The sequence below is a fragment of the Pseudomonas sp. MWU16-30323 genome (assembly GCF_020515595.1).
Lineage (GTDB): Bacteria > Pseudomonadota > Gammaproteobacteria > Pseudomonadales > Pseudomonadaceae > Aquipseudomonas > Aquipseudomonas yamanorum.
In genome coordinates this window covers 1-163,366 of sequence record NZ_JAIWYM010000012.1, presented here as the reverse complement: position 1 = coordinate 163,366, position 163,366 = coordinate 1, and the positions used below count along the sequence as shown (strand labels likewise).

The following is a 163,366-nucleotide window of genomic DNA, read 5'->3' as shown; positions in this document are numbered from 1 at the left end:
CAGGATTTCTATCAAATAGACACTTCTGACTAAAATTCGACCAATTCTCTTCTCTACAGAGAGCCTAAACAGCCCTCTATATAGAAGAGGGCCCTCAGATGACTCCAGCCTCCTTTAGAGCCGACACACTCGCAGGCGTCAAACCCAGCACTTGCTGCAGCACCTGATGAGTATGCTCACCCAATAGGGGCGGCGCACTACGATATTCAACGGGCGTCTTGGACAAGCGCATAGGACTGGCCACCTGGGGCACCATCCCAGCCAACGCATGAGGCAACTGCATCGCCAACCCACGCGCCTTTACCTGAGGATCGGCAAACACCTGCGCCAAATCATTGATCGGCCCACAAGGCACGCCCACCCGCTCCAGCTGAGCGACCCATTCAGCAGTGGTCTTGAACACAGTAGCCTGACGAATCAACGGGATCAGCGTCGCTCTATTGGCCACTCGCAGCTTATTAGTGGCAAACCGAGGATCATCCGCCCACTGGGGCTGCCCAGCCACCTCGGCGAACTTGCGGAACTGCCCGTCGTTACCCACAGTAAGAATGAAGTCGCCATCCGCCGTAGGAAAATCCTGATACGGCACGATATTCGGATGAGCGTTACCCAAACGCTTGGGAGAGACTCCCGTCGTCAGGTAGTTCATTGCCTGATTGGCCAGACAAGCCACCTGCACATCCAGCAGCGCCATATCGATATGCTGACCACCGCCGTCATGATCTCGGTGAGCCATGGCCGCCAGAATCGCAACCGTTGAATAGAGTCCCGTAAGAATATCCGTCAGCGCTACACCCACCTTGACCGGCCCGGCGCCGTCTTCACCCTCAGGGCGGCCAGTCAGACTCATCAGCCCGCCAAGCCCCTGGATCATGAAGTCGTAGCCCGCCCTCGTCGCATAGGGCCCAGTCTGGCCAAATCCGGTAATAGAGCAGTAGATCAACTCCGGATTGATCTCCTTGAGCGACTCATAGTCCAGCCCATAGGCCGCCAAGCCCCCAACCTTGAAGTTCTCGATCAGAATGTCGGACTTCGCCGCCAGGTCACGCACCAGCTTCTGACCCTCCGGCCGCGTGAAGTCGATCGTCACCGATTCCTTGTTGCGATTGGCCGACAGGTAATACGCCGCCTCAGTGGTGTTCTCCCCATAGGCATCCTTGAGGAAGGGCGGTCCCCAGGCACGAGTGTCGTCGCCGTTGCCGGGCCGCTCGACCTTGATCACTTCAGCGCCGAGGTCCGCCAGTATCTGCCCGGCCCAAGGGCCCGCCAGCACTCGCGACAAATCCAGTACCCGCAGGTGCGATAGCGCGCCCATGGTCGTCCTCCTATTAATAGAACGCCTGAATACCGGTTTGCGCGCGCCCCAGGATCAACGCATGCACGTCGTGGGTGCCCTCATAGGTGTTTACCACCTCAAGGTTGACCAGGTGACGGGCAATGCCGAACTCATCGGAGATGCCGTTCCCACCGAGCATGTCACGCGCCATCCGGGCAATGTCGAGGGACTTGCCACAGGAGTTGCGCTTCATGATCGAGGTGATTTCCACAGCCGCAGTGCCTTCATCTTTCATGCGACCCAACCGCAGGCAACCTTGCAGGGCGAGGGTGATCTCAGTCTGCATGTCTGCGAGCTTCTTCTGGATCAACTGGGTAGCCGCCAATGGGCGCCCGAACTGTTGACGATCAAGGGTGTACTGACGCGCGGTATGCCAGCAGAACTCTGCAGCCCCCAACGCCCCCCACGAGATCCCGTAGCGTGCCGAGTTAAGGCAAGTGAACGGTCCTTTCAGGCCACGCACATCCGGGAAGATGTTCTCCTCAGGAACAAACACGTTATCCATGACGATTTCACCGGTGATCGAAGCGCGCAATCCGACCTTGCCGTGGATCGCCGGAGCACTCAGGCCTTTCCAACCCTTTTCCAGGACGAAGCCGCGGATGTCGCCCGCATCGTCCTTGCCCCACACGACGAACACATCGGCAATCGGGCTGTTGGTGATCCACATCTTGCTGCCAGTGAGGCTGTAGCCCCCATCCACCTTACGCGCACGAGTAATCATCGCTCCCGGGTCGGAACCATGGTTAGGTTCTGTCAGACCAAAGCAGCCAATCCATTCGCCAGAGGCCAGCTTCGGCAGGTATTTCTGCTTTTGCGCTTCGGTGCCGAACTCATTGATAGGCACCATCACCAACGAGGACTGCACACTCATCATCGAACGGTAGCCGGAGTCCACACGCTCGACCTCACGTGCGATCAGGCCATAGCTGACGTAGTTCAGACCGCTGCCACCGTACTGCTCCGGAATCATCGCCCCCAGCAAGCCGGTCTCGCCCATTTCGCGGAAGATCGCAGGGTCAGTCTTTTCATGGCGGAAAGCTTCGAGCACACGCGGCGCCAGCTTGTCCTGGGCGAACTGCTCGGCACTGTCGCGCACCATGCGCTCTTCTTCGGTGAGCTGTGAATCCAGCAGCAGTGGATCGATCCAGTTGAAGCTTGCCTTACCGCCCATGAGTGAGTCCTCGCGAAGTAAATCAAAAGTCGTGCATGGAGCCTAGGCCGGCCAGGCGAGGAGGGCAAACGAGGTTTTTGCATAGCCTTGTGCTAATTTCTCACTCCGTAACATCCAGAACCGCCATGAATGACTTTTACTTGTGAGGCCACGGTACATGCGCAGAAAGATTCCCAGCACCACGGCGCTGGTCAGTTTTGAGGCAGCAGCCCGCCACGAGAGCTTTACCAAGGCTGCGCAGGAGCTTTCGATCACTCAGGGCGCAATCTGCCGCCAGATCGCCAGCCTCGAGGACTTTTTGAGTGTCGAGCTGTTTCGACGCTCGCGCCGAGGCGTAAAACTGACAGAAGCCGGGCTTTCCTACAGCCGCCGAGTGGCTACGCAGCTGGACGCGGTCGAGCGCGACACCTTATCGGTCATGGGCCAGCAGGGCACCAACGTTATCGAACTGGCGGTGGTACCGACCTTCGGCACCCAATGGCTGATTCCGCGCCTCAAGGACTTCCAGCGCAAACACCCCGAAGTCACCGTCAACCTCACCAACCGCACACGGCCTTTCCTGTTCGCCGATACCGAATTTGATGCCGCGATCTACTTTGGCGATGCCGACTGGTCCGGTACCGAATCCCACAAACTGATGGGAGAAAACCCGCTTCCGGTATGTAGCCCACGCTTGCTGGGTGAGCGAACGCACTTCTCCGCGCAGGAAATTGCCGAACTGCCTCTCCTGCAGCAAACCACACGACCCTACGCCTGGCGCCAATGGTTCAACGCGCAACAGCTGGACATACCCCGCGACATGACAGGCCCGCGTTACGAGCTATTCTCCATGTTGTCCCAGGCAGCCATGCACGACATGGGCGTCGCACTGATCCCGCCGTTCCTTATTCAGAGGGAATTGAAGGAAGGGCACCTGGTGGTCGCCAGCCCTCAGGTATTGGCGAGCTCGAAGGCTTACCACCTGATGATTCCCGAGAGAAAAGTCGAATCTGCCTCTCTCCACGCATTCCGAGACTGGCTGATCGACCAGTCACAACGCTATAGCCTCAATATTTAAAGGGGAAACCCAACAAGCTGACCCTGTAGTCAAATATTATAAATACCTACATATGTATATATATGTCGCAATTTAGAAGACCGTAGTTTTTGCCTCTAAACAAGCCTTAAAGCCATGCATATATTGGCCTGTAGCCATAAAGTCCCAGCGATAAACAGCCATTCACATCGGCGATGGAAAACAGCTCACATTTCAGCTATAAGCCTTTAACCACCTGTATTTGAAAGATTTATTAGTAAGCATTGCGACAATCAGTCACAGGGTGACTTGTAGTTAATTTTTCGTCACCCGTCATAATCTCTTGAAGGCCGTAAAGTTCGCCTGCAAAATGCCGCGCCCCGCTGTATTTCAGCGGGATCGTGCTGATCGGCCGCCCAGATGCACCTCTTGCGGTGCACTGGCCTTTTTACAAAATCAAAGCAAAAAGATCATGCAGGAGATTTGACGTGCACATTGGTGTTCCTCTCGAAACCCAGACCGGTGAAACGCGGGTGGCTGCCACCCCGGAAACCATCAAGAAGCTGATCGGCCAGGGCCACAAGGTCACTGTGCAAAGCGGAGCAGGCGTCAATGCCAGTGTCGTCGACAGTGCCTATGAAGCGGCAGGCGCAACCATTGGCAGCGCCAGTGATGCATTCGGCGCCGAGTTGATCCTCAAGGTGGTCGCCCCCAATGACAGCGAACTGACGCTGATCAAAAGCGGCGCCGTGCTGGTGGGCATGCTCAATCCGTTCAGCAACGAAACCATCACCCGCTTGGCCGAGCATGGCGTCACGGCCTTTGCCCTTGAGGCAGCGCCGCGTACCTCCCGCGCGCAGAGCCTGGATGTGCTGTCTTCCCAAGCCAACATCGCCGGCTACAAGGCCGTGTTGCTCGCCGCCCATCATTACCCTCGCTTCATGCCAATGCTGATGACTGCCGCCGGCACAGTGAAAGCCGCCCGCGTGCTGATTCTCGGCGCGGGCGTAGCAGGGCTGCAGGCGATCGCTACCGCGAAACGTCTGGGTGCGGTCATCGAAGCGTCCGACGTACGTCCGGCCGTAAAGGAACAGATCGAATCCCTGGGCGCCAAGTTCGTCGACGTGCCCTACGAAACCGACGAAGAGCGTGAGTGCGCCGTCGGTGTCGGCGGCTACGCGCGCCCGATGCCAACAAGCTGGATGCAGCGTCAGGCCCTGGCCGTGCATGAGCGTGCCAAGCAAGCCGACATCGTCATCACCACCGCATTGATCCCGGGCCGCAAGGCACCGACCCTGCTCAGCGCCGAGACCGTGGCACAGATGAAGCCAGGCTCAGTGGTCATCGACCTCGCTGCAGCCCAAGGCGGCAACTGCCCGCTGACCGTGGCAGACCAGGTGGTGGTGGAACACGGCGTGACCATCTGTGGCCCGACCAACCTGGCCGGCGCCGTCGCAGCCGACGCCTCGGCGCTGTATGCGCGCAACCTGCTGGACTTCCTGAAGCTGGTCTTCACCAAGGAAGGGCAGTTTGAAATCAACCTCGAAGACGACATCGTCGCCGCGTGCCTGATGTGCCGCGACGGCCAAGTCATCCGCAAAAACGCCTAAGCAGGGATTCAGACGATGGAAGAGCTTATCTCCCCCGGTATCTACAACCTGATCATCTTCGTGCTGGCAATTTATGTCGGTTATCACGTGGTCTGGAACGTCACTCCGGCCCTGCATACCCCGCTGATGGCCGTGACCAACGCGATTTCGGCGATCGTGATCGTCGGCGCCATGCTGGCAGCCGCACTCACCGTGACGCCGCTGGGCAAGACCATGGGCACCCTGGCCGTAGCCCTCGCCGCGGTCAATGTGTTCGGTGGCTTCCTGGTTACCCGCAGGATGCTTGAGATGTTCAAGAAGAAAGCCCCGAAAGTAAAAGAAGAGGCGCCCAAGTAATGAGCATGAATCTGGTCACGACGCTCTACCTGATCGCGTCGATCTGCTTTATCCAAGCCCTCAAAGGCTTGTCACACCCAACCACTTCACGGCGCGGCAACCTGTTCGGCATGCTCGGCATGGCTCTGGCGGTCCTCACCACTGTGGGCCTCATCTATAAGCTCGGCGCCGAACTGGCGACTGCCGGCATCGGCTACGTCATCGTTGGCCTATTGGTCGGTGGTACCGCTGGCTCAATCATGGCCAAGCGCGTGGAAATGACCAAGATGCCGGAGCTGGTAGCGTTCATGCACAGCATGATCGGCTTGGCAGCGGTGTTTATTGCGATTGCCGCCGTGGTCGAGCCGCAATCCTTGGGCATCGTCAAACACCTGGGGGATTCGATCCCCGCCGGCAACCGCCTGGAGTTGTTCCTCGGTGCAGCCATCGGTGCAATTACCTTCTCCGGCTCGGTCATCGCCTTCGGCAAGCTGTCGGGCAAGTACAAGTTCCGCCTGTTCCAAGGCGCACCGGTACAGTTCGGCGGTCAGCACAAGCTGAATCTGGTGCTGGGTCTGTTGACGCTGGGCCTGGGCCTGGCCTTCATGTTCACCGGCAACCTCAGCGCTTTCGCATTGATGCTGGCCCTGGCATTCGTGCTGGGCGTGCTGATCATCATCCCGATTGGCGGCGCCGATATGCCGGTGGTCGTCTCGATGCTCAACAGCTACTCAGGCTGGGCGGCGGCGGGTATCGGCTTCTCGCTGAACAACTCGATGCTGATCATCGCCGGCTCGCTGGTGGGCTCAAGCGGCGCAATCCTGTCGTACATCATGTGCAAGGCGATGAACCGCTCCTTCTTTAATGTGCTGCTCGGCGGTTTCGGCAACACGGCAGACGCCGCCGGCCCGGCTGGTTCGAAAGAAGCGCGCCCGGTGAAGTCCGGCTCGGCTGACGACGCGACCTTCCTGCTGACCAACGCCGACACCGTTATCATCGTACCGGGCTACGGCCTCGCGGTAGCCCGGGCGCAACATGCGCTGAAAGAGCTGACCGAGAAGCTGACTCACCGCGGCGTGACCGTGAAGTACGCGATCCACCCGGTTGCCGGCCGTATGCCTGGCCACATGAACGTGCTGCTGGCCGAGGCAGAAGTGCCTTACGACCAGGTGTTCGAGATGGAAGACATCAACTCCGAGTTCGGCCAGGCCGACGTGGTGCTGGTGCTCGGCGCCAACGACGTGGTCAACCCGGCCGCCAAGAACGATCCCAAGTCGCCCATTGCGGGCATGCCGATCCTCGAAGCGTTCAAGGCCAAGACCATCATCGTCAACAAGCGCTCGATGGCCAGCGGCTATGCTGGCCTGGACAACGAACTGTTCTACCTGGACAAGACCATGATGGTCTTCGGCGATGCCAAGAAGGTCATCGAAGACATGGTCAAGGCCGTCGAATAAACACTGCGCCAGCGCAATACTCAAAACCCTGGCCTTTAGTAGGCTGGGGTTTTTTATTGCTGATAGAAAACCGACAAAAGGCTCTAAATCGCTGCCTGGCATTCGACCATGGTAGCGGGACGAAACTTTTTGAAATCACTAGACTGCGCATCTTGCTTCCGTAGCCCGAGATAACAATCCATGTACCGTGATCGTATCCGCTTGCCTTCGTTGTTGAACAAGGTCATGAGCGCGGCTGACGCTGCCGCACTGATCCAGGACGGCATGACCGTCGGCATGAGCGGCTTCACCCGCGCCGGTGAAGCCAAGGCCGTGCCTCACGCCTTGGCCGAACGCGCCAAGACATCACCGCTGAAAATCACCCTGATGACCGGCGCCAGCCTGGGCAACGACCTGGACAAGCAACTGACCGAAGCCGGTGTACTGTCGCGACGCATGCCATTCCAGGTAGATAGCACCCTGCGCAAGGCGATCAATGCCGGCGAGGTGATGTTTATCGACCAGCATTTGTCGGAGACCGTCGAGCAACTGCGTAACAATCAGCTCAAGCTGCCGGACATTGCGGTAATCGAAGCCGTAGCGATCACCGAGCAAGGCCACATTGTGCCGACCACTTCCGTTGGCAACTCCGCCAGTTTCGCGATTTTCGCCAAGCAGGTGATCGTCGAGATCAACCTGGCACATAACCCGAACCTGGAAGGTCTGCACGACATCTATATCCCAAGCTATCGCCCGACTCGCACACCGATTCCGTTGGTGGCCGTGGACGACCGCATCGGCAGTACCGCGATCCCGATCCCGCCGGAGAAGATCGTCGCCATCGTCATCACCAATCAGGCGGATTCGGCCTCCACCGTGACGCCGCCCGACAGTGACACTCAGTCGATCGCCAATCACCTGATCAACTTCCTTAAAGAAGAGGTCGACGCCGGGCGCATGACCAATAAGCTCGGCCCGCTGCAGGCAGGCATCGGCAACATTGCCAACGCGGTGATGTGTGGCTTGATCGAGTCCCCGTTCGAAGACCTGACGATGTATTCGGAAGTCCTCCAGGATTCCACGTTCGACCTGATCGATGCCGGCAAGCTGAGCTTTGCCTCAGGCAGCTCGATCACATTGTCGGAACGGCGCAACGCCGACGTGTTCGGCAACCTGGACCGCTATAAAGAGAAGCTCGTGCTGCGGCCCCAGGAAATCTCCAACCACCCGGAGGTGGTGCGCCGCCTGGGCATCATCGGCATTAACACTGCGCTGGAGTTTGACATCTACGGCAACGTCAACTCCACCCACATCTGCGGCACCCGGATGATGAACGGGATTGGCGGCTCGGGCGACTTTGCGCGCAACGCGCACCTGGCGATCTTTGTCACCAAGTCGATTGCCAAGGCCGGCGCGATTTCCAGCGTGGTGCCAATGGTCAGCCATGTGGACCATACCGAGCATGACGTCGATATCCTGGTGACCGAAGTCGGCCTGGCCGACCTACGGGGCCTGGCGCCGCGGGAGCGGGCTCGGGTCATCATCGACAACTGTGTGCATCCGGCGTACCGCGATGCCCTGAATACCTACTTCACCCAAGCCTGCGCGCTGGGCGGGCACACCCCGCATATCTTGCGGGAAGCACTGAGTTGGCACATCAACCTGGAAGAAACCGGGCATATGCTGAAGGCGTGATTGATACAGATTCGGACTGATGCAAACACAGTTTCATCAGTCCGGGTTTCCAAACTCAACTTTTATAAAAAACTGTACTGCTGTACCGGTCATTTCCTACCGAAACATCCTACCTCAATCTCCAAAAACGCCTAAAACGCACCATAAAAGTGCCGACAGGTACAGTTGCCCCAATTTCGTACAGTACAGCCTTTATAAACAGTTAACTGGCCCCTCACAATACAGGTGAACTGTATCTAGAGAGTCTTGCGCCGGAGGAGGATCATTGGCATCAGTTAAACCACTACCTAATCCCGCCACAAGCGGAAGGATGTCATCATGGAACGTACACTCAGTTCCGATCTGTTCTTCGAAGAAAAAGCTGTAAACACCCAGGCCTCCCTGCCTCTGCGCGTTCTCGCCAACCTGATGTTGTGGCAGCGCCGCATCTCCAGCCGCCACCAACTGGCTCGTCTGGATTCGCGTCTGCTGGCTGACGCCGGTATCAGCGAAGCACAACGCTACGAAGAGCTGAGCAAGCCATTCTGGCGCTAATTAGCGTCCGCTGGCCCTGACCCACCGGGTCCACCGCCAGCACTCTGAATTGTGAAAACAAAACCCGCCCCGGGTAACAGGAGGCGGGTTTTGTCGTTTCTGGGATCTGGGTTTTTTGAGAGTGAAAACAGTCGGCTTTTATATGTACAGGTACAGTTTAAAAAACATAACAATTAAGCAGTACAATTAAGACTTGGTGTATCTGTACTGGCATTACCTTCCAGCCCAACATGGTGTCCCAGAACCTCATGAAAGACGTTCGCCATGAATACCCAAATCCAGCGACGCCCTCTGTTGATAAGGCTACTCAAGCGCACGGCCGCAGCGCTTGCTCGCTGGGAGCAACGTTCCCGCACGCGCAGGCTGCTGGCCCAGTTGGATCCGCGAGAATTGTCAGACGCTGGCATCAGTCACGGCGACCGAGCAGCTGAGCTGTCCAAGTCGTTCTGGAGTGAGTAATCGCTTCGGGTGGCTATCCGAACAGATAAACGGCGGCTTAATATCCATTTACCACGTGGCGAACCCTGTAGAACGGGCGTCTGATGCCCATGGTCCCGCTGCTCACATTAGCGGCTTTGTGCCACCCTTATTCGTTCATCTACAGGAGTCACCCCATGTCCCGTCTTCGCCTGCTGAGCACTGCAGCCCTGCTGGCCCTGGCTGCCAATGCCAACGCCTCCAGCCTGATCGTGACCACAGACTCGATCGTCGGCGCACTGAAAGCCACCTCAGATGCGACTTCCGACGCCACATCCTCCCTGCGTGACAACAAGGTCGTACGTGCTGCCCGAGACGACGCCGCCAGCTTCGTCGCCAGCGAAGGCGCGATCCGTGGCGTGAAGCTGGAAAGCGCCCTGGCCCAGATCCGCCAACAGGCTCCGCAACTGAACACCGCGACTGACGCTCAACTGGCCCAAGCGATCCTGGCCATCTGACCGCAGGCGAGGAAGAGGGGAGCGCCAAGCGCTCCTTGAACCCTCCACGCTGGCTCTCGCACGGGCATTACGCTAGCCTTGGCGCTCGTTTTCAGTTGTCGAGTCCCATGGCTTTTTCATACCGCCTGTTGATCGTCCCCGTATTATTTTGCGTCTGCTGGTCCACGCAGGTTCTGGCCTTTGACCTGTCCACCCAGAGCCTCGTTGTCAGTGCGTACGCCACCAGCAAAGTGACCTCCGCACCGTTCGACCATAAACTGATACTGGCCGCCCAGGATGACGCTGCCGCTTTCATTGCCACTGACGGCCAATGGCGGGGAGCCCGACTGGAATCAGCGCTGGATTATCTGCGCCATACCCAGCCAAAACTTAACGCCAGTGACCTTGAACTGGCGCAAGCAATTCTCGTCCAATAATCATCTTTGTATTTCGGAGTCATTCCATGCGTAGCCCGCTGATCGCCGCCGCTCTTGGCCTGCTGTTGTTGGCTGGTGTTGCCCAGGCACAAACCCTGAAGGCCACCAGTAACATCATCGTCCGTGCTTCGGCCCGCACCATCGATTTCACGTCGGACACCACCACGTCCATCCGCGACTCCAAAGTCGTACGCGAAGCCCATGACGATGCCGCCAGTTTCGTCGCCAGCAATGGCGAAATTCGCGGCGCTCAACTGGAAGCCGCCTTCGACACCCTGCGGACCCGCGTGCCGGAAGCCCGCGACGCCAGCGACCAGGTCCTCGCCGAAGCTATCCTCTCTCTGTGAGGCGCATTGCCGCCTGGCTACTGGCCGGCACCTTGCTGCTGGGCGCCAGCGCGGCTCAGGCCGCTCTGCAACTGCGGCTCAAGACCGTTGGCTTGAGCCCGGCCCAGCAACAGGCCAGCCAGGCATTGCTGGATGAAGCGATGCAGGCGTTGCCGCCGCGCTTCATCGAGCAACTGGACCGGACCATCGACGTCGGCTGGACCGATAAGATGCCCGAGAACGCCTACGGCCAGGCCTCGCTGGTGTCCGAACTGGACCTCAACAGCAACCTGTTGGAAGGCCTCACCGACGGCAGCGCCGCGACGCAAAAAACCAATCGCCCCCACGGCACTGTGCGCCGGGAAATGCTCGCCACCGTGCTGCATGAACTGACCCACATCTACGACCGTGCCCGTCTGTGGTCCAGCGCTGACCGCAAGCTGATCCAGCGCTGCAGCCGCCAGAACAACATCACCGGCCTGATCGGCCTGCCCGATCAATGCCGGGGCCAGAACGACCGTCGCTTTACCCTCAGCGATGACCCACGCCTGCTGGACCTAGCAGGGTGGCCGCAATACGTCGGGCGCCGGGGCGAACGTGAACAGAACAACCACCAGGTCGCCCGCAGCCCGGACATCTACGAAACTACCAGCCCGCTGGAGTTCGTCGCGGTCAACATGGAGTACTTCCTCCTCGACCCGAGCTACGCCTGCCGCCGGCCTTCGCTGTACCGCTATTACAAGGAACACTTTGGCTGGGCGCCGCCGGCCAAGGACACCTGCGCCAAAACCTACGCCTTCCTCAACGCCGGCAACGACTTCGCCAAGACGCCACTGGGCCAGGTCGATCCCGAGCGGGTCTATGAAATCGACTACCTGCTGGCCGAAGCCAACCAGAACCTGGTGAGCCGCTGGGGCCACAGCATGCTGCGCCTGGTGATCTGCGCCCCGGGCCGGCCACGGGGCCCGGATTGCCGGCTGGACCTGGATCAGCACCTGGTTCTGTCCTACCGCGCGTTTGTCGGTGACGTACAGCTTTCAAGCTGGGACGGCCTGATCGGCAAGTATCCGTCGCGGCTGTTCGTGCTGCCGTTGTCCCAGGTCATCGACGAGTACACCAAGACCGAACTGCGTGGCCTGGCCTCGGTGCCCCTGAAACTGACGCGCCAGGAGATCAACGACACCGTCGAGCACGCCGCCGAAATGCACTGGAGCTACGACGGCAACTACTTCTTCATCTCCAACAACTGCGCAGTGGAGAGCCTGAAACTGTTACGCAGCGGCAGCGCCAACCCGCAACTGACCGGACTGGACAACATCACCCCCAATGGCCTGTTGGAAGTCCTCAAGGGCCGGGGCCTGGCCGATACCAGTGTGCTGGATGACAAAAAACGCGCGCTGCGCCTGGGCTATCACTTCGACTCCTTCCGCGAGCGGTACCAGGCGATGTTCGAGGTGTTGAAAAAGCGCCTGCCGATCAAACAGGCTGAAGTGGAGGATTGGTTGTCCCTGAGCGCCGAGGAACGTCGCCCATGGTTTGCCGAAGCCGACCTGCGCACCAGCGCCGCCTTGCTACTGCTGGAACAGGCGAGTTTCCGCAAGCAGCTCATGCTGGCCCAGGATGAAGTCAAGCAACGCTACCTCGGCGCCCGGGAGCTGAAGAACGGGGGCATGGAGAAAGCCAACGCCACCTTGCAGCAGATCCTCGCCAATAGCGGCTTCCTCAGTCGCCCGGCAGAGCTGCTGGGCACCAGCGGTTACGGCTTGCCACAGCCGACAGAATCCAAACGCCTGGAATCAGAAAGCGCTGCGCGCCAGAAGCAACTGCAGTCGCTGACCGGCGATCTGGACAAAGAGGTGAGGGCTCTGCTGGAACCGTCCCGCGCGGCGGAGATTGCCGCATGTGAAGCCAACCTCAAGCAGTTGGGCGAGCACTTGCGCGCCTTGCACAAGGCCTCCGGCGGGTTCGAACTGCCCTAGAGCGTTTCTCCGTCTTCTTCCGGCAATTGCTCATCCAGATGCAACCACGGCAATCGGCTCTCTACCCAGATGTGCCGATCTGCCGGGGCCAGCTCCGGGTGATCCAGGGTTGCGATGGTCACATCGATACTCTCGGGGCTCAGGCGGGTCATCAACGCAAGGTGCGCCCCACAGTTCGAACAGAAATACCGCACGCACGTCGATGAAGATTCGTACTGCGTCGGCGCTCCCGCCACCCAGGCAAACGCGAAACGGGGCAGGGTGATCCAGGTGGTCACCAACCCGCCGCTGACCCGTCGGCAAATCGAACAGTGGCAGTGGGCAATATCCACCAACGCCCCGCTGAACTGATAACGCACCTGGCCGCAATGGCAGCCGCCTTGGTGTTGCTCATGCATGCTCTGTTCCTCACGTCCTTATTTCATATAGGACCAGTCGTCATTCAACGTAGCCTGTTTCTCAAGCGAAAGCTGGCTGAAAGCTTCCGAGACTAGGATCGCCCACCACTACCGGCAACAGACCGGTTGTTAACAACAACAATGGTGATTCCCGATGTCCGCTCGTACCCGCCTCTTTGCCCCGACTCCACCCGTACGCCTCGTGCTGTTCGTTCTGCGCTGAGCCCAACCGGTTCGCCATTCCCTAGCCGCGCTACGCCTGGAGTATTCCTATGCTGACTTTCCTTGGCTTTGCCATGGTCATCACGTTCATGTTCCTGATCATGACCAAGCGCCTGTCCGCGCTGATTGCCCTGATCATCGTGCCGATCCTGTTCGCGCTGTTCGGCGGCTTTGCGCCGAAGATCGGCCCGATGATGCTCGAAGGCATCACCAAGCTCGCGCCGACCGGCGTGATGCTGATGTTCGCCATTCTCTACTTTGCCCTGATGATCGACTCCGGCCTGTTCGACCCGGCTGTGCGCAAGATCCTCAAACTGGTGAAGGGCGACCCGCTGAAGGTCTCGGTCGGCACCGCCGTACTGGCCCTGGTGGTCTCGCTGGACGGTGACGGCGCCACCACCTACATGATCTGCGTGGCCGCCATGCTGCCGCTGTACAAGCGCATCGGCATGAGCCCGCGGATCATGGCCGGCCTGATCATCCTCGCCGGCGGCGTGATGAACATGACCCCGTGGGGCGGCCCGACGGCTCGCGCGGCCAGCGCGCTGCATGTAGACCCGTCGGATATTTTCGTTCCGATGATCCCGGCGATGCTGGCGGGTGTGGTTGCGATCCTGGTAATTGCCTACATGTACGGCAAACGCGAACGCGCGCGCCTCGGCGAACTGCACCTGCACGGCGACGAGATCGACCACAGCGAAATCAGCGTTTCACAGTACCCGGATGCCCGCCGTCCAAAGTTGATCTGGTTCAACGGCGCCTTGACCCTGGCCCTGATGTGCACCCTGATCGCCGGCCTGCTGCCGCTGCCCGTGCTGTTCATGGTGGCCTTCAGTATCGCGATGATCGTCAACTACCCGTGCCTGCAGCAGCAGAAAGACCGCGTCGCCGCCCACGCCGGCAGCGTATTGGCGGTAGTCGGGTTGATCTTCGCCGCCGGTATCTTCACCGGCATCCTGTCCGGCACCGGCATGGTCGATGCCATGTCCAAGAGCCTGCTGGCGGTCATCCCTGATGCCCTGGGCCCTTACCTGGCCGTGATCACCGCGCTGGTGAGCATGCCGTTTACCTTCTTCATGTCCAACGATGCCTTCTATTACGGCGTTCTGCCGGTACTGGCCGAAGCCGCCAGCCACTACGGCATCACCGCCGTGGAAATGGCCCGCGCCTCGATCGTTGGCCAACCCGTGCACTTGTTGAGCCCACTGGTTCCATCCACCTACCTGTTGGTGGCGCTGGCGGGTATCGAATTTGGCGATCACCAGCGCTTCACCCTCAAGTGGGCGGTGCTGGTGTGCCTGTGCATAATGGTCGCCGCATTGCTGATGGGGATTTTTCCGCTGTTCAGCACTCTATAATCGTACAACTCACTGCGCCGGCTCCTAAAGCTGGCGCGGTCTAACACTCGTTCAAAGGAATACACATGGAATGGCTGACCAATCCGGAAATCTGGATTGCTTTCTTCACCCTGACGGCCCTCGAGATCGTCCTGGGCATCGATAACATCATCATGATTTCGATCCTGGTCAGCCGCATGCCCAAGCACATGCAGGCACGTACCCGGATCTTCGGCCTGGCCCTGGCAATGGTCACGCGGATCCTGTTGTTGCTGTCGATCACTTGGGTGATGCGCCTCACCGACGACCTGTTCGTGGTGTTCGGCCAGGGCATTTCCGGCCGCGACCTGATCCTGTTCTTCGGTGGCCTGTTCCTGCTGTGGAAAAGCTCCCAGGAGATGTACCACGCCCTGGAAGGTGAAGACGAAACCCACGACGAGCCAAAAGGTGCCGGTGGCAAGTTCATCTACACCATCATCCAGATCGCGATCATCGACATCGTGTTCTCCCTGGACTCGGTGATTACCGCCGTCGGTATGGTTTCCCACGTACCGGTGATGGTGGCCGCGATCATCGTCGCCGTACTGGTGATGATGCTGGCCGCTGGCACCATCAGCGATTTCATCGACAAGCACCCGTCGCTGAAGATGCTGGCGCTGTCGTTCCTGCTGGTGGTGGGTACCGTGCTGATCGCCGAAGCCTTCGATGTTCACGTACCAAAAGGCTACGTTTACTTCGCCATGGCGTTCTCCCTGGCGGTAGAAGCGGTGAATATCAAGATGCGCACTGCCATCGCGAAAAAGAAGAAACAGCAGGACCCTGTGAAACTGCGCAAGGACATTCCGGGTCAATAACCTTGACCCGCTGCTGAAGAAGGGGCTCTCGAGCCCCTTTTTTTCATCTGCAAAAAGCTGATTTCATGACAGTTTTGTTTCAATCCCGACTTTAGCTATGCGATGCTGGCGCCGAGCCCATTCGCCAACTACAGCTTAAGTACAAGACGTAGAAAGGCACGCGGCACTATTCACTGGCTCCGATTGGAGCACGACTCAACACAGGGGGCCCAGCATGCTGACCCTGCTCAATCTGCTTTCCGCGGTAACCCTGCTGATCTGGGGCACGCACATCGTCCGTACCGGCATCCTGCGGGTTTATGGTTCCAACTTGCGCCAGGTCATCGGGCAGAACATGTCCAAGCGCTGGCTGGCGTTTATCGCCGGCATCCTGGTGACGGCCATGGTGCAAAGCAGCAACGCCACGGCGATGCTGGTGACCTCGTTTGTCGGCCAGGGCCTGATGGGCCTGATGCCTGCCCTGGCGACCATGCTCGGTGCCGACGTCGGTACGGCGTTGATGGCGCGGGTGCTGACCTTTGACCTCTCATGGCTGTCACCGCTGCTGATTTTCCTTGGGGTAATTTTCTTCCTGTCGCGCAAACAGACGCGCGCCGGGCAGATGGGTCGTGTCGGGATCGGTCTCGGGCTGATCATCCTCGCGCTGCAATTGATCGTCGAAGCCGCGGGCCCGATTACTCACGCACAGGGCGTTAAAGTCCTGTTCGCCTCGCTGACCGGCGACATCTTGCTCGACGCCCTGGTCGGCGCGCTGTTCGCGATGATTTCCTACTCCAGCCTGGCCGCCGTCCTACTGACCGCGACCCTGGCCGGTGCCGGCGTGATCGGCCTGCACGTGGCCATCGGCCTGGTGATCGGCGCCAACATCGGCAGTGGCGTGCTGGCCTTCCTCAGCACCAGCATGCAGAACGCCGCCGGGCGCCAGGTGGCCCTGGGCAGCCTGCTGTACAAGCTGATCGGCTTGTTGCTGATCATCCCGGTACTCGACCCGCTGGTCGGCTGGATGGACACTCTGGACTACAGCCCCCAAGGCATGGTGATCACCTTTCACCTGCTCTATAACGTTATCCGTTGCCTGATCCTGCTGCCGACCATTGGCCCAATGTCCCGCTTGTGCGCCTGGTTGCTGCCGGAACGCGAAGAGGTCAACGGCCTTGCCAAGCCGCGCCACCTGGACCTGGCAGCACTCGCCACCCCAAGCCTGGCACTGGCCAACGCCGCCCGCGAAACCCTGCGCCTGGGGGACCTGATCGACAACATGCTGACCTCGATGCTGGAAGTGCTGCGGGGCAAGCAGACCGCCATTACCCAGGAAATGCGCAGCCTGAGCGACGATGTCGAGGCGCTCTACAGCGCGATCAAGCTCTACCTTGCGCAAATGCCCCGGGAAGACCTCAGCGAGCAAGACAGCCGACGCTGGGCCGAGATCATCGAGCTGTCGATCAACCTGAAACTGGCCGGCGACCTGATCGAACGCATGCTGCGCAAGGTCCAGCAGCAAAAGACCTCCCAGCGCCGCTCGTTCTCCGAAGTCGGCCTGGAAGAGCTGGCCGGCCTGCAAACCCAGCTGATTGCCAACCTGCGCCTGGGCCTGTCGGTGTTCCTCAGCGCCGACCCGGAAAGCGCCCGGCAACTGCTGCGGGAAAAACGTCGCTTCCGCGCTCAGGAGCGTCGCCTGGCCCACGCCCACGTGAGCCGCTTGCAACGTAAAATCGTACAGAGCCTGGAGACCAGTTCCCTGCACCTGGAGCTGATTGCCGACATGAAGCGTCTGAACTCGCTGTTCTGCAGCAGCGCTTATGTGGTGCTGGAAACCACCGACACCGGCGCCCTCTCGGCGGACGATATTGCCGACATCACCCATTCGCCCTGAACGTACGACGGCGAGTGAAGTCAGTTAACAACGGACCTCACTCGCCAGGAAGCCTGTTATGCGTCGCCTGCTATTCGCCTGCCTGCTCATGGGCTCGGCACACACCTTTGCCTTTGACCGCCTGCAAGTCGAGGGCTACACCCTGCCCAACGGCCTGCAGTTGCTGCTCAAGCCGGGCACTGAACGCGGCCACGTGGCCATTCGCCTGGTGGTGGGTGTGGGCCTGGATGACTTCAGTTGCGAAGACAAGGAGCTGCCGCACCTGCTGGAACACCTGCTGTTCAGCGGTATAGACGGCGGCGGTGAAGGTGAGCTGGAAGAACGCATGCAAGCCCTCGGCGGCGACTGGAACGCCTACACCAGCAACGCCGACACCACTTTCGTCATCGAAGCCCCGGCGCAAAACCAGCGCAAGGTACTCGACCTGCTGCTGGCCATCATCACCCGCACCCAGCTGACCGACGCCAACATCAACGCCGCCAAACAGGTGGTGGAGCGCGAAGACGGCGGCCATTACTCACACCTGCAACGCCTGCTGGACCGCCAGGACCTCGGCCACAAGGCCAGCAGTCAGCTTGCCGTCGAGCTGGGCCTCAAATGCGCCGAGCGGGCCGAAGTCGAGCACCTGACTCGCGACCAGTTGGAAAAGCTGCGCAAGGCCTGGTACGCCCCCAACAACATGACCCTGATCATTGTCGGCGACCTCGACAAGCTGCTGCCGGCCTATCTCGAACGCACCTACGGCGCGCTTGACCCGGTTGACCCCAGCGAACATCGCCCACTGCCGGACATTCAACACGCCGCCGCCATTCGCCGAGACCTGATCCACGGCTGGGTCGGTGACAACGCCAAACTGCACTGGTTATTCCCCGAGCCGGTACTGGACGACCAGTACGATGAAACCTTCGACCTGCTCAAGGACTACCTGGACTGGGCGCTGTATCGCCAACTGCGGCTGCAGCATGGTTTGTCCTACGGCCCATGGAGCGAGCGCGAAGTGCTGGGCGGTGTCGGCTTCATGAGCCTCAACGCCGACCTTGAACGCGACAACCTGCCCGAAGCCGAGCACGTACTGGAAACCCTCAGGGCCCAACTGCTCAAGGACGGCCTCGACCCGGCCACCTTCGCCCGCCTGCAACAAGCCGCCATCGCCCGCCAGGCCTGGGCCGTTCAAGGTAATAGCGCGTTGGCCGACTATTACTGGAGTGCCTCGGGCGACTACGCCAAAGGGCGTTTCAGCGACCCGGCCAAGCGCATCAAGGCCGTCAGCCTGGAGCAAGCCAACCAGGCCATGCGCGAATTGCTCAAGCAGAACGGCTACTGGCGCATCGAGAAACCGTTGTTCAGCTACGACACCCTCAACTGGATCGCCGCCGGCGCACTGGGGCTGCTTGCGATTGTGTTGCTGGGCGTGTGGCGTTATCGCAAAGGGATTGCGTAATCAGGCCCCGAGAAAACGGCTAAAACGTTATTCTGTCTGGGATTTTTCCTACAAAGACTGTGAACTGCCGAATGCCTAACCTGACCCACTACATCCAGCGCATCCTCGAGCTGATGAAGCGCTACCCAGGGGTGATTGCACTCGGCGGCTTCATCTCGGGTGTGAGCAGCTTCATCCTGGTGGATCGCCAGCAAGGCATGGCCAGCTGGATCGCCATCATTATGCTGGTGAGCTGGTTATGGCTGATGCTCGAAAACAGCCTCACCCAACTGTTCAGCAAAGTCTTCAAGCGGGAAATCCCCGAACCGCTGCTGCGCTACGCCACGCAGATGATCCACCAGGAAAGCCTGTTTTTTGTCCTGCCGTTCTTTTTTGTCACCACCACCTGGAACAGCGGCCAGTCGATTTTTACCGGCCTGCTGGGTGCGGCGGCGCTGGTCTCGATCACCGACCCGCTGTACTACAAGTGGCTGGCGCCCAAGCGCTCACTGTTTCTCGCACTGCACACCCTGACCCTGTTTGCGGCCCTGCTGACCGCGCTGCCGATCATCCTGCACCTGACCACCGCCGAGAGTTACAAACTGGCCCTCGGCGTGGCAATGCTGCTGTCGATCCCGAGCCTGGCCGTGAGCCTGCCGCTGCGCAGCATCAAGGGTTGGGCGATGCTGTTGGGGGTTACCGCAGCGATTGGTTGCGCCGGCTGGTTCCTGCGCACGTGGGTGCCGCCCGCTACCCTGTGGATGACCGAAGTGGCCATCAGCACCCAATTACAGGACCGCACGCCCGGCGATGACCTGAAAGAAGTCAGCGCCGCCCAACTGCGCAGCAGCGGGCTGTATGCCTACACCGCGATCAACGCGCCGCGCGGCCTGGATGAGCGGATCTACCATGTGTGGAAATTCAACGGCAAGGAAGTCGACCGCATCGCCCTGGACATCCATGGTGGGCGCAAGGAAGGCTATCGGGCCTGGACCCACAAGCAGAACTTCCCCCCCGACTCGGTAGGACGCTGGCAGGTACGGGTGCTGACCGAAGATGGCCAAGTGATCGGTGTGTTGCGCTTCAAGGTGACTGACCCCGGTCAGGACGCCACAACGCCAGACGCGCCAAAGTAGGCAGGATCGTGCTATTACGTAGGAATTCTGGAATAGCCAAACAAGCTCGGAGCTTATGACCAGTAGCACAACGGCCGGTGCAGCCCATCTGGACACGTCCACCCAACCTCCACTGTTGAGGATTACGGGAGATTGGACGCTGGCCCACTATGCCAACCTGAAGAAGCTGTCGGAAAAGCTCGACGGCCAGTACGACGCGGGCGCACGCATCGACCTTAACGGTCTCGGCGCCCTGGACACTGCCGGCGCCTCGCTGCTGGTGGAGTTGCTCGGCCCCGAGCGTATCGAACAATCCGCCGAACAGACCGACTGCAGCCTCTCGACCGCCGACCGCGCATTGCTGAAAACCGTCTACCGCTCCCTGAACGACTTCTGTGTGCCGGTCAAAGAACCGGAAGAAGCCGCCGGCATCATATTGCTCGCGCGCATTGGCGGCGCGGTCTACACCGTCTGGCAAGACGGCATGAAACTGCTGGGCTTTATCGGCCTGATCCTCGAAACCTTCGCCCGTGGCGTATTCCGGCCCAAGCGCTGGCGCGTGACGCCAATGGTCGCGCATATCGAACAGACCGGTCTCGACGCCGCACCCATCGTGGCCTTGCTGACCTTTCTGGTGGGCGCGGTGGTGGCGTTTCTCGGCGCCACGGTGCTGGCCAGTTTTGGCGCGAGCATCTTTACCGTGGACCTGGTGGCGTTCTCCTTCCTGCGGGAATTCGGCGTGTTGCTTACCGCGATCCTGATGGCCGGCCGCACCGCCAGTGCCTTCACCGCACAGATCGGATCGATGAAGGCCAACGAAGAGATCGACGCGATTCGCACCCTGGGCCTCGACCCGATGGAGTTGCTGGTGCTGCCCCGGGTGCTGGCATTGCTGGTGGCGCTGCCGATGCTGACGTTCCTCGCGATGCTCTCGGGGATTATCGGTGGTGGTGTGGTGTGTGCCGTGGCCCTGGATATTTCGCCGGCGATGTTCCTCTCGCTGCTGCAATCGGACATTGGCGTGCAGCACTTCCTCGTCGGCATGGTCAAGGCGCCGATCTTCGCATTCCTGATCGCCGCCATCGGCTGCCTCGAAGGTTTCAAGGTCAGCGGCAGCGCCGAATCCGTCGGTGCCCACACCACCTCCAGCGTGGTGCAATCGATTTTCGTGGTGATCGTACTGGATGCGGTCGCCGCACTGTTCTTCATGGAGATGGGCTGGTGAGTCGTCTGCGCCGTGCGCCCACTGAGGCGGTGATTGAAGTCCGCGGGCTGTGCAACCGCTTTGGTTCGCAAAGCGTGCACGAGAACCTCGACCTGGATTTGTACAAGGGCGAAATCCTCGCCGTCGTCGGAGGCTCCGGCAGCGGCAAGTCGGTGCTGCTGCGCAGCATCATTGGCCTGCGCCAGCCCAGCGAAGGGGAAGTGCGGGTGTTCGGGCAGAACTTGCCGAGCCTCTCGGAGCATGAGCGGTCGATGGTGGAGCGGCGCTTCGGTGTGCTGTTCCAGAAGGGCGCACTGTTTTCCTCGCTGACGGTCACGGAAAACGTCGCCTTGCCGCTGATCGAGCATGCCGGCCTCAGCCGTCCCGACGCCGAACACCTGGCGGCAGTGAAACTGGCGTTGGCCGGGCTGCCGTTGTCGGCCGCGGACAAATATCCCTCGTCACTCTCCGGCGGCATGATCAAGCGCGCAGCCCTGGCCCGCGCCCTGGCGCTGGACCCGGACATTCTGTTTCTCGACGAGCCCACCGCCGGCCTCGACCCGATCGGCGCCGCCGCCTTCGACCAACTGATCCTGACCCTGCGCGATGCGTTGGGCCTGAGCGTGTTCCTGGTCACCCACGACCTCGACACGCTGTACACCATCACCGACCGCGTGGCGGTGCTGGCGCAGAAAAAGGTACTGGTGGCAGATGCCATCGATGTCGTCTCGGAAACCGACGACGCCTGGATTCACGAATACTTCCATGGCCCACGGGGCCGCGCGGCATTGGATGCCGCTCAACTGCTCAACGAGGTATGACATGGAAACCCGAGCCCATCATGTGATGATCGGTCTGTTCAGCGTGATCGTCGTGGTCGGCGCCATGCTGTTTGGCCTGTGGCTGGCCAAATCCAGCGTCGACAGCGCCTTTCAGGATTACGAAGTGATCTTCAACGAGGCGGTCAGTGGTTTGTCCCAAGGCAGCGCCGTGCAGTACAGCGGGATCAAGGTGGGCGACGTCACCAGCCTGCGCCTCGACCCGAAAGACCCGCGCCGGGTATTGGCACGCATCCGTCTGGCCGGGCAAACACCGATCAAGGAAGACACCCAGGCCAAGCTGGCCCTGACCGGCATCACCGGCACCTCGATCATCCAGCTCAGCGGCGGCACGCCCCAAAGCCCGGAACTCAAGGGCAAGGACGGCGAGTTGCCACAAATCATCGCCTCACCGTCGCCTATCGCTCGCCTGCTGAACAACAGCAATGACCTGATGACCAGCATCAACCTGCTGCTGCACAACGCCAACCACATGTTCTCCCGGGAGAACGTCGAGCGCCTCAGCAACACCCTGGACAACCTGCAGCAGACCACCGGCGCGATTGCCGACCAACGCGGCGACATCAAGGTGGTGATGCAGCAATTGATGCAGGTGAGCAAACAGGCCAGCGCCACCCTGGAGCAAACCACCGCACTGATGCGCAACGCCAACGGTTTACTCAATGATCAGGGCAAGCAGGTGTTCGGCAGCGCTGAAAAGGCCATGCAGTCCCTTCAACAAAGCACGGCCACGATCGACACCTTGCTGACCAACAACAAGGATTCCCTGAACAGTGGCATGCAGGGTCTCAACGAACTGGCGCCAGCGGTGCGCGAGCTGCGGGAAACCCTGGGTTCGTTGCGCGCCATTTCTCGCCGCCTGGAAGCCAACCCCAGCGGTTACCTGCTGGGCAGCGACAAGAACAAGGAGTTCACGCCATGAAGCGTGCTTACCAAGTGATCGCCCCCGTTGCCCTGGCATTGGTCAGTGCGTGTTCGATCTTGCCCAAGGCGGACCCTTCGGACGTGTACCGGCTGCCCTCGGCGCAGACCACCGCGCAGGCCAGCCCTGTGATCTGGTCGCTGCGCGTGGCCAAGCCGCAGACCAGCGAATTCCTCGACAGCCCGCGGATTGCCGTAGTGCCTAACGGTGACCTGATCAGCAGCTACGCGAATTCCCGCTGGAGCGATCCGGCACCGGTGCTGTTGCGTAACCGGTTGCTGGACGGGTTCCAGCGGGACGGACGGGTGACGTTGCTCAGTACCGATGAGACCAATCTGCAGGCGGACTTTGAGTTGGGCGGGCAGTTGCAGGCGTTTCAGAGTGAGTATCGCGGCAGTGCGGTTGAGGTGGTGATACGCCTGGATGCGCGACTGGTGCGCGGGAGTGATCAGCGGATTATTGCCAGCAAGCGGTTTGAGGTGAGGCAGCCGGTGGGGGATACCAAGGTGCCGGCGGTGGTGGCCGGGTTTGGTCAGGCTGGGGATGCATTGAACAAGCAGGTGGTGGATTGGGCAGTCGGCCTGGGAAGCCGCGCTTTTGTGGCGAGGGAGCTTGCTCCCGTTGGGCTGCGCAGCAGCCCCAAAACCAGTCAATGAGCTTTGACTGACACACCTGCGATAACTTACTGGGGCCGCTTCGCGGCCCAACGGGAGCAAGCTCCCTCGCCACAGGGGATTTAGCGCTTAGCCGAAGAACCAGTAGCACACCGCAATCGCCGCCACGACGCCAGCAAACTCCGCCAACAACGCACACCCCACCGCATGCCGCGCCCGCTGGATCCCCACCGAGCCAAAGTACACCGCCAACACATAAAACGTGGTCTCGGTACTGCCCTGAATCGTCGCCGCCACCAACGCCGGGAAGCTGTCCACGCCCTGGGTCTGCATCGTCTCAATCAGCATCGCCCGCGCCGCGCTGCCGGAGAACGGCTTGACCATCGCCGTCGGCAACGCATCGACAAAGCGTGTGTCCATGCCGGTCCAGGCCACCACATGGCGAATCCCTTCCAGGCCAAAATCCAGCGCGCCGGACGCCCGCAACACGCCCACGGCACAGAGCATCGCCACCAGGTACGGCAGCAGGTTCTTGGCCACGTCGAAGCCCTCTTTGGCCCCTTCGACAAACGCCTCGTAGACCTTCACCTTGCGCAGCGCGCCGATCACCAGGAACAGCATGATCAGCCCGAACAGCGTCAGGTTGCCGAGTATCGACGACAGGCCCGCCAGCGCAGTGGCTGAGAGCGTCGCCAGCAAGGCCATGAAACCACCCAGTACCAGCGCCCCCGGAATCAGATACGCAAGCACCACCGGGTCCCACAGCCGCAGGCGTTGCATCACCGCCACCGACAGCAGGCCTACCAGGGTCGAGGCGCTGGTGGCCAGCAGGATCGGCAGGAACACCAGCGTCGGGTCCGCCGCACCTTGCTGGGCGCGGTACATGAAGATGGTGACCGGCAGCAGGGTCAGGGAAGACGCGTTGAGCACCAGGAACAGAATTTGCGCGTTACTGGCGGTGTTGGGGATGGGGTTGAGCTCTTGCAGCGCCTTCATGGCCTTGAGGCCGATGGGCGTGGCGGCGTTGTCGAGGCCCAGGCCGTTGGCGGCGAAGTTGAGGGTGATCAAGCCGATGGCCGGGTGGCCGGCGGGCACTTCCGGCATCAGGCGCCGGAACAGAGGGCCAAGGGCCTTGGCCAGCCAATCGACGATCCCGGCTTTCTCGGCGATGCGCAGGAAGCCCAACCACAAGGTCAGGGTGCCGAACAGCAACACCATCACCTCGACCGACAGCTTGGCCATGGCGAAAATGCTTTCCACCATCGCCGCAAAGATGCCGGCGTTACCGCCAATCAGCCATTGCGCCAGCGCGGATACCATCGCCACGATAAAAAAGCCAAGCCACAGGCCATTGAGCATCAGTTGAATCCCCCGAAAGATGGGGCGAATGATAGCGGGGCTGGCAGAAACGACAAACCCCGGAATTTTCCGGGGTTTGTGTAGGAGCCAACTCTGGCGATCAGCCGCGAGTAGTCTCGCCGGCCGGCGTCACTTGCTTGGTGCGCCAGTGCGGCAGGGAGTTCCAGTAGCGCTCGCCCTTGGCGTCGTCGTACATGCCTTCCCAGCGGGAGATGACCAGTACGGCCAAGGCATTACCGATCACGTTCAGTGCGGTACGCGCCATGTCCATGATGCGGTCGACACCGGCGATGAACGCCAGGCCTTCCAGCGGAATACCCACGCTGCCCAGGGTCGCCAGCAGTACCACGAACGACACACCCGGTACGCCGGCGATGCCTTTGGAAGTGACCATCAAGGTCAGCACCAGCATCAGTTGCTGGCCAATCGACAGGTCGATGCCATACAGCTGGGCGATAAAGATCGCCGCGATGCTCTGGTACAGGGTCGAACCGTCGAGGTTGAACGAGTAACCGGTCGGCACCACAAAGCTGCAGATCGCCTTCGGCGCGCCGTAGGCTTCCATCTTCTCGATCACACGCGGCAGTACGGTTTCGGAACTGGCGGTGGAGTAGGCCAGCACCAGCTCATCCTTGAAGATGCGCATCAGCTTGATCACCGAGAAGCCGAACAGGCGGGCAATCAGGCCGAGCACCACAAAGGCGAAGAACAGGATGGCGACGTAAACCAGGATCACCAGCTTCGCCAGCGGCAGCAGCGAAGCGAAACCGAAGTTGGCGACGGTCACCGCGATCAGGGCAAATACACCGATCGGGGCGTATTTCATGATCATGTGGGTGACTTTGAACATGCTCTCGGACACGCCCTGGAACATGGTCACCAGGGGCTCGCGCAGTTCAGGCTTGAGGCTCGACAAGCCGAGGCCGAACAATACCGAGAAGAAGATGATCGGCAGCATGTCGCCACGGGCGACGGCGGCGAAGATGTTCGACGGGATCAGGTTGAGGATCGTCTCGATGAACGCATGCTCATGCTGGACCTCGGCGGCGGTGGCCGTGTATTTGGAAATGTCGACGGTACCCAGGGTACTCATGTCGATGCCCGTACCCGGATGGAACAGGTTGGCCAGCAGCAGGCCGACCACAATGGCGATGGTGGTGACCACTTCGAAGTAAAGGATGGTTTTCACGCCGATCCGACCGAGCTTTTTCGCATCCCCAACACCGGCGATCCCGACAATCAGCGACGAAATCACGATCGGGATAACGATCATCTTGATCAGGCGGATAAAGATATCGCCAGCGGGCTGCAATACGTTGCTGATCCACCAGGCCTTTTCAGCACTGAAATGGTTAAGCACCGCACCGATTGCAATCCCCAGCACCAGACCGATGAGGATCTGCCAGGCGAGGCTTAGCTTTGCCTTCTTCATGTCATTACCCTTACTTCAAGTGGACTCAGGCAGATGCGCCAGCAGCTGGAACGCTCGAGAGCGAAAAAGTGTGTGCATCTGCCCCCGTAGAAGGTCACCGCAGTTGGCCGATATGGCTCACTGGCAGGCGAAAAAAGGCGCAACTATTCCGATGCAAGCAGGCGACGTCTAATGCCGTAAACGCCTACCCTATGCCGAATCGGCATGAGTTTTTTTGAGTTTTTCTGTCTGAACGGTCAGTTCGAATATGACATTTCGGCAGGCATAAATGCCGCGAACCTGCCATTTCAGGCTTGCGCAGGGTTTTTTGAAAATCTACGGTCGCGGTTGAAAACCCCTGAAATTTCCTACGCATACCATCGAAAAACTCGTCTGGCAGGAGACAAACTTTCTCGATAGATGGTCACGCGGAAACACCAAGAAATGGTTGGGGCGACGCAAAAAGGAAAATGGCCGCTATGGGCCGCATGACTGAAGCGGGCATAAGAGCCGCAAGCCCGTCGCAAGTTCCACAAACCGTCGGCTTGGGAACTTGCGTCGCAGCTTTTCACCTGACCCGGCCCTTGCGCAGGCACTCCCTGTCCCCGTAGGTCACGCCGATCCGATCGATCAGAGCAACCCGGCCCCTTGGTCATGCACCGCCCTTGTCGGGCGATGCAAACAGAAAGAAGCATGGCGCTTCTTTCTATGGACGATAAGCCGGTAGACGACAGCGTCGTCAGACCGAACCTAGTACCAATTCGGATCTTTCTTGAGCTGTTCCATCAGCAGCTTCTGCATGCCTTCGTTCGGCTTGCCAAGAAAACGGTAGTCGGCGTGCCGTGTTGGCGATTTGTCCGCAGGCAGGCCCGCAGGAACTTCCACCAACATGGCGTAGGCATCTTCCTTATCGAAGCTGAAAGCGACGATCAGGCGCTTGTTCAGGCACGTGTCTGCGGTCTCGCAGAGCGGCCCTACCAAGTACTTGTCGCCATCCTCTTCAACGGCATTCATTTGTTCAGCGCTGCCCGACAGGTTCAACACCCATTCCGGCAAACGCTCTTCCTTTTTCACCACGCTCTGCCAGGTTTCGCGGTACTGCGGGTTCGCACTCAGCAGTTCGTTGACCCGGGTCTGGCCGTCATTGGCAGCCAGCGCCAAGCCGCTGCCGCCCAACAACAGGGCGGCAGCCAGGACTTTAAGAGACGAATTGAACATGTTCAGCCTCGGCCACGACGGCCAAAGAAGAAGGAAGCGATAAACATCACCAGGAAGACCACAAACAGAATCTTGGCGATACCCGTGGCGGTGCCCGCGATACCACCGAAGCCCAGGACTGCAGCCACAATGGCGATGATCAGAAATGTGATTGCCCAACTCAACATGGTGATTCTCCTTACGCTTCTTTTAGGGGGTAACAGCGGTGGTGCCTGCGGTCGCTCGATTAAAGGACCGTGTCTTGCTTAGAACACCCAGCGTTCCTGATAAGGCAGGTCGCCGAGGGTGGAGTCTTGTTCAACCGCCGTCAGTTGCGGGGTTGTCACGTCGGCGCTGGTGCTGCCGACGGAGCGGAAATGGGTTTGGGTCATCATCGGGCGTTCAAAATGCGCGGCTACTTGCTGCTGACTCTGCTGCCAATGCGCCAATTGCTGACCGCCAATCAGGGTCACCATCAGGGCCAGGCTGGCAAACAGCCCCTGTTGCAGACGCAGTGGCGATACACGCAGTTGGGTCAGGCTTTGGCGAGTCATGCTGTATCTCTCCCGCATTCTGATTATTCGTTTATGAAACTCGTATGAGGTGTATTGCACCCTGCGTGCCAGTTTTTTAACAAAATAAAACCCAATAAAATCAATAGCTTGAAAACAAAAGCGCTTTGACACGACGAGCATCCTGCACGATGCCCCTATCCTTACCGTGCGAAATGCACGATGGTCACTGGTCGGATCAAGGGATAGGAAGGCAGCGGTCGACTGCCGAATGGGCAAGAAGGCGATAAAAACGCCTCAAAACGGCGTCTCTTTGAGAAGAAGCGCAGATAGCTGCGCGGTGACGGCTTTAATCAATCAGAATAAACCATGCAACTTGCCCGATTATTCCGGGACTAAACAACATCATTCATTCTTAGTGGGAGCGCGGGACAGATGGAATCAGCCAAGGAACTTCAAGGCCGCATTCTTTTAGTGGATGACGAATCCGCGATCCTTCGCACCTTCCGTTACTGCCTGGAAGATGAAGGCTACACCGTAGCCACCGCCAACAGCGCCGCCCAGGCCGATGCCCTGTTGCAACGCCAGGTGTTTGACCTGTGCTTCCTCGACCTGCGCCTGGGCGAAGACAACGGTCTCGATGTATTGGCGCAAATGCGTATCCAGGCACCGTGGATGCGCGTGGTGATCGTCACTGCCCATTCGGCCGTCGACACCGCCGTGGATGCGATCCAGGCCGGCGCGGCCGACTACCTGGTCAAACCTTGCAGCCCCGACCAATTGCGCCTGGCCACGGCCAAACAGTTGGAAGTACGCCAGCTCTCGGCGCGCCTGGAAGCCCTGGAAGGCGCAGTGCGCCAGCCCAAGGACGGTCTGGACTCCCACAGCCCGGCAATGATGGTGGTGCTGGAAACCGCACGCCAGGTGGCGGGCACTGATGCCAACATCCTGATTCTCGGCGAGTCCGGCACCGGTAAAGGTGAGCTGGCCCGAGCGATCCACGGCTGGAGTAAGCGCGCGAAAAAATCCTGCGTCACCATCAACTGCCCTTCGCTGACGGCGGAGCTGATGGAAAGCGAGCTGTTCGGTCATAGCCGTGGTGCGTTTACGGGCGCCAGTGAAAGTACCCTGGGCCGGGTCAACCAGGCGGATGGCGGCACGCTGTTTCTCGACGAGATCGGCGACTTTCCACTTACCTTGCAACCCAAGTTGCTGCGTTTTATCCAGGACAAGGAATACGAGCGCGTCGGTGACCCAGTCACTCGCCGTGCTGACGTGCGAATTCTTGCCGCCACCAACCTGAACCTGGAAGACATGGTTCGTGACGGTCGTTTCCGCGAAGACCTGCTGTACCGCCTGAATGTCATCACCTTGCACCTGCCACCTCTGCGCGAGCGCAGCGAAGACATCCTGACCCTGGCCGACCGCTTCCTGGCGCGCTTCGTGAAGGAATATGCGCGGCCGGCTCGCGGCTTCAGCGATGAAGCCCGTGAGGCGCTGCTCAACTACCGCTGGCCGGGAAACATCCGCGAGCTGCGCAACGTGGTGGAGCGGGCCAGCATCATCTGCCCACAGGAAAAAGTTGAGATCAGTCACCTCGGCATGGCCGAACAGCCGACCAACAACGCCCCGCGTATTGGTGCGGCGTTGAGCCTGGATGAACTGGAAAAGGCACATATCGGCGCCGTGCTGGCCACCAGTGACACCCTGGATCAGGCGGCACGAACCCTCGGCATTGATGCGTCAACGCTGTACCGCAAACGCAAACAATACAACCTGTGAGCTGTAGCCTATGAAGCTTGCGATGAAGCTGCGCACTCGGTTGTTCCTGAGCATCTCCGCGCTGATCACCGTTGCCTTGCTGGGGTTGCTGTTGGGCCTGGTGAGTGTCATGCAAATGGCCAAGACCCAGGAATCGCTGATTCGCAGCAACTTCATCACCCTGGACCTGGGCCTCAAGCTTCGGCAAACCCTCGGCGACCAGTTGATGATCATGCTCAACGAACAGCCGAACACCGCCGCGCTGGAAGACTCCAAGCAACGCTATTTCGAGCTCCTGCAGCAAGGCATCGAACACGAACAAAAGGACGCGGCAACCAGCGGTTTTACCCAGGCCAAAAGCGACTACCTGAGTTTTCTCGAGGCGTTCGCCAAGAATGAAAATGCCCCGCCGCAACAGCGCAACAACAATGAGCTCACCGAACGCTTCAACACCTTGCGCAACGGCTTGATTGCCGAGCACAAGAAGGCCCTGGATAACATCAACGATACCGAACACAAATCTCGTGAACGCGCACTGCTGATTGCCGGCTTGCTGGGCCTGGTGGGCCTGGCGGTGCTAATCATTGGCTTCATCACCGCCCATGGCATTGCCCGACGCTTTGGCGCGCCGATCGAAGCGCTGGCCAAGGCCGCCGACAAGATCGGCCAGGGCAACTTCGAAGTCACGCTGCCCATTTCGTCGGCGGCGGAGATGAACCTGCTGACCCGACGCTTCGGCATCATGGCCGAGGCGTTGCGCCAGCATCAGGCAACCAATGTCGATGAGCTGCTTGCCGGGCAGCAACGCCTGCAGGCGGTGCTCGACAGCATCGACGACGGCCTGCTGATGATTGACCGCCAGGGTCGCCTGGAACACCTTAACCCGGTGGCACAGCGCCAACTGGGCTGGGACGAGAATCGCCTGGGCCAAGGCCTTGGCGACGCCCTGGGCCGCCCGGAACTGGATGAACAGCTGCACCTGGTACTGCGCGGCGGCAACCTGGAGCGTGCACCTGAAGACCTGGAAGTGGAGGTTGAGGGTGAACTGCGCCTGCTGACGTACAGCCTGACGCCGGTCAGCCATACCCAGGGGCACATTCTGGGCGCGGTAATGGTGCTGCATGACGTCACCGAACAGCGCGCCTTTGAACGGGTGCGCAGTGAGTTCGTGTTGCGCGCGTCCCATGAGTTACGTACGCCGGTCACGGGTATGCACATGGCATTCGGCTTGTTCCGGGAACGGGCGAAGTTTCCTGCGGAATCGCGCGAAGCGGACCTGCTGGATACGGTCAACGAGGAAATGCAGCGCCTGATGCAGTTGATCAACGACTTGCTCAACTTCTCGCGCTACCAGAATGGCTTGCAGAAACTCACCCTGGGCCCGTGTGATATCAGCGACCTGCTCGAACATGCCCGCGCCCGCTTCGCGGAGCAGGCGAATGCGCAGAACATCGAACTGCTGGTTGAGGAGCAATCCCCGCTACCGAGGTTGCATGCCGATCGGGCGCAGCTGGAAAGGGTGCTCGACAATTTGTTGGGCAATGCCCTTCGGCACACTGCCGACGGTGGGCAGATCCGCTTGCAGGCGCGCCGCCATGGCGAACGGGTGATTGTCAGCGTCGAGGACAACGGTGAAGGCATTGCCTACGGCCAGCAAGGACGGATCTTCGAACCGTTTGTGCAGGTTGGCCGCAAGAAAGGCGGCGCCGGGCTGGGCCTGGCGCTGTGCAAGGAGATCGTGCAATTGCACGGTGGCCGCATGGGGGTCTATTCACGGCCGGGGCAGGGGACGCAGTTCTATATGGCGCTGCCCCTGTAGGATCACGCGCCAACCGTTACTGGTGATTCAACGCCCGCAAGATCGCGGCACTCTCGGCATCCGGCGTCCCATCAAACAGCGACGCCCGGAAATGCATCTGGAACGCGGCCAACACATGCCGTGTCGCCACATCCAACTCGCCCGTCTGCGGCGTCGAATAACCCAGCTTCGCCAACTCTTCCTGGAACCAGGTAATGCTCGGCAGATCGGCGGCGTACTGCACCTGGTAACGGGCAACCGCCTTGGCGTCCGGCCACATGCCCAGCCCCTCATCCGCCAGGCGCTTCCACGGGAACAACGGCCCCGGGTCCAGCTTGCGCAGCGGGGCAATGTCGCTATGGCCAATGATATTTCGCGGGTCGATACCGTTACGCTTGCTGATGTCCTTGAGCAGCACCACCAGCGACTGCACCTGCGCTTCGGAGTACGGGTACCAGACGCGGCCCGTCGGCAAGTCGCGATAACCCGGGTTTACAATCTCGATCCCGATGGAGCTGGAGTTGAGCCAGGTGCGGCCCATCCACTCACTCTCTCCGGCATGCCAGGCGCGCTGGCTCTCATCCACGAGTTTATAGATGGTGGCCGAGGCATCATCACCGATCAGGTAATGGCTGCTGACCTGGCCATGGGTCAATAGCGCCAGGGAACGCTCAAGGGACGCCGAGGTGTAGTGCACGATGACGAACTGCACACGATTGTCGTGGTTCACCGACGGATGGCTGGTGTCCAGGCGAGGACCACTCGCGCAACCGGCGAGCAGGAGAAGCAGAAAGGCAGAACACAGAAGTTTCATGGCAGCAGACAATACGCTTAAGACAATAATGCAACAGTGTAACGTACCGTTTGCTGCCAGGCGGCCAAATGCGGAGTTTTAAACAAAATGGAACATTTTCAGGCCGCCTGCACCTGATTGCGTCCCGCCGCCTTGGCACGGTAAAGCGCCTCGTCAGCGCGTTTGAGCGCCAGGTCACTGCGTTCTCCCGGCTGAAATTGCGCCATGCCCATGGAGACCGTGATGGTCACCGGCTCGCCCTTGAAGTGAAACGGGCACGCTTCGATGGCCGCGCGCAGGGTCTCGCCCACGGCCAACGCATCGGACAGTGATGAGTTGGGCACCAGCAACACAAACTCTTCACCGCCAAAGCGTGCGATGAAGTCGTTGGGCCGCAGGTGTTTTCGCAGCACCGTGGCGATAATCTTCAGCACCTTGTCGCCGGCCAGATGACCATAGCCGTCGTTGATACGCTTGAAGTGATCCAGGTCCAGCATCGCCAGTGACAGGTTATTACCACGCTGATGCCAGGCGTTAACCTCTTGCTCCAGGCGCTCGGTCCAGGCCGCCCGGTTGGGTAAGCCGGTGAGCGGGTCGACCAGGGCTTTCTGGCGCTGGACCTCAAGGTGCTCGCGATAGCCCTGGGCCTCCTGCTCCATATTGGCGACTCGTTCGGCGAGGCTCTTGAGGCGTGCAGCCACTTCCTCCTCGCGCTGGTCACGCTGGTGCTGTTGTTGGTCCATGGTGCCCAGCAGCCCTTCGAGATGGCTCTCCAACACGTGCTTGAGGCTGTCCAGGTCCGCCGCGTCCTGGACGCTGGTTTGCAAACCATCCACCTGTTCGCGGATCTGCGTATCCAGTTCTCTGGCGGCCGAACGACTGTCGGCGTGACCGTCGGTGGCGACCTGCAGATGCCCCTGGAATGCCTCGAGACGCTCGTTGAGTTGCTTGAGGTAGGCTTCAAACTCGTGCTGGCCGCTGTCGGTGATCGCCAGCATCAACACCGCCAGGTCATCGAGAATCGGCAGCAGTTCGTACCAGTTCAATCCGTGGGTCAGGCGCTCGCGCATGGCTTCGGCCTGGGGCCGATAACGCTCGGGCAGCGACAGGTCTTCCAGCAAGCCGAGCAGGGTGTCTTCGATGTGTTTGGCCACCGAACTGTAAGATGGCTCGGGGGTGTCGGGCAGGGCGTAGGTCTGATCCGCTTGCAGCTCGTCGGGGTTCAACTCTGCCAGCTCGGGCGACTCTTGCGACTCGTCGGCCAGGACCGGTGGCAGGGAGAGGCTGCCGATCTCTGTCCGCTCAGGCTCACGGACCTGCACCTCTGGCGCTTCGACCATGGCGGCGAGGGCACTCTCGAGCTCAACCTCCGTTTCGATCGATTGTTCGGGCTCCGACGTCTCGATAATCGCAGCGGGCGCCTCGATGACGGGCGCCGCAGCCACGACGGCGGGGACAACGGTCGCCGCTTCGCTGACAGCCTCAGCAGCCTTTACTTGCGGCACGGGCTCAGGAGACGACTCGACAGGGGCCGGGGCCTTCGGCTGCGGTGCAAATGCCCGCAGCGCCTGGGCCAGCTCCGCCGATTGCGTCGGCGCCTCAAGCTCATCCACCGGCTTGGGCTTTGGCGCAGCAGGCGCCGGAGCAGCTGGGCGGGATGCCGTGGGTAGCTCGACCTCCGGGGTTTCGGTCGCTGCCTCTTTGGCGCCAAACAGACGCTGCAACAGCCCCGGGCTCGAACGGCCGGTTTCGCCCTCCGGCTCCAGGTTACTCAACGCCTGCCCCTGAAGGCCGCTCAGCTCACTCAGCAACAGCGGGATCTCCCGGGCCTGGCCGACCCGACTGTCCAACTGCTTGGCAAAGGCCTTCAGCGGGCGACTCACCTCCCGCGGCAACGGCAGTTTCTGTAACTGAGTGACCAGGGCCGTCAACGCGCTGCCGATCTGATCAACCCGGGTTTCGCGGCGCTGCTCCGAATCCAGCACGGCCTTTTCCAGGCGCGGCAGCAATGCAGCGAGGGCAGCGTCCATGTCGTCGGTGCGCACTACATCGCGCATTTCCTTCATGCATTGGTCAACCGCACGGTCGGTCCCTTCTGCCGCCAGGGTGCTGCGTACCAGCCCCCGGCGCAGCAGGTCGAGGCGGGCGGCCCAGCGACGCTCGAGCTTTTCTTGCTGCTCGACGCTTTTAAGGTATTTTTCTTTCCAACGCTGGGCGTCGTCGCTCATGCAAGAGGTCCGCGAGGGCCGGGGCTCAACGCGGGCAATGCATCAGCCGTGAGCGAACCCGGCAGACGAATCTCTACCGCGACGGGCAGGTGATCGGAGATGGGCTGCGCCAGTACCTGCACGCTTTCGAGTGTCAGGGTCGGGCTGAGCAGGATGTGATCAAGACAACGTTGCGGTCGCCAGCTGGGAAAGGTGGCTTCGACTTGCGGCGCCAGCAACCCAAGGTCGCGCAACGGGGAATTCTGTAGCAGGTCGCTGGCGTGGGTGTTCATGTCCCCCATCAGCACCTGGTGTTTGTAGTTGCCAATCAACTCGCGGATGTAGGCCAACTGCAGGGTGCGGGTTCGTGCCCCCAACGCGAGGTGCATCATCACCACGACCAACGCTTCCGGCCCTTCGCCAAACCGCACGAGAATCGCCCCGCGGCCTTTTGGACCGGGTAACGGGTGATCCTCGATCGCCCACGGTTTCAGGCGGCTGAGCACACCATTGCTGTGCTGGCCGAGTCTGCCGAGGTTGCGATTGAGTTGTTGATACCAGTAGGGAAAAGCACCGAGCTGGGCAAGGTGCTCGACCTGGTTGATGTAGCCCGAACGCAGGCTGCCACCGTCGGCCTCCTGCAGGGCTACCAGATCGAAGTCGCCCAGCAGGTCGCCGATCTTTTGCAGATTACCCGCACGCCCGTTGTGGGGCAGCAGGTGCTGCCAGCCACGGGTCAGGTAATGCCGGTATTTCTCGGTACTGATGCCCACCTGGATATTGAAACTGAGCAGGCGCAGCCGACTGTCTGCCGGCAGGCCCGTGGATTCAAGGTGGTGCTCGTTGACCTTCGGGTCATGCAAGCCAACGACACGTTCAGTACCCCAGCGACGCATGACGGGCCCCTTACTTGGCTGCGCGCTCTTTGGCGATCAACTGGTCGGCCACGTTCAGCGCTTGCTCTTCGCCGCCGGCACTGCCGATGTCAAAGCGGTATTTGCCGTTGACGATCAGGGTCGGTACGCCTTGCACACCGTATTTCTGGGCCAGTTCCTTGTATTGGGCCATCTTGCCCTTCACAGCGAACGAGTTGAATGTCTCCAGAAACTTGGTTTTGTCGACGCCTTGGGTGGCGACGAAATCGGCCATGTCTTCAGGCTTGACCAGACGCTTGCCTTCTTTCTGGATGGCGTTGAACACGGCGGCGTGAACCTTGTGCTCTACACCCATGGTGTCCAGGGTGATGAAGAGTTGGCCGTGGGCATCCCATGGGCCGCCGAACAGGGCAGGAATACGTTTGAAGTTCACGTCCTGAGGCAGCTTATCGACCCACGGATTGATGACTGGCTCAAAGGCGTAGCAATGCGGGCAGCCATACCAGAACAGCTCCACCACTTCGATCTTGCCCGGCACGGAAACCGGCACAGGATTGGCCAGTTCAACGTAGGTTTTACCGGCTTCAAGCGGCACGTCGGCTGCTTGTGCGGTCATGCCGAAAAGGCTGGCAGTGACGAGAGCGGCGCTGAGGATCAGATTACGCATGCTTTACTCCTGGACAAATAAAGTCGCCTCACGCGACCTTTGTTGTGACAGGTCTACGCGGGCATGAGTTCGTTAGTGTAACGGCACCGGCCACAAAAAAGGGCGGCCTAAGCCACCCTTTTTATGCTTGCATCGACGGATTAATCGAGCGTTAACGTAGCCGGGGCACTTAGTGCAGGCCCTGGATGTATTGGGACACGGCTTCGATGTCCTTGTTGCTGAGTTTCCCGGCGATGCTCTGCATGATCTTGGTATCGCCGTCGTTGGTACGATTGCCTTCGCGGAAGTCCGTCAGCTGTTTGCCGATGTACTGGGCATGTTGGCCGCTCAAGTGCGGGAAGCCAGCAGCAGCGAGGCCTGCGCCGTTAGGCGAGTGGCAACCGATGCAGGAAGGCATGCCTTTTTCCAGGTTACCGCCACGGAACAATTCTTCACCGCGGGCCACGATTTTCGGATCAGCAGCTCCCACACTGCCTTTCTGGCTGGCAAAATACGCCGCGATATCCGCCAGGTCCTGATCGCTGAGGTTGGTCAACAAGCCGGTCATTTCCAGGACCGTACGCTTGCCGTCCTTGATGTCGTGCATCTGCTTGGTCAGGTAACGCTCACCCTGGCCGGCCAGTTTTGGAAAGTTTGGCGCCGGGCTATTACCGTCCGGTCCATGGCAAGCACCACATACGGCGGCTTTCGCCTGGCCGGCAGTGGCGTCGCCTGCGGCATGGGCAACACCGGTGATGCCCAAGGTCAACAGCAGACTCACGATCAGTTTGTTCATCAGCTAATCCAACTACGGCTAAGGGTTAAAGAGTTATGGACCGGGTTTACTCACCATCAACTGAATGACGGCCTGGTAATCCTCGGTACTGCAGTCCATGCACAAACCACGCGGCGGCATCGCCTTGAAACCCTGGGTCACGTGTTGCACCAGCGTGTCCATACCTTGAGCCAATCTTGGCTTCCAGGCTGCCTGGTCACCCCGTCTAGGGGCGTTGGGCAACTGTCCGGCATGGCAGGCCCCGCAAACGCGGTTGTACACAGCCTCCGGTTCCTGTGTAGCCTGAGCACTGTAAAGTGGCATCAAGACACCGACGGCTAGCAGCCACCTGGTCATACATCGACCTTTTCAGGGTTTGAGAGCGTTTTGCGTTCTAATGCGCAATAAAGGTCTATCGCTCCCGTGAACTTCATCCTTCGCTGGGACAAAGCACACACAAAATCTGCGGCATTATATACTGGCGCTACTGAAACGGAAACGACACCGCTTGCCGCACCTATTCCCGGCACCGCCCACATCGGAAAACTCATGCAACTCAAGAATCCCATCCTCGGCCTGTGCCAACAGTCCACCTTCATGCTCAGCGCCGCCAAAGTCGACCAATGCCCCGATGACGAAGGCTTCGAAGTCGCCTTCGCCGGCCGTTCCAACGCCGGCAAATCCAGCGCGCTGAACACCCTGACCCACGCCAGCCTGGCCCGCACCTCGAAAACCCCGGGGCGCACACAGCTCCTCAACTTCTTCAAGCTAGACGATGATCGGCGTCTGGTCGACCTTCCGGGCTACGGTTATGCAAAAGTACCTATCCCGCTGAAGCTGCACTGGCAGCGTCACCTGGAAGCCTATCTGGGTGGCCGGGAGAGTTTGAAGGGTTTGATTCTGATGATGGACATCCGTCATCCAATGACCGACTTCGACCTGTTGATGCTCGATTGGGCTGTCGCCAGCGGCATGCCGATGCACGTCCTGCTGACCAAGGCCGACAAGCTGACCTACGGCGCAGCCAAGAACACCCTGCTCAAAGTGCAGGCAGAAATCCGTAAGGGTTGGGGCGACGCGGTGACTATCCAGCTGTTCTCGGCGCCAAAACGCATGGGCCTGGAAGACGCCTACACGGTATTGGCAGGCTGGATGGAACTGGCTGACAAGGGTTCGGAAGCCGCCGAGTAAAAACTCGGGGCAAAAAAAACCCCGGACTTCGTATGGGGAGGGGAAGTTCGGGGTCCAAGTTCCGGACCGCTAGGGCGGGGTCCAGATATCTGCCAACACTTAACACAACATAGGAGCATTGAAGGGCTTCACCACCCATTCAGTAACTCTGAGTAGCAATTCACGGGTTAAGTTCCGGCACGTTCAAAAAACTATTGGAAATAACTCGCCGCGTTTTCCGATCTAAAGCGCTGCCGCGGCATGATGCCGCGGCCCAAGCCCCAGGCTTAGTGCGCCTCGTCCCAGTTGTCGCCCACGCCCACGTCCACCACCAGTGGCACATCCAGCTTCGCCGCATCGCTCATGTGTTCACGAATCTTCGCGCTGACTTCAGCGACCAGGTCTTCACGCACCTCCAGTACCAATTCATCGTGCACCTGAAGGATCACCTTGGCGTCCAGGCCCGAGGCCGTCAGCCAGTTGTCGACCTTGACCATGGCCTTCTTGATGATATCGGCCGCAGTGCCCTGCATCGGCGCGTTGATCGCCGTACGCTCGGCGCCGGCACGTTCCTGAGGCTTGTTGGAGTTGATCTCCGGCAGGTACAGGCGACGCCCGAACAAGGTTTCCACGTAGCCCTGGTCAGCCGCCTGGGCACGGGTGCGCTCCATGTACTCGCGAACACCCGGGTAGCGGGCGAAGTACACATCGATGTAAGCCTTGGCGGTCTTGGTGTCGACGCCGATGTCCTTGCCGAGCTTCTGGGCGCCCATGCCGTAGATCAGGCCAAAGTTGATCGCCTTGGCGCTGCGTCGCTGATTGGACGTGACCTCAGCCAACTCAACCTTGAACACCTCGGCCGCCGTGGCGGTGTGCACGTCCAGGTCGTCGCGGAACGCATTCAGCAACCCTGCGTCCTTGGACAAATGCGCCATGATGCGCAACTCGATCTGCGAATAGTCCGCCGCCAGCAGCTTGTAGCCCTTGGGCGCGACAAACGCCTGGCGAATACGCCGGCCTTCGGCGGTACGCACCGGAATGTTCTGCAGGTTTGGATCGCTGGAGGACAGGCGCCCGGTTGCCGCGACGGCCTGGTGATAGGACGTGTGAACCCGCCCGGTACGCGGGTTGATCTGCTCCGGCAAGCGATCGGTATAGGTGCTTTTCAGCTTGCTCATGCTGCGGTACTGCATCAGCACTTTTGGCAACGGATAGTCGTCTTCAGCCAATTTGGCCAAGACTTCCTCGGCCGTCGAGGCCTGCCCCTTGCCGGTCTTCTTCAACACCGGCAGCCCGAGTTTCTCGTAGAGAATCGCACCCAACTGCTTGGGCGAGCCCAGGTTGAATTCCTCGCCGGCGATTTCATACGCCTGACGCTCGAGTTCGACCATCTTGTTGCCCAGCTCGATGCTCTGGATGCCCAGCAAGGCGGCATCCACCAGGGCGCCCTGGCGCTCAATGCGCGCCAGCACTGGCACCAGCGGCATCTCGATGTCGGACAATACGCTGGCCAGGGTAGGAATAGCGGCAAGCTGCTTGTGCAATTCCTGGTGCAAACGCAGGGTCACATCCGCGTCTTCCGCCGCGTAAGGGCCGGCTTGCTCCAGGGCAATCTGGTCAAAGGTCAGTTGCTTGGCGCCTTTGCCAGCGATGTCCTGGAAGCTGACGGTGTCGTGGTCCAGGTACTTCTTCGCCAGGCTGTCCATGTCATGGCGAGTCGCCACGGAGTTCAGCACGTAGGATTCAAGCATGGTGTCGAAGGCGATGCCGCGCACGGTGATGCCGTGTGCCGGGTCGCCACCGATGGCGCAATTGGCCAGGATGTTCATGTCGAACTTCGCATGCTGGCCGACCTTGAGTTTTTCCGGGTCTTCGAGCAACGGCTTCAGGGCCAGCAGCACGGTGTCCCGATCCAGCTGTTCGGGTGCACCGATGTAGGAGTGGGTCAGCGGAATGTAGGCGGCTTCATGGGCCTGCACGGCAAACGACACACCCACGAGTTGCGCTTTCTGAGCGTCGATCCCGGTAGTTTCGGTATCAAAGGCGAACAGCTTGGCGTCGTTGAGCTTCTTCAGCCAGACATCGAACTGAGCCTGGGTGAGGATGGTTTCGTACACCGGCTCTACAGAAACCGGCGCAACTGTCTCAACCACTTCCTCGGCGACTGCGGCCGACGGAGCTGCGCTCAATTCAACCCGCTTGGCATCGCGCTGAATCTCGTCAATCCAGCTCTTGAACTCCAGCAGCGTGTACAGCTCCAGCAGCTTCTCGCGATCCGGCTCGATCAGGTGCAAATCGTCCAGGCCCACATCCAGCGGCACGTCGATCTTGATCGTTGCCAACTGGTAGGACAGGAACGCGCTTTCCTTGTGCTCTTCGAGCTTGGCGACCAGGGTCTTGGCACCACGAATCGGCAAGGTCGGCACGATATCGAGCTGCTCGTAGAGCTCTTTCAAACCGCCGTTCACGCCTACCAACAGGCCGGAAGCCGTCTTCGGACCAATGCCCGGAACGCCCGGGATGTTGTCGGACGAGTCGCCCATCAACGCCAGGTAATCGATGATCTGCTCCGGAGCGACACCGAATTTCTCCTTCACGCCCTCAACGTCCATGGCGCTACCGGTCATGGTGTTGACCAAGGTAATGTGCCCGTCCACCAACTGCGCCATGTCCTTGTCGCCGGTGGAAATCACCACCGGACGGTCGGCGGCCGCGCTGCTGCGGGCCAGGGTGCCGATCACGTCGTCCGCTTCCACGCCTTCGACGCACAGCAGCGGGAAGCCCAGGGCGATCACGCTCTGGTGCAACGGCTCGATCTGCACGCGCATGTCATCGGGCATGCTCGCGCGGTTGGCCTTGTATTCGGCGTACAGCTCATCGCGAAATGTCCCGCCCTTGGCGTCGAACACCACCGCGAACGGACTGTTCGGGTACTGTTTGCGCAGGCTTTTGAGCATGTTCAGCACGCCCTTGACCGCGCCGGTAGGCAGGCCTTTGGAAGTGGTGAGCGGCGGGAGCGCGTGAAAGGCGCGGTACAGGTAAGAAGAACCGTCCACCAGGACGAGGGGGGCTTGGCTCATGAGCAGGATCAACCTTTTCGGCGGGTCAGGCGCTAGAATAGCCGGACCAATGACGACAAAGGGACAAGGTTATCATGCGTACAGTAAATCGCTTGTTGTTGACCGGCTTGATTGCATTCCTTCCGCTGGCCGCCATGGCAGCCGACGGGGCGCCTTCGGCAGATCCGGAGGTCACCATTCGCACGGAAGGCGACAAGACCATCCAGGAATACCGCCAAAATGGCTTCCTGTACGCAATCAAGGTAACTCAGAAAGGCTTTCCGCCTTACTTCCTGGTGCGCGCGGACGGAACCGATGCGAACTTCATCCGCTCTGACCAGCCGGATATGCTGATCCCGTCATGGAAGATTTTCGAATGGAAATGATTTCTTAACTTTAATCGGCGCTGCTCCCCGCAGCGCCCGTAACGGCAGTTTTAACCATGTCTGTGTTCACCCCCCTGGCTCGGCCCGAGCTGGAAACCTTTCTTGCCCCTTACGGGCTCGGCCGCCTGCTTGATTTCCAGGGGATTGCCGCTGGTAGTGAAAACACCAATTTCTTCATCAGCCTGGAACAGGGCGAATTTGTCCTGACCCTGGTCGAGCGCGGCCCCGTGCAGGAAATGCCGTTCTTCATCGAACTGCTGGACGTGCTCCACGACGCCGACCTGCCAGTGCCTTACGCCCTGCGTACCACCGACGGCGTGGCCTTGCGCGAGTTGGCGGGCAAACCGGCGCTGTTGCAACCGCGCCTGGCGGGCAAGCACATCAAGGACGCCAACGCCCAGCATTGCGTGCAAGTGGGCGAATTGCTCGGTCACCTGCACTTGGCCACCCAAGGCGACAAGGTGCTGGAACGCAAGACCGATCGCGGGCTGGACTGGATGCTCAGCGAAGGCGCGCAACTGATTTCACACCTCGACGCGGAACAACAACGCCTGCTGCAAGCTGCGCTGGATGAGATCGAGGCGCACAAGATGCAGATCCTCGCGCTGCCCCGGGCGAATATCCACGCCGACCTGTTCCGCGACAACGCGATGTTCGAAGGTACGCACCTGACCGGGCTGATCGACTTCTACAACGCCTGCTCGGGGCCGATGCTGTACGACGTGGCGATCGCCCTGAACGACTGGTGCTCGGACGCCGACGGCGTGATCGACGGCCAGCGGGCACGGGCATTGTTGGGGGCTTATGCGGGCTTGCGACCGTTCACTGCCAAGGAAGCAGAGCTGTGGCCGACCATGCTGCGTGTGGCCTGTGTGCGGTTCTGGCTGTCACGCCTGATTGCGGCCGAATCGTTCGCCGGCCAGGACGTGCTGATTCACGACCCGCGAGAGTTTCAGGTGCGCCTGGCGCAACGCCAGCAGGTCAAGACCCCGCTGCCGTTCGCCCTCTAAAGATCGTACACGGTCAAAAAAAGTGGGAGCGGGCTTGCTCGCGAAGGCGGTGGATCAGTCAATGCATCTGCTGCCTGACACTCCGCCTTCGCGAGCAAGCCCGCTCCCACATTTGATCTTCGCTGAGCCTTACAGGGATTCCAGGCACCCAGCCAGGTCATTCCCCAGCTTCTCCAGCACCTGCTCATACCCCTGGGCGGAGGCCGGCGTGTAACCGCCCAACGCATCCAGCTCGGCCAGCTTCACCGGCAAACCCGCCACCAGCGTTTCCGCCAGGCGAGGGCGCAATGGCGGCTCGCTGAACACACACGTCTTGCCCACTTCCTGCAAACGCGTGCGCATCGCCGCCACGTGCTGGGCGCCAGGCTGTACTTCTGCGGCCACGCTGAATACGCCCGTATGCTTGAGGCCGTAGGCATCTTCGAAGTAATCGAACGCTTCATGGAACACGAAGTAAGGCTTGCCGGCGACGTCCGCCATGCGTGCTTTCAAGCGCGCATCCAGCGCATCCATACGGCCATCAAAGGCCTTCACGTTGCTCTGGTAACGCTCGGCGTTGGCCGGGTCGGCAGTGCTGAGGTCCGCCGCCATGCGGTTGGCGATCACCCGAGCGTTGACCGTCGACAGCCACAAATGCGCATCCAGGCTGCCTGGGCGATGATCGTGATCATGTTCGTCAGCCTCTTCAGCATGGGAGTGGCTATCTTCGGCGAACCGGCGCAATTTCATTCCGGGAAGGTCCTGCACGGCCACCGTCGGCAAGCTGCGGCCTTTCAAGACGCGCGGCAGGAAGCTTTCCATGTCCGGGCCGATCCAATACAGCAGGTCCACCGACTGCACGCGCCGTACGTCGGAAGGACGCAACGCATAGTTATGGGGCGAAGCGCCCGGCGGCAGCAATACCTCGGGAATCGCCACGCCATCCTGCACGGCGGCGGCAATCAGCTGTAACGGTTTGATGCTGGTCAACACCCGAACCTCCGCCTGAGCGGCACCGGCAAGCAGCAAACTGGTGACAAATACGACAAAAACGGGAAAAAGTCTGGACACGATGACCACTCAAGGAGGCAGGAACAGGTAACATAATAACGTCTCTCACAAATATCTGTCGCCGCTCATGCCTAAAACACCGCTTGCCAGCCGTCCCCACGACCACTCTCACTGCGTGCACACCGCGCTGTCAGAGGCCGACGCCTTGTGCGCGCGCCAAGGGCTGCGCCTGACCGCCCTGCGTCGCCGGGTGCTGGAGCTGGTGTGGCAAAGCCATAAGCCACTGGGTGCCTACGACATCCTCGGCGTACTCAGCGAGCAGGATGGCCGCCGCGCCGCGCCGCCCACGGTGTACCGCGCGCTGGACTTCCTGCTGGACAACGGCCTGGTGCATCGCATCTCGTCGCTCAACGCCTTTGTCGGCTGCAACCACCCGGAACACGCGCACCAGGGCCAGTTCCTGATTTGCCGCGAATGCCACGCCGCCATCGAGCTTGAGCAAAAAAGCATCAGCGACAGCATCATCAAGAGCGCCGGCGACGTCGGCTTCAAGGTCGAAGGGCAAACCGTCGAAGTCGTCGGTGTGTGCTCGGGCTGCCAGGGGGCTTGATGAGCACTGCGTTAATCCGCCTGGAGCAAGTCGGGGTCACGTTCGCCGGGCAAAACGTGCTGGACAACATCGCCCTGAGCGTCGAGCCGGGGCAGATCGTCACGCTGATCGGCCCCAACGGCGCCGGCAAGACCACCTTGGTGCGCGCCGTGCTCGGGCTGCTCAAACCCGACAGCGGCAGCGTTTGGCGCAAGCCTAAATTGCGAGTGGGCTACATGCCGCAAAAGCTGCATGTGGACCCGACCCTGCCCCTGTCAGTACTGCGCTTCCTGCGCCTGGTGCCCGGCGTAGACCGCGCCCGCGCGCAGTCCGCCCTTAAGGAAGTCGGCGCCGAACAGGTGATCGACAGCCCGGTGCAAAGCATCTCCGGCGGCGAAATGCAGCGTGTGCTGCTGGCCCGCGCCCTGCTGCGCGAACCGGAACTGCTGGTACTCGATGAACCCGTGCAAGGCGTCGACGTGGCCGGCCAGGCCGAGCTGTACAGCCTGATTACCCGCCTGCGGGACCGCCATGGCTGCGGCGTGCTGATGGTCTCCCACGATTTACATCTGGTGATGAGCACCACCGACCAGGTGGTGTGCCTCAATCGCCACGTGTGCTGCTCCGGCCACCCGGAACAGGTCAGCGGCGACCCGGCTTTCGTCGAGCTGTTCGGCAAGAACGCCCAGAGCCTGGCGATCTATCACCACCATCACGACCACGCCCATGACCTGCATGGCGCTGTTGTCTCTGACCCCGCCACACCCCATACCCACGTTCATGGAGATAGCTGCAAGCATGGCTGATTTTCTGCTCTACGCCCTGCTGGCAGGCTTGGCTCTGGCGCTGGTGGCGGGCCCACTGGGCTCGTTCGTGGTCTGGCGGCGCATGGCCTATTTTGGCGACACCTTGTCCCACGCTGCGCTGCTGGGCGTGGCCATGGGTTTCCTGCTGGATGTGAGCCCAACCATTGCCGTCACCGTCGGCTGCCTGCTGCTGGCGGTGCTGCTGGTGACCCTGCAACAGCGCCAGCCGCTGGCTTCCGATACGCTGCTGGGCATCCTGGCCCCAAGCACCTTGTCCCTGGGCCTGGTGGTGCTGAGCTTCATGCATGAAGTGCGCATCGACCTGATGGCCTACCTGTTCGGCGACCTGCTGGCCATCAGCCCCACCGACCTGGCATGGATCCTCGGCGGCAGCGCGGCAGTGCTGGTGCTGCTGGTGACCTTGTGGCGCCCACTGCTGGCGATCACCGTCCACGAAGAACTCGCCACTGTCGAAGGCTTGCCCGTGGCCGCGCTGCGCATGACCCTGATGCTGCTGATCGCCGTGGTGATTGCTGTCGCGATGAAGATTGTCGGCGTATTGTTGATCACATCACTGCTGATCATCCCGGCGGCGGCGGCCCAGCGTCACGCCCGTTCGCCGGAGCAAATGGCGGTCGGCGCCAGCCTGTTGGGGATGCTTGCAGTGTGCGGTGGCCTGGCGCTGTCCTGGTTCAAGGACACCCCGGCCGGCCCGTCGATTGTGGTCACGGCGGCCGCCCTGTTTCTGCTGAGTTTTGTCCTGCCCCGTCGTGGGGTGTAGACTTGCTCGCTTTTTGCGCAATTAGAGAGTCGCAGGAATGAAGCTGTTCAACGCCCGTTATCTGCTCCTTGCCGCATTTTCCTTGCTGCTGGGCGCCTGCCAAAGCACCCCGCCCGCCGCCCCCCAGGCGCCGGACGCACGCGCTGCGGCCATCGCACAGCTGGAGCAAAACCTCGCCAGCAGTGAACTGGCCACCGCCGAAGACGAGCTGGCCGCCTTGCAGGCCCAGTCGCCCAACGACCCGGCGCTGGAGCCTTATCAGCGCCAACTGGCCGAAGCCTATTTGCAGCGCAGCCAGATCGTCCTGCAAAAAGGTGACGTCAACGCAGCTGCCACGGCCCTGAGCCGCGCTCGGGCATTGATGCCCAAGGCGCCGGCGCTGACCGGCGGCGTCAACAGCGCGATTGCCCACGCCCGTAAAGTCGAGCTGGACAAAGCCGAGGCCGCCTTGAAAGCCGCTGAGGCCAAGCCACCGGCCAAGGTCATCGACCCGGCAGCGCCAAGCACCACGGTTGCGCTGAACCTCACCGATATTGAGGCACTGCGCCATCAACTCGATGAGATCGCCACCGATGTGGTGAATTACCAGTGCGATGTGAGCATCCAGGCACCGCGCACCGAAGATTACCCATGGCTGGCCACGCTGCTGACCAAACGGGTGAAGCGCATCGATTCGGGGTATGACCTGAAGATTCACCGGCAGATCCTGAAGAAGGTCCCGGCGCAGGTTGTACTGATTCCGCGTAAGACTGAATAAAGCATCGCAGGCAAGCCAGCTCCCACACTTGAATGTATTCACAATTCAAAATGTGGGAGCTGGCTTGCCTGCGATAGCGGTCTAACAAACAACCAATAGCTTAAGCCGGAACAGCTTTAGCCTTCGGCTCCCGCTCCCAGACCCGATGCTGGGCAATCGCTGCAAAGAACGCCTTCAACGCCTTCGCATCACCGCCCACTATCAGCCCCGCATCTGCCTCAAGCTTCAGCACATCCAGCAGCTGCTTCGCCTCACCGGCCAGGGCAATTGCTTTCAAGTGCTTGTACGCCTCCAGCAGGTAATGCAATGCAACGCCGTCGCCACTCAGTGCCTGAACCGACTTGGCACCACCCGGCACAAACACCGCATCGAACGCTACCGAAGGCAAGCCTTCCATTGACGCATCCACCGGCAGGCTCTTGCCCTCCGCCGTCATCACCGGTGCCGATGTCGGCCCGAGCAGCTTCGCATGCGCACCCTCGGCTTCCAGCGCCTTCTTCAAGGCGTCAATCGCCGCACCATCAACGCCGTTCGCCGCCAGGATCGCGACCTTGCGGGTCTTGATATCACCCGACAGCAAGTTGGCCTGGCTCAACGCTGGCGAACGTTCCGGAGACGTCTTGCGCTCCGGCACCGTGCCTTTCTTCGGCGCCGGCAAGCCCAGGTTCTGCGCCACGCGCTTGGCCAGTTCGAGGTCGATGTTGGCGAGGATCTCGTTCACCTGCCGGGCCCGGATGAATTCACGCTCCACCTTGCCCAGCTCGAAGCTATAGGCCGCGATGATGTGCTCTTGCTCGTGCTTGCTCATGCTGCGGAAAAACAAGCGCGCCTGGGAGAAGTGATCACCGAACGACTCGCTGCGCGCGCGGATCTTGTGGGCGTCGATTCGCTCCGGATAGGTCTCAAAACCACCGTCCTGCGCCGCAGGCGGAGTTTCTTTCGGCCAGCCGCCATCAATGGAGTTCGGCTCGTAGGACGCGCGCCCCTTGTCGATGGTGGTGCGGTGCATGGCATCACGCTGGCCGTTATGGAACGGCGCGACCGGACGGTTGATCGGCAACTCGTGAAAGTTCGGGCCGCCGAGTCGGCTGATCTGCGTGTCGGTGTAGGAAAACAGGCGGCCTTGCAGCAGCGGGTCATTGGAGAAGTCGATACCCGGCACGATATGCCCCGGGCAGAACGCCACTTGCTCGGTCTCGGCAAAGTAGTTGTCCGGGTTGCGGTTGAGCACCATCTTGCCCAGCGGCGTGATGGGCACCAGCTCTTCGGGGATCAACTTGGTCGGGTCGAGAATATCGAAGTCGAACTTATGCTCGTCTTCTTCGGCGATGATCTGCACGCCCAATTCCCACTCCGGGTAATCGCCACTTTCAATGGATTCCCACAGGTCACGACGGTGGAAGTCCGTGTCTTTGCCCGCCAGCTTCTGCGCCTCGTCCCACACCAGGGAACAGGTGCCGACGGTAGGACGCCAGTGGAATTTGACGAAGTTGGATTTACCCTCGGCATTCACCAGGCGGAAGGTGTGTACACCAAACCCCTGCATGGTCCGTAGGCTTTTTGGAATGGCCCGGTCAGACATGGCCCAAATCACCATGTGCGCCGACTCCGGCTGCAGCGAGACAAAATCCCAGAACGTATCGTGGGCCGAGCCGCCGGTAGGAATCTCGTTGTGGGGCTCAGGTTTTACCGCATGCACGAAGTCAGGAAACTTGATCGCGTCCTGAATGAAAAATACCGGCATGTTGTTGCCCACCAGGTCGAAGTTGCCCTCGTCGGTGAAGAACTTCACGGCAAAACCACGCACGTCACGCACGGTATCACCCGAACCACGAGGGCCCTGCACCGTGGAGAAACGCGCAAAGACCGGGGTTTTATGCGCAGGGTTACGCAGGAACCCGGCCTTGGTCAGCGCCGAATGGTTTTCATAGGTCTGGAAATAACCATGGGCACCGGTACCCCGGGCATGGACGATACGCTCCGGGATGCGCTCATGGTCAAAGTGCGTGATTTTTTCACGCATGATGAAATCTTCCAGCAGCGAAGGCCCGCGGGAACCGACCTTCAAGCTGTTCTGGTTATCGGAAACCTTCACGCCCTGGTTGGTACGCAGCGCCTGGCCGGTAGCGTCAGAACGAAATGTTTCCAGGCTTTGCAGCTTGGCGTTGGTATTGCCACGGTCCAGAGTGTCGGTACCCGCAAGTTCGCTCTTGGGCGGGGTAACTGGCTTTTTAGTACTCATCAGACAAAAACTCCTCGTTTGCGTAGGCCAGAGCGATCCCCGGCTCTTCTTGAGCAAAACCCCAGGCACGGCACCTGGGAATTTCGAGTTGCTTAAGTAGTGACTGGCACGGTTTTGTACCGTTCCTTTTTTATGACCTTTGATCGCGTTATTGCCAAATCGCTGGTCGGATGAGAAATAAATGCTAAGAAACGCTATACGGACAGGCTAAAATGCGCGCCCGGCTAACCGCTGATCCCTTTTTAATGCGCCCCACAAGGTTCGCTACGTGATCGAGTTTCATAACGTCCATAAAACCTACCGGGTCGCCGGTAAGGATATCCCCGCACTGCATCCCACCAACCTGCGCGTCGAAAATGGCCAGGTGTTTGGTCTGATCGGCCATTCCGGTGCGGGAAAAAGTACTTTGCTGCGCCTGATCAATCGCCTGGAAGAACCCAGCGGCGGCCAGATCAAGGTCGATGACGAGGAAGTCACGGCCCTGGACGCCAACGGCCTGCGCCGTTTCCGGCAACAGGTCGGGATGATCTTCCAGCACTTCAACCTGCTGGCCTCCAAGACCGTCGCCGACAACGTGGCACTTCCACTGACCCTCGCGGGCGAGCTTTCCCGCAAGGAGATCGACCTGCGCGTGGCCGAACTGCTGGCCCGGGTCGGCCTGTCCGACCACGCCAAGAAGTACCCGGCGCAGCTGTCCGGCGGCCAGAAGCAACGCGTCGGCATCGCCCGCGCCCTGGCCACCAAGCCGAAAATCCTGCTGTGCGACGAAGCCACCAGTGCCCTCGACCCGCAGACCACCGCCTCGGTGCTGCAACTGCTCGCCGAGATCAACCGCGAGCTGAAGCTGACCATCGTGCTGATCACCCATGAAATGGACGTGATCCGCCGGGTCTGCGACCACGTGGCCGTGATGGACGCCGGCGTGATTGTTGAGCAAGGCACCGTCGCCGACGTGTTCCTGCACCCCAAGCACCCGACCACCAAGCGTTTCGTGCAGGAGTCCGAGCAGGTTGACGAAGGCGAGCAGCGTGATGACTTCGCCCACGTACCGGGCCGCATCGTGCGCCTGACGTTCCAGGGCGAAGCGACCTACGCACCGCTGCTGGGTACCGTCGCCCGCGACACGGGTGTGGACTACAGCATCCTCGCCGGCCGTATCGACCGCATTAAAGACATTCCCTACGGGCAACTGACCCTCGCCGTCACCGGCGGTGACATGGAGGCCGCCTTCGCCGCCTTCACCGCCGCAGACGTCCACATGGAGGTGCTGCGCTAATGGAAATCCTGTTGAGCTTTTTCTCGAATATCGACTGGTCGGAAATCCTGCTGGCCACCGGCGACACCATGACCATGCTGTTCGGCTCGCTGCTGTTCACCGTGTTGCTGGGCCTGCCACTGGGCGTGCTGCTGTTCCTGTGCAGCCCGCGCCAGCTGTTCGAACAAAAAGGCCTGTACGCGATGCTGTCACTGATCGTGAACATCCTGCGTTCGCTGCCGTTCATTATCCTGCTGATCGTGATGATTCCGTTCACGGTGCTGATCACCGGCACCTCCCTGGGGGTTGCCGGTGCGATTCCGCCGCTGGTGGTGGGTGCCACGCCGTTCTTTGCGCGCCTGGTGGAAACCGCGTTGCGTGAAGTGGACCGCGGGATTATCGAAGCGACCCAGGCCATGGGCGCCACTACCCGGCAGATCATCACCAACGCCTTGCTGCCGGAAGCCCGCCCCGGCATCTTCGCGGCGATTACGGTGACGGCGATTACACTGGTTTCCTACACGGCGATGGCCGGTGTGGTAGGTGCCGGTGGTTTGGGTGATCTGGCGATCCGTTTCGGTTATCAGCGCTTCCAGACCGATGTGATGGTGGTCACCGTGGTGCTGCTGCTGATCCTGGTACAAATTCTGCAAACCGTCGGCGACAAGCTGGTGGTGCACTTTTCTCGAAAATAACGGCTATTGCCGGCGCGAAGCCGGCCAATACCCGAACAAGGAGCTTGTTGGATGAAAAAACTACTGGTTGCTTTCGCCGCCGTTGCCGCGTTCTCCGCCCACGCCGCCGAAACCCTGACCGTGGCCGCGTCTCCGGTGCCCCACGCTGAAATCCTCGAATTCGTGAAGCCAGCCCTGGCCAAGGAAGGCGTGGACCTGCAGGTCAAAGTCTTCACCGACTACGTCCAGCCAAACGTACAGGTGGCCGAAAAACGCCTGGACGCCAACTTCTTCCAGCATCAGCCGTACCTGGATGAATTCAACAAAGCCAAGGGCACTCACCTGGTGAGCGTCGGCGCTGTGCACCTGGAGCCTCTGGGCGCCTACTCCAGCAAGTACAAGAAGCTGGAAGACCTGCCAAGCGGCGCCAACGTCGTGATCCCGAACGACGCTACCAACGGCGGCCGCGCGCTGTTGCTGCTGGCCAAGCACAACCTGATCACCCTGAAAGACCCGACCAACATCCTGTCGACCATCAAGGACATCACCGGCAACCCGAAAGACCTGAAGTTCCGCGAACTGGAAGCCGCCACCCTGCCGCGCGTGCTGACCCAGGTCGACCTGGCGCTGATCAACACCAACTACGCCCTGGAAGCCAAGCTGGACCCCTCCAAGGACGCACTGGTGATCGAAGGCAACGACTCGCCTTACGTGAACATTCTGGTGACCCGCGAAGACAATAAGGATTCGGATGCGGTGAAGAAGCTGGTAGCAGCCCTGCACACACCCGAAGTGAAAGCGTTCATTCTTGAGAAGTACAAAGGCGCGATCCTGCCAGCGTTCTGATCCAAAGCTGAAAACCCGATCTCCCAAACACTGGAGATCAAATGTGGGAGCTGGCTTGCCTGCGATGGCATCGCTGCGGTGTATCAGTAACACCGCGCCGCCTGTATCGCAGGCAAGCCAGCTCCCACACTTTTAAGCGCTACACGCCCGGCAACACCTTGGGCATATCCCGCAGCCGGATCCACGGCTCATTGCGCCACTGCAACACACTCAAACTTGCCGTCGACCAGGCCAACCAACTCAGGGCCGGGCCTTCGCTTGCCTGCTGTTTACCCTGCAGGGCGGGCACCACTTCATGGGTCAGCCATTGGCGCAGGGCGCGGTTTTCAGGGCAGTAGTGATAGATCAACATCGCGTACACGCCTGATTCGCTGAGCATCAGGGTGGGTGCAGCGTGGCCGTGAGTGGTCGCCTGTAAGGTTTGTTGTTGGTCAGGATCGAGCTTGCGCAGCAAGGCTTCGTTGAGATGCAGGCCCATCAGATGGCCAATGTCGCGGGCGCTGAACCAGGCTTGGGCGTCGATGAGGATGGCGTGCAGTTGCTGGTGATGGCGGGTGAAGACTTCGGGGGTGCAGGGTGGGTCGGGGGTGAGTACTTTCATGGTCTGACTCCTAACGTATTGAGGGGCCGCCAAGCACTACTTCCACGTAATGGGTGGGGCTGTACGCAGGTGTGGAAGACCGGGACGTTAGGCACCCGGCGCGCTCGAAAGCGCCCCGCGCACAACCACCATAAAACACAGACGATAAAAAGCGCCTGACTCTAGGTGGCGCTTTGTGCGCCTAACGATATAAGGGCTTCCACACCCTGTCACTGAATTTGCAGCGACAGGGCAAAGACTAGTCAGTCGACGCACGCCGAACAAGTTCGCGCCGACCGCTACACGTTGCGGGAAAAGTCCGACGACACACATTCATGCGCTGTGCACATAACCCTGTGGGAGCTGGCTTGCCTGCGATGGCATCGCTGCGGTGTATCAGTAACACCGCGCCGCCTGTATCGCAGGCAAGCCAGCTCCCACATTTGATTTGTGTCACTCAGGGAATTGTCGGCAGGCTTATTTACGCTGCAACAACCCGGGGAACTGCGCCACCAGCTTCTGGTTGTTCAACGGCGCGCGGATAAACCCGCGTTGCGTCCCATCCGGCCCGATCAGCGCCAGGTTACCGCTGTGGTCGACGGTGTAGTTGGGCTTGCTGGTGTCCGCCGGAATGAACGGAATACTGACCGCGTTCGAAACCTTCTGCACATCCTCCACATTCGCGCCGGTCAGGCCTTCGAACTGCGGATCAAAGTAGCCGAGGTACTGCTTGAGCTGCGCCGGCGTATCGCGGTTCGGGTCAACGCTGACCAGGATCACCTGCAACTTATCCACCACGTCTTTAGGCAGTTCGCTCTTGATCTGGCGCAGTTGGGCGAGGGTGGTCGGACAGATGTCCGGGCAGAAGGTGTAACCGAAGAACAACACGCTCCACTTGCCTTTCAGCTCGTTGACCACCACCGGCTGGCCGTCCTGGTTGGTCATGGTCACCGGCGGCAACTGGCGGCTTTGCGGCAGCAGGATGATGCCCGCATCGATCAAGGCAGTGGGGTCGCCCTGGCCTTTGCCACTCAGGACTTTGTTGACGGTCAGGCCCATGATCAACGCGACAATGGCCACCAGAATGAAGACAGTTTTTTGAGTTCGAGTCATAGGTTCAACAATAGGTAATGGTCTACGAGCAGGGCGATAAACAGCGCGAACAGGTACCCGATAGAGTACTTGAAGGTGTTGATCGCCGCGTGCGGCCGACTGCCACGGTACAGCACCCAGGCCCATTGCAGAAAGCGCCCGCCCAGAACCAGCGCGCACACCAGGTACAGCACGCCGCTCATGTGGATGACATACGGCATCAGGCTGACCGCCAACAGGGCGAAGGTGTAGAGCAGGATATGCACCTTGGTGTAGTGCTCGCCGTGGGTCACCGGCAGCATCGGGATGTCGGCCTTGGCGTATTCCTCCTTGCGGTGAATCGCCAGGGCCCAGAAGTGCGGCGGGGTCCAGGCGAAGATGATGAGCACCAGCAGCAGCGGCTCGGCGCTGACGTGGCCAGTGACGGCAACCCAACCCAGCAACGGCGGCGCGGCGCCGGCCAGGCCGCCGATGACGATGTTCTGCGGCGTCGCACGTTTGAGGAAACCGGTGTAGATCACCGCGTAGCCCAACAGCGAGGCCAGGGTCAGCCAGGCGGCCAGTGGATTGGTAAACGCCAGCAACAGCGCCAGCCCGGCAACCGCCAGCACCAGCGCAAAAACAAGCGCCGCCACAGGCGATACGCGCCCTTCCGCCAGCGGACGTTTATGGGTACGCGCCATCAGCGCATCGATGCGCCGATCCACCACATGGTTCACCGCCGCCGCACCGCCGGCACACAGGGCGATCCCCAGGTTGCCGAAAATCAGCACCGGCCAAGGCACCCCGGCGCGGGTGGCGAGGAACATGCCCACCAGCGAGGTGATGAGCATCAGCACCACCACTTTGGGCTTGGTCAGCTCCAGGTAGTCACGCCAGATCGCCTGGCTATGACGCTCGCCGATCAAGGTCGCCATGGCATCTCTCCTTTTAGGGTCATGAGGCCCGACACGTGTTTACGCGGGCTGAAGCGCCAGCCGAACGGCAACTGATGTCGCACTCGAACCAGGCTGGTGCGGGCGTGGTAATTGACCAGCACCAGCGTCAGCAGCAACGCCGCGCCGCCGGCGTTATGCGCGACCGCAACCGGCAGCGGCAGGTGGAAGTACACGTTGCTCAGGCCCAGGCAGATTTGCGCCGCCAGGGCGATCAGCAACAGGCCGGCCAAGCGGGTCATGCCGACCACCTTGAGCTGCCAGGCCAGGCCCAGCAGCACGACGGTGACCAGCAGCGCGCCAATCCGATGGGTCAGGTGAATCGCCGTGCGTGCATCACTGTCCAGTTGCCCGCCGAGGTAATTGGGGCCGATATGCTGGGTCAGGTGAAAGCCATTGGCGAAATCCGCCGCCGGCCACCACTGCCCGTGACAAGTCGGCAGGTCGATACAGGCTACGGCCGCGTAGTTGGAACTGACCCATCCACCCAGGGCAATCTGGCCGATCACCAGCACCAGGCCAGCCGTCGCCCAATACTGCAAACGCCTGGGCACGATCAGCGCCGGCAATACACCGGACAGCCGCAGTGTCAGCAAAAACAGCAGGCTCAACGTCGCAAACCCACCCAATAAATGCCCGGTAACCACTTGCGGCCAGAGCTTCAGCGTCACCGTCCACATGCCAAACGCCGCCTGGGCAAACACTACAGCCAACAGGAACAACGGCAACTTCAACGGCTGCCCCGGATGATGACGATGGGTCCAGGCCCGCGCCGCCAGCAGCACGATCAACAGCCCCAGGGTGCCGGCAAAGTAACGATGGGTCATCTCGTTCCAACCCTTGTCCGCCTCCACCGGTGTGTCCGGGTAATGCAGTTCGGCATGGGCCAGCTGGGCTTCGCTTTTCGGCACGCTGATAAAGCCATAACAGCCCGGCCAATCCGGGCAACCAAGGCCCGCGTGGGTCAGCCGGGTATAGGCCCCCAGCAGCACCACGATCAGGGCCAGCAGGGTGGCAAACAGCGCGAGGCGAAATCCAGGTTTGGCCATGACGGTGTCCTTATCCGATGTTCGACAGTTTCAGCAGCAGGCGCAGATCGTTGAGCAAGTCCTTGCCCTTGACCCGAGCGTCGTAGCGCAGCACCAGGTTGCCGTGGGGGTCGACGATCCACAGCTGGGCATCGCCAGTGCCTCGGGCGGCAGCGTCTTTATTGAAGGTCGAGAGGTCGAGGGAATAGCGCTGCAGTTGCGGGTATTCGGCCTTGAGCTTGGCGTCGTAGTCAGTGCTTACCGGCTGTGCGCTGGCCAGGGCGTGGCTGGCGCGAGAGGCATCGCGGCCCAGGCCGATCTGGAGTTGGCGTGCGAGGTACACCAGCTGCTGGCAATCGGCAGTGCAGGCGGCGGGCGCAGTGACCAGCAGTTGCCAGCGGTCTTCGTCGGCCTGCACGCCAATGTCGGCACGGGTCTGGCCATTGCCGATCATCTCACCGTGGTAGCTGCGGCTGTCCGGCACCCAGAACTGCAACTTGTACATGAAGGTGGCGAGCACCATCGGGCCGATCACCATCAGCAAAATCAGGATCAGTTGCCAGCGCCCCTTGCGCCGGTTGGGCGCTGCTGGCGCGTCAGACATGTTGAGTGGATTCATGGCCGCTCCCATGGCGCTTCTCCTTTGTGTTGTGCCATCCGAGGTAGAGGTAAAGACCGAACAGCGCCACTGCCATGGCGAACCACTGCACGGCATAGCCCAGGTGCTTTTCCGGGCCCATGGCGACCACGGGCCAGTTGGTCTCGTAAGTGCCGGGGCCCGCTTCAGCCCGCACTTCATAGGCGAATCCGCTGCGGCCCAACTCTTTCCAAAGCGCTTCGGGATGCAGTGCAGTCAGCAATCGCGGCCACTGTGCGCCCGCCGGATCGGCGTGCAGCTGGAAGGTCTCGCCGGGCGCCACATAGACCCAGGCGTCGAGATTCAGCAGTTGCTCGGGGGTGGTGAAAACCGGCGGTGTGCGACGGTCTGGCCAGGGCAACCAGCCGCGATTGAGCAGCAGCCACTGACCGCTGGCCTGATCATGGAAAGGCTGCAAAAGCTCCACACCAACCTTGCCATCACGAAAGCGGTTATCCAGCAGCACGCTGTGCTCGACGTCGAATTGCCCGCGCAAGTGCACGCGACGGAACGCCGGATCTTCGGTGGCCTGTAATTGCGTACTGCTCATGGGCTCGGCGGCGCGGCGCGCGGCGTAGGTTTCCAGCAGCGCCTGTTTTTCCTGGCCGCGGGACAGCTGCCAGAATCCGAGAAATACCAGCAACGGCAGCAGCACGAGCACCACCAGCGTCGGCGCAATACCGGGGCGAAAGGGTTTCATGGCATTGCCGCAGAGGTCGGTGCTGCGCTGGCTATACTGAATCTCATTGCTCGCCCCCTCCAAAAAAGACCCCCGGAGCCCACCATGCTCAAAGCAGCCATTGCCCTGATGCTGATTGCTACCGTCGTGAGCCTGTTCAGTGGCTTGTTCTTCCTGGTCAAGGACGAGGGCAACTCCAATCGCCTCGTCACTGCCTTGACCGTGCGTGTGGTGCTGGCCGTGATCACCCTGGGGTTGATCACCTGGGGTTTCTTCAGCGGCCAGCTGGTGTCTCAAGCGCCTTGGTGAACGACCTCAAAGCACGTAAACGAAGAAAAACAGCCCGATCCACACCACGTCCACAAAGTGCCAATACCAACTGGCCGCCTCGAACCCGAACTGGTGCTCGTTGTTGAAATGCCCCTTCAGGATGCGCATCAGCATCACAAACAAAATGATGGTGCCGATGGTCACGTGGGCGCCGTGGAAGCCGGTGAGCATGAAGAAGGTCGCGCCGTATACGCCGGAACCGAGGGTCAGGCCCAGCTCCTTATAGGCATGGATGTATTCCTCGGCCTGGAACCCGAGAAATGCCCAACCCAGCAGTACGGTGATCGCCAGCCAGATCTTCAGCGCGCCGCGATGGCCCTTGCGCAAAGCGTGGTGGGCGATGGTGATGGTTACGCTGGAGCTGACCAGCAAGATCGTGTTGATCAGCGGCAAGCCCCAGGGGCTGATGGTGCCTTTGGGCGCCGGAAACAGTTTCGGGTCAGGATTGTTCAGCAGCGGCCAGGCAAATTCGAAGTTCGGCCACAGCATGTGCGCGATGCCCTTATGGCCTTCGCCCGCCAGCCACGGCGCCGACATATGCCGCACATAAAACAGTGCGCCGAAGAACGCGATGAAGAACATCACCTCGGAGAAGATGAACCAGGTCATGCCCCAGCGAAAGGAGCGGTCCATCTGCGAACTGTACAAACCGGCGCGGCTTTCCTTGATCACCGCGCCGAACCAGCCAAACATCATGTAGGCCAACAGCAGGCCGCCGACGAAAAAGATCAGCGGGCCGTGGGATTCCGGGCGTGCGGCCTTCAGGTCGTTGAACCAGGTAGCCAATCCGAACACCGTAATCAGCATGCCCAACGTGGCAATTATTGGCCATTTGCTTTGCGCTGGTACGTAGTACGTATCATGAGTCGACATGTATTCGTTCTCCTAATCGAGCCCGCAAGCAACGCCTAGCCGCCGGTATGGACAGCCACGGGCGGTTGGCGCGCGGTGATATCGAACAGCGTGTACGCCAGGGTCAAATGCTTCACATCCTTGGGCATGGCGCGATCGACAATGAAGCGCACCGGCATTTCTATGCGCTGACCTGGCTGTAGCACTTGCTGGGTGAAGCAAAAACACTCGGTCTTGTGGAAGTACATCGCCGCCTCGGCGGGCGAAATGCTCGGCACCGCCTGGGCGGTCATCGGCTTGTCAGTGGGGTTGTAGGCCACGAACAGCATCTCGGTGACCGCGCCGGGATTAACCACCACCTCGTCGGCCTTGGAGTGGAATTCCCAGACCATGTCGATGGCATTGGTGGACAGGAACTGCACCCGCACCTGGCGCGTCGGGTCCACCACCTGCTCGCCTTCATACTGCCCGGCGGTCTTGCCGTTGATGCCGAACGCCTTGCACATCACGTCGTAGATCGGCACCAGGGCAAAGCCGAAGGCGAACATTGCCACCACCAGGATCAGCAGCCGTGTGACCAGGCGCTTGATAGGCACGGACTCAAGCATGGCGGCCACCTACGAATGAATGCTCTGTGAATGGCCTTTCTGTGGGAGCTGGCTTGCCTGCGATGCTGGCAACTCGGTCTTTCAGGTACACCGAGGTGATGCCATCGCAGGCAAGCCAGCTCCCACAGGATGGGGAGGTGTTCATTTGACCTCCGGCGGCGTGGTGAAGGTGTGGTACGGCGCAGGCGAAGGGATGCTCCACTCCAGCCCTTCGGCACCGTCCCACGGCTTGGCCGGCGCAGGCGGGCCGCCACGGATGCACTTGATGACGATGAACAGGAAGAAAATCTGCGTCGCACCAAAGGTGAAAGCGCCGATGGAGGAGACCATGTTGAAATCGGCGAACTGCAGGTTGTAGTCCGGCACCCGACGCGGCATGCCGGCAAGTCCTACGAAGTGCATCGGGAAGAACGCCATGTTCATCCCCACGAACGACAGCCAGAAGTGCAGCTTGCCCAGGGTTTCGTCGTACATGTGGCCGGTCCATTTCGGCAGCCAATAGTAGGCCGAAGCGAAGATCCCGAAGATCGCGCCGGGCACCAGTACGTAATGGAAGTGCGCCACCACAAAATAGGTGTCGTGGTACTGGAAGTCCGCCGGGGCGATCGCCAGCATCAGCCCGGAGAAACCGCCAATGGTGAACAAAATCACGAAGGCCACGGCGAACAGCATCGGCGTCTCGAAGGTCAGCGAGCCTTGCCACATGGTGCTGACCCAGTTGAACACTTTCACCCCGGTAGGCACCGCGATCAGCAGCGTGGCGTACATGAAGAACAGCTCGCCCACCAGCGGGATGCCCACCACGAACATGTGGTGCGCCCACACGATGAACGACAGGAACGCGATGCTCGCCGTGGCGTACACCATCGAGGTGTAACCGAACAGCGGCTTGCGCGAGAAGGTCGGGATGATCGAGCTGACGGCGCCAAAGGCCGGCAGGATCATGATGTACACCTCCGGGTGGCCGAAGAACCAGAACACATGCTGGAACAACACCGGGTCACCGCCACCGGCGGCACTGAAGAAGCTGGTGCCGAAATGGATATCCATCAACATCATGGTCACGCAACCCGCCAACACCGGCATCACCGCGATCAGCAGGAACGCGGTGATCAGCCAGGTCCAGACGAACAGCGGCATTTTCATCAGGGTCATGCCGGGGGCGCGCAGGTTGAGGATGGTGGCGATGACGTTGATCGCGCCCATGATCGAACTGATGCCCATCAGGTGGATGGCGAAGATGAAGAAGGTCACGCTTTCCGGCGCGTAGGTGGTGGAGAGCGGGGCGTAGAAGGTCCAGCCGAAGTTCGGCCCGCCGCCGGGCATGAACAGGGTGGACACCAGCATCAGGAACGCCGCCGGCAACAGCCAGAAACTGAAGTTGTTCATGCGCGGCAGGGCCATGTCGGGCGCGCCGATCATCAACGGGATCATCCAGTTGGCCAGGCCGACAAACGCCGGCATCACCGCGCCGAACACCATCACCAGGCCGTGCATGGTGGTCATCTGGTTGAAGAACGCCGGCTCGACGATCTGCAAGCCGGGCTGGAACAGCTCGGCGCGGATCACCATGGCGAACGAGCCACCGAGCAGGAACATGCAGAAGCTGAACCACAGGTACATGGTCCCGATGTCTTTGTGGTTGGTGGTCAGCACCCAGCGCATCAGGCCCTTGGCGGGGCCGTGAGCGTGCTCACCGGCATGACCGTGGTCATCGATCACAGCGCTCATGGCCTTTCTCCTGCGAACGAGTGGGCGGGACGGTTCAGGGAATACGCAATGAAGGAAGTCATTTGCTTTCCGCCTGTTTCAGAGCCAGCACATCTTTAGGCGTGACCATGTCGCCTTTGTTGTTGCCCCAGGCGTTACGCTCGTAGGTCACGACCGCTGCGATATCGACTTCCGACAGCTGCTTGCCGAACGCCGCCATGGCGGTGCCGGGCTTGCCGAAGTACACGCGGTGCAGGTGGTCTTCCTTGGGGCCCGTGGCAATCGGCGAGCCTTTGAGCGCCGGGAACATTGGCGGCAGGCCTTGGCCTTCAGCCTGGTGACAGGCCACGCAGGTGGTGTGGTAAATCTTGTCACCACGGGCCACCAGCTCGTCCAGGGTCCACTCCTTGGAGGTCAGCTCCTTGAGCTTGGCCGCCTCGGCTTTGCGCTCGCCAAGCCAAGTGTCATAGTCGGCCTGGGTCTTCACATCCACCACGATCGGCATGAAGCCATGGTCCTTGCCGCACAGCTCGGCGCACTGGCCACGGTAGATGCCGGGCTTCTCGATCCGGGTCCAGGCCTCGTTGATGAAGCCGGGAATCGCATCACGCTTGACCGCAAAGGCCGGCACCCACCAGGAGTGGATCACGTCGGCCGCGGTCACCAGAAAACGCACCTTGGCGCCCACCGGCAGCACCAGCGGCTGGTCCACCTCCAGCAGGTAATGCTCACCTTTGACGGCCTGGTTGTGGATCTGCTCGGCGGGCGTGGCCAGGTTGCTGAAAAACTCGACGTCCTGGCCCAGGTACTTGTAGTGCCACTTCCACTGGTAGCCGGTGATCTGGATATCGATATCCGATTCACTGGTGTCATACATGTTGATAAGGGTCTTGGTGGCTGGAATCGCCATCGCGATCAGAATCAACAAGGGCACCACGGTCCAGAGAATCTCAACCGTCGTACTCTCGTGAAATTTGGCCGCCACCTGGCCCGTGGAGCGCCGGTGAAGGATCATCGACCAGAACATCGCGCCAAACACGACAATGCCAATCGCCACACATATCCAGAAAATGGTCATGTGCAGGTCAAACACGGCGTGACTGACTTCAGTGGCCCCTGGCGCCATATTCGTGGTCCAGGCGGCTTGCGCCTGGCTGAATACTGACCACAACAGTAGGCCCATCCAAACATGTGGATGTCGCGTCATTGCGGGTTCCCCTTATCATTCTTGTTATCCCGCCGGTTTGCACCTGCGGCCAAGGGAGCGGCTTCCATACTGCTTACAACCGCCAAGCCTTGCCTGCTCATGCAGTCGGGCGTCATCAGCTAATTGCGTACAAAACCGAGTATAGACAGCGACCGCCACCCCGCAATGTCATCGGGCAAATGAACGAAAATGAGGAAACAGACCACACAACAAGACCGATGGCGCCCGTTATCCGACGAACGATGGCGATTTGATATAACGACAGTGCATAACCGTGAAATAATTATGACAAATGCGTCTTAGGCGCTCGTATAAACGAGCTACCTTATTCTCTCCCTATTTCCTACGCCTGCATCACTGGAGCTTTCATGAACACCGCCGCATTGCGCGAGCAGATTTCCCGTGCCCATCAACACGAATCCAGCACTGGCCAGCTTGCTCTGCAGCTGGAAGTCCAGTTGCCGCACCTGCACCCGGCGATTTCCCTGCCTGACGTCGACGCCAAGGGCGTGATGACACGTTTTGTCAGTGCCTACATCGACCAGGTCCCGGATCTGCTGGACGCAGCCAATGATGTTGCCCGCGAGGCCGGTATTGAAAGCCAGATCAAACCGGTGCTGAAAATCGCCGAGCATTTCTTCCTGCAACCGCCAGCGATCCTGGCCGGGCATGAAGGTTTGGACGGATTGCTGGATGAGGCTTATCTGGCTCATCGCCTGGTGGAGGAGGTCAACGATCTGTATATCAAGCACTTCGGCCAGCCGTTGATTCCGCTGGATACCACGGTGGCGAACGTGATTGCCCACCAATTGATCGGCGAGACCTTTGCCAACCAGTTGGACGAAGCCGTGCACCACGCCGTGGATGAGATGCTCAACGAAGAGAGCTTTGCCCTGGAGTCGGTCGAGACGTACCGCGACAAGCTCAAGAGCCCGGACACGGAAGCCGCGTGGAAGCGCTGGCCGTGCCTGTCGCGGCAGTTGGGTGTGGGCCTTGAGCTGGACCAGCCAGCCTGAATGTCCCGGCCTGCATAGATCAAATGTGGGAGCGGGCTTGCCCGCGATGCCGGTGTATCAGCCAATACATTTTTGACTGATCTATCGCCATCGCGGGCAAGCCCGGCTCCCACAGGGTTATATATAGTTCACACGGCAGCCGAACCTATCCCGGTCGTCGTCCGCACCCGTCCTTCCAACCTGCGCTTCAACCCCCGTGCCTCGATCATCAGCTTCGAGCCCTTGGCCGCATTGGCCCGCCCCCACTCTTCCAGCAATTCAAGGCAGGAGTGGTCGATGTAACTCAGGTTATTGAGTGGCACATGCAAGGTGGTCCCGGCGGGTACCGTCGACAGCACCTGAGTCAATGCCGGCACCTTGAGAAAGGTCCCAGCCCCCGTCAATCGCAACTCCATCTCGCCATCCTGCGGCAGGTCCACCAGGCTTATTTTCAGGCGTGAAGCCTTGAACGCCAGCTTGACCAGTGTCAGCCCAAAGCCCACCAGCACACCCGTCAACAAGTCGGTGAAGATGATCGCCAGGGCTGTCGCTGCGTAGGTAAACATCGGCATCCGCCCGTAACGCGCCAGGCCACGAAATGCCTTCATGTCCACCAGCTTGATCCCGGTGTACACCAGCACACCCGCCAGGCTCGCCACCGGAATGCTTTGCAGCACACTGGACAGCAACAGCACGAACGCCAGCAGCCACAAGCCGTGGAACATCGCCGACAAACGCGTGGTAGCGCCGGCCTGGACGTTGGCCGAACTGCGCACGATCACACCGGTCATCGGCAGGGCGCCGACCAGGCCACACAGCATGTTGCCCACGCCTTGCGCCGACAATTCCTTGTCGAAATCGGAACGCTGGCCACTGTGCATGCGGTCAACTGCCGCTGCCGAAAGCAGCGTTTCCGCACTGGCGATAAAGGCCACGGCGAACGCGGCGATCAACAGGGTGGGATCGGCCAGGTTCAGCAGGTCGCTGGGGCGTAGCCAGTCGATAGCGTCCGCCAGGTTTTCCGGCACCTCCACACGCTTGACCTGCAACGCCAGCACCAGGCTGGTAACTGTCGCCAATCCCACGCCGAGCAAGGCGCCGGGCACGAAACGCAGCTTTTGCGGACGGAACTTGTCCCACAGCCACATCACCAGAATCGTCGACAGCCCTAGCAGGCCAGCCTGCCAGCCAAGCCCGCCGCCCAGTGTAGGAATCGCCTGGACCAATGCGGCGGGAAAGCCGGCAAGGTTATCCAGCCCGGAGGGTTTTGGCACACCGTCGAGCATCACATGGACCTGCGACAGGACAATCAGCACCCCGATTCCCGCCAGCATCCCGTAGACCACCGCAGGCGCCGTAACACGGAACCAGCAGCCCAGGCGCAAACGCCCGGCCACCAACTGCAGGAAACCGGCCAGCAAGAGGATCGGCCCGAGCATGGCCATACCATGCTGGCGCACCAGTTCGAACACCAGCACCGCCAAGCCAGCAGCCGGGCCGCTGACTTGCAGCGGCGACCCCGCCAACCAACCCACCACAAGCCCACCGATGATCCCGGTGATCAGGCCTTTAGCAGGTGGCATCCCTGACGCGATGGCGATCCCCATGCACAGCGGCAAGGCAACCAGAAACACAACCACGGAGGCCAGCAGCTCCCGTGGCAGCACAGCTTTTAATTGAGCAGCACGCATGATGACTCTCCCGAGGCATTTGCCGGGCGTGGCAACGCCTGGCTGCTCGAATGGCAGCCATCGCGTTACCCGACAGGGGATTGTTTTAGAAGCGCGCTTTTGGCGTCGCGGACGGGATCGGCTGGGTACCGTTCAACGGCAGGAACGCCGCCTGATCCGCATCGTAGGCCCTGATCTCGCTGGTCTCGATGTCGTAGACCCAGCCATGGATAAACAGATGCCCATTGGCCATGCGCGACGCTACCGACGGGTGCGTGCGCAGGTGCTGCAACTGGGCGATCACGTTTTCTTCGGTCAGCACATGCATGCTTTCGTGCTCGTTGGCGCAGTCACAGTTGTCCTGGACCATGGTCTTGGCGACCTCGGCGTGGCGCAGCCAGGCCTTTACCGTGGGCATTTTTTCCAGGCTCAGGGGGTTGAGCACTGCGCGCATGGCGCCGCAATCGGAGTGGCCGCAAATGATGATGTGCTGCACGCCGAGGGCCAGTACCGCGTACTCGATGGCCGTGGAAACACCGCCGTTCATCTGCCCATAAGGCGGCACGACGTTGCCGACGTTACGGGTCACGAACAAATCCCCTGGGGAACTGTGGGTGATCAGTTCGGGAACGATGCGCGAGTCGGCGCAGGTGATGAACATCGCTCGTGGGCTTTGGGCCGTGGCGAGTTTTTTGAAGAGTTCTTCCTGCTGCGGAAAGATCTCGTTATGGAAATGCAAAAAGCCTTCAACGATGTGCTGCAGCGCTGCATCGGCGGACTCCGCCTCGTGAGGGGCTGAAGCCGACGCAGCCAACGGCTGTTTATCCTTGTCACTCATAATTCATCCTCTTGGTTGGAGCAGGGGAGTTTTCCAGTGCGGCTGGCGCCCAAACCGAAGCGCCGACTCATTAGTCACTCGATGAACAAGGTACCCGCCGAAACTTAACTCAAACTGAATGAACCGCTCTAGATCGGGGCTTTCAGTGATATCAAAACGCGACTATCCCCAACAAGGTCACGCGCCTTTCCCATCAGTTTACAACAATGCCATCTGCCTGCCCGGTGGGCAAAACGCCGTGCAATCCAGATTAAACCCTTCCCGGCGATTGAGCCCCAATCGTTTGATCGCCTTGGCGAAACGTTGCGCCAGCAAATCGGCAAACGGCCCTTCGCCACACATGCGTACACCGAAGCGGCTGTCATAGACCTCACCACCGCGCACCTGCCGCACCAGGCTCATTACATGGGCCGCGCGCTGCGGGTAGTGGGCCGCCAGCCATTCTTCAAATAGCGGCGCAACCTCCAGGGGCAGGCGCAGCATCATGTACGCCGCACTTTGTGCGCCAGCGGCATGCGCTTCGGTCAGCAGGCTTTCCAGCTCGCTGTCGTTGATCATCGGAATCATCGGTGAACACAACACGCCCACCGGGATCCCCGCCTCACGCATCACCCGAATCGCCCGCAGCCGCGCCTTGGGTGCAGCCGTGCGCGGTTCCAGGATGCGCTTGAGCTCATCGTCCAGGCTGGTGAGGCTGATCATTACCGCCACCAGCCGTTGCTGCGCCAGCTCGGTCAGCAGGTCGAGGTCCCGCAGGATCAGCGAACCCTTGGTAATGATCGTCACCGGGTGGCGATAGCGCAGCAGCACTTCGAGGGTCTGCCGGGTGATCCTGTACTCGCGTTCGATAGGCTGGTACGGGTCGGTGTTGGAGCCCAGGTTGATCGGCGCGCAGGTGTAGCCCGGTTTCGACAATTGCTGCTCCAGCACATCAGCGGCGTTGGTCTTGGCGATCAGCTTGGTTTCGAAATCCAGCCCCGGCGACAGGTCCCAATACGCGTGGCTGGGCCGCGCATAGCAGTAGATACAGCCATGCTCGCAGCCACGATACGGGTTGATCGCCCGATCAAACGGGATATCCGGCGAGCTGTTGCGGGTGATGATGGTTTTCGCGGTTTCGATACGGACTTCGGTGCCCTGGGTCTGTGGCACTTCCTGATACCAGCCGTCGTCTTCCGCCACACTGACAGTGGGCGCGAAACGGTTGTGCAGGTTGGTGGCCGTGCCGCGCCCGCGAGGCGGCAGAGGAGTGGACATGAACGCGCCTCTATACTGTTTTTTTATACAGTATAGAGGCGCAAGGTTTCTGACCAGTGCCGTTTGGCGGTCAACCTCCAATCAGTGCTTGGAGGTCACCTGGCCAAGGTCATCGCCAGAGGTCGTCTGCATATCATTCTTGCGCAGGTTCGCGACGTCACTGGCTTTCACCGGCTGGCCTTTGTTACCCCAACTGCCTCGCACGAAACTGACGACATCCGCCACTTCCTGATCCGACAAACGCCAGGCAAACGCCGGCATGGTGAAGGTCGAAGGCGCGGTGTGGGTCGCCGGCAGCGTACCGCCGTTCAACACAATGTTGATCAACGAGGTGGCATCCGCCGTCTGCAACACCGGGTTGCCCGCCAACGCCGGGAATACCCGGGTGTAGCCATGGCCATCGGTGCGGTGGCACGCCGCGCAGTTGTCGATATACACCGATGCCCCGGGCTTGCTGTCATCGCCTTTCCACAGCGCATCGGCGACCTGCTTGTCGTACTGGTGCGGCTGATCCTTGGGATCCACCGCCGGCAGGCTCTTGAGGTAACGGGCGATAGCCGTCAGGTCATCTTCCGACATGTACTGCATGCTGTGGACCACAACGTCACTCATGCCGCCAAACACTGCGCTGCGATCACTGCGGCCGGTCTTGAGGAATTGCACCAGTTGGTCTTCGCTCCAGCTACCCAGGCCGTCCTTGTGGTCGCCCCGCAGGCTCTTGGCAATCCAGCCTTCCAGCGGTGCGCTGCCGGAAAGGAAAGCGCTGCCGTCCGACGCACTCAGGGATTTTTCCTCCATGGTCAGCGCCCGTGGCGTATGGCAGGCACCACAGTGGCCAAGACCTTCCACCAGATACGCGCCACGGCTGATCACCGGGTCCGCGCCCGCTTGGGCCTGATAGTCCTCGACCTTGGGCGCGAACATCCAGCGCCAACCGGCCAACGGCCAACGCATGCTCAACGGCCAGGGAATGTCGCTGTCCTTGTTAGCTTGCGCCACCGGCTCTACACCCTTCATGAAGTACGCGTACAGCGCCTGCATGTCGCTTTCACTGACCTTCGCATAAGACGGATAGGGCATCGCCGGGTAAAGGGTGCTGCCGTTCTTGGCGACGCCATGGCGCACGGCCTGGTCGAAGTCCTCGAAGCTGTAGTCGCCCAAGCCGGTTTTATCCGGGGTGATGTTGGTGGAGTAAATAGTGCCAATCGGGGTTTCCATCGGCAGGCCACCGGCGAACGGCTTGCCGCCCTTGGCGGTGTGGCAGGCCACGCAGTCACCGGCACGCGCCAGGTATTCGCCCTGTTTGACCAGGTCGGTTTCAGCCGCACTGACCGAGCAGCTGCTGATCAAGGCGAGCGAGGCAATCACAAATGCTTTCATGGTCATCGCTCCTTATGCCTGAACCAGTGGGCCGGGGTTTTTCAGGTACTGCTCGCGAATTGCCCGCGCCGACCAGTAGGTCAATGCCGCCACCAGACCCGTAGGGTTGTAGCCCAACCCTTGTGGGAACGCGGAAGCGCCCGGGACAAACACGTTGTGTACGTCCCAGCACTGCAAGTAGCGGTTCAAGGCACTGGTTTTCGGGTCGGTGCCCATGATCGCCCCACCGTTGAGGTGGGTGGTCTGGTAAGAGGCGGTGTTGAAGTGCTCGCCCACCTTTTTGCCCAGCAAGGCGATTGCCTTGGGGTTCATCGCTTCGGCGATCTTGCTCATTTTGTCGACCATGAAGCGGTTCATCTTGATGTCGTTTTCCTGCCAGTCGAAGGTCATGCGCAGCAGCGGCATGCCGTAGGCATCGCGGTAAACCGGGTCCAGGTCGAGGTAGTTGCCACGGTAGGATTGATGGGCGCCGTGAGCATCCATCGACACCTGGTGGGTGTAGTAATCAGCCGTGGCGCGCTTCCACGCGCTGCCCCAGGCCGGCGTGCCCGGCGGGTTTGAGGTGCCAGCAATCGGCCGGCTGCCTGCCTGGTTGACCCACATTGGCGAGCCGCCCACAAAGCCGTGAGGCCCGTGGTCGAAGTTGTCCGCGTTGAAGTCATCGATCGCCACGCCATTGCCGCCGGCACCGATGAAGTTGTTGGTGTGCACGTCCTTGTCGAAGAACGCCTTGATGGTCGCCATGTTCTGGTAGGCGAAGTTGCGGCCCACCACGCCCTCGCCGGAGATCGGGTCGTAGGGTTTGCCAATGCCCGACAGCAGCATCAGGCGCACGTTGTTGAACTGGAAGGAACCGAGGATCACCAGGTCCGCCGGCTGCTCGCATTCCCGCCCCTGGGCGTCGACATACGTCACGCCGGTCGCCTTGCGCTTGGTGCTGTCGAGATTGACCTTCAGCACGTGAGAATTGGGCCGCAGTTCGAACTTGGGCTCCAGCCGCAAGGCCGGCAGGATGTTCACGTTCGGCGAAGCCTTGGAATACATGTAGCAGACATAACCGCTGCAAAAGCCGCAGAAGTTGCACGGCCCCATCTGCGCACCGTAGGGATTGGTGTAAGGACCCGACGTATTCGCGGAAGGCAGGTTGTAGGGTTTGTAGCCCACGGCCGTGGCGGCCTTCTGGAACAGCTGTGCGGAGACAGTGTTCTTCTGCGATTCCAGCGGGAAGTGATTGGAGCGATCCGGCGCATAAGGGTTGCCGCCCTTGCCTTCGCCCACCAGTTGGCCTTTCACCGTCCAGGCTTGCCCCGAGGTGCCGAAGACTTTCTCGGCATAGTCGAAGAACGGCTCCAGCTCTTCATAGCTGACGCCGAAATCCTGGATGGTCATGTCCTTGGGAATGAAGTTTTTCCCGTAGCGCTCTTCGTAATGGCTGCGCATGCGCAACTCGATCGGGTCCACCCGGAAGTGCACGCCGGACCAGTGCAGACCGGCACCGCCAACACCGTTACCGGGCAAGAAGGCGCCGAGTTGGCGGTTGGGCATGGCGACGTCATTCACACTATGGCGAATGGTCACGGTTTCCTTGGAGATGTCCTGAAAGAGCTTTTTACGCACGCTGTAGGTCAGTTCGTCGATGACCTGGGGATAGTTGCCGTCCGGGTAGGTATCCTGCATCGGGCCGCGCTCCAGCGCTACCACGTTGAGGCCCGCTTCCGTCAGCTCCTTGGCCATGATCGCGCCAGTCCAGCCGAAGCCGACGATCACCGCATCCACTTTCTTCATGATGGTCGCCACGTTTATGCCCTCTCGCCACGGATCGATACAGCCGGGAAGGGGTATTGCTCGTTGCGTTCAACCCAATCCATGAAATCGGCGCGGGCGCCGGGGAAGCCGATCATGGTCCAGCCGACCATGCCTTTGTTGCCACCGTGGACCGGGTCGCAGAAGAACCCTTCCTTGGTGTTTTGCAGCAACAGATTGAAAAAAATCTTCGGCGGTACGCTGTCGAATTGCGCGTCGCCAGCCTCCAGGCGCTGCAACAATTTGTCCTGGGTAGCGCTGTCTTGCTCGGCAAATAACTTACCGTTCATCGCTTTCGACCAGGCATCCGTGGCAGCAATGCCCAGGCGATAGATCTCCTTGGGCACCAGTTTGCTCTGCCAGCCCATTTCAGGCGGCGCGTCGGCATTGAACGGGCCTTGCATGAACCACAGGGCACCCGCCGCGTAGGGCGTGTTCATCTGACGATCAATGTATTCCGGCGCGCCGGCTTCCAGGGCGCCTGGGCCTTGGTCGTCCGCCGGGATCAGGCGGGCAACGGCCGCGTTGATAAACGCCCATTCCTCGGCAGTGAAATAGCTCGGCTCATAGGCCTTGCTGCTGACAGGTGCCTTTTCAGGGCTGGCTTGGGCCGGCTCGGGAACCGCCATCAGCATCGAACCGCCCAGGCCCGTGCTGGCGACAGTGACCACGGGGATCAAGGTCAAGGATTTGCGCAAAAACTCACGCCGGGGGTTGTCTTGATCTTGATCAGACATGGTGGCACCTCATCATGTGGTCACGGATTTATCAGCCGCTTCGGGGAGCGGCTTATAGTTTTGGCAGCAAATGGGATCCAAAGGACCCAAAAAGGATAGAACACGGCAGAAATCAATAGTTACAAAGGATAGCAGGCTAAGGATCGAGGGGAATCGATTCAGCGGGAAAAAAATAGCGGGCGTTCACGTTTCTTTGACGAGTGCCTCACGAGACATTGATCCCCTGTAGGCGAATCTGTGCCCCATCAGCCATTTCCCTATTCGGTTACATCGCCCATGTTCAATCACCAATTGCTGCCTGCCATCAGCCTGGCATTCATGGCGCTGTTTACCACCGTCCAGGCGCACGCCGACGACACTGCTTCCATTCGCTCACTGGAATGGGCGCAGCCCGTGGGAAGCCAGTACAACCTGTATCAGATGTCGCCCACCCTCTATCGCAGCGCGCTACCGGATAGCAGCGCCGTTCCTGTCCTGGAAAAACTCAAGATCGGTACGGTCATCAACTTCCTGCCCGAATCTGATGCCAACTGGCTGAAGTCGTCTGATATCAAGCAAGTGCAACTGACCTACCGAACCAACCATGTTGACGACACCGATGTACTGGAAGCCCTGCGCGCCATTCAGGACGCACAAGCCAACGGCCCGGTGTTGATGCATTGCAAGCACGGCTCGGATCGCACCGGGTTGATGGCGGCGATGTATCGAGTGGTGGTTCAGGGGTGGAGTAAAGAGGAAGCGCTGAACGAAATGACCCTCGGTGGCTTTGGAGCCAGCAAAGGCTTCAAGGACGGCGTTCGCTACATGATGAAGGCGGATATCGACAAGTTACGCACGGCGTTGGCCAATGGCGATTGCAGCACCAGCGCCTTTGCACTGTGCTCGATGAAAAGCTGGCTGAATACCGCGGACAACGCCAAGGACGCGACGGCAGAAAAAACCGCCCTGGTGATCGCCCCCTGAGCCATCAGCTCAGGGGGCGCATGCCGGTCAGTCTTTTTTCAGCTTCGGATTGGGGAAGAACTGCACCGCCTGCACCTTGGGATCCGGTACTTTCAACGCCGATGTATTGACCCGCGTGCCCAATTCCTTGGGCACTGACAGACCTTGTTCATTCAGCGTGTCGGAATAGCCGCAAGCCACACACTCGCGATGTGGCACATCGTCTTCGCTCCACATCATCAACTTGTCCGGCTCGCTGCACGCCGGGCAGACTGCCCCGGCGATAAAGCGTTTTTTGGTTTTCACAGGCGCTTCACTCATGCTGCCGCGTCCTCACTCAGGCCGCTGTGGCGCAAGAGTGCGTCAATCGAGGGCGCACGTCCGCGGAAGTCGACGAACAGCACCATCGGTGCCTGGGAACCGCCACGGGCCAGGATCGCCTCGCGGAACGCCCGGCCAGTCTCGGCATTGAGCACGCCGTCTTCTTCGAACTTGGAGAAGGCATCCGCCGACAGCACTTCCGCCCACTTGTAGCTGTAGTAACCCGCAGCGTAACCGCCCGCGAAGATATGCGCGAAGCTGTTGGGGAAGCGGTTGTAGGCGGGCGGGCGCATCACCGACACCTCATCACGCACGCCTTCCAGCACCTGCAGCACACTGCGGCCATCGCCGTGGGTAGCGTGCAGCTCGAAGTCGAACAGCGAGAACTCCAACTGGCGAACCATCATCAGGCCGGACTGGAAGTTCTTCGCCGCGAGCATTTTTTCCAGCAGGTCCTGAGGCAGCGGCTCACCGGTTTCATAGTGGCCGGAAATCAGCGCCAGGCCTTCCGGCTCCCAGCACCAGTTCTCCATGAACTGGCTTGGCAACTCCACCGCATCCCAGGCCACGCCGTTGATGCCGGACACGCCAGCGTGATCGACACGGGTCAACAGGTGGTGCAGGCCGTGGCCGAATTCGTGGAAGAGTGTGGTCACTTCATTGTGGGTCAGCAGGGCAGGCTTGCCGCTGTCGGCCGGGGTGAAGTTGCACACCAGGTTGGCCACCGGGCTTTGCAGCACGCCATCAAGGGTGCGGCGACGGTCACGGGCGCCGTCCATCCAGGCCCCGCCGCGCTTGTTGGCGCGGGCGTACAGGTCGAAGAAGAAGCGGCCGACGTGCTGGCCGTTTTCCTTGATTTCGAACAGGCGAACGTCCGGGTGCCAGGTGTCGAAGCCTTTCTGCTCGGCGATCTCGATGCCGTACAGGCGCTGCACGATAGCGAACAGGCCACTGAGCACCTTGTCGATCGGGAAGTAGGCGCGCAGGGCTTCCTGGGAAACGCTGTAGCGCTGTTCACGCAGTTTTTCGCCGTAGAAGCCGCTGTCCCAGCTTTGCAGGTCCGGGCAGCCTTGTTCGGCGGCGTAGACCTTGAGCTGTTGCAGGTCCTGGGTGGCAAACGGCTTGCTGCGCTGGGCCAGGTCTCGCAGGAAGCTCAGCACCTGGTCGCTGGACTCGGCCATTTTGGTGGCCAGGCTCAGTTCGGAGAACGAGGCGAAACCCAGCAGTTGAGCGAGTTCCTGACGCAGGTCGAGGATCTGTTCCATGACCGGGCCGTTATCGTTCTGACCGGCATTCGGGCCTTGGTCCGACGCACGGGTGCAGTAGGCGGCGTAGATTTCTTCACGCAGGGCGCGGTCGTGGGCGTAGGTCATCACCGCGTAGTAGCACGGGAATTCCAGGGTGATCAGCCAGCCGTCCAGGCCTTTGGCCTGGGCAGCCGCCGCCATTTGCGCCTTGGACGAATCGGTCAGGCCGGCGAGGGTCGCTTCGTCAGTGACGTGCTTGGTCCAGGCCTGGGTGGCGTCGAGCAATTGGTTGGAGAACTTGCTGCCCAGTTCGGAGAGTTTGCTCTGCACTTCGGCATAACGTTTTTGCTGCTCAGGCGGCAAATCGATACCCGACAGGCGGAAGTCCCGCAGGGAGTGTTCCAGAATGGTTTTTTGCGCCACGTCGAAGCCGACGGCTTCCGGGCTGTTGGCCAGGGCTTCGAAGGCCTGGAACAGCTCGCGGTTTTGGCCCATCTCGGTGGAGTAGGCGCTCAATGCCGGCAGGCAAGCCTCGTAGGCTTCGCGCAGCTCGGTGCTGTTGCACACGGCGTTCAGGTGGCTGACCGGGCTCCAGGCGGCGCCCAGGCGGTCATTGAGTTCGTCCATGGCCAGGACCAGGCCGGCCCAGGTCGGATTTTTACCCTGGCTTTGCAGGATGCCTTCGATGGCGACGCGGTTGTCGGCGAGGATCTGTTCGATGGCCGGCTGTACGTGCTCGGCACGGATCGCCGAGAACGGCGGCAGGTCGTAGGGCTGCAGAAGAGGGTTGTTCGCGCTCACGGTGGGCACCTTGGCTGAAGAAACATGTAAGAACAAAGATGGGGCCATCTTAATTACAATCAACGCCCACCGCAGCTATCAGCAGAAGAGAGAGAGCCTATCGTGACCCTTCGCACCTACCAGAATCACACGCCGGCCTTGGCCGCCGGGGCTTTCGTCGATGCATCGGCGGTGGTGATCGGCGACGTCGAAATCGGCGCCGACAGCTCGGTATGGCCGCTGACGGTGATCCGCGGCGACATGCACCGCATCCGCATCGGGGCGCGCACCAGCGTGCAGGACGGCTGCGTGCTGCACATTACCCACGCGGGGCCCTTCAATCCTGATGGTTTCCCGCTGTTGATCGGCGACGATGTGACCATTGCCCACAAAGTCATGCTGCATGGCTGCACGGTAGGCAGCCGGATTCTGATCGGCATGGGCAGCATTGTGATGGACGGCGCCGTGGTGGAAGACGATGTGATCATCGGCGCCGGCAGCCTGGTACCGCCGGGCAAGAAACTCGAGAGCGGTTTTTTGTATGTCGGCAGCCCGGTTAAACAAATCCGCCCGCTGACTGACAAGGAGCGGGCATTTTTCACCTACAGCGCCGCGAACTACGTAAAGCTCAAAGACCTGCACCTGGCCGAAGGCTTCGACCAATGACAAGGACACCCATGCATTACCAGACCGTTCTGTTCGACCTCGATGGCACCCTCACCGACCCGCGCGAAGGCATCACCCGCTCGATCCAGTACGCCCTCGCCAAACTGGGGATCGACGAGCCGGACCTGACCAAGCTTGAGCACTTCATCGGCCCGCCGCTGCTGCAAGCCTTCATGCAGTTCTATGGCTTCGACGAAGCCAAGGCGTGGGAGGCGGTGAATTTTTACCGCGAGCGCTTCAAGGTCACCGGCCTGTACGAAAACCGCGTATTCGACGGCGTGATGCCGCTGCTTGAGGACTTGAATGGCCAGGGGCGCCAGCTGTATGTGGCCACGTCCAAGCCGTGGGTGTTCGCCCGTGAAATCGCCCGGCATTTTGATTTCGCCAAACACTTCAAGGTGATCTACGGCAGCGAGCTGGACGGCACCCGCACCAACAAGGTCGAGCTGATCGCCCACCTGATGGCCGAAGAAGGCCTGGACCCGGCCACCACCTTGATGATTGGCGACCGCAAGCACGACCTGATCGGCGCCCGCAGCAATGGGCTGGATGCGGCGGCGGTGGGTTACGGGTTTGGCAGCCGTGAGGAGCTGAGTGCCGAAGCACCGACCTGGCATTTTGAAACATTGGCCGAGATGCATCAGGCGTTTTTGCAACGGCCTTGAATGCGCTGTCGCAGGCAAGCCAGCTCCCACATTTGATCACGGTTGGCCAAGACAACTCAGTCAAATGTGGGAGCCGGGCTTGCCCGCGATGAGGCCCTACCGGCCAACCACTTGCCCGGATCCCTCCAACGCCTTCAGGGCCGCCTTGCGCTGATCCACCGGCAACCCGCCCAGCTTCTCCACCGCCGCAAAGAACTTCGGCCAATCCCCGCCTTCCTGCCGGAACAACGCGGCGAACGCCGGTACCCACTGGTCATACAGGCCAAACGGCAACAACCTTGCGTTGTTCATCGGCAAGTTCATCCAGGCGTCGTAGCGCTTGTCACCACCCCACTGGCTATCACGCATTTGCCGATAGTCACTGCGCAGGCGCTCGAATTCGGCCGCCTTGGCCTGGCGCATGGCATCGGCCGCCAGTGGCTGCGCATACAGTTGCTCCAGGCGCTTGCGGGTATGGAGCACCAGCCGGGTGAACTGGTCGCGCTGTTTCAACGCTGACTCGCTGGCAGGCGGCAAGCCTTGGGCTGCGCGCCATTGCCGGGTGCCTTCCTGCTCGACGAAGGTGGCGTACGACTCGTTGAACTCGGTGTCGTCCTTCACATAAAACCGCTGGTGCGCCAACTCATGAAAAATCAGCGTGGCCAGGCGCTCATCGCCCCAGCTCATCATCGAACTCATGATCGGGTCATTGAACCAGCCGAGGGTGGAGTAGGCCTCCACGCCACCAATCGACACGTCCATGCCTTGCTGCTTCAGCAACGCCGCCTGGCCGCGTGCGGCGCCCTGGTTGTAGTAACCGCGATAGGCCACGCACCCGGCAATCGGGAAGCAGTGAGTCTGCGGCGACAGGGAAAATTCCGGCGTGGCGAAGACGTTCCAGACCACATAAGGGCGGCCAATGTCCGCATACAAACGGTAACTCTGGTTGTCCGGCAGGTGCAGGTGCTCGCTGGCAAAGGTGCGGGCTTTCTGCGACTGCGCCAAGTGGTCCCGCAGCACCTGTGGCCGGGACGGGTCGGCGATGACCTTGGAGACCGGCTCCCGGGCACGCAGCAATTGCCATTGGCCGTCTGCCAGTTGGCTGTAATAACTGACGCTGGAGCAGCCACTGAGCAACAGCAGCATCAAGCCGGGAAGCAAACGCCTGACCATTCAAACCTCTCGCCGGTAACTATCCCGCCAGACTATCTCGCCTGTGGGGAATTTTTCCATGGCGTGGCGTGTTTATACTCATAGGGAGCGTGCTGCCGAACGCAGCCGCTTAAAAAACCATTCCTACCGTTGAGTGCTTAACATGCGTCAGCTACTGCTTCCCATCGCCGCAGTCTTTCTCAGTGCCTGCACGTCGACGCCGCTACCGGCGGTTGATCCGCAACAAGCCTGGGTCGACTTCGCCACCCCGACACCCGGCGCCAAGCTGGTGATGGCACAACGCCTGGACGGAAAAAACCTGAACGACGGGCGCTTCTTCCAGGTGCCGCCTGGCAGCCATGAACTGATGGTGCGTTTTGATTTCGAGGTGCCTACCGGCGGCAGCTTCGGCGGAATGGGGCAAACCACCGACCGGACCTGCTTCATGACCCTGCAATACGACCGTTTCGAGGCAGGCCAGCGCTATCGCCTGGAAGGGCGCTCACTGGGCTACAACCCGAATATCCGGCTGTACAACAAAGCGGGTCAGTTACTGGCGCAAGAACGTAGCGTCAACTGCATCTGATCAGTCGTTGTTCTTCTGGTAGACGATAGCCTTGGTGCCGAACTCACACGTGCCTACAACCATGGCGCTGTCGTGCTTGTCGGCTTCTTCCTTGCTGACGATTTCGAGGGTGTAGGACGGAACGGCATTCGCCTGGATTTTGACCTCAATCTCTTTCCTGAGCTCTTCACAGTCTTTCGGCGCGGCCAGCGCCGACGTGGCCAGTGCACCGCAGATAACCGCCAAGGCAATACGTTTCATGTGTGAAGCTCCCTGAATGCACGCGCACGAGTGTGCGCTAAGTCTGCAATCGGCTATTCGACCACATTTGCACCTGCAGGAGCGAGCAAGCTCGCACCTGCAAGAGGGTTGCATCAACTAATCAGCGTGCCATCCAGGGTAATGGTTGCATTCAGTACCTTGGACACCGGGCATCCTTCCTTGGCCTTTTTGCTCAGTTCATCGAACTGCGCCTGGCTGGCGCCTGGGATCTTCGCCTTGAGAGTCAGGTGCACAGTAGTAATCGCAAAGCCACCGTCCACTTGGTCCAGGGTCACTTCGGCCTGGGTGTCGATGCTGTCGGCCTTGAGCCCGGCGTCGCCGAGAATCATGGAAAACGCCATGGAGAAACAACCGGCATGGGCTGCGCCGATCAGTTCTTCAGGGTTGGTGCCCTTACCCCCTTCGAAACGGGCCTTGAAGCCGTAGGGCGCTTCGCGCAGCACGCCGGTTTCCGTGGAAATGGAACCCAGGCCAGTCTTCAGGTCGCCTTCCCAATGCGCGGATGCTTTTTTAACGATACTCATAGCGGTCTCCTCGAACGGTGGTTTTGCGTTAGTAAGGGTTCTGAGGATAGACGCCACGGCAAAGTTCATCTTGTCGGAGAAACCTAGCAATTAAGTAGGAAATTTCACCATCGCTATTGAATCTCGGGTATATGCCCTCATTGCATAGACATGCACATGAAGCGGCAGGTTTTGGTTCGTCTTAGAAGCCTGCGCCCCCATTGGAGAAGCAGGCTTATGAAATCGCTGTCCGACGTAAAATTCTCGACCCTCGACCTCGTGCCAGTGCGCGCCAACGGCAGTCCGGCGCAGTCGCTGCGCAATTCCCTGGACCTGGCCCAGCACGTGGAAAAATTCGGCTACAACCGCTTCTGGGTGGCCGAACACCACAATATGGACGGTATCGCCAGCTCGGCGACCTCGGTATTGCTGGGTTATCTGGCGGGCGGCACCTCGACGATTCGTGTCGGTTCCGGTGGCGTGATGCTGCCCAACCACGCGCCGTTGGTGATCGCCGAGCAATTCGGCACCCTGGAAAGCCTATATCCGGGCCGTATCGACCTGGGCCTGGGCCGCGCGCCCGGCTCCGACCAGATCACCGCCCGCGCCCTGCGCCGTGAACGCTCCGGCAGCGCCGATGATTTCCCGGAAGACGTGGCTGAACTGATGGCCTACCTCGGCCCGCGCACTCCGGACCAGCGAGTGATCGCCGTACCCGGTACCGGCACCAACGTCCCTGTATGGCTATTGGGTTCCAGTCTGTTCAGCGCGCAACTGGCAGGTGAGCGCGGTTTGCCCTACGCCTTTGCCTCACATTTCGCACCGCGCCTGATGCATGAAGCGATTCGCGTCTACCGCAACCACTTCAAGCCTTCGGCCGTGCTGGACAAGCCCTACGTGATGCTCGGTATCCCGCTGGTAGCCGCCGACACCGATGAGCAGGCCGACTACCTGGCCACCTCGGTGTACCAGAGAATTCTCGCGCTGATGCGTGGGCAAAGCCTGGTGCAGCGCCCGCCGGTCAAGACCATGGACGGCCTTTGGCTGCCCCATGAAAAAGACGCTGTAGGCAGTTTCCTTGGCCTGGCCATGGTGGGCAGCCCGCAGAAGATCCGCGCCAAGCTGGAAGTGCTGGTGGAGCAGACCGGCGCTGATGAGCTGATCTTCACCTGTGACCTGTACGAGCACGCCGACCGGATTCATTCCTACGAGCTGCTGGCCCAAATCATGAAGGGGTGAATCTCGGAGTGAGGCGGGACGCAGAGCGTCCCAGGCTACATTCCCACGCGGAGCGAGGGAACGATCAAAAAAAACCGACGCACTTGCGTCGGTTTTTTACGTCTGCAACACGGGATCACCCGCGCTTGTAGACGATTTCCTTGGTGCCGCCTTCGCAGCTACCCACTACCTTGCGATCGCTGGCAGCGCCTTTATCCACTACCTCCAGCGAATAATGCGCAACACCCTTGGCATCCAGTTTCGCCGCGATATCGCTTTTCAGCTCTTCACAAGGCTTGCCCGCCGCCAGGGCTGTGCCCGCAATGCTCAACAAACCTACCGCCAACAAAAAGTTCTTCATCCGTCACTTCCTTGGGTTGATCGAAAGGAAGCACGTCGCCGCTCGTCACGCCGACGTGCCTAAAGGTTGTAGCGGAGTTTATGGCAATCGGCCAGCGCGCAAGTTCAACCGGCTCAGTCAACTACTGGCAATTCGGAACCCCACCTTGAGGGTGACCTGGAAATGCGCGGCCTTGCCGTCCTTGATATGACCGCGGGTTTCGGTCACTTCAAACCACTCCAAGTGCTTGATGCTCTTGTGGGCTTCAGCCAGGGCATTGTTGATGGCGTCCTCGATGCTGGTGGTGGACGAGCCCACCAGTTCGACTTTCTTGTAGGTGTGATGATCACTCATAAGGTTTTCTCCTGGGGTCGTTAATGAAGCCTAGCAGTGAATTCTCGTACTGCTTCTGGCGACTATTCCCATATGAAAGTTCAGATTTACTGCACTTTCTGAAACCGCCGCAGTCGGAAACAACACACGCCACTCAATCACTCCAGGAGAGCCCACATGGCCAACACCTCTTTACGCAAAGCGTCATTGGAAAGCATGGAAGCCGAGATTTCGAGCCTGCTCAAATCTCTGGAAAGCCTCAAGGACGATGCCTCTGACGAGTCGCGAAAAACCTTGAAGGCCCTGAAAAGCAATGCCGAGAACGCCCTCAAGCATTCCCGTCACCTGATCAGCGATGCTTACGAAGAAAGCAAAGTCAAAATCCGCGAAACCGGTGTAGCGACACGGGACTACGCGCAAGAGCACCCATGGACTACCGCTGGCGTCGCCGTCGGCGCGCTGGGTCTGTTGGCGGCTTACTTGCTGTGCAAACGCGGCGACTAAACGTCCTGGCGCTTAAGCTCAGCCTTGAGCCACTGCGCCAGTTGCCGGGCGCGCCCATCTGCGGCGCGCTTGGGTAGCCACAACGCCAGTTGCGCCGGGGTTTCACTGAAACCCCACGGCGCAACCAGGCGACCCGCTCGCAGGTCCTCTGCCACCAGCGGTTCTGGCGCAATCGCCACCCCCAGCCCCGCCACCGCCGCCTCCAGCAAATAATACAAATGCTCGAAACCCTGACCGTACTTCAACGCGCCAGCCTCGATCCCATGGTGCTGCGCCCAACTGGGCCAGGCTTGTGGGCGTGATGTGGTGTGCAACAGGGTTTCATTCAGCAGGGCTTGGGCAGGTGCCTGGCGCAAACGCTCGTAATGGGCAAATCGCGGGCTCATGACCGGGCCGATGCGCTCACTGGCCAATTCGTACACCTGCATATCCGCCGGCCACGGCGGCTCGGCGAACACCAACAGCGCATCCAGCCCGGGGCGGCGCGGGTCGAGATCGCCTTCGCCCGCTGACAGGTGCAGGCGCAAATCCGGCAGATCGGCGTTCAGGCGCCCTAAACGCGGAATAAACCAGCGTGCCAGCAGACTGCCGGAGCAGCCGAGCACAAACGGCGCATCTGCACTGCTTTGTGTGAGTTCGGCGCAGGTGTCCCTCAGACGCTCGAACGCCTCGAAACTCGCATCCCGCAGACGGACACCGGCATCTGTGAGTTTGAGGCCGCGCCCATCCTTGACGAACAGGCTGACGCCAAGGTGTTCTTCCAATACCTTGAGCTGCCGACTGACCGCGCCATGGGTCACATGCAGCTGCTCAGCGGCCTGGCTCACACTGTGCAGGCGTGCGGTCGCCTCGAATGCGCGCAAGGCGTTCAGCGGTGGTAAGTCTCGGCTCATCTGTGAGTTTTCCTGACAGGTTGTGGCGATCTTATCGGTTTTCACGTGCAAGCGTCAGGGGTAGAGTGACCGTCATTGCCTCTTACACATTTTCTACCTGGAGCGTCCCATGACTCAGACCCAGACCGATTTACGCAACGGCCCAGACGCCAATGGCCTGTTCGGTTCGTTCGGCGGCCGCTACGTGGCGGAAACCCTGATGCCGTTGATCCTTGATCTGGCCCGCGAATACGAAGCGGCCAAGATCGATCCGGCCTTCAATGAAGAACTGGCGTACTTCCAGCGCGACTACGTCGGACGCCCAAGCCCGCTGTATTTCGCCGAACGCCTGACCGAGTTCTGCGGCGGCGCCAAGATCTACCTCAAGCGCGAAGAGCTGAACCACACCGGCGCCCACAAGATCAACAACTGCATCGGCCAGATCCTGCTGGCACGACGCATGGGCAAAAAGCGCATCATCGCCGAGACCGGCGCCGGCATGCACGGTGTGGCCACGGCCACCGTCGCCGCGCGTTTTGGCCTGCAATGCGTGATCTACATGGGCACCACCGACATCGAGCGCCAGCAGGCCAACGTATTCCGCATGAAGCTGCTGGGCGCTGAAGTGATCCCGGTAGTCGCTGGCACCGGCACCCTGAAAGACGCGATGAACGAAGCCCTGCGTGACTGGGTCACCAACGTCGACAGCACCTTCTACCTGATCGGCACCGTGGCCGGCCCGCACCCGTACCCGGCGATGGTTCGCGACTTCCAGGCGGTGATCGGCAAGGAAACCCGTACCCAACTGCAAGCCCAGGAGGGCCGTCTGCCCGACAGCCTGGTAGCGTGCATCGGCGGCGGTTCCAACGCGATGGGCCTGTTCCACCCGTTCCTGGATGACACCAGCGTCGAAATCATCGGCGTTGAAGCCGCTGGCTACGGCATCGAGACCGGCAAGCACGCGGCCAGCCTCAACGGCGGTGTGCCGGGCGTGCTGCACGGCAACCGCACCTTCCTGTTGCAGGACGACGATGGCCAGATCATCGACGCCCACTCGATTTCCGCCGGCCTCGACTACCCGGGCATCGGCCCTGAACACGCCTGGTTGCATGACATCGGCCGCGTCCAGTACACCTCGGTGACCGACGACGAAGCCCTCGACGCCTTTCACAAATGCTGCCGCCTGGAAGGGATTATTCCTGCACTGGAAAGCGCCCACGCCCTGGCTGAAGTGTTCAAACGCGCACCGACCCTGCCGAAGGATCACCTGATGGTGGTGAACCTGTCCGGTCGTGGCGACAAAGACATGCAGACCGTGATGCACCATATGGAACAGTCTCAGCAGGAGAAACACTAAATGAGCCGCCTGCAAACACGTTTTGCGCAACTGAAAGAACAAAACCGCGCCGCCCTGGTGACCTTCGTCACCGCCGGCGACCCGGGTTATGACACCTCGCTGGCGATCCTCAAGGGCTTGCCGGCGGCCGGCGCCGACGTGATCGAGCTGGGCATGCCGTTCACCGACCCGATGGCTGACGGCCCGGCGATTCAACTGGCCAACATCCGTGCACTGACCGCCAAGCAGAACCTCACGAAAACCCTGCAAATGGTTCGCGAGTTCCGCAAGGACAACAGCGATACGCCGCTGGTGCTGATGGGCTACTTCAACCCGATCCACATGTACGGCGTGCCACGCTTCATCAGCGATGCCAAAGAAGCCGGCGTCGACGGCCTGATCGTGGTCGACATGCCTCCGGAACATAACGGCGAGCTGTGCGACCCGGCCCAGGCTGCCGGTATCGACTTTATCCGCCTGACCACGCCGACCACCGACGACGTGCGCCTGCCGACCGTGCTCAACGGCAGCTCCGGGTTTGTGTACTACGTCTCGGTGGCCGGTGTGACCGGTGCCGGCGCCGCGACCCTGGAACACGTCGAAGAAGCCGTGACGCGCCTGCGTCGGCATACCGACCTGCCGATCAGCATCGGTTTTGGTATCCGCACCCCGGAGCAGGCCGCTGCAATCGCCCGCCTGGCAGACGGTGTGGTGGTGGGTTCGGCACTGATCGATCACATCGCCAATGCCAGCAACGATCAACAGGCCATCGACGGTGTATTGACCCTGTGTTCAGCGCTGTCGGAAGGTGTACGCAACGCACGTAAGTAAGCGCCTCGTAAGCCGTAGGTAAAGTTTCTGATACAGAGGAATCATGCTGGCAAATCAGCACCTAAACTGACAAGACCAAGGGATTTCGAACCCGGTTCGAAATCCCTTTTTGTTGTTTGTGCAGTTGAGGAAACCCCTGATGAAGATGCCTAAACGTGTGATAGCCGGTCTGGGTGTGCTGTTGCTCGGCGCCAGCGCCCTGGTGCAAGCCGCACCGTACGACCAAGGTGGCGGACCTGACCGTGGCGGCCCTCAAGGCCAACAGAACGATCACCGTGGCGATGACCGCCGCGGGCCCCAGGACAATCACCGTGGCGGGCCTCCTCAGGACTTCGGCCCTGTTCGGCAAGTGATCCGCGATAACCATGGCGACTTCCGCCGTGGCGCACCGCCGCCTCCCGGCATCCACCTGGTGCGCGGCCAGCGCCTGCCGCCGAACTACTACGGCGAGCGCCTGGACCCTCGGGCCCTGTCGCACCTGCCGCAATACCCTGGCTACGAATGGCGCCGCTCGGGCGGGGACATCGTGCTGATCGCGATTGGCACCAGCATCGTCTACCAGATTCTGGATGGCGCGCTGTACTAGAGCCGGACTGCTTTTGTGGCGAGGGAGCTTGCTCCCGCTGGGCTGCGCAGCGGCCCCAAAATCCTGGGAGCGCTGCGCACTCCAGCGGGAGCAAGCTCCCTCGCCACAGATACTTATCAGTCCTCTAAAGTTCGATGCGCTCGACCTTGCCCACCAACAAGATGTACGAAAGCGCCCCCAGCAACGCCAGCACCGCGATATAGGTAATCGCCGGTGCAAATGAATCCCCTGTCGCCAGAAAGCCAATCACAATCGGCGTGGTAATCGCCGACAGATTGCCGATGAAGTTAAACACCCCACCCGTCAGCCCCAGCAATCTCGCCGGCGCCAGGGTCGACACCAGCGACCAGGTGATCGACGCCAGGCCATTGCCGAAAAACGCCACCGCCAGAAAGGCAATCACCCACGCCGTGGAGTCAACAAAGTTGGCGCCGATGATCGCCGTGGAGATCAACAGCCCGCCAATGATCGGCAACTTGCGCGCAAACCCTACCGACGCTCCCCGGCGAATCAGCCAATCGGAAAACACCCCCGAACACAGCACCCCGACAAACGCCGCCAGAAACGGCAGCGACGCCAGCAGGCCGGACTTGATGAAGTCCATGCCGCGATATTTCACCAGGTAGGTCGGAAACCACGTCAGGAAAAACCACAGCGTGGAATTCAGGCAGAACTGCCCCAGGTAGATCCCCCACAGCTTGCGCTTGCTCAGGACGATGCCGAGGTCGACCCAACTGAACGGTGCCTTGGCCGCCTGCGCCTGGATATCCACCAAACCGCCACCTTCGCGGATCAGCTCGATTTCCGCCGCATTGGCGCCTTTGAAATCCCGTGGCTCGCGGTACACGGCGTACCAGATCAACGCCCACACAATGCCCACGCCGCCGGTGGCGACAAACACCATGTGCCAGCCAAAAGCGTGTTGCAGCCAGGCCAATACCGGCGTGAGAAACGCCAGCCCGACAAACTGCCCGGAGGTGTAGACGCCAATCGCCGTGGCTCGCTCACGCTCAGGGAACCAGGTGGTCACCACGCGACTGTTGATCGGATAGGCCGGGGCTTCCAGGGCACCCACCGCCATGCGCAATACGAAGAGCGCGATGAAGCTGGCGGCGAAGCCGAGCATCACCGTAGCCACCGACCACAGCAGCAGGGCGACGCTGTAGAGAATGCGCGGCGGCACCCGGTCCACCAGCCAGCCGCCGGGAATCTGCATGGCGGCGTAGGTCCAGCCGAACGCGGAGAAGATCAGCCCGACATGCACCGGGTCGATCCCCAACTCACTGGTGAGGGCCGGGGCGGCAATCGACAAGTTGCTGCGGTCCAGGTAGTTGATCACCACAGTGATAAACAGCAGCACCATGATGAAGAAGCGCTTTCGGCTGGGCGTGACTAAAGAAGCCTGCCCGGTGAAGGACTCGGATTGCATGGGGGTTGCCTCTTCTTATGGTTATTGAGGACAGGTCTTACTGAAGAAACGCGATCCCTGTGGGAGCTGGCTTGCCTGCGATAGCGGAGTGTCAGTGCCGCAGATGCAAGCTGACTCACCGCTATCGCAGGCAAGCCAGCTCCCACAATGACGGTGTTTCTTCAGGAGGAAATCACCACTCCGCAAAGCTGCCGTCGGCATGGCGCCAGATCGGGTTGCGCCAGCGATGCCCGATGGCCGCGCGCTCGATCACGTATTCCTCGTTGATCTCGATGCCCAGGCCCGGCCCGTTGGGGATCTTCACGAAGCCCTGGTCGTAGTCGAAAACACCCGGATCACGTACGTAATCCAGCAGGTCGTTGCTCTCGTTGTAGTGAATGCCCAGGCTCTGTTCCTGGATGAACGCGTTGTAGCAAACCGCGTCCAGCTGCAGGCACGCCGCCAGGGCAATCGGGCCGAGCGGGCAGTGCAGGGCGAGGGCTACGTCGTAGGCTTCGGCCATGTTGGCGATCTTGCGGGTTTCGGTGATACCGCCGGCGTGGGACGCATCCGGCTGGATGATGTCGACGTAGCCTTCGCTGAGCACGCGCTTGAAATCCCAGCGCGAGAACAGGCGCTCGCCAAGGGCAATCGGGGTGCTGGTGAGCGGCGCCAGTTCTTTCAGTGCTTCGTAGTTTTCACTGAGCACCGGTTCTTCGATAAACATCAGTTTGTAGGGGTCGAGTTCCTTCATCAGCACCTTGGCCATGGGCTTGTGCACCCGGCCATGGAAGTCGACGCCGATGCCGACGTTGGGGCCTACCGCATCACGCACGGCGGCAACGTTGGCCAGGGCCTGGTCGACTTTTTCGAAGCTGTCGAGGAATTGCAGTTCTTCGGTGCCGTTCATTTTCACCGCAGTAAAACCACGGGCCACGGCTTCCTTGGCGGCGCGGGCAGTGTCGGCCGGGCGGTCGCCACCAATCCACGAGTACACGCGGATCTTGTCGCGCACCTGGCCACCCAGCAGGTCGCTGACCGACACGCCGAGGGCCTTGCCCTTGATGTCCCACAGCGCCTGGTCGATACCGGCGAGGGCACTCATATGGATCGCGCCGCCACGGTAGAAACCGCCGCGGTAGAGCACCGTCCAGATGTCTTCGATATTGCGTGGGTCTTTACCGATCAAGTAGTCGGACAATTCTTCGACGGCGGCAGCCACGGTGTGGGCGCGGCCCTCGACCACGGGCTCGCCCCAACCAGTCACGCCCTGGTCGGTTTCAACCTTGAGGAAGCACCAGCGCGGCGGGACGATGAAGGTGGTCAGTTTGGTGATTTTCATCTTCTTATCTCTCTTGTAGATGGAGAACGCTGATCAGCCCAAGGCATGCCAGGCCGCGACGTAGGCCTGGGCGTTGCTCGCCACTTGGGCGACGCTCATGCCCGGCTTGAATAACCCGGAGCCCAGGCCGAAGCCTTTGACGCCCGCGTCGAAAAATACCTGCATGTTGTCCGGGGTGATGCCGCCCACCGGCAGCAGCACCGTGCCCGCCGGCAGTACCGCAAGCCAGGCCTTGACCACCGCCGGGCCCATTTGCTCGGCGGGGAACAGCTTCAGCACGTCGGCGCCTTCGGCCAGCGCGGCAAAGGCTTCGGTGGGCGTGGCGACACCCGGCGACAGGTACAGGCCCGCAGCCTTGGCGGCCCGCAGCACCTTGGCATCGCTGTGGGGCATGACGATGACCTGGCCGCCGGCGGCTTTCACTTGATCAACCTGTTCCGGGGTCAGCACGGTGCCGGCGCCGATCAGGCAATCGGCGGGCAGGCTGTCCCGCAGGATGCGAATGCTGGAATAAGGATCCGGTGAGTTGAGCGGCACTTCGATGACCCTGAAGCCTGCGGTGTACAACACTTCGCCGATCGCCAACGCCTCCTCCGGTCGCAGGCCGCGCAGGATCGCGATCAAACCGTTGTGTGTCAGTGCTTGCTTGAGCATGTCGGGCCTCTCGTCAGGTTGCAGGCAGCAACCCCGCCGCCATGGCCAACTGCCAAAGACCACGCTCAGTAGCCTCCTGTGCCAGGGTCACGTGGGGGAAGCCACAAAGTTGGAGTGCACGCTGGTAGCGGGTGCAGAGTTGGGTGGTGCCCACCAGCACGATGTCGCGCTGTTGGGCATTCTGGCGGGTGCGCAAGCCCATGAGTTCGTGACCGATCATCAGGCCGGACAAATAGTCGGACTGCTCCTCGGGCGCCAGCTCGCCGGTCAATCCCAGGGTGCGGGCGCTGAACAAGGTCGACAACAGGCCGGCCTGGCCGTCCGACGACAGCGCCACCTGCACGCCGCGATCAAAAGCCGCCGCCTGGAACGCTTCGGAAGGTCGCTGGGTACGCCCCAAAATGCTGTGTTGGCTGAGCACGGCAAACAGCTCGCCGGTCATGAAGGTATCGAAGTGGGTGATGCAGCCTTCCACCACCTCGACCCACTTGGAATGGCTGCCCGGCAGGCCGATCAGTACGTCGCTGCCGGTAGTGGCGGACAAGCTTTGCAGCACGCCAAGCACCTGGGTTTCTTCGCCGCGCATCACATTGGGCAAGGCGCCACGTTGGATCACGCCGGGCACGATGTGCACCGTCGTGCCCCGCAGGCTGCTGACAACATGCAGTGCCTGGCCGAGGGTAGAGACGTCGGCCGGGGTATCGCGGTAAGCCGCTTCGCTCCAGCCCTGGGCGCTGCCCACCATGCCGCAGGCGATGACGGGGAGGCCGGGCCGGGCGTCGAGCCAGTCACCGCAGGCCGCGTCGAAGGCCAGCTCAAAGCCATTGCTGCAGCGAACACCGGCAATGTCCCGGGGTTCGGTGGGCAGGTGCATGATCCCCGACGCCAGGGTGCGTCGTTCGATCACGACGCCTGCCGGGCCGAGCTTATAAGCACGAAGGGAACTGGTTCCCCAATCGAGCGCGATCAATTGCGCCTGCATCGCTTCACCTGAGTGTTCTGAGCGGATGAGGCGAATATAAACCCAAGACCGGCAAAGTCTCAATATATAAATATCAGTCCCATATATAGGGAATACACAGACTTAGAAATTCGACAGGTCCAAGGTGCGCATCGCCCCCATCCAGATCGCATGGTCGGTGTGGTCCTTGAGGTCGTCGCCGGTGGTCGGGTGCAGGAACACCACCAGGCCGTTGCGGTTGAGGGCCAGCCACGGCAGTACGACGCCGATGTATTCAGGCTCGAACGCCAACTGGCAGCTCCAGTCCGGATGCGGGCCCACCGGGCGTTCATGCACGCGGCCCATGCGCAGCGGGAACATCTGCGCGGCGTCCTCGCAGAGTTTGCGCGCCTGGTCGATGGTGCTGGCGTCGAAGTAGATATGGGCGTGGTAGCCCTTGATACGTTGCATGACAGGCTCCGGCCTCAATGATCGGCAAATCCTAGACCGCAATGGACGGCAGGGCCAGGCCGGTCAGTGATTGTGCGCTGCTGGCTTGTTCGGCCAACAGCCAGTCGACGAAACGTTCGATCAACTGGCTGCGGCGTTTGCGCTGGGGCAGCACCACGTAATAGCCGAAGCGTGAGATCACCGTGTCGCCAATCGGCCGGCACAGCCACTTTTGCTCGAGCAAGTTATCCACAAGGTGGCGCCAGCCGATGGCCACGCCTTGGCCGGCGATCGCGGCCTGGATCAACAGCGTGTAATTGTCGAAACGCAACTGGCCCGGGGTGGGCGCGGTGGTGATGCCCAGCTCGCGAAACACACCGCTCCAGTCGAACCACTGGTTGTTGTTTTGCTGGCGCAGGTGCAATAACGGAAACTCCAGCAGGCTCTGCACCGGCAGCGGCGCGCTGCGGTCCTGGAGCAACTGCGGGCTGCACACCGGGAACACTTCTTCGTTGAACAGCCACAGGCTGTCGCCCTGTTTGAAGCGGCCGTCGCCGAACAGCACCGCCACATCGATATCGCTGCGCAACGCGGCGTGGTTGCGCTCGCTGGTGACCAGGCTCACGTCCACCTGCGGGTTGGCTTCATGGAAACGGTGCAGGCGCGGCATCAGCCAATAGGCGGCGAAGGCAAAGTCCGTCGCCACCTGCAGGACTTCGTGTTGGTCCTGCTCGGCAATCGCGCTCAGGCCCTGGTTGATGCTCTGCAAGCCGGCCTGCACCTGCTCGAACAACAAGGCGCCTGCGTCGGTCAGCTCAATGCCCCGATAAATACGATCAAACAGGCGCACCTTCAGCTGTTCTTCCAGGCGCTTGATCTGCTGGCTGATGGCCGGCTGAGTGGTGCCCAGTTCCATCGCCGCCGCCGTAAAGCTGCGCTGGCGCGCTGCGGCTTCAAACGCGCGCAGCAGATCGAGTGACAGGTTACCGAGGGATTCATACATACGCGGGGCTTATCCTAGACATTGCTTCTCATGGGCTTTACCACGTTTTCCATGGCCTGCATGCTCATTCGCATAAACGTTGACTATGGAATGCCGCGAAACCATGAAGCGCAAGAACATTCTTTTTATCATGGCCGATCAGATGGCCGCGCCGATGCTTCCGTTCTACGGTCCTTCGCCTATCAAACTGCCGAACTTGAGCCGCCTCGCCGCTGAGGGCGTGGTGTTCGACGCCGCTTACTGCAACAGCCCGCTGTGTGCGCCATCGCGCTTTACCCTGGTGAGTGGGCAGTTGCCGAGCAAGATCGGCGCCTACGACAACGCGGCCGATTTCCCCGCCGACGTGCCGACTTATGCCCACTACCTGCGTCGCCTCGGCTACCGCACCGCGTTGTCGGGCAAGATGCATTTTTGCGGCCCCGACCAGCTCCACGGTTATGAAGAACGCCTGACCAGTGACATCTACCCGGCCGACTATGGCTGGGCCGTGAACTGGGATGAGCCGGACGTGCGTCCCACCTGGTACCACAACATGGCGTCGGTGCTGCAAGCCGGGCCCTGCGTGCGCACCAACCAGCTGGATTTCGACGAAGAGGTGGTGTTCAAGGCCCAGCAGTATCTGTTCGACCATATCCGCGAGGACGGCGACCAGCCGTTCTGCCTGACCGTGTCGATGACCCACCCACACGACCCGTACACCATTCCCAAGCCGTTCTGGGACCTGTACGACGACAACGACATCCCGTTGCCCACAACGCCGCCACAAGCAGATCTCGACCCTCACTCCCAACGCCTGCTCAAGGTCTATGACCTGTGGGACAAGCCGCTGCCGCTGAACAAGATCCGCGATGCGCGCCGCGCCTACTTCGGCGCGTGCAGCTACATCGACAGTAACGTCGGCAAGCTGCTGCAAACCCTGGAAGACACGGGCCTGGCCGATGACACCCTCATCATTTTCTCCGGCGACCACGGCGACATGCTCGGCGAGCGCGGGCTCTGGTACAAAATGCACTGGTTTGAAATGGCCGCCCGGGTGCCGTTGCTGATCAGCGCGCCGGGGCAGTTTGCGGCCGGGCGAGTAACCGCCGCCGTGTCCACCGCCGACCTGCTGCCCACCCTGGTGGAACTGGCCGGCGGCGAGCTGGACCCGAGGCTGCCACTGGACGGCCGCTCGCTGGTTTCGCACCTTCAAGGGCAGGGCGGGCACGACGAAGTGTTCGGCGAGTACATGGCCGAAGGCACCATCAGCCCGCTGATGATGATTCGCCGTGGCGCCTACAAGTTCATCTACAGCGAGGACGATCCTTGCCTATTGTTCGATGTGCACAACGACCCGCACGAGCAGGAAGAACTCAGCCAGTCACCGGAACACCGGCCACTGTTCGAGGCGTTTTTGCGTGAGGCGCGGGCCAAATGGGACATCCCGGCGATCCACCAGCAGGTGCTCGCCAGCCAACGCCGTCGCCGCCTGGTGTTCGAGGCGCTGACCCAAGGCAAGCTGAAGAGCTGGGACCACCAGCCACTGGTAGACGCCAGTCAGCAATACATGCGCAACCATATCGACCTCGACGATCTGGAGCGCAAGGCACGTTTTCCACAACCCTGCCAAAACCAATAAAACTGAGGGGAAGGCCATGCAAAAGTTATCCACCGTGTTGAGCGTTGCGCTGCTGGCATTGAGCAGTGCCGGCGCCTACGCGGACTCAAGCTGCGACACCGTGAAGATGGCCGATCCGGGCTGGAGCGATATCGCCGCCACCAATGCCATTACCGGTTTCCTGTTGAACGGCATGGGCTACAAGGCCAAGGTCGATACCCTTGCGGTGCCGATCACCTTTGGCGGGCTCAAGGACGGCCAGGTGGATGTGTTCCTGGGTAACTGGATGCCGGCGCAGCAGGGCTTCTACGACAAGTTCGTGGCCAATGGCGATGTGGTGCAACTGGCGAAGAACCTCGACGGCACCGAGTTCACCCTCGCTGTGCCGGATTATGTGTGGGACGCCGGGGTGCATAATTTTGCCGACCTGAACACGTTTGCCGACAAATTCGACAAGAAAATCTACGGCATCGGTTCGGGGGCGCCGGCAAACATCTCGTTGCAGGAAATCATCAAGAAAAACGACTTTGACCTGGGCCAGTGGAAGCTGATCGAGTCCAGCGAACAGGCGATGCTGGCCGAGGTGTCCCGGGCGGTGAAGAAGCAGAAATTCGTGACCTTCCTCGGCTGGACGCCGCACCCGATGAACGTGCAGCTGAAGATGCATTACCTCAAGGGCGGGGAAAAGTACTTTGGTGACACCGGCAGCGTGTATACCTTGACCCGCAAAGGGTATGCGCAGGCCTGCCCGAATGTGGGCAAATTGCTGACCAACCTGAGTTTCACCCAGGAGATGGAGAACGCCATCATGGCGGAGGTGGTGAACAAGAAGGTGAGTAATGCGGACGCGGCGAAGGCGTGGATCAAGGCGAATCCGGCGGTGCTGGACAAGTGGCTGGACGGGGTTAAAACCGTCGACGGCCAGGATGCATTGGCCGCCGTAAAAGCCAAACTCTGATGCACTGATCGTTCCCACGCTCTGCGTGGGAACGCATCCGGTGACGCTCCGCGTCACGACTCAAGAGCGGACGCAGAGCGTCCACGACGGCATTCCCACGCAGAGCGTGGGAACGATCATCATGAGCCTGATACTCTGATTCAAACCTCTTCAACCGAGTTGCCAATGCCCTGGCCCAACCGCCACACACTCTTCCCCTTCCTCAGCTGGCTCCCGCGCCAAACCCGCGCCAGCGTCGGGCGGGATGCGGTCGTCGGCCTGAGCGGCGCAGTCCTGGCATTACCCCAGTCCATTGCCTACGCGCTGATCGCCGGTCTCCCACCGGAGTACGGCCTGTACGCCGCGATCATCCCGGTATTGATCGCCTGCTTGTGGGGCTCTTCCTGGCACCTGATCTGCGGTCCCACGGCGGCGATTTCCATCGTGCTCTACGCCAGTGTCAGCCCGCTGGCCGTGCCCGGGTCCCAGGACTACATCACGCTCATCCTGTTGCTGACCTTCCTGGCCGGCGTCTTCCAATGGCTGCTGGGGATGCTGCGCTTCGGTGCCCTGGTGAACTTCGTTTCACATTCAGTGGTGCTGGGCTTCACCCTCGGCGCGGCGGTGGTAATCGCCCTGGGGCAATTGCCCAATCTGTTGGGGCTGGACCTGCCCAGCCAGGCCACGGCGATCAACAGCCTGCTGGCACTGATCAACCATGCCGGGGAATGGAATCATCCGTCACTGGTGCTCGGGCTCGGCACCTTGCTGGTGGGGGTGCTGCTGAAATTGTGGGTGCCGCGCTGGCCCACACTGTTGATCGCGCTGGCCTTGGGTAGCCTCATTCCTTGGCTATGGCCGGCGATGTTCGGGCAGGTGGCGTTGGTCAGTTCATTTGTCGGCAAGCTGCCACCGTTCAGCCCGCTGCCGATGGACCTGGACTTGGTCCTGCGCCTGCTGCCGAGTGCCGTGGCGGTGGGCATGCTGGGGCTGGTGACCAGCCTGTCGATTGCGCGCTCACTGTCGGCCCGCTCCCAGCAATTGCTCGATGCGAATCAGGAAGTGCGCGCCCAGGGTTTATCCAACATCGTCGGCGGATTTTTCTCCGGGTACTTGTCGGCGGGCTCCTTCACCCGGTCGGGCCTGAGTTATGAGGCAGGCGCCTGTTCACCGCTGGCGGGGGTGTTTTCTGCGCTGTGGGTGGCGCTGTTTGCGTTGTTCGGCGCGGCACTGATCGCCCATATTCCGATCCCGAGCATGGCCGCGAGCATCCTGCTGATTTGCTGGGGGTTGGTGGACCATCGCGGTATTCGGGCCCTGTTCCGGGTCAGCCGCGCAGAGTTCGTGGTAATGGGCCTGACCTGCATCGCCACGCTGCTGCTGGAATTGCAGACGGCGATTTATGCGGGTGTGCTGGCGTCGCTGTTTTTCTACCTCAAGCGCACCTCGCAACCGCGAGTCCAGCAATGGCGTGACGGTGAGGACGATGTGCTGCGGGTCGGCGGCTCGATCTTTTTCGGCGCCAGCCATTACCTGCAAGTACGGCTGCAAAGCCTGCACGGCCAGCGGGTGGTGATCGAGGCACAGCAGATCAACTTTATCGACTATTCCGGGGTGGAGATGCTGCACCAGGAGGCACGCCGATTGAATGGAGTGGGGCGCAGCCTGGCGTTGCGCAAGGCCCGGCCGCAGGTGGTGGAAGAGTTGAAGAAACTGGAAGGGGCCGATAAATGCCCCATCCATTTCGAAGACTGAATGCAGTTAAACCTGTGGGAGCGGGCTTGCTCGCGAATGCGGTGTGACAGTCGCCGTATGTATCGACTGATCCACCGCATTCGCGAGCAAGCCCGCTCCCACATTTGGATTTGCTTCAGGCCAGTTGCCTACGCAGTTCAGCTAATACCGGGGCCGAATCCGGGCGCACGCCGCGCCACAGGTAGAACGCTTCCGCCGCCTGCTCCACCAACATTCCCAGGCCATCCATTGCCACCGCTGCGCCCTGCTCACTGGCCCAGCGGCAGAACGCCGTAGGCTCTTTGCCGTACATCATGTCGTAGCAAAAAGTCTTTCCGGGTTCGATCAGGCTACCCGCAATCGGCGGTACATCGCCTGACAGGCTGGCGGACGTGGCGTTGATGATCAGGTCCACCGGCTCACGCAGCCAGTCGAAACCGCTGGCGGACACCGGGCCGAGGTCGTCGAACAGCTCGGCAAGCAATTCGGCCTTTTCCACAGTGCGGTTGGCGATGATCAGCGAAGCCGGCTGCTCAGCCAGCAACGGCTCCAGCGCACCGCGCACCGCACCACCAGCCCCCAGCAGCAGAATGCGTTTGCCTTGCAGGCTGAACCCGGCATTCACCGTCAAATCCCGCACCAGGCCGGCGCCGTCGGTGTTGTCCCCCAACAGGCTGCCATCGGCGAGCTTGCTCAAGGTATTCACCGCACCGGCCCGTTGGGCCCGTTCGGTCAGGGTGTTGGCCAGGCGATAGGCCTCTTCCTTGAACGGCACGGTGACGTTGGCACCACGGCCTTGTGCGAAAAATGCTTTTGCACAGCCGGTGAAATCCTCCAACGGCGCGAGCAAGGTGCTGTAGTCCAGTTGCTCGCCAGTTTGTTCGGCGAACAGGCGATGAATCAGTGGCGACTTGCTGTGGCCGATGGGGTTGCCGAAAACGACATAACGATCCATCAGACCGCCGCCTTGGGCAGCACGCCCAGCCAGTCGCGGTCTTGCAGGTAGTAGTCGGTGAGACGCGCTTCTTCACTGTCGGGCGCGGCTTTCCAGTCATAGCTCCAGCGCACTTGCGGCGGCAGCGACATCAGGATCGACTCGGTGCGCCCGCCTGATTGCAGGCCGAACAAAGTGCCACGGTCATAGACCAGGTTGAACTCGACGTAGCGGCCACGGCGGAATTCCTGGAATTCGCGCTGCTGCTCGGTATAGGCCATGGCCTTGCGGCGCTGGACGATTGGCAGGTAGGCGTCAATGTAGGCGTCGCCGATGGCGCGCATGAAGGCGAAGCTGGTGTCGAAGTCCCACTCGTTCAAATCATCGAAGAACAAACCGCCGATGCCCCGGGGTTCGTTGCGGTGCTTGATGTGAAAGTAGGTGTCGCACCAGGCCTTGTAGCGCGAGTACACGTCCGGGCCAAACGGCGCGCAGGCCTGCTCGGCGACGCGGTGCCAGTGGATGCAGTCTTCTTCGTTGCCGTAGTAGGGCGTCAGGTCGAAGCCGCCACCGAACCACCATACCGGCTCTTCGCCTTCTTTTTCAGCGATGAAAAACCGTACGTTGGCGTGGGAAGTCGGCACATGGGGGTTGTGCGGGTGGATCACCAGCGACACGCCGAGGGCTTCAAAACCGCGACCAGCCAATTCCGGGCGATGGGCACTGGCGGACGGTGGGAGGCCGCTGCCAAACACGTGGGAAAAATTAACGCCGCCTTTTTCGATCACCGAACCGTTTTCGATCACACGGGTACGACCACCGCCGCCGGCAGGCCGGGTCCAGGCGTCTTCGATAAAGCGAGTGTCCGTCTCAAAGGTTTCCAGGGCGCTGCAAATGCGGTCTTGCAGGTCGAGCAGGTAGGCTTTGACAGCCTCGGTGCGGGTAGTCATGACATCACCTTGAATCGGGCAAAGCTACGCGAGGCCATTGGGCGTCGGCGGCAAATGGGCGCACAGGATACCACTGCACCCACTACTGCCACAGTTGACGAAGATCAAGCTTAGGAGTCCGATAGGGGGCTACGCGAAATGACTTAAGGAGAGTGCAGATGGCCAAACGTATCCAGTTCCGTGCCCATGGCGGCCCCGAAGTACTTGAGTATGTGGACTACACCCCGGCAGAACCCGGCCCGCAGCAGGTTCGCGTGCAGAACAAGGCCATTGGCCTGAACTTCATCGACACGTATTTCCGCAGCGGCCTGTACGCGCCACCGGCCTTGCCGTCGGGCCTGGGCGCTGAAGGCGCTGGCGTGGTTGATGCGGTGGGTAGCGAAGTCACTCAATTCAAGGTCGGTGATCGCGTGGCTTATGGCAGTGGCCCGCTGGGTGCGTACAGCGAATTGCATGTGCTGCCGGCTGCCAACCTGGTGCACCTGCCGGACGACATCAGCTTCGAACAGGCCGCCGGCGCGATGCTCAAGGGCCTGACGGTGCAGTACCTGTTGCGCCAGACCTATGAGTTGAAGGGCGGTGAAACCATTCTGTTCCACGCCGCGGCCGGTGGCGTGGGCTCGCTGGCGTGCCAATGGGCCAAGGCCTTGGGTGTGAAGCTGATCGGTACCGTCAGTTCGCCGGAAAAAGCAGCGTTGGCCAAATCCCTTGGTGCCTGGGAAACCATCGACTACAGCAAGGAAAACGTCGCACAGCGCGTGCTGGAACTGACTGACGGCAAGAAATGCCCGGTGGTGTACGACGGTGTAGGCAAGGACACCTGGCTCACGTCCTTGGACAGCGTGGCGCCACGCGGGTTGGTGGTGAGTTTTGGGAATGCTTCGGGGGCTGTGGATGGGGTTAACCTGGGGATTCTGGCGGCGAAAGGTTCGCTGTATGTGACCCGGCCGACCCTGGCGACTTATGCCAACAACCCGGAAAACCTGCAGGCAATGGCGGATGATCTGTTTTCGATGATCATCAGTGGCAAGTTGCAGATTGATATTAATCAGCGGTTTTCGCTGGGGGATGCGGCGAAGGCGCAGACGGAGTTGTCGGCGCGGCGGACGACTGGGTCGACCATTCTGTTGCCATAGGGCGTTGGATTTTCAGCGGGTTTGAGGGCCTCTTCGCGAGCAAGCCCGCTCCCACATTTGAATGCGCTCCGCCTTTGGAATGCGGCCGAATGTGGGAGCGGGCTTGCTCGCGAATGCAGGCGACTCGGTCTCAGGAAGGGCGCACAACCTCACCCGTCGCCAGATCCCGAATCAGACTCGGATTCTTCCGCCCCCCAAGATTCCCGCCCAACACTAGATCCACCTGCCCACGGAAATACTGCTCCACACGAATCCGCGTGCGCGCCGCCGGGCGGCCCTGTGGGTTGGCCGAGGTGGAAATCAATGGCCCGACCAGCGAGCACAGATCCCGCACTTGCGGATGATCAGTCACCCGCAACGCCACTGTGTCATGCACCCCGGTAATCCACTCGGGCAACAAGTCCTGATGGGGCACCAACCACGTATTCGGGCCAGGCCAGGTACTGGCCATGCGGTCCATCCACTCATCGGGAAAGTCTTCGAAGAGAAAATCGAACTGACGGATGTTGTCGGCAATCAGGATCAGCCCCTTATCCACAGACCGGCCTTTGATCGCCAGCAACCGATCCACGGCCTCTTCGTTCCAAGGGTCACAGCCCAGGCCCCAGACTGCCTCGGTTGGATAGGCAATCACCGCGCCTGCGCGAATTTCTCGTGCGGCTTCTCGCACACGCCACCTGTTGACCATTACTCACTCTCCGGACTAAAGCTCTGCGCAGTTTACCGATCTTCGTTACAAAACCTAGCCGCGCGCAAGCCAGCGCCCGCTTTCGCAGATTACCCGGCCTTCCAGCTCCAGTTCCGTCAAGCTGGCCAGCACCTCGGACAAGGCCCTCCCGCTGGCAATCGCCAAGGCTTCACTGGTGTGGGGCGCCGCGTGCAACAGCGCCACCAGTGGGTGAGTGACCGCAATCGGCGCCGGGCGGGACAGTGCCTGCCAACCGCGCAGGTTTTCGAAAATGTGTTCGATGGTTTCCACCAGCACCGCACCATCTCGAATCAATTGATGGCAGCCTTTGGCCCCGGGGTGATGGATCGAGCCGGGGATGGCGTATACCTCGCGGCCTTGCTCCGCCGCCAACCGAGCAGTGATCAGCGAACCGCTGGCCATACTGGCTTCCACCACCAGCACCCCAAGAGACAGGCCGCTGATTATGCGGTTACGTCGCGGGAAGTTACCGGCTTGTGGCGGGGCGTCCAACGGAAACTCGGAAACCACGGCGCTGCCTTGGGCAATCATCGCTTCGGCCAAGCGTCGGTGGCGCTGTGGATAAAAATTTTCGAGCCCGGTGCCCAGTACGCCAATTGTATGTCCACCGACATCCAAAGCCGCCTGGTGAGCAGCGCCGTCGATACCCAGGGCAAGGCCACTGGTGATGACAAAACCGGCACTCGCCAGGCTGCGGGAAAACGCGGCGGCGGTGTCCATTCCTGGCCTGGAGGCACGACGGCTGCCAACCATCGCCAATTGCGGTTTTTCCAGAATCGCCGGGTTGCCGGCGACGAATAATAGCGGGGGCGCGTCATCCAATTCTGCGAGCAATGCCGGGTAGTCGGGTTGGTCCCACATCAGCAAATGCTGGGCCGGACGCTCCAGCCAGGCCAATGCCGCACTGGCGCCATCACGTACTTCCTCGCAACGCCGGGCATCGGTGCTGGCCACCTTGAGGCCAAGAGAACGCCAGGCACTCGCCGGTGCGCTGATGGCTTTTGACGCAGAACCAAAGGCCTCGATAAGTTTTTTAAAGCCCTTGGGACCCAGTTCCGGCAGCCTGTGCAAGCGTAGTCGGGCTTCCAGTTCTGCTGGGGAAATTTCGCGGTTATTCGTCGGTAACATTTGATCGTCCTTGATCGGAACAAGCTGTGGATAACTCTGTTGGTAACTTATTTAGCAACCTAATTATTGCCTTTGATCAGGCGCCTCAAAACGGTCCATTACCGCCAGCGAACGCGACGCGCTGAGCACCAGGCCGTAGCTGAGCTTTTCGTAGGTGCGAAACACCAATAGCTTCCCGGCAGGTTCGTCAGGCACCTTCACCGGAGCGCCGGTCACTTGATCGCGAAGGGTTTCTCCGGCTTTCACCACGGCCAGCACATGACCTTCCATCAGGCCGTCACGGCGTCCCTTGTTCAACGTCACGGCATCCAGCACGCCGACCTGCGTCACGCCCCGGGGCACGTCAATGATGTGCCCGGCAATGGCGCGGGCAGGCCACTGAACCACCAAACTGGCCAGGTCGGTGGCTGCTTGCTGGCTGAGCAACCGGTCCCCGGGACGCACCTCCTGGGTCACCCGCTGCACACCCAATGTGCTGACGTCGCCCGCTGTCACAAAACGTGCGGTGCCAATGTCGTCAGCGTTGATGCCCAGCAATTCCTGGCTATCAGGGTCGGTGTAGGCCTTGCCCCGGCGAAAGATTCCATAGCTTGGGACGGCAGGGTCCAGTACGCCCCGCGCATAAACACGCTCGCCATTGGCGCCCAACACTCGGCCGGCATCTGCTGCAACAATATAGGGAGCGTGGTCCAGTTCCTGGGGCGAATCGAGAATGCGGTTGTGCAGTAAAAAGCGCTGGATGGCTTGTTGCGTATGAAGCGGCAGCGGTTGACCCGCCTGTGGAAAGCTCGCGGGAACCTGGCCAACAACGGCCTGGGCCCACAGCAGCAAGACGAGTAGCGATTTCCTCATGGGGTGAATCTCCTTTATTATGTGCATTCGCGTGAAACGCCTTGGCCTTCGCGGCTCTCGGACGTTCTCCCACGGCACTTACTCCGGTACAGCAGGGGTCCATCCCCGGCGCCGACTTGCCTTTACCTCACATGTGCAGCAATTACGCTTATGGCTATTTTGAACATCCTCGAATTTCCGGACTCACGCCTGCGCACCATCGCCAAGCCAGTGGCCGTAGTGGACGCCAAGGTTCGTCAGTTGGTCGATGACATGTTTGAAACAATGTATGAAGCCCCAGGTATCGGCCTCGCCGCGACCCAGGTCGACGTGCATCAACGCGTCGTGGTCATGGACCTGTCCGAAGACCGCAGCGAGCCCCTGGTGTTTATCAACCCTGAGTTCGAAACCCTGACCGACGAGATGGGCCAGTATCAGGAAGGCTGCCTGTCGGTGCCGGACTTCTACGAGAACGTCGACCGTCCCCAGCGCGTCAAGATCAAGGCCCTGGACCGTGACGGCAAGCCGTTCGAGATGATTGCCGAAGGCCTGCTGGCGGTGTGCATCCAACACGAATGCGACCACCTCAACGGCAAGCTGTTTGTCGATTACCTGTCCACGCTTAAACGCGACCGGATCAAGAAGAAGCTGGAAAAGAAGCATCGCCAGCAAGCTTGATTCCCTTCTTTCAAAGGCTTGCTCCGGCAAGCCTTTTTCTTTTGTGAGACGTTTCCCATGACCGAGCCACTGCGCATCGTTTTTGCCGGCACCCCCGAATTCGCCGCCGAACACCTCAAGGCCCTGCTCGCCAGCCCGTATGAAATCGTGGCGGTCTACACCCAGCCCGATCGCCCGGCCGGTCGTGGGCAAAAGCTGATGCCCAGCCCGGTCAAGCAGCTTGCACTTGAGAACAACATTGTCGTGCTGCAGCCGCCAACCCTGCGCAACGCCGACGCCCAGGCCGAACTGGCTGCGCTGAAGCCGGACCTGCTGGTGGTAGTGGCGTATGGTTTGATCCTGCCCCAGGCCGTGCTGGATATCCCGCGCCTGGGTTGCATCAACAGCCACGCCTCGCTGCTGCCTCGCTGGCGTGGTGCGGCACCGATCCAGCGTGCCGTTGAAGCCGGTGACGCCGAAAGTGGTGTGACCGTGATGCGCATGGAAGCGGGCCTGGACACCGGCCCGATGCTGTTGAAAGTTATCACCCCGATCACCGGTCAAGACACCGGCGGCAGCCTGCACGATCGCCTCGCCGAAATGGGCCCGCCGGCTGTAATCCAAGCCATCACCGGCCTGGCCACCGGCACCTTGGAAGGCGAAGTACAGGACGACAGCCTCGCCACCTACGCCCACAAACTGAACAAGGATGAAGCCCGCATCGACTGGAGCCGCCCGGCCGTTGAGCTGGAACGCCTGGTACGCGCCTTCAACCCGTGGCCGATCTGCCACAGCACCCTCAATGGCGAAGCCTTGAAAGTACTGGCCGCCACCTTGGCCGATGGCAAAGGAGCCCCCGGCGAGATCATCGGCGCCAGCAAGGACGGCCTGCTGGTAGCGTGCGGTGAACAGGCGCTGTGCCTGACCCGTCTGCAATTGCCCGGCGGCAAGGCGCTGAACTTCAGCGATTTGTTCAACAGCCGCCGTGAGAAATTTGCCGTAGGTATCGTCCTCGGCCAAGCGGTGGACGCTCAATGAACCCACGTCTGGCCGCCGCCAAGGCCCTGGCCGCCGTACTCAACGGCAAGGCTTCCCTCAACAGTTCGTTGCCGACCCAACTGGATAAAGTCGAAGACCGTGATCGCGGCTTTACCCAAGACCTGGCTTTCGGCACCGCCCGCTGGCAGCCACGTTTGTCGGCGCTGGCGGCCAAACTGCTGCAAAAGCCGTTCAAGGCGGCAGATGCCGATGTCGAAGCACTGCTGCTGGTGGGCCTCTATCAACTGCTCTACACCCGCGTGCCGGCCCACGCCGCCATCGGCGAAACCGTGGGTTGCGCCGACAAGCTGAAAAAGCCCTGGGCCAAGGCCTTGCTCAACGCCGTGCTACGCCGCGCCCAGCGCGAAAGCGAAGCGCTGCTGGCCGAGCTGGAACATGATCCGGTGGTGCGCACCGCTCACCCGCGCTGGCTGCAAAAATCCCTGAAGGCATTCTGGCCCGCGCAATGGGAAGCCATCTGCGCCGCCAACAATGCGCACCCGCCGATGATCCTGCGGGTCAATCGCCGTCATCACACCCGCGACGCTTATCTCACGTTGCTTGGCGAAGCCGGTGTAGCCGCCACGGCCTGTGTCTACAGTCAGGACGGCATCGTTCTTACAGAACCGGGTGATGTCCGTAACTTGCCCGGGTTCGCCGAAGGCTGGATCAGCGTGCAGGACGAAGCCGCGCAACTGGCCGCTGACCTGCTGGACCTGGCGCCTGGCCAACGAGTGCTGGACGCCTGCTGCGCCCCCGGTGGCAAAACCTGCCACATCATGGAAGTGCAAGCGGACCTGGCCGGCGTCGTCGCCGTCGACCTGGAAGCCAAGCGCCTGGTGCGCGTGCGGGAAAACCTCGCGCGTCTGGGCCTGAGCGCCGAACTGATCGCCGCCGACGGCCGCGACACCGCCACCTGGTGGGACGGCAAGCCCTTCCAGCGCATCCTGCTGGACGCCCCGTGCTCCGCCACCGGCGTGATCCGCCGTCACCCGGACATCAAACTGACCCGCCAACCCGACGACATCGCCGCCTTGGCCGTGCTGCAAGGCGAGTTGCTGGACGCGCTGTGGCCGACCCTCGAAGTCGGCGGCATCCTGCTGTACGCCACCTGCTCGACGCTGCCCACCGAAAACACCGAAGTCATCGAAGCCTTCCTGGCCCGCACCAGCGGCGCACGGGAACTGGACCTCGACATCCAGGCCGGGATCAAGCAGCCTCATGGCCGCCAGTTGCTGGCCCAGGAAGGCGGCCACGACGGGTTCTATTACGCCAAGCTGATCAAGATTGCCGCCGCTCGCGGCTGAATGGTTTTAAGGGAGTGACCGGATGAAAATCATCATCCTCGGCGCAGGGCAGGTCGGCGGTACGCTGGCCGAGCATTTGGCCAGCGAAGCCAACGACATCACCGTGGTCGACACCGACGCGGAGCGCCTGCGGGATTTGGGCGACCGTTTGGACATCCGTACCGTACAGGGCCGTGCCTCGTTTCCTACGGTGCTGCGCCAGGCCGGTGCCGACGATGCCGACATGCTGGTGGCGGTCACCAACAGTGACGAGACCAACATGGTCGCCTGCCAGGTCGCCCATACCCTGTTCCACACCCCGACCAAAATCGCCCGGGTGCGTGAGGCGGCCTACCTGACCCGCGCCGGGCTGTTCGACAACGACGCGATCCCGGTGGACGTGCTGATCAGCCCGGAACAGGTGGTGACCCACTACATCAAGCGCCTGATCGAACACCCGGGCGCCTTGCAGGTGATCGACTTCGCCGAAGGCAAGGCGCAGCTGGTGGCGGTCAAGGCGTACTACGGCGGGCCGTTGGTGGGCCAGCAACTGCGCCAGTTGCGCGAGCACATGCCCAACGTCGAGACACGGGTGGCGGCAATCTTCCGTCGCGACCGGCCGATCCTGCCTCAGGGCGATACGGTGATCGAGGCTGACGACGAGGTGTTTTTCATCGCCGCCAAAGCAAACATTCGCGCGGTGATGAGCGAAATGCGCCGTCTGGATGAGACCTATAAACGCATCGTCATCGCCGGCGGCGGGCAGATCGGCGAGCGCCTGGCCGAGGCCATTGAAAGCCGCTATCAGGTGAAGATCATCGAGATGAATCCGGCACGCTGCCGGTATTTGTCCGACACCCTCGACAGCACCGTGGTCCTGCAAGGCAGTGCCTCGGACCGTGACCTGCTGCTGGAAGAAAACATCGCCGACGCCGACATCTTCCTGGCCCTGACCAACGATGACGAAGCCAACATCATGTCGTCGTTGCTGGCCAAGCGGCTGGGGGCGAAGAAGGTGATGACCATCATCAATAACCCGGCCTACGTCGACCTGATCCAGGGCGGCGATATCGACATCGCCATCAGCCCGCAACTGGCAACCATCGGCACCTTGCTGGCCCACGTGCGGCGCGGCGATATCGTCAGCGTGCACTCGTTGCGCCGGGGCGCGGCGGAAGCCATCGAGGCGATTGCCCACGGCGACTCGAAGTCGAGCAAGGTGATTGGCAAGGCGATCCGCGATATTGGCTTGCCGCCGGGTACTACCATTGGCGCAATCATTCGCGATGAAGAAGTGATCATCGCCCACGACGACACGGTGATCGCCACGGGCGACCATGTGATTCTGTTCCTTGTGGATAAAAAACATATCCGCGATGTGGAGAAGCTGTTCCACGTGGGCCTGAGCTTTTTCTGATCAAACGGAGTGACCGACATGCTCGAATCCCTGGAAAAAATGCTCGCCAAGGGTGTGGATAATTCACTGCTGCGGTTTGGTTTGGGCAAGGGTTATCTGGATCTGAAGGACAATGCCAAGGCGGCGGAGCATTTGCAGAAGTGCGTCGAGTTTGATCCGAAGTATTCGGCGGCGTGGAAGCTGTTGGGCAAGGCGCAGTTGGGGCAGGGTGATAATACTGCGGCGCGGTTGGCGTGGGAGCAGGGGATTACAGCGGCCCAGGCCCATGGCGACAAGCAGGCCGAAAAAGAAATGACGGTGTTCCTGAAGAAACTCGACCGCCAAGCCTGAAGAGATTCCTGTGGGAGCTGGCTTGCCTGCGATGCAGGCAACTCGGTCCTTCAGTTACACCGAGGTGATGCCATCGCAGGCAAGCCAGCTCCCACACTGGATCTGCAGGGGTCTACAGATCGAGGTACATCAATACCACCGCGCCTCACCCGGCGGGCGTTTCTTGAAGCGCTTCATGCTCCACATGTACTGGCTTGGGTAAGCGGCCACATACCGCTCCACCACCTTGCTCATCGCCGCACATGAAGTGGCGGTGTCGGTGCTGTACATATCTTCCGGCGCCGCTTCCAGGATCACTTTGTAGCCCGAGCCATCCGGCAGCCGCAGGGCATGCAGGAACACCCCGACCGCCTTGTGCCCTGCCAACATGTTCGGCACGAACTTGCTGGTCAGCGCCTGGGTAGCGAAGAACGGCACGAAGATCCCGGCGGACTCTGCCGGCTCCGGGTCGGCAGGAATGCCCACCTGGCCGCCTTTGCGCACTTCCTTGATGACACTGAGGATGCCTTCCTTGGTGGACGCCGCCACGCGGTTGCCCAGTTGCACCCGTTGCTTGCGCAGCAAGTCATCCACCGCCTTGAGCTTGGGCGGACGGTAGAAAATGATCGGTTTGCACTGGCTGCAATAGAAGTGGTTCAACACTTCCCAGTTGCCCAGGTGGCTGGTGATGCCCACCACGCCTTTACCCGAGGCCAGGGCTTCGTGCAGCACTTCCAGGCCTTCGACTTCGCGTACCAGGTCGATGGAGCGCTGGGCCGGCCAGATCCAGGCGCAGGCACTTTCGGTCAGGGACTTGCCGATGTCCATCAGGCTGCGTCCAACGAGGCGCTCGCGCTCGGCCGGGTCCATGTCGGGGAAGCATTTGGACAGGTTGATCCGCACCGTCTCGCGGGAGCGGTTGGGGGTTTTCCACATGATCCAGCCAATCGCCGAACCGACCGCTTGCACCGCGCGCCAAGGCAGCAGGGCAAACAACCGAAGAGCGCCTACCAGCAAGGCGCCTTTAAACTTTTCCACAGGTCACTCCTGATCGTGTGTGGTGCGCAAAGCCGCCATTCTAACCGGCGTTGGCCAGGTCCGCGTAACGGTCGCAGTCCTGAGTGTGGTCCATGACCATGCCCGAGGCCTGCATGAACGCGTAACAGATGGTGGGTCCGACGAACGTAAAGCCGGCTTTTTTCAGGGCTTTGCTCATGGCTTCCGCTTCAGGCGTAATCGCCGGAACCTGGCTGCGATCCTTGAAATGATTGACCTTGGGCACCCCGCCGACAAACGACCAGAGCCACCCCACCGGGTCCTCCAGCGCCAGCCAGGCGGCGGCATTGCGCCGAGTGGCATTGAGTTTCAGGCGGTTACGCACGATGCCCGGATCGAGCATCAGCGCTTCGATCTCGGCATCGCTCAGTTGGGCCAAACGCTGCGCATCAAAGCCAAACAAGACCTTTCGATAGTGCTCGCGTTTGCGTAAAACGGTGATCCAGGACAGGCCCGCCTGGAACCCTTCGAGCAAAAGCAACTCGAACAGTCCCTGCGCATCGCGCAGCGGCGTTCCCCACTCCTGATCGTGATAAGCCATGTACAGCGGATCTTCAGAACACCAAAAGCAGCGTGGCATAAGGCTCCAGGGGATGGTGGCGCGGCCGAATCGGGTATACTCCCGCTCTTTAAATCGCAGCCCAAGTAACAGGTGAATTTCGTGAGCCAGCCTACGCCAGCCGTGCGTACCTTCCAAGACTTGATCCTCGCCCTCCAGCAATACTGGGCCGAGCAAGGTTGTGTGGTACTTCAGCCCTACGATATGGAAGTAGGCGCCGGCACTTTCCACACCGCTACCTTCCTGCGGGCCATTGGCCCGGAAACCTGGAACGCCGCTTATGTGCAGCCCAGTCGTCGCCCGACTGACGGCCGCTACGGCGAAAACCCGAACCGCCTGCAGCACTACTACCAGTTCCAGGTGGTACTGAAGCCGAACCCGGACAACTTCCAGGAGCTGTACCTGGGCTCGCTGAAACATGTCGGCCTGGACCCACTGGTCCACGACATCCGTTTTGTCGAAGACAACTGGGAATCGCCCACCCTGGGCGCCTGGGGCCTGGGCTGGGAAGTCTGGCTCAACGGCATGGAAGTGACGCAATTCACTTACTTCCAGCAAGCCGGTGGCATCGAGTGCTACCCGGTGACCGGCGAGATCACCTACGGTCTCGAGCGCCTGGCCATGTACCTGCAAGGCGTGGATTCGGTCTACGACCTGGTGTGGGCTGACGGCCCGTTCGGCAAGGTGACCTATGGCGATGTGTTCCACCAGAACGAAGTGGAGCAGTCGACCTACAACTTCGAACACGCCAACGTCGAGAAACTGTTCGAGCTGTTCGACTTCTACGAAAGCGAAGCCAAGCGCCTGATCGAACTGGATCAGCCGCTGCCGTTGCCGAGCTATGAGATGGTTCTGAAGGCATCCCACACCTTCAACCTGCTGGATGCTCGCCGTGCCATCTCGGTCACCGCGCGCCAGCAATACATCCTGCGTGTACGCACCCTGGCGCGTTCCGTCGCCCAAGCCTACCTGCTGGCTCGCGCCAAGCTGGGCTTCCCGATGGCAACCCCGGACCTGCGTGATGAAGTGTTGGCTAAGCTGGAGGCTGCACAATGAGTGCTCAAGATTTCCTGGTTGAACTGGGCACCGAAGAGCTGCCTCCCAAGGCATTGAACACCCTGGCCGACGCGTTTCTGGCCGGTATCGAAAAAGGCCTGCAAACCGCTGGCCTGAAGTTCGCAGCGAAGAAGGTCTACGCCGCGCCGCGTCGCCTGGCGGTGTTGCTCACCGCGCTGGAAACCCAGCAGCCGGACCGCAGCATCAACCTCGACGGCCCGCCACGCCAGGCCGCCTTCGATGCTGAAGGCAACCCGACTCAAGCCGCCCTTGGTTTTGCCAAGAAGTGTGGCGTCGAGCTGAGCGAGATCGACCAGAGCGGCCCGAAACTGCGCTTCAGCCAGGTCATCACCGGTAAGCCGACTGCCAGCCTGTTGCCCACCATCGTTGAAGATTCCCTGAACGACCTGCCTATCCCGAAGCGCATGCGCTGGGGTGCCCGCAAGGAAGAGTTCGTGCGCCCAACCCAATGGCTGGTGATGCTGCTCGGTGACCAAGTCATCGACTGCACCATCCTCGCCCAAAAGGCCGGCCGTGATTCCCGTGGTCACCGCTTCCACCATCCTCAAGCCGTGCGCATCACCTCGCCGGCCAACTACGCTGCTGACCTGCGGGCTGCCTACGTACTGGCCGATGCCAATGAGCGCCGCGAGCTGATCAGCAAGCGCACCGAAGAGCTGGCGCGCCTGCAGGAAGGCACCGCCATCGTGCCGCCAAGCCTGCTGGACGAAGTGACGGCTCTGGTTGAATGGCCAGTGCCGCTGGTGTGCTCGTTCGAGGAACGCTTCCTGGACGTGCCACAAGAAGCACTGATCACCACCATGCAGGACAACCAGAAGTATTTCTGCCTGCTGGACGTCGACGGCAAGTTGCTGCCTCGGTTCATCACCGTGGCCAACATTGAAAGCAAGGACCCGCAGCAGATCATCGCCGGTAACGAGAAAGTCGTTCGTCCGCGCCTGACTGACGCCGAGTTCTTCTTCAAGCAAGACAAAAAGCAGAAGCTGGAAGACTTCAACCTGCGCCTGCAAAACGTGGTGTTCCAGGAAAAACTCGGCAGCGTCTACGACAAGGCCGTGCGCGTTTCCAAGCTGGCGGCTTACATCGCGCCACGCATTGGTGGCGATGCTGCCTGGGCTGCACGTGCCGGCCTGCTGTCCAAGTGCGACCTGGCCACCGAGATGGTTGGCGAGTTCCCGGAGATGCAAGGTGTTGCCGGTTACTACTACGCCCTCAATGATGGCGAGCCGGAAGACGTCGCCCTGGCGCTGAACGAGCAGTACATGCCGCGCGGTGCTGGCGCCGAGCTGCCGACCACCCTCACTGGTGCGGCCGTGGCCATCGCTGACAAACTGGATACCCTCGTCGGTATCTTCGGTATCGGCATGTTGCCTACCGGCAGCAAAGACCCGTATGCCCTGCGCCGTGCGGCCCTGGGTGTGCTGCGGATCCTGATCGACAAGAAACTCGACCTCGACCTGACCCAGGCCGTGGTGTTCGCTGTCGGCCAGTTCGGTGCCAAGGTCAAGCAAGCGGGCCTGGCCGAACAAGTGCTGGAGTTCGTCTTCGACCGCCTGCGTGCGCGTTACGAAGACGAAGGCGTGGACGTTTCGGTGTACCTGTCGGTACGTGCCCTGCAACCGGGTTCGGCGCTGGACTTCGACCAACGCGTGCAGGCCGTTCAGGCTTTCCGCAAATTGCCGGAAGCCGGTGCCCTGGCCGCCGTGAACAAGCGTGTATCGAACCTGCTGAGCAAGGCCGACAACCTCGGCAATGCCGAAGTCGACCCAGGCCTGTTTGCCGATGCCAAGGAGTTCTCGCTGAACTCGGCCATCGCCAAGGCAGAAAACGCCGTGAAGCCGCTGATCGCCGAACGTAACTACGCCGAAGCACTGGCGCGCCTGGCCACCTTGCGTGAGCCGGTGGATGCGTTCTTCGAAGCGGTGATGATCAATGCCGAAGAGGCGGGTGTGCGGAAAAACCGCTACGCCATGCTGGCGCGTCTGCGTGGCTTGTTCATCAATATCGCTGACATTTCCGTACTGGGCTGATCATGTTGAAACTGCTGATTCTCGATCGGGACGGAGTGATCAATTACGACTCCGATGCTTACATCAAATCGGTGGCGGATTGGATTCCACTGCCCGGCTCGATCGAGGCCATCGCGCAGTTGAGCAAAGCGGGCTGGACGGTGGCCATCGCCACCAACCAGTCCGGCATAGCCCGCGGCTACTACGACATCCCCACCCTCGACGCCATGCACGCGCGCCTGCGCATGCTGGTGGCCGAGCAGGGCGGTGACGTTGGGCTGGTGGTGTATTGCCCGCACGGCCCGGATGAAGGCTGCGATTGCCGCAAGCCCAAACCGGGTATGCTTAAAACTATTGCTGAACATTACAACGTGCCATTGGCTGGTCTATGGTTTGTCGGGGACAGCCTCGGTGACCTGGAAGCTGCCAAAGCCGTCGACTCTCAGCCAGTTTTGGTAAAAACCGGGAAAGGCGAAAAGACCCAGGCTAAAACCCTGCCGGTAGGTACCTTGATTTTTGACGATCTGGCGGCGGTTGCCGCAGAACTTATCAACAACTAGCAGCCCTTCTGACTTCCTGACAAAGGATTGTTCGGGAGCGCGCTTTTAACAGGCGGGCGTTGTCCCGCAACGGTAAATGCCGCCATGTCGATTTTGCAGGCCATCAGAACCTTCTTCTTTTACCTGCTGCTGGGCACCAGTTCTTTCCTCTGGTGCACCCTGAGCTTTTTTATCGCGCCTTTTCTGCCGTTCAAGGCGCGCTATCGTTTCATCAACGTCTTTTGGTGCAACTGCGCGTTGTGGTTGACCAAGGTGTTCCTGAACATTCGTTTCGAGATCAAGGGCGCCGAAAACGTCCCTGACCAGCCTTGCGTGATTCTGTCGAACCACCAGAGCACCTGGGAAACCTTCTTCCTGTCTGCGTACTTCTCGCCCCTGAGCCAGGTGCTCAAGCGTGAGCTGCTGTATGTGCCGTTCTTCGGCTGGGCCATGGCCATGCTGCGCCCGATCGCCATCGACCGCGATAACCCCAAGGCGGCGCTCAAGCATGTGGCCAAGAAGGGCGACGAGCTGTTGAAGGATGGCGTTTGGGTGCTGATCTTCCCCGAAGGTACGCGGGTGCCTTACGGCACTGTGGGCAAGTTCTCACGCGGCGGTACGGCCTTGGCGGTGAACGCCGGCCTGCCGGTGCTGCCGATTGCCCACAACGCCGGCAAGTTCTGGCCAAAGACCGGCTGGGCCAAGCGTGAAGGCACTATTACGGTGGTGATTGGCGAACCGATGTATGCCGAGGGCGAAGGCCCACGCGCTATTGCAGCGCTGAACGACCGTGCCCAGGCATGGAACGAAGCACAACAAAGAGCCATGGGATCGCTGCCGCCGGAGCCGGTTGTTGTCGACACTCCGGTGATTTGAGTTTCTGTGGATAACCTGTGTACGGTTTGTTGGCGAATTGCCCTTTTTCGCCTGTAGGCTTCTGATTTTATTACATATTTCTCAAGCTAATAAAACAGCAGAAAAGGTGCATAAGTTTTTTTCCGCATTAAAAAACCGGTCCTTGAGACCGGTTTTTTATGCACAGGTAAAAAGCAGCGGTTCACTCTTTCCATAACGGCAGTTGAAGGATGAAGGTCGTACCTTTATCCACCACACTTTCGCAGCCGATTCGCCCACCATGGCGATCCACGACGGCTTTGACCATGGTCAGGCCCAACCCCAATCCTTCACTGCCTTGAGCGGAGGCGAAGCGCCGGTATTGAGCGAAGAGTTCTGGCAAGTCCTGCGCAGCGATTCCTCGCCCCTGGTCGCTGATGCGGCATTCCAAACCCTCTTCGCTGCTGGTCAGGCTCAACGTCACGGTGGTCCCCGAAGGACTGTATTTAACCGCGTTCTCCAACAGGTTGAACAAGGCACGGGTCAGCAGTGATTGATCGGCCCAGACCATTTCCTCACCGTCTTCATTCAGATCGTGAACCAGATGGATGCCTTTCAACTGGGCGTGCACCGCGACTTGATCAAATGCGTCGAGCACCAGCATGGCGAACAGGCTGGGCTGGAATTGGTAGCCGTCAGATTCGGCTTTCGCCAGTTGCACGAATGATTCGGTCAGGTTCAGGGCGCGACGGACTTGTTGTTCGATCTGGGCAAATATTGGCGCTGCAGTGTCCTGGACATCCAACAGGGCGAGGATCGCCGAATGCGGAGCACGCAGGTCGTGGGACAGAAAGCGCAGCAAGGTTTCCCGCTGCTGCTGGGCATCGCGCTCAATGCTCAGGTCTGTGAGGCTGAGTAGCCAGCCCAATGCCACGTCACCGTCCGCGGGCAGCAGTGGGGCCAAGTCGAGGCGCAGGCTACGGTTATGGGTGTCGCGGAATTCGACGATTTCCAGTGCCGACAGGGCAGGGCGAACGCCGTCCTGCAGCGGTGGGTACCCCAATGCCGCGAGCTGCTCCAAGAGGTTTTCCGCCACCAGCTCATTGCCGAATACATCACGAGCAATCCGGTTGGCCAGCAGGACGTTGCCCTTGGGGTCGGTAATCAAGGTTGCTACCGGCAAACACTCCAGGCCATCGGCCATAAAGCGTCGCGTGTCCCGGGTACGGCTGACCGCTTGTTCCAGGGCAAAGATCCGTCCCTGCAATACATCACCTTGGCTGGCGGGCGCCCTACGCCGCTCCGGGAGCACTTTGGGTTCGTTGTCCAGGCGTGCCAGCTCCCAACCGAAGTAGGCCAGGATCACGCTCAGGCGCCGCCAGTTCCAGATCAGGTAGCTGAGCAACATGCCGATCAGGCAAGCCGCCGGGGACCACCAGTGGCCCAGGCGCAACAGCCCCCAAGAACCGAGCAGCGCGGCGCCCATGCAACCGAGGGCTAGCCAGAGTGCATAACGCGGACGAAACAACAGTGAGCCCAATAGCAGCGCGACCATGGCAGTGGCCAGCAGCGTCGCCATCCACGCGGGCAAGTCGACGATGCTACGCCCTTGCAGCAAGCCATTGAGGATGTTGGCCTGGATCTCCACACCGGGGGTGGTGCCGACGCTGGCTGACAGCGGCGTGACGTACCGGTCGCCCATCCCCGGCGCAGTGGCGCCGATCAGGATCAAGCGGTCTCTCAGCAGCTCAGGCGGTACCTCGCCACGTAATACGCTGACATATGGCACGCTGGGAAAGCCGGCATGGCTGGCGATGAACGGAATTCGAATGGAATTTTCACGCTGCCAGGTGTTGCTGTCCGTCAGACCGAGCGCTCCCGGCATGACGGATGGCTGGCCACTCAGTTCAAACGCCAACCAAGCGAGTTGGGGCGTCATGTTGCCTGGCGGGCCTTCGCGCAAATACAGGCTTCGAACGATACCGTCGCCGTCAGCTTCAACGTTGATATGGCCGACGCCCCTGGCACAATCGCGCAAGGGCAGCACCGGCAGGATTTGCGCCACAGGTTGGTCGTAGCGGGGCGTGCCTTCGCGAATCAACGGCAACAGAACAGTGCCGGCGTTGCACATCGCCTCGGCCAGGCGCAGGTCATTGGCCGGCTCCCGGGCGGGCTCACTGAAGATCACATCAAACAGAATACTCGTGGGTTTGGCCGCGCTCAGCCGATCAAGCAGGTCGGCGTGTACGCGCCGGGACCACGGCCATTGGCCGAGTTCCTTCAGGCTTCGGTCATCAATGGTCACCAGCAAAATGCGTGGATCCACCGGCAAAGGCGCCAGGCGGCGAAGGCTGTCATACAGCAGGTTGTTGAGAGAAAAGCCCGGGCTCAGGGACAGGAATGCCGTGATGGGTAACAGCAACAGGCTGACCCAGAGCCATTCGCGCACCAGGCCATTGAACAGGCGCTGAGCCTGAGTCGGTTGGCGCTTTTCAGCCCTGTGCCACAGCCTCACCGGCGAGCGTCCGGAGCGCTATTGCACGCGGTTCGCGGGCGGGTAATAGAAGATGTCATAGACCCCGGTTTCTCCCTCAAGCCCGTGTTCATCATAGGCTGACAAACGAACGTGATAGAACGATGCTTTGAGCCCAGTGAAGTGCATTTGCGGCTTGTCGGAAAAGTTTTCCTGCTTGATGTTGAGAAACTCCTTATCGGTCGCGACCTGAGCCCTGTAACGCTGGGCACCGGCCAAGGGACGCAGGAACAGGGTCCAAACCGGCGCATCGCCCTTCTGGCCGTCCTGGCCGACCAACCGTGGTGCATCAAGCAGTTCCACGGGTTTGAGTTCGCCTTGTTTCTTGAACGCCAACCCCTGTCGCGCGCCGACATTTACTTCGCCAGCAACCGGCCCAGTAATCGGCTTCTTCTTGATGGGCCGCGGGGTCGGCAGAGCGTCATCACGATTGACCGCTACTTGCCCATTGAGCACTTCCACCAGCGATTGTTCGCCATCGTTGCGCACACGGAAATGCGTGCCGCGCACACCCAGGACGCCCACCGGGGTCATGATCTGGAAACGGTCATAGTCGCTGGCACGCTTGATCACGTAAGCCTCGACCTGACCTTCTTCAAGAATCACCTGGGGAATGGACTGTTCTTCAACCAGGTGCAATCGGACCTGAGAACTGGACGGCAAGACGATCCGCGAACCGTCCCCCAGCAACAGGCTGACAAACGCGCCGGGTGAGGTTTTCACGCTCTCTTGTTCATCAATGAGCATGCCTTCTTCCAGGGCCGTGGACACCCCCTTGGCATCCAGTTTCCAGGCTTCGCCGGTCAGGTGCTGCACCGCCGCCGGCAGAGGCTGCGCACGACACATCTGATTGTCATCGATATAGGGGGCGCGGGGAGGGGCGGGGCGTGCCAAGGCCGACAGACTCACTACGCCAAGCGTAATGATCAAGCCAGAACCCAACAGGGTAGAAACGGCAAAGCGGAATCGGCAGGGGAAAAAGGTCATGGCGCTCATCAAGATTCTAGTTCTAATGGGTCATCAGAAAGCACGTTCAGGAAGCGTCTTGCGCGGGAAGACCTTGAATACCGCCTACGATACTCGATGAGGTATCCAGTCGATAGCCGAAATGTCTGGGGCGTGGGATCTATGCAGAAGATGACACATCCCTGTGCCGGAGCAATTCCCTCGCTCCAATCCGTGTGTCATCCAGCGACAGCGAATTTACCTACAAGATAGGTGCATCGGATCGATTCGCAACATTTGTTCAGATTTGGCGTTGCTTAAAACACCCAGCGTTGGTTCTGCTGTTGTTCGCTGAGCGGCTCAAAGGGTGAGCTGGCGAAGCCCATGCCGTTCCCGGGTTCACTCAGGGTTTGACGCTCATCGAATGATGCAGGCATTACCGGCTTCGATGCCCCCACCGTTTCGGTCCCCAAGGTTGCCGCCATTACCACCAATACCAATCGCCCCCACACATTAATCTTTTCCAGAACAATCACACGTCTCGAAACAGCATAAAACCAGATTGCCATTGATCCTTTTCCTGAAGGTCTCGAGCCGGTATCTTCCCAGCTTGGGTATTGACGATTTCCAATGGCTACGGCCATTTGATATCAGCGTACCGAGAGATTCAGAGGGCCTGAGAATCTGGCCATAATTGTTCAGATTCATGCCCGCATTCTTCAATAAGAAAGGACCCTGCCATGCGTGTCGCAATACTGGATGACGAACCTGCTGAACTGCGGCGGGTGGAACAGACACTGCGACAAATCCCCAGCGCTGCGGATCAGCCATGGGCGCTGCACTGCTTCGAGCGTGGAGAAGACCTGCTGCGCCAATTGCGCCGGGAAACCTTTGACCTGCTGATCCTGGACTGGCAACTGCCTGACCTCAGCGGCCTGGCATTATTGCGCTGGACCCGCGAGCACATGGAAGCTCCCCCGGCCGCCATCATGCTCACCAGCCGCGATGCCGAGAGCGATATCGTCCAGGCGTTGAACAGCGGCGCCGATGATTACGTCAGCAAACCGTTTCGCCCTAACGAGCTTAAGGCGCGGGTCAATGCAGTGCTGCGGCGCCACGGCCTGCAAAAGTCCGCGGCGAGCGAAGTGCTGACCTTCAACGACCTGACCTTTGATGATGCTGAGCTCACGGTAAGCAGGGCAGGGAAACCCATCAGCCTGACGGAGCGCGAATACCGCCTGGCTCGATGCTTGTTCGAGAACCTGGCGCGGCCACTGTCTAGGGAGTATCTGTATGAGCGGTTCTGGACCCATGAGGAAATGGTGTCTTCACGGCCGCTGGATACGCATATCTATCGGTTGCGGAATAAGCTCGGGCTGACTGCGGATCGGGGCTGGCAGTTGCTGACGATCTATGGGTATGGGTATCGGTTGGAGAGTGTTACAGCCGCCTCCGACGAGTGAGATGTTCCACGTGGAGCATTTATAAAAAAGTCCATGTTCCAGCAATAAAAAAGGCCAACGCTAAGCGTTGGCCTTTTTTGTTTGCGCTGTAACCTGATCAGAAATCCAGGTTGGACACCGCCAGGGCATTGCTCTCGATGAAGTCACGACGAGGCTCGACCGCATCACCCATCAGGGTGTTGAAGATCTGATCCGCGCCAATGGCGTCTTCGATGGTCACACGCAGCATGCGACGCTGAGCTGGGTCCATGGTGGTTTCCCACAGCTGATCCGGGTTCATTTCGCCCAGACCTTTGTATCGCTGAATGGTGTGGCGCTTAGTGCTTTCAGCCATCAACCAGTCCAGGGCTTCCTTGAACTCTTTGACCGCTTTCTTGCGCTCGCCACGCTGGATGTAAGCACCGTCGTCCAGCAGGGTGCTCAGTTGCGCGCCAAGGGTAACAACCGTCTTGTAGTCGTTGCTGCCGAAGAAGTCGCGGTTGAAGGTGACGTAGTTCGACAGGCCGTGGGAGATCAGTTCGACCTCTGGCAACCAGACATTACGTTCACGGTCTTCACGCAGGCTGGCTTTGTAAACCAGGCCGGACTTTTCAACGGTACGCAGACGGACTTCGTACTGGGCCAGCCAATTCTGCATGTGGGCGTGATCGCCCAACTGCTCGAGGCTGACGGCAGGCAGGTAGATGAAGTGCTCGGTCAGCTCCTGAGGGTACAGGCGCGACAAACGCTTGAGGGTCTTCATCACCATGCGGAAATCGTTTACCAGGCGCTCCAACGCTTCACCGGAGATGCCCGGGGCTTCGTCGTTCAAGTGCAGGCTCGCATCTTCCAGGGCCGACTGCGTCATGTACTCTTCCATGGCGTCGTCGTCTTTGATGTATTGCTCTTGCTTGCCCTTTTTCACTTTGTACAGCGGCGGCTGGGCGATGTAGATGTAGCCACGCTCGATCAGCTCCGGCAACTGACGGAAAAAGAACGTCAGCAGCAGGGTACGGATGTGCGAACCGTCGACGTCAGCATCGGTCATGATGATGATGTTGTGGTAGCGCAACTTGTCGATGTTGTACTCGTCGCGGCCGATGCCACAGCCCAGAGCGGTGATCAAGGTGCCGACTTCCTGCGAGGAAATCATCTTGTCGAAGCGTGCCTTCTCGACGTTGAGGATCTTACCCTTCAACGGCAGGATGGCCTGGGTACGACGGTTACGACCCTGCTTGGCGGAACCGCCAGCAGAGTCACCTTCCACCAGGTACAGTTCGGAGAGGGCAGGGTCTTTCTCCTGGCAGTCAGCCAGTTTGCCCGGCAGGCCAGCGATATCCAGCGCACCTTTACGACGGGTCATCTCACGGGCTTTACGCGCCGCTTCACGAGCCCGCGCCGCGTCGATCATCTTGCCGACAACCAGTTTGGCTTCGTTCGGGTTTTCCAGCAAAAAGTCGGAGAAGTACTTGCCCATTTCCTGTTCAACGGCCGTCTTCACTTCGGAAGACACCAGCTTGTCTTTGGTCTGGGAGCTGAACTTCGGATCCGGAACCTTGACCGAAATAATCGCGGTCAGGCCTTCGCGGGCATCATCACCGGTGGTGGCGACTTTGTGTTTCTTCGCCAGGCCTTCCGCTTCGATGTAGGTGTTCAGGTTACGCGTCAGTGCAGAACGGAAACCCACCAGGTGAGTACCGCCATCGCGCTGAGGAATGTTGTTGGTGAAGCACAACAGGTTCTCGTTGAAGCTGTCGTTCCACTGCAGGGCGATTTCCACGCCGATGCCGTCTTCACGCTGGATGTTGAAGTGGAACACCTGGTTGACCGCAGTCTTGTTGGTGTTCAGGTATTCAACGAACGCACGCAGGCCACCTTCATACTTGAACAGCTCTTCCTTGCCGCTGCGCTCGTCCTTGAGGACGATACCCACACCGGAGTTGAGGAAGGACAGTTCACGAATCCGCTTGGCCAGGATGTCCCAGCTGAAGTGGATGTTCTTGAAGGTTTCAGCCGAAGGCTTGAAGTGAATCTGCGTACCAGTGCTTTCGCTGTCACCTACGATTTTCATCGGTTCCTGTGGAACACCATGAACGTAAGTCTGTTCCCAGATCTTGCCGCTACGACGTACAGTCAGGATCAGCTCTTCGGAAAGGGCGTTTACTACCGAAACACCTACACCGTGCAAACCGCCGGATACTTTGTAGGAGTTGTCGTCGAACTTACCGCCAGCGTGGAGCACGGTCATGATGACCTCTGCCGCCGAAACGCCTTCTTCTTTATGCACATCTACCGGGATGCCGCGACCGTTGTCGCGCACGGTGATGGATTCGTCCGGGTGGATGATGATGCTGATGTCGTCGCAGTGACCGGCCAAAGCTTCGTCGATCGAGTTATCGACCACCTCGAACACCATGTGGTGCAGACCGCTGCCATCATCGGTATCACCGATGTACATACCGGGACGTTTGCGTACGGCATCCAAACCTTTAAGCACTTTAATGCTGGTCGAGTCGTACGTATTCGTATTTTCTTCGCTCATGCCTTCACTCCCGATGGTCGTGGGTCTGGGTGATACGGCCTTGTTCCACGTGGAACAAAGCGACTGGCGTTTCCGTCTGCCAGCCTTCCCTCAATAATTCGTGGTCTACACAGGTGATAAACACCTGGCAGCGTAAGTCTTCCAACAAGCGGCATAACGCGCGGCGGTGCTGCTCGTCCAGTTCGGACGGCAAGTCATCCACCAGATAAATACATTGCCCGCGCCGGGCCTGGCTAACCAAATGCCCCTGGGCGATACGCAGGGCGCAAACCACCAACTTCTGCTGACCGCGGGACAAGATATCCGCAGCATTATGTGCGCCTAATCTAAGGCGCAAATCAGCCCGTTGTGGTCCGGCCTGGGTGTGACCAATTTGCTGATCCCGCTGTAAGGACGTCGCGAGCACTGCACTCAGTTCCCGGTCTTTGTCCCAACCACGGTAGTAGCTCAACGTCAGCCCCTCGAGTTCAAGCAACTCGCTCAAGGTCTGTTCAAAGACTGGTTTCAAGGCTTTGATATAGGCGCGGCGGTATTCATCTATTTCAGCGCTGGCCAGGCACAGTTCCCGGTCCCAGGCAGCTTGCGAAGCGGCGTCAAGTGTACCATGCCGCAGCCATGAGTTCCGCTGCCGCAGGGCCTTCTGCAGGCGCTGCCAAGTGGCCATGAAACGCGGTTCCACGTGGAACACTCCCCAATCGAGGAATTGCCTGCGGATTTTTGGCGCACCTTCCAGCAAGCGGAAGCTGTCCGGGTTGATCAATTGCAGCGGCAGGATTTCCGCCAGTTGCGCGGCACTGCGAGCATTCTGCCCGTCGATGCGTATTTGAAACTCCCCCTGACGATCACGAGAAATCCCCAGGCTGCTATGACCGCCTTCCGCCAATTCGACTTGGCCAAATACCGTGCACGCCTGTTGCTCGTACTGAATCACCGGCAACAAGCGGGCACTGCGAAAGGAACGGGCGAGCCCCAGCAGGTGAATGGCTTCCAGCACGCTGGTTTTGCCACTGCCGTTGGCGCCGTGGAGGATATTGATGCGGGGGGAAGGGGAGAAGGTCACCGGGTGCAAATTGCGCACCGCGGTGACCGAGACGCGACTGAGGGACATCTAGCTTCTGCTGAACATGATTACAGGCGCATCGGCATGACAACGTAAGCCGAGTCATCGTTGTCGGATTCTTGCACCAGGGCGCTGCTGTTGGAGTCAGACAGAATCAGGCGAACCTGTTCGGTGGTCATCACGCCCAGCACGTCCAACAGGTAGCTGACGTTGAAGCCGATTTCCAGGTTGCCGCCGTTGTAGTCGACGCCCACTTCTTCTTCCGCTTCTTCCTGCTCAGGGTTATTCGCCTGAATTTTCAGCTGGCCGTTGGCCAATTGCAGGCGGATACCACGGTACTTCTCGTTGGAGAGAATAGCGGTACGGCTGAATGCTTCACGTAGGGCCTGACGATCACCGATCACCAGCTTGTCACCGCCTTTAGGCAGAACACGCTCGTAATCCGGGAACTTGCCGTCAACCAGCTTGGATGTGAAGGTGAACTCGCCGGTAGTCGCGCGGATGTGGTGCTGGCCCAGGACGATGCTGACATTGCCATCCGGCTCGGTCAGCAGGCGCGCGAGTTCCAGAATACCTTTACGCGGCACGATCACCTGGTGGCGATCCGGCTGCCCGATATCGGCTTTCATCGAGCACATGGCCAGACGGTGACCGTCAGTGGCTACGGCGCGGATGATGCCTTCGGAGACTTCCAGCAGCATGCCGTTGAGATAATAACGCACGTCCTGCTGGGCCATGGCGAAGCTGGTGCGCTCGATCAACCGGCGCAGTCGGCTTTGTTCCAGGCTACAGGTCAGCGAACCAGGACCTTCTTCCACGGTCGGGAAGTCGTTGGCCGGCAAGGTCGACAGGGTGAAGCGGCTGCGACCGGCCTTGACCACCAGCTTCTGCTCATCAACCTTGATGTCGATCAGTGCGTCGTTAGGCAGGCTTTTGCAGATGTCCATCAGCTTGCGCGCCGGCACGGTGATCTCGCCAGGTTCGGCGGGCTCTTCGAGCTGGACACGACCGACCAGTTCGACTTCCAGGTCGGTACCGGTCAAGGACAATTGCTGGCCTTCGACAACCAGCAATACGTTGGAAAGCACCGGCAAGGTCTGTCGGCGCTCGACGACGCCTGCGACCAGTTGCAGGGGTTTCAACAGGGCTTCGCGTTGAATGGTGAAATGCATGGTCTAGTCCCTTGCCTTAATAAGCTGCGCTGGTGTTCATCAAGTAGTCAGTGTACGCAGCAGGTTCTTGTAGTCCTCGCGAATATCCGCGTCGGATTCCTTAAGTTCGTTGATCTTGCGGCACGCGTGCAAGACCGTAGTGTGGTCGCGACCGCCAAACACATCACCAATTTCCGGCAGGCTGTGGTTGGTCAGCTCTTTGGAGAGCGCCATCGCTACCTGACGGGGACGTGCTACCGAGCGCGAACGGCGCTTGGACAGCAGGTCGGAAATCTTGATCTTGTAGTACTCGGCCACGGTGCGCTGGATGTTATCCACACTCACCAGCTTGTCTTGCAACGCCAACAAGTCTTTCAGGGATTCACGAATCAACTCGATGGTGATATCGCGGCCCATGAAGTGGGAGTGAGCGATGACCCGCTTGAGTGCGCCTTCCAGCTCACGCACGTTGGAACGAATGCGCTGGGCGATGAAGAACGCGGCATCGTGAGGCAGGTCGACTTTAGCCTGGTCGGCCTTTTTCATCAGGATCGCAACGCGGGTTTCCAGCTCCGGCGGTTCTACCGCGACGGTCAGGCCCCAGCCGAAGCGCGACTTCAGACGCTCTTCCAGGCCCTCGATTTCCTTCGGATAACGGTCACTGGTCAAGATGACCTGTTGGCCACCTTCAAGCAACGCGTTGAACGTGTGGAAAAACTCTTCCTGGGAACGTTCCTTGCGGGCGAAGAATTGAATGTCATCGATCAGCAAGGCATCAACGGAACGGTAGAACCGTTTGAACTCGTTGATCGCATTGAGCTGCAGCGCCTTGACCATGTCGGCGACGAAGCGCTCCGAGTGCAGGTACACGACCTTGGCATTCGGGTTCTTCTTTAATAGGTGGTTACCCACAGCGTGCATCAAGTGAGTTTTACCCAAGCCAACACCGCCATAAAGGAAGAGCGGGTTGTAACCGTGCTTGGGATTGTCGGCAACCTGCCAGGCAGCCGCACGGGCCAGCTGGTTGGATTTACCTTCGACAAAGTTCTCAAAGGTGAACGTGCGGTTCAGATAGCTGGTGTGCTTGAGCGCACCTTCTACCTGGACAGTGCGCTGTTCGGCACGAACCGGGGCCTGCTGAGAGCTGGCGCCGGCCATGGGGTCAAAGCTGTCGCGGGACGGCTCTTCATTTATAGGCGCGTTTTTCTGCGACGACGATTTCGAAGGCGTCTGGGCAACCGGGGCCGGCGAGTTATTAACAGGTGCCGCCGCGGCCTGAGCCTGGGAGGCACTGGCGGCCAACGGTGCATTCGGCGCAGCACGAGGTGCCGAGCTACGTTTGCTGCCTATTAATAAGGAGAGCACCGGAGCAAGCCCGTTGCCATGTTCATCGAGCAATTCGAGAACGCGGCTCAGGTATTTCTCGTTGACCCAGTCGAGAACAAAACGATTGGGTGCGTAGACACGCAACTCGTCGCCTTCGGCTTCGACCTGTAGCGGACGGATCCAGGTGTTGAATTGCTGGGCAGGCAGCTCATCGCGCAAAAGCTCCACGCACTGCTGCCAAAGTTCCACTGACACGGATATCCCCTAAGTTGAAAGCCGGTGAGGCAAAAACAGCCGCCATTGTAGCGGCCAGCCGTCCACTTATCCACATGTAGGTTGCTCACAGGGCGCCAAGAATCAATGCCTTAACCGTAAAAAAGGCGACAAATGGTCTGTGCATAAGCTCTGTGGATAAGCGCCCCTAAGCCCGTTGTACAAGTGGGGTCGAAAGTCTGTGGGTAACTGGCCTGTGGATAAGTAGCCATTCCACACACAGCTTATCCGATAGCGCAGCACAGGCAGAGCACCGTTTCTCCCCCGTGTTGTCATTCTCTGTACACCACGTAGAATATGGCCTTAAGGCAGTTATCCACAGAAGATCGCCTCCCTAGCTTTTATAAGCTTTACAGAAAAGCTTTAAATAACTTCCTTCTTTATTTTTATATCTATGGCATTGCTCGTGAAAGCCGAACCGCTCGGATTCGGTCCAGGGGCCTCCAGATATCTAATTAAAGGAAAAGCTGGTTGGAAATTGACCTAGAGGCTTGCTTTCTCTAGAATCGCCGGTCTCTTAAAACGGGGGCCATTCCGGCCCGTTGTGGACGAACCAGGTAACACGCCATGAAACGTACTTTCCAACCAAGCACCATCAAACGCGCCCGTACTCACGGCTTCCGTGCTCGCATGGCCACCAAGAACGGCCGTGCTGTCCTGTCGCGTCGCCGCGCCAAAGGTCGTGCGCGTCTGGCAGTTTGATAATCCGGTACTGGTGGTGAGTCAGGACTTCAGTCGGGAAAAGCGTCTGCTAACCCCCCGGCATTTCAAGGCAGTCTTTGACTCCCCCACCGGCAAGGTTCCGGGGAAAAATCTCCTGCTCCTTGCGCGTAACAACGATCTGGATCACCCCCGTCTCGGGTTAGTGATCGGCAAGAAGAGCGTAAAGCTCTCCGTTGAGCGCAATCGCCTCAAGCGTCTGATGCGCGAATCGTTTCGCCTCCACCAGGAGACTCTGGTTGGTTGGGATATTGTTATCGTCGCGCGCAAAGGCTTGGGGGACGTAGAAAACCCCGAATTGATTCAGCATTTCGGCAAGCTCTGGAAACGTTTGGCTCGTACCAACAAGCCAGCACCAGCTGTCAGCACCGAAACTGTAGGGGTAGACAGTACTGATGCGTAAACTGGCCCTCGTTCCGATCCAGTTTTACCGCTATGCCATTAGTCCCCTGATGGCAAATCACTGTCGTTTCTACCCCAGTTGTTCCTGCTACGCGTTGGAAGCCATAGAAAATCATGGCCTTCTGCGCGGTGGCTGGCTGACCTTTCGTCGTTTAGGTCGCTGTCATCCGTGGAATCCCGGTGGTTATGACCCGGTTCCACCTATCCCTACCTCCCGTTCTTCTTCGATGGCCGAGTAATCATGGATATTAAACGCACGATCCTGATCGTCGCCCTGGCAATCGTGTCCTACTCTATGGTTCTTAAGTGGAACCAGGATTATGGCCAAGCTGCCCTGCCGACTCAGAATGTTGCTACCAATCAGTCGGCGCCGGCTATTCCGGATACGCCGCTGGGTAACAATGCTGCCGCCAGTGCCGATGTACCCAGCGCGAATGCCGATACCAGCACCCCGGTAGAAACCCCGGTCGTCACCAATAAAGACCTCATCCATGTAAAAACGGATGTACTGGACCTGGCAATCGATCCACAGGGTGGTGACATCGCCCAGCTGAAACTGCCGCTGTATCCACGTCGCCAAGACCACCCGGATGTTCCGTTCCAGCTGTTCGATAACGGCGGCGAACGTGTATATCTGGCACAAAGTGGCCTGACCGGCACTGACGGTCCGGATGCTCGTGCTACCGGTCGTCCGGTTTATTCGACCGAACAGAAGACTTATCAACTGGCTGACGGCCAGAACCAGTTGAACGTCGACCTGAAATTCAGTCACGACGGCGTCAACTACATCAAGCGTTTCAGCTTCACCCGCGGTTTGTACGATCTGAAAGTCACTTATCTGATCGACAACGAAAGCGCGAAGCCGTGGACTGGCAACCTGTTTGCCCAGCTCAAGCGTGACAACAGCGCCGATCCTTCTTCCAGCACCGCCACCGGCACCGCGACTTACCTGGGCGCCGCCCTGTGGACAAGTAGCGAGCCGTACAAAAAAGTGTCGATGAAAGATATCGACAAGGGCGCGCTGAAAGAAACCGTTCAAGGTGGCTGGGTTGCCTGGTTGCAACACTACTTCGTGACCGCATGGATCCCGAACAAGGGTGATGCGAACCTGGTTCAAACCCGCAAAGACAGCCAAGGCAACTACATCATTGGCTTTACTGGCCCGACGTTGACCGTCGCTCCGGGTGCCAAGGCCGAAGCCAGCGCTACGTTGTACGCCGGTCCGAAGAGCCAGGCTGTGCTGAAAGAGTTATCCCCAGGTCTGGAACTGACTGTGGATTACGGCATTCTGTGGTTCATTGCCCAGCCTATCTTCTGGCTGCTGCAACATATCCACAGCATTGTCGGCAACTGGGGCTTCTCGATCATCCTGCTGACCATGCTGATCAAGGGGATCTTCTTCCCACTGTCGGCTGCCAGCTACAAGTCGATGGCGCGTATGCGTGCCGTGGCCCCTAAACTGGCCGCGCTGAAAGAACAACATGGCGATGACCGGCAGAAAATGTCGCAGGCCATGATGGAGCTGTACAAGAAAGAGAAGATCAACCCGTTGGGTGGATGCTTGCCGATTCTGGTGCAGATGCCGGTGTTCCTGTCGCTGTACTGGGTGCTCCTGGAAAGCGTGGAAATGCGCCAGGCTCCGTTCATGCTGTGGATAACTGACCTGTCGATCAAAGACCCGTTCTTTATCCTGCCGATCATCATGGGCGCGACCATGTTCATCCAGCAGCGTCTGAACCCGACGCCGCCGGACCCGATGCAGGCCAAGGTAATGAAAATGATGCCAATCATCTTCACCTTCTTCTTCCTGTGGTTCCCGGCTGGTCTGGTGCTGTACTGGGTGGTCAACAACTGCCTGTCGATCTCCCAACAGTGGTACATCACACGTAAAATCGAAGCGGCTACCAAAAAAGCCGAGGCGTAATTTACTCTGTGGATAACACCACTCAAGACGCCCCCTAGTGGGGCGTTTTGCTTTCCGTCACTTTTATCCGGGTACCCGCCATGAGCGCTCCTCGTGAAACCATCGCCGCTGTCGCCACCGCTCAAGGTCGTGGTGGTGTCGGTATCGTTCGTATTTCCGGGCCGCTCGCCGGCGTGGCAGCCAAGGCCATCAGTGGGCGGGAGCTGAAGCCGCGGTATGCGCATTACGGGCCGTTTTTAGGCGCTGATGACGAGGTGCTGGATGAAGGCATCGCCCTTTACTTCCCGGGGCCGAACTCCTTTACCGGTGAAGACGTCCTGGAACTGCAAGGCCACGGCGGCCCGATCGTTCTGGACATGTTGCTGCAGCGTTCCCTGCAGTTGGGTTGCCGCCTGGCACGGCCGGGTGAATTCAGCGAACGCGCGTTCCTCAACGACAAACTCGACCTGGCCCAGGCCGAGGCGATTGCCGACCTGATCGAAGCCAGTTCTGCACAAGCCGCGCGCAATGCGTTGCGCTCATTGCAGGGTGCGTTTTCCCTGCGTGTGCATAACCTCACCGAGCAATTGATCAGCTTGCGCATCTACGTTGAGGCCGCGATTGATTTCCCGGAGGAAGAAATCGACTTCCTCGCCGATGGCCATGTCCTGGCAATGCTGGATAAAGTCCGCGACGAGTTATCCACAGTACTGCGCGAAGCGGGGCAAGGAGCCTTGCTACGCGACGGTATGACGGTGGTGATTGCCGGCCGGCCGAACGCCGGCAAGTCGAGCCTGCTCAATGCTCTGGCCGGGCGAGAAGCCGCGATCGTCACCGAGATCGCCGGCACCACGCGGGATATCTTGCGCGAACATATCCACATCGATGGCATGCCCCTGCATGTGGTGGACACGGCGGGGCTGCGTGACACCGATGACCAGGTGGAAAAGATCGGTGTGGAACGCGCGTTGAAGGCCATCACGGAAGCTGACCGTGTGCTGCTGGTGGTGGATGCCACTGCGCCAGAGGCTGCAGATCCATTCGCGCTGTGGCCGGAATTCCTCGAACAACGGCCAGACCCGGCCAAGGTCACACTGATTCGCAACAAGGCTGACCTGACGGGCGAGGCGATTGCCCTGGAAGTCAGTGAGGATGGCCACGTGACGATCAGCTTAAGTGCCAAGTCAGCGGGAGAGGGGCTGGAACTGCTGCGCGATCATCTGAAAGCGTGCATGGGCTACGAGCAGACCTCGGAAAGTAGCTTCAGCGCTCGTCGCAGGCACCTGGAGGCGCTGCGGCATGCCAGTGCAGCCCTCGAGCATGGCCGCGCACAGCTGACGCTGGCAGGTGCCGGTGAGCTGCTGGCTGAAGATTTACGTCAGGCGCAGCAGCTGTTGGGTGAGATCACCGGGGCATTCAGCTCCGATGATTTGTTGGGGCGGATTTTTTCAAGCTTCTGTATCGGGAAATAGCCAGGTTATCCACAGCTGGGCTGGCACGTCACCAGTTGTAGGAAACTGTTCCGAGTAGCGTCCGGCTTTCACCCCAATAGCAGCGGCCTGCATCGTTGCAGCCGGACACATATTCCTTGTCGAACAGGTTCTTTGCGTTCACGTCCACCGACCAGTGCTTATCAATCTGGTACCCGATGGCGGCATCCACCAACGTTACGCTTCCAGCATCCAGCTTCCCGTAGAGGGAAGGCGCGGTGTAAGCGAAAGTGCTGTCGAAGTAGCGCATGCCGCCGCCGACGGACAAGCCCTTGAGTTGGCCATCAAGAAAGCGGTACTTGCCCCAGACCGAAGCCTGATTACGTGGGACACCGGTCATTTGGTGACCTTCCACGAGCGACGTTGCCGAATCCTTGGTAATCCGAGCATCGGTGTAGGTGTAGGCCGCAGTCACGTTCAAATTAGGGGTGAGGTTGCTGTTGACCTCCACTTCCACGCCCTTGGCCCGGCTTTCGCCCACCTGGCGGTAGGTATTGGTAGTGGCGTCGAGGTACGTGTCGTCCTGCTTGCGCAAGTCATAGACCGACAACGTCATCGCCGTGTCCCAGCCGATCGGCTCGTACTTGAGGCCTACTTCGTATTGACTGCTGGTGATCGGATCCAGTGGCGTGCCGGCATTGGAGATCTGCTGTACCGGGACGAACGCAGTCGAGTAGCTGACATACGGCGTCAGGCCGTTGTCGAACTGGTACATGATCCCGCCCTGATAGGTGAATTTGCGGTCTTCAGCGCTGATGTTGCCGGCCTTGGCCACCTTGTCGCGGAAATCGCTGTCGACCCAGTCCTGGCGTCCGCCGAGCAAGAATAACCAGTGGTCATACTTGCTCTGGACCTGTGCATAAACACCTTTCATCTGCTGTTCGAGCAACGTGTTTTGCACCGCGAGAGGCGTCAATGGGGCCCTCAGGTACACCGGGTTATACACATTGATCGTGCCTGCAAATCCGGCATTCCAATCCTGGCTGAAGGAGGTCCGGTCATAGCTGGCACCGAACAGCACAGTATTTTCCAGGCCGCCTACCTGGAATTTTCCTTCCAATTGGTTATCCAGCGAGTAGACCATCGATTTGTTGTAGCGGTCGTAGGCATTCATGTTCAGCTGGGTGCCGAACCCCGCATTATTCAGGTTGCCTGGCCAGGTTTCATGGCGGGTGATTCGCGACTGCATGTAGCGCGAGTTCTGCCGAAACTGCCAGTCATCGTTGAAGCTGTGGCTGAACTCGTAGCCGGTGCTCCAGGTTTCCCGTTCGAAGGTGTTCCAGTCCGGGTCACCGAGCATGGTGTGCTTGGAAAGCTTCCCGTTGGGGTTGGTCAGTAATGTGCCGGCGGCAGGTAGGCCAAGTTCTAGATTGGTGTGGTCTTTCTGGTAGTTGGCCAGCAGCGTCAGGGTGTTGTAGTCGTCGAAATTGAGGGTCAGGGACGGTGCGATATACAGGCGGTCATCGGGAACGTGATCGGTTTGGGTGTCGGACTTCCTGCCGAGCATCACCACGCGTCCAAGAATATTGTCGCTGTCGTTCAATGGGCCGGAGATATCCACACCCACCTGTCGGCGATTATTCGAACCGTAGGTCAGCTGAACCTCGCCTTGGGGTGTAGCTGTCGGGTGTTTACTCACCAGGTTGACCAGACCACCGGGGGCGTTTTCGCCGTAGAGCAGGGAAGAAGGACCACGGAATATTTCTACCCGTTCCAGCCCATAAGGTTCGCTGGTGGTGTCATACCGGTTGCCTTGTACTCGCAAGCCATCGCGCAGCAGGCCGTAGCCATAATCCGTGGCGTTGAAGCCGCGAATGAAGAACAGGTCACCCGCCAGGCCATCGCCCGCAGCGAAGGGTGGGGCAAAGATTCCCGGCACATAGCCCAACACTTCGGTGAGCGTCTGGGATTTTTGGTCCTTGATGCGCTGGCCGGTCACCACTGACACCGAGCGCGGAGTTTCCGACAATGGTGTGCTGGTCTTGGTACCGATTCGGCTGTTTTGCGCCTTGTAACCTACGTCTCCGGCAATGTCCTGATTGAAACCGGTCTGTTGATAAGTGCTGACAGTTGTCGGGGCCAACATGAGTTGTCCCCCGCTCATGGCCGGCTGCAGCGCGTAGCTGCCGGGGCCTTGAGCCGCCGCCTGCAATCCCGAGTTTTGCAGCAATAACGCAAACCCCTGCTCCACCGAATAGTCACCCTCCAGCCCAGGACTTTGCAAGCGCGCGGTCTGCTGCGGCGAGAATGACAGAATCACATTGGCCTTCGATGCGAATTGGCTCAAGGCATTGTCGAGTGGCCCGGAGGCGATCACGTAATGTTGCACTGGGCTGGCAGCAATGGCCCGATTGCATAGCAAGGTGCTGGCAGTCGCTGCCGAGGCCAGCAGCAAGCCATACGTAATGCCGTGATAGGAGAGACGCTGGCGAAGTTTTGTAGGAAGGCGCATGTGTGAGTAAGCCCTGAAGGTAGCATCGTGATTACCTGTAGGGCCGCGCCAGGTAAAAAAAAGATAACCCCTGCTGAGAGTATTTTTTCGGTATCAACCTGTAAGCGTGACGGCAACCCAGTAGCGGGTGAAATACTTCACCTGGATCGGCAGCGTGACCTGCAGGTTGGCCAATACGGCGTCGGTGGAATCCAGGCGGAACGTGCCGGACACCCGCAGCCGTGCCGATGCGGCATCGCACTGCATAACGCCCGGCCGATAGCGCGCGAGTTCGTCGATGACATCCCCCAATCGCGCGTCCAGAACAATCAATTGGCCGTCGACCCATGCAGCTTGGTTCCCGCGATAAATATGGCTGGGGCCTACGTCTTGCGTGCCAAAGTCGACACTCTCACCAGGTCCGAGCACTCGGCTATGGCCCGGCTGGTCGACGGGTTGCACGCTGACCCGGTCTTCCAGCACACCAACCCGCGTCGCCCCTTGCAGTTGGCGAACAGTGAACCACGTCCCCAAGGCTTGAACACGACCCTCACGGGTTTCGACATAAAACGGTGTTTGTCCCCCCGACTTGCCGGTGTGGATAAGTACTTCCCCCTCACGCAAACGGACCCGTCGCTGCTGTCCATCGAAAAGTACGTCGATAGCCGTGTTCGTATTGAGGTCAATTTGAGTGCCGTCGGCCAGCCCGATTCGCCGTCGTTCGCCGACCTTGGTTCGATAGTCAGCCCAGAGGTTGCCCAGGGACGTGTGTTGTTGAACGTTCCACCCCAAGTACCCGGCGGCACCGAACGTCAGCATCAGCTTGAGCACTTGCCGCCGTTGTTGACTGGCCGAGAGCGCACGACGGGTGAAGTCCTTGGGGACCGCACCGAGGTCACGTTGCAACTGCTCCATCTGGTTCCAGGCCGCCTGATGGGAAGGATCGCCGTTGAGCCATTGCTGCCAGGCACTGTGTTCCGCGGGTGTCGGTGGTTGCGATTGAAATTGCACGTACCAGCTGGCGGCGGCTTCGAACGTCTTGCGATCCGGGGCAGCCATCACATGCCCGCCATGATCAGGGCGCATTCTGTCAGGGCCCGAACCATATGTTTCTTGACGGTAGTCAGCGAGACACGCAGTTGATCGGCGATCTGTTGATAAGTCAGGCCTTCGACCTGGGACAGCATGAAAATTCGCCGGGCCCGCTCACCCAGCCCATACAAGGCTTTATCCACAGCCACGAGGGTTTCAATGATGATGGCCTTGTCTTCTTCACTGATTGCGGTCGCTTCTGGCCGGTCTGCCAGGGTTTGCAGATAGGCCTGCTCAATGGCGCGGCGGCGATAGCGGTCAATCACCAGTCCCCTGGCAACCGTGGCCAGATAGTCCCTGGGTTCGAGGATCTGCGTCGCATTGCGGCCGCCCAGGATCCGCACGAACGTATCGTGTGCCACGTCCGCTGCATCGCAGGCGTTATGCAACTTTCCCTTGAGCCAGCTGTGCAACCACGAATGGTGCTGCTCATAGATGTGCTGGACTGCAACGGTATGCGAGGGAAGGGCCATGAGAGGTGACAAGGTGGGTTAATGATAATAACTATTATTAACTGCCGTGACGCTTTCTCACAATAGGCCTGCCATCAACCCGTTTCACAAATGCAAATGAACTGTTTCCTGCTTGACCGGGGATTTTCGGAGGCTTCTGCGTGCCTGAAACTTATCGGAATCCGCATTTTCTGTGGATTAAGCCCTGTGAATAACCGCCCCTGTGCCCGGTTGATAACAAGGCTTGAAACCTGAGCAAAACCCCCTCTGTGGATAACCACCTGTTTAATCCACAGGCTTAAACCACTTATCCAAGGGCCTCCTTGGCACCTAACCACAGACTTTTGAAGCTCTGTACACAAAGTAAATAAAGGCCTGTAGAGATCTATCCACAGAAACATACCTCAGTAGAAATAAACATAAAAACAAAGATTTAATAAATTTCTCTCTTTTAATTTCTATTGTTCGTGATTCATCCACAGCTGGTTAAATTTTGTGCAAAGGGTTCTTTAGGAAGGGCGAAGTCCCTATACTTGCCGACTCGTTCGAAAACCTGATCTCGAACGCTCATTCCTAATTACCTACAGAAGCAGGCACGAGGTGCGTGGTGGATTTCCCTTCCCGTTTTGAAGTGATCGTCATCGGCGGCGGTCATGCCGGTACCGAGGCAGCACTGGCGTCAGCACGCATGGGGGCAAAAACCCTGTTGCTGACGCATAACGTGGAAACCCTCGGCGCCATGAGCTGCAACCCCGCAATTGGCGGGATTGGCAAAAGCCACTTGGTCAAGGAAATCGATGCCCTGGGCGGCGCGATGGCCATGGCTACTGACAAGGGTGGTATTCAATTTCGCGTATTGAACAGCCGCAAAGGCCCGGCCGTGCGAGCCACTCGTGCTCAAGCCGACCGGATCCTGTACAAGGCCGCTGTCCGCGAAACCCTGGAAAACCAGCCGAACCTGTGGATATTTCAACAGGCAGCCGATGACCTGATCGTCGAACAAGACCAGGTACGCGGTGTTGTCACGCAAATGGGCCTGCGTTTCTTCGCAGAATCCGTGGTGTTGACCACCGGTACCTTCCTCGGCGGACTTATCCACATCGGCATGCAGAACTATTCCGGTGGCCGCGCCGGTGATCCGCCGTCGATTGCCCTGGCTCAGCGCCTTCGCGAACTGCCGCTGCGTGTTGGTCGCCTGAAAACCGGCACGCCGCCGCGAATTGATGGTCGGTCTGTGGATTTCTCGGTGATGACCGAGCAAGCCGGCGATACACCGATCCCGGTGATGTCGTTCATGGGTTCCAAGGAACAGCATCCGAAACAGGTCAGTTGCTGGATTACCCACACCAACGCTCGCACCCACGAAATCATTGCCGCGAACCTCGACCGTTCGCCGATGTATTCCGGTGTGATCGAAGGTATTGGCCCACGTTACTGCCCGTCGATCGAAGACAAGATCCATCGCTTTGCCGACAAGGAAAGCCACCAGGTCTTTATCGAACCGGAAGGTCTGACTACCCACGAGCTGTACCCGAACGGGATTTCCACGTCCTTGCCGTTCGACGTGCAAATCCAGATCGTGCAATCGATTCGCGGTATGGAAAACGCCCACATCGTGCGGCCTGGCTACGCCATCGAATACGACTACTTCGACCCGCGTGACCTGAAATACAGCCTGGAAACCAAGGTTATTGGCGGTTTGTTCTTCGCTGGCCAAATCAACGGCACTACCGGTTACGAAGAAGCCGGCGCCCAGGGTTTACTGGCCGGAACCAACGCGGCACTGCGTGCACAGGGCAAAGACAGTTGGTGCCCGCGTCGCGATGAGGCGTACATCGGTGTGTTGGTCGACGACCTGATCACCCTCGGCACCCAGGAACCGTACCGGATGTTTACGTCCCGGGCTGAATACCGCCTGATCCTGCGGGAAGACAACGCCGACCTGCGCTTGACCGAAAAAGGTCGTGAGCTGGGCCTGGTCGACGACGTGCGTTGGGCTGCCTTCTGCAAAAAACGCGAAAGCATCGAGTTGGAAGAGCAGCGCCTGAAAAGTACCTGGGTACGCCCGGGCACCGAGCAAGGCGACGCGATTGCCGAAAAATTCGGCACGCCGCTGACTCACGAATACAACCTGCTGAACCTGCTGTCCCGTCCGGAAATCGACTACGCTGGTCTGATCTCGGTCACCGGCGGTGGCGCAGACGATCCACAGGTCGCCGAACAGGTCGAAATCAAGACTAAATACGCCGGTTACATTGACCGTCAGCAGGATGAGATCGCTCGTCTGCGGGCCAGCGAAGACACCAAGCTGCCTGTGGATATCGATTACACAAACATTTCCGGGCTGTCGAAAGAGATTCAAGGCAAGCTGGGGATAACTCGACCTGAGACCCTGGGCCAGGCGTCCCGTATCCCGGGTGTCACGCCGGCAGCCATTTCGCTGTTGATGATTCATTTGAAAAAACGCGGCGCGGGCCGTCAGTTGGAGCAAAGCGCTTGAGTTCGTTGGTCACCTCGCAACACGCCGAAGAGTTATCCACAGGTGCTCGCCAGCTTAGCGTCGACCTGACCGAAGCCCAGCACGAGTTGCTGCTGGGGTATCTGGCCCTGTTGATCAAATGGAACAAGGCTTACAACCTCACGGCGGTGCGTGATCCAGACGAAATGGTCTCTCGCCATCTGCTCGACAGCCTCAGCGTGATGCCGTTTATCGAAAACGGCCGTTGGCTCGACGTTGGCAGCGGCGGCGGCATGCCCGGCATCCCGTTGGCGATCCTGTTTCCCGAGTCGCAAGTGACTTGCCTGGACAGCAATGGCAAGAAAACCCGCTTCCTGACCCAGGTCAAACTCGAACTCAAGCTGGATAATCTGCAAGTTATCCACAGTCGTGTCGAAGCCTTCACGCCTGAACAGCCTTTCAACGGAATTGTGTCCCGGGCGTTCAGCAGCATGGAGAACTTCAGCAACTGGACCCGCCACCTCGGCGACCGCGATACCCGTTGGCTGGCAATGAAGGGCGTTCATCCAAGCGACGAGCTGTTAGCATTGCCGGCAGACTTCCACCTCGATAGCGAACACGCCTTGGCCGTACCCGGTTGCCAAGGCCAACGCCATCTGCTGATACTGCGCCGCACGGCATGATTGGGAACACAAGCAAGAATGGCTAAGGTATTCGCGATAGCGAACCAGAAAGGTGGCGTGGGCAAAACCACCACCTGCATCAACCTCGCAGCATCCCTGGTCGCTACCAAGCGTCGGGTGCTGTTGATCGATCTCGATCCACAGGGCAACGCCACCATGGGTAGCGGTGTGGATAAACACGGCCTGGAAAACTCGGTCTACGACTTGCTGATTGGCGAGTGTGACCTGGCCCAGGCCATGCACTATTCCGAGCACGGCGGTTATCAACTGCTGCCGGCCAACCGCGATTTGACTGCGGCGGAAGTGGTGCTGCTGGAAATGCAGATGAAAGAAAGCCGTCTGCGCAGCGCCTTGGCGCCAATCCGCGAGAACTACGACTACATTTTGATCGACTGCCCGCCATCGCTGTCGATGCTGACGTTGAACGCACTGGTTGCCGCCGACGGGGTGATTATCCCCATGCAGTGCGAGTACTTCGCGCTCGAAGGCTTGAGCGACCTTGTGGATAACATCAAGCGTATTGCCGAGTTGCTCAACCCGAACCTGCAAATCGAAGGCCTGCTGCGGACCATGTATGACCCGCGCCTGAGCCTGATGAACGATGTGTCGGCGCAGCTCAAGGAACACTTCGGCGATCAGCTCTACGACACCGTGATTCCACGCAACATCCGCCTGGCCGAAGCGCCAAGCTATGGCATGCCCGCGCTGGCGTACGACAAATCATCCCGCGGCGCCATTGCCTACCTGGCGCTGGCCGGCGAAATGGTTCGTCGTCAACGCCGCAATTCTCGCACCGCTGCAGCCCAGCCAACTTAAGGAATCCCCATGGCCGTCAAGAAACGAGGTCTCGGACGTGGACTGGATGCACTGCTGAGTGGTCCGACTGTCACGACCCTTGAAGAGCAAGCGGTGCAGGCCGACGAGCGTGAGCTGCAGCACCTGCCGCTGGACCTGATCCAGCGCGGCAAATACCAGCCGCGCCGGGACATGGACCCCCAGGCGCTGGAAGAATTGGCGAATTCGATCAAGGCCCAGGGCGTGATGCAGCCGATCGTGGTGCGCCCGATTGGTGCCGGCCGCTTTGAAATCATCGCCGGCGAGCGCCGCTGGCGCGCCAGCCAGCAGGCCGGCAAGGAAACCATTCCGGCAATGGTGCGCGATGTGCCGGATGAAACCGCCATCGCCATGGCGTTGATCGAGAACATCCAGCGCGAAGACCTCAATCCGATCGAGGAAGCGATCGCCCTGCAGCGTTTGCAGCAGGAATTCAAACTGACGCAGCAGGAAGTCGCGGATGCGGTGGGCAAATCTCGCGTGACCGTGTCCAACCTGCTGCGCCTGATCGCGCTGCCGGAAGTCATCAAAACCATGCTTTCCCATGGTGACCTGGAAATGGGTCACGCCCGTGCCTTGCTCGGTTTGCCGGAAAATCAACAGGTTGAGGGGGCGCGACACGTTGTCGCACGAGGCCTCACCGTTCGTCAGACCGAGGCCCTGGTTCGCCAGTGGCTCAGTGGCAAACCTGCACCGGTCGAAACCGCCAAACCTGATCCGGACATTGCACGCCTGGAGCAACGCCTGGCCGAGCGCCTAGGCTCTGCGGTGCAAATTCGTCACGGCAAGAAAGGTAAAGGGCAATTGGTCATCGGATATAACTCATTGGATGAGCTTCAGGGCGTCCTTGCCCACATCCGCTGAAACAATTGCTTCTGTAGCGCGCAGTCGGAAATCACTACCCGGCAGTTGAATAGGGGCAGAACCGCCCCTATACTCTGCGCGCATTTTGTCGGCACAAATTATGCCAAGTTATTGATTTCCGGCAGCCGACCATTGAGGAGCAAGAGTGATGGAAACCCGCACGCCAAACACGTTGCCGTTCCATCGCTTGGCCGTTTTCCCGGTTTTAGTGGCTCAATTTGTCATCTTGCTGATCGCCGCTTTGGCGCTTTGGTATTGGCATGGAGTCGTAGCGGGATACTCGGGACTCTGCGGAGGCCTGATAGCCTTGCTGCCCAATATGTATTTTGCTCACAGGGCCTTTCGGTTTTCCGGCGCCCGAGCAGCCCAAGCCATCGTCCGGTCTTTTTATGCTGGCGAGGCGGGGAAATTGATTTTGACGGCAGTGCTGTTTGCACTGACCTTTGCAGGTGTGAAGCCATTGGCGCCGCTGGCTGTATTCGGCGTCTTCGTGTTGACCCAACTGGTCAGCTGGTTCGCTCCCCTGCTAATGAAAACAAGACTTTCGAAACCTTAGGGCGTTTGAGGCAACCATGGCAGAAACAACCGCTTCGGGCTATATCCAGCACCACTTGCAGAACCTGACCTTCGGTCAGCTTCCCAACGGCGGCTGGGGCTTTGCCCACACCGCAGCAGAAGCCAAAGAAATGGGTTTCTGGGCATTCCACCTGGATACTCTGGGCTGGTCTGTCGCATTGGGTCTGATCTTCGTCCTGATTTTCCGCATGGCGGCAAAGAAGGCGACTTCCGGTCAGCCGGGTGCTTTGCAGAACTTCGTTGAAGTATTGGTCGAATTCGTCGATGGCAGCGTGAAAGACAGCTTCCATGGTCGTAGCGCGGTGATCGCACCGTTGGCACTGACCATCTTCGTCTGGGTGTTCCTGATGAACGCCGTCGACCTGATTCCGGTCGACTGGATTCCTCAGTTGGCCATGGCGATCTCCGGCGATCCGCACATTCCATTCCGTGCCGTATCGACCACTGACCCGAACGCTACCCTGGGCATGGCCCTGTCGGTGTTCGTGTTGATCATTTTCTACAGCATCAAGATCAAGGGCATCGGCGGCTTCATCGGCGAACTGACCCTGCACCCGTTCGGCAGCAAGAACATCTTCGTTCAAGCCCTGCTGATCCCGGTGAACTTCCTGCTGGAATTCGTGACCCTGATCGCCAAGCCAATTTCCCTGGCTCTGCGACTGTTCGGCAACATGTATGCCGGTGAGCTGGTGTTCATTCTGATCGCTGTGATGTTCGGCAGTGGTCTGCTCTGGCTTAGCGGCCTGGGCATTGTTCTGCAGTGGGCGTGGGCTGTGTTCCACATCCTGATCATCACCCTGCAGGCGTTTATCTTCATGATGCTGACCATCGTCTACCTGTCGATGGCGCACGAAGAGAACCATTAAGACCAGTCTCGACTAGTCTGATGTCCCTCCCGGTCAAACGGGAGGGTAGCCCTGAAGGGCTATGAAACGATTTGTTTTACCGCTTTAAAATCTAAAAAACCTAAACCATACGACGTAAAAGTCGGGAGGAAAGATGGAAACTGTAGTTGGTCTAACCGCTATCGCTGTTGCACTGTTGATCGGCCTGGGCGCCCTGGGTACTGCCATTGGTTTCGGCCTGCTGGGCGGCAAGTTCCTGGAAGGCGCAGCGCGTCAGCCAGAAATGGTTCCAATGCTGCAAGTTAAAATGTTCATCGTCGCCGGCCTGCTCGACGCCGTGACCATGATCGGTGTTGGTATCGCTCTGTTCTTCACCTTCGCGAACCCCTTCGTTGGTCAACTCGCCGGTTAATCACTCGTTTTTTCGAGTGATTGGTGTGTTGTGCAACGAACGAGCGAGGTATTGGCGTGAACATTAATGCAACCATTATTGGTCAGTCCTTAGCGTTCTTGATTTTTGTAGTTTTCTGCATGAAGTTCGTATGGCCTCCGGTCATCGCGGCTTTGCACGAACGTCAGAAGAAGATCGCAGACGGACTGGACGCTGCCGCACGAGCAGCTCGCGACCTGGAGTTGGCCCAAAATAAAGCGGGTCAACAACTGCGCGAAGCGAAAGCTCAGGCAGCTGAAATCATTGAGCAAGCCAAGAAACGCGGTAACCAGATCGTTGAAGAGGCTGTTGAAAAAGCCCGTATCGACGCTGACCGTGTGAAGGTTCAGGCTCAAGCCGAGATCGAGCAGGAACTGAACGGTGTCAAAGATGCGCTGCGTGCCCAACTGGGTGCTCTGGCCGTCGGCGGTGCTGAGAAGATCCTGGGTGCCACAATCGATCAAAACGCGCACGCGGAGCTGGTAAACAAACTGGCTGCTGAAATTTAAGCGAGGGCGATCATGGCAGAATTGACCACGTTGGCCCGACCTTACGCTAAGGCAGCCTTCGAGCACGCCCAGGCCCACCAGCAGCTGGCCTCTTGGTCAGCCATGCTCGGCCTGGCTGCAGCAGTGTCGCAAGATGACACCATGCAGCGCGTGCTCAAGGCCCCGCGACTGACGAGCGCAGACAAGGCCGCCACGTTTATTGACGTGTGCGGCGACAAGTTTGATGTGAAAGTGCAGAACTTCATCCACGTCGTTGCCGAAAACGACCGTCTCCCGCTTCTGCCGGAGATCGCCGCTCTGTTTGACCTGTACAAGGCCGAACAAGAGAAATCGGTAGACGTTGAAGTGACCAGTGCTTTTGCATTGAACCAAGAACAGCAAGACAAACTCGCCAAGGTTCTCAGTGCACGACTCGACCGGGAAGTGCGCCTGCAAGTTGCGGAGGATGCCACCCTGATTGGTGGTGTCATCATTCGCGCCGGCGACCTGGTTATCGATGGCTCGATTCGCGGCAAACTCGCGAATCTTGCCGAAGCATTGAAATCTTGAGTTTGAAGGGGCAGCAGAGCAATGCAGCAACTCAATCCTTCCGAAATAAGTGAAATTATCAAAGGCCGCATCGACAAGCTCGATGTGACCTCCCAAGCCCGTAACGAAGGCACTGTCGTCAGCGTATCTGACGGCATCGTGCGGATTCACGGTCTGGCCGACGTCATGTACGGCGAGATGATCGAGTTTCCGGGCGGCGTCTACGGTATGGCTCTCAACCTGGAGCAAGACTCTGTAGGTGCCGTTGTATTGGGCTCCTACCAGACTCTGGCTGAAGGCATGAGCGCCAAGTGCACAGGCCGCATCCTGGAAGTTCCGGTTGGTAAGGAACTGCTGGGTCGCGTTGTCGACGCACTGGGTAACCCAGTTGACGGCAAAGGTCCACTGAACAACACCGAGACCGATGCGGTCGAGAAAGTTGCTCCAGGCGTGATCTGGCGTAAGTCGGTAGACCAGCCTGTACAGACTGGCTACAAGGCTGTCGATGCCATGATTCCTGTCGGCCGTGGCCAGCGTGAGCTGATCATCGGTGACCGTCAGATCGGTAAAACCGCTCTGGCGATCGACGCGATCATCAACCAGAAAGACAGCGGGATTTTCTGCGTCTACGTAGCAATTGGTCAGAAACAATCGACCATCGCCAACGTGGTTCGCAAGCTGGAAGAAAACGGCGCCCTGGCTAACACCATCGTCGTGGCCGCCAGTGCTTCCGAATCCGCTGCACTTCAGTTCCTGGCACCGTACTCCGGTTGCACCATGGGCGAATACTTCCGCGACCGCGGTGAAGACGCGCTGATCGTTTATGACGATCTGTCCAAGCAAGCAGTGGCTTACCGCCAGATTTCCCTGCTGCTGCGCCGCCCACCAGGCCGTGAAGCTTACCCAGGCGACGTGTTCTATCTCCACTCCCGTCTGCTGGAGCGCGCATCCCGCGTTTCGGAAGAATACGTAGAGAAGTTCACCAACGGCGCAGTGACCGGCAAAACCGGTTCCCTGACCGCACTGCCGATTATCGAAACCCAGGCTGGCGACGTTTCCGCGTTCGTTCCGACCAACGTGATTTCCATCACCGACGGTCAGATCTTCCTGGAATCGGCCATGTTCAACTCCGGGATCCGTCCTGCAGTGAACGCCGGTGTTTCGGTATCCCGTGTGGGTGGTGCCGCTCAGACCAAGATCATCAAGAAGCTCTCCGGTGGTATCCGTACCGCTCTGGCTCAGTACCGTGAACTGGCGGCATTCGCCCAGTTCGCTTCTGACCTGGACGAAGCGACCCGTAAGCAACTTGAGCATGGTCAGCGCGTTACCGAGCTGATGAAGCAGAAGCAATACGCACCAATGTCGATCGCTGACATGGCGCTGTCGCTGTATGCCGCTGAGCGTGGGTTCCTGACCGACGTTGAAATCACCAAGGTCGGCAGCTTTGAACAAGCGCTGATTGCTTACTTCAACCGCGATCACGCCGAATTGATGGCGAAGATCAACGTGAAGGGTGACTTCAATGACGACATCGACGCTGGCATCAAAGCCGGTATCGAGAAGTTCAAGGCCACCCAAACCTGGTAAGCCGCAGCGGGGGCCGCGAGGCTCCCGCTTGCTAACCTGATAGGTGTTACATGGCAGGCGCAAAAGAGATTCGCAGTAAGATTGCGAGCATCAAAAGCACGCAAAAGATCACCAGCGCCATGGAAAAAGTGGCGGTCAGCAAAATGCGCAAGGCACAAATGCGCATGGCTGCTAGCCGTCCCTACGCGGAGCGTATCCGCCAGGTTATTGGTCATCTGGCCAACGCCAACCCGGAATATCGCCACCCGTTCATGATCGATCGCGAAGTTAAGCGCGTCGGTTACGTCGTGGTGAGCAGTGACCGTGGTTTGTGCGGTGGTTTGAATACCAACCTGTTCAAGGCCCTGGTCAAGGACATGGCGGTAAACCGCGAAAAAGGCGTCGAGATCGATCTGTGTGTGGTCGGTAGCAAGGGTGCGGCCTTTTTCCGCAACTTCGGCGGTAACGTCGTTGCAGCTATCAGCCACCTGGGTGAAGAACCGTCGATCAATGATTTGATCGGCAGCGTCAAAGTGATGCTGGATGCATACCTGGAAGGCCGGATTGACCGCCTCTCCGTGGTGTCCAACAAGTTCATCAACACCATGACGCAACAGCCTACCGTGGAGCAGTTGATTCCATTGGTGGCGGCCCCGGAACAAGAACTCAAGCACCACTGGGACTACCTCTACGAACCAGACGCCAAAGAGCTGCTTGACGGCTTGATGGTGCGCTACGTGGAGTCGCAGGTGTACCAGGCGGTGGTCGAGAACAACGCGGCTGAACAAGCTGCGCGGATGATCGCGATGAAGAACGCTACCGACAACGCCGGTGATTTGATCAGCGATTTGCAGCTGATCTACAACAAGGCGCGTCAGGCTGCGATCACCCAAGAGATCTCGGAAATCGTCGGCGGCGCTGCCGCGGTTTAACGGTTCAAATATTCAGAGGATCCAGCTATGAGTAGCGGACGTATCGTTCAAATCATCGGCGCCGTTATCGACGTGGAATTCCCACGCGACAGCGTACCGAGCATCTACAACGCTTTGAAAGTCAAAAGCGATGCAGGCACCACCCTGGAAGTTCAGCAGCAGCTGGGCGACGGCGTGGTTCGTACCATTGCAATGGGTTCCACCGAAGGCTTGAAGCGCGGTCTGGAAGTCACTGACTCTGGCGCAGCCATCTCCGTACCGGTCGGTAAAGCGACCCTGGGCCGGATCATGGACGTCCTCGGTAACCCGATCGACGAAGCCGGTCCAATCGACACCGAAGAGCGCTGGGGCATTCACCGTCCTGCGCCTTCCTTTGCGGAACAAGCGGGCGGCAACGACCTGCTGGAAACCGGCATCAAGGTTATCGACCTGGTTTGCCCGTTCGCCAAGGGCGGTAAAGTCGGTCTGTTCGGTGGTGCCGGTGTAGGCAAAACCGTAAACATGATGGAACTGATCCGTAACATCGCCATCGAGCACAGCGGTTATTCCGTGTTCGCCGGTGTGGGTGAGCGTACTCGTGAGGGTAACGACTTCTACCACGAGATGAAGGATTCCAACGTTCTGGACAAAGTGGCACTGGTTTACGGTCAGATGAACGAGCCGCCGGGTAACCGTCTGCGCGTAGCACTGACCGGCCTGACCATGGCCGAGAAGTTCCGTGACGAAGGTAACGACGTTCTGCTGTTCGTCGACAACATCTATCGTTACACCCTGGCCGGTACTGAAGTATCCGCACTGCTGGGCCGTATGCCTTCCGCAGTAGGTTACCAGCCGACCCTGGCCGAAGAGATGGGTACTCTGCAAGAGCGTATCACTTCGACCAAAAACGGTTCGATCACCTCGATCCAAGCGGTATACGTACCTGCGGATGACTTGACTGACCCGTCGCCAGCGACCACGTTCGCCCACTTGGACGCCACCGTCGTACTGTCCCGTGACATCGCTTCCCTGGGTATCTACCCGGCGGTCGATCCACTGGACTCGACTTCGCGCCAGCTGGACCCGAACGTCATCGGCCAGGAACACTACGACACCGCTCGCGGCGTCCAGTACGTCCTGCAGCGTTACAAAGAACTGAAGGACATCATTGCGATCCTGGGTATGGACGAGCTGTCGGAAACCGACAAGCAGTTGGTATCCCGCGCTCGTAAGATCCAGCGCTTCTTGTCGCAGCCGTTCTTCGTGGCTGAAGTCTTCACTGGTGCCTCGGGTAAATACGTTTCCCTGAAAGACACCATTGCTGGCTTCAAAGGCATCCTCAACGGTGACTACGACCACCTGCCAGAACAAGCGTTCTACATGGTCGGCGGCATCGAAGAAGCGATCGAGAAAGCCAAGAAACTGTAATCCCGGCGCCCGGCAACGGGCGCTCATCAGGTTGAGGCAATCAGATGGCTATGACAGTCCATTGCGATATCGTCAGCGCGGAAGGGGAAATCTTCTCCGGTCTGGTAGAAATGGTGATTGCACACGGTGAACTCGGTGACCTGGGTATTGCCATGGGCCACGCGCCGTTGATCACCAGTTTGAAACCAGGTCCGATCATTCTGACCAAGCAAGGCGGGGAAAAGGAGGTTTTCTACATCTCCGGTGGTTTCCTCGAGGTTCAGCCGAACATGGTCAAGGTACTTGCCGACACCGTGCAACGTGCTGCCGACCTGGATGAAGCCTCCGCTCAGGAAGCCGTCAAGGCTGCCGAGAAGGCCCTGAACGAAAAAGGCGCAGATTTCGACTACGGTTCTGCTGCTGCACGTCTGGCCGAGGCCGCAGCTCAGCTGCGCACCGTCCAGCAGATCCGCAAGAAGTTTGGCGGCTAAGCCGTTAAACCTCATGTGTGATTGATTAAAAAGGGTAGCCTCGGCTACCCTTTTTCTTTTTTTGCAAAACACTTCATTTGGTCTGAAGTCTGACCGCCCAGGATTGGTAGCCATTCATGTCTCTCGAAATCGTAATTCTTGCCGCAGGCCAGGGCACCCGCATGCGTTCGGCCCTGCCCAAGGTGCTGCACCCGGTTGCCGGCAACTCCATGCTTGGCCATGTTATCCACAGCGCCCGGCAGCTGGATCCACAGCGCATTCATGTCGTGATCGGCCACGGTGCCGATGTGGTGCGTGAGCGTTTGGCGGCGGATGACCTGAATTTCGTATTGCAGGACAAGCAATTGGGTACCGGCCATGCCACTGCGCAAGCCGTGCCGTTCATCAAGGCCGACACCGTGCTGATTCTCTACGGTGATGTGCCGTTGATCGAAGTGGAAACCTTGCAGCGCCTGCTCAAACACGTCGTGCCTGGCCAGATGGGTCTGCTCACCGTCGAGCTGGACGACCCGACCGGCTACGGTCGCATCGTGCGCAACACTGATGGCAAGGTCGCCGCCATCGTCGAACATAAAGACGCCAGCGAAGCCCAGCGTGCCATCACCGAAGGCAACACCGGCATCCTCGCGGTTCCGGCCGATCGCCTGTCGGACTGGATGAGCCGCCTGTCCAACAACAACGCCCAGGGCGAGTACTACCTGACCGACGTCATCGAGATGGCCGTCAGCGATGGCCTGGTGGTCGCTACCGAACAGCCCCACGACCCGATGGAAGTGCAGGGCGCCAACGACCGCAAGCAACTGGCAGAGCTGGAGCGTCATTACCAATTGCGTGAAGGCCGCCGCTTGATGGCGCTGGGCGTGACGCTGCGCGATCCGGCACGTTTCGATGTGCGGGGTGATATCACCGTAGGCCGCGACGTGCTGATCGATATCAACGTGATCCTCGAAGGTCGCGTGGTCATTGAAGACGACGTGGTGATCGGCCCGAACTGTGTCATCAAGGACAGCACCCTGCGCAAAGGCGTGGTGATCAAAGCCAACAGCCATATCGACGGCGCGGTGATGGGCGAGGGCAGTGATGCCGGTCCGTTCGCGCGTTTGCGTCCGGGCAGCGTGTTGGGCGCTAAAGCTCATGTGGGTAACTTCGTTGAGCTGAAAAACGCCCGGTTGGCCGATGAGGCGAAAGTGGGTCACCTGACCTACCTGGGTGACGCTGTGATCGGTGCTCGCACCAACATCGGCGCCGGTACCATCACCTGCAACTACGATGGCGCCAACAAACACCAGACCACCATCGGTGAAGACGTGTTTATCGGCTCCAACAATTCCCTCGTAGCACCCGTGACGATTGACGACGGCGCCACCACTGCCGCCGGCTCGACCATCAATCTGGCTGTGGATAAGTTGCAGCTCGGTGTAGCCCGCGCCCGCCAGCGCAACATCGACGGCTGGAAGCGCCCGGTCAAAATCAAGAAAACCTGAGTTATCCACAACCCTGAAACACTGTAGTACTCATGTGGGAGCGGGCTTGCTCGCGAAGGCGGTCTTTCGGTTGATACATGCGCTGACTGACACACCGCTTTCGCGAGCAAGCCTGCTCCCACATTTTTATCTGCGTTGATTCAAAAAACTCAGTCGCAGGCTTGACCATTGTGAGTAAATAGGTTTTGATTGCCTTCGTTATCTTTCGAAACGAAACTTATCATCACCATGTCGAAACGAAATACACCCCAACGTCGCCACAACATCCTTGCCATGCTCACCGAGCAAGGTGAAGTCAGCGTGGACGAATTGGCCAAGCGTTTCGAAACCTCGGAAGTGACCATCCGCAAGGACCTGGCGGCCCTCGAAAGTAACGGCCTGTTGCTGCGTCGCTACGGTGGCGCCATCACCATGCCCCAGGAATTGGTCGGTGACCCGGCCCAGCCCATCTCGGCCTACAAGCGCGCCATCGCCCGTGCGGCTGTCCGGCGCTTGCGGGAACACGCACGCATCATCATCGACAGCGGCAGCACCACCGCCGCCATGATCCCCGAACTGGGCCAGCAACCCGGCTTGGTGGTGATGACTAACTCCTTGCACGTGGCCAGCGCCTTGAGCGAACTGGAACACGAGCCGGTGCTGTTGATGACTGGCGGCACCTGGGATCCGCATTCGGACTCGTTCCAGGGCCAGGTCGCCGAGCAAGTATTGCGTTCCTACGACTTCGACCAGCTCTTCATTGGTGCCGATGGCATCGACCTGGAGCGCGGCACCACCACCTTCAACGAATTGCTGGGCCTGAGCCGCGTCATGGCCGAGGTCGCCCGCGAAGTGGTGGTGATGGTCGAGTCCGACAAGATTGGCCGCAGGATCCCCAACCTGGAACTGCCTTGGAGCAGCGTCCATACCCTTATTACCGATGATCGCCTGCCGCTTGAGGCCCGCGACCAGATTCAAGCCCGCGGCATCACGCTGATTTGCGCGGCAGTCATCTAGGAGAGAAACCATGTGTGGAATTGTTGGCGCAGTCGCTGAACGAAACATCACCGCTATTTTGCTCGAAGGCCTCAAACGCCTGGAATACCGTGGCTACGACAGCGCCGGTGTGGCGCTCTTCACCAACGCCGGCAAGCTTGAGCGCATGCGTCGCCCGGGCAAGGTCAGCGAGCTGGAACAAGCACTGGCGGGTGAGCCGCTGGTAGGCCGCCTGGGTATCGCCCACACCCGTTGGGCCACCCACGGTGCACCGTGTGAACGCAACGCCCACCCGCACTTCTCCGGTGACCTGGCGGTTGTCCACAACGGCATCATCGAAAACCACGAAGTGCTGCGTGAACAGCTCAAGGGCCAGGGTTATGTCTTCACCTCGGACACCGACACCGAAGTCATCGCCCACCTGCTGAACCACAAGCTCAAGGACCTCGGCGACCTGACCAACGCCCTCAAGGCCACCGTCAAGGAACTGCACGGCGCCTATGGCCTGGCCGTGATCAGCGCCAGCCAGCCGGACCGCCTGGTCGCCGCCCGCAGTGGCAGCCCATTGGTGATCGGCCTGGGCCTGGGCGAGAACTTCCTCGCCTCCGACCAACTGGCCCTGCGCCAGGTAACCGACCGCTTCATGTACCTGGAAGAAGGCGACATCGCCGAGATCCGCCGCGAAAGCGTGCAAATCTGGGACGTTGACGGCCAGTCCGTGGAACGTGAAGCCGTGCAGTACCGTGACGGTGCCGAAGCCGCCGACAAGGGCGAGTTCCGCCACTTCATGCTCAAGGAAATCCACGAGCAACCGGCCGTGGTGCAACGCACCCTGGAAGGTCGCCTGAGCCAGAACCAGGTGTTGGTGCAAGCCTTCGGCCCGCAAGCCGCCGAACTGTTCGCCAAAGTGCGCAACGTGCAAATCGTCGCCTGCGGCACCAGCTACCACGCCGGCATGGTTGCCCGTTACTGGCTGGAAGAACTGGCCGGCATCCCGTGCCAGGTCGAAGTCGCCAGCGAATTCCGCTACCGCAAGGTGGTGGTGCAGCCCGACACCCTGTTCGTCACCATCTCCCAGTCCGGCGAAACCGCCGACACCCTGGCTGCCCTGCGCAACGCCAAGGAACTGGGCTTCCTCGGCAGCCTGGCGATCTGCAACGTCGGCATCAGCTCCCTGGTGCGCGAGTCCGACCTGACCCTGCTGACCCAGGCCGGTCGTGAAATCGGCGTGGCCTCCACCAAAGCCTTTACCACCCAGTTGGTCGGCCTGTTGCTGCTGACCCTGTCCCTGGGCCAGGTTCGCGGCACCTTGGGCGAAGGCGTCGAGGCGCACCTGGTCGAAGAACTGCGCCGCCTGCCGGCCCGCCTGGGCGAAGCCCTGGCCATGGACAGCACCGTGGAAAAAGTCGCCGAGCTGTTCGCCGACAAACACCACACCCTGTTCCTCGGCCGTGGTGCGCAATACCCGGTGGCGATGGAGGGCTCGCTCAAGCTCAAGGAAATCTCCTACATCCACGCCGAAGCCTACCCGGCCGGTGAACTCAAGCACGGCCCGTTGGCCCTGGTGGATGACGACATGCCAGTCGTTACCGTCGCGCCGAACAACGAGCTGCTGGAGAAGCTCAAGTCCAACCTGCAGGAAGTGCGCGCCCGTGGCGGCCAACTGATCGTGTTCGCCGACGAAAAGGCCGGCATGACCAATGGCGAAGGCACCCACGTCATCAACATGCCGCACATCCACGACACCCTGTCGCCGATCCTCTACACCATCCCGCTGCAGTTGCTGTCGTACTACGTCGCCGTGCTCAAGGGCACCGACGTTGACCAGCCGCGTAACCTGGCGAAGTCGGTGACGGTGGAATAAGCCTCACCCGAACCATCAAAACCCCCGTGCTTCGGGGGTTTTGCTTTTTCAGGCTACCGGACATCGGCTCTTGGCGTTTCTGTGGACTAATTCCGGGAGTATTGCCCCGCTTTACCCCTAGAATGCGCCCTGTGGATAACTAGCCAGGGAATGCCGCCGCCATGAACATCGAACTGCTGATCGCCGGTATCGTCGTGCTGATCATTGTCGTCGGCCTGGTCGGCTGGCTGGTGGGGGTCTACAACGGCCTGGTGATGCGCCGCAACGATGTGGATAAAGCCTTCGCCAACATCGACGTGCTGCTCAAGCAGCGGGCGGACCAGATTCCCGACCTGATGCGTGTGGTGCAAACCGCCATGAACCATGAGAACGCGCTGTTCACCCGCCTCAGCGACGCCCGCACCGCGTACCTCAACGCCAGCAGCCTCACCGATAAGGTCGATGCCTCCAACCAGCTCAATACGGCGCTCAAGTCGGTGATTGCAGTGGCCGAGAATTATCCGACGCTGATCTCCGGCCCCAACATGGTCGAGTTGCAGCAGGCGATCTCGGCGGTTGAAGAACGCATCGCCGATCGCCGCGAGTTTTTCAACGAGTCGGTCAACCTCTACAACATCGCCATCGCGATTTTCCCTGATCTGTTCTTCGCCAAGATGCTTGGCTACCAGCGCATCCCGCTGCTGGCCATCAGTGCCGAAGAAACCCGCTACGAGGGCGTGAAGCTTGAGGTGCCGGGAGCATGAAAACGACTCAGGCGGGCGTTGTCGCGAAAAAGCCGGCTTGGAAAACCTTGGTGGCGCTGGTCTTTCTCGCCGGCTTCATCGGCTTGATGGTTTATGCCCCGACGATCCTGGTGGCGCTGTTTTTCCCCGTCTGCATCCTGATTGGCCTGCTGGCCAGCTTCGGCCCCAACTTCTATCGCACCGAACAGCGCCTGGCCACCAGCCAGATACGCTCCCTGGCCATGGGCCTGGTGGAGGTCAAGGGCAAGGTGATCGTCGACAAACCGCTGATCTCCCCGGTCAACGGCAAGCCTTGTGCGGGTTACGTGTGGATCATCGAGGAAGGCACCAAAGACAAGGACGGCGATTGGAGCTGGAGCCAGGTCTCGGCCGAGGCTCGCTGCAATGACTTCCGCCTGCAGGACGCCACCGGGGAAGTGACGGTGATTGCCGAAGGCATCGACTTGTTCGGCAACAAGCGCCCTGACGAGCATGAATCGATCAGCAACTCCCGCCGTCAGGGCGAACTGCTCCTCACCCAGGCTATGCAGGTGATGCTGATTGGCGACGCCTGCGAGCGTGACGGCAAGACGGTGATTGCCCAGGGCAGGCAACGTGACGCAGTGTTCGGCGTGGCCGAGACCAGGGATGTGGAGAATCGCCGTGTGCTGGCGCCGTTGTGGCGTGCCGGGGGTTTCTATGCGGTGGTGGTGGGCTTGATCGGTGTCGGCATCATGGCCATGACCCCGGAACATTTTGCCCAACTGCATCTACCGGGCCCTGCCACCTACCAGCAAATGGCAGAGCTGAATCCCGCCTATCGTTTTCTGGCCTGGTTGTACCGTGACAATGGCTTCGTGATTCCTTTCATGGCCGCGTTTGGCTTCCTGCTGACGATGTTTGTGGTGTTGCTCGCGCTGCGGCTGTTGCTGCCCAAGGGCATGCGCCTGGCGGTGGGCCGTGTGCTGGGCGCCTGGATGGGCTTGGGAATGGTGATTGGCGGCGTGGTGACGTTGCTGCTGGTGGTGGCCCAGGTGGACACCATGAAGGTGTTCCTGGTGTGGATGATGATTCTGCTGGGCACCCTGGTGTTTTCGATCTTTGAGCAACGCAAGCTGGGGGGCGCGTACAAGCATTTTACGAAAGACGCAGGCGCTGCGAGTTTCGGCGACGAAGAAGCCTGATCAAGGCACAAATTCCACTTTTAATCCCCGGCTGGCGCTGCGTCCCTGATCGTCAGTCACCCGCAACCGATACTCCCCCGACTTCCCCGGCCGCCAGTTCAGCGTGGTTTGCGGCGGGCCCTGGCCGATCAGGGTCTGGTCGGCGAACCAGTACAGCGTCAGTGCATCACTGGCTGCGTTGGCGTTCAGCGGAATGCTTTCCTGGGGCTGGGACAGGCGCAGGTGATAGCTGACCTGGGTCAGCGGCGAGCGAATCTGCGGCGCCTCGCTCTGGTCGCCGACGCGGTTGGGTTGGCAGCTTTTCTGCACATTGGGCGGCGTACGCCGGGGCAGCCCGGCGGCGCGGAACAGCCGCTGCACATCGCTGGGCCAGAATTCGAAGACTTCTTCACGGGTGTACTGCGGGTCGAACGGCGGGCACGCGGCCTTGCCGGTACGGGTGTCGATCAGCACCGGGCGATGCAGGTTGGACACACGAATCGGTGACACGCCGGGGATGTACCAGGTCTTGCGGGTGCGCGGGCACCAGCGGTTGGGCAGGTCGCCGGAGGCCGCGCAGACGTCGATGCGGATCAGCCCGGCGGGCGGCTTGTCGGGTTTGATCACCACGTTGGGCAAGGCCAGGGGCAGGGCGTCGGCGATGCGGAAGAACAGCGGTGCGGCGGTTTTCGCGCCGATAAATTCCGGATTCGGACGGCCGTCGAAGTTGCCCACCCACACCACCAGCACGTAAGGGCCTACGATGCCGGCGCTCCACGCATCGTGAAAACCCCATGAGGTGCCGGTCTTCCAGGCCGTGCGCCAGTGGCGCCCCGGTAGCCCGTCCGGGCGCGGGTTGCGCCGCAGCATGTCGCGCACCATAAAGGCCGCCTGCGGCGTGAGTAGCTGGGGGCCGGTGGTTTGCGGCTGTTCCTGCAAATAGCGCAAGGGTCGCAGATGTCCGTCACCGGCCAGCATCACATACAGCCGCGCCAGCTCCTCGGGCGTCATCTCGCCGCCGCCCAGGGCCAGGGCCAAACCGTAATGGCTTTCGCCTCGCAGGCCCTTGATCCCGGCCCGTTGCAGCAAGCCGTAGAGTGACGGCGAGCGGGTTTGGCTGGCCAGCCACACCGCCGGGATATTGCGGCTGCGGATCAGCGCATCGCGGGCTGTCACCGGCCCGACAAAACTGCCGTCGAAATTTTCCGGCTGGAAGTAGCCGAAGTTACTCGGCATGTCCTTGAGGATGCTCATGGGGTGGATCACCCCTTGGTCCAGCGCCAGCCCATACAGGAATGGCTTGAGGGTGGAGCCCGGCGAGCGCCGCGACAGCACACCGTTGACCTGGCCATGGATGCCTGTGGATAAGTAATCCGCCGAGCCCACCAGGGCTTTTACGCTTTGGTCGCGGCTGTCGATCAGGATCGCCGTGGCGTTTTCCACACCGCTGCTGCGGCGCTCGGCGATAAAGCCGGTGATCAGGCGTTCCAGCAATTGTTGCAGCGGCAGGTTGAGGGTGCTGTTCAACTCATTGCCGGTTTGCGACGCCAACAGCTGTTCGCTCAAGTGCGGTGCCAGAAACGGGATCTGCTGGCGGTTGCGGGCTTCCAACGGCAGGTCCAGCAAACTGTCGTTACGCGGGTCTTGTGGATAAGTTTCCCGCCAGTCCGCCATCAGCCGTTGCCGAGCGGTTTGCAGCGATGGCCCGAAGCGCGCGCGGCGGCCGGGTTGCTGGGGGATCACGGCTAGCGCCAGGGCTTCAGACAAGGACAACTGCGCCGCTGACTTGCCGAAATAGATCCGGCTGGCCGCCTCGGCACCTTCGATATTGCCGCCCATGGGCGCCAGGTTGAGGTAGGCCTCGAGGATGTTGTGCTTGCTGTAACGCGCCTCCAACCACAACGCCAGGGCCATCTGCTGCAGTTTGCCGGGCACCCGGCGGGTATTGAGATCCCACAGGCGCCTGGCCAGCTGCATGCTCAAGGTCGAACCGCCCTGGCGCTGGCCGCCGCTATAGGTGGCCATGGCCGCCCGCAACAACGCCGGGGGATTGATCCCCGGGTGCCAGTAGAAATTGCGGTCTTCCTTGAGCAGCAGCGCCTCCACCAGTGACGGAGAAATCCGTTCCAGGGGTAGCCACAGGCGATATTGCCCATCAGCCGCCAGGGTCATGCGCAGCAGCGAACCGTCATCGGCCAGCACCACCCGTGAGGAGGTGGCTGCCTGTTCCAGCGGTGCATGGGGCCACAGTCGCAGCCCCGCCAGAATCAACGCCGCCGCCAGCAGCGGCGTCAGGCTTTTAAGGCTTGGTAATTTCAAGCTGGCCTACTTTGCCGCGTCCTTGCAGGGTGGTTTCGTACATGCCCTCGGCGTAGGCCGGTGGCGTATTGAAGGTACCGGCGTTGGTGGCGCGCACGCGGTACACGAAGGTGCCTACATCCCGCAGTGCAGTGCCGTACAACACCACTCGGTCATCACGCACATCGACGTAGTCCGGCTGCCAGTTGCTCAAGTCGGTCTCGCCGATCGGCGCCTGCCAGGCGTCGGCTTCTTCGGTGTCTTCGCTGGTTTCAACGTACTCCGAATCGTCGCCTTCGCTTTCCTCGCTGCTGGCCGCTTCCGGCTCCGGCGGTAAGTTGTACACAGGCTCGACGCCGCCCGGCAGCAGGTCGACCACCGCCACTTGTTGCACCTGATCACGGTCGGTGGCGCGCAAGCGCAGGCGCACCAGGAACTCATCGCCTACCGCGACCTTGCTGACGGGATTGCCTTTGAGGTCGAGGTATTCGTGGATGATTTCCAGGCCGTTGTTGATCGGCTTGAGGTTGGCGCCCTTGTCATAGCCGGCTTCGCTCAGCATGTAGAACGCCGCCGGGCCGTCGGATTTTTCCATCTGTAGTTTTTGCGTACCGGCAGGCACCGCCGCACGTGGCGGCTGGCCGGCCATCTGCAACAACTGTTGCTGCTTGTCGCTGAGCCATGCGGTGGCCTTGAGGGTCATGTCGCTTTGTGCGCGCTGGCCATAGTTGTCCAGGGCCCGCAGCAACAGCGCCGCCGACAGCGAGTTGTAGCGCTGCTCGTTGAGGCGCTTGCCGAGTTTATCCAGCAGGCTTGCTGGCACATCGTCGAGCATTTCCGGGAAGTGCCGCGCGAGCAAATGCAGGTGCTCGGCGTCGTGCACCAGCGGGTCGTAATACAGGCCGTCGCTGTTCCATTTATCCGACAGGGAAAGCCATGGCACCTTGCGGAACAACGTATCGGCCTGACGATCCTGCTTGAGCAACTTGTAGCTGGCGGCGAGGTATGCGGCGCCAATGTCGTTCTGCCAGGTGTCCTTGAAGTAGCTCTCGTAGCGTTCGCGGATATCGCTCAAGGCGCCGCTCACCAGAATCCCCTGACGGCTCAGGAGGTAACTGGCGTAGGCGCGGTTGCGCAATTCCGACAGGCCTTCGCTCGGGCCGTTGGCCAGGTCGGTGAGGTACGCGTTGGAACGTTGCAGCAGATCTTCCGGTACCGGCAGCCCGCGCTCCCTGGCTTCGATCAGGAAGTCGGTGGCGTACAGGCTGGCGTACGGCGCCACATCCGGGTTGGCCGCCCACAAGCCGAAACCACCGGCCTGGTTCTGCCGTTGACGCAGCATGCGCACCGCACCGCTGAAGGCCTGCTCGGCCTCCGGCGCGTTACCGCCCCAGATCAACGCCGGCATGGCCTTGGACACCAATTGCTCGGTGCAGGCGTAGCCGTAGTCATCCAGGTAATGCTTGAGGCCGTTGGCCCAGACCAGCGGCGAAGCGGCGACGCCCAATTGCACATCGCGCAACTGGCCGAACAGGTCGCGGGTCGGTTTCAGCTCTTTGCTGGCGCTGTCGAAACGGCCCAGGCTCAGGGCCACCCGATGTTCGCTCAATGGTCGGATCGACGTGGTTTCCGCCACCTGGATCCGCTTGCCATCCGGCAGCACCGCGACGAAGCGCAAGTCGGCCGAGCCGAGGTTTTCCCCCACCTTGATCTTGAACTCGGCAACGCCTTCCTTGCGCGGTTGCAGGGCCAGGGTGCTGGCCTTGTCGCCTTGCACCTGCAAGCCATCGCTGGTCTGCACTTCAAACTTCACGTCCGCCGCCGCGTCCAGGTTGCTGAACACCCCGGCGCTGACGCTGAACACATCCCCCGGCGCGACAAAGGCAGGCACGTTCGGCGTGATCACCAGTGGCCCGCGCACTTCGGTGTTGGCTTCGCTGACGCCCACGCTGTCGCTATCTACCGCCACCGCAAAAAGGTGCAGCTTGCCGTTGAAGCTGTCCGGTACCTGGTAATGCAGCACCGTTTCACCGGCCGGCAAGTCCACCAAGCCAGACCACCAGGCCACTGGCGGCTGATGTTTACGCTTGAACGGGTTGAGATGATTGGCCAGGGCGCCTTCGGTGTCACCACCCGGCGCTGCCCCACTGAGCAGGCGGCTGAATTCCGGCAGGATCAGATCAAGAATCTGACTGGTACCGACCTCCAGCGCACGCTTCTGGAAGAAGAAGCCCAGCGGGTCCGGCGTCTGGTAGCGCGCCACTTGCAGGATGCCTTCGTCCACCGCGTAGACCACTGCGCGGCCAGGGCGGTCGGCGTTGACCTTGATGTCCAGGGTCTGCCCCGGCTCGATCTTCGCCGGGCCTTCGACTTTCAGCGCCATGCGCCGCGCGTCGAGGTTGATGCTGAACGGCACCACGCCGTAGGACAGCGGGCTCATGTAGACCTCGGACGAGCCGATGTCCCGCACGAACTGCACGTTGACGTAGGCATTGCCTTCAAGCCCGGCAGGAACGCGGATATGTTGCACGCTGTTGGTGCTGTCGGCCTTGAACCACTGCTGGGTGTAGACCTTGTCCCGTTCGATGGTAATCAACCCGGCGCCGGTGTATGGCGCACGAATGCTGATGGCGATCTCATCACCGGTGGCGTAGCTGCGTTTATCCAGGCGCAGTTGCAGCTCGGCATTGCGTTCCAGGGAGCGCGAGGTGTTGCCCCGGCCGGCAACGCTGTAGTCGATCTGGTTCAGCAGGTTGCCGTTGGCGTCCTTGAGTTGCAGGGTGAAATCGCCCGGGGTGCCGGTGTTCAGGGTTTGCTTGGCGCCGTCCTTGGTCATCACCACCGGCGAGGCCGGCTGGCTGATGTTCTTGATGCGCGACTCGTATTTGTAGGTGCCGTTGGATTGCTTCACCAGCACCGAGACGTAACGGTGCTCGACCACTTCACTGGTCAGGCCGTCGACGGCGACTGGCGTGAGGTCTGGCGCCACGGCCAGCCATTGCACTTCACGCGGGGCGTCCTTGGCGACGAAAGACAGCGAATCCTTGCTCTTCACACCCACCAGGTACGGCGCCGCCGACACCAGCAATGCGCTTTGTGCGGCGACGTTGCGACCGCCTTCGGCTTCGTACACCTGGGTCATCACTTGTAGGCGGTAGGTGCTGTTGGCGAAGCGTTGCAGGTTCAGGTCCAGCAGCGCCTGGCCATTGTCGTCGACGGTGGTTTCGGCCAGGTCTTCGGAGCTGGCTTCTTCCAGCGAGTCATTCAGGCGGAAACGGTAATCCGGATAGCGATCAAAGGCCGCGAGCGTCGGGCTCAGGGACATTTTTGCCGTGACGCGACGGCCCGCCGCCGGAGCGCCGAACAAGTGCATTGCGGTGACCTTGGCCACCACCTGGTCCGGCGGGATCCAGCCCAGCACCGGTGTATCGTGCAAGCTCAGGCTGACTTTCATCCGGTCTGGCTCAAAATCGCGAACCTTGAAGCTGACGCTGCCCAGGTCAGTGCGGCGCTGCTTCTCGCCGATCAGTTGCAGGGTCGCGGTGTAATCGCCGGATGGCGCGACTTCGCTGCTTGGGAAATCAAAAGTCTCAAAGCCGCTGGCCGACAGTTTCAACGGCTGGCGAATCACCTCGAGGCCACGTGGGTCGGTGATCTGCAGCTCAACCGGCAGGCCTTGCAGCGCGCCTTTCCAGTCGCCGCTGCGCACGATCATGCCCAGGTGCGCGGTCTCGCCGGGCCGGTACAGGCCGCGGTCGGTAAACAGGTAGGCGCTGAGACGATTGATCGCACCGTCTTCTTCCAGGCCGCCTACATCAAAGCGCGACAAATCCAGCTGCTGGGACTGACGGGCAATCGGCAGGAACGATTGGTCGTTGCCGCGACTGACCACATACATCAATGGCGTTTTCTCACGGCGCAGTTCATCCAGCTTGGCGAAGTGCGCGTGACCTTCGGCGTCGGTATGCCCGCTGGCCACCGGCAAACCGTTGCGGCCGATGATGTCGACCTGGGCGTCGGACACCGGCGAGCCGTTGCCGATGGACTGCACGTACACATCGTGGCTGCCATCGCTGGAGCGCTTGGCGATGATGCCCAAGTCGGTGACCACGATGAAACGCAGGTCGCTGGTGGTGTTGCGCGAGTAGTCGAAGGTGCGATCCGCCGGGTCGTCCTGCGGGCTCAGCTTGAGCACGAAAATGCCTCGGCGGCCACCGTTGGCTGTGAGGTAGCTGCTCAGGTCGACGTTGTCGTAGACGGTTTTGGACGGGTCGCCAGCTGACAGCGGAATGTCCAGGCTCTGACGCTCCACCATCCGGTCGAAGTAGTCATTGGCAAAATTCGGTCGGGCAAAGCTGCCGCTGCTCTGGTCCACCAGGTGTTGCAACTGGTTGGGCAGCAGGCGGGCGATTTCCACATGGGCGCCAGGTACGCCACGGGCCATGAAGCCCAGGCGTTTTTCGCCGGTGAGGCTGAGCAGGGCGCCGTCGGACAGGAACTGCAGCGTGCGCGGATAGGCCGGCATGCTCACGAGGGAGGCTGTCGGATTTTTCGCCAGGTAGCCGCCGATGGCTTCCAGGTTGGCCGGTACCCGCACATACAGGGCGCGGCCCGGCGGGGCCTTGAACTTGAAGGCGTGCAGGGTGTTCAGCGGTTCGACGCTCGGCACGTGGGTCAGCTTGACCTTGGTGCTGCTGGCCAGCAGCTTGTCGTCGATGTCCTGCAGGTTCCAGGGGCGGGTATCGTCCTCGGCTTTTTCCGGCAGCATCCAGGCCTGCACCTTGTTGGCGATGGTCTCGTCGGCCACGGCGCTGGAGCTGCTGAACATCAACACCGGCTCGGGCTCGCCGCGTTCGTTGTCGACAAAGCTGACTTCGGCGCCGGTAAAGGTCAGGCGATAGCGGCCAGGCACGGTGACTTCGGCCACCAACGGCGCCGAGCTGGCATTGCCGCCGTCACGGGCCTTGAGGCCTTCATCGAGCTTGGCGCTGACCGGGGTGCTTTCCAGCGGAGTGGCCAGGGCGGCGGAGCGCACAAAGGCGTTGAGCTTGTGCTCATCGAAGGTGACTTCCGGACGGTTGGGCAGTTGTGCGTCGCGGTAGGCCAGGCCTTTGCCGAGGGTGACCGAGGCACGCTTGCGTACGCTGTCTTCGTCTACCGGGTGGGAAAAGTGGAAGGTCGCGACCAGCTGTTTCTGCGTCGGGTTGCTCGGGTCTTGGTACAGCTCGTTTTGCGTCAGGGTGGCGCGGAACGGCTGGGTGGAGAATTGGCTGGTGTATTGGCTGAGCAGTACGCCGTCGGCCAACAGGTTCTTCTTGGCCAGGTCGATGGTGTAGTGGGCGTCGACGGGCCAGTCTTTTTCCGGGGTGAACACCAGGCTGCGGTCGTCCGACCAGCGCCAGGTGCCCGCAATGGTCGGCTTGAGGGTGATGCCTTCGGTGACCGGCTTGCCAATGGCTGCCAGCGGTGCCACGGATTCGGCGAAGCGTACCTGCAAGTTATCCACAACCGGCTGCGGCTGGGTGTAATCCGTCAGGTTGGGCTTGTGCAGCGAATAGCCCACGGTGTGGGGCTGTGGCAGGTGGGAATACCAGTGCCAGCCGTAAAAGCCCGCGGCCAGCACGAGTACCAGGGCCAGCGCGCCGCCCGCAGCCTGGCGCGGATACGCCCGGGCCTTGTGGCCGACGTTGACCAGGCCGTTGCCTGTGGCTTGCAGCCAGCGCGGCGGTTGCCACTGGCCGAACAGGCTGCGTGCCAGCCATCGAACGGCGCTGAACAGAACACTCACCACTGAGATCAAGGCCCCGAAAAAACGGCGGCTGGTCGCTTTTAACGAATCAAACATGGTGAGCATCCCTGGCAATGTGTCGCGTATCTTACACGTCTCTTTAATACAAAAGATGACGGCAAAACACGTCGTTTTGCTCAGGCTTGCTGTACGAAGGTGAGGCGTATCGCAAAACCGATCAAAAGACTGCCAAACAGCCACTGTTGCAGGCGTTGGGCGGACGGGCTGCGTTGCAGCCAGCGGCCGATCCTGGCGCCGGCCAGGCCGTAGCAACTGTCGAATGCGAGGCCGACGGCCACCAGAATTGCGCCCAACGTTGCGAATTGCGCCGTCACCGAAGCGCCGTGTGGATCAATGAACTGCGGCAGCAATACGGAGCAGAACAGCAGCGCCTTGGGGTTGAGCAGGTTGGTTAGCAGGCCGCGTTGGAAGGCCTCACGCCAGGCATGCGCTGGTGCCGGGCCATCCCCGGTGTTCAGGCTGGGCAGCAGGTTGGCGCGCAGGCACTGCACGCCGATCCACAGCAGATACGCCGCACCGCCCAGGCGCACCACATCGAAGGTCCAGGGTGCGACCTTGAACAACGTCGCCAGGCCCATCCCGGCCAGTGCCACGTGGCAGGCCCGCGCGAGCCCCAGACCTGCTGCCGTGGCCAGCGCCATCGCCTTGCCCTGGCGGGCGCCGGTTTGCAGCAGCAGGATCATGTCCGGGCCGGGCAACAGGTACACCACCGCCAGCGCGACTAAAAACAACCAGAGTTCTGCCATGTGCCTGCCCCTTGCGATACGTGATTCGTAGGGCAATTTTAGAGGTGAAGGCCGGGGCAGGTGCTTGCGTAGTCAACCGGAAAAGCGTCTAGTCTTGGCACAATCTGCCACTTTTACCGGGCGAAATACTTCACTTATGCCAAACCTGAAACTGGATGCGTTTGACCGCAAGATTCTTGAGGCCCTGCAACGGGATGGGCGCTTGAGCAATGTGCAACTGGCGGACGAGATTGGCTTGTCGGCCTCACCCTGTTTGCGCCGGGTTCGGTTGCTGGAGGAGGCCGGTGTGATTCGGGGTTACCAGGCGAGTCTTGACCGGGATGAAGTCGGGTTGGGGCTGACGGTGTTTGTCGGGGTCAAAGTGGAGCGGCATAACGATGAACAGGCGGAGGCGTTTCGGTTGGCGGTGACGGCATTGCCTCAGGTGATTTCGGCGTTTCTGGTGTCGGGGGAATCGGATTTCCTGCTGCAAGTGGTGGTGCCGGACTTGCGCGGGTATGAGCGGTTCCTGACCGGGAGTTTGTTGAAGTTGCCGGGAGTGAGCGATATCCGCAGCAACTTCGCGATTCAAACGGTGAAGACCCCGGGGGCGTTGCCGTTGGGGCATCTTCCCGGCTGATGATTTCTTATTGTGATGAGGACGCTTGTTGTGGCGAGGGAGCTTGCTCCCGCTGGGCTGCGTAGCGGCCCCAAAATCCTGGGAGCGCTGCGCACTCCAGCGGGAGCAAGCTCCCTCGCCACGGGGGTTGTGTGGATTTGGGGAAGGAGGTGGCCCTCAAGTCCACCAGTAGCGTACGAGATGAAAGAAAATCGGCGCGGCAAAACACACCGAATCCAGCCGGTCCAGCATCCCGCCGTGCCCTTCGATCATGTGCCCCCAATCCTTCACGCCCCGGTCGCGCTTGATCGCCGACATCACGATCCCGCCCGCAAACCCCAGCAGGTTGATCAGCAGCGCAATCAGGAACGACTGCCAGGGATTGAACGGCGTGGTCCACCACAGCGCCGCGCCGATCAGGGATGACAGCAGGATCCCGCCGACAAACCCTTCCACCGTCTTCGACGGCGACAGGTTGGGCGCGATCTTGTGTTTGCCGAACAGCTTCCCACACACGTACTGCAAGACGTCCGACAGCTGCACCACGATCACCAGGTAGGCAATCAGCAGCAGGTTGCGGCCTTCGTAGCCGACGATATCCAGGGTCAGCAGCGCCGGCACGAAGGACACGCAGAACACCGCGATCATCAGCCCCCATTGCACCTTCGACGCCCGTTCCAGGAAGTGCGTGCTGTCGCCACCCAGTGACGCGAGGATCGGCAGCAGCAGGAACACGTACACCGGGATGAAGATCGAGAACAGCCCATACCAGTCGAAGTAAATCAGCAGGTATTGCAGCGGCAACGCCAGGTAAAACGCCGCCACCAGCGCCGGGTAATCACTGCGCCGGGTGGGCGTGAGCGTGAGGAATTCCCGCAGTGCATAGAACGACACGGCGTAGAACAGCAGGATCACCGCGCTAGTGCCGAGCCAGAAGGCGATACCGATCACCACCACCATCACCCACCAGGCGTTGATGCGGGCGTTGAGGTTGTCGATCACCGCATTGGGCGTGCCACGGGTACGGAGTTTGAGGATCAGGCCGATCAGCGAGGCGAGTACCAGGATCGCGCCGATCCCGCCGAACAACATCAGGGTTTGGCTATCCATGTCAGGAATGCTCCGGGGCGAGGGCGAGCAAGGCGTCGCGGGTGCGGGCGAGGAACAACGCCTTGTCTTCGCCGTCCTCCAGTTGCAGCGGTGCACCGAAGCTGGTGGTACACAGCAAGGGCAGCGGCAGCACGCGGCCCTTGGGCATGACCCGGTTGAGGTTGGCGATCCACACCGGGATCAACTCCGCTTGTGGATAACTCTTGGCCAAGTGATACAGCCCGCTTTTGAACGGCAGCAAGCCGTCTTCCAGGTTGCGGGTGCCCTCGGGAAAGATGATCAGCGAGTCGCCGTTTTCCAGGGCCAGAAGCATCGGCGCCAAGGGGTTATCCACAGGGTCCTTGCGCTCGCGGTCGATCAGTACGCCATTGAACACCCGGTTGATGATGTAGCGGCGCAGGGCGCTTTTGTTCCAGTAGTCACTGCCGGCCACCGGGCGGGTGAATTTACGCAGGTTCTGTGGCAACGAGGCCCACAGCAGTACGAAATCGCCGTGGCTGCTGTGGTTGGCGTAATAGATGCGCTGCACCGGCACGGGCGCGCAGCCAAGCCACAGGCTGCGGGCGCCGGTGACGGTGCGGGCCAGGGAGGTAATCAGGGTGGCGACCACGGGTTCGAACATGAGGATTCCTTATCCGGCGAAGGGCAGCCAAGGGCTGGCCAGGATGACGGCCACGGTCAGCAGCACTTGCGCCGCCAGCAGGTAGGCTTGCTTGCGCAACAGTTTCAAGGCGCCGCGACGGCGTTCGGTCCAGGGCCGGCCCGCGCGTTTGGCGGATTGCAGGCCAAGGGTTTGCATGGCGTGGTCGAAGTCGGGCGTGCGCTCGGTGTCCCGGGCCAGCAGGGCGAACAGGTCAGCGTCGAAGGCCACCCGCAGCGCCCAGTATTTTTGCAGCAGCCCGAGCACAATCATCCACAGGCTGAGGGTCAGGCAGATCGGCGTGATACTGGCCATCAGCAGTTGCGCGAGGCCGAACAGTACGCCGAGCAAGGTCAGGCCTGTGGATAACTGATCCAGGGAACGGCCGCGGCGCAGCAGGCTGGCGACGACCTGTAATTCCATATCAGCGGGCATGGGTTAAACCCTCCAGGGCTTCACGGTGAGCGGGATGCAGGACCACACGCGGGCGTGCTGTACGAATAATAGCCACCGCTTCGTCGACATTACCTGCGCGCCCGGTGTGCAGCAGCCATGCAGCCACAGCCGTGGCACTTCGCGAGTAACCAAGGGCGCAGCACACCAGCAATGGCCCGCCCGAGCGCAGTCGTTCAATGGCTTGGGCGGCTTCCAGGCATTGCGCAGCAGTGGGCGCTGTCAGGTCGAGCACTGGCAGGCTGTAATAGGCGCGACCCTGTGGATTAATCGGCAATTCGGCGCACAGATCGACCATGGCCTTGAATGGCTCCAGCTCGCCGCCGGTGGGAATTCGCCCGAGCCAAACGTTATCCACAACCTCGTCGGGCTGTGGATGTTTACGTGTCCACAGGCGGGAATTGATCCAGGCGGCCGCCAGATACGGCGCAAACAGCCAGCGCGCCGCCGGAGTGAGTCGCCCGTCGGCGCGCTTCTGAAAGCCAGAGACACCCAATACCAGGTAATTCGCCTTCATCAATCCGAGGGAAACCGCCGGCCAAAGCAGCCACAACCAACCGCCGCCGAGGGTAAATGCGAGGATCAGACACACCAACGACCCGAAGCCATAGCGCAACCCCAGTCGCCAACGCTGTCGGTCCCGGGTCAGGTGCGCATTCAGCAGCGGGCTCGGATGTTCCAGCGGCCACAGCCACACGCACAGCCAGCCGGCGAGGGCGCCTGTGGGTAAGTCAATAAAGTGATGTTGATAAGTGGTCAGCACCGAAAGGCCGATCAGCGCAAACCAGCCATGCACCACCCAGCGCCAAAGGCCCTGGCTATGTCGCTGGTACATTATCCACAGCACCACCAGCAGGGCGATGTGCAGCGATGGCGCCTGGTTGAACGGCTTGTCGAACCCGGCCAGTACCGCAAACAGCCAGCCGAACACGCCGTCCAGTTCCGGCCTTTCGAAGGTGAAGCGCAGTGGCCAGATCAGGAAGCAGGTGACGGCGATCACCTGGGCCGTCAGCAGGCGCAAGGCGTGTTGCTTCAACTCATGGCGGGTGCTGGGCAGCAGCAGGGAAAAACCGTAGAGCAGGTCGATCGACCAGTAGGGCACGATGGTCCAGGCCCAGAACGGGATATGGGTTTCCCAGCCGAACACCATGGTGCCCACGTCGCTGCGCTGGCTGGTGACCCACGTGGCAAAGCCGTAGGTGCTGAAAAACAGCGGCGCCAACAGCAGCAGCCACAGCACCGCCGGTTTTAACAGGCCCGGTTCACGCATGGGTCAGACTCGCTGTGCCAGGGACACGCTGAAAATCCCCCATTCATCCACGCGCTGGGTGATCTTGCGGAAACCGGCGGCTTTCACCAGTTGGTCCATCTCTGCCTGGCTGCGCCGGCGCATTACCCAGGCCTGGCCCTGACGGTGGCTGGTGAGGGCGCGGGCGATCAGTTCCAGTTGCGGGTGCCACGGTTGGCCGGTGTACACCAGATAGCCGCCGGGCTCCACGGCTTCGGCCAAACCGGCGAGCGAACCGCCGACCATCGCGTTATCCGCGAACAGTTCATACAAGCCGGAGACCACCGCCAGCGTCGGCTTGGGCTCCAGCGCTGCCAGGTCAGCCCGGTCAAACGCATCACCTTTGACGAACTGGGCGATATCCCCCAGGCCTTTTTCACGAATCAGCGCGCCACCGTCGCGCACGTTGATGTCGCTGTAGTCCCGCAACAGGATCGATTCGGGCAACGGCGACACGCCCTGCAAGGCTTCCAGAATGTACCGACCATGCCCGGCGGCGATGTCGACGATGCGCACCTCCTGCTGCTCGTCCCGCAGCTTGGCCATCGCCAGGCGCAGCAACTCTTCCACGTTCAGCTTGCGTTGGCGAATACCGCGCCAGCCGATGGAGTTCAGGTAGTTGGTGTCGATCATCCGCCCCAGCCCGCCTTTGCCGGTGGGTGTGTTGCGGTACACGTAGTCCAGGGTGCTGCCGGAGTCGAAGCCGGTGTCGAAACCGAGCTTCACGCCATCCGACAGTTTGCTGCCCAGGCCCATGCTGGCGCGGGTCATGCGCCAGTAGAGGTCCCGCAGCGAGTTGCGTGGCAACGGCGCGGCGAGGGATTCGGATTCGGCGCAGGTCAGGCCGATCTTGTCGGCATCCAACAGCGTGGCGCGATCCAGCGGGTGTTCGAAGTTCTGCAGGATAAAGCGTCGGGCGCTGCTCAAGGCCACGGCACGGTCACGTTCACCGAGGGTGTCGTGGAAGAAGCCGGGGAGGATGTGCAGTTCTTTTTTCAGGCTGCCCAGGCGGTCGAAAAACTGCTGCTGGGGTTTGCGGTGCACCACAAAGTCCGAGCCGGAGATCAGCAGTTGGGTCGGCACCTGGATTGCCTGGGCATCGGCTACCACCCGGTCGGCCGCTTCGTACAGGCCCAGCAGCACATTCACCGAGATGGCTTTGGTGATCAGCGGATCGCTGTCGTAGGACGCCACGCGCTCCGGGTCATGGCTCAGGAACTTGGCCTTGACGTAACTGTTGACGAAAAAGTTGCCGCGAAACCTGCGCATCAACGCCAGGCCTGGCCGGGCGAAGGGCACGTAGAGCTTGACCTTGAACGCGGGCGAGGCGAGCACCAACGAGCGGATCCTTGGTGCGTAGTCGTGCACCCAGGTCGCTGCGATCACTGCGCCGACACTCTGGGCGATCACCGCGAGGTTTTCTTCCTCAATGCTGTAGGCGCCGCCGATATGGTCAACGAAGGTCTGCACGTCCCGCGCGCTGGTGGCGAAACTCGGGCTGTCGCCGCGCGCGCCGGGGGATTGACCGTGGCCACGGGCGTCCCAGGCGAAGAAGTCGAACTCCGGCAGGTTCAGTTCGTCCACCAGGTGGGCGATACGCCCGGAGTGCTCGTGGCCGCGATGGAACAGCAAAATCGCCTTGCGGGGTGCAAAGCCCGCAGGGGCAGTGGCGGGCCAGTGACGGTAGAAAAGCTCCACTCCGTCATGGGTGCTGAAGGTGTGCTCTTGCTGTTCACGCATCGCAAAATCCTTATGCAGAAGGGGAGGTTTGTTGTTCTTTGAGGCCTTGGCGCACGCGGTTGACCAGGGTGTAGGCCAACAAGGCCGCGACCAGCCACATCACCGCCTCGACCCACCCGGCACCGAGCCAGCCCAGCGCCACGCCGGTGGCCAGCACCCCGAGCACAAATGCCCGATCGCTCTTGCCCATGGGCCCGTCGTAGCGCCGCGAGGCCCCGACCATCGGCCCGAGCACGCCGGCGTATTCGCTGAACACCGCCAGTAGCGTCACCAGCAATACCGGCGCCAGGCTGACCTCGGGGATCAGCGCAAACGGCAGGATCAGCGCGCTGTCGGCGATCACGTCACACAGTTCATTGAGGTAGGCGCCGAGTCGCGACTGCTGGCCGAATTCCCGGGCGAGCATGCCGTCGATGGCATTGAGGGCCATGCGCAGGATCATCCACAGCGGGATCAGCGCAAACAGCCACGCATGTTGTGCGAAGCCGGCAATCAGCAATCCCACCAGCAGGGAAACCACCCCGGCCAGCACGGTGATCTGGTTGGCGGTGGTGCCGTTGTCGTAAAGGCGCTGCACCAGCGGGCGCAGCAGGTTCTGAAAACGCGGTTTAAGCTGATAGATCGAAATCATGGGGAGTGACGCTTCCTTGTCCGTAAGCCCGCGAAAAATCTTGCTGGAGTGTGCCGATTTATTGGGGTTTGGGCCAGTGGTGGCGCAGGCAAGCGGATGTTCCCCAAAGTGGCAGGTGATGGTTAGGAGAGTAGGATTCATTTTTTGACTTCTGCTGCCAGGCGGATGGCTTGTAGTTTGCGGAAGTCGGGTTTGGAGCGACCGTCGGCTGAGGTGCTGCCGTCGGGGTAGGTGAAGGCGGTGTGGTTACCTTCCTTTTTAATCTTCGGTCCAGCCGAATAGACCGCGAAACCTGAGTGCAGAACCGGCTCGAAATATACGTGGCGAGCGTGCAATGCCTGGTAGCCGAGATAAATATCGCCCTCACCCGCCAAACTTACGGTTTTTTTGTAAGTCCCCAAAAACTCTTCATCGATCCAAGGGTAATAGTCCTTCTTTATCGTCAAATCCCCTTCGACTTCAACGGGCATGCCAGCGCTTCTCAGGCCACGATTGTGGTCGAACTTCACCACGACACCT

General features: G+C 60.3%; 154 protein-coding genes and 1 pseudogene. 81 read left to right on the top strand and 74 right to left on the bottom strand.

The features are described 5' to 3' along the window. Positions 1 to 94: 94 nt before the first annotated feature. Both LIY45_RS16580 and LIY45_RS16575 read right to left on the bottom strand, forming a co-directional pair. Positions 95 to 1,315: a CaiB/BaiF CoA-transferase family protein gene (locus LIY45_RS16580; RefSeq protein WP_017478005.1), complete on the bottom strand. Its 1,221-nt coding sequence runs from the start codon at positions 1,313 to 1,315 to the stop codon at positions 95 to 97. A 13-nt stretch (positions 1,316 to 1,328) separates the two neighbouring features. Continuing rightward, on the bottom strand, positions 1,329 to 2,510 hold the full coding sequence (locus tag LIY45_RS16575) for an acyl-CoA dehydrogenase (RefSeq protein WP_010168706.1): 1,182 nt from the start codon (positions 2,508 to 2,510) through the stop codon (positions 1,329 to 1,331). A gap of 157 nt (positions 2,511 to 2,667) precedes the next feature. Between LIY45_RS16575 and LIY45_RS16570 the strand changes: the two genes are divergently transcribed. The 11 genes from LIY45_RS16570 (at position 2,668) to LIY45_RS16520 (ending at position 12,771) form a co-directional block, all read left to right on the top strand. Continuing rightward, positions 2,668 to 3,567 carry a LysR family transcriptional regulator gene (locus LIY45_RS16570; RefSeq protein WP_226476939.1) on the top strand — a complete coding sequence of 300 codons (900 nt, stop codon included), beginning with the start codon at positions 2,668 to 2,670 and terminating at the stop codon, positions 3,565 to 3,567. A gap of 446 nt (positions 3,568 to 4,013) precedes the next feature. After that, positions 4,014 to 5,135 carry a Re/Si-specific NAD(P)(+) transhydrogenase subunit alpha gene (locus tag LIY45_RS16565; RefSeq protein WP_017478003.1) on the top strand — a complete coding sequence of 374 codons (1,122 nt, stop codon included), beginning with the start codon at positions 4,014 to 4,016 and terminating at the stop codon, positions 5,133 to 5,135. Between the two features lie 15 nt (positions 5,136 to 5,150). Next, positions 5,151 to 5,471 carry an NAD(P) transhydrogenase subunit alpha gene (locus LIY45_RS16560; protein WP_003187417.1) on the top strand — a complete coding sequence of 107 codons (321 nt, stop codon included), beginning with the start codon at positions 5,151 to 5,153 and terminating at the stop codon, positions 5,469 to 5,471. Continuing rightward, entirely contained in the window at positions 5,471 to 6,907 is a 1,437-nt protein-coding gene (locus tag LIY45_RS16555; RefSeq protein ID WP_003214748.1) for an NAD(P)(+) transhydrogenase (Re/Si-specific) subunit beta, read from the top strand. Before LIY45_RS16560 ends, LIY45_RS16555 begins: the two co-directional genes overlap by 1 nt. A gap of 180 nt (positions 6,908 to 7,087) precedes the next feature. Next, a complete protein-coding gene (locus LIY45_RS16550; RefSeq protein WP_177069799.1) occupies positions 7,088 to 8,581 on the top strand; it encodes an acetyl-CoA hydrolase/transferase family protein in 1,494 nt (497 codons plus the stop codon). 318 nt (positions 8,582 to 8,899) lie between these two features. Then, on the top strand, positions 8,900 to 9,115 hold the full coding sequence (locus LIY45_RS16545; RefSeq protein WP_003214752.1) for a DUF1127 domain-containing protein: 216 nt from the start codon (positions 8,900 to 8,902) through the stop codon (positions 9,113 to 9,115). A gap of 264 nt (positions 9,116 to 9,379) precedes the next feature. Next, complete coding sequence (locus LIY45_RS16540) at positions 9,380 to 9,574, top strand: DUF1127 domain-containing protein (RefSeq protein WP_226476938.1); 195 nt, start codon at positions 9,380 to 9,382, stop codon at positions 9,572 to 9,574. 155 nt (positions 9,575 to 9,729) lie between these two features. After that, positions 9,730 to 10,050, top strand: a complete 321-nt coding sequence (locus LIY45_RS16535; RefSeq protein WP_017478000.1) for a DUF2388 domain-containing protein — start codon at positions 9,730 to 9,732, stop codon at positions 10,048 to 10,050. Between the two features lie 107 nt (positions 10,051 to 10,157). After that, positions 10,158 to 10,466, top strand: a complete 309-nt coding sequence (locus tag LIY45_RS16530; RefSeq protein ID WP_226476937.1) for a DUF2388 domain-containing protein — start codon at positions 10,158 to 10,160, stop codon at positions 10,464 to 10,466. A gap of 26 nt (positions 10,467 to 10,492) precedes the next feature. Continuing rightward, a complete protein-coding gene (locus LIY45_RS16525) occupies positions 10,493 to 10,813 on the top strand; it encodes a DUF2388 domain-containing protein (RefSeq protein WP_003214760.1) in 321 nt (106 codons plus the stop codon). Beyond that, on the top strand, positions 10,810 to 12,771 hold the full coding sequence (locus LIY45_RS16520; RefSeq protein WP_226476936.1) for a DUF4105 domain-containing protein: 1,962 nt from the start codon (positions 10,810 to 10,812) through the stop codon (positions 12,769 to 12,771). Before LIY45_RS16525 ends, LIY45_RS16520 begins: the two co-directional genes overlap by 4 nt. On the opposite strand, the gene LIY45_RS16515 is transcribed toward LIY45_RS16520, so the two are convergent. Next, a complete protein-coding gene (locus tag LIY45_RS16515) occupies positions 12,768 to 13,169 on the bottom strand; it encodes a GFA family protein (protein WP_226476935.1) in 402 nt (133 codons plus the stop codon). The two genes, LIY45_RS16520 and LIY45_RS16515, sit on opposite strands and share 4 nt — an antisense overlap. Before the next feature lie 272 nt (positions 13,170 to 13,441). On the opposite strand from LIY45_RS16515, the gene LIY45_RS16510 reads away from it, so the two are divergent. The 9 genes from LIY45_RS16510 to LIY45_RS16470 all read left to right on the top strand — a co-directional run bounded on the left by LIY45_RS16510 (position 13,442) and on the right by LIY45_RS16470 (position 23,611). Next, on the top strand, positions 13,442 to 14,749 hold the full coding sequence (locus LIY45_RS16510; protein WP_017477996.1) for a CitMHS family transporter: 1,308 nt from the start codon (positions 13,442 to 13,444) through the stop codon (positions 14,747 to 14,749). A 65-nt stretch (positions 14,750 to 14,814) separates the two neighbouring features. After that, positions 14,815 to 15,582 (top strand): TerC family protein, encoded by a 768-nt coding sequence (locus tag LIY45_RS16505; protein WP_003214768.1) that lies wholly within the window; start codon positions 14,815 to 14,817, stop codon positions 15,580 to 15,582. A gap of 214 nt (positions 15,583 to 15,796) precedes the next feature. Next, positions 15,797 to 17,455, top strand: a complete 1,659-nt coding sequence (locus tag LIY45_RS16500; protein WP_017477995.1) for a Na/Pi cotransporter family protein — start codon at positions 15,797 to 15,799, stop codon at positions 17,453 to 17,455. Between the two features lie 58 nt (positions 17,456 to 17,513). After that, on the top strand, positions 17,514 to 18,896 hold the full coding sequence (locus LIY45_RS16495; RefSeq protein ID WP_201140645.1) for an insulinase family protein: 1,383 nt from the start codon (positions 17,514 to 17,516) through the stop codon (positions 18,894 to 18,896). 71 nt (positions 18,897 to 18,967) lie between these two features. Continuing rightward, complete coding sequence (locus tag LIY45_RS16490) at positions 18,968 to 20,011, top strand: DUF5924 family protein (protein ID WP_017477993.1); 1,044 nt, start codon at positions 18,968 to 18,970, stop codon at positions 20,009 to 20,011. Between the two features lie 55 nt (positions 20,012 to 20,066). Continuing rightward, the gene (locus tag LIY45_RS16485) at positions 20,067 to 21,215 is read left to right on the top strand and encodes an ABC transporter permease (protein WP_226476934.1); all 1,149 of its coding nucleotides are present in this window, start codon (positions 20,067 to 20,069) and stop codon (positions 21,213 to 21,215) included. Continuing rightward, on the top strand, positions 21,212 to 22,015 hold the full coding sequence (locus LIY45_RS16480; RefSeq protein ID WP_017477991.1) for an ABC transporter ATP-binding protein: 804 nt from the start codon (positions 21,212 to 21,214) through the stop codon (positions 22,013 to 22,015). The genes LIY45_RS16485 and LIY45_RS16480 overlap by 4 nt, the downstream gene beginning before the upstream one ends. A gap of 1 nt (position 22,016) precedes the next feature. Further along, complete coding sequence (locus tag LIY45_RS16475; protein WP_017477990.1) at positions 22,017 to 22,955, top strand: MlaD family protein; 939 nt, start codon at positions 22,017 to 22,019, stop codon at positions 22,953 to 22,955. After that, positions 22,952 to 23,611 carry an ABC-type transport auxiliary lipoprotein family protein gene (locus LIY45_RS16470; protein WP_226476933.1) on the top strand — a complete coding sequence of 220 codons (660 nt, stop codon included), beginning with the start codon at positions 22,952 to 22,954 and terminating at the stop codon, positions 23,609 to 23,611. Before LIY45_RS16475 ends, LIY45_RS16470 begins: the two co-directional genes overlap by 4 nt. 87 nt (positions 23,612 to 23,698) lie before the next feature. Here LIY45_RS16470 and LIY45_RS16465 read toward each other — a convergent pair whose 3' ends face one another. The 5 genes from LIY45_RS16465 to LIY45_RS16445 form a co-directional block, all read right to left on the bottom strand. Next, the gene (locus LIY45_RS16465) at positions 23,699 to 24,928 is read right to left on the bottom strand and encodes a spore maturation protein (protein WP_003214785.1); all 1,230 of its coding nucleotides are present in this window, start codon (positions 24,926 to 24,928) and stop codon (positions 23,699 to 23,701) included. 100 nt (positions 24,929 to 25,028) lie between these two features. Beyond that, on the bottom strand, positions 25,029 to 26,360 hold the full coding sequence (gltP, locus tag LIY45_RS16460) for a glutamate/aspartate:proton symporter GltP (protein ID WP_226476932.1): 1,332 nt from the start codon (positions 26,358 to 26,360) through the stop codon (positions 25,029 to 25,031). A gap of 729 nt (positions 26,361 to 27,089) precedes the next feature. Beyond that, on the bottom strand, positions 27,090 to 27,557 hold the full coding sequence (locus LIY45_RS16455; RefSeq protein WP_017477987.1) for an inhibitor of vertebrate lysozyme family protein: 468 nt from the start codon (positions 27,555 to 27,557) through the stop codon (positions 27,090 to 27,092). Between the two features lie 2 nt (positions 27,558 to 27,559). Then, positions 27,560 to 27,724, bottom strand: a complete 165-nt coding sequence (locus LIY45_RS16450) for a DUF1328 domain-containing protein (RefSeq protein ID WP_003170804.1) — start codon at positions 27,722 to 27,724, stop codon at positions 27,560 to 27,562. A 78-nt stretch (positions 27,725 to 27,802) separates the two neighbouring features. Continuing rightward, positions 27,803 to 28,090: a hypothetical protein gene (locus LIY45_RS16445; protein WP_017477986.1), complete on the bottom strand. Its 288-nt coding sequence runs from the start codon at positions 28,088 to 28,090 to the stop codon at positions 27,803 to 27,805. Positions 28,091 to 28,483: 393 nt separating this feature from the next. Between LIY45_RS16445 and algB the strand changes: the two genes are divergently transcribed. Further along, positions 28,484 to 29,830: a sigma-54-dependent response regulator transcription factor AlgB gene (gene algB / locus LIY45_RS16440; protein ID WP_003214793.1), complete on the top strand. Its 1,347-nt coding sequence runs from the start codon at positions 28,484 to 28,486 to the stop codon at positions 29,828 to 29,830. A gap of 10 nt (positions 29,831 to 29,840) precedes the next feature. Beyond that, positions 29,841 to 31,628, top strand: a complete 1,788-nt coding sequence (locus LIY45_RS16435) for a KinB sensor domain-containing domain (protein ID WP_026078038.1) — start codon at positions 29,841 to 29,843, stop codon at positions 31,626 to 31,628. A 16-nt stretch (positions 31,629 to 31,644) separates the two neighbouring features. Here the strand turns inward: LIY45_RS16435 and LIY45_RS16430 are convergent, their stop codons facing one another. From LIY45_RS16430 to LIY45_RS16405, 6 genes are all read right to left on the bottom strand, one after another. Continuing rightward, complete coding sequence (locus LIY45_RS16430) at positions 31,645 to 32,421, bottom strand: N-acetylmuramoyl-L-alanine amidase (RefSeq protein WP_226476931.1); 777 nt, start codon at positions 32,419 to 32,421, stop codon at positions 31,645 to 31,647. A 98-nt stretch (positions 32,422 to 32,519) separates the two neighbouring features. Next, positions 32,520 to 34,628 carry a GGDEF domain-containing protein gene (locus tag LIY45_RS16425; protein WP_226476930.1) on the bottom strand — a complete coding sequence of 703 codons (2,109 nt, stop codon included), beginning with the start codon at positions 34,626 to 34,628 and terminating at the stop codon, positions 32,520 to 32,522. Continuing rightward, a complete protein-coding gene (locus LIY45_RS16420; RefSeq protein ID WP_226476929.1) occupies positions 34,625 to 35,503 on the bottom strand; it encodes an endonuclease/exonuclease/phosphatase family protein in 879 nt (292 codons plus the stop codon). The genes LIY45_RS16425 and LIY45_RS16420 overlap by 4 nt, the downstream gene beginning before the upstream one ends. A 10-nt stretch (positions 35,504 to 35,513) precedes the next feature. Then, positions 35,514 to 36,149, bottom strand: coding sequence for a thiol:disulfide interchange protein DsbA/DsbL (locus tag LIY45_RS16415; protein WP_124408728.1), 636 nt, complete (start codon positions 36,147 to 36,149; stop codon positions 35,514 to 35,516). A 169-nt stretch (positions 36,150 to 36,318) separates the two neighbouring features. Next, a complete protein-coding gene (locus LIY45_RS16410) occupies positions 36,319 to 36,924 on the bottom strand; it encodes a cytochrome c4 (RefSeq protein WP_226476928.1) in 606 nt (201 codons plus the stop codon). Between the two features lie 33 nt (positions 36,925 to 36,957). After that, entirely contained in the window at positions 36,958 to 37,260 is a 303-nt protein-coding gene (locus LIY45_RS16405; protein ID WP_226476927.1) for a c-type cytochrome, read from the bottom strand. Positions 37,261 to 37,452: 192 nt separating this feature from the next. Here LIY45_RS16405 and yihA point away from each other — a divergent pair, with 192 nt between their 5' ends. After that, positions 37,453 to 38,094 carry a ribosome biogenesis GTP-binding protein YihA/YsxC gene (gene yihA / locus LIY45_RS16400; RefSeq protein WP_003214811.1) on the top strand — a complete coding sequence of 214 codons (642 nt, stop codon included), beginning with the start codon at positions 37,453 to 37,455 and terminating at the stop codon, positions 38,092 to 38,094. Between the two features lie 266 nt (positions 38,095 to 38,360). On the opposite strand, the gene polA is transcribed toward yihA, so the two are convergent. Continuing rightward, on the bottom strand, positions 38,361 to 41,153 hold the full coding sequence (gene polA, locus LIY45_RS16395) for a DNA polymerase I (RefSeq protein WP_226476926.1): 2,793 nt from the start codon (positions 41,151 to 41,153) through the stop codon (positions 38,361 to 38,363). A 74-nt stretch (positions 41,154 to 41,227) separates the two neighbouring features. Here polA and LIY45_RS16390 point away from each other — a divergent pair, with 74 nt between their 5' ends. Continuing rightward, positions 41,228 to 41,518, top strand: coding sequence for a DUF2782 domain-containing protein (locus tag LIY45_RS16390; RefSeq protein WP_017477978.1), 291 nt, complete (start codon positions 41,228 to 41,230; stop codon positions 41,516 to 41,518). Positions 41,519 to 41,574: 56 nt separating this feature from the next. Then, on the top strand, positions 41,575 to 42,528 hold the full coding sequence (locus LIY45_RS16385) for a homoserine kinase (RefSeq protein ID WP_017477977.1): 954 nt from the start codon (positions 41,575 to 41,577) through the stop codon (positions 42,526 to 42,528). Positions 42,529 to 42,657: 129 nt separating this feature from the next. Here the strand turns inward: LIY45_RS16385 and LIY45_RS16380 are convergent, their stop codons facing one another. Continuing rightward, a complete protein-coding gene (locus LIY45_RS16380; RefSeq protein ID WP_226476925.1) occupies positions 42,658 to 43,587 on the bottom strand; it encodes a zinc ABC transporter substrate-binding protein in 930 nt (309 codons plus the stop codon). Between the two features lie 46 nt (positions 43,588 to 43,633). Between LIY45_RS16380 and LIY45_RS16375 the strand changes: the two genes are divergently transcribed. Genes LIY45_RS16375 through LIY45_RS16360 form a run of 4 tightly spaced genes read left to right on the top strand, consistent with a single transcriptional unit; the run spans position 43,634 to position 46,451 of the window. Beyond that, complete coding sequence (locus LIY45_RS16375) at positions 43,634 to 44,128, top strand: Fur family transcriptional regulator (RefSeq protein WP_172834591.1); 495 nt, start codon at positions 43,634 to 43,636, stop codon at positions 44,126 to 44,128. Further along, on the top strand, positions 44,128 to 44,913 hold the full coding sequence (gene znuC, locus LIY45_RS16370; protein WP_017477974.1) for a zinc ABC transporter ATP-binding protein ZnuC: 786 nt from the start codon (positions 44,128 to 44,130) through the stop codon (positions 44,911 to 44,913). The genes LIY45_RS16375 and znuC overlap by 1 nt, the downstream gene beginning before the upstream one ends. Beyond that, the gene (gene znuB, locus LIY45_RS16365) at positions 44,906 to 45,694 is read left to right on the top strand and encodes a zinc ABC transporter permease subunit ZnuB (protein ID WP_010168631.1); all 789 of its coding nucleotides are present in this window, start codon (positions 44,906 to 44,908) and stop codon (positions 45,692 to 45,694) included. Before znuC ends, znuB begins: the two co-directional genes overlap by 8 nt. 37 nt (positions 45,695 to 45,731) lie before the next feature. Then, positions 45,732 to 46,451 carry a PA5502 family lipoprotein gene (locus LIY45_RS16360; protein WP_003214825.1) on the top strand — a complete coding sequence of 240 codons (720 nt, stop codon included), beginning with the start codon at positions 45,732 to 45,734 and terminating at the stop codon, positions 46,449 to 46,451. 100 nt (positions 46,452 to 46,551) lie between these two features. On the opposite strand, the gene katE is transcribed toward LIY45_RS16360, so the two are convergent. Next, positions 46,552 to 48,693 carry a catalase HPII gene (gene katE, locus LIY45_RS16355; RefSeq protein ID WP_226476924.1) on the bottom strand — a complete coding sequence of 714 codons (2,142 nt, stop codon included), beginning with the start codon at positions 48,691 to 48,693 and terminating at the stop codon, positions 46,552 to 46,554. 268 nt (positions 48,694 to 48,961) lie between these two features. On the opposite strand from katE, the gene LIY45_RS16350 reads away from it, so the two are divergent. From LIY45_RS16350 to LIY45_RS16340, 3 genes are read left to right on the top strand one after another with little or no spacing between them, the layout of a single operon-like run. Further along, a complete protein-coding gene (locus LIY45_RS16350; RefSeq protein ID WP_226476923.1) occupies positions 48,962 to 49,969 on the top strand; it encodes a methionine ABC transporter ATP-binding protein in 1,008 nt (335 codons plus the stop codon). Continuing rightward, positions 49,969 to 50,643, top strand: coding sequence for a methionine ABC transporter permease (locus LIY45_RS16345; protein ID WP_226476922.1), 675 nt, complete (start codon positions 49,969 to 49,971; stop codon positions 50,641 to 50,643). The genes LIY45_RS16350 and LIY45_RS16345 overlap by 1 nt, the downstream gene beginning before the upstream one ends. A gap of 51 nt (positions 50,644 to 50,694) precedes the next feature. Then, positions 50,695 to 51,468 carry a MetQ/NlpA family ABC transporter substrate-binding protein gene (locus tag LIY45_RS16340; RefSeq protein ID WP_177020357.1) on the top strand — a complete coding sequence of 258 codons (774 nt, stop codon included), beginning with the start codon at positions 50,695 to 50,697 and terminating at the stop codon, positions 51,466 to 51,468. Between the two features lie 139 nt (positions 51,469 to 51,607). Here LIY45_RS16340 and LIY45_RS16335 read toward each other — a convergent pair whose 3' ends face one another. From LIY45_RS16335 to LIY45_RS16310, 6 genes are all read right to left on the bottom strand, one after another. Further along, positions 51,608 to 52,069, bottom strand: coding sequence for a Bro-N domain-containing protein (locus LIY45_RS16335; RefSeq protein WP_226476921.1), 462 nt, complete (start codon positions 52,067 to 52,069; stop codon positions 51,608 to 51,610). A gap of 456 nt (positions 52,070 to 52,525) precedes the next feature. Continuing rightward, a complete protein-coding gene (locus LIY45_RS16330; RefSeq protein ID WP_010168617.1) occupies positions 52,526 to 53,161 on the bottom strand; it encodes an SCO family protein in 636 nt (211 codons plus the stop codon). Beyond that, the gene (cyoE, locus tag LIY45_RS16325) at positions 53,158 to 54,057 is read right to left on the bottom strand and encodes a heme o synthase (RefSeq protein ID WP_226476920.1); all 900 of its coding nucleotides are present in this window, start codon (positions 54,055 to 54,057) and stop codon (positions 53,158 to 53,160) included. Before cyoE ends, LIY45_RS16330 begins: the two co-directional genes overlap by 4 nt. Further along, complete coding sequence (locus LIY45_RS16320) at positions 54,045 to 55,124, bottom strand: COX15/CtaA family protein (protein ID WP_226476919.1); 1,080 nt, start codon at positions 55,122 to 55,124, stop codon at positions 54,045 to 54,047. Before LIY45_RS16320 ends, cyoE begins: the two co-directional genes overlap by 13 nt. A 10-nt stretch (positions 55,125 to 55,134) precedes the next feature. Continuing rightward, positions 55,135 to 55,734: a hypothetical protein gene (locus LIY45_RS16315; protein ID WP_226476918.1), complete on the bottom strand. Its 600-nt coding sequence runs from the start codon at positions 55,732 to 55,734 to the stop codon at positions 55,135 to 55,137. Next, complete coding sequence (locus tag LIY45_RS16310) at positions 55,700 to 56,440, bottom strand: SURF1 family protein (protein WP_226476917.1); 741 nt, start codon at positions 56,438 to 56,440, stop codon at positions 55,700 to 55,702. Before LIY45_RS16310 ends, LIY45_RS16315 begins: the two co-directional genes overlap by 35 nt. A gap of 84 nt (positions 56,441 to 56,524) precedes the next feature. Here LIY45_RS16310 and LIY45_RS16305 point away from each other — a divergent pair, with 84 nt between their 5' ends. Continuing rightward, a complete protein-coding gene (locus LIY45_RS16305; RefSeq protein ID WP_177069825.1) occupies positions 56,525 to 56,728 on the top strand; it encodes a twin transmembrane helix small protein in 204 nt (67 codons plus the stop codon). Between the two features lie 6 nt (positions 56,729 to 56,734). Here LIY45_RS16305 and LIY45_RS16300 read toward each other — a convergent pair whose 3' ends face one another. The 4 genes from LIY45_RS16300 to coxB all read right to left on the bottom strand — a co-directional run bounded on the left by LIY45_RS16300 (position 56,735) and on the right by coxB (position 61,126). Continuing rightward, positions 56,735 to 57,622 carry a cytochrome c oxidase subunit 3 gene (locus LIY45_RS16300; protein WP_177043565.1) on the bottom strand — a complete coding sequence of 296 codons (888 nt, stop codon included), beginning with the start codon at positions 57,620 to 57,622 and terminating at the stop codon, positions 56,735 to 56,737. Positions 57,623 to 57,657: 35 nt separating this feature from the next. Next, positions 57,658 to 58,209: a cytochrome c oxidase assembly protein gene (locus LIY45_RS16295; RefSeq protein ID WP_177084514.1), complete on the bottom strand. Its 552-nt coding sequence runs from the start codon at positions 58,207 to 58,209 to the stop codon at positions 57,658 to 57,660. A 141-nt stretch (positions 58,210 to 58,350) separates the two neighbouring features. Next, positions 58,351 to 59,940, bottom strand: a complete 1,590-nt coding sequence (gene ctaD, locus LIY45_RS16290; protein ID WP_226476916.1) for a cytochrome c oxidase subunit I — start codon at positions 59,938 to 59,940, stop codon at positions 58,351 to 58,353. Positions 59,941 to 59,998: 58 nt separating this feature from the next. Continuing rightward, complete coding sequence (gene coxB, locus LIY45_RS16285) at positions 59,999 to 61,126, bottom strand: cytochrome c oxidase subunit II (protein WP_226476915.1); 1,128 nt, start codon at positions 61,124 to 61,126, stop codon at positions 59,999 to 60,001. Positions 61,127 to 61,494: 368 nt separating this feature from the next. Between coxB and LIY45_RS16280 the strand changes: the two genes are divergently transcribed. Continuing rightward, positions 61,495 to 62,142: a hypothetical protein gene (locus LIY45_RS16280; protein WP_017477957.1), complete on the top strand. Its 648-nt coding sequence runs from the start codon at positions 61,495 to 61,497 to the stop codon at positions 62,140 to 62,142. Between the two features lie 128 nt (positions 62,143 to 62,270). Here LIY45_RS16280 and LIY45_RS16275 read toward each other — a convergent pair whose 3' ends face one another. From LIY45_RS16275 to LIY45_RS16250, 6 genes are all read right to left on the bottom strand, one after another. Then, the gene (locus LIY45_RS16275; protein ID WP_226476914.1) at positions 62,271 to 63,812 is read right to left on the bottom strand and encodes a SulP family inorganic anion transporter; all 1,542 of its coding nucleotides are present in this window, start codon (positions 63,810 to 63,812) and stop codon (positions 62,271 to 62,273) included. A gap of 85 nt (positions 63,813 to 63,897) precedes the next feature. Then, positions 63,898 to 64,629 (bottom strand): carbonic anhydrase, encoded by a 732-nt coding sequence (locus LIY45_RS16270; protein ID WP_017477955.1) that lies wholly within the window; start codon positions 64,627 to 64,629, stop codon positions 63,898 to 63,900. 198 nt (positions 64,630 to 64,827) lie between these two features. After that, complete coding sequence (locus tag LIY45_RS16265; protein WP_226476913.1) at positions 64,828 to 65,886, bottom strand: PA0069 family radical SAM protein; 1,059 nt, start codon at positions 65,884 to 65,886, stop codon at positions 64,828 to 64,830. An 81-nt stretch (positions 65,887 to 65,967) separates the two neighbouring features. Next, positions 65,968 to 67,266: a cytochrome c gene (locus tag LIY45_RS16260; RefSeq protein WP_226476912.1), complete on the bottom strand. Its 1,299-nt coding sequence runs from the start codon at positions 67,264 to 67,266 to the stop codon at positions 65,968 to 65,970. Positions 67,267 to 67,278: 12 nt separating this feature from the next. Further along, complete coding sequence (locus LIY45_RS16255; RefSeq protein ID WP_026078029.1) at positions 67,279 to 69,063, bottom strand: GMC family oxidoreductase; 1,785 nt, start codon at positions 69,061 to 69,063, stop codon at positions 67,279 to 67,281. Positions 69,064 to 69,065: 2 nt separating this feature from the next. After that, a complete protein-coding gene (locus tag LIY45_RS16250; protein WP_017477951.1) occupies positions 69,066 to 69,806 on the bottom strand; it encodes a gluconate 2-dehydrogenase subunit 3 family protein in 741 nt (246 codons plus the stop codon). A gap of 276 nt (positions 69,807 to 70,082) precedes the next feature. Here LIY45_RS16250 and LIY45_RS16245 point away from each other — a divergent pair, with 276 nt between their 5' ends. Beyond that, entirely contained in the window at positions 70,083 to 70,769 is a 687-nt protein-coding gene (locus LIY45_RS16245) for a dual specificity protein phosphatase family protein (RefSeq protein WP_226476911.1), read from the top strand. Positions 70,770 to 70,796: 27 nt separating this feature from the next. Here the strand turns inward: LIY45_RS16245 and LIY45_RS16240 are convergent, their stop codons facing one another. After that, positions 70,797 to 71,069: a YheV family putative zinc ribbon protein gene (locus tag LIY45_RS16240; RefSeq protein ID WP_226476910.1), complete on the bottom strand. Its 273-nt coding sequence runs from the start codon at positions 71,067 to 71,069 to the stop codon at positions 70,797 to 70,799. Beyond that, positions 71,066 to 73,165, bottom strand: coding sequence for an oligopeptidase A (prlC, locus tag LIY45_RS16235; RefSeq protein ID WP_226476909.1), 2,100 nt, complete (start codon positions 73,163 to 73,165; stop codon positions 71,066 to 71,068). The genes LIY45_RS16240 and prlC overlap by 4 nt, the downstream gene beginning before the upstream one ends. A 54-nt stretch (positions 73,166 to 73,219) precedes the next feature. Between prlC and LIY45_RS16230 the strand changes: the two genes are divergently transcribed. Together LIY45_RS16230 and LIY45_RS16225 are read left to right on the top strand one after the other, a co-directional pair. Continuing rightward, on the top strand, positions 73,220 to 73,762 hold the full coding sequence (locus tag LIY45_RS16230) for a gamma carbonic anhydrase family protein (protein ID WP_169386733.1): 543 nt from the start codon (positions 73,220 to 73,222) through the stop codon (positions 73,760 to 73,762). An 11-nt stretch (positions 73,763 to 73,773) separates the two neighbouring features. After that, positions 73,774 to 74,427, top strand: coding sequence for an HAD family hydrolase (locus LIY45_RS16225; RefSeq protein ID WP_226476908.1), 654 nt, complete (start codon positions 73,774 to 73,776; stop codon positions 74,425 to 74,427). A 96-nt stretch (positions 74,428 to 74,523) separates the two neighbouring features. On the opposite strand, the gene LIY45_RS16220 is transcribed toward LIY45_RS16225, so the two are convergent. Further along, entirely contained in the window at positions 74,524 to 75,579 is a 1,056-nt protein-coding gene (locus tag LIY45_RS16220; RefSeq protein WP_226476907.1) for an aminopeptidase, read from the bottom strand. Between the two features lie 142 nt (positions 75,580 to 75,721). On the opposite strand from LIY45_RS16220, the gene LIY45_RS16215 reads away from it, so the two are divergent. Beyond that, a complete protein-coding gene (locus LIY45_RS16215) occupies positions 75,722 to 76,144 on the top strand; it encodes a hypothetical protein (protein ID WP_017477945.1) in 423 nt (140 codons plus the stop codon). Here LIY45_RS16215 and LIY45_RS16210 read toward each other — a convergent pair whose 3' ends face one another. Then, a complete protein-coding gene (locus LIY45_RS16210) occupies positions 76,145 to 76,384 on the bottom strand; it encodes a DUF1161 domain-containing protein (RefSeq protein ID WP_017477944.1) in 240 nt (79 codons plus the stop codon). Between the two features lie 113 nt (positions 76,385 to 76,497). Beyond that, entirely contained in the window at positions 76,498 to 76,929 is a 432-nt protein-coding gene (locus LIY45_RS16205) for an OsmC family protein (protein WP_226476906.1), read from the bottom strand. A 216-nt stretch (positions 76,930 to 77,145) separates the two neighbouring features. On the opposite strand from LIY45_RS16205, the gene LIY45_RS16200 reads away from it, so the two are divergent. After that, positions 77,146 to 78,147, top strand: coding sequence for an LLM class flavin-dependent oxidoreductase (locus LIY45_RS16200; RefSeq protein WP_093203330.1), 1,002 nt, complete (start codon positions 77,146 to 77,148; stop codon positions 78,145 to 78,147). A 115-nt stretch (positions 78,148 to 78,262) separates the two neighbouring features. Here LIY45_RS16200 and LIY45_RS16195 read toward each other — a convergent pair whose 3' ends face one another. Beyond that, positions 78,263 to 78,487: a DUF1161 domain-containing protein gene (locus LIY45_RS16195; protein ID WP_226476905.1), complete on the bottom strand. Its 225-nt coding sequence runs from the start codon at positions 78,485 to 78,487 to the stop codon at positions 78,263 to 78,265. 117 nt (positions 78,488 to 78,604) lie between these two features. Further along, a complete protein-coding gene (locus LIY45_RS16190) occupies positions 78,605 to 78,820 on the bottom strand; it encodes a dodecin (RefSeq protein ID WP_017477941.1) in 216 nt (71 codons plus the stop codon). A gap of 156 nt (positions 78,821 to 78,976) precedes the next feature. On the opposite strand from LIY45_RS16190, the gene LIY45_RS16185 reads away from it, so the two are divergent. Then, positions 78,977 to 79,303 carry a DUF883 family protein gene (locus LIY45_RS16185; RefSeq protein WP_003170746.1) on the top strand — a complete coding sequence of 109 codons (327 nt, stop codon included), beginning with the start codon at positions 78,977 to 78,979 and terminating at the stop codon, positions 79,301 to 79,303. Here the strand turns inward: LIY45_RS16185 and LIY45_RS16180 are convergent. Continuing rightward, on the bottom strand, positions 79,300 to 80,196 hold the full coding sequence (locus LIY45_RS16180) for a LysR family transcriptional regulator (RefSeq protein WP_226476904.1): 897 nt from the start codon (positions 80,194 to 80,196) through the stop codon (positions 79,300 to 79,302). The two genes, LIY45_RS16185 and LIY45_RS16180, sit on opposite strands and share 4 nt — an antisense overlap. 109 nt (positions 80,197 to 80,305) lie before the next feature. On the opposite strand from LIY45_RS16180, the gene trpB reads away from it, so the two are divergent. The 3 genes from trpB (at position 80,306) to LIY45_RS16165 (ending at position 82,928) form a co-directional block, all read left to right on the top strand. Further along, a complete protein-coding gene (gene trpB / locus LIY45_RS16175; protein ID WP_010168558.1) occupies positions 80,306 to 81,532 on the top strand; it encodes a tryptophan synthase subunit beta in 1,227 nt (408 codons plus the stop codon). Continuing rightward, the gene (gene trpA / locus LIY45_RS16170; protein ID WP_010168557.1) at positions 81,533 to 82,342 is read left to right on the top strand and encodes a tryptophan synthase subunit alpha; all 810 of its coding nucleotides are present in this window, start codon (positions 81,533 to 81,535) and stop codon (positions 82,340 to 82,342) included. 139 nt (positions 82,343 to 82,481) lie between these two features. Beyond that, the gene (locus LIY45_RS16165) at positions 82,482 to 82,928 is read left to right on the top strand and encodes an anti-virulence regulator CigR family protein (RefSeq protein ID WP_063033726.1); all 447 of its coding nucleotides are present in this window, start codon (positions 82,482 to 82,484) and stop codon (positions 82,926 to 82,928) included. Positions 82,929 to 83,052: 124 nt separating this feature from the next. On the opposite strand, the gene LIY45_RS16160 is transcribed toward LIY45_RS16165, so the two are convergent. From LIY45_RS16160 to LIY45_RS16135, 6 genes are all read right to left on the bottom strand, one after another. Further along, complete coding sequence (locus LIY45_RS16160; protein WP_017477938.1) at positions 83,053 to 84,357, bottom strand: MFS transporter; 1,305 nt, start codon at positions 84,355 to 84,357, stop codon at positions 83,053 to 83,055. Between the two features lie 172 nt (positions 84,358 to 84,529). Further along, a complete protein-coding gene (dgoD, locus tag LIY45_RS16155; RefSeq protein ID WP_003213645.1) occupies positions 84,530 to 85,678 on the bottom strand; it encodes a galactonate dehydratase in 1,149 nt (382 codons plus the stop codon). A gap of 33 nt (positions 85,679 to 85,711) precedes the next feature. Continuing rightward, entirely contained in the window at positions 85,712 to 86,332 is a 621-nt protein-coding gene (locus LIY45_RS16150) for a 2-dehydro-3-deoxy-6-phosphogalactonate aldolase (RefSeq protein WP_003213643.1), read from the bottom strand. A 13-nt stretch (positions 86,333 to 86,345) separates the two neighbouring features. Beyond that, positions 86,346 to 87,314 (bottom strand): 2-dehydro-3-deoxygalactonokinase, encoded by a 969-nt coding sequence (locus tag LIY45_RS16145; protein WP_226476903.1) that lies wholly within the window; start codon positions 87,312 to 87,314, stop codon positions 86,346 to 86,348. A gap of 102 nt (positions 87,315 to 87,416) precedes the next feature. Then, positions 87,417 to 87,743: a DOPA 4,5-dioxygenase family protein gene (locus LIY45_RS16140; protein ID WP_226476902.1), complete on the bottom strand. Its 327-nt coding sequence runs from the start codon at positions 87,741 to 87,743 to the stop codon at positions 87,417 to 87,419. 31 nt (positions 87,744 to 87,774) lie between these two features. Then, complete coding sequence (locus LIY45_RS16135) at positions 87,775 to 88,725, bottom strand: LysR family transcriptional regulator (protein ID WP_226476901.1); 951 nt, start codon at positions 88,723 to 88,725, stop codon at positions 87,775 to 87,777. Between the two features lie 103 nt (positions 88,726 to 88,828). Between LIY45_RS16135 and betC the strand changes: the two genes are divergently transcribed. The 3 genes from betC (at position 88,829) to LIY45_RS16120 (ending at position 93,014) form a co-directional block, all read left to right on the top strand. Then, positions 88,829 to 90,343, top strand: a complete 1,515-nt coding sequence (gene betC / locus LIY45_RS16130) for a choline-sulfatase (protein WP_226476900.1) — start codon at positions 88,829 to 88,831, stop codon at positions 90,341 to 90,343. A gap of 16 nt (positions 90,344 to 90,359) precedes the next feature. Then, on the top strand, positions 90,360 to 91,280 hold the full coding sequence (gene choX / locus LIY45_RS16125) for a choline ABC transporter substrate-binding protein (protein WP_226476899.1): 921 nt from the start codon (positions 90,360 to 90,362) through the stop codon (positions 91,278 to 91,280). A 165-nt stretch (positions 91,281 to 91,445) separates the two neighbouring features. Continuing rightward, entirely contained in the window at positions 91,446 to 93,014 is a 1,569-nt protein-coding gene (locus LIY45_RS16120; RefSeq protein ID WP_226476898.1) for a SulP family inorganic anion transporter, read from the top strand. A 115-nt stretch (positions 93,015 to 93,129) separates the two neighbouring features. Here LIY45_RS16120 and aroE read toward each other — a convergent pair whose 3' ends face one another. Further along, the gene (gene aroE / locus LIY45_RS16115; RefSeq protein ID WP_226476897.1) at positions 93,130 to 93,948 is read right to left on the bottom strand and encodes a shikimate dehydrogenase; all 819 of its coding nucleotides are present in this window, start codon (positions 93,946 to 93,948) and stop codon (positions 93,130 to 93,132) included. Next, a complete protein-coding gene (gene hemF / locus LIY45_RS16110) occupies positions 93,948 to 94,877 on the bottom strand; it encodes an oxygen-dependent coproporphyrinogen oxidase (protein WP_017477929.1) in 930 nt (309 codons plus the stop codon). The genes aroE and hemF overlap by 1 nt, the downstream gene beginning before the upstream one ends. 158 nt (positions 94,878 to 95,035) lie before the next feature. Between hemF and LIY45_RS16105 the strand changes: the two genes are divergently transcribed. Next, on the top strand, positions 95,036 to 96,013 hold the full coding sequence (locus LIY45_RS16105) for an NADPH:quinone reductase (protein WP_226476896.1): 978 nt from the start codon (positions 95,036 to 95,038) through the stop codon (positions 96,011 to 96,013). A 130-nt stretch (positions 96,014 to 96,143) separates the two neighbouring features. Here the strand turns inward: LIY45_RS16105 and LIY45_RS16100 are convergent, their stop codons facing one another. The 3 genes from LIY45_RS16100 to LIY45_RS16090 all read right to left on the bottom strand — a co-directional run bounded on the left by LIY45_RS16100 (position 96,144) and on the right by LIY45_RS16090 (position 98,702). After that, positions 96,144 to 96,701 carry an L-threonylcarbamoyladenylate synthase gene (locus LIY45_RS16100; protein ID WP_003213622.1) on the bottom strand — a complete coding sequence of 186 codons (558 nt, stop codon included), beginning with the start codon at positions 96,699 to 96,701 and terminating at the stop codon, positions 96,144 to 96,146. 54 nt (positions 96,702 to 96,755) lie between these two features. Next, on the bottom strand, positions 96,756 to 97,850 hold the full coding sequence (gene dprA / locus LIY45_RS16095; RefSeq protein WP_226476895.1) for a DNA-processing protein DprA: 1,095 nt from the start codon (positions 97,848 to 97,850) through the stop codon (positions 96,756 to 96,758). 63 nt (positions 97,851 to 97,913) lie between these two features. Then, a complete protein-coding gene (locus LIY45_RS16090) occupies positions 97,914 to 98,702 on the bottom strand; it encodes a peptidoglycan-binding protein (protein ID WP_226476894.1) in 789 nt (262 codons plus the stop codon). A 150-nt stretch (positions 98,703 to 98,852) separates the two neighbouring features. Here LIY45_RS16090 and def point away from each other — a divergent pair, with 150 nt between their 5' ends. Genes def through LIY45_RS16065 form a run of 5 tightly spaced genes read left to right on the top strand, consistent with a single transcriptional unit; the run spans position 98,853 to position 103,409 of the window. Beyond that, positions 98,853 to 99,359, top strand: coding sequence for a peptide deformylase (gene def / locus LIY45_RS16085; RefSeq protein WP_003213617.1), 507 nt, complete (start codon positions 98,853 to 98,855; stop codon positions 99,357 to 99,359). 57 nt (positions 99,360 to 99,416) lie between these two features. Next, positions 99,417 to 100,376 (top strand): methionyl-tRNA formyltransferase, encoded by a 960-nt coding sequence (fmt, locus tag LIY45_RS16080; protein WP_226476893.1) that lies wholly within the window; start codon positions 99,417 to 99,419, stop codon positions 100,374 to 100,376. Beyond that, a complete protein-coding gene (gene rsmB / locus LIY45_RS16075) occupies positions 100,373 to 101,683 on the top strand; it encodes a 16S rRNA (cytosine(967)-C(5))-methyltransferase RsmB (protein ID WP_226476892.1) in 1,311 nt (436 codons plus the stop codon). The genes fmt and rsmB overlap by 4 nt, the downstream gene beginning before the upstream one ends. Before the next feature lie 22 nt (positions 101,684 to 101,705). Continuing rightward, positions 101,706 to 103,079, top strand: a complete 1,374-nt coding sequence (trkA, locus tag LIY45_RS16070; RefSeq protein WP_003213611.1) for a Trk system potassium transporter TrkA — start codon at positions 101,706 to 101,708, stop codon at positions 103,077 to 103,079. Between the two features lie 18 nt (positions 103,080 to 103,097). After that, a complete protein-coding gene (locus tag LIY45_RS16065; protein ID WP_226476891.1) occupies positions 103,098 to 103,409 on the top strand; it encodes a hypothetical protein in 312 nt (103 codons plus the stop codon). Between the two features lie 129 nt (positions 103,410 to 103,538). On the opposite strand, the gene LIY45_RS16060 is transcribed toward LIY45_RS16065, so the two are convergent. Both LIY45_RS16060 and tag read right to left on the bottom strand, forming a co-directional pair. Next, on the bottom strand, positions 103,539 to 104,426 hold the full coding sequence (locus tag LIY45_RS16060; RefSeq protein WP_017477923.1) for a lysophospholipid acyltransferase: 888 nt from the start codon (positions 104,424 to 104,426) through the stop codon (positions 103,539 to 103,541). A gap of 40 nt (positions 104,427 to 104,466) precedes the next feature. Next, on the bottom strand, positions 104,467 to 105,024 hold the full coding sequence (gene tag / locus LIY45_RS16055; protein ID WP_093203392.1) for a DNA-3-methyladenine glycosylase I: 558 nt from the start codon (positions 105,022 to 105,024) through the stop codon (positions 104,467 to 104,469). An 81-nt stretch (positions 105,025 to 105,105) separates the two neighbouring features. Between tag and glyQ the strand changes: the two genes are divergently transcribed. From glyQ to LIY45_RS16035, 4 genes are all read left to right on the top strand, one after another. Beyond that, positions 105,106 to 106,059 (top strand): glycine--tRNA ligase subunit alpha, encoded by a 954-nt coding sequence (glyQ, locus tag LIY45_RS16050; RefSeq protein ID WP_003213601.1) that lies wholly within the window; start codon positions 105,106 to 105,108, stop codon positions 106,057 to 106,059. Continuing rightward, positions 106,056 to 108,110: a glycine--tRNA ligase subunit beta gene (gene glyS / locus LIY45_RS16045; RefSeq protein ID WP_226476890.1), complete on the top strand. Its 2,055-nt coding sequence runs from the start codon at positions 106,056 to 106,058 to the stop codon at positions 108,108 to 108,110. The genes glyQ and glyS overlap by 4 nt, the downstream gene beginning before the upstream one ends. Next, complete coding sequence (gene gmhB, locus LIY45_RS16040; protein WP_226476940.1) at positions 108,110 to 108,649, top strand: D-glycero-beta-D-manno-heptose 1,7-bisphosphate 7-phosphatase; 540 nt, start codon at positions 108,110 to 108,112, stop codon at positions 108,647 to 108,649. Before glyS ends, gmhB begins: the two co-directional genes overlap by 1 nt. Before the next feature lie 84 nt (positions 108,650 to 108,733). Continuing rightward, entirely contained in the window at positions 108,734 to 109,504 is a 771-nt protein-coding gene (locus LIY45_RS16035; RefSeq protein ID WP_010168506.1) for a lysophospholipid acyltransferase family protein, read from the top strand. Between the two features lie 181 nt (positions 109,505 to 109,685). Here the strand turns inward: LIY45_RS16035 and LIY45_RS16030 are convergent, their stop codons facing one another. The 3 genes from LIY45_RS16030 to LIY45_RS16020 form a co-directional block, all read right to left on the bottom strand. Then, a complete protein-coding gene (locus LIY45_RS16030; protein ID WP_226476889.1) occupies positions 109,686 to 111,977 on the bottom strand; it encodes a CHASE2 domain-containing protein in 2,292 nt (763 codons plus the stop codon). 18 nt (positions 111,978 to 111,995) lie between these two features. Continuing rightward, the gene (locus LIY45_RS16025; RefSeq protein WP_226476888.1) at positions 111,996 to 112,991 is read right to left on the bottom strand and encodes a FecR domain-containing protein; all 996 of its coding nucleotides are present in this window, start codon (positions 112,989 to 112,991) and stop codon (positions 111,996 to 111,998) included. A gap of 266 nt (positions 112,992 to 113,257) precedes the next feature. Further along, positions 113,258 to 113,509: a hypothetical protein gene (locus tag LIY45_RS16020; protein WP_226476887.1), complete on the bottom strand. Its 252-nt coding sequence runs from the start codon at positions 113,507 to 113,509 to the stop codon at positions 113,258 to 113,260. Between the two features lie 171 nt (positions 113,510 to 113,680). On the opposite strand from LIY45_RS16020, the gene LIY45_RS16015 reads away from it, so the two are divergent. Beyond that, complete coding sequence (locus tag LIY45_RS16015) at positions 113,681 to 114,403, top strand: response regulator transcription factor (RefSeq protein WP_226476886.1); 723 nt, start codon at positions 113,681 to 113,683, stop codon at positions 114,401 to 114,403. A gap of 97 nt (positions 114,404 to 114,500) precedes the next feature. Here LIY45_RS16015 and gyrB read toward each other — a convergent pair whose 3' ends face one another. From gyrB to dnaA, 4 genes are read right to left on the bottom strand one after another with little or no spacing between them, the layout of a single operon-like run. Next, positions 114,501 to 116,924, bottom strand: coding sequence for a DNA topoisomerase (ATP-hydrolyzing) subunit B (gene gyrB / locus LIY45_RS16010; RefSeq protein ID WP_201125774.1), 2,424 nt, complete (start codon positions 116,922 to 116,924; stop codon positions 114,501 to 114,503). A 4-nt stretch (positions 116,925 to 116,928) separates the two neighbouring features. Beyond that, positions 116,929 to 118,032: a DNA replication/repair protein RecF gene (gene recF / locus LIY45_RS16005; protein ID WP_226476885.1), complete on the bottom strand. Its 1,104-nt coding sequence runs from the start codon at positions 118,030 to 118,032 to the stop codon at positions 116,929 to 116,931. A 20-nt stretch (positions 118,033 to 118,052) separates the two neighbouring features. Continuing rightward, a complete protein-coding gene (gene dnaN / locus LIY45_RS16000) occupies positions 118,053 to 119,156 on the bottom strand; it encodes a DNA polymerase III subunit beta (RefSeq protein ID WP_003213582.1) in 1,104 nt (367 codons plus the stop codon). 39 nt (positions 119,157 to 119,195) lie between these two features. Then, a complete protein-coding gene (gene dnaA, locus LIY45_RS15995; protein ID WP_032868695.1) occupies positions 119,196 to 120,716 on the bottom strand; it encodes a chromosomal replication initiator protein DnaA in 1,521 nt (506 codons plus the stop codon). Between the two features lie 585 nt (positions 120,717 to 121,301). On the opposite strand from dnaA, the gene rpmH reads away from it, so the two are divergent. The 5 genes from rpmH (at position 121,302) to mnmE (ending at position 125,231) form a co-directional block, all read left to right on the top strand. Continuing rightward, complete coding sequence (rpmH, locus tag LIY45_RS15990) at positions 121,302 to 121,436, top strand: 50S ribosomal protein L34 (protein WP_003213577.1); 135 nt, start codon at positions 121,302 to 121,304, stop codon at positions 121,434 to 121,436. A gap of 16 nt (positions 121,437 to 121,452) precedes the next feature. Then, positions 121,453 to 121,857 carry a ribonuclease P protein component gene (rnpA, locus tag LIY45_RS15985; protein WP_010168490.1) on the top strand — a complete coding sequence of 135 codons (405 nt, stop codon included), beginning with the start codon at positions 121,453 to 121,455 and terminating at the stop codon, positions 121,855 to 121,857. After that, positions 121,850 to 122,095: a membrane protein insertion efficiency factor YidD gene (gene yidD / locus LIY45_RS15980; protein WP_003213574.1), complete on the top strand. Its 246-nt coding sequence runs from the start codon at positions 121,850 to 121,852 to the stop codon at positions 122,093 to 122,095. The genes rnpA and yidD overlap by 8 nt, the downstream gene beginning before the upstream one ends. A 2-nt stretch (positions 122,096 to 122,097) precedes the next feature. Further along, positions 122,098 to 123,780: a membrane protein insertase YidC gene (gene yidC / locus LIY45_RS15975; protein ID WP_003213572.1), complete on the top strand. Its 1,683-nt coding sequence runs from the start codon at positions 122,098 to 122,100 to the stop codon at positions 123,778 to 123,780. 80 nt (positions 123,781 to 123,860) lie between these two features. Continuing rightward, entirely contained in the window at positions 123,861 to 125,231 is a 1,371-nt protein-coding gene (gene mnmE, locus LIY45_RS15970) for a tRNA uridine-5-carboxymethylaminomethyl(34) synthesis GTPase MnmE (RefSeq protein ID WP_226476884.1), read from the top strand. A 28-nt stretch (positions 125,232 to 125,259) separates the two neighbouring features. Here the strand turns inward: mnmE and LIY45_RS15965 are convergent, their stop codons facing one another. From LIY45_RS15965 to LIY45_RS15955, 3 genes are all read right to left on the bottom strand, one after another. Continuing rightward, positions 125,260 to 127,701 (bottom strand): TonB-dependent siderophore receptor, encoded by a 2,442-nt coding sequence (locus LIY45_RS15965; protein WP_226476883.1) that lies wholly within the window; start codon positions 127,699 to 127,701, stop codon positions 125,260 to 125,262. 93 nt (positions 127,702 to 127,794) lie between these two features. Further along, positions 127,795 to 128,739, bottom strand: a complete 945-nt coding sequence (locus LIY45_RS15960) for a FecR domain-containing protein (protein WP_226476882.1) — start codon at positions 128,737 to 128,739, stop codon at positions 127,795 to 127,797. Further along, positions 128,739 to 129,245, bottom strand: coding sequence for a sigma-70 family RNA polymerase sigma factor (locus LIY45_RS15955; protein ID WP_017477896.1), 507 nt, complete (start codon positions 129,243 to 129,245; stop codon positions 128,739 to 128,741). Before LIY45_RS15955 ends, LIY45_RS15960 begins: the two co-directional genes overlap by 1 nt. Positions 129,246 to 129,831: 586 nt before the next feature. On the opposite strand from LIY45_RS15955, the gene mnmG reads away from it, so the two are divergent. The 18 genes from mnmG (at position 129,832) to LIY45_RS15865 (ending at position 147,555) form a co-directional block, all read left to right on the top strand. Next, a complete protein-coding gene (gene mnmG, locus LIY45_RS15950) occupies positions 129,832 to 131,724 on the top strand; it encodes a tRNA uridine-5-carboxymethylaminomethyl(34) synthesis enzyme MnmG (protein ID WP_226476881.1) in 1,893 nt (630 codons plus the stop codon). Continuing rightward, positions 131,721 to 132,365, top strand: coding sequence for a 16S rRNA (guanine(527)-N(7))-methyltransferase RsmG (gene rsmG, locus LIY45_RS15945; protein ID WP_226476880.1), 645 nt, complete (start codon positions 131,721 to 131,723; stop codon positions 132,363 to 132,365). Before mnmG ends, rsmG begins: the two co-directional genes overlap by 4 nt. Positions 132,366 to 132,383: 18 nt before the next feature. Next, positions 132,384 to 133,181, top strand: a complete 798-nt coding sequence (locus LIY45_RS15940) for a ParA family protein (RefSeq protein ID WP_017477894.1) — start codon at positions 132,384 to 132,386, stop codon at positions 133,179 to 133,181. A gap of 9 nt (positions 133,182 to 133,190) precedes the next feature. After that, entirely contained in the window at positions 133,191 to 134,063 is an 873-nt protein-coding gene (locus LIY45_RS15935) for a ParB/RepB/Spo0J family partition protein (protein WP_003213558.1), read from the top strand. Between the two features lie 148 nt (positions 134,064 to 134,211). Further along, the gene (locus LIY45_RS15930; protein ID WP_181077562.1) at positions 134,212 to 134,619 is read left to right on the top strand and encodes a F0F1 ATP synthase subunit I; all 408 of its coding nucleotides are present in this window, start codon (positions 134,212 to 134,214) and stop codon (positions 134,617 to 134,619) included. Positions 134,620 to 134,635: 16 nt separating this feature from the next. Further along, positions 134,636 to 135,505, top strand: coding sequence for a F0F1 ATP synthase subunit A (gene atpB, locus LIY45_RS15925; RefSeq protein ID WP_017477891.1), 870 nt, complete (start codon positions 134,636 to 134,638; stop codon positions 135,503 to 135,505). A 133-nt stretch (positions 135,506 to 135,638) separates the two neighbouring features. Further along, on the top strand, positions 135,639 to 135,896 hold the full coding sequence (gene atpE, locus LIY45_RS15920; RefSeq protein ID WP_002555987.1) for a F0F1 ATP synthase subunit C: 258 nt from the start codon (positions 135,639 to 135,641) through the stop codon (positions 135,894 to 135,896). Positions 135,897 to 135,952: 56 nt separating this feature from the next. Beyond that, complete coding sequence (locus tag LIY45_RS15915; RefSeq protein WP_226476879.1) at positions 135,953 to 136,423, top strand: F0F1 ATP synthase subunit B; 471 nt, start codon at positions 135,953 to 135,955, stop codon at positions 136,421 to 136,423. A gap of 12 nt (positions 136,424 to 136,435) precedes the next feature. Then, complete coding sequence (locus tag LIY45_RS15910) at positions 136,436 to 136,972, top strand: F0F1 ATP synthase subunit delta (RefSeq protein ID WP_003213551.1); 537 nt, start codon at positions 136,436 to 136,438, stop codon at positions 136,970 to 136,972. A gap of 21 nt (positions 136,973 to 136,993) precedes the next feature. Next, complete coding sequence (gene atpA, locus LIY45_RS15905; protein WP_003213549.1) at positions 136,994 to 138,538, top strand: F0F1 ATP synthase subunit alpha; 1,545 nt, start codon at positions 136,994 to 136,996, stop codon at positions 138,536 to 138,538. 50 nt (positions 138,539 to 138,588) lie between these two features. Beyond that, a complete protein-coding gene (gene atpG / locus LIY45_RS15900) occupies positions 138,589 to 139,449 on the top strand; it encodes a F0F1 ATP synthase subunit gamma (RefSeq protein WP_003213547.1) in 861 nt (286 codons plus the stop codon). Between the two features lie 27 nt (positions 139,450 to 139,476). Further along, positions 139,477 to 140,856: a F0F1 ATP synthase subunit beta gene (gene atpD / locus LIY45_RS15895; protein ID WP_003213545.1), complete on the top strand. Its 1,380-nt coding sequence runs from the start codon at positions 139,477 to 139,479 to the stop codon at positions 140,854 to 140,856. A 44-nt stretch (positions 140,857 to 140,900) separates the two neighbouring features. Continuing rightward, positions 140,901 to 141,326: a F0F1 ATP synthase subunit epsilon gene (locus LIY45_RS15890; RefSeq protein ID WP_226476878.1), complete on the top strand. Its 426-nt coding sequence runs from the start codon at positions 140,901 to 140,903 to the stop codon at positions 141,324 to 141,326. Between the two features lie 116 nt (positions 141,327 to 141,442). Then, positions 141,443 to 142,810 carry a bifunctional UDP-N-acetylglucosamine diphosphorylase/glucosamine-1-phosphate N-acetyltransferase GlmU gene (gene glmU, locus LIY45_RS15885; protein WP_226476877.1) on the top strand — a complete coding sequence of 456 codons (1,368 nt, stop codon included), beginning with the start codon at positions 141,443 to 141,445 and terminating at the stop codon, positions 142,808 to 142,810. Positions 142,811 to 143,038: 228 nt separating this feature from the next. Beyond that, positions 143,039 to 143,806, top strand: a complete 768-nt coding sequence (locus tag LIY45_RS15880; protein ID WP_026078021.1) for a DeoR family transcriptional regulator — start codon at positions 143,039 to 143,041, stop codon at positions 143,804 to 143,806. Between the two features lie 10 nt (positions 143,807 to 143,816). Continuing rightward, a complete protein-coding gene (glmS, locus tag LIY45_RS15875; RefSeq protein ID WP_017477887.1) occupies positions 143,817 to 145,649 on the top strand; it encodes a glutamine--fructose-6-phosphate transaminase (isomerizing) in 1,833 nt (610 codons plus the stop codon). Positions 145,650 to 145,810: 161 nt separating this feature from the next. Next, the gene (locus LIY45_RS15870) at positions 145,811 to 146,392 is read left to right on the top strand and encodes a LemA family protein (protein ID WP_010168443.1); all 582 of its coding nucleotides are present in this window, start codon (positions 145,811 to 145,813) and stop codon (positions 146,390 to 146,392) included. Further along, positions 146,389 to 147,555, top strand: a complete 1,167-nt coding sequence (locus LIY45_RS15865) for a hypothetical protein (protein WP_226476876.1) — start codon at positions 146,389 to 146,391, stop codon at positions 147,553 to 147,555. The genes LIY45_RS15870 and LIY45_RS15865 overlap by 4 nt, the downstream gene beginning before the upstream one ends. Here the strand turns inward: LIY45_RS15865 and pbpC are convergent, their stop codons facing one another. The 3 genes from pbpC to LIY45_RS15850 all read right to left on the bottom strand — a co-directional run bounded on the left by pbpC (position 147,556) and on the right by LIY45_RS15850 (position 156,387). Next, a complete protein-coding gene (gene pbpC / locus LIY45_RS15860) occupies positions 147,556 to 149,853 on the bottom strand; it encodes a penicillin-binding protein 1C (protein ID WP_226476875.1) in 2,298 nt (765 codons plus the stop codon). Continuing rightward, complete coding sequence (locus LIY45_RS15855; RefSeq protein ID WP_226476874.1) at positions 149,834 to 155,677, bottom strand: alpha-2-macroglobulin; 5,844 nt, start codon at positions 155,675 to 155,677, stop codon at positions 149,834 to 149,836. Before LIY45_RS15855 ends, pbpC begins: the two co-directional genes overlap by 20 nt. Positions 155,678 to 155,757: 80 nt before the next feature. After that, the gene (locus LIY45_RS15850; RefSeq protein WP_226476873.1) at positions 155,758 to 156,387 is read right to left on the bottom strand and encodes a LysE family translocator; all 630 of its coding nucleotides are present in this window, start codon (positions 156,385 to 156,387) and stop codon (positions 155,758 to 155,760) included. A gap of 145 nt (positions 156,388 to 156,532) precedes the next feature. On the opposite strand from LIY45_RS15850, the gene LIY45_RS15845 reads away from it, so the two are divergent. Beyond that, on the top strand, positions 156,533 to 157,006 hold the full coding sequence (locus LIY45_RS15845) for an Lrp/AsnC family transcriptional regulator (RefSeq protein ID WP_026078018.1): 474 nt from the start codon (positions 156,533 to 156,535) through the stop codon (positions 157,004 to 157,006). A gap of 156 nt (positions 157,007 to 157,162) precedes the next feature. On the opposite strand, the gene LIY45_RS15840 is transcribed toward LIY45_RS15845, so the two are convergent. The 7 genes and pseudogenes from LIY45_RS15840 to LIY45_RS15810 form a co-directional block, all read right to left on the bottom strand. Further along, positions 157,163 to 158,095: a phosphatidate cytidylyltransferase gene (locus LIY45_RS15840; RefSeq protein ID WP_226476872.1), complete on the bottom strand. Its 933-nt coding sequence runs from the start codon at positions 158,093 to 158,095 to the stop codon at positions 157,163 to 157,165. Position 158,096: 1 nt separating this feature from the next. Next, positions 158,097 to 158,717, bottom strand: coding sequence for a lysophospholipid acyltransferase family protein (locus tag LIY45_RS15835; protein WP_226476871.1), 621 nt, complete (start codon positions 158,715 to 158,717; stop codon positions 158,097 to 158,099). Between the two features lie 9 nt (positions 158,718 to 158,726). Next, positions 158,727 to 159,170, bottom strand: a complete 444-nt coding sequence (locus tag LIY45_RS15830; protein ID WP_017476807.1) for a hypothetical protein — start codon at positions 159,168 to 159,170, stop codon at positions 158,727 to 158,729. Further along, positions 159,160 to 160,458 carry a phosphatase PAP2/dual specificity phosphatase family protein gene (locus LIY45_RS15825; RefSeq protein ID WP_226476870.1) on the bottom strand — a complete coding sequence of 433 codons (1,299 nt, stop codon included), beginning with the start codon at positions 160,456 to 160,458 and terminating at the stop codon, positions 159,160 to 159,162. Before LIY45_RS15825 ends, LIY45_RS15830 begins: the two co-directional genes overlap by 11 nt. 3 nt (positions 160,459 to 160,461) lie before the next feature. Then, positions 160,462 to 162,216, bottom strand: a complete 1,755-nt coding sequence (locus LIY45_RS15820; RefSeq protein ID WP_226476869.1) for a bifunctional alpha/beta hydrolase/class I SAM-dependent methyltransferase — start codon at positions 162,214 to 162,216, stop codon at positions 160,462 to 160,464. A gap of 10 nt (positions 162,217 to 162,226) precedes the next feature. Beyond that, positions 162,227 to 162,847, bottom strand: coding sequence for a CDP-alcohol phosphatidyltransferase family protein (locus tag LIY45_RS15815; RefSeq protein WP_226476868.1), 621 nt, complete (start codon positions 162,845 to 162,847; stop codon positions 162,227 to 162,229). A 137-nt stretch (positions 162,848 to 162,984) separates the two neighbouring features. Continuing rightward, positions 162,985 to 163,366 (bottom strand): annotated as a pseudogene (locus LIY45_RS15810) (hypothetical protein); the annotation flags it as partial.

Coding starts and splice junctions, on each gene's coding strand:
- LIY45_RS15820 (WP_226476869.1), bottom strand. CDS start 162,216: ATGCGTGAACAGCAAGAGCACACCTTCAGCACCCATGACGGAGTGGAG.
- LIY45_RS16300 (WP_177043565.1), bottom strand. CDS start 57,622: ATGTCGACTCATGATACGTACTACGTACCAGCGCAAAGCAAATGGCCA.
- LIY45_RS16525 (WP_003214760.1), top strand. CDS start 10,493: ATGCGTAGCCCGCTGATCGCCGCCGCTCTTGGCCTGCTGTTGTTGGCT.
- LIY45_RS16330 (WP_010168617.1), bottom strand. CDS start 53,161: ATGACTCGAACTCAAAAAACTGTCTTCATTCTGGTGGCCATTGTCGCG.
- LIY45_RS16265 (WP_226476913.1), bottom strand. CDS start 65,886: ATGTCCACTCCTCTGCCGCCTCGCGGGCGCGGCACGGCCACCAACCTG.
- LIY45_RS16495 (WP_201140645.1), top strand. CDS start 17,514: ATGCGTCGCCTGCTATTCGCCTGCCTGCTCATGGGCTCGGCACACACC.
- dprA (WP_226476895.1), bottom strand. CDS start 97,850: ATGTTACCGACGAATAACCGCGAAATTTCCCCAGCAGAACTGGAAGCC.
- rpmH (WP_003213577.1), top strand. CDS start 121,302: ATGAAACGTACTTTCCAACCAAGCACCATCAAACGCGCCCGTACTCAC.
- LIY45_RS16540 (WP_226476938.1), top strand. CDS start 9,380: ATGAATACCCAAATCCAGCGACGCCCTCTGTTGATAAGGCTACTCAAG.
- choX (WP_226476899.1), top strand. CDS start 90,360: ATGCAAAAGTTATCCACCGTGTTGAGCGTTGCGCTGCTGGCATTGAGC.
- LIY45_RS15955 (WP_017477896.1), bottom strand. CDS start 129,245: ATGGCCCTTCCCTCGCATACCGTTGCAGTCCAGCACATCTATGAGCAG.
- LIY45_RS16475 (WP_017477990.1), top strand. CDS start 22,017: ATGGAAACCCGAGCCCATCATGTGATGATCGGTCTGTTCAGCGTGATC.
- LIY45_RS16360 (WP_003214825.1), top strand. CDS start 45,732: ATGAAGCTGTTCAACGCCCGTTATCTGCTCCTTGCCGCATTTTCCTTG.
- znuB (WP_010168631.1), top strand. CDS start 44,906: ATGGCTGATTTTCTGCTCTACGCCCTGCTGGCAGGCTTGGCTCTGGCG.
- aroE (WP_226476897.1), bottom strand. CDS start 93,948: ATGGATCGTTATGTCGTTTTCGGCAACCCCATCGGCCACAGCAAGTCG.
- LIY45_RS16090 (WP_226476894.1), bottom strand. CDS start 98,702: ATGAGGAAATCGCTACTCGTCTTGCTGCTGTGGGCCCAGGCCGTTGTT.
- LIY45_RS16295 (WP_177084514.1), bottom strand. CDS start 58,209: ATGCTTGAGTCCGTGCCTATCAAGCGCCTGGTCACACGGCTGCTGATC.
- atpA (WP_003213549.1), top strand. CDS start 136,994: ATGCAGCAACTCAATCCTTCCGAAATAAGTGAAATTATCAAAGGCCGC.
- LIY45_RS16390 (WP_017477978.1), top strand. CDS start 41,228: ATGCGTACAGTAAATCGCTTGTTGTTGACCGGCTTGATTGCATTCCTT.
- trkA (WP_003213611.1), top strand. CDS start 101,706: ATGAAAATCATCATCCTCGGCGCAGGGCAGGTCGGCGGTACGCTGGCC.
- LIY45_RS16530 (WP_226476937.1), top strand. CDS start 10,158: ATGGCTTTTTCATACCGCCTGTTGATCGTCCCCGTATTATTTTGCGTC.
- LIY45_RS15855 (WP_226476874.1), bottom strand. CDS start 155,677: ATGTTTGATTCGTTAAAAGCGACCAGCCGCCGTTTTTTCGGGGCCTTG.
- LIY45_RS16310 (WP_226476917.1), bottom strand. CDS start 56,440: ATGAAACCCTTTCGCCCCGGTATTGCGCCGACGCTGGTGGTGCTCGTG.
- coxB (WP_226476915.1), bottom strand. CDS start 61,126: ATGACGCGACATCCACATGTTTGGATGGGCCTACTGTTGTGGTCAGTA.
- LIY45_RS16025 (WP_226476888.1), bottom strand. CDS start 112,991: ATGAGCGCCATGACCTTTTTCCCCTGCCGATTCCGCTTTGCCGTTTCT.
- LIY45_RS16250 (WP_017477951.1), bottom strand. CDS start 69,806: ATGTCTGATCAAGATCAAGACAACCCCCGGCGTGAGTTTTTGCGCAAA.
- LIY45_RS16560 (WP_003187417.1), top strand. CDS start 5,151: ATGGAAGAGCTTATCTCCCCCGGTATCTACAACCTGATCATCTTCGTG.
- fmt (WP_226476893.1), top strand. CDS start 99,417: ATGACCGAGCCACTGCGCATCGTTTTTGCCGGCACCCCCGAATTCGCC.
- LIY45_RS16165 (WP_063033726.1), top strand. CDS start 82,482: ATGAAGATGCCTAAACGTGTGATAGCCGGTCTGGGTGTGCTGTTGCTC.
- LIY45_RS16415 (WP_124408728.1), bottom strand. CDS start 36,149: ATGCGTAATCTGATCCTCAGCGCCGCTCTCGTCACTGCCAGCCTTTTC.
- LIY45_RS16245 (WP_226476911.1), top strand. CDS start 70,083: ATGTTCAATCACCAATTGCTGCCTGCCATCAGCCTGGCATTCATGGCG.
- cyoE (WP_226476920.1), bottom strand. CDS start 54,057: ATGGCGACCTTGATCGGCGAGCGTCATAGCCAGGCGATCTGGCGTGAC.
- dnaN (WP_003213582.1), bottom strand. CDS start 119,156: ATGCATTTCACCATTCAACGCGAAGCCCTGTTGAAACCCCTGCAACTG.
- LIY45_RS16120 (WP_226476898.1), top strand. CDS start 91,446: ATGCCCTGGCCCAACCGCCACACACTCTTCCCCTTCCTCAGCTGGCTC.
- LIY45_RS16435 (WP_026078038.1), top strand. CDS start 29,841: ATGAAGCTTGCGATGAAGCTGCGCACTCGGTTGTTCCTGAGCATCTCC.
- hemF (WP_017477929.1), bottom strand. CDS start 94,877: ATGACTACCCGCACCGAGGCTGTCAAAGCCTACCTGCTCGACCTGCAA.
- LIY45_RS16105 (WP_226476896.1), top strand. CDS start 95,036: ATGGCCAAACGTATCCAGTTCCGTGCCCATGGCGGCCCCGAAGTACTT.
- LIY45_RS16425 (WP_226476930.1), bottom strand. CDS start 34,628: ATGAGCGACGACGCCCAGCGTTGGAAAGAAAAATACCTTAAAAGCGTC.
- LIY45_RS16555 (WP_003214748.1), top strand. CDS start 5,471: ATGAGCATGAATCTGGTCACGACGCTCTACCTGATCGCGTCGATCTGC.
- LIY45_RS16260 (WP_226476912.1), bottom strand. CDS start 67,266: ATGAAAGCATTTGTGATTGCCTCGCTCGCCTTGATCAGCAGCTGCTCG.
- yihA (WP_003214811.1), top strand. CDS start 37,453: ATGCAACTCAAGAATCCCATCCTCGGCCTGTGCCAACAGTCCACCTTC.
- LIY45_RS16535 (WP_017478000.1), top strand. CDS start 9,730: ATGTCCCGTCTTCGCCTGCTGAGCACTGCAGCCCTGCTGGCCCTGGCT.
- yidD (WP_003213574.1), top strand. CDS start 121,850: ATGCGTAAACTGGCCCTCGTTCCGATCCAGTTTTACCGCTATGCCATT.
- atpE (WP_002555987.1), top strand. CDS start 135,639: ATGGAAACTGTAGTTGGTCTAACCGCTATCGCTGTTGCACTGTTGATC.
- LIY45_RS15830 (WP_017476807.1), bottom strand. CDS start 159,170: ATGCCCGCTGATATGGAATTACAGGTCGTCGCCAGCCTGCTGCGCCGC.
- LIY45_RS16150 (WP_003213643.1), bottom strand. CDS start 86,332: ATGCTCAAGCAAGCACTGACACACAACGGTTTGATCGCGATCCTGCGC.
- gltP (WP_226476932.1), bottom strand. CDS start 26,360: ATGAAGAAGGCAAAGCTAAGCCTCGCCTGGCAGATCCTCATCGGTCTG.
- LIY45_RS16470 (WP_226476933.1), top strand. CDS start 22,952: ATGAAGCGTGCTTACCAAGTGATCGCCCCCGTTGCCCTGGCATTGGTC.
- LIY45_RS16100 (WP_003213622.1), bottom strand. CDS start 96,701: ATGGTCAACAGGTGGCGTGTGCGAGAAGCCGCACGAGAAATTCGCGCA.
- LIY45_RS15850 (WP_226476873.1), bottom strand. CDS start 156,387: ATGGCAGAACTCTGGTTGTTTTTAGTCGCGCTGGCGGTGGTGTACCTG.
- LIY45_RS16305 (WP_177069825.1), top strand. CDS start 56,525: ATGCTCAAAGCAGCCATTGCCCTGATGCTGATTGCTACCGTCGTGAGC.
- znuC (WP_017477974.1), top strand. CDS start 44,128: ATGAGCACTGCGTTAATCCGCCTGGAGCAAGTCGGGGTCACGTTCGCC.
- LIY45_RS16195 (WP_226476905.1), bottom strand. CDS start 78,487: ATGAAGAACTTTTTGTTGGCGGTAGGTTTGTTGAGCATTGCGGGCACA.
- LIY45_RS16220 (WP_226476907.1), bottom strand. CDS start 75,579: ATGGTCAGGCGTTTGCTTCCCGGCTTGATGCTGCTGTTGCTCAGTGGC.
- LIY45_RS16545 (WP_003214752.1), top strand. CDS start 8,900: ATGGAACGTACACTCAGTTCCGATCTGTTCTTCGAAGAAAAAGCTGTA.
- LIY45_RS16140 (WP_226476902.1), bottom strand. CDS start 87,743: ATGCAACGTATCAAGGGCTACCACGCCCATATCTACTTCGACGCCAGC.
- atpD (WP_003213545.1), top strand. CDS start 139,477: ATGAGTAGCGGACGTATCGTTCAAATCATCGGCGCCGTTATCGACGTG.
- LIY45_RS16340 (WP_177020357.1), top strand. CDS start 50,695: ATGAAAAAACTACTGGTTGCTTTCGCCGCCGTTGCCGCGTTCTCCGCC.
- atpB (WP_017477891.1), top strand. CDS start 134,636: ATGGCAGAAACAACCGCTTCGGGCTATATCCAGCACCACTTGCAGAAC.
- LIY45_RS16515 (WP_226476935.1), bottom strand. CDS start 13,169: ATGCATGAGCAACACCAAGGCGGCTGCCATTGCGGCCAGGTGCGTTAT.
- LIY45_RS15840 (WP_226476872.1), bottom strand. CDS start 158,095: ATGGATAGCCAAACCCTGATGTTGTTCGGCGGGATCGGCGCGATCCTG.
- def (WP_003213617.1), top strand. CDS start 98,853: ATGGCTATTTTGAACATCCTCGAATTTCCGGACTCACGCCTGCGCACC.
- LIY45_RS16490 (WP_017477993.1), top strand. CDS start 18,968: ATGCCTAACCTGACCCACTACATCCAGCGCATCCTCGAGCTGATGAAG.
- mnmE (WP_226476884.1), top strand. CDS start 123,861: ATGAGCGCTCCTCGTGAAACCATCGCCGCTGTCGCCACCGCTCAAGGT.
- glmS (WP_017477887.1), top strand. CDS start 143,817: ATGTGTGGAATTGTTGGCGCAGTCGCTGAACGAAACATCACCGCTATT.
- betC (WP_226476900.1), top strand. CDS start 88,829: ATGAAGCGCAAGAACATTCTTTTTATCATGGCCGATCAGATGGCCGCG.
- LIY45_RS16270 (WP_017477955.1), bottom strand. CDS start 64,629: ATGAGTGACAAGGATAAACAGCCGTTGGCTGCGTCGGCTTCAGCCCCT.
- LIY45_RS16180 (WP_226476904.1), bottom strand. CDS start 80,196: ATGAGCCGAGACTTACCACCGCTGAACGCCTTGCGCGCATTCGAGGCG.
- katE (WP_226476924.1), bottom strand. CDS start 48,693: ATGAGTACTAAAAAGCCAGTTACCCCGCCCAAGAGCGAACTTGCGGGT.
- glyS (WP_226476890.1), top strand. CDS start 106,056: ATGAGTGCTCAAGATTTCCTGGTTGAACTGGGCACCGAAGAGCTGCCT.
- recF (WP_226476885.1), bottom strand. CDS start 118,032: ATGTCCCTCAGTCGCGTCTCGGTCACCGCGGTGCGCAATTTGCACCCG.
- LIY45_RS16065 (WP_226476891.1), top strand. CDS start 103,098: ATGCTCGAATCCCTGGAAAAAATGCTCGCCAAGGGTGTGGATAATTCA.
- LIY45_RS16035 (WP_010168506.1), top strand. CDS start 108,734: ATGTCGATTTTGCAGGCCATCAGAACCTTCTTCTTTTACCTGCTGCTG.
- yidC (WP_003213572.1), top strand. CDS start 122,098: ATGGATATTAAACGCACGATCCTGATCGTCGCCCTGGCAATCGTGTCC.
- polA (WP_226476926.1), bottom strand. CDS start 41,153: ATGAGCCAAGCCCCCCTCGTCCTGGTGGACGGTTCTTCTTACCTGTAC.
- glmU (WP_226476877.1), top strand. CDS start 141,443: ATGTCTCTCGAAATCGTAATTCTTGCCGCAGGCCAGGGCACCCGCATG.
- LIY45_RS16315 (WP_226476918.1), bottom strand. CDS start 55,734: ATGGGAGCGGCCATGAATCCACTCAACATGTCTGACGCGCCAGCAGCG.
- LIY45_RS16500 (WP_017477995.1), top strand. CDS start 15,797: ATGCTGACCCTGCTCAATCTGCTTTCCGCGGTAACCCTGCTGATCTGG.
- LIY45_RS15910 (WP_003213551.1), top strand. CDS start 136,436: ATGGCAGAATTGACCACGTTGGCCCGACCTTACGCTAAGGCAGCCTTC.
- LIY45_RS16335 (WP_226476921.1), bottom strand. CDS start 52,069: ATGAAAGTACTCACCCCCGACCCACCCTGCACCCCCGAAGTCTTCACC.
- LIY45_RS15825 (WP_226476870.1), bottom strand. CDS start 160,458: ATGCGTGAACCGGGCCTGTTAAAACCGGCGGTGCTGTGGCTGCTGCTG.
- LIY45_RS16320 (WP_226476919.1), bottom strand. CDS start 55,124: ATGGCCAAACCTGGATTTCGCCTCGCGCTGTTTGCCACCCTGCTGGCC.
- LIY45_RS16240 (WP_226476910.1), bottom strand. CDS start 71,069: ATGAGTGAAGCGCCTGTGAAAACCAAAAAACGCTTTATCGCCGGGGCA.
- LIY45_RS16190 (WP_017477941.1), bottom strand. CDS start 78,820: ATGAGTGATCATCACACCTACAAGAAAGTCGAACTGGTGGGCTCGTCC.
- LIY45_RS16550 (WP_177069799.1), top strand. CDS start 7,088: ATGTACCGTGATCGTATCCGCTTGCCTTCGTTGTTGAACAAGGTCATG.
- tag (WP_093203392.1), bottom strand. CDS start 105,024: ATGCCACGCTGCTTTTGGTGTTCTGAAGATCCGCTGTACATGGCTTAT.
- trpB (WP_010168558.1), top strand. CDS start 80,306: ATGACTCAGACCCAGACCGATTTACGCAACGGCCCAGACGCCAATGGC.
- LIY45_RS15960 (WP_226476882.1), bottom strand. CDS start 128,739: ATGGCTGCCCCGGATCGCAAGACGTTCGAAGCCGCCGCCAGCTGGTAC.
- rsmB (WP_226476892.1), top strand. CDS start 100,373: ATGAACCCACGTCTGGCCGCCGCCAAGGCCCTGGCCGCCGTACTCAAC.
- LIY45_RS15965 (WP_226476883.1), bottom strand. CDS start 127,701: ATGCGCCTTCCTACAAAACTTCGCCAGCGTCTCTCCTATCACGGCATT.
- LIY45_RS16185 (WP_003170746.1), top strand. CDS start 78,977: ATGGCCAACACCTCTTTACGCAAAGCGTCATTGGAAAGCATGGAAGCC.
- LIY45_RS16570 (WP_226476939.1), top strand. CDS start 2,668: ATGCGCAGAAAGATTCCCAGCACCACGGCGCTGGTCAGTTTTGAGGCA.
- LIY45_RS16280 (WP_017477957.1), top strand. CDS start 61,495: ATGAACACCGCCGCATTGCGCGAGCAGATTTCCCGTGCCCATCAACAC.
- LIY45_RS16575 (WP_010168706.1), bottom strand. CDS start 2,510: ATGGGCGGTAAGGCAAGCTTCAACTGGATCGATCCACTGCTGCTGGAT.
- LIY45_RS16225 (WP_226476908.1), top strand. CDS start 73,774: ATGCATTACCAGACCGTTCTGTTCGACCTCGATGGCACCCTCACCGAC.
- atpG (WP_003213547.1), top strand. CDS start 138,589: ATGGCAGGCGCAAAAGAGATTCGCAGTAAGATTGCGAGCATCAAAAGC.
- LIY45_RS15890 (WP_226476878.1), top strand. CDS start 140,901: ATGGCTATGACAGTCCATTGCGATATCGTCAGCGCGGAAGGGGAAATC.
- LIY45_RS16135 (WP_226476901.1), bottom strand. CDS start 88,725: ATGTATGAATCCCTCGGTAACCTGTCACTCGATCTGCTGCGCGCGTTT.
- ctaD (WP_226476916.1), bottom strand. CDS start 59,940: ATGAGCGCTGTGATCGATGACCACGGTCATGCCGGTGAGCACGCTCAC.
- LIY45_RS16485 (WP_226476934.1), top strand. CDS start 20,067: ATGACCAGTAGCACAACGGCCGGTGCAGCCCATCTGGACACGTCCACC.
- LIY45_RS16450 (WP_003170804.1), bottom strand. CDS start 27,724: ATGTTGAGTTGGGCAATCACATTTCTGATCATCGCCATTGTGGCTGCA.
- LIY45_RS16205 (WP_226476906.1), bottom strand. CDS start 76,929: ATGAGTATCGTTAAAAAAGCATCCGCGCATTGGGAAGGCGACCTGAAG.
- LIY45_RS16015 (WP_226476886.1), top strand. CDS start 113,681: ATGCGTGTCGCAATACTGGATGACGAACCTGCTGAACTGCGGCGGGTG.
- LIY45_RS15815 (WP_226476868.1), bottom strand. CDS start 162,847: ATGATTTCGATCTATCAGCTTAAACCGCGTTTTCAGAACCTGCTGCGC.
- LIY45_RS16275 (WP_226476914.1), bottom strand. CDS start 63,812: ATGCGTGCTGCTCAATTAAAAGCTGTGCTGCCACGGGAGCTGCTGGCC.
- trpA (WP_010168557.1), top strand. CDS start 81,533: ATGAGCCGCCTGCAAACACGTTTTGCGCAACTGAAAGAACAAAACCGC.
- dgoD (WP_003213645.1), bottom strand. CDS start 85,678: ATGAAAATCACCAAACTGACCACCTTCATCGTCCCGCCGCGCTGGTGC.
- LIY45_RS16420 (WP_226476929.1), bottom strand. CDS start 35,503: ATGCGTCGCTGGGGTACTGAACGTGTCGTTGGCTTGCATGACCCGAAG.
- algB (WP_003214793.1), top strand. CDS start 28,484: ATGGAATCAGCCAAGGAACTTCAAGGCCGCATTCTTTTAGTGGATGAC.
- LIY45_RS16210 (WP_017477944.1), bottom strand. CDS start 76,384: ATGAAACGTATTGCCTTGGCGGTTATCTGCGGTGCACTGGCCACGTCG.
- LIY45_RS16020 (WP_226476887.1), bottom strand. CDS start 113,509: ATGGCAATCTGGTTTTATGCTGTTTCGAGACGTGTGATTGTTCTGGAA.
- LIY45_RS16200 (WP_093203330.1), top strand. CDS start 77,146: ATGAAATCGCTGTCCGACGTAAAATTCTCGACCCTCGACCTCGTGCCA.
- LIY45_RS16405 (WP_226476927.1), bottom strand. CDS start 37,260: ATGACCAGGTGGCTGCTAGCCGTCGGTGTCTTGATGCCACTTTACAGT.
- prlC (WP_226476909.1), bottom strand. CDS start 73,165: ATGGCCCCATCTTTGTTCTTACATGTTTCTTCAGCCAAGGTGCCCACC.
- LIY45_RS16215 (WP_017477945.1), top strand. CDS start 75,722: ATGCGTCAGCTACTGCTTCCCATCGCCGCAGTCTTTCTCAGTGCCTGC.
- LIY45_RS16145 (WP_226476903.1), bottom strand. CDS start 87,314: ATGCAGGCGCAATTGATCGCGCTCGATTGGGGAACCAGTTCCCTTCGT.
- LIY45_RS15870 (WP_010168443.1), top strand. CDS start 145,811: ATGAACATCGAACTGCTGATCGCCGGTATCGTCGTGCTGATCATTGTC.
- LIY45_RS15930 (WP_181077562.1), top strand. CDS start 134,212: ATGGAAACCCGCACGCCAAACACGTTGCCGTTCCATCGCTTGGCCGTT.
- LIY45_RS16385 (WP_017477977.1), top strand. CDS start 41,575: ATGTCTGTGTTCACCCCCCTGGCTCGGCCCGAGCTGGAAACCTTTCTT.
- LIY45_RS16445 (WP_017477986.1), bottom strand. CDS start 28,090: ATGACTCGCCAAAGCCTGACCCAACTGCGTGTATCGCCACTGCGTCTG.
- LIY45_RS15865 (WP_226476876.1), top strand. CDS start 146,389: ATGAAAACGACTCAGGCGGGCGTTGTCGCGAAAAAGCCGGCTTGGAAA.
- LIY45_RS15880 (WP_026078021.1), top strand. CDS start 143,039: ATGTCGAAACGAAATACACCCCAACGTCGCCACAACATCCTTGCCATG.
- LIY45_RS16455 (WP_017477987.1), bottom strand. CDS start 27,557: ATGTTCAATTCGTCTCTTAAAGTCCTGGCTGCCGCCCTGTTGTTGGGC.
- LIY45_RS16510 (WP_017477996.1), top strand. CDS start 13,442: ATGCTGACTTTCCTTGGCTTTGCCATGGTCATCACGTTCATGTTCCTG.
- LIY45_RS15940 (WP_017477894.1), top strand. CDS start 132,384: ATGGCTAAGGTATTCGCGATAGCGAACCAGAAAGGTGGCGTGGGCAAA.
- LIY45_RS16430 (WP_226476931.1), bottom strand. CDS start 32,421: ATGAAACTTCTGTGTTCTGCCTTTCTGCTTCTCCTGCTCGCCGGTTGC.
- LIY45_RS16410 (WP_226476928.1), bottom strand. CDS start 36,924: ATGAACAAACTGATCGTGAGTCTGCTGTTGACCTTGGGCATCACCGGT.
- LIY45_RS16465 (WP_003214785.1), bottom strand. CDS start 24,928: ATGCTCAATGGCCTGTGGCTTGGCTTTTTTATCGTGGCGATGGTATCC.
- LIY45_RS16345 (WP_226476922.1), top strand. CDS start 49,969: ATGGAAATCCTGTTGAGCTTTTTCTCGAATATCGACTGGTCGGAAATC.
- LIY45_RS16160 (WP_017477938.1), bottom strand. CDS start 84,357: ATGCAATCCGAGTCCTTCACCGGGCAGGCTTCTTTAGTCACGCCCAGC.
- gyrB (WP_201125774.1), bottom strand. CDS start 116,924: ATGAGCGAAGAAAATACGAATACGTACGACTCGACCAGCATTAAAGTG.
- LIY45_RS15935 (WP_003213558.1), top strand. CDS start 133,191: ATGGCCGTCAAGAAACGAGGTCTCGGACGTGGACTGGATGCACTGCTG.
- LIY45_RS16580 (WP_017478005.1), bottom strand. CDS start 1,315: ATGGGCGCGCTATCGCACCTGCGGGTACTGGATTTGTCGCGAGTGCTG.
- LIY45_RS16505 (WP_003214768.1), top strand. CDS start 14,815: ATGGAATGGCTGACCAATCCGGAAATCTGGATTGCTTTCTTCACCCTG.
- LIY45_RS15835 (WP_226476871.1), bottom strand. CDS start 158,717: ATGTTCGAACCCGTGGTCGCCACCCTGATTACCTCCCTGGCCCGCACC.